Here is a 165,615-nt window from a genome sequence, read left to right as displayed (position 1 = left end):
ATGAATTTCAATGTCATTACTTAAGATTTGTTGTGTTTTCGTATCCCATAACTGTCCGATTGTATGAAAGGGTTTTTGCACCAAAACTAAAGAGCCGCTTCTGAATAGATACAGGAGCGGTTCTTTGGATGTAGTTACTGGATTCATGGGATGGCTTTTTCTATGAATCCTTCAACAATAAAAGGCTTTTATAATTCCATCATTATAATAATATCTTTCGGATTTCTTCTGTACTTAGACTTGTGAATTTCGCAATGTCCTCTAACGGCATACCATTCTTATGCATACCACGAATTAATTGGATTTTTCCTTTTTCCAAACCTTCTTCTAAACCTTCTTCACGAGCATGCGCTAATTTAGCTTGTTCATCTAGAAGTAACTTCTCGCGAGCTTCATAAGCTGTTCGGAAAGAAGAATCATGACTCATATTTTCCCATTTATCCATCGCTTTTTGTAAGATTGGGTCTTGATTCATAGCAATCTCCTCCAGTGTTTGAGTTAAATGTTCATCTTCATGTGCCGGTAATAATAACATCCAACGAACAAATGCACTTTCCCATGGGTTCACTTTTTCTTCGCGCCACTGTTTAACTAACTTTGGGATTTCTACAAAATGGATTTCCATATCATCACTCAACACTTGATGTGTCCTTATATTCCAGAGTTTCCCTGTTGTATGAAATGCTTCTTCATTAGAAAACAACTTGAAATCTAATAGGTTGATGGTTATTGTTTTTCGAAGCGAACGATACGGCATGCCTTCTTGCATTTGAGAAGTATATAATTTAGACCAATAATAGAGGGAACGTTTAATCATATCATGCGTATTGCGAAGCTGTATCTCTACATTTATTTGTGTCCCATTATCAAGGGTTGCGAGTAAATCTAAAATGGACAATTTATCGTCTTCATATGCTTTGTGGAGATGTGGGTCTTCCAATTGTAAAGATACAATCGGCACATCTAAAGATTCTTCTAATATGGCATTAAGAAAGCCCGTGAGAATATCTTCGCTTCCTTTTGTACCAAATAATTGCTTAAACGCAAAATCAATTCGTAAATTTACTAACTTATTGGACATGGATTTCCTCTCCCTGTCGTTTCTTTTCTTAGTATTATTGTACAAGATAAATCGATTTGTATGCAAATCCCTCTTCTGTGTGTACAGTATTTCAGGGTGGTTATTTTTTCGTATGCATTGGTAAAGTATATCTTAACTGATACCTGTCCTTTCTAACCCTTCGCGTATACATGAATTTGTGAAAGTTCCTCTTTACTCACCATTTCCGTGAAACAATCCCCAATTTTAAACAGCTCATAAGAGAATTATGTGACGGGTAGTTCAAAAGATATTTGGTACATTACAAAATAGCTTTTTAGAAAAAGCTATTTACCATAATTTCCACCATGGTTTCTTCTTTGTTGCTGCTGTCTCTAATAATATTTTCTTTTCTTCTTGTATTTCTCTTATCACACTCATTAACTGCTGATCGCGTTTTTCTAACTTTTCATTAATATATCGCTGTTGTGCATCTAATTTATGTGTCAGTTTCTCTAGCAAATGGTTTTGCTGCTGAATCATTTCTTTCAGTTCATTATATCGTTCGTTATGTTGTTCGGCTTCTGTTATAACGTTTGTGTCATCCTCTGATACATCTTTCTCTTTTATCCATATCATTACTGCGTTACAAGCCTGTTTTAATGTCATATCAGGATGTGATTTAATCTCAATTAACCGTCTCAGCGTGATAACATCTTGATCTAGAAATCCCCTGTGGCCATGCTCATTCTTATGGAATGGGTATCCGGCTTCCTCTAGCATGATGCAGTACTTCCATAAAGTTGACTCTTGAACCTTGAGCATCATCGCTACGTCCTTGCTAATATACACTAGCTGAGAGCTTCCTGCTTCAATAGCCATATCACCATCACCTCGCGTTATAGCATTCGTGATGTTAGAAAGAGATTCCTTGTCCTCGCCAAAACCCCTATAAATAAACAATTTATTTATAATCTAGTTATCTTAAGTAGTATCATGGGTACAACCTAGCCTCCATACAATTTATACGAATGGTCCATGTGATATATGAAATTTATTAAAAAAAGAGATCCGTTTATTTTAAACAGATCTCTTTTTCTATGTTTGTTTCCAGTTAGGGTATAACCAATTTGGTATTAGCACACATGATGAAGCATGTTAGGAACTTCAAGATAAATTATAATAGATTTTTCATACGGTTTTTCATGCAATATTGCATAAGGAAATAAAGAAATAGGTTCACTGGTTCTGTTGCAAAGTTCTCTAAACCCCGTTACATTTTAGAAAAAATGAGTAGGAGCACGACAAGATGAGATATTTTAAAGGAAAACAGTTTAAGAAAGATATCATTTTAGTAGCCGTTGGCTACTATTGTCGTTTTTCTCTAAGCTATCGTGATGTGTCTGAAATTCTGAAGGAACGTGGTATTTCAGTTCATCCCACAACGATTATGCGCTGGGTACATGAATATGGCAATCTGATGTATCAGATTTTGAAAAAGAAATACAAAACGGTACAGTTATCTTGGCGTTTGGATGAAACCTATATTAAAGTCAAAGGAAAATGGTATTATTTATATCGTGCCATTGACAAAGAGGGGCAAACGCTTGATATTCAACTGCGTAAAAAGAGAGATACACAAGCGGCATATTCTTTTATGAAAAGATTGGTTCGAACTTATGGAGAACCAACGGTTCTGACTACAGATAAGGCACCTTCTTTAATTTGCGCATTTAAAAAATTAAAGAGGATAGACTTTTACAAAAATACCTTTCGTCGTACAACAAAATATCTCAATAATCTCATTGAGCAAGATCATCGACACGTGAAGCGCCGTTTCGCTCATTCCTTAGGATTTCAAGGTCTTCGTCATGCCACACGTACGATAAAAGGAATCGAAACGCTTCATGCCATATACAAACAAAGACGAAGTCTTCAATCAGACTCCGTCTTTTCGGCGTATAACGAATTACAGAATTTATTAGTGAGTGACTCTTTTTGATTTTGAACAGAATGAATTTCGTATTAACTTATACTTTGTACAAACACACGCTTTAATTTTTTACGAAAACGAATACCTAACGTAATGGCTACAATGATAATCACTCCGAAGATAATTTTCCCAATGTGCTGTCCAAGCATCCCAAATATATCATGTAAGTTTCCTCCTAACCAATAGCCACCGATTAAGAAGAAAGATACCCAGAATAGAGCACCGGAGTAGATCGTTATGGCAAAGCGGCGGAACGGTAAATTAATAATCCCTGCAAAATATCCCGTAAAATGACGTACGCCTGGGATGAAGAATCCAATAAAGATAAGGAAATATCCATATTTATCAAACCACATTCTCGTTAAATCAATTTTTCTTTGTGTTAAAAATACATATTTTCCATATTTCTGTACAAAAGGCATACCAAGTTTATTTCCTACAAAGTACTGAATTGTCATCCCAATACTCGTTCCCATAAATGATGAGATAATTAAAATTGATAATTGTAATTCTCCTATATGTGCCAAATAACCCGCATACACTAACGTCGGCTCCCCGGAAACGGAAATGCAATATATTCTAACAGTGTTCCAACAAGTACTACATAGTAGCCGTATTGCTGAAATAATTCATGAACCCATTCCATGTTGTTTTCTCCTTTTTTCTACAGCTTTAATCACGTACAATAACCGGTGGTTACACTAGTGTTCGTAGGAATCTCGGCATTTCAATGCTGAGTAGTTTAAATTCCGAATCATAATATTTTTTCTCCTTTGTAATTGCATTAATTAATTGATTAGTTGATACACCTCTTTGATACATACGTAAACCCAAGTGATACGCAGCTTTAACAGCTGGAAGGCCATATCTTTTTAATAATTCAGCTGCCCTTTAATTGTGATAAAAAAGCAATGTTTACTGATAAAACCTTCACCTTATATAAGGTTATATACAATGAGAAGGAAATTTAATAATGAATTATCAGGTGAGAAAATTCTAAATATATGAACATGTTAAACGTGCAGACAACTGTAATACCATTTGTGCTAATATGCTAGGGTAATGGGAATTCAAAAAACGTATTATCTTTTTTGGATTATCAGTACCGCAGTAACTGAATCGTAGTGTAAGGCAGTAGCAAAAGATCCTATCTGGAGAACTAGTTATGTCATTGTGTAGAAAACTTTGTATGTTAGCATGTGGTATATTTATTGTAGTTTTTGCTTTATTTTCTAGAAAGGTATTTGCTTTTCTAGATAAACCACTTCCCTAACTTTCCTATTTATGATTTGTTTTATAAGCAGAATAAGTCTTTACTGAGAGCGATAATTAAGAAAATAGAGGTTCAACCTAATCATAAAGATATAAAGCGAATAACCTATTGGTTTGATTACGATAATGCTCAAGATGACTATTTTCTAGTTAGTAAAGAGCGGAGAACCGTATCACAAATAAGGGATACGGTTTTTTACTATTAGTTAAAAATCATAACAGTATAAAAATACATTAAGTTTTGCTTCCATTGAATCTAAATTAATTTCTTTTTCATTTATACGTTCAAAGTTTTGACTGTCATAAAATCCATAGTTACATCTAGTATCTGTATATAAATATAAAGACTTCACATCCATACTTTTCATATAATTAAACAAATGATTCATTAGAGCCTTCCCAACTCCTAGACTTCTGGATTCCCCCGATACAATGAATAATTGTATACAACCTTGAAATTCATCTTCTTTTCCTTGTATAAGTTCTTTATATGTGTCTTGAACCTTTACGAATTCTTTTATGAATTTTTTATTCTCCTTATTAGCCATGAGCACTTTAAGCATGGTATAGGCAAAGCTTAAATTATTATGAGCTTTCTTTAAACGATTTTTGTCTTTTTTGCATCGCCCAAAATAACACCAATAATTTTATTGTTTCTTTCTGCTACTTTGCTAAACGAACTTCCTAAAATACAACTTTGTAGGTAGATGTTTAATATTGAATCTGAAAATTTTTTATCCTTAATAATTTCATTGAAGCCAAATGCTTCGCCAATCAATTTTTTAATAGACTCATAATCTTCTTTAACTAGATTTCTATATATTACCTTATTCATATTTACAAACTCCCTTTTATATAAGTAAATTTTAATTTCGTATTTTATTGTAAATAACTTATTATTATAGTAAGGTCTCCCTAAAGGGAGAGTCAACGATAATGTAAGAAAAAATATAAAGGAAGTGATTAGGGTGAAAGACTTATTTTCTATTGGGGAAGTTGCTAAAATAAAGGACATTACCATAAAAGCGTTAAGATATTATCATAAAATGGGGATTCTTACCCCAAAATATATTGATGAAAAAACAGGTTATAGATATTATTCTATAGATCAATTTATTCATATAGATATCATAAAAAGCTGTAGAGAGTTAAAAACAAGGGTTCTGTTGCAAAGTTCTCTAAACCACGTTACATTTTAGAAAAAATGAGTAGGAGCACGACAAGATGAGATATTTTAAAGGAAAACAGTTTAAGAAAGATATCATTTTAGTAGCCGTTGGCTACTATTTTCGTTTTTCTCTAAGCTATCGTGATGTGTCTGAAATTCTGAAGGAACGCGGTATTTCAGTTCATCCCACAACGATTATGCGCTGGGTACATGAATATGGCAATCTGATGTATCAGATTTGGAAAAAGAAAAACAAAACGGCACAGTTATCTTGGCGTTTGGATGAAACCTATATTAAAGTCAAAGGAAAATGGTGTTATTTATATCGTGCCATTGACAAAGAGGGGTACGGCAACATCGCCATCAAGTTAACGAGAAATAAATACAGGTATATTTATAAAATTGCTTGTTACTCCCTGAAAAAATAAAAAATCGAAAAAAACTGCATGATAAATAACCCTTACGGGCTAGATTTTTTAAAATATATCATTTCTTACTTGGATAGATGTTGTTCGTATGCAATACCTAAAATATCAAACACCGTTTTCTTTCGATATCGATGCGATTTCCGTCCATTTTTATCAAGTAAATGGAACAAGCGAAGAAAACTTTTTGTTAACTGGATCGATTGAAGTTGTATATGGCGATATAATGTTCGAAAGTAATCGTGAATCATATACATGGCTTTCCATTCACTTAACTCTTTTTGTTTCTTGACCAGTAATAATTGCCTCATTTGAAACATCACAGTAGAGGATAATAAGAGCGCAATTAACTTTCCATAGATATGACACTCTAACCGTTCCTTTTTTACATTTGTATTGTGATGAATATGAAAAATAGATTTCCATGTTTTAAAAATGATTTCGATTTGCCAACGAAGGGAGTAGAATTCATGAATGGCTTCTTTTGAGACATATTCCGATGGAATATTGGTAACGTACACATTGATTCCTTGCAGTTTTTTGGTTCGATCGCTAAAAGTCATATTCTTCTTTTTCTCTTTGTATGCACGATCTTTTCTACGTTGTGCTTCTTGCTCAGGGGTTAGTCTGTAAATCACGGCTCGTGCTGGAAGTCCATAACTCCGACCGATATAAACAACAGGAATTTCATAACATTCACCCGGCTGTAACTGATTCATGATGGCTTCTAAGTCAATCATTGTGTATTGATATTTTTTCTTAATGGATCCGTTTTTAAAGGTAAGAACATGCTCATTTTTTTGAAATATTTTGGTGTTCATTTTTAATCGAGATAAATAGTACGCCCCTTTTTGTTGGATTGCATCTAAATCAATTAAACTAAAATACCCTAAATCTCGTATGCATAAATCTTGTAAATCAACAGTATGTTGAATCTCTTTCCCATAATTCACATCATTTTGTTTACCTGGCCCCACTTCAACATGTAAAAATTGCCCACTCAGCAAATCGTATTCTAACTGTATTTTTACGCCAGAAGCCTTTCCACTTCCTCCTGAACCAGGATAAGCCGTCGCAAGTTGATCCGAGACTTGAAACGTGGTGGCATCTAAAATCCGAATACGACGAAAATATGCTGAAAAAGAGGAATAGAGAGATGTCATGGATAACAATTGTTTTTGTAATAACTGTGAGAATAAAGAGCGTAAAAATTCCACTGCTTGTGCATTCAACCTTAGATTTAGTCCTTCTGGACTCATCAGGACGCCGGTTTCTGATTCCAAATTTCCACATAGTCTAGCCAGAGAATAACTCGCAATGTCTTGTCCCATCCCAATACATAAGGCAGATAAATCTTGTGCCCTGAATTTACTGTTACGTTGAACAAACTGAGTTTGTTTGGCAAGCTCTGTTAATGCTTGTGGTGAAAAGACGCGTTGTAATTCCTCTGAAAGCAGTCGAAACACTTGAGAACTAGATAGTTTTTTCATAAATATCCCTCCGCTTTTTCTTAAATTTTATACAATAGAAAGAAAAAGGAAAGAGGGAAGCAGACATGTATCCACTAGGTTCTAAAGAACGTCCTATCATCGTAAAGGTTTCGTCTAAAGCAAGAGCAGAGAAAGTGGCTGCGATTTGTGAGGCATACAATTTTTACTACATAGTTGGACTAGAATTCAACGAAGATGTGACGGATTTAAAAAAGCAATCAAAGATTGCTCAAGGCCAGCAAATATTTATGAGAGTTGTTCATGTAACAGTGGGAAGAGGTACAAGTTTTGTTGTATGAACAAAGAAATTGAGCTGGATATATAAAACAAGATACCCTCATTTTTTTCGATTTGGGGGTATCTCGTTTTTCTTAACTTGATGGCGATGGGTACGGCAACGATTCCTTCTTTTTAGAGCCACTTATAAAACTAAAACAAGAAGCTGTATCTAAAAGGTCATTTTTAACGATCTTTTAGATACAGCTTTTTATGTAGGGATAGTACTAGCCTAGCTGATACCACCCGCAAACTGAATGGATATTAGGGATCCCGCCACATGCCCATCAAGCTAAAATTTGATAGTACCCCCAGAATGAAAATTCTATTCATTATTAACTACTGATAACGAGAATTATGTGAAATATGCCCTTTTTATAAAAACTATTAAGGTAGGATTTTTATTTTTGGGTATATTATACCATTTATTTAATGGTATAATATGGTTTATATTCTATGGACTGGAGTTGAATGAGTGAGTATTATAAATACAAAAGGTAAAATTAAAAAACAAAAAGAAAAGTATTAATAACTATACTTACTATGTTAGTAATTATAATTGGATTTGGATATTGGAATTTTTTTAGTTTGCAAGGTGTTCCAAAAGGTGAATTAATTCGAACAGTGAAATCTCCAGATGGAAAATATCTCATTAAGACTTATTTTCATAATGCAGGATCATTAAGTGCGGATGCTGTTAGGGGTGAATTAGTTAACCTTGATACAGATTCAGAGAAAAATATATATTGGAACTATCCAGATACGGATCCATATATTGAATGGGTAAATAAAAATATTGTTAGAATTGGAGATCAAACTTTAGATATTTCACAGAAAGAAACCTATGATTGGCGTGATGATGATAAGCACGTTAAAGAAATGCCTAAACAATTTATTAGATAAAACAAGAAAAATTAAATTTATTCAATCTTATTTGTTTAACTATAGATAGGATTATATGAGTGAAAAGTCCCTTTAGATCTTCTAAATGGACTTTTTAGGTTTCTAGATACGACTACTGATAATTGGTGTTATATTAAGGAGTCTCGCCACATCGTCATCAAGCTTAGAAATCGATGGTTCCCCAAAACGAAAAAACGAGCTAACTTCTCATAGATAACTGTGGAGAGATAATAATTTTGTTTTGTGAGTACTTCAAAATATTAACAAAATGGACATGGTGTTATTTATTGTTTAAGTTGATGACTCTAAGATACTAGTTTAGTTGACCTGATAGCGATGTATCCGTACTCCTAAAAAATTTATAATAAAAAGGTAAAATCGTGGAATACGATTTTACCTTTGGCATCAGGGAAATTAAATAGGGTGATAATTATTACAAGTGGATTAGGTTTCTTGTGAATTTTAAATTAAAGGTCTTATCCAAAGTTGAGAAAAATCCACATATCCAAAATATTTCATCTTAATATTCGTTAAATCTGATGAAAAAGGAATTTGACGTGTATCATAGTATAAGGGAATCATAATAGAGGATTCTATCAGTTCTTTTTCAAGATTCTTATTTAATGAAGCCCACTCCTCAAAATGTGTATGTTTGTATTTAGAAAGGTGTTTTTTAGTGATTTACTTGTTTTTAAAACCTTAGCCAATGGTGAATATCTAGCTGTTAAAAAATAATAAAATGATATCTCTTGATTCATCTCGAATACTTCACCATGAATAAAGAGATCGACTTGTTCATTAAGTTTTTCATCCCTAAGATAGTTTTCAAATGGAACCCATTTAACTTGAAAAGGTATATTTTCTTTTTCTAAGATATTCATTAACCATTTTGTTGTCGCTTCTGTATACTGAGTAGCTTTTATAATAAGTGGTTCTTTAAATTCGGGACGTTTTCTTTTGGAATATTGACTTGATGATCTATGTCTTTCAAACAGCTTTTAATATTTGGGATTTTTGAGAATCATATTCATGAATATGATTCATATTGTTAGCGATAATAGAATGTAAGTAATTACGAACATCTATGTGTTGAATTGACGAATTACGCCAAGCATTCATAATTATAACACCGAAACCTGAATTCCTTTCTACTTGAAAGGTAGAATTACTTTTATGGTGTTTGGAAGATTGATAAATAGTATCAAATTCTAGAGGGACCTGAATGAATTCTACTGTATCTAGCAAAGGTCTTTCTTGAAAATAATCATGAAATGCTATCAATGATGTTTTCTCCAGGTTATTCTCTCCTATATAAAAACCACCGGTTCCTATGATTTGGCCGTTATTTTCTTTATAAATGCTTGTATTTATCATGCATAACATTTGTAAACAATAACTACAACTATCTGGATAATGTATATCAATAATTAATGGTGATACAATCTCTATTTTTTCTATGGGTGCCCATAAGTCTTTATAATATTTATGACTACGTAGTTTTGAGAGACATAGTTTCACGTCAGCCGCTGTTAAGATGGATCCATCATGAAATTTTATAGACTTTTTTAAATATAGTCTAAGCTTAGATTGAGTTAAATCCCAACTGTGAGCTATTTCAGGGAATATGTTCCCCTTTTCATCCATATAAACAAGTCGATTGAAAACGTTCGCGACAATATGTGCACTATGTACATCGGCAGCCTCGAGCGGTTGTGTTGTTAAAAAGGGCTTTCTTCTAGGAATAATTAATTTATCATCCGAATTATGTATATAGCCAAATTTTGAATGAAACTTAGTCATCAAGCGTAGTTTACTGTTTGGAGACCAATTATATAGTAAATATTTACTGCTTTTTTCAACAGGCTGTTGATCCATAATTTCCATTACTTGTGACTCATAGATTTGTTCTATATTTTTCAACCATTGAAGAGAGGAGGAATTTCCTCTGCCTTTTCCAGAAGTGAAAGTCAGCCAACCTTCATCCATCCATTTATGTAAGTAACGTACTGTTTGCTTTGTACTTAAATTTAAAAAATCTGCTAGGTCTTGTATTTTTATATTTCCTGAAGAAAATGATAGCCATAGATTCAGTAAATTTTTATCCATTTTCCTATCTCCTTTTATAAGTAGACATGTTTTTCTGAATATGTCCATTTTTAGTTTGATAAGTCTAGTTTAATATAACATTAGACAAAAGGAGGAGATACGATGAATTGGAAAGACTTTGAGCAAAATATAAAAGTACGCTTAATTACATCGTTTTTTAATCGTGCTGTTACATCAGCAGTAATGCCTTTCATGGCATTGTTTTTTGCTCAAGAAATAAATAAAGTATGGGCCGGGTTATTTTTAATCTTAACGGTTATTTTAAGTTTTTTTCAAATTTAATTGGAGGTTACATTTCAGATCGCTTTCAACGAAAGAAAATCTTATTGTTAACTTCTTTTCTAGTACTTTGATGTTTTTATTCATGACTTTAAGCTTATATCCTACAGATAAGATGATTTGGTTATTTGCAATTGCTTATGTAGGTTTTATAATATCTAGCAGTCTTGGGCGCCCATCCATACAAGCTATCATCATAGACTCAACTACACCAGAAAATCGAAAGGCTGTTTATACAATTGACTATTGGCTTATGAATCTTTCTATGGCAATTGGTGCAGCATTAGGTGGTTTTTTATACATTAATCACCAAAAAGAGTTGTTTATATTACTGACTTTTGTTTCTGCTACATTACCGATTGCTTATAAAATTTGGCTAGTTGCAGAAGTTAAAGAGTGCTTAGAAAAAGGCATGGAAATATAGTACTTGATCTAATTCAAAACTATAAAGTTGCTATTCAAGATAGAGCATTTTTAAGAGTTGTAATAGGGTCTACCTGCATATTTGCGGCAGAGTTTTCTTTAAACAGTTATATTGGTGTACGACTTTCAGAAACATTCAATCCAATAAGCATTGGGAACTTTGAAATAGTAGGAGTGAGGATGCTAAGTATTCTTAACATACAAAATATGCTTTTAGTAGTATGTTTAACGTTTATTGTAAATAAATTTACAGATCGTCTAAGTGGAAAAAAGCGTTACTTTTAGGTCTTGTGCTCTATGGTGTAGGCTATGTGACAGTAACATCTGCAAACACTTGGTACGTACTGATTATTTTTAATTTTATTGCCACTGTTGGTGAACTTGTCTACTCCCCAATCAGAAATGCAGAACAAGCTAATATGATTCCGGCTGATAAAAGAGGATCGTATTCAGCTTTTGCAGGTCTAGCATATATTGGCGCGGATCTAACTGCAAGAATGACTATTATCATTGGTGCATTTTTGGTTCCTACGATGATGTCCGTTTACATTGGTATCATTGCAATAATGGGGACATTCCTCTTATACACTGGACTGTTTGTTAGAACCAATATTCAATCTCAGGAAAGGTCGAATAAAATGTCATCATAATATAATACTTTAAATGAAAAAATACGCTATTCTTTCTATAGAATCGTAGGAAAGGATGGCGTTTTTTATGTCTGTTTCTGTGTCTGACGAATTACAACTATTTGCTCAAGAGATTCAAAGTTTTTTATCTCCAAATACCTTACGGGATCTTGCTAGAAATGTTGGTTTTGTACAACGAACCAGTAAGTACCAAGCAAAAGATTTAGTAGCTTTATGTGTATGGGTGAGCCAAAATGTAGCTATGACTTCTTTAACTCAGTTATCTAGCTGTTTAGAAGCATCAACAGAAGTACTCATCAGTCCTGAGGGACTGAATCAACGGTTTAATAAGGCGGCCGTCCTACTTTTACAACACCTACTAGCCGAACTACTAAGCAAAAAATTGGCCGCATCTATGCCGATTTCTTCTCCATACACTTCTGTTTTCAAGCGTATTCGTATTTTAGATTCAACTGCATTTCAACTCCCGGATGTATTTTCATCGGTTTATCCAGGTGCAGGAGGATGCAGCCATACAGCTGGGATAAAAATTCAACTTGAGTATGATTTGTTAAGTGGACAGTTCCTACATATTCATACAGGTCCAGGTAAACAACATGATCGCACTTACGGCTCTCTGTGTGCCCCAACTGTGACAGCGAATGATTTATGTATCCGAGATTTAGGTTATTCTCATTTAAAAGACCTTCAATATATACAAGATAAAGAGGCCTACTATATCTCTCGTATCAAGTCGAATACACGTATTTATCAAAAAATCCTAACCCTGATTATTTTCAAGATGGAAGAATTAAGAAAGGTACAGAGTATATACAGATAGATATGGAGACGTTAATGAACTCCCTTCAACCAGGACAAACATGTGAAATAGCTGATGCTTATGTAGGAATGATTGATAAAGTGCCAGCTCGTGTAATTGTTCATCGTTTAACAAAACAACAGCAACAAAAACGATTACAAGATCAAGCTGTAAGAGAAAAAAAGAAAGGAATGAAGTATTCTCCTCGTAGTAAACGACTCAGTGGTATCAATGTATATATGACAAACACCCCTACAGATATTGTCCCGATGGGACAGGTACATGACTGGTATTCTTTGCGTTGGCAAATCGAAATTTTATTTAAAACGTGGAAGTCATTCTTTCAAATTCATCATTGTAAAAAGATAAAACCAGAACGATTGGAGTGCCATTTATATGGTCAATTGATTGCCATTCTACTCTGTTCTTCTATCATGTTTCAAATGCGCCAATTGCTCCTCATGAAGAAAAAACGAGAGCTTAGTGAGTATAAAGCCATATATATGATTAAAGACTATTTTCTTCTTCTATTCCAAACTATACAAAAAAACAGCCAAGAGCTATCAAAGGTGTTACTTCGCCTGTTCAATCTCCTACAGCAAAACGGGCGGAAATCTCATCGATATGAGAAAAAACGGTCTTTGATATATTAGGTGTCGTTTACAATTGTACCATGTCTGAAAATCAAGCGGCTTAAATCAAAAAATGAAACCTGTTAGGGTTTATTTCGTATGCAAATCTTTAAACTCCCTACATGTAGCCTTTAGAAAAAGAAATAATCTCGCCTAAAATTGACTTTGCATAAGCTTAGCTTGATAGTGATGGGATCCCGCCAACAAAATGACATAAAACTCACGTTAAGGAATTTCGCTTCTTATGTTTCATAGTATATTTACAGCATCATTTTTCAAAAAAATAGAAAGACCTCATTCAAGGATACTTATCATGAATGAGGTCTTTCTATTTTAAAAGTTGTTTAATTTCCCCCTTAAAAATGCTGTACATTCATTGGCTTTAAACAATTAGATCAAATTAACTCTGTTGCATTAAAATCGCATTTATACCTTTTTAACAAATTCAGATTTTAATTTCATGGCTCCAAAACCATCAATTTTGCAATCAATATCATGATCTCCATCAACTAAACGGATACTTTTTACTTTTGTACCTATTTTTACGACTGATGAAGTTCCTTTTACTTTGAGGTCTTTAATTACTGTTACAGAATCACCATCGTTTAAAACATTTCCATTTGCATCTTTGATTACCTTTGTATCTTCACTATTTTCAGTTTCTGATTCTAAAGTCCACTCATGAGCACATTCTGGACAAACAAAAAGATTCCCATCCTCGTAAGTGTATTCTGAATTACATTTTGGGCAATTTGGTAAATTAGACATATTTTTATTTCCTCCACTCGTTATCATTCATTCTAATATATAAGCATTATTTTCAATTTCCTTTTTACAACTTCGTAAGAAAAACAATTACTAAGTTGTAATTGTTTTTCTTATTTGTTTCTCAAACATCTATTTTATTGCATATCTTTCAATTTTTTAATAATCATGTTTGGTGTCGCCCATTCATCACGATCGAAATCAGAAATAGAGACTTCAATGTCTAAACGTTCTTGAAATTCTACTAATAAGGATACTGTACCAAAAGAATCTAGAATCCCTTCTTCAAATAATTGCACATCTGGGTTATCTTTTACGATATCATTTTCACATACTTCTTCTAAAATATTTAATACTTGATCTTTAAATTCAGACATTGTTCATTCTCCTTTATATTCATGATTTATAATGAATTTCTTCTTAGAAATCAAACAAACTTTGTATGTTGAGTCAATTTTTTAAACATCTAATGCGTTTGCTTTATTATTTATTGTATTCCCTTCCTGGGATTGCTGAGAAAGCCCGGTACATTCATGAAAAGCGAAATGCTTACACCCTATACATTTTTTTGTACTCAAATGTTCTAAAGCACAGTTAATTGCTTCCCCGGTATGGTCAAAAAGTTTTCTTCCCCAATCTCAGCGTACAATCCATTCTTATCTAGAGTTGCTTTTAGCTCTGATTGAATTCCTGAAATGAGAAGTACGCCACCTTGTTTTTTAAAATGCTGAACAATATTCCTAAAGTAAGACTCTCCTGTTGTATCGATAAAAGGAACTTTTCCCATACGTAAAATTAAAACTCTGGGTTTATAATGAATGGTCGCTAAAATATTTTGTTCAAATGTTTGGGCAGCTCCAAAGAATAATGGACCTTCTATTGTGTAAATACTAATTTGTGGGCAATCATGAGCTTTATTTACCACATGTGGTAGCAATTTTTCATTCTTTTTTGTATGATCAGGAAGCACTTTAGATATGACAAGCATATTACTCATACGTTTTGTAAATAAAATAATAGCTAAAATAAGACCGATTTCCACAGCTGTTGTCAAACTAGTAAATACAGTGAGCAAAAATGTTACCAGTAATACAAGAGAGTCTCCTGTCTTCATTTTAAGTATGTGAACAAAATGTTTTTGCTCACTCATGTTCCAAGCTACTACCATTAAAATAGGAGCCATGCTAGCAAGCGGAATATGTGAAGCATATGGAGCTAACAATAGAAGCGTGAATAACACAAATCCCCCATGAATAACACCCGACATCGGAGATACAGCTCCACTCTTAATATTGGTTGCTGTGCGGGCAATTGCTCCAGTTGCCGGAATTCCTCCAAATAACGGTGCAACAATATTGGCAATTCCTTGGCCAATAAGCTCTTTGTTACTGTTGTGTTTACTATTTGTCATACCATCTGCCACGACAGCGGATAAAAGAGATTCAATACCACCCAACATTGCAATAACAAATGCAGGGCCAATTAACTGTTTTATACGCTCTAATGTGATTTCTGGTATACCAAACTGAGGAAGTGTATTTGGAATCGTACCATATGCTGTACCAATAGTAGGCACATGACCTGAGAAAAATACAGTTGCAATTAAAGTTGAAATAACAACACCTACTAATGAACCTGGTACTTTTGGAAAAATTTTTGGTGTTATGAGTATAACAAAAAAGCAAATCAAAGCAATTATGACACTGTAAGAATTAGTAGTACCGATATGAGTAAAGATTTCCTTCAGATTCGCTATAAATTCCTCATGCTTTTTTATACCTGTTAAACCTAAAAAACTAGCAATTTGTCCCGTAAAGATACTGACGGCAATACCTGACGTAAAGCCAATTGTTACAGGACGTGGAATAAATTTAATTAAAGATCCTAGTTTAAAAATTCCCATAAGGCATAAGATAATTCCAGCTAATAAACCAGCAAGTAGTAAATTTTCATATCCATAGGTAATTACAATCCCTAAAAGAATCGGAACAAAAGCACCTGTAGGCCCTCCAATTTGGTACTTTGAACCACCAAATAGCGAAATAAGTATCCCGGCAATACATGTTGTATAAATCCCATACTCTGGCTTAACACCAGAGGCTATAGCAAAAGACATAGCAAGCGGAATCGCAACAACTCCAACAATCATTCCTGAAAGAAGATCCTTTTGAAAATGTCCCAATGAATATCCTTCAAATCTTCCCGTAAATAACCCTTTCATTACAAAACCTTCTTTTCTATTTTTAATATATCTTACTTCTTCTGAAAGAATATTTTCTTTTGATAAATTTGAGTTACAAATGCATTTCTCATACTCTTATACAGACGCTTTTTATCTCTTTATAAGAGAGCATCAATCTAATATTAGTTATACGTTTTGCTTAAATGACGTTCTAATTTACCTATATCTCCTCCTTCTTGTATGTAGGAATTTAACCTTTCTACTAGAAGTAATCCACCTCGACTATCTAGCTTTTTCATATCTATAAACGATTTAATTCTTACGTTATCTGGGGTACTATCTCTACGAAACATTTGTCCTGGAATTTCACTCCAGAAACTATTCCATTCGTCCAGTACCCCTATTTGATCAAATAAAAAACTTTGAATTCCGCATAACCAAGCTGTACAAGCTGTATTTCTCTTTTGACATCCAACTCCATCCTGTAAATGCTGGCATGAAAAACAACAAGAATTTCCACTTTTAATACAAACATTACAAACGTGATGAGCTCCTATTGAGCGAAATACTTCCATTCCATGTTGAATGATATCTTTTTCTTAACTTCAATGCTCAACTTAACCCTCCTTAACTATCGTTTCACGTTCTGTTTCATCTAGTTCTTCTAACATTGAAATCGTGTCGATTAAATGGTTGTTAAAAATTTTCCGTGCAACTACCAGTAAATCCACAATCATAGGGTCTCGTAGAGAATATAAAACTCGTTTTCCATCTTTAGTACCAACAACAATGTTTTTTGAACGTAGTACACTTAATTGTTGAGAAACAGCTGAACCTTCCTTGTTAAGGATGGTTTGAATTTCATTTACACTTCTTTCACCCTCTGACAATAGTTCTAGAATACCTATTCGCAGAGGATGTGATAAGGCTTTAAAAAATCAGCTTTAAATTGTTGCATTTCATTTCCCATTAAAACACCTCTAGTACTTATTTTTAATTAAAAACCCAAAATCATCATATACATCTTCAAATGTTTGAATATGTATATGATACTTCTATAACTTACTATTTTCAATACAAATTTTGAAACGTTGAAAAAGAACCAGAAACGACCGTTTTTGGTCATTGAGAGGTACATCCCCTATAATTTGTCACTTTAGGAGTTATTTTGTGTTGATTTTAAAAGATAAAATGCATAGTATGTATTTACTATGATATAAGAAGCTACGAATATAAATTTAATAATTTATCGGTTCTGTTGCAAAGTTTCTTAAGAGATAAAAAGATGAAGTTGAGTATATCTGAATCTTATGCAATTGTGAGTAATTGCTGTAATTCATTGTACGTTGAAAAACCGAAGTCTGAGCCAAGACTTCGGTTTCTTTTATATAAAGCATGAACAGTTTCGGGGTTCAGCCGAGATACGTGTAAAAATAGATCATAGGCTTACTTTTATTATCAGTCAAATAATTATGAATAAATCTTATCAATAAAAATCTGATTTCTGAATTCTTTAGAAATCGGATTTTTTAGTTCTTCTAGAATGAAAAGAACATAAAAAGTTAAATAATGGATTCTTTTACATTTTTAAAAGTTATAATTCTTATAAAAAGAATCATAACTTCTAAGTTTTGACTCCTAATTTAAGAACCAGTAAAATAAGGGTGTCACTTTAGGAGTTATTTTGCACCTATTTTAAGCGCTATTTTGCACTATAAGTAAATATAAAAAGCCCAATTTCTCATTAAAATTGAGAAATTAGGCTTTTTCGTTGCTCCATTAAAGCGCCCGTTTGCTGAAGATCGTTATGTATTGTGTGGGTCCGCAATTCAGGCTTTCTGGAGTAAATATTTGTTTAACCCCTATTTTTTAAGATTACAAGTTCATCTATTGCACATTTTATTTCATTTTTAAGGGTATAGAAATGAGGGGCAATTCTTATAACATCTTTTCTTGCAGAAACAATAATATTTTTATCTCTTAACATCGCTTCCACTTTTGATGCATTTTCAACATGAAAAGACATCAAACTCGTCCTATTATCAATAGATTGTGGTCCAATGAGATGCAATCCTTTTTCTTGTCCATAATGTATGGTGAATTGGGTTAGCTCTTTTAAATAGGTTTCAATATTACTTATCCCAACCTCAAGTAACAATTTTAGTGCCTCATAAGCCGCATATATACTTATAAAAGAAGGTGTACCTGTTTCAAATCGACGAGCCCCCATTGCAAAAACAGGATTATAAATGTCAAAAGAAGATGCTTGCTCTTGTCCACGCCATCCAGTAACTCTTGGTTTCAATTGCTCTGCTAGTTCTTTTTTATATACAAAAACGCTACGCCGGGAATACCTAACATGTATTTACGAGTTCCCGTTGCTAATATATCAATCTCCATCTCTTTCACATCAATCGGAATATGTCCTGCTGATTGGTAAGCATCGACGAATAAAAGCGAGCCTTTTCTATGCGCAATCTCAGCAATCTCTCTAACGTTTTGTTTATATCCGTTGTAATAATTCACATGGGGAATACATGTAATAAGCGTATCAGTTGTTATTTCTTTTTCATATTGTTCCAGAGATATTTCCCCATTGGAAGAACGAATTACGGAAACATTATCCTTAAATTGTTCTTGTGCAAACCATATATGACCGACAGTTGGAAAATCTATATCCGTAAACATGATTTTATTTTTCTCTTGCTGATAAGGAAGGGAAGCTGCAATAGCAGAAATAGCATCAGAAACAGAACATAATACAGCAACCTCACCTGTTTCGGCTCCAATAAGTTCAGCAAATTTCACCCTAGTCTCATCCACTTTACTTATTGCTTCATTCCAATTACTCCCTGACAGAAGTAGGCTATTATGATATTCCTCAATAGCTTTTGAAACAGACTTTGCTAATGCACCTTGGGAACAACTAGCTAGGTGTGTGTGGGTAGCTAATATAGGAAATAATGAGCGATAAAAATCATGGTTCAATTCTTTCCCCCTTTTCTTCACACAAAATAATTCTGTGTGTAAATTTTAAAATCCTTCCTCAACTAAATGGCCCGATTGCGGAACAAAATTAAAAAAGCGCTTTTTATCAAAAAGCAGCCTGTCAATATTTCTTAAACCCAATATTTGTTCCAATGTGACTTTGAAATAAAGTTGAACTGTTTATAAATTAAATAGACTAAACTAATAAGAGGATATTATGTTCAATATATGAGCATTTATCCTCTTTTCTTATGCATATTAGATTTGTTATTTAGATATCAAAAATATAGTTTAATATGTATACAATATAAGGGAACAAATATTTGTCTTGTGTAGGAGATGTAGCTCACAGCGGGAGGCGTAGTGAGGTCTTTAGACCGAGCATTAATAGATTTTAGGGGGAGTGCTATGAGGGTACAAGAAGTTCTCATAGAGAATAACAACAAGAGATACATATTACTGGATCGAGAGGGATTCCCTGTAATGCCAGTTATGAAATATATAAAGTATTTAGATAAGACAGGAAAAAGCCCTAATACTCAAAAAACATATTGTTATTCCTTAAAACATTTTTTCACCTACTTAGAAGAAACTAACAAAGATTACAAATATATCAGGTTAGAAGATTTAATAGAGTTTGTGGGGAGGTTAAGAAGTCCTTATGAAAGTTCAAAAGTCACTCCATTTCATCAAGAGAAAGCAAAGCGAACGGAAAAAACAATTAATCTTACAATTACAGTTATAGCAAACTTCTATGACTACCTCTACCGAAATGAAGAAGTACAAAACGATATGATGGGAAAGTTAATGAAACAAGTATTTACAGGAGGATTCTCACGTTACAAAAGTTTCTTACATCATGTAAATAAGGACAAGCCATCAATCAAAAACATACTGAAATTAAAAGAACCACGCAAAAGAGTAGATACACTCACAAAAGAACAGGTAATACAAGTATTACAAGCAACTACTAATATACGAGATAGGTTCTTAATTCAATTGTTATTTGAAACGGGATTACGTATTGGAGAAGCTCTCGCTCTCTTCATGGAGGATTTTATTTTTGATTATCAAAAGGGGCATCGGATTCGTTTAGTAGATAGAGGGGAATTAGAAAACGGTGCTATGTTAAAAACAGGTGAACGAGAAATTTATGTGTCACAATCCTTAATGGATTTATATGATGATTACTTGTATGAAGTGATTGACAAATTAGATTTAGATACAAACTTTGCTTTTGTAAAACTAAGGGGAAAAGATGTAGGAAAGCCAATGGAATATTGGAACGTAGAATCCCTTTTAAGCGTTTGAAGAAGAAAACAGGGATAAACCTACACCCCCATCTATTTCGCCATACACACGCCACCATATTCTATCAGAAAACCAAAGATATTAAGCAGGTACAAGAACGATTAGGACACGCACAAATTCAAACAACAATGAACTTATACCTTCATCCTTCAGAAGAAGAAATCCGTGAGGATTGGAAAAAAGCACAGTCCGAATTTGATTTATCGAAAAAGGAATGAAAAGGAGTTACTTGATGAAAGAAACGAAAAAATTCATGTGATAGAACAAGGATTTCACGAAGACTTAAAAACTGTATTATCCACCTTTCCCGAAAAAACAATACATGAAGATGGTTCAGTTACAGTTGTACAAGTAAACAATCCCTATTTTTTAATGAATGACAAGTGGAATATCCATTTTATCAGTAAAATCAAACAGTTTGAGGAATTAGTATCAAATTATAACTATGCCAATAAAAATATTTATTTCCGATTCACCAACCCTACAATCAACTTAGAAGTGAAATATGTTTATTATCAACAACTCTTTAACGATTTATGGACAATCAGTAGTGTTTTTATCGCTTATCAAACCCCATTAAAGCAAATGACCGAGTTCTTAAACATAAAATATCCTAAACTATCATCTTTATTAGATTTGGATATTGATAAAGTAGAACGAGAGTATTTGTTTTGGTTGAATGAAAATGGAGTTACTACTCAGCAGCTTAGACAAAGGATAATTCAAAAAGATTGGGTTGGAAAAACAATAGTAGCACGTTTTTTAAGACAAATTTATAATTTGTTATTTCAATACACGGATAACCGAGAAGAGTTTGAAAAAGACAAATGGGATGTTCGTATTCTTCATGATAAGTATGGTGTGGAATACAACAAAAGTAAAAGTCAATATTACCTTAATTTTTCAAAGTTTGATAAAGGTATTCGTGAGCAAATAAAAAATATATAAAACAACGATTGCTTAGTAGAAACAGATTTTCATGGAGTACAGCACAAAATTATCTAAATGTTCTCCCAATATTTTTCACATTTATATTTTCTTTAGAGCCAACGTGGAAGGATTTGAAGGCTTTAAATCGTACACATATCGTAAAATATCTTGAATATTTATATGAATACGCTAAAACAAGTTTGAAACGGCGTAATTCACATCCCGAAAGTTATGTAAGTCAAACACTTATAACAATACAAAAGTTCCTTGAAGAAATTCAACGGTACGAATATGAGATGGCTCCTGAAACACCTGTACAACGATTGATTTTTCCCGATGATAAACCGAAAATACATAAAAAATCCATTGACCAAATTGACTATATTCCCAACTATGTATTAGAGCAATTATTTACTTACATCAATGATTTGCATAAAGAAGTTATTCCTATTGTTTGGGTAGCGTTTAAAACAGGTCTAAGAATATCAGATGTATTAGGGTTAACTACGGATTGTTTAGTCAAACTCAATGGTCAATATTCCATTGAAACCGATATTGAAAAAACATACGTTAAAGGGCATCGGATTCCCATTGACGATGAGTTAGCAGATATACTTGCCGTTCTGATTGATATATCCAAAGGATTGAGCAATCAAGACAACAACCCTAAAGGGTATATTTTCGTTCGCTATCGTGGTCAACGTAAAGGAAAACCATTTAATCAAGGTTTTTTCAAGATCAACTAAATATATTAGCAAAACAAAAGAACATCACCGATGAAAATGGGAACTTATTTCATTTTAAGCCTCACCAATTCCGACATACCTACGGAGTAAAGATGTTAAACGGTGGTGCGGATATTTTAACAGTACAAGAGTTACTGGCTCATGCATCGCCCGAAATGACACTAAGATATGCGAAGTTATTAGATAATACGAAAAGACAAGCGTTTGAATCGGTAATAAAACAAGGGATATTCAGCTTTGACTTAAACGGTGAAGTGCAAGAAATTAAAGCAGGAGAAGATATTCCAACAGACATATTAGATGCCTTATGGCAAGACCATAAACTCAATGCAATGGACAACCCTTATGGAACGTGTCACGCTCGTTTGAACGGAAATTGCCCTCATATGGAAGCCCCTCCTTGTCTAACTTGTGGTGATAATCAAACCCCATGTAAAGACTTAGCAGTAGGCTTTTCAGAGTTAGATAAACAAAAGTATGAACTTCACATTAAAACAACCACAAAGGCAATTGAAATAGCAAAACAACGAGGACGTGAAGATATTGCGGAGAAGAACCAAACGAATTTAAAGCGTTATCAAAATATTTTAAATACCCTTCAAGAAGGAAATGTTATCTTTGGTAGACAAGATCGGATGAAACGAAAGTTAGGTGTTAAAAATGGTCGAATATGATCGTTCTGCACATTTGAAAGCGATTCATGCCAACCGTAAGGCTAACACCTATCAGAAGGTAGATAAGGCCATTAAAAGGCTTATAAAGGCTAATGAAAAAATAAACTTTAACAGTGTATCCAGTGAAGCTAATGTATCAAAAGCAACACTCTATAACAACAAGGACTTCCGTTCCAGGATCGAAACATTACGAGAACAGCAATCACAAGTACCTACACCCAAACAAGTAAAACGAGAAATGAACGAAAGCAATAAGGATGCCCTTCTCGCCTCTCTAAAAAGGAAGAACAAAAAATTGGAGGAAGAAAACAAGCAACTTAGAGAACAGCTGAAAGTAGCTTATGCAGATGTTTACAAAAAGTTATGAAGGAGAACGTTGTTCCCCCTCCTCTTCCTCACTACCGAAGCATAGTCGAAGAGTCCTGATTGATTTTTGTTCCACAAAAGGGCCAGATTGTTGAACAATACCTTATAAAAAATAAGCTTTCTATGTAATAGCTTAAAAGAGATTGTAAAGGTTTGTACTCAAACTAAGGAGACAGGTTAAATGAATTTCATAATATACCATAAAATGATAAAATAAGAATATACATTCTATTTTGATTATATTGTCAATTTTAGGGGAGGGCAAATGAAAGACATGAAACATAAGATTGCTTTACTAGCAGATGTCCATGGGAATGCAAGTGCTTTAAAAGCAGTTATCGAAGATTCGATCAAAGAAGGTGTCACTGAATATTGGTTTTTAGGGGATTTAATCATGCCTGGGCCTGGGGCAAATGATTTATTTGAAATATTAGATAGTATTGAAGTTGCTACTTATGTTAAAGGAAACTGGGAAGACTGCTTCCTTGACGTACTGAATAAAGAGATTGACTTTGATAATGCTTCTGATATCTATGTTTCTAGGTTAGTTCAATATCAGTGTGAAAATTTGGATGAAAACTATATTAATCTTATTAAGAATTTACCATTACACCTAACAAGACAAGTTAATAATCTATCTATCAGTATTAGCCATAATTTACAAAATAAAAATTATGGAGGGGATTTATGGCCCACTAATAATCAGAAAAATTTTGATCAGTTATTTGAGCATGATTATGATATTGCGATTTATGCTCATACCCATCACCAATTGTTACGCTATAGTAGCAATGATCAATTGATTATTAACCCAGGAACTATAGGACAGCCCTTTTACAAATGGGACAAGTTACAGTCTGACCTACGTGCTCAGTATGCAATTCTTGAAATTGATGAGACGGGGATTGCTGAGGTGAGATTTAAAAAAATTTCCTATGATGTAGAAAAGGAATTAAAAAACGCTATTAGTAATAAACTTCCTTATATTGACTTATATCGAGAAATGCTTGAGACAGGAAAAACTCATACCCATGATATTGAGTTATTACAAAAGCTCAATGATAAATTTAACTATAAAGATGAGATAATTAATTTTTTTGAAAAAAATTATTGGGAATTTAAAGGGATAAAGTGAACCTTTTTCAATTAACGACAGATTAATTGAATAAGACATGTACTTATGATCTTCCACAATCGGGCGTGATTACTGAGCAAGAAGTAAAAGGGTGATACATATTATATATGACTAATATGTATCACCCTTTATTTTTATGGTTTTTTACAATTTAGGTCTTGATAATTTCAAAAAGTCGCACCGTTTTGAAAAAGTTTAACCGTTTATAAAAAAGACGAACTAGGATTTCGGTTTTTCTTGTGGAACAATTGATTGTCTTTGAAGGAGAGAGCTACCGCCTGAAGCATACCCTGATGCGCCAAAAGTGACTGTAGCAACTGGAAATTCACCAAGGATTTTTGATGATCCGACCAGGGAATTCCACTTGACAAAACACAAGCCACCCCATAAGCCATGAAATAGCTGCCTGGGACGACCCTGTTTGAGTTTAACTAGAGTTTTTACTTGAAGGGGATGATACCTGCTATATTTCGTATCCGTGTTCTTTTAAATACAACTCACCTGCTACGCATAGCTCCTCAAGCTCTCGAATGCCCATATATCTATTGTTCCAGGGCGTTACCTTTTCTTCCGTTAGTGAATAGGAGTAGACCAAAGCAGTCCGTTCATATGTCTCATCATCCGGATTTTCATACCGCTCGCATAGGTCCATAACAGAATTGTACACCCCCAATGCACTCGCATTGTACTTTTCGGATGTATATAGTCTTAAATATTTGAATTGGTTCAGTGATGTAGCTCTTTCGATGGATTCAAGCAGAATTTTTCTTCCAAAGCCTTTGCTCCGCCATTTAGGCAAAACACCGTACCAACTGAGCCATACGGAATCTCTGTCAGCTTCTACAGTATAAATGCCCGAAATCCCTATGGCAGTTTCATTCTCGTACACAATCCAATAAGCATAGCCCGGATCATTGTTATCAATAGAATTTTTGATGTGCAGAATATCAGGCGAATCCGAAAAGATTTCCTTTTGAATGGTATAGGCCAGTTTTAAATTCTGTTGAGTAACTTCTATAAAATGCATGATTGTAGCACCTCGATTAATTTCATTATAGTTGTTGAAAATATTTGCTCTCTTCTTACTTGGAAATTCCTCGCCAAAAGACTGTCCAAGTCGACTCTAGCTTCTCGTTAATTCGCTCTGGACTTGAATCATAGAGTAACTCCAGCATCAAGGCATCAACAATCCCAGTAAATGCACTAGCCGGAATAGAGGGTTGTTCCTTATAGATCTCTTCTTCCTTCATCCACTCAGCGAACTTCGCTTCAAGCATCTCCATGACTTGGTCTTCAATGGCAAAGACTTCATTTACTATCACATGATAAAGATGTTCGGGCGGAAAGAAGGAGATACGCAGCCAGAATTTCATGCGCTCGTCTAACTGAAATAGTTCTTTAACCATCACTAGATATGCATGTAATGATTTCTCCGGCGAATCATTTTTATGATTATTAAAGAACGTAAGCTTTGTGTTCAACTCAACCTCACCGGCATCACGTATAACCTGAAGAAATAAATCATCTTTGCCTTTGAAATGGGAGTATAAGGATTGCTTCTTCAATCCAACTTCTTCGGCTATTTTCGAAAGAGAAGCCCCTTCATATCCGTGAATGGTAAAGTATTTCAGTGCTGCCCGTTTAATCTCATCACTTTTCATTGAATACCACTCCTTATTTACTTACGAACGTTCGTAAGTAATCGTAGCAAATCAAAGAACAGAAATCAATATAATTAACAGAAAAATAACATGTATAAAGCCCTATAGCCCTCACCTGTATCCAGTCGAAGGATTGGTCCGTCGCCTCCTTCCGCCGCACCTTCATATATTATTAATCTGAATAAAATTATTTGACCACTATAACATTTAAGAACGTTTTATTTGAGGAGGAAATAAGTTATGGAATCAGCAAAACGAGTAAACATTGTATCAGTAAGGTTAGCGAAAGAATCAAGCATGTTATACAAAGTTCACTGTATCCGTAGTCCACAAAACTAAGTTGGGTGAGACTAACTAAAGTTTGTGAAGTATTCTACTTAAACTAACGAGGGCTTTTGTTCAATAAAGGTAAACAAATTGATTGAACTTTTTTATAAAAACTGTATATGTATTCACATGCAAAGAATCCATTTTGATCAAACTTTTTTCAAGATGGATTCTTTTTATTGATGATTAAATCAATGTTCTTGTGAAACTTTTAATCAAACTTTATTTTAAAGCTACATCCAAAACTCTTAATTAATTGTTAATGAATGGTAACAAAATAAAATATACACCGCTCGAAGCATCGAACGGTGTGTTCTATCAAGATATAAAGATTATACTCTTATCCCTTTTATCACCACATCAACAATCGATTTTGCAAGGTTGTCGTCCAAAGGTGCATGTCCTGTAAGAAGTCGATATATCATAGGCCCATAAATTAAATCAATGATAATTTTAGAGTCTATATCGTTTCGAATCTCGTTGCGATCAAATCCCCGCTGCAACATAACTTGCACAGCATTTTGTCGACTGACTAGGAACCGTTCGCGAAATATGGTAGCTATATGAGGATCGTATTGACTTTCAGCAATGAGTTGGGTAAACACCTTACTAATAGGACTTTTATAAAACCGCATAACTGAAAGTAACTGTTGTAAAAAATCTTCACGTACAGATCCAGTATCAGGTATTTTAACCTCTGCTTCCATTTTAAATAGAAAAGCATCTATTGAAACTACATTCTTGTTTGGCCACCACTTATAAATAGTTGCTTTGCTAACCTCAGCACGGGCAGAAATCTCATCAACAGTTGTTTTCCGAAGTCCTTCTTCAAACAAAAGTTCAATAGTAGCTTTCAGAATACGCTCACTTACTTTATTGCTGCGGGGTCTCCCTCGCTTATGCTCAGAATTTGACTGTTTTACCTCGTAATTAACCAATTTGTTCATCCTCTATATTTGTGCTTAATGTGACAGTTTGCCAATTATTTAAATCTGTTTTGACTTGTTCAAGTTTTGTTTTTATTCGCTTTAGGGAATCAGGCCCCAAAACAAGTCTTAGTGGTGGATCATCAGCTGCAACAACCTTCAAGATAGCTGAAGCTGCCTTTTAGGATCACCAGGCTGATTACCGTTACTTTCATTAGCCGTTTCTCGTGTTTGTCCTGAAGTATTTGTATAATCTTTAATAACTGTATTAACAGAACGCATAGAACTTGCAAGAAAATCAGTACGAAACATTCCTGGTTCGACAATGGTAACGTGAATACCTAAAGGTTTCACTTCTAACGATAACGCTTCCGATAATCCTTCCACTGCAAATTTAGTGGAATTATAGATTCCCCATCCTATAGAACCTGAAAATCCACCAACTGAAGAGATATTGATAATATGACCGGACCTTTGGGATCGAAGATGGGGTAAGACAGCTTGTGTTACAGCATGCAAACCAAAAACATTAGTAGAAAATACTTGTTTTACTTCCTCTGGGTTCGCTTCTTCCACTGCGCCTAACAGTCCATACCCGGCATTATTGACCAAAATATCAATATGCCCAAATTTTCCAATGGCTTTTTCGACTGATTCTTGGATTTGATAAGAATTCGTTACGTCTAAAGGCAGGATTAATAAATGATTATTATCTTGAAAAGATTGTGCTAAAATTTCTGGTTTACGTGCTGTAGCTACTACCATATCACCTTGTTCAAGTGCTGCCTCAACTAATGCACGTCCAAATCCTTTTGAAGCTCCAGTAATGAACCAGACCCTATTATATACAATGTTTTCCTTTTCCAATGTGCATACCTCCATTTTTTAGGAATTTTTACTTATAATTATATAGTAAACTAAACGTTTAGTATTGTATACGGTATTTATCAAAAATGCCAGAGAAAGGTTTTCACACACCAGTTCTTACGTTGTGGATGAAAACGGAATCCACATAATTTATGTTGAGTCTTTGTTAAGAAACTCGTCCTTTTCTGAACACGCTTCTTTTTGATTTAAAAGAGGCGTTTTTTATTGTCTTATATGTAATAAAACTCTGTTCATTATTCTATGTTCAATAACCAATATGTTTCTATCTTATGTTACAATGGGAATAGAGTAAAAATTAGAAAGAGTGATAATTGGTGTTAATTGGATATGCACGTGTATCTACAGGATTACAAAATTTAGATTTACAAACAGATGCACTAACTCAATATGGTTGTAAGAAGATTTTCCACGATAAAATGAGTGGAACAAAAAACAACGTCCTGGTTTAGAGGAAGCAATTCATTATGCACGTGAAGGCGATACAATTGTAGTTTGGCGATTGGATCGCCTAGGACGCAACATGCAAGATTTGATCAAAATTGTGAATAACTTAAATAAACGTGGTATTGGTTTTCATAGTCTTCAAGAAAACCTAACAATGGACAAAAGTAATGCAACAGGACAATTGATGTTTCACTTATTCGCTGCTTTTGCTGAATTTGAACGTAATTTAATAGAAGAAAGATCAGCTGCCGGTCGAGCAGCAGCTAGAGCAAGAGGAAGGCTCGGTGGCAGACCAGAGAAGTTCGGGTTGAAAGACATAGAAATGATGAAATCCCTAATTGAAAGTGGTACACCTATCAAAGATGTCGCAGAAAAGTGGGGTGTATCTCGCACTACAATTTATCGCTATTTAGACAGACAATAAATCGGAAAGGTTGGTATTAATGCAAAATGAACCTTTACCTTTAACAGCCTATTCATCAGAACAACGTCAAGCAGCAATGATTAAGTATCAAGTTATTGCACCCTACCTACGCTCCGAAAAAACTTAATTGCTATTGTAGAAGAAACTGGTATCGCCAAGAGAACACTACGATATTGGATTCGAAACTATGAAAAATTTGGATTAAAAGGCTTGATCCGAAAAACACGAAGTGATTCCGGGAAAATTCAACTAGATTCAGAAGTTATCGTGACAATTGAACAAATGATTTTAAAACACCGAAAAAATTCACTGACATCTATTCATCGAATGATTTGCGAGCATTGTCAGCAACAAAGTTGGAAGCAACCTAGTTATTATCAAGTATATAAGATAGCACAGTCTCTTTCGCAAAGCTTAAAAAATTTAGCACATGATGGTCAAAAAGCTTATGAAAATCAATATGATTTGATTCATAGAAGGGAAGCAAGCTACCCTAATGAAATTTGGCAAGCAGACCATACGCTACTCGATATACTTGTACTGAATGAAAAGGGAAAACCTGAACGTCCTTGGCTGACTATTATTTTGGATGATTATAGCCGAGCAGTTGCTGGCTATTTTTTAACCTTTCAAGCACCTTCTGCGACTCAAACAGCTCTTACTTTGCATCAAGGGATTTGGCATAAACAAAATTCGGATTGGATAATCTGTGGAATCCCTGAACAATTTTATACCGATCATGGTAGTGATTTTACATCCAATCATTTAGAACAAGTAGCTTATAAAAAAGCAAATGAAATCGGATTAAATGCAGATGAAAAGATACTCGAAACAAGAAGTATTTTTTATACAGCTCCAGCAGTACGTGCTACTAAAATGACGGATGATATTTATACTATTGGAACTAGAATAAACTTGGTTAGAACTATGTATAAAATGATTAATAGAGGCGAAGAAGAGTATACTACTAATGCTTATGAAGGTATCGACTTGATTATTGTTGATGAAATTGATCGATTAAAACTTCAAAATTTAGAACAACTCAGGGATATTTATGACCGTAATGACCTAGCTATGATATTAATTGGAATGCCTGGTATAGAGAAACGATTAGCTCGATATCCTCAACTTTATTCTAGAATTGGTTTTGCTCACGAATTCGATAAACTAAGTAAGGATGAAACGCATCATATTTTAGAGTATAAATGGAAAGAGCTAGGGCTTTCTATAAAACTTGAAGATTTTTCTGATTACGAAGCAATTACAAGTATCATTAAAATTACTGGAGGAAACTTCAGACTTATACAGAGGCTTTTCACTCAGATTGAGAGAATACTTGAGATTAATCATCTTAATACTATTTCTACTGAAGTAGTGGAAGCTGCACGAGATAGTTTGGTTATCGGAATTAAATAAACATAAAAAAGCTATCATGGAATTGATAGCTTTTTTATGTTTACCTATAGTGCAAAATAGCACTTAAAACAAGTGCAATTTATCTCCTAAATTTACATAAGGGTGTTAGCTAGTGTCATAACTTATAGTCATAAGTGAAGTGAAAAAGAGGTGCATTTTAGTGAAATATGGTTATGCAAGAGTATCTACTTTGAATCAAGATTTAGAAAATCAAATAGCAGCATTAGAAAAAGAAAATTGTGATTGTGTTTATTCTGAAAAATTTACTGGAACAAAAACAGATCGGCCAGAATTTCAAAAATTATTGTCCCAATTAAAGGAGGGCGATACTTTAATTGTTACGAAATTGGATCGTTTTGCAAGGTCAACAGTAGACGGGATTCATACGATTGAGAATCTATTTGAAAAAGGAGTAAAAGTGCATATTTTAAATATGGGCTTAGTTGAAAATACTCCAACTGGAAGACTTATTTTTAACATTATGAGTGCGTTTGCAGAATTTGAACGTGATATGATTGTCGAAAGAACTCAAGAGGGAAAAGCACTTGCTAAATTACGGGCCGACTTTAGGGAAGGGCGACCTAAAAAATATCAAAAGAAACAAATCGAACACGCCTTATCACTCCTCAACAATCATTCTTATAAAGAAGTAGAAGAAAAGACTGGTATTTCGAAAAGTACGCTTACAAGAGCTAAGCGACAATTGAAAAAAGAGCAAGACACTTAAATCAATTTCAAACCATGGTATTAAATCGCATTTTACTTTTAATGGAAAAACACTACAGACTAGAGCAGCTACCTTGTCATTAAGCCTATAAGATTTCATTTAGTTAATAAAGGAGACACGTTATGGTTAGTATGCAAGAAACAGCTTATCCCAGATTAAAAAGTTGTCCAACTTTTACAGAATTAGAAAAACTTTTTCACCCACACCTAGTGAAATTTCATGGGCAAAACAGAAAGCACGTAACTCGTTTTCGCAGTTGGGTCTATTAACAATGTTAAAAACATTCCAATGTCTAAATTATTTTCTTCCAATCAGAGATACTCCACCAATTATTATTGAACATATTGCGAGAAAAGCAAGGCTTGATCTACCAGAGCGAGAAGAGTGGAGTTCTTATCATCGTTCTGGTACAGGAATTCGTCAAATCGCTATGATTCGTGAATATCGTCGAGCTAAAATATTTAATGACCAAGCTCGTCAAATTATGTTTAATATTATGAAAACATCTGTATTGGAAAAGGACGAAAAGAGCGATATCATTAATATTGCAATTGATGAATTAGTCAAGCATAGCTATGAGCTTCCTGCTTTTAGTACACTCACAAGAGCTGTAGACCACGTACATGCTGAAGCATATCGTACTTTATATCAATGCATAGCAGATGCTTTAACGATTGAAGAAAAACAAAAGATAGATCAATTGTTTCAGAGTAGGGAATGTTCTACTTATTCTGATTGGAATGTAGTGAAACAAGATCCTGGACGTCCCACCTTATATCAATTAAGGCGCTGGGTTCTGGTGCAAAGATAAAATAAAAGAGAATAAAGCGTATATATTCCTAGCGGAAACGTATCTTATGCTGCATGCCCAAACAATTGATGGATGAATTCTTTCTGATTTTGGACAGACTGATCCCGTAAATCAATCTGTTCTTTTTAATCATATGCATGGCTTCTACTCCCGAAAGAATGAATGTAGCTGTGTCAAAAGACTTGAATCCCAACATAGAACGCACACGTTTCTTAATAAAACGGTGGTCTTGTTCTACTATATTATTGAGATATCTAACTTGCCTTAGTTGTATACCTTCAGGCATATGTTTCTCTTCTTTTAACTCTTGAATCGCTACAGGGTAGGCAGGGTTCTTATCCACTGTTATCACGCGAGGTTTAGAAACGTACGAAAAAGCCAAGGCTTTCTTGAAAAAGCGCTTGGCTGCTTGTTTATCTCTTGATTTACTTAGATAAAAATCGATTGTGTTTCCTTTCGAATCAACAGCACGGTACAGGTACATCCATTGACCTTTTACTTTGATATATGTTTCATCGACTCTCCACGAGTCATTTGTTTGCTTGAGGTGACGACGAATTCGTTTGTCCAATTCAGGACCATACTGATGAACCCAACGCATAATCGTTGTATGAGAAATGGATAAGCCCCGTTCCTCCATCATTTCCACCAAATCACGAAAGCTGAGATTATACCGTAGGTACCATCTCACTGTAAGAAGGATAATCTCAGGCTGGTAATGCTTCCATTTGAATACATTTTCCTTTTCCATACTGATCACACACCTTTTGTAGAGTAATAGTATCAGTATGTCCAAGATTTATAGATTCGTTGCAATTGTCCTGAAGTTTTTGCACCAGAACCTGTGGTGCTACCCCATACTGAACACGCCCTTTTTTAGAGTACTAGTATTAGTATTTCCAAGTTTAGGAGATTACTTACAAGAGTCTTAGAGTTTTTGCACCAGAACCTAAAGAAACGCCATCCTTTCTTATAATTCTACAGAAAGGATAACGTCTTTTGGCTTTATGGGTAGTGTAAAACCTTAGCTTGATAGCGATGGGGGATGGGGTTCTAACATGAAATAATCATTTTAAGGTTTTTATAAATCTATTTTGTCGCTTTTCGTCCTACTAATACCCAGTACAGAGATAAACTAAAAAGGGTAATGAGTACGAGAATGAATAGGATATTACTAAACATGGAAGCATCCGGATTGCTTATAATCCCGAGGAAATTTTTTCTCATTGCGGAATGGTCCATCATTGCGGCTGTATAGGCAATTCCGATTGACATAGCGACATTAAGTGTTAAATTATAAAATCCGATTGCTGTTCCTGTTTTTTCTTTCTCAATCGTACAAATGCAAGAATCAAGTAATGGTGCATACATGAATGCAAATGAACTAGAGAATAAAATCATGGATATTATGAATACAACAACAGAAGTTTTTACAAAGAATCCGCCTAATAGTAAGCTGACCATAATGCTAGACATAGCGATTGTAATACATTGCCTGCTTCCCATAATCTTCGCAACTTTTCCAGAAAGAGCCCCGATTATAGTAGCTGCTATATAGCCTGGAATCAATAATAGTGAAATGGTATCTAGCTTCAAACCATAAATCTTTTCAAGTAAGAATGGAAATAAGAAAATATATGCTAACTGTACAGAGTAAATTATAAAAGCAACTCCAAGCAATGAGATAAACTGTTTATTTTGAAAGAATGATATTCCGATAAAAGCTTTTGAGTTCTTGTTGATATAAGTAAGGAACAAGGTAATTGCAACAATAAACAAGAGAAGGTAAATCCAATTGAAATCGGTAATATATAGTAGTAGGGATGCTGAAATGGATCCAACTAGAAATAATCCTACTACATCTACATTACTGTTTTTCGCTTCTTCCTTAGGAAGATACTTTAAAATAAAAGGAAGGGTGAAAAGTGTTACTAAAGAAAGTAAAAACAGAGTTGTCCAATGGAAATATGTTGAAACATAACCTCCAGTTAATGCACCTATAAGCTGTGAAAGAGCAAAACTGCTTGTACTTAATCCTAAAAATTTCTTTTGTTCATTTGCAGGTAAATGTTTTGTTACAAATATCACATATAAGGTTTCAGCTGATGCTAAACCGGCAGTTTGGATAATTCGTGAGATAACAACTAGTAAAAACGAGTGTTGAAAAATATACCCCATGGCTGAACCGACACATATTAAAATAATACCAATGCTAAAAAGTTTTCTGATACTAACGGAATCCGCTAAAGCTGCGTAAACCACTGCCCCAATTCCAATTACAAGGCCAGCTAGGGTTGCTTGCCAGCTAACTGTTGTCACTGAAATGTGAAAATCCTTTGCCATGTCAACAGAAATAATCTTAAACGAATTGTCAATTATCAAACATAATAGAAATAACAGTAAGGTAACGGGCACTGCTTTCTTAGCACTATATTCCTGAGTTTTCTTCATGCTCACATCTTCATTAATTATAGACATAGCTATATTCCTCTTTTCTTGTTATTCAGGGAATTGTCTTCCTGAGTCATGATTGTCTGGCCTTTAACTACCAATTGATCCTTTTGTAAAAGGATGGTTTCAGTAATTTCTACACCTTTTGTTTCATATGCGGGGCTTCCTTGTGCACAGTTGTACCCATTTTTGTTCGTTCCTTCTTATGGTGTTTAAAAAGGAAACGTTTTCATAAACAACCAAAAACATTTTATTTTTTGATTGCGCTTTCATGATGATGCATCATAACTCCTTGAACTATATAATATTATCTGGTTATTTAAAAACTTGTATGCACCTGAATATTGAAAAGGATATCATACCTTTCCTTCTTATGATGCTTACAAGGACGCATTTTCATGAACAACCAAAAACATCTTACCTTTTGATTGCGCTTTCATGACGATGCATGATGACTCTTTGGGATATACAATATTGTATAGTTGTCTAAAAACTTGTATGCATCTGAACAATGAAAAGGATATCATACCTTTCCTTTGCTCACAACCCATCTTTCTTTTGGAATTTGTCTTTTTTGTTACAAAAAAATCGCCCACCCATTATAATTGTAAGTAACCACACAAACAAAAAATAGGAGACGATTTTTTTATGAGTAACCATTCAGCTACTTTCATTCATTAATAACATGGGTCGGTTAATTCTACCAATGGACTATAGCGATTTAATCCCAGAAGATTATGTGGTAAGAGTGATCCATGACATAGTGGAACAAGTAAGTGATGACTTATTCTTCTCTCGTTATCAAGGTGGCGGTCGTAGCTCTTATCATCCCAAAATGATGACGAAGGTAATCCTCTATGCGTATACCCAAAAATCTATTCTTGTCGTGATATTGCCAAATCATTACGAGAACACCTACCAATGATGTGGCTATCTGGGCAACAAACGCCCGATTTTCGGACAACCAATCGTTTCCGTTCCGAAAGAATGAAGGATAGGATTGAACCCCTTTTCACAGAATTAATTCAACTGTTATTGAAACAAAATTATATATCTATGGAGAAATACTTTTTGGACGGAACAAAAATTGAAGCGAATGCCAATAAGTATTCTTTCATATGGAAAAAAGCGACAGACAACGAAAAGCTCCAACACAATATTCAGCGCACATTTCAATACATTGAAGAAGCGATTGAACTGGATAAACAATTACTAGTGAGTTCAGAAAAACCTATTCGAAAGGTCACCTCTGAACAATTAGCACAAGTGGTAAAACAAGTAGAAAAACAGGTGGAACAAGCGAAAACGGAAGTAGAACAGGAACAAGATAAGGGAGCAAAAAGAGAAAAAGAAAGTGTGTTCGGTCATATCAAAGGCAATCGGTCGTTCCGTTGATTCTCGCTAAGAGGATTGGTGAAGGTAACGATTGAATTTGGGCTGGTCGCCATAGCATACAACTTCCCCAAACAAGCGGAAAAGAAGCACTTGTTTGAGAGCAAAACTTCCAAAACAACAAAACCCACGTAGAAAATTTATTTTCTACGTGGGTTTTAGTCATTTAAAGGAACTTTTGAGGCAGATTCTTCCAAATTAAATATAGAACTTTATCGCTTATAGCTCTCCACGAATGGAAATTTCTAAGAGATAATGGATTATTCATTCGATTATTTAGATGCTTTAATCCTAATTTGACTAAATTCTATTGGTATATAGTATTTATTATAAACCACAGGGTATTTGTCGCTGATATATACACTTTCTAAAATTAAATCAAATTCCTCCCCGTGGAAAATTTGGTATTTTAATGACGGAGTATTGGCGGAATTAGAACGTTTAATTTCAATGGTAGAGGAGTTAGCCAGTTCATATACTTTCTCCTCCAACATTTCCAATACCTGCTTCTCGTTATGTAAGTCAAGGTTCAATTTGGAAACGGCTTCTATTGGCATCATAGTAAAAGCAAAAGCTACTATCTTATCGTGATTTTTATACCAGCGTTCCAACGCAACCACTGCAGTCATTTGTTGATTTAATACTTGCATTGCATAGTCCGTTACTAGGTCAATTCGGAAATTAAGTTCGATATCATCTATTTTTCCCGTATAGCATTTATATAAGGGATTCCCCAGCTTCTCTAAGCCATCGCTACTTTCATTATGATGAAATCTTGTAATGAAATTTCCTTTTCCATGGATATTTTTAACCAATCCATCTTCTTGTAAAAGCGCCAAAGCATGTCTTAATGTCATTCTGCTCACACCAAATATCTTGGCCAATTCGGGTTCTGTTGGAAGTTGACTGCCTAGAGGGAATGTTCCATCCGTGATTAATTTATACAATTGGTCATACACAATAACGAATAGTGGTTTTTTTGTTTATTGAGTTCATGAAGTTTATTGTTCATTTTCTTATACCCCTATAGTTTTTCAAATTCATGACGATAAATTCTATTTCTTCTCGTTTTATAGTAGTTTATTTTCTTTTTCTATTGTAGCTTACTTTTCCGCGTAAATTAATACGCTTTCAAAAATTCATTATAATTTGCACTAGGTGTATTTGTCACTCAAACTGAAGATGAACGATATTGCGGACCACATCTTCATTAATCAAGATTACGAATTTCAGTGGCTTGCGTTACATGAAGAAGAGGATGATGGGAAGGACTTCTGTTATGACCTTCGAAATCAAGCAGGTATTTTAGCAAACGGAACAGTTATCCCTTGTTGTTTAGAAGGTGAGGGTATTATCAATCCTGAAAATATTACCGATGCTTTATTTTCGGATATTACTGAAGGGGATTCTTGAAGTCAGATTGCGCTCTAGTTATTCCACTACAACTGGGGTAGCTATAAATAATGTAGATAAAGGGAAAGTAGATATTTATTGTATATATTGTCCTCAAACTGATTTATGCTATTATTTTAATCCGAAGTTATTTCATAAATCAAGCAGTTTAAGGATTGATTCCCATGCCCATCAAGTTAAGATTTTTTAGTAGACCCTAAACAAAAATTTTGTTTCTCTACAGTTAGTTATTTATAAGGGTGCATCTTATTTTTTTCGTTTTTGGGCATAAAGAATTTCTTAACTTGATGGCGATGGGGCGGTACCCCTATGAGAAGAAAACCGTCCTTGATATATTAGGTGTCGTTTACAATTGTACCATGTCTGATAACCAAGCGGCTTAATTCAAAAAAATGAAACCCGATAGGGTTTATTTCGTATGCAAATCTTTAAATCATCTATACATAGTCTTTAGAAAAAACACTCACTCCTATAATTGACGTTGCATGAGCTTAGCTTGATAGCGATGTGACTGGGACCCCTAGTTTATCTTCTAATGAAAATTTTTCCAAAAAACTACACCTCCAATTATTAATTGTGTCTAACAATTGGGGTGCAGTTCAACTCTGTGGGTTTTAGTCGTTTAAAAGGGCTTTTGGAACAGTCTATTCCACTTTCATATGTTGAATTATTCAGCAATCGCAATTACTTCGATTTCTACTAGCGCATCTTTCACTAAGCGTGATACTTCCACACAGCTACGTGCTGGGAAGTCGCCTTCGAAATACTGTGCATATACTTCGTTCACTACCGCAAAATCATTAAAATCGCTTAAAAATACTAATGTTTTCACAACTTTGTCTAAGCTAGTACCAGCTGCTTCTAATACTGCTTGTAAGTTCTTAAATACTTGGTGTGTTTGCTCTTCTACTGTAGTGTATAGTTCGCTCGTTCCAGGAACAAATCCTAATTGTCCTGAAGTGTATACCATCCCGTTAACTTTTATTGCTTGTGAATAAGGACCTAATGCTGCTGGTGCCTTCTCTGTAAATACTACTTTCTTTTCCATCTGAAATTCCTCCCTATATTCATTTACTATACATATACATCCGACTTATTTCGCTACGTTCCCTGCTACATTCAATACATCCCATGTTCTAGCAAATGGTGGCGCGTAACAAAGGTCTAACATACCTAACTCTTCTGTTGTCATCTTCTTCGCAATCACTGCTACTAATACGTCGACACGTAATACAGCACCTTGCTTCCCGACGATTTGACCACCTAAAATCACTTTCGTATCTGCATCGTATACGAGCTTCACTAAAATATCTTCCTGACCTGGATAGTAGCTCGTTTGGTTTTTGTCACGAATAATGACAGTATGATAGCTGATACTTAATCGTTTCGCTTCTTCTTCTGAAATTCCAGTACGTCCAGCTTCTACATGCATGACTTTCACACATGCAGATCCTAACGTACCTGGGAATGAGTTGTTTAGTCCAGCTAAATTCTCCCCAACAATACGACCAATTTTATTCGCTGTTGTTGCTAGTGGAATATACACATGCTCGTCGCGTACAAGGTGATACACCGAAGCACAATCTCCAGCAGCATAAATATCCTCTACAGAAGTTCTTCCATGCTCATCAATCTTAATTGCACTGTTACGAAGCATATCAATTCCTGTATCTTGTAGGAATTGTGTATTTGGACGTACACCAGTTGCAATGACAACTACGTCTGCTTTGTAACTATCTTTGTCTGTTACTACTTCTTCTACTTTTTCTGTTCCGTTAAATGCTTTCACAGCTTCTTTTAAATGAACATGTACACCGTGTCCTCGTAACTCTTCCTCCATAACATCCGTAATTTCCTTGTCAAAGGAATCAGATAGCACACGATCAGCAAGTTGAATGAGGCGAACTTCTTTCCCTAATTCCTTCATCGCCTCCACTACTTCAATACCGATATACCCTGCGCCGATCACAACGATATGTTTGTTCTCTTCTTTCATTGCTACTTCTTTCAAGCCTAAACCGTCTTCCATACTCTTTAACGTAAACACGTTTTGGAGACGAACATTTTCGATTGGCGGGATTACTGCACTTGCTCCCGTTGCAACCATTAAACGATCATATGTATCTTCAAACTCTTCGTTCGTTGTAAGGTTTTTACTCGTAATGTCTTCGACTCTGGTTGAATCGAAACAACTTCATGCTTATCTCTCACATCAATCCCAGTTTCACGGAATTTCTCTGCAGTTCTTGCTACCATCTCATTAGGGTCTTGGAAGAAATCACCAACGAAATATGGTAACCCACATGCACCAAATGACACAACATCCGTTTTTTCATATACAACCACTTCGGCACCTGGCATGATACGTTTCGCTTTCGCGGCTGCGCTCATACCAGCTGCTACTCCACCGATGATGACAATTTTCATCTCTATTACTTCCTTTCATGAAGGAGAATAAAAGGAACGATGCATTTTTTATTCTCCATTATCTGTTCTATTTTCTCATGCAATATGCTGTTCTTCTACATCGATATCGTTATACGTATCCATATTGATTTCTCCTAGTACTTTCGCTGATACGGCACCAGCTGTCATTGAACCACTTACGTTTAAAGCCGTACGTCCCATATCAATTAACGGCTCGATTGAAATTAAGAGACCAGCTAATCCTACAGGTAAATTCATAGATGAAAGAACGATTAACGCCGCAAATGTTGCTCCTCCTCCGACACCAGCTACCCCAAAGGAACTGATCGCTACAATAACAACAAGTTGAAAGAGAAACGCAGGATCTAACGGATTAATACCAACCGACGGTGCAATCATCACTGCTAACATTGCTGGATAAATTCCTGCGCAACCATTTTGACCAATGGAAGCTCCGAATGAAGCAGAGAAGTTAGCAACGCCATCGCTAATACCTAGCTTTTGTGTTTGCGCTTCGATGTTTAATGGAATAGAACCCGCACTAGTTCTTGATGTAAAAGCAAATGTTAATGTTGGTAATGCTTTTTGAAAAACGTAATTGGATTTAAACCAACTAGCGAAACTAATAATCCGTGAATGATAAACATTGCAGCGATTGCAACGTAGGATGCGATAACAAATGTAGATAAATTTAAGAGACCATCTACGTTTGTTTTAGCAATTGTATTTGTCATTAATGCTAATACCCCGTATGGTGTTAAGCGTAAAATTAATGTTACGATACGCATAACGACTGCATACAATGCATTGATAATTTTACTGAACATCTCTGCTTGTTCTGGTTTTTTCGCTTTATTTGTAGTGCCGCTACCCCAACAAAAGCGGAGAAAATAACAACACCTAATGTCGATGTTGGACGGCCACCTGTCATATCTAAGAACGGATTTGTTGGAATAAATTGAAGTACCTTTTGTGGAATTGTTTGATTTTCTACTTCTGTTAATTTTTGCTCTAAAAGTTCACCTCTAGCAGTCTCAGCATCACCTGCTTGAATAGACTCTGCAGTTAAATTAAATAAGTTCGATGAAGCGATACCTACACCTGCTGAAATCATTGTCGTAAAAATTAACATTCCTATAATAAAACCTGACATCTTCCCTAAGCCATTAGAAGACTTTAAATTCGTAATAGCTGAAATAATTGATACCATAATAAGTGGCATGACGATCATCTTTAAGAATCCTACATAACCGTCACCAACTAAATTAAACCACTCTGTTGTTGTTTTAACGACGGATGAATTCCCGTCAAATGCAATCTGTAAAATGGTACCGAAGACGATGCCCATTCCTAACCCCGTAAATACCCGCTTTGTGAAGGAAACATACTTTTTCTGCATTCGATATAAAATACCTAACATGACTAACATGACAACCATATTGACTGCAATATATACTAGATTCATACATACTTCCTCCTTCTAACCTATAGATTGGTCGGATAATACAATTTCAAATGAAATGTTTGCTGTATGATTATAGTTTATTCAGTAGGATGTACATGGACTCTACTGATTATTAATAACATCCACGGTGATACATCACTACTATTTTCTTTTATTAATCATCATCTCTAGCATGATCTTATCCATATTCGATGAACCTTCATTTCCTAATCGGCAAAAGTTCTCAATTGTTTTTTCAACATCTGCTTCGATAAATCCATCTGTAGCAGAGATACACATTCCTTGTGAGGCTAACAGTGCAGATTGTACAGCTGCGCTTGAACAAGTTGCTACTTTCATCGCACATCCTGCTTTTGCTCCGTCACAAATCATCCCTGTCACATTTCCAAGTGTATTTTGGATTGCATACTTTATCTTTTCAATATCTCCACCTAATAAATACGTAATAGCAGCCGATGCACTTGCACCAGCAACTGTTACACCGCAAAGTGCAGACAAACGTCCAAACTGATTTTTAATGTAAATCGATAATAAATGACTTAACGTAACAGCACGAATTAGCTCTTCTTCCGAAGCATTTAATTTCTCACCTGCGGCTACTACAGGCATCGTTACGGCAATCCCTTGATTACCACTTCCTGAGTTAGCCATTACTGGCATTGTCGAACCGGCCATACGTGCATCTGAACCAGCAGCTGCTAATGCCATCGCATGAGTTGTTAAATCATCTGATAGAATTCCTTTCAATACATTTGCCTTTAATGTTTTTCCAACTTGTAAGCCATATTCATTCGACAAACCATCTAGTGCCACATTACGATTCAGTTCAATACTCTTTTTACAAGTGCCAATTCCTTTACATCTACAGTCGTAACAAATTCATATATTTCTAGAATCGTTAGTTCATCACGTTCTTCTTCAGAAGTGGCAAAGTGTGTATTTCCACATCCATTCTTATAAACAAGCTCCCCATTCGCTTCTACTAATGCGATAAATGTGTGATTATCATAAATAATAGCCCTTGCATATCCCTCGTCTGTCGTAAACTTCACTTCAATGTATAGCTTTTTAGACGTATCTGCTAATTCTACAGACACTTTCCCCGCTTCTACTAAAGAGATTGCTTGTTCTTCATCTTCTTCTGAGATTCCGGCTAACACTTCTAAATCTTTTTGCTATCTCCTGCTAACACTCCTAAAGCAGCAACAAAGTCAATTCCAGTAGCCCTCATTCCTGGTATACCAACCGCCATTGCATTTTTAATGACATTTGTACTTGCAAGTACTTCGATTGACTGTATGTCGCCCTTCATATAATCTCTTGCAGTAGCTGCGGCTAACGCAATCGACACTGGTTCTGTACACCCTAAAGCAACGACTAATTCTTTCTCTAACACGCGTAACATACTATTCTTGTTCACAAATTACCCCCTGTCTTTCAACTGCCCATCATGTGAAATAATGCACAAGCTTTCGCAAAAAATTAATTGTTTTCATCTTTAATCTTCTGTAAATAACGGTATATAGTTGGCTCAGATGTTTTTAACATTTTCGCCACCTCACATACTCCTCCTTTTAATAGAAATGTTCCTTGGTCATGTAAATCACGTACAACATTCATCTTTTCTTTCGCTGACAGCCTCTCCGGAGGCACGTCAAATGTTTCCATCGTTTGAATAATAATTGCAGATAGAACATCTTCCACTTTTCCATGCAATTGCTCAAATGCAAGTGTCTCTTCTTCCGCTTGTTTAGCTTCAAGATTAACCATCTCATCAGAAAATGATAAAAACTGATCCATCATCTCTTTTACCTTTGCATAATGTGCCACATCAGCATTTACACATAGAATCCCCACTAATTCTTTCTTATCATTCTTAATGAAAAAGCTAGAGGAGCGAAAGACCTTTCCATCCTTATTTACTGCTTTGTAATTAGCGATAAAATCACGCGTTAAATATGTTTTTTCTTGAAGTACCTTTAACACTAAGTTTGTAGGCGCGTCCCCAATCTTACGACCAGTTATATGCCCATTCTCAATAGCAATGATAGAACTTTCCGGCCTTGATAAATCGTGCAATACGACTTCACAATTTCTTCCCACTACCTTCGAAAGAAATGTAACGAACGGATAGTATTGCTGTAATAATGTTTCATTCTTCATCCTTCATTACTCCTATACCCTCTGTATTAAATTGTAATAATAATTTATCATCATGATAAATTATTATTACAATTTAATAGTATCACAATGTGTAAGCGATTACAAAACATTTTTGAACCCTTTTAACATTTTTTCTATCCCTAGATATTTGCATTGCAAGTAAGCCTTTAAGGGGTACGGAAACGATTCAAGGAATGAGGGGGCACTCTGGAAAATAAATATAAAACAAAGGGTTCTGGTGCAAAGAAAACGAGGACTCCTGCAAGTAATCTCCTAAACTTGGACATACTGATAGTATGACTCTAAAAAGGTGTGTGATCAGTATGGAAAAGGAAAATGTATTCAAATGGAAGCATTATTATCCTGATATTATTTTGTTAACGGTAAGATGGTACCTACGGTACAACCTTAGTTTTCGTGATTTGGTGGAAATGCTAGAAGAACGGGGTTTATCCATTTCTCATACAACGATTATGCGTTGGGTTCATCAGTATGGTCCTGAATTGGACAAACGAATCCGTCGTCACCTCAAACAAACAAATGACTCTTGGAGAGTCGATGAAACATATATCAAAGTAAAAGGTCAATGGATGTATTTGTATCGTGCTGTTGATTCGAAAGGAAACACAATTGATTTTTTCCTAAACAAAACAAGAGACCAGAAGGCTGCAAAGCGCTTTTTCAAGAAAGCTTTGCGGTCTTTTCATGTTTCAAAGCCACGTGTTATAACAGTCGATAAGAACCCGGCTTATCCTATAGCAATTGAACAGTTGAAAAAGAAAAAGCATACCTGATGGTATGCAACTTAGACAACAAAAGTACTTGAATAACATAGTAGAACAAGATCATCGCTTTATAAAGAAGCGAATCCGTTCTATGCTAGGATTCAAATGTTTTGACACAGCTACATCCATTCTTTCTGGAGTAGAAGCCATGCATATGATTAAAAAGAACAGCTTGATTTACGGGACCAGTCTGTCCAAAATCAGAAAGAATTCATCCATCAATTGTTTGGACTTGCAGCATAAGATACGATTCCGTTAGGAATATATGTGCTTTATTCTCTTTTATTTTATTTTTGCACCAGAACCGTGACATATGTCGTTGTAATTCTTCAGAAAATAATTGTAATTCATCGGAAATCGATAGATTCATACAAAAACGCCATCCTTTCCTATAACTCTACAAAAAGGATAACGTCTTTTTAGCTTTAGGGATAGTTTTAAATTTCAACTTAATGGAAATGGGAGGGTACAATATACCTCAAATAATCCTGTACCCAAAGAAAGCTGTTGTCATATAGTGACAACAGCTTTCTTACATTATCGTTTTCTTACGGCTTCAAAAGTAATGATTTGACCCGCATTCGATGGTTGCTTCTCGTAAACATAATCAGCAGAGCATGTAATATCAGAGAAACCGATATTTTCCAAAATAAGCTTAAATTCCTCGATTCCATACCAACGCAACGCAAAACGTTGCAACTCGGTTTGAATCAACTTTCCTTGACGCCATTTCTCATATTTCATGTAGGATACAGTAAGTTGATTGAGCCAATCCATTTCAATCGATTTGCTTTCCAGCGTAATCCCATCCCCGTTAGGTAGAGAAAAAGTTGAAGTAGAAATCTCGCCTGTTTTCCAATCATGAGGTAATTGAAGATCAATAATCAAGCGTCCCCCTGAAACAAGATGTTTATAAAAACATTTCAATGCGTCTAGAGAGTCTTCTCGCTTTTCGATTAAACAAAAGGAACCCGTAGGAATAATAATCGCCTCATAATTAAATGGCAATGAAAATTCCTGTAATTTACCTTCATATAAATTAGAGTTTAATCCTCTTTCTTCACAACGTTTCCGACAAGAATTCAACATTTCAGGAGAATAATCAATTCCATCAATTATATATCCAGCCTCAAGAAGTGGAATAATAAAACGCCCTGAGCCAACTGCCGCTTCAAGAATACGTCCCTGACAAGTTTTTAACCGTTCTTGGTAATATTCAATATCACCGCTTAAAGAATACCCCACAGGTTTTGTGAAATCATAGAGCTCGGTACAAAGTGTACTGTAATAACTAAACATATAGTATTTTCCTCCGTTTTTGTGTACGGAAGATTTTTAATAAAAGAAACCTCTAATATTAACCCTTCCGTACCTCGAATTTAATTGATGATTGGAAAGAACTGACTGTCATAGTAAATCACTCGCTTTCAATAAGATATAATAATATTATAACGCAATATTCACACAATTACCCTTTTATTTATACAGAATAGAGGTTCACATAAATTCTTAATCATTTCTCTAAATGAGGTGTCACCCCATTATCATCGAACTAAGATACATTTCTATTGGTTTTAGAGAAAGAAGTATTTTTATCGTTTTGGGGAACAACCAATTTTTAAGTTGATGGACATGGGGCGGTACCCCACATCCATCAACTTAAGGATTTGGACTATTCTTGAAGTTAAAAGCACGTTACTATTCTCTTATGTTAATGAGAAAGGGTAACGTGCTTTTTATGAATATGCATCAAAAACAAGAGTTGTCTTTATTTGCCGTAGAGTTATATCAATATATGTCTCCTGCTGTACTTAATTAATTAGCTATAGAAGCAGGCTGAATGAAACGGAAACATAAGTGCCATGGGCACCATATTTTTATCTTTGAGTGTTTACATTAATATGCTTATTACGCATTATAAAGTAAATTGGGAGGCCTAAAGCCGTTAGTCCTATTCCACATAAGGCTAGTAATGTTTGTGTAAATAATGTATTAAAAACTATAAATAATCCACCTAATAAAGCTATCGTCGGTATAATGGGATATAAGGGTACTCTGTACGGACGTACAAGTTCTGGCTCTCTTTTACGTAAAATGAATAAAGCTAAAAATGTCATTGTATAGAATATCCATATAACAAACACTAACATATCTGTTAACGTATTAAATCCTCCTATAAGCATCATGATTATTGAAACCAACAAAATAAATATTCCAGAATTATAAGGAACTCTGCTCTTATTAGATAATGTAGCAAACCATTTACTAAAAGGTAATTTATTTTCTAATGCCATAGCATAAGGAATTCTCATACCTGTCATAATATACCCATTAATTGTGCCAAATACAGATATTAAGATACCTATACTAACTAGTTTTCCACCCATTGTACCAAAAGAATTTTTGCAACTTCAGATGCAGGTGTATCAGTTCCTGCAAGTGCTGTTGCAGACATAACCATTAGGAATGCAATATTAATTAATAAATAAACGACCGTAACAATTGATAATCCTAGTATGATTGCTTTAGGTAGATCTTTTTGGGATTTTTCATTTCGCCAGCTATATTCCCTACGTGTATCCATCCATCATAGGCAAACATGGTTGCAAGTAGGCCAGAACCTAGAGCGGATATAAAAGATCTATCTGGTCCTGCCTCAATTGGGTACAATTGAAAAGTTACATCACCTTTGTGTAGTAAACCAAAAATAATAATAAGAGCTAAAGGAAGTAATTTACCTATAGTGGAAGCGGTTTGGATCCCTCCAGCAGCTTTAGCACCCAAAAGTTCATAAGGGTTACAAAGGTTGCAGTTATAACAGCAATTCCTACAATCATCATTTTATTTTCATTAGCATTTAATCCAAACAGGTTAACAGTTTGGGTTCCAAAAATAATAGCAAGTGCTGCAATATTTGCTGGAAAGTAAATGACGGTTTGAGCCCAACCTAGTAAAAATGCTGTTAAATTTCCGTAAGTACGTTTTAAATAAGCCATCATACCACCTGTTTCTGGAATAGCAGCCGATAATTCAGCTCCTGTTAATCCTGCACAAACGGTTAGTATTCCTCCAATAACCCATGCAAGCAATCCTAAACTGGCTGTACCAGTGATACCATATAATGCAGTTGGTTTAAAGAAAACACCAGCCCCTATTACGGTACCAATAACTGTAGTCAAAGCAGCAAAGAAACCAATTTCTTTTTTTAGTTGTTGTTGTGACATAACAATCACTCCTGTTTTATAAAAATAAACAAAATCTCTAATGAATCGCAGCACTTGGTGTTCTCATATTTAGATAGTATCCCTAGTTTTTATATAATATTTTTAAGCTTAAACTTGAATATCTAATTAAATATATATTTTCCTAGAATTAGGAATAGAAAATGAGTACTAATGACCAAACATATTTGTGAAATAATTCACAAATATGTTTGAGTCATGCTTCTAGTAGAGAAGTCTTCATAACACAATTAATACTCAACGCACAGATTTTTAATTTGTATTACATAATGATAAGTTGCTTTAAATTCAGAAGAGATGTTATTCGTGACAAAGTCTAGCACACACTAAAATGCTATACAATAATAATTTTCAAGATAGGATTTTATTACCAACAAATAAATATATTTTGTGAATGATTTCACAAAATAATTGACTTAGGATTTTGAATCTTGCTATCGTATAGGGGCAAACAGCGAAGTAAATGAAAAATAACATGTATGCACATAATAGTTTGATATACTTGTCATTTTTCATTTAAATTGTTAGATATATTAATTTTAAAAGGAAGTGTGAGTATGAAAATCGGAGTAGTAAAAGAAATAAAAAAGGTGAATCTCGTGTGGGAATGACTCCCGAAAATGCTCAAAAATTAGTTGCAGAAGGACATCAAGTTTTAGTGCAAAAAGACGCTGGTCTAGGATCTGGTTATACAAATGATGAGTATATAAATGCAGGTGCTAGTATAGTAAATCAAGGAGAAGCTTGGGATGTTGATATGGTAGTAAAAGTAAAAGAGCCATTACCTGCAGAATATCATTACTTTAAAAAGACCTTATTGTCTGGGGATTTTTACATTTAGCAGCTTCTAAAGAATGTGTGGAAGCAATGAGACAAGCAGGAACTACTGCAATCGCAGGCAGAGACGATTAGTGAAGATGGTGTTTTAACTTTATTAAAGCCTATGAGTGCGATTGCTGGCCGTCGTGCAGTCTTTATGGGAGCTTATTATCTAGAAAAACAACATCAAGGAGAAGGAATTTTATTATCAGGAATTGAGGGTATCCCTGCTGGAAATGTTGTCATTTTAGGTGGAGGAAATGCAGCTATTAATGCATGTGATATGGCAATTGGAATTGGTTGCCATGTGACTATTTTAGAACTAAACAAAACACAAATTGCTTATTTAAAAGAAAGATATGTGAATGATTCTGTAGAGGTTATTGAATCCAATACTGAAAACTTAGAAAAACATATAAAAGAGGCAGACTTATTTATTTCAACTATCTTAATACCGGGAGCTAAACCACCGAAAATTGTAAAAGAATATATGGTTCAATCAATGAAACCTGGCAGTGTTATTGTTGATATTGCAATTGACCAAGGTGGAACAGTTGAAACAGTTGATCACTATACAACACATGATAACCCTATATTTATTAAACATGATGTAATCCATTATGCTGTACCAAATATGCCTGGTGCCACCCCACGTACTTCGACCATGGCTTTAGCAAATGGAAATATTGAATATTTATTATTAATTGCTAAAGAGGGATTAGAAAATGCAATAAATACTAAACCGGCTTTAGCATCTGGTATAAACATTTATAAAGGTATTATTACCTATGAGAATTTAGGAAAGACGTTAGAGTTAGATTATAAACCACTGAAAGAAGTGTTAATATGATTAACAAAAATTTACCACTTAACATTGGTGATATAAAAAAGGCTCAACAAATTCTTTCTGGAAATGCACGTAAGACTCCCCTTGTTAAATCATTTTATTTGACGAGTAAAACGGGTGGAGAAATTCATTTGAAGTTAGAAAATATGCAATTAACTGGATCATTTAAGTTTCGTGGTGCATTTAATAAAATTTCAAATTTAACAGATGAAGAAAAAGCACATGGTGTAATTGCTTGTTCAGCTGGGAATCATGCACAAGGTGTTGCATTATCTTCTCATTTACTTGGAATCAAAAGTAAAATTGTTATGCCAATTTCTGCACCACAAGCCAAAGTTGATGCTACCAGAGGATATGGTTCTGAAGTTATTTTACATGGGGATACCTTTGATGATGCTAAGGCTAAATGTGAAGAGATTATACAGGAAACAGGAGAAACATATTTACATCCATATGATGATGTAGAGGTAATGGCAGGCCAAGGAACAATTGGTTTAGATATTCTTGATGATATGTGGGATGTTGATACTGTAATTGTGCCTATTGGTGGTGGAGGTATTATTTCAGGAATTGCAGTTGCACTTAAATCATTTAATCCATCAATTAATATTATTGGTATTCAAGCTGATAATGTTCATGGAATGAAAGCTTCTTATGATGTTGGAAAAATTGTATCCCATTATGAAGCACCAACAATAGCTGATGGATGTGCTGTTAAAATACCAGGAGACTTAACCTTTGAAATTGTTAAAGAATTAGTGGATGATATTGTAACGGTATCAGAAGATGAATTAGAAGTAGCCATGAAAGACTTACTACAACGTGGAAAAGCTGTCGTAGAAGGAGCTGGAGCATTAGCTACAGCTGCTCTTCTTGCAGGAAAAGTTGATCAATATACAAAAGGTAAAAAAGTAGTAGCGGTTATTTCAGGTGGAAATGTGGACTTAAAACGCATTTCAAGTGTATGTGAGCATTTCTTTGTTGCGAATGAAGTAAAATAACCATTTGAATATCTTATAAGATAAATTAATTTTACCAAAGAAGTGCTAGGAGAGGACATCTTAGCTCTTCTTTGGTAAAAGGAGGCATATATCGTGGCCAACCTGTTTAAAAAGAAATCTGTTATGCAATTGTTAGAAGAAAGTAAAAGTAAAACTTTGTCTAAAAATTTAGGGGCATTTGACTGGTTCTGTTGCAAAGTTTTTTACACATAGAGATATGGGAAGATTGTGGTCAAATTTTATGAAACCGTTAATAAATTCTGTAATTCGTTATACGCCGAAAAGACGGAGTCTGATTGAAGACTTCGTCTTTGTTTGTATATGGCATGAAGCGTTTCTATCCCTTTTATCGTACGTGAGGCATGACGAAGACTTTGAAATCCTAAGGAACGAGCGAAACGGCGCTTCACGTGTCGATGATCTTGCTCAATGAGATTATTGAGATATTTTATTGTACGATGAAAGGTATTTTTGTAAAAGTCTATCCTCTGTAATTTTTTAAATGCGCAAATTAAAGAAGGAACCTTATCTGTAGTCAGAACCATAGGTTCTCCATAAGTTCGAACCAGTCTTTTCATAAAAGCATATGCCGCTTGTGTATCTCTCTTTTACGCAGTTGAATATCAAGCGTTTGCCCCTCTTTGTCAATGGCACGATATAAATAACACCATTTTCCTTTGACTTTAATATAGGTTTCATCCAAACGCCAAGATAACTGTACCGTTTTGTTTTTCTTTTTCCAAATCTGATACATCAGATTGCCATATTCATGTACCCAGCGCATAATCGTTGTGGGATGAACTGAAATACCACGTTCCTTCAGAATTTCAGACACATCACGATAGCTTAGAGAAAAACGACAATAGTAGCCAACGGCTACTAAAATGATATCTTTCTTAAACTGTTTTCCTTTAAAATATCTCATCTTGTCGTGCTCCTACTCATTTTTTCTAAAATGTAACGTGGTTTAGAGAACTTTGCAACAGAACCTTATTAATACTTATCAAAAAGAAGATGATTTTCTAGGTGGAATAAATGATGATTTTATTCAAAATGCTGAAAAGCTATTGAAGGTAAAATTCCCAAAAAGCTATCGTTGGTTTTTAAATACATATGGTAGTGGAGGACTTGCTGGTATGGAGATTTATGGGTGTGAAGATACGTTTGAAGACTCCTCAGTTGTGTATCATACCAATATGTATAGAGAGCAGTATAATTTATCTTTAAATTATGTTGTGCTCAATGATATAGATGGTACAGTGACTTGCCTAGATGTAAATCAAATGAATAATAAGGAATGTCCAGTCATTTTATGGAGCCGTTTTACTAAAGAACTCTATAAAATCACCTATAATAATTTTTATAGCTACTTATTAGACTGTTTACAAGAGTCCGTGGATAATTTTTATGAAGAAGATTAATTAATTTTACTAAATACAGAACCCAACATAACATCAATTATGTTGGGTTTCACATGACTGTCTTTCTATAATTTCATTAAAAATTAAACATAACTTACTTAAAAACTCATAACAAAAACTAAACATAATTTATAGAAACTATAAAATCGCCTATAACAGACGTTGAAATTACATTTTTTTGAAGTGTGGCCCCTGAAATCCCGAATCGTTCACGTACCCCATCGCCATCAAGTTAACGAGAAATAAATACAGGTATATTTATAAAATTGCTTGTTACTCCCTGAAAAAATAAAAAATCGAAAAAAACTGCATGATAAATAACCCTTACGGGCTAGATTTTTTAAAATATATCATTTCTTACTTGGATAGATGTTGTTCGTATGCAATACCTAAAATATCAAACACCGTTTTCTTTCGATATCGATGCGATTTCCGTCCATTTTTATCAAGTAAATGGAACAAGCGAAGAAAACTTTTTGTTAACTGGATCGATTGAAGTTGTATATGGCGATATAATGTTCGAAAGTAATCGTGAATCATATACATGGCTTTCCATTCACTTAACTCTTTTTGTTTCTTGACCAGTAATAATTGCCTCATTTGAAACATCACAGTAGAGGATAATAAGAGCGCAATTAACTTTCCATAGATATGACACTCTAACCGTTCCTTTTTTACATTTGTATTGTGATGAATATGAAAAATAGATTTCCATGTTTTAAAAATGATTTCGATTTGCCAACGAAGGGAGTAGAATTCATGAATGGCTTCTTTTGAGACATATTCCGATGGAATATTGGTAACGTACACATTGATTCCTTGCAGTTTTTTGGTTCGATCGCTAAAAGTCATATTCTTCTTTTTCTCTTTGTATGCACGATCTTTTCTACGTTGTGCTTCTTGCTCAGGGGTTAGTCTGTAAATCACGGCTCGTGCTGGAAGTCCATAACTCCGACCGATATAAACAACAGGAATTTCATAACATTCACCCGGCTGTAACTGATTCATGATGGCTTCTAAGTCAATCATTGTGTATTGATATTTTTTCTTAATGGATCCGTTTTTAAAGGTAAGAACATGCTCATTTTTTTGAAATATTTTGGTGTTCATTTTTAATCGAGATAAATAGTACGCCCCTTTTTGTTGGATTGCATCTAAATCAATTAAACTAAAATACCCTAAATCTCGTATGCATAAATCTTGTAAATCAACAGTATGTTGAATCTCTTTCCCATAATTCACATCATTTTGTTTACCTGGCCCCACTTCAACATGTAAAAATTGCCCACTCAGCAAATCGTATTCTAACTGTATTTTTACGCCAGAAGCCTTTCCACTTCCTCCTGAACCAGGATAAGCCGTCGCAAGTTGATCCGAGACTTGAAACGTGGTGGCATCTAAAATCCGAATACGACGAAAATATGCTGAAAAAGAGGAATAGAGAGATGTCATGGATAACAATTGTTTTTGTAATAACTGTGAGAATAAAGAGCGTAAAAATTCCACTGCTTGTGTATTCAACCTTAGATTTAGTCCTTCTGGACTCATCAGGACGCCGGTTTCTGATTCCAAATTTCCACATAGTCTAGCCAGAGAATAACTCGCAATGTCTTGTCCCATCCCAATACATAAGGCAGATAAATCTTGTGCCCTGAATTTACTGTTACGTTGAACAAACTGAGTTTGTTTGGCAAGCTCTGTTAATGCTTGTGGTGAAAAGACGCGTTGTAATTCCTCTGAAAGCAGTCGAAACACTTGAGAACTAGATAGTTTTTTCATAAATATTCCTCCGCTTTTTCTTAAATTTTATACAATAGAAAGAAAAAGGAAAGAGGGAAGCAGACATGTATCCACTAGGTTCTAAAGAACGTCCTATCATCGTAAAGGTTTCGTCTAAAGCAAGAGCAGAGAAAGTGGCTGCGATTTGTGAGGCATACAATTTTTACTACATAGTTGGACTAGAATTCAACGAAGATGTGACGGATTTAAAAAAGCAATCAAAGATTGCTCAAGGCCAGCAAATATTTATGAGAGTTGTTCATGTAACAGTGGGAAGAGGTACAAGTTTTGTTGTATGAACAAAGAAATTGAGCTGGATATATAAAACAAGATACCCTCATTTTTTTCGATTTGGGGGTATCTCGTTTTTCTTAACTTGATGGCGATGTTCACGTACCCCTTTATGTTACAAATATCACCGAAAAACACATGTTGGTAAATAATGTATGGTTGTGACCTAGTTTTACACGTATCTCGGCTGAACCCCATAGTAATGTATAGTGACCCCTTATAGCATAAAATACAATTCCGCTAAAAATATATGCGCTATATTCTCTTTTAATTTATCTTTGCACCAGAACCCAAAAAGACATACAGGTTATCAGTCGGAATTAATTTAATAAAGAATTAGTTAAAAACCGAATCGACTTTTTCTCGATCATAATCTAATATCCAATCATTGTATTTATTATACAATTCTCGTATTGACTCAGGTGAGCTAGCTATTACGTCAGCTTCTCTGTCATCATAAACATGAAAGATTATTTCCTTTTTGATATTAACAATAAATACATCATGAGCAATCCTCGGCTTTATTCCCATATCTTGATTACAAATGCTTTTTAACATAGAAATACAATTAATATCAGAAACTTTACATTTCAAAATAAACCTACATGTTTTGTATTTCTCAGCATCATCATCTTCTGGAAAAATATAAGGGATTGTAGTTTGGTGTAGTTTATACAACGTCGATTTTTCTTTCACGTACGGAGAAAAACTTTTAACTTGTGTTTTAAAATTGAATTATCTCCATAGTCATCAACATTTACCACTACAAATATCTCATCATCCTGAGAAAATAATGAATGAAATAAACCATTGACTCTATTGTAAACTCCTCTCAAGTAAGGACTATTCGTATAAGCATATTTAACATCATAGTCCACACCTAATTCGAATCTAATACCTGTTTCCCAATTGTAAAATAACGCTGGTTTTAATTCTAAATCCGGAAATTTTTCATTCATATAATCCTTTAAAATCATTATTTTACCTCTTTTGATTTATTACTTTCTAAGAACCTTACCACTTTTATCTAATGTAGCTACTCTCTTACCAGAACGATCAAACAACTTCCAAAAGCTCCCACCATGAGTTGTGTTTCCTCTATCTTTTGAATCGTCCACCCTGTTTTTGGGTCCTTAAGTTTTCCAGCTACTTTCGAAGTAAACTTAGATAAATTAATGTGTCGCGATCCTGCTTTTATTGCAGCCGGGACTAGTCTCATTAGAGCAGCTATAGCTACCGGAATTAAAGGCGCCATGTACTGCTGAGCGACAGCCTCATTATATTCAGTATTTGTAACACTCTCTGAAGAATTTAAAACTAGTTCATTTGAATTGTCATACTCAGATGCATATCCTTGTTCTGGAACCAACACCGTTAAACCCAAAGATAAAACTGATGCAATGATAATAGATTTAATAAATTTTTTCATAATTATAACCTTCTATGTTATTTTTTTGCTTAACAACCAAATATTAAATTATTTAGAATTTCATTACAAGTATAGTAATATCTAAAATAATTTGATACAATTCCCATAGATTAACAATGATACTACACCACGTGTACAATTCTGAGTATTTCAACATAAAAATACAGTAATACCATATAGACCCAATAATGAAGATAATGTTGTAATCTTAACGAAACTGCATATTTGGCTGGACACGACAAAAAAGTTATACGTTAAGGAAATATTTTGCACAAAAAAACCGATTCTCACGTATTTAAAGAATCGGTTTTTTATTACTTTCTTTTTATTTTAGGTGTACCGCCACATAGCCATCAAGCTAAGATTTTATAGCGCCCCCAGAACGGGATTTTGTGCTAACTTGTAACAAAAAAGCTTATTTTTTTCGTTTTGGGGTGGACTTGTTTTCTTAAGTTGATGGGCGTGTGGCGATACCCCACTTACTCGTATCCTGCATGAATACATCCAAGAAGGAAATGAATTAGACGAAGAAGTACTATCTGATTTGGGTCCATACCTTACCTTTCATATAAATCGATTCGGGAAATATGGATTGGACGATAATCGTCAACCACCCGATATCCAATTTGATATGGCCATTTCACCTAATGGATTAAAAGCTACAAATTAAACAAAAATAGCCACAGTCTATTTATAAATAGATTGTGGCTATTTTATTAAGTGGCCCCAAAAAGAAGTAATCGTTGCCGTGCCCCATCGCCATCAAGTTAAGAAAAACGAGATACCCCCAAATCGAAAAAAATGAGGGTATCTTGTTTTATATATCCAGCTCAATTTCTTTGTTCATACAACAAAACTTGTACCTCTTCCCACTGTTACATGAACAACTCTCATAAATATTTGCTGGCCTTGAGCAATCTTTGATTGCTTTTTTTAAATCCGTCACATCTTCGTTGAATTCTAGTCCAACTATGTAGTAAAAATTGTATGCCTCACAAATCGCAGCCACTTTCTCTGCTCTTGCTTTAGACGAAACCTTTACGATGATAGGACGTTCTTTAGAACCTAGTGGATACATGTCTGCTTCCCTCTTTCCTTTTTCTTTCTATTGTATAAAATTTAAGAAAAAGCGGAGGAATATTTATGAAAAAACTATCTAGTTCTCAAGTGTTTCGACTGCTTTCAGAGGAATTACAACGCGTCTTTTCACCACAAGCATTAACAGAGCTTGCCAAACAAACTCAGTTTGTTCAACGTAACAGTAAATTCAGGGCACAAGATTTATCTGCCTTATGTATTGGGATGGGACAAGACATTGCGAGTTATTCTCTGGCTAGACTATGTGGAAATTTGGAATCAGAAACCGGCGTCCTGATGAGTCCAGAAGGACTAAATCTAAGGTTGAATACACAAGCAGTGGAATTTTTACGCTCTTTATTCTCACAGTTATTACAAAAACAATTGTTATCCATGACATCTCTCTATTCCTCTTTTTCAGCATATTTTCGTCGTATTCGGATTTTAGATGCCACCACGTTTCAAGTCTCGGATCAACTTGCGACGGCTTATCCTGGTTCAGGAGGAAGTGGAAAGGCTTCTGGCGTAAAAATACAGTTAGAATACGATTTGCTGAGTGGGCAATTTTTACATGTTGAAGTGGGGCCAGGTAAACAAAATGATGTGAATTATGGGAAAGAGATTCAACATACTGTTGATTTACAAGATTTATGCATACGAGATTTAGGGTATTTTAGTTTAATTGATTTAGATGCAATCCAACAAAAAGGGGCGTACTATTTATCTCGATTAAAAATGAACACCAAAATATTTCAAAAAAATGAGCATGTTCTTACCTTTAAAAACGGATCCATTAAGAAAAAATATCAATACACAATGATTGACTTAGAAGCCATCATGAATCAGTTACAGCCGGGTGAATGTTATGAAATTCCTGTTGTTTATATCGGTCGGAGTTATGGACTTCCAGCACGAGCCGTGATTTACAGACTAACCCCTGAGCAAGAAGCACAACGTAGAAAAGATCGTGCATACAAAGAGAAAAAGAAGAATATGACTTTTAGCGGTTCTGTTGCAAAGTTTTTTACACATAGAGATATGGGAAGATTGTGGTCAAATTTTATGAAACCGTTAATAAATTCTGTAATTCGTTATACGCCGAAAAGACGGAGTCTGATTGAAGACTTCGTCTTTGTTTGTATATGGCATGAAGCGTTTCTATCCCTTTTATCGTACGTGAGGCATGACGAAGACTTTGAAATCCTAAGGAACGAGCGAAACGGCGCTTCACGTGTCGATGATCTTGCTCAATGAGATTATTGAGATATTTTGTTGTACGATGAAAGGTATTTTTGTAAAAGTCTATCCTCTGTAATTTTTTAAATGCGCAAATTAAAGAAGGAGCCTTATCTGTAGTCAGAACCGTTGGTTCTCCATAAGTTCGAACCAGTCTTTTCATAAAAGCATATGCCGCTTGTGTATCTCTCTTTTTACGCAGTTGAATATCAAGCGTTTGCCCCTCTTTGTCAATGGCACGATATAAATAACACCATTTTCCTTTGACTTTAATATAGGTTTCATCCAAACGCCAAGATAACTGTACCGTTTTGTTTTTCTTTTTCCAAATTTGATACATCAGATTGCCATATTCATGTACCCAGCGCATAATCGTTGTGGGATGAACTGAAATACCACGTTCCTTCAGAATTTCAGACACATCACGATAGCTTAGAGAAAAACGACAATAGTAGCCAACGGCTACTAAAATGATATCTTTCTTAAACTGTTTTCCTTTAAAATATCTCATCTTGTCGTGCTCCTACTCATTTTTTCTAAAATGTAACGTGGTTTAGAGAACTTTGCAACAGAACCCTTTTAGCGATCGAACCAAAAAACTGCAAGGAATCAATGTATACGTTACCAATATTCCATCGGAATATGTCTCAAAAGAAGCCATTCATGAATTCTACTCCCTTCGTTGGCAAATCGAAATCATTTTTAAAACATGGAAATCTATTTTTCATATTCATCACAATACAAATGTAAAAAAGGAACGGTTAGAGTGTCATATCTATGGAAAGTTAATTGCGCTCTTATTATCCTCTACTGTGATGTTTCAAATGAGGCAATTATTACTGGTCAAGAAACAAAAAGAGTTAAGTGAATGGAAAGCCATGTATATGATTCACGATTACTTTCGAACATTATATCGCCATATACAACTTCAATCGATCCAGTTAACAAAAAGTTTTCTTCGCTTGTTCCATTTACTTGATAAAAATGGACGGAAATCGCATCGATATCGAAAGAAAACGGTGTTTGATATTTTAGGTATTGCATACGAACAACATCTATCCAAGTAAGAAATGATATATTTTAAAAAATCTAGCCCGTAAGGGTTATTTATCATGCAGTTTTTTTCGATTTTTTATTTTTTCAGGGAGTAACAAGCAATTTTATAAATATACCTGTATTTATTTCTCGTTAACTTGATGGCGATGTTGCCGTGCCCCTTAAACGTCCGTTTTTGGCTCCTATTGTTAAATCCTTGTTATATGTAAACGACAAATAGATATATGTAAACGACAAATAGACATAAAGATATAATAAAATTGATTTTTTAGGTCTATTTGTCGTTTACGTTAATAAAAGAAAAAACGGGCTTGTTAGACAACCCGTTTTTTCTTTTAGCTCTTTTTCTTTTCGGTAAGTCAGGAGCCTTCTTCATTGTGTCAACAACATGCATGACCGCGAAATATGGATGTTTTAAAATCATTTTCGGTCCGCTCTTCTTCATAACATCCTTAACGAAATCTTTCATATCTGGTTTATAACAATGAATTTTGCAATTTTGACATGCTGGCTTCTTCTCTTGAAATGGACATTTTGATAAACGAAAATAAGCATACTCTTTTAACTTCTGACATTCTTCACATATAGTATCTTGTTCATGTTCGTTTTTACAATACATATCAATCATAATGCTAATTGTTTTCTCTTCACGTTCAATTCGATTCATGGCTAGTGCCTCCCGTTCCAAAGTCTCTCTGCTTTGATTGTAAGACTTTTTTAGAGGGCTTACATGAATTTTCATTGACAGTTTTTCTAATGTTTATCTCTTTCCTACGAATTATTAATGGAGAATGTCCCTACCAATCATAACCAACAGTAAAAGCGAACGCATTAAGACTTAAATAAACATCTTTCTTTTTCTTACGAGCTTCGGATGCTTAAACCACTGGAACGACAAGCGTCCACTCGATTCTTCCACGCTATTGATTGATCTATTTTAGTCATAAAAATCTCCTTTCCGTCTTGTACGTAAGGAGATCTTGACATGGAACTGATTCTATTGGTAGGTGGGGACAGTTTGACGCTTACTGTTATATCAAGTAATTCAGCCTTAGCCTACGGAATCCGCGTTTTGTTGGTGCTACCCCATCGCTATCAAGCTAAGCTTATGTAAAGCCAATTTTAGGCGAGATTGTTTCTTTTTCTAAAGGGCAAGTGTAGATGATTTAAAGATTTGCATACGAAATAAACCCTAATGGGTTTCACTTTTTTGAATTAAGCCGCTTGATTGTCAGACATGGTACAATTGTAAACGACACCTAATATATCAAAGACCGTTTTTTCTCATATCGATGAGATTTCCGCCCGTTTTGCTGTAGGAGATTGAACAGGCGAAGTAACACCTTTGATAGCTCTTGGCTGTTTTTTTGTATAGTTTGGAATAGAAGAAGAAAATAGTCTTTAATCATATATATGGCTTTATACTCACTAAGCTCTCGTTTTTTCTTCATGAGGAGCAATTGGCGCATTTGAAACATGATAGAAGAACAGAGTAGAATGGCAATCAATTGACCATATAAATGGCACTCCAATCGTTCTGGTTTTATCTTTTTACAATGATAAATTTGAAAGAATGACTTCCATGTTTTAAATAAAATTTCGATTTGCCAACGCAAAGAATACCAGTCATGTACCTGTCCCATCGGGACAATATCTGTAGGGGTGTATGTCATATACACATTTATACCACTGAGCCGTTTGCTGCGAGGAGAATACGTCATTCCTTTCTTTTTCTCTCGAACAGCTTGATCTTGTAGACGTTTCTTTTGTTGTTCTTCTGTAAGTCGATGAACAATAACACGAGTCTGTACTTTGTCACTCATCCCTACATAAGCATCTGTTATTTCATAGGTTTGTCCTGGCTGCATGGAATTCATCAACTTCTCCATATCTAATTGAACGTATTTCGTACCTTTCTTTATTCTTCCGTCTTGAAAGTAACCTGGATTGGGATTTTTCTGATAAATACGTGTATTGGATTTGATACGAGAGATATAGTAGGATTTTTTATCGTGTATATGTTGAAGATCTTTGAGATGAAAATAACCTAAATCTCGGATACACAAGTCACTCGCTTTCACAGTCGGGACGCACAAAGAACCGTAGGTTCGATCATGTTGTTTACCTGGTCCTGTATGAATGTGAAGGAACTGTCCACTTAAAAGGTCATATTCAAGTTGGATTTTCACACCGGCCTTATGACTGCAACCTCCTGCACCTGGATAATTCGATGAAAATACATCTGGAAGTTGAAATGCAGTTGAATCTAAGATACGAATACGCTTAAAAATAGAAGTATATGGCGAAGAAAAAGCATAGATGAAGATAACTTTTGGTTCAGAAGTTTAGCTAATACTTGTTGTAGAAACTGTACGGCTGTAGCATTAAATCGTTGATTAAGTCCTTCAGGACTAATGAGTACTTCTGTTGATGCTTCTAAACAGCTACATAACTGTGTTAAGGAAGTTTTTGCTACACTTTGGCTTATCCATACACATAAAGCTAATAAATCTTGTGCACGATACTTACTTGCTCGCTGTACAAATCCAACATCCCTAGCTAGGTGTTGTAAGGCACTTGGGGATAAAAAACTTTGAATCTCCTGTGCAAATAATTGTAACTCGTCAGATACAGAAATAGACATAAAAAACGCCATCCTTTCCTATGATTCTACAGAAAGAATAGCGTTTTTTTCGTTCTGGGGGTATTTCTTTTTGTTAGCTTGATAGTGATGGGGCGCGACCCCTATAAGCACCAAAGTAGGGTACTTTTTTCTTTTTTATATAAAAAACACACAATAAACATACAATTTTCTTTTTTTGATATGGTGAGTCCTTTTAACAAAAAGAGAGCAGATCGTCTGCTCTCTTATGATGCCTCATTATGTTCAGAGGAATGCTTAACACTCCCCATTCTCTTTAGTTTATTCCATCCTACCGCTACCCCTCGAATAGATGAAAATACAGATTTAATTACAACATAAGTCATAAATTGACGATAAATAAAACGTTGTAAAATTAACCACGCTAATGGTTTAGGATTCTCTTTCTCTAATTTAAACGCAAAAAGAGAAGCGAGAAGATCCATTAGAAAGAATACAAGATAAAATCCCAAAACTTTTAGAGGATTACTACCAAATATCCCTATAATCATTAATATATCTGCTAAAGGAGCAATGAATTGCAAAACATATTGTAATAACCACATATTAGGTAATGCAATAAACCCTAATGTTTTATGCTTTGAATTAAACAATGCTTTTTGATGTTTCCAAAGACATTGGAGTGTTCCATACGACCAACGATATCGCTGTTTAATGAGACTTTTCACATCTTCAGGCGACTCCGTATAAGCATATGCTTTTTCTTCATACACAATCCGATACCCTTGACGTAAAAATGTTATAGTAAGATCCGTATCTTCTGCAAGTGTATCTTCACTTAAATATCCAGATTTCACTACATTTTTTTACGCCATGCTCCGATAGCTCCAGGAACTACAGTGATACAATTCAACTCGTCAAAGGCTCTGCGCTCTAAATTAAATCCTGTAATGTATTCAACATGTTGCCAAGTAGTTAACAAATTTCGTCTATTTCCCACTTTAACATTGCCTGAAACTGCCGCTACATTATGGTCTTCAAAGTGTCTAATCATTAGAGAAATAGCATCTTGAGCAATAATAGTATCCGCATCTAAAGTAATAATGATTTCTCCTTGTGATTTTTGAAACCCTAAATTCATTGCGGATGATTTACCACCGTTTTCTTTCTGAATTAAACAAACTTTAGGATGCTTATGGAATGCTTCTTGAATTACTTTTGACGTACCATCTTTCGATCCGTCATCAACAACAATAACTTCAAAATCTCTATAATCACTATCCAAAATTGAGCGAATCGTCTTGGTAATAACCTTCTCTTCATTATATGCTGCTATCACAACACTAACGAAAGGTTGATAAGACGAATTAGTAAATAAACGAGATCTTGTTTTCCTTTTTTGCTTGAATGCAAAATAAATTAAAAATAGGAATCGGAAAATACCTAATCCAATAGCAATATAAAAAATAGTTGTTAATATATGCTTAGAATATCCCGCTCCTGAAAAAACAGCTTTATTGTAAAGTAAATATTGCTTATCCTCAGAAGAAACGAGAGGCATAACTTCATCTCGTTCTTTACCCATTAAATCTGAAATTGTTACAAAACTATATCCATGCTTTTTAAGGTCTTTAATAATAATTGGCAGCGCCTCTACCGTATGGGTACGATTCCCTCCTGCATCATGGAGAAGAATAACATTTCCCTCCCCTTATAAATGGGATTAACAGCACGCTTTACTAATTCATTTGTTGATGGCGTCGCCCAGTCCTCAGGATCAACTTTTTCTGCCACCATTGTATAGTTCATATTTTGTGCACGCAAAATAGGCAATATTTCATTTGATGAATCCGGGTCGGCATCTGCTTCATATGGTGGCCTAAATAAAACCGTAGAATGTCCAGTTATTTCCTGAATCAGGCGCTGAGTTGTATTCAGCTCTACTTTTGTTCGTAGTAAAGACGTATCAGCTACGTTAGGATGCTTGAAGGTATGATTGCCAATTTCATGCCCTTCATCGTACATTCTTTTAACAAGACTAGGATTTAGTTGGGCGTTTTCACCAAGTATAAAAAAGGCTGCTTTTATTTTATGCTCTTTTAATATATCTAGAATTTCCGGTGTGTATTTAGGATCTGGTCCATCATCAAATGTTAGTACTACTTGTTTTCCTTTTGGTTTTCCATAGCGCTGCACTTGATATGCAGATGGTAGTGATTGATACACTTCATCTGTAAGATAACCTTCTTTGCCTACTTTAAAATCTCTCAATCCATTTTGTCTTTCATTCTCAATCTGTAAAATTTCGCCTTGTCCAGAATAATTTACTTCATCTAAACTAGCGATTTTATGTAATGCATCAGGATTTTTTGTACTTCAATAGGATCTTTTAAAGCTTTCCATACAGTAGGATCTTCTGCTCCTAGTCTCCATAATGCAAACCCCTTTGCATTATTGTTCATTGCGATTTTTACTTGATTATAAAGAGTAACACCATCTAAGAACCAAGCAGTATGTTCTTTCGCTCCTTTTTTATATCGAAAATAAGGGTTTCCACTGATCTTATCCCATTGAATTTTTATATTTGAATCATGAGCCATTTTCATAACTTCTGAGAAAGTTAAAGGATCCGCAGGTTTTTTGCTATTTACTTCCCAATCATATCCATAGTTACCGAAAGCAACTATAAGTTTCTCAGAGGGAATGTTTAGATCATTGAGCGTATGTTCAAACCATTTATTTGAAGCAATTGGTCCTGGTGTCCCTGCTCCATAGTGCTCATCATACATCATTACAATCATACGATCTATTACTTTGGCTAATGCACCATAATCAAAGGCTTTATCATTAGCAGGGACATCTTGCGTTACGAGCAAATGATGTTTGTGAAAGACCGTAGTAAGTTCTTTCATGAAATTTGTTAATTTATCTCTATCGCCTTCAGGTATTGACTCAAAGTCAATATTAATACCTGCAAATTGATTCTCTTCAATTCGCTTTACTAAATCATTAATAAACTTTGTCTGTACATTATCTGGAGCATTCAGTAACTTATGAATAAGTTTACTATCAGGACCAGAAGCTTCTTGAGTATAGTTAGTAAGCAAAGGCATAATTTTTACATGATTTTTTTTGCTAACTTTACAATCTCAGGTTTTATCTCACTACTAATTGTTAAGTTAGCCTTTAAGTGATACCATTCTGGAACTAACATGGTTAATGAATCGATATTTTCTTTTAAAGAAGCAGTACTATTTTCATCCCAGTTTACATAAAAACCATAAACTTCTTTAGGTTGTTCGCCATTGTCTGTTGAATTTTCGTGATTTTCATTATTGTTTATTTCGGTATTAGGAGATTTGAATTCTTCCTTCTTTAACTGCTGGTCGCTGAGTTTTTGATTAATAGGTACAAGTTTAGTATCTTGCTTTACAGAAGGATTCATATTTGGAATTTCTGGTGTTGAAAAAATACTTCGAAAGAAAAATAAAATACAATACTTATGCTAACTATTGAGATACATAGAAACCAGCTGAAAGCTATTTTTCTTCTTCCTTTAGGATCATAAAAAACGGGTTTTGAGTTATCTTTCTCTTGTTGAATTTTTTTCTCCATTATTTTTTACATACTCCTTTTCTTTTATTCTAAGTACAAACGCAAACTATTTTAATAGATAGACCTTCTAGGGTTTTGGTGCGAAAATAACTTAATAGGAATATAGAACAGTAATTTCCTGTTAACTTTGAGATCAAACGACTAATCCAAATATCTTATGAATGACTTCAACCTCATTTTGGGCAGATTTCACCCTTTGGTGAAGTTGCCCTTTTTCATCATATGCATGGCTTCGATACCTCTCAAAATCAAGGTTGCTGTACGAAATGATTTCAATTCTAATTGCTTTCTTCACTATACATATTCGGAGGAAATACAAATTTTATAGGGGTCAAAAAATATTTTTTATAAAAATAGATAAACAATTTTTTCCAAAAATAAAAAGCTGACAATTTCATCAACTTTTTCATAGATTCATATGTAAAAATACTCGCATTCATTTTATCTCGCTATTCGCGGGCAGTAAAACCCTCACATATCAATATTCTTTATACAGTTTCATCCCACACCGACCAAGCCGCTTCGAACATATTTCCATCTAAGTCCCAAAAATAAAAATACTTAGCTTCATTATTCCCTAGCGTTACAATTTTTTCTACTCTTACTCTGGCTTTGAAATAAAATCACGATGTTTTGAATTTAAAAAGACGCGAAGTTCTTAAGAAAGTTGCGACGTTTCTAAAAAGATGCGATGCTTTATCCCTTCACGTAAAGAATTCTAAGTAAATTTTGATTAAACTTTTTTATAAAAATATCATATTTTGGGTTATATAAAATATGTATTGTCATTTACTTATTGGGAATTTTTCATTTAGGTCTTGATAAACAATGTACCCTATACTTCTTAAATATTCTATGGATTTTTCTTTTCTTTCCCCTGATGTTGCGTGGCAGGAACGTTTTTGTCCTCTTTTTATGCCCGTTGTTTTCGTTTATATTGCCTTTATTTTCTTGCTTATACTCTTTATTTTCTTGTTTATACTCTTTATTTTCTTGCTTGTACTCTTTATTTTCTTGCTTGTACTCTTTATTTTCTTGCTTATATTCTTGTTTATATTCTGGTTTATACTCTTTATTTTCTTGTTTATACTCTTTACCGTTGTTTTCTTGCTGATGCCCATTATTTCCTTTTGATTGCTGGGATTGCTTTTGTTCTATTTGCTCTTGCTCCTCATATCTTTCTTCTTTTACAGGAGACAAATTCGATGATGCATCCGGTGATGACTCTGGTTGCGAATGTATCTCCTGAGGGTGTTCCTCCTGATTAGACGGCGGTGCAGGAGGAGTAAGCGATTTCTTCTTCTCATTCTCTTGCTTTAAATAGACACCTGTGCCGACTCCTGCTTTCTTGGCATTCTCTCGCACTTGCATCGTACTGCCTTGATATACGACTGTAACATGTTTTGTCTCATACTCTTTCTTTAATCCTTGCATAGCCTTTTCCAACTGTGGTTCTAGCGACTTTTCCTTTGTAACAGCTGTTAGCATAACTTGCTTGTCATTCGTTAAGTATCCATCCTCTTGACTTTGCTTTACAATGGTACGTACTACGTCTTGCAAAGGTTCATTTTTCCATCGTTTCATTTCTTTTAAAATGCGCTTTCCATCATCATTACAAGCTCGCAAATCTATAACACGAAGATCCTTTGTTATGCTCGCCTCTAAACTTGGATTAATATCAACTGAGACATAAGCGAGTGCTTTTTCTTCCGGTTGGTTGTAGAAAAACAGAAACACACATAGAAAACAAGCAACAAGTAATGATGCAGGCTTTAAGAAAGAAGGGATTGAAAAACGCGGTACTCTTTGTTCTTGTTCGTTAAACGAGATTTCCTCTCCAATCATATAAGAGTGCGATTTTCTTTTAAACGTAATAAACTCTCCATCTGGAGTTAAAACAACTACGCTATGTTTTTTATATCCATCACAATCCCTTTATTCATCATGCTTCCCCCTCTTATATAATCAAGAATATATGTATAGTTGTTTGCAAAGATAATACACATTGCAATAATGTATTTTCTATGCCGCTCCAACGTTTTCCGACTTGCCCTAACACGCGGTTCAATGTGTTTAAGCGGTAACTTTTTCTTTCGGAACAGCTCTTCCATCATTTTCTCTTCTTTTATAATAATCTTTACAATTTCTATTAAGTGCTCACGCGTATCACGATGCTTTGAGATTCCTTAGCAAGCTCTGAAAATGTGATTTTAAACTCAGCTAGCACAATTTGAAAATGAAGAATTTCCTCCTTACGGTTACTGTTTTCCATCTCTTTCATATACTCCGTAAGCGATACCTGCATTTCTACCATTTCCTCTTGCTGGTCTTCTTTAAAAAGACGAGATTATGCTTAGACTCCTTGCGTATATAGTCAATTACATCTCTTTTTATAAGAAGCTCAGCAAACGCTAGAAAAGATTTTCCTTTTTATATGAATACTGTTCAATTGCTTGATTAAACGCAAACAATCCAATGCTATATTCATCATCCTGCTCCGTAATATACCGGCGGCAGACAGACGAGATTGATTTTCGAATAAAAGGCCGATACTGTGCGATAAAAGCTTCCTTATCTCCTCCGTTGTTTTGTATGTTAAATACGATATCTTCTATGGTCGGTTTTTTTATGATCTTCATCACTAAACTCAGCACTAGTAATCCCCTCCCTCCTTTTGCTTCAAATAGCAAAATGGTCACTAAAGAAGTGACCATTTTACCACATTTTCTTTGTGCTTGTCTTCTTGCTGTTCTTCATGCTTTTCGTGACCGACTTTTTTACCGTTGTCTTGATGATCATTCTTTTCTGTTTGACCCTTTTGGTTTGATTGCTCATGCTTCTCATGAGAAACGGCCAGTTTATGTGCTGGCTGTGCTGGTTGTGTTGCTTGTTCTGGTTGTTCTGGTTGTGTTACTTGTTCTGGTTGCGTCACTTGTTCTGGTTGTTCTGGTTGTTCTGGTTGTTCTGGAGTTACTTCTGTATTTTGATCTGCTTTCTTGTTTTCTTTTGCAATAGCGTCCGCTTGTTTTTCTTGCTCTTTCTCTATTTTAGCTGCAATCTTTGAAAAACTCTTCTCTATATTTTTGTAATTGCAGCTTTTGCTTTCGGATTTTTCACTTGATCTAGCACTTTTGCTAATGCTTCGATGTTGTTTCCGATGTGCACTTTTACTTTCGCTGCTTCTTTTTCTTCTTCGCCAGCAGGCTTTTCTGTTCCTGCTTCTCTTCGCCAGAAAGCTTATCTGCTTTTTCTAAGTCTTCCGCCCCTTTTTCTAATGTATCTTGTGTAAGATCGCCTTTTCCTTTTTCAATTAGTACACTTGCTTCAGCAATTCGTTCCGCGGCTTGCTCAGACAATAGCTTCGCTTTCTCTAAATCGTTTGTCGCAAGAGCCATTTTAATATCTTCAACCATAGTTTTCACAAAATAAAAGACGTCACCTTGTACTAAAGGGTTCTGTTGCAAATTTCTCTAAACCACGTTACATTTTAGAAAAAATGAGTAGGAGCACGACAAGATGAGATATTTTAAAGGAAAACAGTTTAAGAAAGATATCATTTTAGTAGCCGTTGGCTACTATTGTCGTTTTTCTCTAAGCTATCGTGATGTGTCTGAAATTCTGAAAGAACGTGGTATTTCAGTTCATCCCACAACGATTATGCGCTGGGTACATGAATATGGCAATCTGATGTATCAGATTTGGAAAAAGAAAAACAAAACGGTACAGTTATCTTAGCGTTTGGATGAAACCTATATTAAAGTCAAAGGAAAATGGTGTTATTTATATCGTGCCATTGACAAAGAGGGGAAAACGCTTGATATTCAACTGCGTAAAAAGAGAGATACACAAGCGGCATATGCTTTTATGAAAAGACTGGTTCGAACTTATGGAGAACCAACGGTTCTGACTACAGATAAGGCTCCTTTTTAATTTGCGCACTTAAAAAATTACAGAGGATAGACTTTTACAAAAATACCTTTCATCGTACAACAAAATATCTCAATAATCTCATTGAGCAAGATCATCGACACGTGAAGCGCCGTTTCGCTCGTTCCTTAGGATTTCAAAGTCTTCGTCATGCCTCACGTACGATAAAAGGGATAGAAACGCTTCATGCCATATACAAACAAAGACGAAGTCTTCAATCAGACTCCGTCTTTTCGGCGTATAACGAATTACAGAATTTATTAACGGTTTCATAAAATTTGACCACAATCTTCCCATGTCTCTATATGTAAAAAACTTTGCAACAGAACCATTGATATTAACAAAAGGTGCAGTATTTAATAAAGATACTACACCTTTAAAATGTGAAAAATAAAAAACAGATTACTCTTTATTAAAAAATATTCATCCAAACTTAATGACATCTTCTAATGTTGGTAAGGATTGAATAGCTCCGTAATTTGTACACGTAATCGCTCCAACTTTGTTAGCAAATACAACGAATGTACAAAGTCTTTCAAAGTTGAAATCAAATATATTTTCTTCTTTAGAAAATTGATAAAGTATTGCACCTACAAATGCATCTCCTGCACCAGTTGAATCTACTTGTTTAACCATAATAGAAGGAATAATAACTTGCTCTTCACCTGTTGCAAGAAGGGTTCTGTTGCAAAGTTTTTAAAAGTAAGCTAAACTTTTGCAAAATAGAGTAAGGAGAATCAAAAATGGGATATTTTAAAGGGAAACAATTCAAACAGGATATTATTTTGGTAGCCGTCGGCTACTATTGTCGTTTTTCTTTAAGCTATCGTGATGTCTCTGAAATTCTGAAAGAACGTGGTGTTTCGATTCACCCAACAACGATCATGCGCTGGTTCATGAATATGGGAATTTGATCTACCAAATTTGGAAAAGGAAAAATAAACACGTACAACTGTCTTGGAAATTGGATGAGACCTATATAAAAGTCAAAGGAGAATGGCGTTACCTATATCGTGCGATTGATGAAGAGGGACATACATTGGATATTCAACTTCGTAAAAAACGAGATCATCAAGCTGCATATGCCTTTATGAAAAGGTTAGTAAAAACTTTTGGAGAACCAACAGTTCTAACAACAGATAAAGCTCCGGCATTACTTTGCGCGTTCAAAAAATTAAGGAAACAAGGCTTTTATACACATACAACTCATTGTACAATCAAGCATTTGAATAATCTCATAGAACAGGACCATAGACATGTAAAGCGACGTTTTGCCAAATCCGCAGGATTTCAAAATCTTCACCATGCTTCACGCACGATAAAAGGAATCGAAACGATTCATGCCATATATAAACAAAAACGAAGTTTGCAGCCAGACTTCGTTTTTTCAACATGCAATGAATTACAAAAATTACTTGAAATTGCATAACATTCATCTGTAAACATCTCATTTTCTATCTGTTAAGAAACTTTGCAACAGAACCCAAAATATCACTTTTATATAGCTACATTTTATATGATTTTTTAATAGGATCATAAACCAAACAAGGCTGAAACCTATGATAGAATGAGAGATTCCTACTATATAGCTTAATCCTTTAAAATCGGCTCCATTTAGCTGAAGAAGTCCTCGAGTTGCCATTGAAGAAATTGTTAAAATTAATCCAATATTATGAACAATGAACCACATATTAAAACTTTTTACTTCATGAAACGCAAATGACTTTGCTAGTGCTAAGGCAATTAAAAAAATAAAAATCCAAGTACTAGCGTATGTGTGTGTAAAAGGTTCAGCAGAGTAGAGCCTAGAATTCCCTTTGCTTTTGCATATTCTCTAGCGAATACACCTGATAATAAACCGATAATTAAATATGTGAACGCTGCATTATATAATTTTTTCATCATATACCTCCTGAAGTAGAATCCGTAATGTTGATTTTTGATTAGTAAATTTCTATTGTATTTTCAAATCATGATAGTTATATAGCAAAAACTCCTAGTTTCTCAGGAGTCATGGTATAACAGATCAAAAATTTCCAATAATATCACAATTATAGGATATTTAATTATACAAAACAATTGAACTTTATGTGAACAAAGGGAGAGTGTACGGATCGGATTCAAATAGAAAATGGCTATTCATCAGCCTGTTCTGGTGCAAATACTTAGGAAAGATATAAAGAGGCGAAAAGTTTCCTAGTGGATTCTGGCCTTAAGCAGCAATTCCAAATAGTTGATGGATGAACTTCACTTGATTTTGGACAGACTTGTCCAGTAAAACAAGTTACCCTTTTGGGGTAGCGTCACACATCCATCAACTTAAGAAAACAAGTTACCCCAAAACGATAAAAATAAACTTCGGTGCTATAAAAACACAAAATTTCCATTTAGGGGTACTTTGAAATCTTAGCTTGATGGGTATGGGGAGGTATCCCACTAAGCAAAAGTTTGTTTAAAGTACTTTGGTCATGAATAGGGAATGAAGATACTTATTAAAACAACAACATGATATAGACAAAGCCAAAGAATAAACATAATGGACTATAAAACTAAGTGTCGTATCTAGCAAACTGAGAATGTTTAATTTTTTAAAAAATCCAACAAACTTAAAATCACCAATTGCCCTAATAATGAAAACTAAAGCACAGACAATACTTCCGGTTTTAGATAAACTATTTGCTTGGAACCCCTGCAAATAACCTCCTTGAACAACAATTATGACACTAGCCATTAGAATAAGAATGGCTACGAATAATGTTCCCCATATTCTCGGAGTAAAAGCAGGCTTATGTTCTCCCTCTTTTACTGGGAGAACAACGGCAGAACCCCATCGACCTCCAAAAGCCCAATAAATATGCAAAAAACTGATAAACCACAGAAGCCCTACAGCTACTAATATTAATAGTAATTTCATTTATTCGCCCCCAATGTCGTAACTTCAAATAAAACATACACTACCGTATGTTATGGTAAAAATTTTGTCCCTTCAGGTTTTATAACCATATTAGGGACATTTATTATCGAATAATCAATTATGTCTCGGCATAATTCCGTGACATCCGCCGGAGGCTTTAACTTCTTTCAGCGGATGTTTGGACACCCGCTGAAAGAAGTTAAAAGCTCAACCATTTTATCAATATCAAAATTAGGATTTGCTTCAAACCTTGTCATCCATCCTACATACGTTAAATAGGCAAGTCTCGCTCGATCAATTGATTCAGTTTCGTCTATGCCCATTTTTTGATACAATTTTGCAACACAAGAAATTCTCTGTTCTTCCATATCTACTAAACGTGCTGCCACAACAGGATCATATTTAGCCCAAGTATAAATACCATTCTCGATTTTTTTATCTCGATTAAAACTAATCTGTAATAGCTGTTCTAAAGAGGCATCCTGTTGCTCCATACTTTGAACAATCAGCTTTGTTGCATGTACTTCCCAAAAGTCGAGCATAGAATCTAAAAGCTCTTGATGGTCACGAAAATAGTGATAGAAGCTTCCTTTGCTTATTTTTAGCAATCGAGCAAGTGCTTCAATACGAACTTTATGTATCCCTTCATCAGCTAATAGTTGTAATCCTGCTTTTATCCAATCTTCCCTCGTTAATTGCATATCATCCCTCCAGTAAAATACGGTAGCGTATGTTTTACGTTAGATTACTACTATTCTCATTTTTTGTCAATTATTCATTCTGTTTATTTTTATGAGCTTTAATGTTGTTGTTAATCGTAATATTGATCGTCATCACCCTTGGTAAAATACAAGCACATACTAAAATTATTGACACATGTTTTTCGTTATTCTTCCCCTTTTCTCATTTCTTTGTGGGAAAACCCAAGGTTTTCAAGTTACCTTGGCCATAATCACAACAACTAAAAGGGGTACCGCCAGCATTTCGGAAAAAACCACGCTAAGGGCATAAAATGAACTATTCATCCAAATTTACACAAAATTGTCCTTGCTGGTGATACACTTAGAGTGATGGAGGGATATTATGGAATATATCGTATTTTATTATGGGGTACTGTTTCTTATAATCGGTACTGCAATATTTGTATTTATTAAGGCTGGGTCACCAAAAATTAAGGCTAAAAATCTGCCATTCGTAATGGTCGGTTTAGGGATAAATATACTTGCAAGTCCATTGGCACTTTTTATAGGTGTGATGGCAACAGCTTCTCCAGACAGTACTGTACTTGATTTTTGGAAAGGATTTCTCTTTATTCAGGGAATACCGCTTATCATACTACTTGTAGCTTTGGTATGGTGGGCTATTCGCAAGAACAAAGAAAAAATCCACATGTAGAATTTTAAAATGACTTCCGCTAACGAATCTTATGTTAACTGAGGGGATAACAAAAAATAGTCAAACCAGCCTGAGGGCTGGTTTGTTTTATTCAGCAAATGTTTTTTCTTGTTTTTTGCACTTCGTATATTTGATTGCAAAGAATAATGTCATGATGATTAACAGCCAAGTAGAACCGAAACGCATTAAAGCAAAAGGAGTTTCAAATAAAAGGACTGAACAAAATGGCTACCTTGTTTTTCCCATAATCCGGGTGTAAAGTAGGCATTTTGGGGATTCAAATAGAGTAGTTTTCCATCTCCTGAAGGAATGAGAATCAAGAATACTGCGAACATCATAAAGTAATAGCTAGCCATTCGCTGCAACATCGCACCTGTTGATGGTGCATCTGAGAACAATTCATCATGACCATCCTGCTCTTTGATCCAATAATGAACAGAACTAAATCGGCTGCCAGCAACATGTTTCCAACTGAATTCCTCATATAGCTCGATGTATGTTTCTAACTTTTCCTTCGTCAAATATTTTTGAAAGTCTAATTTAATGACCTGATTCGTATCAGTTGTTTTTGGAATTGATAATAGCCTAACGAACCTATTTTTACCAATTTATAGCCTTTTTTCAGTTGCTCATTAAGCCAAGCTTCTTCTTTACGGATATCGACAAACCACTTAAATTTCTTCATTTATATTTTCTCCTTTGTAAACATTAATGATATGCTGCATTCTTTGCATATCCAGCTGTAAAATTTCTCTTCCTTTGTCCGTTAAAACATAGACCTTTCTTCGGGTATCCTCCGTTTCGACACGTTCAATCAGTTCATGCTTAATTAAATTTTCAACCGCACCGTATAAAGTCCCAGCAGCAATCCGTACGTCACCGTCACTCATTTCCTCGACCTTTTGCATAATGACATAGCCATGTGCAGGCTCTTGCAATGCCAGCATAATGTAACTCATTGTTTCAGTTAATGGCAATAATTTATGTCTATTCATCTCATTCCACCTCAATATATTGTTAATCTATATAGTCAAACTGTATAGTTTCATATTATACAGTTTGACTATACATGTCAACTGTATAAATAAAAAGATCATGATCTGCGTTTTGAGGGATAAGGCAAGCTTTTTGTAAGCGATAGAAAGCTTCATATAGCATTTGTCAATGTCTTAGAGTGGTAGCGGACCTAAAATGGCTCTTTAAATAATAACTACTGATAACACTGATTATGTGAACGAAAAGCCCCTTCAGAATTTCTGAAGGGGCTTTTCTAAGTTGGTAGATACATTGAATACTGATAAGTGGTGTTATGTAAACTTATATAAACAGCTTATTTACAAGATAAAAAACAGAAAATTCATAATATAATAGACCTAATAATATCCATAATCCGGAAAATTAATATTAGGAGGGAATTTATGCAACCATTTGTTGGACAAAAATAATTAATTATAAAACAATAGACAAGCTGTTTTTAATTTTAATTTTACTATCTGCTACTTTGGCTTTTAGCATTGGTCAATATTTATATGTTACATTCTTCTTATTAGGGTTTATGTTTATATATAGAAGCATAAGAGATTTTAATTTAAATGTTTCATATATAATTATTGGTCTTGAGTTAGTATTAGGTGTATTTTTAACCATATATATGGCATTTAATTATTTAGTTGCTTAGATGGGTGTTTTTGCCCATCCCCTCGAAAAGGGGGAATAAGGGGTTCAGCCGAGATATATACGTTATCTTAACCAAGAAAATTAAAATATGAATTTAAAAGGGCCCTTACGTTGAATACATATACTCAACGTAAGGGCGAATTATTTTTGGTTTGAAATAAAGCTTGATTAAAAACAACTTAAGGATCTGTGTAGCCGATTTCCTTAACGTACAGAAAATTGGCTTGTTGGTTCGTTACTCGTTAAAAATGTTTGTAAAGCTTCTAGAGGTTATATCAACTTGCATTTTATTTGCTAGGATACCATTTAGCTAACCACTTATTCCATTTGTCTTTTTGAATATTAGTGTCAAATATAGTGTTTTTCTCGGGCTTGTCAGTAAGACGTACGGATGTATCATTAACAGATAAATATTGTCCGTGGTTATTTTTTAAAGAGAAGATTCCAAATCCATAATCAACAAGTGTCCATACTTGTCCGTAAGCGCGAAATCCTGTAACGCCCACCTCACCATTTACAGATGTAAGATAGGTTGAATTTGCTTCTATGTAGACCTTGTTAGATCTTTTTCAAGTGGAATAATTGTAAATATACTCCTATCTTCTGGGATCCAATTAGATGAAGTAGAAATATTCGTACTCCCCTCCCATGTTCGCAAGACGTTACCCTCGTTTCTAATTTTCACAGAAATAGAAGAACATTCTTCATTTTTATATTGTGTAACGACGGCGAGTTTATGTTTCTTTATCTCAGCAAGCTCATCAGAGGTATAACTAAAAATTTCAGATTCTTTTACTGGATTCGAAGTTATCGTTGCCAGTTTTCGCTTCTCTCCTGGTAGTGCATGAAAAAGTTTCTTTAGGTCAAAAGAAGGATTACCTGGTTTTATATTTGGAAATTCTTGTCTAATATATTTTAGAGCTAAAGGACCATTCATTTGACCACTATTTTCACTTTTTAAGTAATATGTTTGCCAATTCGTAAGTGCAATACCAGTATTCCCTTCATCTAATTGTTTTTGCGTAATATAATACACATCACGTTCATATACATTTGAAGCATCAGGATTTAAGTCCACTATTATACCAGCTTGCTTAATCAGAAGTTGTTGACCATGTTTTATCGTTTTATATTCAACTTTCCCATCTTTATGGAAAATTTTAATTCTCTTAGAAAAGTGTTGGTTTTTATAATAATCATAAACACTAATACCAAATTCTCCTTTGTTAAAAGTAGGAGCTTTGTAAGCACGGTTTTCATTGTTAGCTGTATAATCATTTTTAGCACTTTGTTCTGATAAAAAAATGACAAAAGGCTCTTTTAGAAACGTATCATAGGTATCTCCAAATGTTGTAAGAATCGTTTCTCTTGTATCAACGTCTGCTTTCGCTTTATGTTTTGTAAATGGGTTAAAACTGAATACAATCCCCATCGCTATTCCTACAGGGGAATTTTTTTATACTTTTTTTATACTTCTCTTTATCTTTTCTTTCATGACTTTGTTCCTTACTTTCTAATTATACTGTTACCAACATATTTAAATTAATATCGATAAGTTTATCTTAATGTAAACTCCTTTCATTTTTCTTTCGTAAATGTTACAAAACCCTTTCATTGCTTCTAGTACAAACACTTCAGGACTCTTGCAAGTAATTTCTTAAACTTGGACATACAGATAGGAATAAAATGATTGACACATAAGTAAACACCGATAATACAGTCTAAAAATAAACTTTTGCGAAGGATTAACACCATGAATCACAAAAACATAAGTATGAGATTATTACTCGTACAATTATTTTTTTAGTACTTAACCTATTTATATTTTCCTCAGGGATGCCGTTCTTACCTTGGTTTGTTGAAGATAGTTGCGGTTTACTTGGAATTTTCGTTACTACACCTTTATTATTATGTATTCGTGTAATTATGACATATCTAAAAAAGAAAAGGCCTTTGTATAACAAGAACGAGACAAACCATTCCTTTTCGTTATTATTGATTTATTGAAATAAAAAATTGATACTCAAAAAACAAGAAAGGTCGGCATTTTGCCAGCCTTTCTTGTTTACTACTTAATTCATTTTATAAATAAAAATTTTGTTTTGGGGATACTTCAAAATCTTCGTTTAATGGGCATGGGGCCAAGCTGAAAAAATCAGAAAATCGTATAAAATTCGGAATTTTATACGATTTTAACGAAAGAGTTTTGTAACATTTTCGCAAGAAAAATGAAAGGTATTTAAACTAAGATGAACCTACAGATATTGATTTTATATTTTTAAATCAATATACGACAGTCTTTATATGTTTATTTTTTACAGTGTTACATGTAAGCAATCTAGGCTAATTCTTACTAAGAGAGGACAACAAAAATGAAGAAAAAATTTAAAACAATTGGAATTGGAAAGAAAGTAATTCCTACCGCAGCGGCATTAGGCATTCTTTTTCTATGGCACCTATTGCAGAAAATAAGGCTAGCGCAGGGATAGGTGGTGTCGTAATCGATGTGGGGATTACTTCATTAGGTATTGTAAAAGACATTTATGAAGCACTTGGAATATCTCTAGAGGATGGTCCAAACCCTAATGATACTACTCCCTATTCAGAGAATATATCTTACAGAGCTCCTAGTTTTAAATCTGGGGAGTTTAATATTTCTATGCACCATACGAAAGATGACACAAATTTTACTAAAACGATTAAGGTACTTTATCCAAATGGAAAAAGTGAAATTCATAAATTAAAATCTGGACAGCAGCTTAATATTACAGAAGCTGGTACCATTGTAGATTTAAATCCTGATGCAGGATCTGTTTCAGAACACGATCTTCTTTACATTACACAAGCGCAATTAGACGAGGGTAAGACTGGGATTGCATTGAATCAAGCTAAGACCATATATGTAGAAAAAACGTCTGGTAAAAACACAAGACTTGTTCTTGAATTTCATGAGAAAAACCACAAACAAGATACTAAATGGGAATTTGCTAGAGGTACAGATGCCCTATTTGCTGAGTTATCAGATGAGGAAAAGCGAATATCAACATTGACTTCAAAGCCAGTATCCAAAGATGTTCTTTGGAATTATCTCACAAGCGATTCTAAAGCTCTTGCAGATTTTCATGATCGCTCATCTGCTATATTGGCGGACTCTACAAAAATCCTAGAGACACCTATTGCACTAACATTTAGTGTACTAAATGACGGTAAACCTTATCAAATTATCCCCTATAAAAAAGGGACGAATAAAGTGTTGGTGAAAACTGGTTCAAAATATCTTTCAGGGAAAGAAGGAAATGCACTTCAATATTCCGATTCGATTGGTGATGATGAAGTGTTTGAACTTGTTCAGACCGGGAATTCTTATGCCCAGGAACTTCAGTTCCATTTGAAAAACAAGAATGGAGTAAGTTTGGCTGGTAATCAAAATGTTCAACAATTTGGTACTGATTCGAGTTTCACCTCTGAAATTCGTTTCACTGCTAAAAGCAACAATGAAATTCATAACTGGTTAAAAGAGTGGTATCCAGGTAAAGAAAATGAGAAACAGAAGCATGACGGAATACAGATAATACGTGATGAAAAGGATCCTAGTAAAGGGATTGTAAAAGATTCTTCTGGAAACGTAATAAAGAACAGTTGGGTGATGGCCCAAAATGGCGATCAGTATTATGCAGGCTCTGATGGAATTCTTTTGAAAGGTTGGCAGGAAATTGAGGGGAAGACATATTATTTTAATTTGAATAATAACCATATGAGGATGCCAAATATATTGGGGGATATTGATGGGAAGTACTATCACTTCAATAATGATGGTGCTCTGCAACGATCAGCATGGGTGGAAGATGCCCATGGTCTAGCCTATTCTGATGCTTCTGGAGCGTTTATTGAAAACGGTTTGCGGGAAATCGATGGTAAAATTTATTATTTTAAAGATGCTCGAGTTACTAAAAATGAAATACGTCTAGAAGATAAAAATGTCATTCTTCACTTTTCTGACAAAGGTGCACTTGAGAGAGCTTCTAAGCTGAATGGAGAAGCGCTAGATAGCCTACAGACTCAAGTTATTTTTGAAGAGAAAACGTTAATGTTTGAAAAAGATGGTTCTATTAGAAAAAGCGGGATTTCTAAAATCTTTTTACCTGGATTGTTTGATGAAAAAGACCAGCCTGTACTGGTATATTACAGCTTAGAAGAAGGGCGTTACTATACCGGTTGGAAGGAAGTTGATGGAAAAAATATTATTTCCAAGATGGTCAAAACTATACTTTCGATGGTCATGATACCATTGACGGAAAAAGATATTATTTTAATCATGACGGAGAAGCTAAGCTGACAGGATTGGATAAAGTTGATGGTAAGATATACTATTATAACGATAAAGGCGAAATGCAAAAGGGTTGGCAAGACATCGATGGTAAAAGGTATTACTTCCAGGATTCTGGAGAAGCTGCGATAGGCCGTTTCACTGTTTGGGGAAGCTTTGGATGGGAAGGTTTTGGATATTTCAATTACTATGCTAAAAAGGATGGCTCGATTTATCAAAATGTCAATGTTCATCTTCCGGTAAAGGACGATTACTATCGAGAATTCCAATTTGACAATAATGGACATTACAAGGGAGTAGGGGAAACGCTAGAACGTTCGTTTTGGCAAATAAAAGGGGTTACGGTGGTTGACTAAAACTTAGACCGTAGCCCTTGAGGAAAAAGAGACTTCAACATAGGAACAAAACGTTCGTTTATGGAACTCTATTTCTACTCAAATAGCACGAAATACCATTAGAAATCAGTTTCAAAACTTATTACTAAAAACAAGGTACCTTAAAAATTGCTACAAGTCGTTTTTGAGAACTTCTCACTGTACGAAATTTACGTTTTGTTGGCAATCCCCCTTATAAAAGGTCAGCTGATAAGTGTGAAAACGGGTCATGTGATGGATTAAATCACCAAAACATGACCCGTTTTATAGTTTCAGGTGGATAATAGTTAGACAAAGAAAATTTATGTGTGAAATGACGATATATATTGTAAGGGAAGATAGAGCAATTGCAACGGAGAGTGTAAAGTATATTTTTAATATACATATTTACAACAAGAAAAAAGACTTTTGTAGATAGCTTGTTTGTTTTCTTCTATCCTTACAGAACTGTCATCTTTGTGTAAGGTTATTAGATAGTTTGTTTAATGTTAAAACGTAATAATTAACTTATAAAAATTGATAATGATTTTTTAGAAATTATAGACGAGTGTTGTTCACGATTATAATAACAACTAAAAAATGATTGAGAAAAATTCAACATATACATAATAAGTGGAGGTAAATATAGTGGCTTTAAAAGTATTACTTATCGTTATTGGTGTAACATTAATTTTATCGGGTGTATATAAAATGAAGAAGTATGATGCATTCGTAGGAAAAACTCAAACCAGAAAAAATCTTTTCAACTTGCTAATTAATGGACAGAGTTCTGGAATAGGACAATTATTAAGTGGGATTGTGTGTATCGTTTTAGCAATCGTAGCCTTTATAATTAAATAATTTGCAAATAAGGGAGCTAAGATATAGAATCTAGCTCCTTTTATTATGATAAAGTCTTTAGGCAAAAACAAAGATTTTTTCTAAAAATGTACATAGTCTATAGAAGTATAGATGGCACTCGTTATGAATAATTTTCTTAATAACCATTTCGTTTCAATGTGCGATAGATAGTGGTTCTGTCAACGTTTAAAAAATCAGCAATTTCCTGTTTCGTTTTCCCTTGATCAAGTAACTCAAGTATCAAATCAGTTTTAGACTTATTGATTTTAGGAGTTCTCCCCAGTTTCCCGCCATTTTCTACATACTTGATACGTCCAGCCTGTGTTCGCTCCAGTATATAGCTTCGTTCAATATCAGCAAATAAAGATAAGATTGTAACCATTACTTTAGTAGTCATGTCATCTTTTTCCGCGTATCAATGTTATCATTAATAGCAATGACTCCAATATCATTTTTGATCAGTTTTTCATGAGTGCGAATCATATCAGAAAGATTTCTTCCTAAACGATCTAATTTATAAACAATAAGTGTATCCCCTGGATGTAGTTGCTGCATAAGAATTTGGAATTGTTCTCTCTCCATATTTTTTCCACTTTGCTTTTCTTCGAAAATACATTCTTCTAACAATTCAATGTTGTTAGCTTCACAATATGTAAGGATCTCTTTTTTCTGAAATGTGTAATCTTGTTGTAGCGTGGACACCCGAATATATGCGTAATTCATCTTTTGCTCTCCTAACGTTGCATAAATCTATTTTTCTATTTTGCTACAAATATCATACCATTTTCGGGATTTAATTTGCAACATAATATATGCAACGTCGTGACGCTATAAAAATCAAGTCCAAGGCAAGTGTTGCATATATGTTGATTTTTGCAACACCTTCCTTGGGGCTATTTTATGTTGTAGCGTACAGAGAATAAGTTGAAATGTGTCCAAACGTACAATTTTCTTTTTGGATATGGTGAGGATATCACGGAAAAGTGGGGCGTGTCTCGCACTACGATTTATCGCCCAAAGTGACAGCTACACTACTATAGGTGTTTGGCACTTGTAAGCATAAATCAGTGACCATAGATATATTCCTTCAAGGATGGAATTTATTTTTTGATAATAATTGCTTAACATGGATTTAACGCACAACTATTTATAATAATGAAAATGAGGTGATTAAGGTATGAGAATTCTTGTTGTTGAAGATGAGTTGGATTTACAGGAAGCTATCGCTGAGGGACTTAGAATAGAAGGGTATGCGGTTGATACCTGTAGTAATGGTGAAGATGCTTATGAACTGGCGTACGTTGAAAATTATGACTTAATAATACTTGACTTAAATCTTCCGAAAATGGACGGATTAAAGGTTTTAGAAAAGTTAAGAGAAGAAAATAAAGAATTAAAAGTCTTAATCCTTAGTGCAAGAAGTAGCGTAAATGACAAAGTTAAAGGTTTAGATATTGGTGCGAATGATTATTTAACTAAACCATTTGCCTTTGCGGAATTGGAAGCAAGAATAAGAAATTTATTAAGGCGAAAATTTGTGCAGGAAAATAGCCTTTTATCTTGCGGTAATATAAATATTGATTTATCAAAACGCACCGCATTTGTGGGTAAAAAAGAACTGATACTCACAAAAAAGAATTCGCATTGCTTGAATACTTTCTGCTTAATCAAGAACGAGTTGTTAGTCAAGAAGAATTGATTGAACACATTTGGGATGGAAATGCCGATAGCTTTAGTGGTGCTATTCGAGTTCATATAGCTACATTACGAAAAAAATGAAAGCTCTTTTAGATTATGATCCGATACGTACAAAGATTGGTGAGGGTTATTTTATTACTAAAAATGATGGTGACGCTTGATGTTTAAAAAAATTCCAATTCGGCTGCGACTTACTGCAATGATGATAATTTTATTAATGATTTGTTGTATAGGGCTTACATTAATTTTAAATTTTTATGCTGGTATAATGGCAACAAGAATTGATGCAGCCTCTGTATTACCTGCACTAGAAGTTGGTGAAGATAGCAATGTTATTGACAATCACCAAACGCCACCAACTGAAGATGCACAAAAAGCAAGAACGGATTTTCAGTTTGAAAGTGTTTTTTATATGCTTTTAGTCATTTTCGGTGGTGGTGTATTGACATACTATGCATCGGGCAAAGTGTTAAAACCACTGGATACACTAAATAGTCAAATTAAGAATAGGACTGTGCATAATCTATCAGAAACGATGAACATTCCACCAACCAATGATGAAATAGCTGAGCTAACGCAGTCTTTTAATGAAATGACGGATAAGCTAAACGATGCTTTTATGATGCAAAGTCGCTTTTCTGCAAATGCGGCCCATGAACTCCGAACGCCACTTGCGGTTTTAAAAACAAAGCTTGATGTATTTAAAAAGAAAAACGCACATTCTACAGAAGAATATGATGCACTCATTAACGTTTTTGAAAAGCAAACACAACGATTATCTGAGCTTGTATTTACCCTTTTGGATATGACAAATATGAATGATGGATTTGAGGATGGAACCATCTGCTTGAAGGATGTTTTTGAAGATATTGTTTCCGAACTTTCTCATATTGCTGATGAACAAGAGGTTAAACTATATTTGGATTGCGCTGATAGTGTTGTTTACGGAAATACAGATTTACTTTATCGAGCGTTTTATAACCTTGTTGAAAATGGTATTAAATACAATATCGACGGTGGTAAGGTAATGATTAAAGTTAAATCGGATAAAAAGCAGGTAATGGTTGAAATTAAAGACACGGGAATTGGTATCCCCGATGAGGAAAAAAGAATATATTTGAGCCGTTTTACCGAGTGGATAAATCACGCTCTCGTGAATGGGGTGGCTCAGGCTTGGGACTTTCCATTGTGCAAAATATCATAACCAAGCACAATGGAAACATCGTAGTTACGGATAATGAAAACGGCGGTACTTGTTTCGAAATTACACTTGGTAAAATAAAATAAGAAAATGAAAAAGGCTTTGAATGGTTGTTGAACCTGTTTATTTAAAGCCTTTTTTGTGAATTTTTAAGAAGTGTTTCTCTTAACAAGGATTTAACATGGATTTTTATATACTGGTAACATCAAATAGAAAGGATGCAGGCAAGCAGGCTCAATTGTAATATTATAGAATCTATCTATCGTATGGTAGAGGTTAAAAACATTCTAGGAGGAATTTAATATGAAGAAAAAATTAACAATTGCTACACTTGTGCTAGGGTTATCTGTTGTTGGAGGATCTGCATATGCTGCGAGCAACAACGACATGTGGGAAAATACTAAGTCCAGTGAAACTGTCAACTTAGAAGAAATGGCTAAAGAAAAAGGGATCACGTTGGATGAACTAACTGCTCAGCTTGAAAAGAAGGAAAGCTGACAAAAGCTGCTGAAACAACTGTGGCTACCGAAATAGCGGCAGATTCAAAATCCAGTGAAACTGTCAACTTAGAAGAAATGGCTAAAGAAAAAGGGATCACGTTAGATGAACTAACTGCTCAGCTTGAAAAAGAAGGAAAGCTGACAAAAGCTGCTGAAACAACAGAGGCCAAGCAAGTAGAAACAAGCAATAAATAATATATAGAGTAACTGGAGCTGTCACAAAAGTAAACTTCTGCTAAGAGGGAGCTTTTGAAACAGCTCTGTTGTTCGTGAGAAGAGAAAAAATATGGAGATCAAGAGTACAAACTAACCGTTATCGGTATTTATAATGCAGGGTATGATGATTTCTTTGAATAGCAAGAAAGTGGAATCCATCTTATATGAGGTGGTCTTTTTATTCGTAAGGTGTCATATACAATTATACCATGTGCCAAGATCGAGCAGCATAGTATCAAAAATTCAGACCCAATAGGTTCTATTTGTCATGTACATTTTTATCATGTATGGGTTAGTCTAGTGAAAAAATAATTAATATTCATCTACAGTTGGCTGTAATGAGTTCTTAAGTTGATGGATATGTATGGTGACCCCTAACGTAGGAAAATCGGCTTTTTCTTTTCCAAAAATGTCTTAGCGTGGGTTTTATGTCATTTGGTTGGCGGGACCCCATTATGGGAGTATGATAATATCATCAAAAGCCTATATTTTTTAGAATATATTGATTCACTATCATTACGTCAAAATGTTCAAAAGGCGCTAAACCGTGGGGAAAGTTATCATAAATTACGTCGGTCTGTATCTTATGCAAACTTTGGGAAACTTCGTTTCAAGACTGAACAAGATCAGCATATCTGGAATGAATGTAGTAGGCTACTCACCAATTGTATTATTTATTACAATGCGCGTATATTATCGAATTTATTAACGAAATCCCAGGATAAAGGTATCGAGATGAACATACTAAAGTATATTTCACCGGTTGCATGGCAACATATCAATTTTTATGGTCGGTATGAATTTAGTAAATCCCCAACTGTAGTAAATTTGGATGCAATCATTAAGAACATCAAGAAAGCTGATATTCTAACCAGGTTAGCACGAGAAGATTCATTTGAAGAAGAATAGAGTGTACTTTGCCCTTATTCCCCCTTTTCGGGGGATGGGCAAAAACACCCCATACGGAATCCAAATTTCTCGTTCATGTATTTGATCCATTACTGCAAGAAGAATATCATCATGCTCGTACTTTTTAGGTCTTCTATGATGCGATTGTACAAATTTTGTATATTCTCTACGTAACCAATTAGAAATGCGTTCTTTTTGTTTTTGCCTTAGATGTGACCATTTTTTATTTGTTTGAAGGATCTTGCCATTTACTTTTATATGGTTTTTCATCGACACTCCTCCCCATTTACTGTCAAAATGAATATATAACTATCGTATCATATTTAAATTGAAATGCTGTTACATGGACGTATTTCGCAATAAATCTATCCAAAATCTAGATTGTAAGCACCATTTTGTAAGGATCATTATCCAAAAGACACATTTTATAATCCATTTATCAGAGAGATGCCGCAATAATTAAATGTAGACTAATTGTTTCATATATTAGTTTTTATTAAATAATACGGTATGTGAAATTATATTGTATATACAAACAAGCTCCCTATATGTAGGAGCCTTTCGTTTTTGATTGTATCCAGGCTCTCTTATTTAACCTGGTATGCTTGCAACTGTTTAACCAGGTACTCCGCACCTTCTGGACTTACAGTAATCTTTCCATTTGCTAATGACATATTACGTTCTGAAACCTCACCTGTTATCACACAAGCCCCACCAGCTTGATACTTCTGTAAAACAATTTTTTCTCCCTCTATAAAAATCTCTAATGGTGATTGTTCTTTAATACCAAGAGTATCCCTCAATTCTTTTGGGATCACTACACGCCCTAATCCATCTACTTTTCGAGTCATTCCTGTTGATTTCATTTAGCTTCTTTCCCCTTTTCATTATCTTTTGCACCCAATATAATTCTATTTTATTGTAACAAGCTTTCTCCAAATATAAAAAACATTATGATCCAAAACCAAACAATCAAGCTGAGTGTATTCTTGAATCCTCCCCACAAAGAAAATATTTCCTCTTTCACTTCTAACACCCTTTCTACTTATTTTTTGGCTCTCCAAACCATTCATACATTGCCTGACGGCTTATGATCCATTCCTTGCGCTTTCCTTCAGGATGCAAAAGTACTTGATTAAGCCCTCATCTAACATACGTTGTAAGTCTGCTTCTTTCTTTTCATTCATACCTGAAGGACTGAATTTGTGCTTCAGTGTTTCACGAGGAATCCCCCAATAGAATGATGCTTCAGCTGGTGTCATGTATTTTTCGATCTCTTTCATGAAAGTCTCCTTTGTTGTTTTCCTTCTATGCTATAATAATTAAGAAGGGAATGTACTAGATTCCCTTCACTTCTAGGTTACTTATCAGATACCCTTTGTTTGCTTTTGCAACAAAGGGTTTTTATTTTTATGCTTATTTTGATTTTCTAAAACAGCTAAACGAATTAGTTTTAGTTTGATCTCCTCGCTTAAAGCTAGCCATTCAGATGTGTAGATTTTCATAAATGCCACTCCCTTCAGCCATTATTTTAACCACTACAGCATTTCCTTCAGACTCATTCACATGTAAGTGATAGTTCATACCTATTGCTTCTAATGCGTTACAAAACATTCGTTGGTACTTGTAATCAGTATGATCTAAACTAATTTCACCTTGCGTTATCAAACACCGTAAGTCCTGGGTTACCTCAAAAGTTTTCTTTTTCAATGTAATCACTCCTTACTATAATTTGACCTTGTAAGGTAATTATATACCACACATATTGACCTTGTAAGGTAATTATATACCACACATATTGACCTTGCAAGGTCTAAAATGAAGATTTTTAAATATGTTTTCCATATAATTCAGAAATAATAGCTTATCTTCTTTTATTTTGATTAAAAATATATAAAACATCTTTAAAATCCCTTAAACGTTCTTATATAGCATTTCAATGAATTCAAGACTAATTACATTAGATATATAGTTAAGATTCGTTGTAAGTGAATTTGAGAGGTCGTTTTTCTATAGAAATGAAATTTTTGAAACGGAAATGGAAATACCTTACTAAAAGAGAAAAAGAGCCGAAAATGATCTTCAGCTCAGTTATTTATTGGCTCTGTATGATTACAAGTTGGAAATTGAGAACATCCAAAAAATTTGTTTCCATTTTTCTTTGAATTCCTCACAACCAAATTACTTTTACATGCCGGACATTTCCGTTCTGCTGGATCTACACCTTGATACACATCTTGGGCTGAATGTTCTGGATTGATTTTATTAATCAATTTTTGAAGTTCAACACGATCTATTAATTTCACATCACATGCTGCTGCTAACTCTTTTGCTTGCCTTGTGTAAACACTGTTCGTAACGACCCAAGCCTCATGTGCTTTATAATATGCTTTGGCTGCATAAATCTCCTGGACTGCACTAATACCAACTCGATTCTTCATGCCGTATCTCTTCGCCTGAATAACGATACGATTTTTCCCTTTAAATACGAGATCCGCGCCAAAATCATTTGACTGCTGTGTGACCGTTGGAAGATACCCAAGTTCTCGAAAGAGAGCTTTCAAATACACTTCAAACTGACGACCATCCATTTTATCTATATATCGAATGCCTGACCTTGCCATTTGCTTCAGCATTCTTTTTTCCTGGATGATTCGGTACACAAATTTACAAATATGAAAAAGAACATAAAGAATAAATGCATAGATCAAAAACTGTAATATGTTTGGCATAGATGGTACATTAGACACTTCGCTCCACCTCTTTAATTGGCTTGATTTTCTTTGGTTGAACCGTTTCTTTCTTCTGTTCTTTCTGTTGTTTTTGCTCCACTGTCTTTTTCAAAACATCGTTCCAATCCTTTTCAACTGTTGGGATATCTTCTTTAAATATCAGCATATCTTTCATTTTTTCTATAAATTTCTTACCAGCCTTATCATTATCTACAGCCAAAACAACTTGTTTGATATGATGCCCTTCTTTTTTGCATCAATGAGGGATTGAATCACTGTTTTATGCTTTAAACCGTGCATAGATACCAAGCGTGCATTTTGGATCTGATTTTGTTTTAAACTCCAATGAGATAACATATCTATTGGATCTTCGTACACATACATCATTTGCGGCTTTCCAACATCTACTGTAAAACCAGCATCGATCTTTTCATAATTCGGTACAATTTGTTTAAATGTACCTTTTTATTGTTCATTTTTACAGTACCTTGACGGCTTAAACCTATAATTTCGCCTTTTCCACCTTGTTCTTTCCACTTAAACACCACATTATTTCTCTTATCCTGTGCAATAAGATCTTTCTTGATGAGCCAATTCACTAAGCGTGGATCTATTTTACGCTCCTGGATCAAGTACTGTTTGATTTCTGTTTGCTTGTTCACTTCTAGGTGTTTTGGATAGGCGAATGGCTGCTGTTCTTTCTTTTGTTCCTCTTCAGATTTGGAACGATTAAACTCTTTATAGTCCCCTTTATTGATGTCTAATACCGCTTGCGGAAAAGACATCTTATAGTACATGATCGCAAAGCTAATGGCTCCGTATCCTTTCTCACCACGGCTATTCCATACATACTTATTGTCTCGAATGAGAAGACTGTCATGCTCCGTATGTCGATAATAATTCCCTTCCTTCTTAAACTTCTCCCCTTTGGCCTCTAGATATGAAATCAAATCCACATCTCTCGTTTTCATCGCATCCTCCGTACTGACATGCGCCATTACGGAATCCCCCTTTACTCTATAAAATGAAATAAAAAGAGGACTATTCCGTTAGATAGTCCTCTTTTTGCTATTAGATTGATTTAATTTTTATTTGCCGAATAGGAATTTTAGCCGCTTTTCTTGCACGCTGTACGATAAGCGAGCATCAAACTTTTTCCCGCTTTTATTCGATACAAACCCCTTAATTTGATCCGTCACATTCTTTTCTAACAGCTTTTTCACATGATTGCTGCTTAGATTTTTTCCTGAAAATGTACCAAAAATGATAAAATCGCAACCTTTCTTATATTTTTCACATAAGTAGTTACTTTTTCCTACAATCACTCTACTCTTACAAAGTGGGCATTTCCCTAATGTACGATCCTCAGTTGTTGGGAAACGGAATTTTAAGCTCCCATCCGGCTGCATAGTAATAGCTGCTGTGAATTCTCCTTTTTCTCCTTGAAAGCCGTTAATGAAGTCAGTTGTTTTATTTTGAATGAGCTTTTTCATTTGGTTACCTGGAATGGCTTTTCCCTTTATTTTTGCTGGTAACATAAATTCACAACCATTTTTATGCTCTGTGCATCCATAAAATGTTTTACGGTGAAGGATCTCTCCTTTTTTACATTTTGGACACTTACCGAATGATAACTCTTCTTCAGTTGGAAACTGGAACTTTATTTGTCCCTCATACAACACCAGGTATGCGGAAAACTCTTTTTCATTGGATTTGAATCCTTTTATGAGATCCGTCTTTTTGTCCTCAAACAGCTTTTTCACTTGCACTTCAGGAACCGCTTTTTCTTTGATTTTCTTTGGTAAGGTAATTTCACATTCAGGATAGTTACTGCACCCATAGAAGTTGCCTTTATGAAGGATTTTTCCTTTTCTACAAGGGCATTTGCACACCTCGATTTGCTGATTCCAGGTGTTAATGATGCTGTCCGAAACTTTATCATTCAATGAACCTAATTGCTCCACCGTGTCTTTTACAAATGTATTTGTTTTCTCTACAAATTCCTCATAATTCAGCTCTTTATTTTCGATCATATGAATCATCCCTTCCATTTCAGCTGTATAAGCTGGATTTTTCATCTCATCTACTGGAAATGTATCAATAAAAGCACGACCGATATTTGTTGTTTGAATTTGACTATTTGTAACAGAAATATAGCTTCGTTCCAGGAGCTTTGGAATAAACGTTTCTTCCGTTGCGACTGTTCCGATCCGTTTTCCTTTCATGAGTTCTTTCAAATGTTCATCATCCAATTTTCGCCCTGCTGTTTCCATGAAGGTTAAAATCGAACTTTCCGTATGGAAAGCTGGCTTCTTTGTTCTGGACTCAATTAAGTCATACTGAACGATTCTGAAAGAATCTCCTTCCTGTAAAACTGGTATTTGAAATGCCTCAACCGAACCCTCTTCAATATCCTCTTGAAAAACACTCAGAAATCCTTTCTCTTGTAGGATTTTTTCTTTTGTACTGTATGTGTTGCCTTCTTGATCTATAAAATGTACTTCTCGTACCAGGTAGATTGCTGGTTTCATAAAATTTCCGATAAACCGTTTTACAATCAATTCGTATAGCTGTTTTTCTAATGGGTTTCGGTTGGTCCCGACATATAATTTGGTTGTTGGGATAATAGCAAAGTGACTACTTACTAGCTCATCATTAAAAGTGGCATGTTTTTTCGTAATTCCAGAGGTATCAACCAATTGAATTAAATCTGTATAAGTACTGTTGTTTAATGCACTCATAACTTCCTTTACTCGATCTACTTGTTCCGTTGGTAAATGCCGAGATGATGAGCGAGGATATGTGATAAAGCCCTCTTCATACAAACTCTGAATGTGCTTTTTGGCTGTTTCTGCATTTACCTTCAGCTTTGCATGGGCATCTTTATAAATATCTGTTAAGTTATATAACAATTTAGGTTTCTTTTTTCTCGTACTCTCTTTAAATTCAGTTACGATTACATTCGTTTCTTTCAAGCTATCTCCAAGCCTCTGTAAAGGAGCTGGATCTATCAGTTGATCTTCTGTTTTCATCACTGGTGACAAACCATTTTCCGTTAACAGTTTCAAATTATAATAGGTTTGTTCTCTATAATTTTGAATAGCAATTTCTCTTTGCCGGATCTCATTTAAGATACACATTTGAACTCGACCAGAAGCTAATAAGAACTGGTTTTTGCTAACTTTGCCGTACATCCCCTGGTAACATTGATTCCAAGAATATAGTCCAGGTATTGTCTTGCTTTGGCTGCTTGTGCAAGTCCCTCATAGTCTGCCCCTGGTTCTAAACGATTCAACGCTCCTTCTAATTCTGCTGGTTCATAAGAAGAAATAAAGAGCCTTGATTCTCGTTTATTTACTCCTGCATATTCATAAATGTAGGGTAAGTACCCAGCGCCTTTCCATGTTTCCATGGTAGGTTTCCATGTACTCCCCTCCGAACCGTACGTACCCCTCTCAAGGTATACGGCTCTCCACTTGTTAATCTAGTCTACCAGCATGTAAATCTTGATGACATTTCTTGCACAACACCATTGTTTTTCTCTTCCTAGCAATCATTTTTACTTCCCATTTACTCTTTCCTTTTAAATCTTTTAATTTTCGCACATGGTGCACTTCGACAGGTTTACCTTCCTCCTTGCACCATTCACATTGATTGGCAAGAAGTCGCTGTGTTAATTCCGTCCGACATGTGTACATCGTTGTATTGGGAAGTGTATCAATTCGTTGTTGCGTCATTGGTCTCAGTTCCCTAGAAAATCCTTCATTATAGAGCGCTCTATATTTGGTACCTTCTTTTGTCTCGTAAGAGACCATGAATATTTTGTTACGACTATACTTTTTGATTATTTTTCGCATTGTTTTTTGTATTTGGCCGCAAATGTTTTGTAAAGACTATATTTCATAAAATACATAAACTTATATAACACGCTCACATTGTTTGCTAGTTTGTAATAATTATAGAGACCTCTTATTTCCGCATTATAGATACTTATTATTTCTATATCGCTAAGTTGTAGAAGATATGGTCTGTGTACTGGTTTCCAAACCCCATTTTTATCAATTTTTAAAACACCGAGTTCCTTTATTTTGCCTACCCAAACTTCTTTCGGTACATACAGTTTACATTTATGACTGTAATGTCTTTTCTTAATTCCTAAATTATTTTTTGTAATAGACTCATCTTTACACATCGTCAGTTTATATCCTAAAAATGTCGCAAATTTACTAGTATGAGTAATTAATGTTTTTTCATTCGATAGTTCAAGTTTGAGTTCTTTTTGGAGGAAATTTGATAATTTTAACTTAATTTCTTCCGCATCTTTTTTCGAACCATTTACCCCTAGGATAAAATCATCCGCATACCGACAGTATGTGAGACGTTTAAAACCTTCATCAAGAGGATCTGTACAAGGTATTTTCCTCATTTCTCCTTGGAGTTCTTTGATTAATTGTAAGAGCTCCATTCGTTCTGGCGATTTTATTGGATACAGTTCCATCTTTTTCGAAGTCTATATATCCTACTGTCTATGATTTTGTACTCTCGATTTGTCTTTCGTCGTTTTCCCTTGTTAAAATTTTGAATATATTGTTCTACATATCGGTCTAGTTCATGTAGATATATGTTTGATAAAACTGGACTTATAACGCCTCCTTGAGGAGTACCGCTATACGTCTTATAAAATTGCCACTCTTCCATATAACCTGCACGTAAGAACTTCCAAATGAGACGGATAAATTTTTCATCTTGTATCCTTTTTCTAAGAAGCGTGACAAGGGTGTGATGATGAATATTGTCAAAGAAAGAACAAATATCCCCTTCAATGAACCATCTTGTTCCACCAAATGTACTTTTAATTTGTTGAAGAGCTGTATGGCAGCTTCTATTAGGTCTAAAACCATGAGATAGGTTTGAAAAAATCCCTTCATAAATTGCTTCTAATATCATCCTTACGATTTCTTGTATGAGTTTATCTTCAAAAGATGGTATCCCTAAGGGTCTCATCTTCCCATTCGCTTTAGGAATATAAACTCTTCTTACTGGTTTGGGTTGGTATTTTTCTGATTTTAAGAGTTCAATCAGTCTTTCTATTTTTTCCATGCTCATGCCATCTATAGTGGAATCATCGATTCCTTTCGTCATATTTCCCTCTTTTGAAGCTAAACGTGCATAGGCAAGTAGGAAAAATTCTTTGTTATAAAGGTTTCGATATAATCTTTCGTACTTAAAATTGATAGTACTGGACTTTTGGACTAGATTGTTTAATACAATTTCTGGATTTCTCATAGAGCCTCTCGCTCCTTCCTGGATTCTATTAAACGAAACAAGCTAATCCCCTTCGCCGTGTACTAGGCTTTCCCTAGCTCTGACTACTACGGAATTTCCGTTACCATATTGGATATTTAGACACGAAACTGTCATAGCCTATTACGGCACTCCAACTTAGGTAATCCCCATTTAGTGCTTATAGAGACAGACTTGTTATGATATCGGATGTGACGTTCGCCTGCTATCTTCCTTATTGGAAGTGCTCAGTTCGGAGGTACTTCAAATTAAGACCGTGAAATTACCTTAATTCCCTATCATCTATATCTCTGTACAAATGTTGAACTGCATAACGTATATAATTACCATTCCGTTATGGGTATTTTTATCCCAGCCAGACTGTCATTCAAGCAGTATAGCCTTCATCCTTATTCATAACCTTTCATCTTGCCATTCAGTCGTGACATGGTAACTAGTCAACTTATGGCTTTTCCAGCATGCTATGCTCCCCTTCGGGTTTCCCATCCGGATAAGCTGGCTGATGATGGGTGTATTTCCTTTGTACCTTTCACCCACTGTTTGGTCATTACAGATTCTCTACAAGCCCGTATGGGCGCACTTCACGGTAAATCAGTTCGCCTTCACGATCGGCATCACAAGAATTGACCACATGATCCACATCTGAACGTTTTAAGAGCTCCACTAATGTAGTAATCTGTTCTATAATTTCTGGTTTCGCTTTATATTCTGGCTCTAAAATAATAGGCAAGTGTTCAAACTTAAATTCTTTGTATCTTTCATCCATTTCTTCAGGATGCTTTAGCTCTAACAAATGTCCACGGCACCAGCTAATGATGTAATTTTCATTTTCATAATAGCCATAATATGGCTTGCTACCTGTATGTTTTTGTGAGTTTCTAAATCTAGGTGATTTTAATAATTCAACTGCTACCTTCGGTTTTTCCGCAATAAATAATGTTTTCCCCATGATTGGAACCTCCTATTGATCTATCATTTCATTCTGACGCTTCATTTTCTTGCTTCTCAGCTTTTTAATTACTTGATGACCAAACAGTAATAATAAATTTAACAAGACCGCTACAAGAAGCATACAGCCTGCAAATAGCCATACATTCATGACATGAACCTCGCTTCAAGGTTTTCCATTCCTTTTGCTCCTTTCATTCTCAAAATAAGAAAGAGAGCGTTTAGGTTCGCTCTCTTTCATCTTTCCTAATAAAAAAATCATTTTTCGTTCACTCAATTGAGTAACAAAAAATGATTCAATCTACTTTATCTTCAAATCCTTTTTGATTGGCTTGCATCAATCTCATACGGTTTCCTCTTTCCTATACGTAATCTATATTTTTAACGCTCCATTTCCTGTTCTTCCGTTTTTGCTTTCTTTGTTACACCTTTGAATCGATTGAATACCTTTGAAAAGCTGTTTTGTTCCTTTTGATCTTCCCCTTTCCCCTGGTCTTTGTTAGATGCTTGCTTATTATTTTTGTCGTATTCTTGCTTTTCTGTATCCAGGGCTTTTTCTAATTTTGATAACTTTTCCCTTTGAGAATCTGTAAGATTCATTTCTTTGATCTCTTGAAGAGCCTCTTTTTTTAACTGATATACTTCGGTGAAGGAATGTGTTTTTTCAAATTCTTTCATTTCTTTCACACGATCCTCACGACTTTTTGACGATTTTTCTTCTTGCTTCACTGGTTCCTTTTTCTCTTCATTGGATACTTTTTCTGGTTTATCTGTCGTTTTGTCAGATGACTTCTCCTTATCGATTCCTAAAAGCTCTAACACTGCAATTTTGTACTGGTCTTTATAACGCTCTTCTTCTTTTGAAGGAGCAATCCCTTCGAGTACTTGCTCTTTATACTGTTCTTTGTATGGTTCTTGGGACATTGAAGTGGGAGGATTGGTTTGTGTGATTCCTTCTTTACTCAATTTCTCTTCTACTTTATTTTCTAATTTCGTTACAAATTCCTGGCTCACGAGTTCCTTGTCGATGGATACATCTTTTGTTGTATAATAACCTTCTTCTGCCGTTACACGATTCACAATACTATCAATATCGTTGGGCGATTCAAGATGCTGTGCACGCTTATACGTTTCATATTTCGCACTCAAATCCTTTTCTAGTGGAGAAGGTTCATTTTTATCTTGTTGCTGAAGTTGTTGTTCGATAGAAGCAATTGGCTCATATCCTTCTTTCTTCACCTCTTTATACAATGCCACTTCTTTTTCACTAAACGTTGGATTTTCTTGCTCCTTTTCTTTATCAATTAAAGCACCATATCGCTCTGTTCTCACAATTTCATGTAATTTCATATCTGCATCCTTTTGATGTACGACAAAGGATTGATTCCCTTTCCCATCCAAAATAGAATGCTGGACTTTTTCGTATAAATTTTCATTCAACATCATATCCAAAGGAAGCTTACCACGTTCACCATTTCCTCTCATTAGAGGCACAAATAAATCACGGTTTGATGAATCTGGATGTAACACTGGCACCTGGTGTATATCTTTTGAAACAGCATCCATCATATGTATGACTCCTACTTTTTCATCTTTCGCATTTGGCCATGCTTCAATTGTCACTAGCGGTGTTTTATACGCTGGTTCTATTTCACTGCCGTCTTCTTCATACACTAAACCTGCTTCTCTGGCTTCTCTTTCTTTTAATTCACGAATAGAAATATACTCATACTCTGGAGAATTTATTCCGTCCAGTCTCGACATGGAAATCATTTTGTCCTCTGCTGGTTTCATAGGCGTATGTTCTATTACATCATCTCGTAACGCTTGTTTCACCTCATCTGATAAAAATGGTTTTTCGTTTAATACTTGTTGATAGGGAGATGTATATGCACCATCGCCGAGATCTAATCGATCCATACTGACTAACTGCATTCTTCCAAAATACTCATCTACTTCTTTTGGAATCACAATATGATAACGTGTTTTGTCATAACCGACATACTCACCTTTTGCTTCCTCAATTTTTGTAATAGCTGCTGTCATTTTTTCATTTGCTTCTCCAAACGGAATCAATTCATTACTTTTAAAATTTTCATTCTCAGACCACTGAATTAACATCGTTGGACGGATAATCTCATTTTGATCTAGAGCTGCAAATCTTTCTTTATTGGACTCGTTAAAAGCATCTATAAATTCCTTACCATGTAATTGTTCTGCATTCTCCATTGGTCTAAATGCTGTGTCTCTGGATGCTCTTTCTTTTAATTCTGAAACAGAAACAAACTCTTGCATTGTATTACTTAATCCCGTAAATTGCACTAACAGAATGTTCTTTTCATCCACTGATTTTGCCAAACCTTCCACCTCTTTTTCATGTGATTTTTCATTTTCTTTATTTAAATTACTTTCAATTGTTTCGATAAATTCCATTGAAGTATCATGTACTTCTTTTAGTAGCCGGGTTTTATCTTTCAACTCTCTACCTTGTGTCCAGTTTGCTAAGTAACCCAATGAGTATTCGCTTGTATCAATCCCAAAATAAGAAGCGACTGTGTAGGCTGTCATTTCAGCTTGAAACTCTTTTTCTGGTGCGGTGTAATTCATATGTGTCTCTTTTGTATGAAGCTTTGCATGCGCTAACTCATGAAGTAAGGTTTTTACATTTTGCAATTCTGAATTCCGAGGATTGAGCGCAACCTCTTTTGTTAATGTATAGCTCACACCTTTTGCAACACCAAGTTCTTCTTTTGGTTCAATGATCTTCACACCGTTTTTTTCCGCAATGGCTTCCATACCTTTGTATAATGACTTGTAATCCTCTATGCTTCCTTCCAGCCAGCGATTCGGAAAAATATGAGGTAAATCTTTTGCTGAAGCATTCGTTTGCGAAATATCAAATACATTTCCGACTGAAAAATAAAGACGTCCTGGTTGAACTTCAATTTGGCCTTTTTCAACCTTCTTTTTCTCTTCCTCACTTGCCTTATTAACTGACTTCCATTTCCCTTCTTGATCTTTAAACTTGGGTACCGTTCGATTAGGAACGAGGATCTGAATTCCCTTCTCACCCTTTTGAACAGAGAAACCTTTTTCTTTCCAAAAGAAAAGGAGCCGACAGCTGCGGCTCCTTGGAATTGCGTTTGTATGAGTGAGATATTCGAAATGGAATACTGATGAAAATTTGCCATAAACGAAAGATATTCTTTCATATCTTCTGGTGAACGAAAATAACCTTCTACGCTTTTTCCATCTTTTTTGTTAATGCTTGAATGGCTTCTTTCTTTTCTTCAGGTGATTTTGTTGGATACTTTTTTTATATTTTTACTCATGACCTTCTCCTACTCTTTCACTTGCTTTCTGTAGTTCTTCCATCTCTTCCTCATTCCATTTTTCACTTGTATCAAAAAACAGCTCATGTGTTTTTACATTGATGGGAAGCAACATATTCTCTTGATTCATCACATGCAATGTGAGTTCATCTTCTTGTTCTTCTGTTAGCTGGATTGTTAATTCCTCATTCTTTACCAGTAATACGATTTCACCTTCTCCAATTGATTTTATAACCCCTAATACCATATCTTCATTAAAAAATAACATCCAATAAACCTCCTCTATTTTTTTATAAAAAGAACAATGTAATTTAAGTTACACTGTTCTTAGTTGCTTCATGATCCAATCGTTTTTGTCTCGAATGACTGATTCGGTTTCCCACTACTTGCTTCGCTGTTTTTACGCCTTCCATCTCTTCCACTTCTGTTGAAATAATATTTTGTACACCTTGATGAAAGAGTAATCCATTCATTAATTCAATTAATATTTGTGTATTTCTATCTGCATTATTAGAACCAAGACGGATCTTCGTAAGTTCATTTTTTAAAACATCATGTAAATTTTTTGATACCACTTCCGTAATATAATTCAGCGACCATTCAGTACTTTTGGCTGCTTGATGCTCCATACAAATTTTTGATATTGCATCACCAGGATATGCGATATTATTCTCATCCATATACTCTTGAATATACTGATGAATATTTTCATTCAATGATAATTTCATTCTTACTTTTTCATTTTCCATGCTTTAACCCCTCTCATTTTCATATTCGATGTCTCTTTGCATGCGTTCATAGTGTTTTTGATTTTTCCAACTTTCATATTCACTTTTAAAAGCACGTTCTACTTTTTCATAGAATATTGAATGGATACGTTCTGTTGAAATTTTTGATACGGCTTTGACTTTTTCGTGTGATGAATTCTTTTTGTTCTTTATCGTATGCCTTCATTTCTTGTAAAAAGCGTTCCCCATTCTTTTATAGAGATCGTTAATTTTGTTCTTCTTATAATTCTCATACAGCTTCTTATCGTATTTCCCCTCTCCATACGCTTCTTTAAAAACCTTGACTTCCTTATCCAAATTTTTCATAAATTTTTCGTAATCTTTTTATGATGCTGCTGAATGTACCTTCTACTTAATTCATCAATTTCAGGCTTTAATGGCTGGATTGTATTGTAGCTATATTGCCATTGTCTTTTATCGGCTGGTAACTGTTTATAGATTTGAAGAAACAGTGGTTTCAAGTGGTTATTACGCCAGGTAAATGTAGAATCTTCTTTTTTACTTCCTACCATGTTGCTTCGAATGAGATCATTGATTTGTTTTTGTTCTTGTTTTCGATCTAGAAGATTATTGACTACTTTTCCTCTCATCGCATCAAGTGTTTTTGGCTTTCTCTTACCACGTTCTCTTGTGGGATACGGCTCAACAGTTGCCACATGAATATGAACGTTTCCTGTATTGTAATGAATGGCTGCCGACCAGGTAGAGCTTTTTCTAAGCCCTCTCGTTTCTGCATTTCCTTCATCGCAAGTCGTGTCACATCCATTAGTTTTTCTCATCAACTGTTTTCGTTTTCGCATCGTAAATCCCTTGTTCTTCGAGCCAAGGATTGTGAAAAGAAATGACATCTTGCCACATAATACTTCCATTCTCATGAGCGGTTTTAAACATTTCCTTTACAGCTCTTTTTCACTTTCTGTTAAACGATTAGAGTGTTCCGTAAAGAGTGCGGAAGTCTTTTCCGGGTTCCCATATAGTCTTGATACAGCGAAAACATTTTTTCATTTAACTTCACTTCACTTTTTGCTTCTTCCCGATCTACATACTCGATATAATTTTGAAACGCATCATTACTTGGTAGAACAAATTTTGTTTTCAAAACAACACCAGGCGTAACTGAAGGTTGAACAGCTACCGCATTATTCATTTCCATCACCTTGCATCATCATTTCTATAAACTGATTCATTTTTTGCATTTGATTGTAACAATCATTCATCACATATATGTTCTTTTGAATGAGGTTTTCTAGCTCCATTTCTTTTTTCGATTGCTCTGGTAAAAAGCTACCATTTCGATTATTCCTTTTAAAAGTTTTTGTCTAGATGTTCCTTTTTTCTTTGCCATCTCATCAAACTTTTGGATTGCAACCGGATCTATATCTCTAATTTTCAAATGCACAATTTCCTCTCCTTTCTGAAATTCTGGGTAGAGCACCAAAAATAGTGAGAAGAGCATAAGGGGTTTTTGCCCCCACCGAGGGTGTGGGACTAGGCGAAGCCTAGTAAAACGATGAGGGCACAGCAAGAAGAGAAATGTCCCCATTACGTCCCTCTATATTCCTTTCATGTCTCCATCACTTCCCTCTATTTTTTCTAATGTCCCTATCATGTCCCCTTATTTTTCTCCACTGTCTCCACTATGTCCCCACTACTTTGTTCAGTTTTTATTAATTTCAGTTGCCTTTTGCTCTAACTTTTTGATCTTATCCCGTGCGCTTTTTTGCTCCGCTTTAAACAGTTCTATGTTCTTATCAGACATTTTAATTCTAGATTCTAAAACTGAGATCTTTGATTGTGTTTCCATCTTTTCAGTTTCCGTTTGGTACTTCGTTTCCTCATTTAGATCTCTTATTTTTTGGTCAGTTTGTTTCGCATTTTCTTCCTCCATCTTGATTGCTTTTCCATAGTTTTCAATCTTTGTATTCCAATCTTTCTTATCTCTTGCGATGAAATCTAGTTCATATGACTTCTTATCATTTGCCAACAATTCATCATTTGCTTTTGTTTTTCTTTGGTCAGTAAAAACGGTTTGGATGAGCTTATTTGGATTTTGCTTGCTCGTAGTTTCTTCTTCATATTCAGAAGGTTCTTGCGTGAATTTCCGAATATCCATTTGTTCTATTTCGCTGTTTTTTGTAAATATCTAACGCTAAAGCTCCCCAATTTGGAGATAATTTTTGTACTTCCACCACATAATTCCCATTTTCTTCATACAATACTTTGACAGGTAATTGAGCACCCGGATTTGTTTTTTCTTGTGCTTTAAATATAAAATCTGTTTCTTCATATCCTTCTAACCGGAATCGAATTTCGATGAAATTTTTATGTGGATTGTACTCTCTTTTTCCACTATTAACTTACCTGTACCAGACAACTTTACGACTTTATTTGTTTCTGTATGAAATAGCTTTTCATTATTCGGCATGTAAATTTTAGATGTTAGGAAAGCGAAAAAACCGAGTAATAAAAAGCTAATAATTGCTCCATAGATCCATGACTTATCCCGTCTCAAATTCATTCTTTCGTTTTTTTACCGATAGCACCTAACACATTCTCACCTCGCCCTTTTTCGTTATAAAACTTTTATATTGAGTTCTTCTACATTCTTGACTTGCCATGTATCCTTTTCTTTTTTGCCGTAACTCGTAATACATTATTAACTTTTTCTTCTCGATTTTGTGATGGATCAGTCGTGACATTTATAAATTCAGCTAACACCTGAACTTCATCTTGATCTGGATCATTTTCTTGTAAATAGAATTTCATTTCAGTTGGTTTTGTTTTATACGTATCCCCAAGTTCGTATTTATCTGTCGGATAAAATTGTTGTAACAGCTCTTCACTCATAATGTTTTTGCTTGTTCTTTCCTTTCGTTATACCCCTCTTTTTCTCGATGAAAGGATAACTGTATGAACGTTTCAACTGTCGATAAATACTCTCTTCTTTGTTGTTCTTGTGCCGAAGGAAGTACTTTATCGAGCCGTTTTTTCAAATCTTCATTCTGTTTTGTTAACAATTCATTTGAAAGTTTTAACTGTTTTTCATTTCCATCACTCATTGATTTTGTACTCAAATAGACGTTTAAAATCGTAACGCCTGCGACTATAATCGCAAGCGCTATGAACAAAACTTTTCGTTTATCTTTCATATCAATACCTCCTTTACTTTGCCATTATGTTTAGTTGTTTAATAGCATTCCAGTATGAGTGTATTCCTTCTATAGCTTCTTCTTCTGATGGAAAATTTGCTATTATCGCTAAAAAGACTTACCTTCATATTGAAATATTTCTTCTTTTTTATAACCATGCAACTCATTTTCTTTAACTTCTCTATGCACAAGAAAATTGGAATCATCTACATTTTGTATCAAATAATCTACTGGTTTGATGCTCTCATTTTTAAATTCTTCAAGTGATGCTTTCATAAATTTCATTTTAATTTCCCCTTTACTTTTTAATTTTTTAGAACCTTCTTACATGACCAGAAAAGACTTTTTCCAGTACGGATTATTTAAATCTTCAATGGAAACACCTTTGTTTGTTTGACAGCCTATAAAGGTATTTTTATCAATTACAATTCCAACGTGACCGTCTCCTTTATACGTATCGAAGAAAATAACGTCGCCAGCTTTCATTTCCATTGGCGAAATTTTGGTTCCTATTTTGTTCAGAGTTTCTGTACTTACACTATGGATTGGACCAACATTTACTCCTGTTTGTTCAAACGCCCAGCGGACAAAACTACTGCAATCAAAAATACCTCTTGCTACATCATTTAGATTACGACCACCACCAAAAACATAGGTGGAACGACCAATCCAAACACGCCCAACATCGGCAACTTTTGAACCACTATTGCCACCTTTATCTCCACCTGAAACGACTGAACCAGGCGTATAATATTTCAAAACCGCGTCAACGTACAAGTAGAGTAAGCACCCAGCGCCTTTTCACATTGCTGTGATAGGTTTCCAAATGCTCCTCCCCGAACCGGACTTACATCTCTCAATGTATCCGGCTCTCCATCTGTCTCCTGCTTATACTTCTCCTTTGTGCCTTTTAACGTGGCACTCCTTACATAACGCTATGGTTTTACGATTCCTTGAAACCATACGTTTCTCTAGGAAGGATTTATTCGGCTTATTTTTAATGTCTTTCAACCTTTTTACGTGATGCATATGAATTATGGTGTTAGTTTCCCCACACAATTCACATCGTTCTGCTTTGATTCGATCAGAAAGTCTCGTTTCACTTAACACATATTTTGTATCTGGAATTAGGTCTAGATTCGCTTCTTTGACCTTTTCTCTCTTGGAAAACTACGTTCAATGAAATAAGTTTGTTTTTCTCCTCGAGATGTTTTATATGTGACAGTAAATCGCTTATTTTTCTCATATCGTTTTCGAATCTCTTTCGTCCGAACTCTATACTTAGATGCAAATGTTTTCAGCATAGAGTAATACATAAAGTAAGCAAAACGATGCATATGATTACTCACGTTTTCTGCTAGCCGATAATAGTTGTATAACCCTCTTATTTCACTGTTATATTGAGCGACAATCTCTAAATCTTCATTATGAAGGAAGTATCCTCTATCTTTTGGCATCCATGTGCCATCGGCACTCATTTTGATAGCTTGGTATTTCTTCAACTTGTTAACCCAAGCTTCGTGAGGCATTTTTAATTGAACTTTTCCATTAAGGTATCTACATACTCTGCCAATCGCATCTTTTCGAGGTTCACTTCCTCTAAAAACACGAATGTTATAACCGAGAAATCCTGCATGTTTTTCGGAAGCATGGGTAATAAGCGTTTTCTCTTGTGACAATTCCAATTGAAGTGTCTCCATTAGATACTCAGTCAGTGTTTCCTTAATATTTCTAGCGTCATACTTTGAACCAATCACACCGATTAGAAAATCATCAGCGTATCTGACATAAGTAAGACGTTTATAATTTGAGTCCATTGGATTGCTATATGGAATTGAGCGTAATTCCTTCTTTAACGCTTTAACTTGTTCTAGCTGTTGCTCTGCTTCTCCCATTTGTTCATTTTCTAATGCAATTTTATACTTCCGAATCGCTTTTCTCATTTGAGTATATTTTCGTTCGTAGTCTGGATTTATCTTACGTTTTTTTCCTTGATTGAATTTTTGTATAGAATCCATCATGTATTGGTCCAGTTCGTTTAAATAGATATTCGAAAGAAGTGGACTGATAATACCACCTTGCGGTGCACCGCTAAAGGTATTATGAAATTTCCATTCTTCCATGTATCCAGCACGAAGAAATTTCCATATCAGTTCAATAAATGCCTCATCTTCAATACGTCTTCTTAAGATGCCAATCAGAGTATGATGATTTATGTTATCAAAAAACCCTTTAATATCCCCTTCAATAAACCATTTGCTACCAGTAAACGTTCTTTGGATTTCTTGAAGTGCCGTGTGACAGCTTTTTCCTTTTCGATAAGCATGTGATGATATGGAGAACGTTGGTTCATATATCGCTTCCAATATCATTCTCACAACTTCTTGCACCAATTTATCCGCAAAACTAGGTATACCCAATGGTCTTTTCTTTCCGTTTTTCTTAGGGATATATACTCTTTTTGATGGAAACGGTTGATATGTCTGTTGCTTAAGAGTTTCTATAAGTTCTTCAATAATTTCTATTTAAAATCCATCAATAGAACGTTCATCTACACCCATTGTGAGTGCTCCATCATTTTTACTAAGATTGTCATACGCCGTGAAATAAAACTCTGGATTGTACAAATTTCGATAGAGTCGTCGGAATTTATAGTCTTCCTTCTGACTCTGTTTTTGCAGGTTGCTTAATACTACTTTTGGACTTTGCATGATGCCTTTCGCACCTCCCCAATTTCATTTTTAAGCTGACAGACTGCCTTCCTTCGCCATGCACTGGGCTTTCCCCAGTTCGGACTACTACGAAGGCTCCGTTACCCTATTGGATATTCATGAGCCACACTTCTTAGCAGAGCCTTGAAGTCATCCTCAATAGCCTTCCGGCATTCCAACTTAGGTAATCCCCGTTTAGGAGACAAGAGACTTTGCACATATGGTTTCGGATGCGACTTTCACACGTTTCCACGTATAGTGGCGGATGGTAAATGTCCCTATACATAGCGATGACACCTTTATCGCTACGTCATCTACCACATTTCGTATATAAACATCTTCCGAAATGAGTTACGGTAGCCTTCCTTGTGCTATCGTTCAAGCAGTTTAGCTTTCATCCTTGTCCATACTTTACACCTTGCCGTTCAGTCGTGATTTGATGATTAATCAACTTACGGCTTTCTTGACATGCTGTTGTCCCCCTTCAGTTTCCTTCCAAGGTTAGTCAAGTGATGCTAGGTCATTTAGGGAAGACCTAATGGTTTGCAATCACCATGTTCTCTTACTCCCTTTACGGGCGCACAAAGTCGCCATAGCACGCCTGGTATGGAACTGCTTCTGGTCTTAAGCAATGATATTTTCCTGTGTGCTTCAACTTTTGATACATTTGTTGTGAGAATTTAATTGCTAATTCTTTTGTATACTTGCCACCATTTCCGGTAATAAAATCAAAAAAACCAGGTCCGAAATTGTACGCCTGAAGTGCTGTTTTGATACGATCCATGTCTCCTGGACTTGTTACGCCAGCTCGCTCTATCGAATGTTTAAATTCTTGTACACCAGCCCAAATGCTGTAGTCTGGATCTGTAATACAGTTTGGGTCTTTACAATATTTCGTGTTATATGCCCCCTCAGAACTTTGCATGGGATCGCTGCCCCTTCCGCCGCTCTCCTGCATCATTTGAGCAAGCATCAAGGCGACAAAAGGCTCTACTCCAAACTCTTTCGCATACTTCCGAACTGTGGGTTCCCATTTCATAACTTCTGGTGAAACATTCCCAACTTGCCCTTCACCTGTATACGTAATATCACCACTGTCTGTTCCGGTATCACTTCCCATCGCTGCAATAAAAACACTGATTACTCCAAGTAAAAGAAAAGAAAAAAGACCCATCACGATTAACCCTAAAGTGATGAGCCATTTCTTTGGTATTAACTTTAAAACGAGATGCATCGTATTAAGCACCTCCACCAAATAACATTAATTCTTCATCTGTTACTTCTACATGGAAGTGAATATTTTTCACAGCCCCAATGCTTAGAATCACATCACCAGTTGGTAAATGTGGGATCGCTGCAATTTCACTTTCACTTAACTGTCCGGCGAATACCTTTCGTAACATATCTAAGCTATTATTATCTTGTTGCATAATGAATTTGTATTGTGTGAGTTCAAATAACACCTTAATTTCATCCACCATTTCTTGTGATGATCCATCCGGTACAAAATCTCGAATACTATGACTTGCATATAAAAGACCTGCAAAATATTTTCGATCTTCCCGGCTAAATTTAATTAAGAATCGCAATGCATGTTGGCTTTCTTTTTCGTATTAACTATATGATGCGCTTCATCTATAACGATGAAATACCGTACAACATCTTCAAAATTTAATTGCTTCTTATTAAATGCTTTTAATTGCGGTGCACCATTTGAAATCATTTCATCCCAAAGTAAATTTAATACATTAAAAATTTGTGCTTGAAACACTTCCGGTTTAAAGCTTGAAATATTCCGCAAGGAAAAAGATACAACTTGTTCTTTTTGAAATCTTCAATTGTAGAATGACCATCAAATAACTGTGCATATGCTTCTACTAAGTTGACTATATTTAATTCGATGAGTTCTAAACGATTTTTTCTACTCTCACCTAAATTCGCATGATGTTTTTTTGTTTTAAAGTCTTCATACAATTCATCACGAACAAATGTTAAGTAATTTGTAAATATCGGATACTCTTTCGGTTTTTTCGTCGTAATTTCATTTTGAGCTCCCTTTTTTCATCCCATAAACTCATACGAATATATAATTTCCGAAGTAAGTTTTCATACTCTTTAATCTCATCATCCTTCGCTTCTGGTGCAATAAAACGATAAAAGGTTGTAAGTTTCGATAAATGCTGAATGAAACTAACCTCTTCACTTTCAGCTGTTTTATATACCTGAAGCGGATTAATTTGTCCTTGCGAACCATCTAAAGCAATTGTTTTCCCACCTAATTCATCTACTGTATCTTTAAACTCTTCCACAACATCAAAAATTCGAATAAAATGTCCTTTACTTGCATTATCAACGGCTTTCTTTTTCAGTAACGTTGATTTCCCAGCCCCAGGCTTCCCAATCATTACCCCATTGTAGCTTTTTCTTTGTTGGTCCTTATGGAAAATGTCAAAAATGACGTTTCCTTTTGTTCTTGTTGTTCCGTAATATGTGCCGTATGGATCGTGCAAATAAGAAAAATGAAATGGACAGCCGCCGGCTAAACTTAAAGCTGGAATTTCTTTTCCTTTTCTTCGGTTTACGTAATTCTTTTGTACATCAAAACTCGTTACTAATGCATCCCACTCGTATTCTTGTTCATTTAAAAAGATTGCTCCTCTAAAGTTGTATGATTCTAATGTTTCAATAATTTCTTTTACTTGTTTTTCTAATTCATCTATTGTTTTCGAAGATACATAAATACGTGTGTGAATTCGTTTCATCACTTCGCCTTGTTTAATATCCGTGTATAGAGCCTCTAATTCCAGAAATTCATTTTTCGCATCGATACGATCTATATTATCTTTCGCAGTATCATGCCGTACACTTTGTTCACTCATGGATTTATTGATAGATTCAACGACTTCAGTTCGGTTATCGCTCATTACATCCAATGTTGTAATAACGTTTGGCATGTTCATAATCTGTTCTAGCCAGAAATCATTTACTTCAGTGGGATAATCATATATGTGTATGCAAGTTCCATATCCATCGCCGGTTCGAACAAAACTTTCTTTAAAATCCACGCCCCTTGTGGCTGGATTCTAGCTAATAAATAAGGGTTGTAACCTTTTTTCATTTTCAGTTCTTTTCGCTTTTCTTCTTTTGATTTTTTCTGTTTCTTTTTGAATGCAAACACGTTATATCCTCCTCACTTTCATACACTCTTTGTACCTAATTTAGAGTTTTGGTTAAACAATTTGAAAAGAAGTTCTAACTTTTTTCTTCATCTACATCTATTAGTTCAGTAGAACGCTTGATATACCGTTTGGCTGCATCAACACGCTCTTTCACGATTAATTCACTATCTCCATAAATAAACAAGAAGGATTCACGATTCGTTCTCCCCCATTCTAAAAATTTTAGTTCTTTTAATTTTTGGACTAAGATCCTTTCATATAGGGGATTGTTACACTCCTTAATTTTCTTTTCTAAATATTTTTGTTGTTCCGTTGTTTGACAGGGAAAATTTAAGAAGATTAATTTAATCGCATGTTTATATGCCTGATAAAAATAGGCGTGTGAAAATATGACGAATGCTTGCTCTTCACTATTTTTCGAGTACATATCGTCACCTTCTACTTGTAAGATCTCCAAGAACTCTTCATTTTTCAATTCAAAAATTCCATCCTCAGTCATATCTATAATCTCCATAATTTCTGTAATGCTTTTTTGACTTTAGGTGGTGCATCTTTCTTCTTTCTAGTAAAGAAGCTTAGGAATTTAGGATTCTTCTTTTTCAAAATTGGCTTTTCTGGTGAAGCTTTTTCTTATCTTCTTTCTTTTTCTTGGTTTTTGACTTTGGCATTTCTTCTTTTACCACTTTGACAATCCCTTTCTGTTTAGGTGGAGCTTGTTCTATTTCTTTCTCGTTGAAACGAAATGCCTTTTTTCGTGTTTTGGCTTTTCCTTTTCCGCTGTCTTCTGTTCTGGTATCCGTTGTTCTAGCTCTTCTTCGTTAAATAATGCCATGTATGACCCCTCCCTTATTGATCTTTATCAATTGCACAATATGCACCTTTTCTTCTCATGATTGTGATAATAAGTACTTCGTACATTCGTTTTTGAGGATTGGTACTAGGTCTCCAAATCATGATAATTGCAATGATCCCCATAAAAATACAAAAGGGAATTTGTAAAGAATCATGTACGAAATTTCTAAGAATCATAGTCACAGCCAATAATGCGATTAATAAAAAGAAATCTAATAGATATAGCACTTTATTGATACGTAATTCCGTGGTGATTTCTTTCGGAATTCGATAACTTCTCATGTGTATGCCCTCCCTTTCAAGCATAAAAAATAAGCGTAATGATACGCTTATTTTTCTTTTTGTTATTTTTACTTACAATATCTCTCCAACTCTTGCCTGTATTTTCACCCATCTGATAAAAACGTTTTGTATTCTTGACCGTATGAGAATTAGTGATTTTTTCTTTCACTTCTGTAGCTGTCTGTTTTATCGATGTTTTTGTAGATGTTACGCTTCCCTTTATTTTATCGGTTGCATATTGTCCTAACGTCCGTGTCTCACGATTAGCTGGCATTGGTATATCACTTGTACTTGCTGCCACTTCTTTATCAACTTCATAGGTACCTCTAGGGCTACCATGCGTTACAGTAACCATTTCTGCTGGTGCCGGGCTACTTTCACTCACTACTGGTCTGTAACTTTCGACTGGTGTTGAACTGCCTTCATTTACTACTGGTCTTGATTGTTCCACCGGTGCCGGGCTACTTCCGCTCGCTACTGGTCCGTAACTTTCGACTGGTGTTGAACTGCCTTCACTTGTTCCCTGCCTTACTGTTCCTACTGCTACTGGCATTCCTTCGCTTCCTCCCTGGCTTGCCGTTCCAGCTGCTACCGGGATTCTTTCATTTCCTTCTTCTCTTACTGTTCCTGCTGGTACTGAACTTCCCTCACTTGCTCCCTGGCTTACTGTTCCTGTTGCTGCCGGGATTCCTTCATTTCCTCCCTGGCTTGCCGTTCCGGCTGCTACCGGGATTCTTTCATTTCCTCCTTCTCTTACTGTTCCTGCTGGTACTGAACTTCCCTCACTTGCTCCCTGGCTTACTGTTCCTGTTGCTGCCGGGATTCCTTCATTTCCTCCCTGGCTTGCCGTTCCGGCTGCTACCGGGATTCTTTCATTTCCTCCTTCTCTTACTGTTCCTGCTGGTACTGAACTTCCCTCACTTGCTCCCTGGCTTACTGTTCCTGTTGCTGCCGGGATTCTTTCATTTCCTTCTTCTCTTACTGTTCCTGCTGGTACTGAACTTCCCTCACTTGCTCCCTGGCTTACTGTTCCTGTTGCTGCCGGGATTCCTTCGCTTCCTCCTTCTCTTACTGTTCCTGTTGGTACTGAGCTGCCTTCACTTCCTCCCTGTCCTGCTGTCCCTGTTTGTGTTGAGCTTTCTTCGCCTCCTCCTTCGTTTACTGATCCTGTTGACACTAAACTTCCTTCACTTGCTATTCCTGCATCCTTCATTTCATCTTGAAGACTTGTTGTGCCTGTTTCTTGATTACTTGTTCCTTCCGGTTTCCCATTACCTTCTTTTTCATTTGTTCTTGAACAGATGGGTTTGCACCATTCTTTTTATCTTCTTTATTATTTAATTTATCTTTTTCCTTATTTCCTAAGCCATTACCTTGCGCTTTCTTTTGTTCCGCTTTTTTCATTTGATCTTGCAAAGATTCTTTATTTCCATCCTCGTTACCTTTTCTCAAACCATTTAAGATACCAGCTGCACCGCCTGTAGCCATAGCTGCTGCACTTGCCGTTTTCGCGGCTGCACCACCAGCACCTTGCGCTGCACCTGCTGCACCTTTTCCAAGCATATTAGCAAGCCCTTTCATTGGTTTCGAGTTTGCTGCGCTGCCTATTCCTTTACCAAGTGCGACACCACCAGCTAACATTGCCCAGCTACTCTTCAGACCAATATCAATACCAAATAGTCGTTCAACTATAACGGGCCCATCTAGAACTGCCATGCTAAATGCTGCTAATGCAATTAAATAAGGTACTCCATCTAATTTGTCATGAATAAACGCTGTTCCGAGCATATACAGTTTCAAAGATAGAAAGATCATGATTGTTACCACAAATATATTGAGAATGTTCGTTAACACCTGTTTTAGCTTTTGCCCATTTGCAATATCTACTGGGGCTAAAATATTCGCTAAAAGATAGTTAAATGTTAACTCATAAAACAATCTAGCAAGCTTAATACTTACTAATAACATTGTTACACCTGTAACTAACAATGTGATGAACATCGACCAAAAATTCCAGTGCCAGCGATAATACTTTTCTGGAAAGAAGTCAAACCAACCATCTTGTAATTCCGCAAGGGATGCTACTCCTAGACCATCCATCACTCGTTTATTTTTTAAAATTTTTTGACCATTCTCTGATAAATCTTTATCCTTTGCAAATTCAAAATCTTCATCTATTTTTTCTGTAATATCAATGTTTCTAATATTTTTTCAGGGATATTATTTTTTGGATTCAGATTCTCTTTCTCTTTCCATCCTTTACTATCTATTAATGCAATATCGATGATGTTTTTCTTGATAATTTCATCACTGATGGAGCCTTTTGCTCTGATTTCACAACTGCTATCGCATCATCTGTAAACTTATCAACTTTTGTCATGCCAGTTCCTAGCAAAGTAAGTACACACATCGTAATAAAAATGTTTACTACAATTTGAGATCGATTCATTTTTTTATTCATTATAAACATGTAGCCAATATACAAGAATGAAATGGATAAAAGAACTACGAAAACCGGGTATAACATTTTAAGAAATTCTTGTATCTGTGGGGAATTAAAAAACAATTTAATTCCTAGTACTGCATCTGTCACGTCCTCTAACGCATCCACAATCCATGAAACACCTAGAATTAAAAACCAACCAATCCATCGAAACACGTAATTGACGATATCACCAATTTGGAGAAAGTCCGAAAACTCTTCTAGTACCTTTAAAATCTCTTCATCCTTCACGATTTACCCTCCTTACTCATCTTTCACTTTCCCAGCACATCGTTTACCGTCCAATCTAACCGCTCATTAATGAGATCAATTCTTATAATCAATCCCCCTTTTTTCACGATCCACTGAAAGGAAAAGAAAAGCATCTTCCAACCCAATAATCACCTCATTATTTTCTGTTACATACGGTGAGTAGCTGTCTAAAATTTGCTGCATTTCATCCGTTATTGTCTTCATACCCATTCGATCTTCCTCCTTTATTCTTGATTACATGACAAAGAAAAAAGCACTCAATTGTCTGAGTACTTTTTGTTTACCTTTTGATTGCCTCTTTCTTCTCAGCTAAATCACTCAAAATTCTATTTATCTTGCCTTCAACTGCTTGATAAATTCCTTTATCGATATGATCGTTATGAGCTAACATTTTAAATTCTTCATAAAACTCTTCCATTACTTGATTTTTCACCTCTTCTATTGTTTTTCCCAGCTGTTCTAAAAAGAACTTTCCAACTAGATTTAACATCGCTAAATCAGAGTTAAAAAACTCAACTACCGTTTTCGACTTCCAATTGTCAATCGAAAGTACATCAAATGGGCTATCCTCTTGCTTACTCATTTCTTGACCTACATCAACATCTTCGTCGATTCCCATCATATTTGATGGTTCCTCTTGCTTACTTCCTTCTGTATCTGTTGGTGAAGAAGATTCTTTCGACGGTTCAGATGGTATGTCTTCAGTTTCAGCTTTTTTCTCATCTTCAAAGAAATCAACAATTAAATCTCTAGGATTTACGTACTCGTGTAACGAACGAATATCAATATCTAAAATAGATTGATCGGTGTTAAAATCATCTCCCAAATACTCCCAACGATACTTTAATTCTGTTTTCCCTCTATTATAAATCGGAAGAGGTACAATTTTTTCAAGCTTATTATCCCTACGCTTCATAAATCGTAAAACTGCACTTTCTCCTTCTTGAAATCTCATTAATTCATTTGGTGTCAGCAACGGTCTAGCATCTACACTCTCTGTTTTACTTTTATCTGTAGACAATCCTTTTCCACTTCGAGATACAGAATGAATTGTTTTGTTTCCTAGCTTCTCTGATATGTCTTTTGCTGTTTCAAAATCACCTGTTTGAATATATATTTGATTCCCACAGTTCCCGACAATTGTTTTGCTCACATCTCCATATTTTTCTTTCAATTGAGATAAAGCTTGAATAATTAAGTTAAAGCGGATATTACGCCCTAAACAAACTGTAATAATATTGGTCATATCTTCAATTGCTGGCATATTACCAAACTCATCTAACAACATCACTACTTCACGATGACACTTATTCCCACGCGCTAAACCAGCGTATTTTGCTAACACAAAATACAACTGCCGTACGAAAATGGATGCAATTACATGATTGGAAGAGTCATAATCTGGTGTAATCATAAAGATTGCAATCGGCTTTTCAAAAATAATGACCTTATCAATTTGTAATCCGTCCTGTTTTTTCACTATTTTTAATTCTGTTTCTCCTGTATCCTTGTCAATATGCGCTATGGAAACAATCATTTTTTTATTCGTTTCGTTCTCTATCACATGGATCTGTTGACCTTCTTTTACGGTTTGTTTAAAGTTTAATTCGAATCGTCCAGCTGTATCTGTTTTTACACTTTCCTTTGTATCATCTGGAAATATAATTTGCACCCGTACTCTTGGAGTACCTTTTCCTTGAAGTGTTTTACCAAATCCCACTCGTTTTAAGTCCACACTATTACGAGATGTCATTTTCGCAATCCCATCAAAAGTAAAGATTGATAGCTTACTCATTGCTGTACTAAAGATACTTCCTCTTGTATTACCACCTTTCGCAAAGTTAGAAGTTGCGTATTGCATTTTCGCTACACTATCTGCTGGAAGCGATTCAAAATAAAAATCTAATGCGTTTTGTGTTTCTCCTTCTTCATTAATCACAATCTCTTTTGAACCTAATTCAGACAACATATTTGCTACTGCATACATTGTAATTTTCTCTTCCGTTTTCTCTTTAATGCATTTATCTGTAATCGCTAAAATCATTGCATTACATAAACTCATCGCACTATTATTCCAAAATGGATCTTTCACATTTGGATTGTAATAAAGGGAGTAAGAAAGTGTATTACATAATGTTTGAGCTGAAGCTATGTCCTCTTGTTTATATGCATCCTTGATAAGCTGAAGAGGATTATAACTCATGGATTCTAATGGATTAATTAAATTTAATACCTCAATATGATATCCCCTTTCTTCTAGTGTTTTTTAGATGCTGCTAGGATTTATTGTGATAGGTAAGGCTTTGAAGTTATCTACACCTTTTCCCCACATCACACCGTACACGATAGTTTCCCATCATACGGCGTTCCATCGTTTCCAACTGACACTATAAGTTATTCTAGATTGTAATCGGTTCGTTTTCAGACTTAGTACGAAGTTTATTTAATTTGTTTAGTGATTTTTCGTTAAAATTAAGCGAGAGAAGCACGTGTTTTATCTTCACTATGTCGGTCATGTGAATTAATTTATGGACGAATGAGTCAACAATGACTAGATTACTGTAAGTATCCGTTCCTCCCTTGTTAAGGGAACTACGTGGTGACAATGTACTCTATCAATTCCAATAACATCACCAATTACGTAACATTTTCCATATTGAGCGACATATTTAGATATCCTATTGTCGTTATATTCGATGCTCCTATTTTTTGAATAGGTAGTCATAACTTGTTTAAGAACGTCCCGAGGTATGGCTTTAAGATTTTCATGGATTTTACTTCTTCCCTTAACCGTGTAGTTACAAATACTTTGAGAGAAATTCCATGGGTTTTTATGGTGCATACCAGTGATAGGGAGTAACGGTATGTTACAAACCGAATATATTTTGGTATTAGGCAGAATGCCTTTGGCTCGCTTTTGAAAATTCTTAGGAGTTTCACTGAAACAAATTTTCTTACTATTCTCCCTAAGTCTGTTTTTGATGGATTTGAGAAGAGTGTAGCAAATCTCTGTCAAATCAATGTATATTTTGGTAGCATATTTGTAATAATTTTGTATGCCAATAAGGGTAGTGTTGTATCTTATCACAGCTTCCGCTGTTGGGTTTCTCTGTATCTCTTTAATTTTGTCCCTGAGGATTCGTTTAGTCTTTTGTATGGCTTTATCTGTCATACTAGTTTTGGCAACATACCCATGTCTTGATTGTTTTTGTTGGACTAGTTTGACCTTGAATCCTAAGAAGATAGACGAATTCTTTTTGAGATTTACAACCTTAGATTTCTCTGTGTTTACATCGAGTCCAAGGCGCTTCTTGAGAAAATCAACAGTGGCATAATAGAATTTCTTTGCATCTGTATATGATTTACACATTATTTTAAAATCGTCTGCGTAACGCACAATATGTCCACCTTTAAGATTTCTATTCTTACGTGCCCACACAAGCCATCCTGGTGACAATTTTGCATTCTTGGGAGTAAAGTTCTCCCATTGGTTACAAATCCACCAATCCAGTTCATTAAGTACGATATTGGAGAGTAATGGTGAAATAATACCACCTTGCGGTGTACCTTTAGTAGGAATTCCCTCCCCATGGATTTCAGATTTGAGAATTTTTGATATCACACATAGAAGTGATTTATCTCTGATTCCCAGTGTCCACATCTGCTTTAAGAGTTTTCCATGATTGACATTATCAAAGAATCCTTTGATATCAATATCTACACAGTAATGGTTGCGATATATATTCATAAGACTAACCATACGACTTAAGGCATGATGTGTACTTCTGCTTGGTCTAAATCCATAACTATGGTTATAGAATTTTGCTTCACAGATAGGTTCCAAGACTTGTAATATACTTTGTTGGACTAACCTATCCCAAATGGTAGGGATACCTAGGGGACGTGTTTTGTTACTTCCCTCTTTAGGAATATTTACTCTCCTAACAGCGTTAGGACGATATCGTTGTAGTCTGCTTCTGACCTGCTTAATAATTTGTGAGTCATTCAGATGCCAAATGTCTTTGATTGTTAATCCGTCTACGCCAGCTGTTTTACTACCCTTATTAGTTTTGATGTTTCTATATGCTAATCTAATATTTTCTTCTGAACCAATAATGTCCATTAACTTATAGAAATTGTTACCATTGAGACTTTGCGAATATAGTTCGTCATATTGAGATTGCATGTCGTAATATTCGTTATGTCTAAGTTTGGTTTTCTTCAACATGGGCTGTAGCCTCCTTTCTTGCAAGAAGCACTACATCTCTTAGTCTTACCCGAATCCATGCTAACCGTTGGTAACTGTTCAGTCTTCAATCGACTAGTGGCTATCCCTCCACGTTCGTTAGACGCTTCATCGGTACTGTGCCACCACTTTCACTACCATAAATCTAGGTTATATATCGGACTAATATCATCCGTACTTTCCCTAGAAACGTTTCATCGGAAGCAAGCCCTCCGCGTTGGTAGCTTACCACGTTCCGTCATTCTTATCTGTGCATATACACTTTTAGGTTTCTCCTATAAGCCTGTTATCTTGATATTGCCTGTAACAATATATGGACGTTCATAAAGGAGACTTTTACTAATCCACAATAACGACACTAATTGTGTCAGCATACCTTTCGATATGCTCCCGTTATAGACCCGTACAATCGGAGATTCGTCTGCACATTCAAAGCTCGTATTGCATTATTGTACATTCTAACCATAAGTGTTTTATAGACTCCCGGCCTATAGGCTACACCATCCACCTCTGGACAGCTTTCGTATCTTTTCGATTTACGGTAGCTCTCAGCCGACTTCTTCGAACTTCATACGATTTGGTTCTTGCTAACTTCGTCGCATGTCGAAGGTTTAGAGAAAGCCCTTCAAGGCGTTACCCTATCATTTGACTTTTCAGAATGACAGTTCACTGTTGAACTGTTGTTCGACAGTGCCTAAGCTTTTCACTTAGGAACGTGTCGTACCACCTTTTGGATCATTAGTGACTAGGGCTGGCTTTATTTCTGCACGAGAGTAGGCATCAATTGTTGGAAATACAAAGGTTTCCCCTTACCAGAACGTGTTGTTCCTATGATGAGGTTATTGACCGCACCATCATCTATTAACAAACGTCCCACTTTCAAACTTTTAGTCAATATTCTCCATTCTTTCCACTTGTCATACCATTGTGCTTTCCATGCTGTATGCATTTGATTTCGGAACGTTTCCCAGGAGAATGTATCATAGCGTGAAATGACAATACCGCCTTTTCCAGCATATCTTTCGGTTTTGTCTGGAATTGCTCGATACTGTTGTTTTAACTCTTCCAATGGAGAAAAACGACCTGAACCTTTTTGATCTTTGTTTAAATCTTTAAAAGATGATCTAAAGCTATATACCGTTTTTACAACAATGCCACACGCTACAAGGAAAACAATCATGTAGTAAATAGGATATTCTGAAACTGGCATTTGAAATAAATATCCACTCTCGATATGAAAAGGCTCTGGCTTTAGCACATTATTGAACGTTGTTCGAATGAGTTCTAAAACTAAATTCAATAGAAAATTTGAAACTAAAAAGATCCCAATAAATAAAAAAGCGCTCATGGGAATGAGCACTTTCTTTTCAGCTAACACGTATTTCATTGGTTTTTTTCATCATGCATGGGTATTATGACTCCCCCTTTATACAACTACATTTGATTTCCCATCATTTTGTTGCTGCTGGTTTTGATCTTGCTTCGGTTCTGGCTTATCTGGTTCTGGATCCGTCGGTGGTTCTGGGTCTGTTGGTGGTTCTGGGTCTGTTGGTGGTTCTGGGTCTGTTGGTGGTTCTGGATCTGTTGGCGGTTCTGGATCTGTTGGCGGTTCTGGATCTGTTGGCGGTTCTGGATCTGTTGGCGGTTCTGGCTTATCTGGTTCTGGATCCGTCGGTGGTTCTGGGTCTGTTGGTGGTTCTGGATCTGTTGGTGGTTCTGGATCTGTCGGCGGCTCTGGATCTGTTGGCGGTTCTGGATCTGTTGGCGGCTCTGGATCTGTTGGCGGTTCTGGATCTGTCGGCGGCTCTGGATCTGTTGGCGGTTCTGGATCTGTTGGCGGTTCTGGATCTGTTGGCGGCTCTGGATCTGTTGGCGGTTCTGGATCTGTCGGCGGCTCTGGATCTGTTGGCGGTTCTGGATCTGTTGGCGGTTCTGGATCTGTCGGCGGCTCTGGATCTGTCGGCGGCTCTGGATCTGTTGGCGGTTCTGGATCTGTCGGCGGCTCTGGGTCTGTTGGCGGTTCTGGATCTGTCGGTGGCTCTGGATCTGTTGGTGGTTCTGGATCTGTTGGTGGCTCTGGATCTGTTGGTGGCTCTGGATCTGTTGGTGGTTCTGGATCTGTCGGCGGTTCTGGATCTGTTGGCGGTTCTGGATCTGTTGGCGGTTCTGGATCTGTCGGCGGCTCTGGATCTGTTGGCGGTTCTGGATCTGTCGGCGGCTCTGGATCTGTTGGTGGTTCTGGATCTGTTGGCGATTCTGGATCTGTTGGCGGTTCTGGATCTGTTGGTGGCTCTGGATCTGTTGGTGGCTCTGGATCTGTTGGCGGTTCTACAGGTGGTTTCGGTTTATCTGGCCCTGGATTTGCCGTACCACCGTTCTCTTCTTCTAGTTTAACTGGTGGAATAACATCACCAATACTTGCAACAGATGAACCATCATCCTTGTTTCCAAATGCAAAATCATCGCCATCAAGTGTTGGTTGTGGACTTCCGTCCGTAATAGCTGCAATAATATTATCTTTTGCTGTATCGTTGAGGTTTTTGTCAGAGATCTCTTTATCAAATAATGCGATAACGCGAGAAGATGTTTCATCTCCATTTTGGAGATTACTTGCAACCGCCTTATCCTTGTAATGAATCTTCGATTTATCAAGTTCCTCTAACACATAAGCAACATCTTTATCCTTTCCTTGAATTACATTTTCTGTAATGGCTGCAAAATCTTTTTCATTTAAGCTTTCCGCTGATTTCTTATTTTCTTCTTTCTTGTTTTTACCAGCCTTTTTTGTAATAGCTGCCTTGCTTTTCGATTCTTTACTATCTTCACCAAATAAGCTACAGCCAAATATACCGCCTAACATCAATGAAGTACCAACGGCTACAACCCCTATCTTCCTAAAAAACTGATCATAATTCAGTGGCAATGTAATTCCCCCTCTATACTTCTTTCAAATCTTTATCAATTTTTTCTATTTTCGCTTTCTTTTCTTCTTCGTTAAGAGAAGATTGTTCTACATCACGTTTTTGTAACTCTTTGACCTCTTTCATAAGGTTTTTATTTCCTTGTGTTTTCGCAAAAGTAAAACAATCATCATATTTTTTAGATTCACATAGGCTTCAGCAACGAGCTTTTCACGCCTACCATCCAAATTTACTTTTCCTTTTAACCGAATGACATCTTCATATTTCTTATTAAGTGCTGACTTTTCAAAGTCAATCACGTCATTTTTAACATCAATCTCATCGAGTTTTTTCATATTGTCTATTCCGATGAAATAAGCAACAACACTTTCAGCAAATTTCGGCTCATACTGTAATGCCTTGTTTGCTTTTCCATTCAATAAATAAGTAAATAAAACTGCTTTTTGGCTATCTTTATCTAAATCCGTATAAGTTACCTTATCAAACTGTTTTGCCGCTTCTCCGTATTGTTGAATGGCTGCTTGCTGTAATCCTTTGACTAAATAGTTTTCAGAACCAGCACTTACACTAGAAGATGGCTTGGAAGAAAATATTTTAAAAGCAAATATGGCTCCTGCACCGACCAAAACAATACTTCCTATGACACTAGCGATAATCTTTAACGACTTCTTATTTCCCTTTTCAGCCTTTTCAGCTGCGTTTACTTCTTGTGGTGGGTTATGAGGGGATCTTCAATTCCTTCTGATTGCTCCTCTTCATACTCGTATTCCTCATCAAATGGAGAATCATTCATTTCCGCTTCTAACACTCCTAAAATCTCATTCTTTTGTTCTTCTTGTTCTGGATCTAATTGCATTAAATTCATTTTCTTATAAATGTGATCAAAAATGTGTTCTGCATATCCTGAACCAAGCGATAAAGTACCCTTATAAATTTCATTAGAATGTTCATCTAACAGGTCAAAATCAACACTTTCTTTACGTCCATCTTCCCTGAAATTACGTTCTAAACGTTTTGTTAGTGTATAGGCTTCTTGAAAACGATATTGGCTTTCTGACTCAATTTCTGATAGGTTACTATTCTTAAAAATTACAAACATAGCTTCTCCTTTCTTCTGTTTATTTCAAAATCCATGAAAAAGGGCAAGAAAAAAGCCATACCCCTTGCATAGCCTTTCCATTGCCCTATTGATATATTTTTACTATTTTAACCACAGAAAAGGAAATAAGATCTGACCAAATTTGATATTGCTATCTACACTTTCAGCTAAGTATGTGCATCCCATTACGATAACTAATCCAACTGCACCTCCGATAAACCACCCAACGCACTTATGTCTTCCTTGCTGACCACCCCAAATGAGAAGATAAGCACCCCAACAAAATACAATCGCTGTACTTACCATTGCACCTCTTTGCATCCAAGTAATTAATGAGTTCCCAGTATTCACTAAACCATCCATCGCATCACCTAAAACTAACATTTGAGCAATTGATTCAAACATACACATTCACTCTCCTCTTAATTTTTATATTTCAACAATTTGCCTAACTTGACTTTGTTCGTTTGGCTTACTTTCTACTTCAGCTGCTTGTGTTGGTGTTGCTTTAAATGCATTCAAAGCTTGCAAGATTAAATCTTGATTTTCCTCAATGTACTTCTGATGATGTAAATGAAGCCAATGGTTATAATCTTCACCATTGGCTTTTAAGAGGTTGGATACCATTTCTCTTTCTTTTTTAATTCTTTTGCGTAATCGTCACCTTATCACCACCTTTCAATGATACCGTGATTATTTTTGATATTGTTCTTTCGTATTTTTAATAAAGAAACCAACTTCTTTTTCAAATTCAGAAAGTTTAATTTCAGAAAGCTTAATTTCTTTTTTTAATTTACCATTTTCATAATATGCAAGAGAATTTCGTTTTTGTGATAGTCCAAAATCATGTGGATTACTTGTACCTGGTACATCTTCTCTATCCCCACTTAATTCTCTCACAACAATGTTATACTGTTGAGCGAGTTTTTTACATTATACAATCTGTCCTCTCTTCTTTTTTATCGTTAGATAACATAACAAATCCTGTACCGTCTTCACTCATGAACTTCTTCATTTCTAACGGACTTAGTTCCATTACTTCCCCTTTTCCTGAGCTTGAAAAGACAAATGTTGAACCAATAGCGATTGCTATAAAAAGTCCAACAACAGCGGAAATAATCCACGCTTTGCGACTCATTTCAATTCCTCCCTTAACCATATTTTTAATAAGCGATTTTGAAGTCTACTGAGAATCAAATCTGACTCCAACATCTGTCTTTATTATAGCAAGAAAAAGGAAACGGAAAGAAAAAATGGAAATGTCATTTGTGGCTGATATGACGAACCCTGTATTGGCATGCGTATAAAAGTTAATCCCGACTTAACTTTTATATGCCCAATACCGCACTATGTATTTTGGCATGAACGTAGAACCTCGCATATCTACTGTTTGTCATGTTCACCGCTTCTTCAGAATGTCAAACTGGGATATTCCTCACGATTACTAATGCTTACAGATCATTGATACACCGTACTTTCCTATGGTCACAGGCGAGTTTTACGTACCCACTCCCCAAACTTTGATCGTATACCGAACCCCTCTAGTGACCGTTTCAAGGGTGGCACGCTATATTCATTTCTCAAAGAACAAAACTCATTGTGCTACATTGTGCTATTCTCTCAGCACACTTCAAAATCGCTTGTTTTACTTACTTTTACCTTTTACAGCTACTAATTCAGCCTCTTTATGTTTTCGTTTTGCAATAAGATTCTGATGTCCATCCACGACCGAGCGAACTTGATAATAAATTTGCGCTACTTTTTCAATACTTCCTGTGCCATTTTCAATTGCAATGGCACCTTTCAGTTCATATGTCTTTCCATCAAAGGTTTTTACACTATGAGCTTGTGATGCTGCAATATCATAAAATGTGATTCTTTGTTCTTTTCCCATATGATCGCCTCCTATTTTTGAAATGAAGGGAGAAAAATTAATATCTCCCTCATCTAGTTTTCTAGCCATCTAGATAGGATAAAATAGTGAATAAGAACTTTATATCATGCTAGGATAGTTGTGTTGTACGAAGTTATAATGCGTTGTGCTGCTTCTTTACCGTATATGTGTTGTAATGCGGATTGAGATTCAACTACGATCGAATTCTGTACGTGGTATGTTGCACTTTCTTTTAAAAACTGCTCCATATGAGGGATGGGGTACAAATCATATTGATGAAATACCAGGTGAATTGGTCCTATATTCTTGCATTCTGTTAGATACTGAAGAAAACTAGATAACGCTTCTCCTCGATCTTTATACGTACTTTGTTCAGTTTCTACACTGATGTAAACGACCGCTTTCTCATACGTCCCGATTTGAAGTATTTCATAACCAGCTAACAGATCATGTTTTAGCAATTGGTAGCCTTGTTCTCGCTTTTCCTCGTGAGTATCGTTATAAAAGATGCCCTTCGGATCAAAAATGAAAATGTAATTATCTTTAGAATCTCTTACACCCTCTATAACCGTTCTGTAAGCTCCAAAACGGGCTTTTATTACATCAACAACCCTTTCTCCTCCATTCATATTCTTTAAAGTTCTAATTGCCTTTGAGTACTTCCCAGCTACTCCTAACATAGATTTCTCTCCTTTCTATTTTCATCTTCCTTACGTTTTACTCAACATTTTTTCGATTTCTCAATGCAAATATTGTTCCTACTAAGCCAAGTGCGATACTTACAAAACAGATCCACTTTTCGTACGGATTTTCAAGTTTCTCACCTGTTTCTGGAAGTTTTATTTCTACTTTCTGTGGTGTGTTTTTTGGTTATGTTAGTTTCAAAATTTGTTGTGGTTTCTCTGGTTGTGGTAGAACCGGATTTTCTGTTACTTTTGGTTGTTCCGGTGTTTGTGGTTGTGGCGTTGGTGGTGTAGGCTTTTTCTTATCCTTCGCAATATGTTTAATGCTTTAGTAATCTTTATTAATTTCAAAGATTAATAATTATGGAGCATTAATTGTATTTAAATTGCTAGAGTTTTTTACTATAATTAAACTTGTATAGTTATTTTATTTCTTGATTTAAGTATCTAATTACTATATTTCGGTTATTCACGAACTTTATAATACGTCGGTACAAAAAAATATTCTACGGGTTTGTTAAAAAATTCAGAGATTTTTTCAGCTCTTTCTGCATTAACGCCCGACTTGCCCCTTTCAATGGCATGTAACACTTGAGGTTTGATATTTAAATTTTGAGAAATTCGTTCCAAAGAATAATTTTGAGTTTTACGTTCGTAATATAACACCGTAATTTTTAACCTCCTTTCGGTTACCTTTATAAGCATGATATATCACTTTTAAAGTTAAATCAACCCTATTTTTGGTTATTTTTAGAAATATTTTTCGAAAAATCACTTTTATAGTTAAACACCCCTTTAAGTTACGGATACAATACACTTCATTTGGAGAATTACACTTTTTAGAAGGAGGATTACTAAAGTTATGAGTATTTTCGGCGCACGTGTAAAAACATTGAGACTTGAAAATGGTTGGAGTATGAAACAGTTAGGTGAAGAAATTGGAAACGTTACTGGGACATCTTTTGCTCAAACAACGATATCTAACTGGGAGAATAAAGGAGCTGAACCTCCTTACAGTATTTTAATTGTCATCGCAAACCTTTTTGATGTCAGTACAGACTTCTTAGTCGGTAATACTAAGAAGATTAAAGAAGAAAAATTATTTATGGAAGAAGATCAAACAAAAAAGACCTTGCTATAGAAGGGAAAGAACTCGAACAGAATCGAGAACTACCTTTCATGACACAAGATCTTTATCAAGAATTACTTACATTACCAACAGGAAAAAGGGAACAGTTAGAGAAACAACTAAATGAGTATACAGAATTCCTTGGTTATAAATACGAAAAGTTGCAAGAAGAATATATGAATTTCAGAAGATATCTTCAATACGAAATCAAAAACCGCTAGTATAAATTAGCTAGCGGCTTTTTCTTATTTAAATACTTCTATCTCAACATTAAGGATTGATATCCCATAGTAATAGTGAATCTAACAAATCTTACAGAACAGGATGCTTATACAATCGCTTTATGAATGGCTTCAACACCAATCAATATAGAGATTGCTGTTTTAAATGACTTGAATTCCAACATAGAACGCACACGTTTCTTAATGAAACGGTGATCTTGTTCCACTATATTATTGAGATATCTAACTTGCCTTCAGGCATATGTTTCTCTTCTTTCAACTCTTGAATCGCTACAGGATAGGCAGGGTTCTTATCTACTAGACATAGCTATTTCTACCTCATATGTATAACTATCACCCATACTACGCTGTATTTCATTCTTCATCTGATTTACGGCAGAAAGTTCTTGATGTTGCGTGACACTAATATTTAGTCTTATTATTTAATGTTCTACTACAAGTTCTTATATTTTCTCAATATTCAGACGAATTTTGAAACATAATACCATATACAGTAGGCAAATTTGTTATCTGTTATCATGTATTATAAGAATATTCCTTTTATTTTGGGATGATAAGGAGGATTATATGAACGTTCAGTTGAAGGGAAACGAACAGCTTACCGAACTACTAAATGAATGGTATTTGCAAATTCGTGCAAGAAATAGAGAAAATTCCACATGTCTAAAAAAGAAATTGAGGAACAAATTAATAACCTAAAAGACAATCAAAATTTACTTTTTATTATTCGCTTCTTGATTTTAGACATATCTATTTAATCAATAACTTGGGTATTTCTAAAAACAGTTTCGATAAAATTGAGGCTTTTGATACTCCAAGAGAAGATTTCCTAGCATATTACTATCATTTTTTAAAGCGATCCATTCCAATGTAATCGGAAGTTATAATTTAGCTAAAGAACATTATGACAAAGCAGAGTCTCTACTAATACACATTCCTGACGAGCTTGAAAAAGCTGAATTCTATTATAATTTAGCGATATTTCATTATCATATTTACCAAGTGCTTTTAGCAACAAAGTATGTAAATATATCCAAAGATATATTTACATATAACGCTGATTGTGAACTGAAAATAGCTTATTGTAATAACCTTTTGGGATTAGCTTGTACTCACTTAAAAGAATTCGAGATGGCAGAAGAATATTTTATTTCAGCTATAGATTTATTTCGCAATTTCGGTAATGAAAGCGATGTTTTGGTTACTCGTCAAAATTTAGGTTTAATGTACGCAGAACAAAAACGCTCTAGTCTTGCAATTCGCTATTTATCTGAAGTTAATCAAAAGATGCCAAATAACTATAGAGCACTTTTTATTGAAGCTAAGCAATATCTAAAATTAGGAGAAACAGAAATTGCATTGGGACTTATTGAAAAAGGGTTACAAATTTGTAACGAGTTAGAGATATTAGAATACCAATATCATTTCAAGATTCTAGAAAAACTGTGCAAAAAAGAGAATACTGAAATTTTAGAAAAGTGCACTTTAGCAGGAATGCAATACTTTAAAAAGAAAATTTATGGGAGTATGTTCAAGAGTATTATGAAATTCTAGCCCTTCAGTTCCATAATGATACACGATACGAAAAATCTAGTACATACTTTCTTTTAAGTTATCAAACAAAAGAAGAAATATTAAAAAGGAGTGTTGAAATGAAAATTTTAAAATTAAGTTTAGCAAGTATTATAGCCATTGGCATTATTACAGTTGGACATTTTTCAATTAAGTTAGATGTTCAACAAGCTAAAAGTGCAGTAGTTAGTTATGCACATGGAAATACTGGTTGAGGATCTTATCCACAAAAACAAAAGACACATTGTTCCTAGACGTTTGTAGCTTTAGAATAACGACTGATTAAAAACTTCACCATAACCCCCATTTTGAAAAAGATTGATCAAAATGGAGTGACTGATTTAATTAAGTATGTGATTTTTATAAAAAGATTGATCACTTTTAATGCTTGTTATTCAAGAAAAGCACCCGTTAGCTAAATAAGAAAGGGAACTTCTCTATGTTCCCTTTTCTACTTTAAACTTTAAAAGTATTAATATTTAGGAATATAAACAGACATCATATTACTCCATGTTTCAATATTATCTCTTAAACCAAACATTCGTTGCCCAATTATATGTTGTTCCGCAAATTCTTTTAGCTCATAGCCTAATTGTAAAATGAATTTAGTTGTGAAAATATTACAAATTTTAAGGGGAGCTATTTTTGCCTCCCTTAATTCACATTTTATGAAAAACATGCATTAACTCAACCAAACATTATGCTCGTTTTGTTCAATCAAACAAATTGGAATTTATCTAATTACTGCTTTAATATACGGGTACACAAATTTCACAATGATGATGATTATTAACCATTTTGACTACATACCTTTCGATGATTGGTCTTGCTTCATCAAATTGATATCCTTGCCCTGATAATTCTGGAAAAATATCAATCCACGCTTTCTGAACTGCTTCTGCTGTATGATTAATTTTAAAAACAGCATATTTTCCTCCAACAATATTACCTTCTCTTACATAGCCATCAGTTACTGAATAGTCGTTTGAAACAACTATGCAGGTATCATAACGACAGTTTTCAGGTTTAGTAGTTTCAGGATTATCCTGAGCAATTCCAAGAATTATGGATTCGTCATTAAATAAATGGTTAGATTTTGCCCATTCTTTTAATTTTTCCATTGTTCGCACATTATTAACTCCATAAGGGGCAATCTGCCTTATGTAAGCAATCTGATATGCTGGAATCTTTTCAATCATAATATCCATGATTTATTTGCCTCCTTTAAAGAATAAATAACTTGTTCATTACAAGATTACTACGATATAAAATAGCATACACAGCATTTTTTAAAATTGTTGACATACATTTCAAATATTTACATTTATCATTTTCTAATAGGTTAGTCTCCTTTAAAATTCTATTAATATATTCCCCTGTTATTTTGTCATTTCCTCCCCAAATCAGGACCATCCCCTTCTCCCCCAAGGCTTCACCCCGATTTTCAGGCCTAGAGGTAATGGAATTAAGTTCTTCCCTGAACAGAGAAAAGAGCCTGTTTTTCCCTCTTCTTTCATCCTCTTAGCTCCTTCACTTTTCTTCTTTCCCTTATTCTTCTGAACTGTATAGAAAACCATTTGGGCCATACCTGAAGACGTATCGAACCCTTACGGGACAAGGAATTGAAAGAGTATTGGACAAACGAATTCATCGTCACCTCAAGCAAACCAATGACTCTTCGAGAGTCGATGAAACATATATCAAAGTTAAAGGGCAATGGATGTATCTGTACCGTGCTGTTGATTCGAAAGGAAACACAATAGATTTTTGCCTAAGTAAAACAAGAGATCAGAAGGCTGCAAAGCACTTTTTCAAGAAAGCTTTGCGGTCTTTTCATGTTTCGCAGCCTCGTGTCATAACAGTCGATAAGAATCCGGCTTATCCTATAGCAATTGAACAGTTGAAAAAGAGAAAAGCATACCTGACGGTATGCAACTTAGACAACAAAGGTACTTGAATAACATAGTAGAGCAAGATCATCGCTTTATAAAAAAGCGAATCCGTTCTATGCTAGGGTTCAAATCTTTTGACACAGCTACAACCATTCTTTCTGGAGTAGAAGCCATGCATATGATAAAAAAGAACAGATTGATTTACGGGACCAATCTGTCCAAAAACAGAAAGAATTCATCCATCAATTGTTTGAACTTGCAGTATAAAATACGATTCCGTTAAAAATCTACTATTATCCGTATTCTTCTTCATATATTTGCACCAGAACCATTAACATAGACTAATCCCCCAAACTTATATTTTCTATTAAACTACCCTTATTCACCTTGAGTAATTCACTGAAAATACAGTAAATATCACATAATATTAATTATGTAAACTATATTTTTCTATTAATCTCTAAAAACAAAAACTTTCTCCAACTAATCGATTATATTTACGCATAAGATTGGAGAAAATAAACAATGACTACCCTCATAACTTGGTAAATATAGATAGCTAACAAAAATATCTCCTTCCCAAGAAGCTCTCACTTCAAACGAGCCGCATGGTTGTAAGCTGGTGAGTCGTGCACATAAATATCAATGTTATGTAAATAAATGAACCTCAATTAACCCATTTCAACAAAAATTAACATTAACATATCAACTGACATTAACATGTTAATAAAATCGAAGGAACAAACGTTAATCTCATATCAACTGCAATCTAGTTTATTAAGTAGATATCAACATAAATCACGTACCATTATCACAAATTCAAAAAACTATCGAACGAATAATACCTTACGGGGTTGATATATCTGCAATAGAAGAAGGAACTAATTTCACAGGAACTCACTAAAGAGACTATTAAATTAAAAAGTGTTAAAAAGCCTCTACAAGTATTCTCTGGTAGATCACTTATGAAAGACATCATCTTTAACACTAATGATAACCGTATCACATTTTTTCTACAAACAATCATCAAGTAGTCTACAATTTTATAGAGATGAGCCTTAAAATGCATACATCACTATCAAGCAATGTTTCAGCAATCACTTTAATTTTTCATCATAATTTAAGAAATTACTGTGCTCATTTTCCACAAAACACAGTAAACATATTTCTAGTGTGAAATCAGATTACTATCATTAATACAACATTGATATGCATGTGTTTTTTAGTCAATATAACATTAATAATCCGACAGAATTATAATTTCATAGTTAATGTCTTGTTAATATATTATTGATTATATGTTAATTTCATATTTCATGTTAATGTCTGCTTTGGAAGGTATTCGAGTTAATGTGAGCAATAAACGTTTAACATATCAATTTCATGTGATCTAATTAACTTAAACCACATGAATAACAGTCGAATTCGACCCATAGTCTCCATAATATTTCATACACAGTTACTTAAAGATGATTATCCACACATAAGTACACTATTTTGTACGCTTTATAAAAGCTTACTCATAGCCATCAAATGAAAGATCCTATAAACACTAGACCGACTAAATCTTTTCACCATGACAAAATACACTTAAATATTTATATTAAAAAGAAACAATGCAATCAATATCATAAATAACGGGGAACATACTACCAATACAGAGATTCGTATCACTCCAAAAGTAATTACACAGCTAGGTAGACATTAAATCCAATTGAGGATCAATAGTTGAACAAGATTACTTTGAAAATCTTATTCTTAACTCAAAGGTCTCTATACAACCTATTATTTATACAGATTTTTGTTTTATATTGCCTAGTATTATAAAAAAGCTTACCAGCTACACTACATTAACAGTGTGGCCTCTATTCTGCCTTTTTATACATTAAAATCTAAGAACTTACTATTCTCTTTTTCCACTGAATAAGGTTTTGATATCCTCATAATTTATTTATAAAATCTCTATATTTCTGTTTTATGAATACTAAGCAAACTAATATGTTAATCTCATATTTCATGTTAATGTCTGCTTCAGTAAAGATTTGAGGTGATATGAACAATAAACATTCATCATGTTAATTCCATATGATCTAATTAACTTAAAACATATGGATAACAGTCGAATTCAGCCTATAGGCCCAATAACATTTCATACTCAGTTATGTACAGATGTTTATTTGTACATGTAAATACTATTTTGTGTACTTTATAATCGCTTACTTGTAGCTAATTAGAAGCACTAGACCTATTAAATTCTATACTGTGACAAAACACACTTATATATTTATATTAAAAGAAAACAATGAAATCCATATCATTAATAACGAGGAACATACTACCAATACAGAAATTCGTATCACTCCAAAAATAATCAAAGAGATAGGTAGACATTAAATCCAATTGAAGATCAATAGTTGAACAAGATTACTTTGAAAATCTTACTCTTAACTCAAAGGCCTCTATACAACCTAGTATTTATATAGATTTCCGTTTTATATGGCCTAGTATTATAAAATAAGCTTACCAGCTACGCTACATTAGTAGTGTAGCTTTTTTCTATCTTTTTATACATTAAAATTAGAATTTAATAACTTACTATTCTTGTTTTCTACAGAACAAAGTTATTATATCCTCATAATTTGTTTACAAAACCCCTATATTTCCTTATCATTAATATAACATTGCTATTTATGAGTTTTTAGTTAACAAAACATTAACAATATAAACAGGTTGCAGATTTATAGTTAATGTTTTGTTAATACACTCTTGGTTATATGTTAATCTCATATTTCATGTAAATACCTAAATTAGTAGGTATCTGTATTGATATCACCGAAATAATACTTAACATGTTAATTTCAGTTCACATGTTAATTTCAATCCAAGTGTATATTTGATGATTTTTAAGGAGGTAGTTACAATGATTGATCAAAAAAACGATTCACAAGACCATCAAACACACGATGATGATATATTAAACGATAATGTTTTTGAGAAGGCATGGAGGATAACAGAATTCTCTAAATTAGTCGGACGCCACCATAATACCGTATATAATTGGTTCAATATTTTAGAAGAAAAAGGGCTACATGAAACTTTAAGAACCAATAACACAAACGAAAAACTCTATAATACTTTAGATCTTGAAATTGCTCTTTTCATAAAACAAAAAAGAGATGAGAAATGGTCTCTAGATGCCATTATTGAACTTTTACCACATCAATTTGATTTAAGACCAGTATCATTAGAGAATCAAACAAATGAAGTATCTACTCAATTAAACCTTCAAGCAACTGCAGAAATAATTGAAAAAATGGTAAATAAGCAGATAGAAGAAAAAATAAAAAATATTGAATCTCAGTACGAGGAAAAGATAGGAAATATATTAAAACAGTTACCACAACCAGAAGATGCAGAAGCTTTAAAATTACGTCAACGGCAAGAAAGACTAGACAATTTCATTATTGAACATAGAGCACGCCAAGAGTTAAGAAAAAAGCGGAAGACCTCTGGAGTAATAAACCTGATGAAGAACGTATTAAAAAGGTAGGATGGTTTAAAAAGAAGAAGACTTAGCTAAAAAGCAACTCTTCATTGAGCAGTACATACATGACAATATGATTGATTATATGAAATCTCTCATGGATACGGAGGAATAACAAAAAGGCTGGAGATAGCTCCAGCCTTTTTGTTATTTTGTAGTACCAAACATCTTATCTGGATCTAAAAATCCGCTAATTCAGCATCATCTTCATTTACTCCAGCTTCTTTATTTTCTTCGTCACTATCCATATCGATAAAATCTCCAAATGCAAAACCTAAGTCCTCATCATCATCTATACTTTCTATTGTACTAATTTGAGACTTTTTATATTGAATTTGACTTTGTTTCACTTTAAATTCATTAAACTCTTCAACTAATCCTTTAGATAACCTTGATGGTAATGCATCAGTTTTATAGAACGTATATACACTTCCCAAGAAATCATTCTTACTTACTAAATACCCGTTAAAAACGGTACCGTTTATAGGTAGATTATTTGAAACTTCTACTTTAGCATCATCCATAAAGGAATCATCAATGTTTTTTGTTCATCTAGGATAGCAAGCATACCAAAATGATGCACTTTTGATGCTTCAACAGAACCATCATTATTCTTTTTCATCAAATCAATTGGATGATGGAAAGAGCTTCCGCTTAATGATTCTTTAAACATCTCTACAATTGTATGGCTATTTTCTATCTGGTTCATATTACGTGAAATCTTATTAATTACTAAACATCCCGTTTTCTCAAGTAAAATACGTTTAAAGTCTTGCGAATCAAGTATTACAGATGTACCAGAGCCATTTGTAGCTGTATTTAGCTCATGAATAATTTCGCTAATGCGTTGATTTGCATAATCACGTGCATTGGCAATACCTTTTTCTCATTTTCATTTAGCTCTTTAAATTCATCGTAAAAGTGCTGATTATCAGCAAATACTACAAATGCTACACCTTTTGATTTATCGTTAGCTAATTTCCAAATCTCCTGAGAAAATTTATTAACTTGTCTTAGTACATCCGGTCCATCTGCTCTTACTGGAAGGGTTACAACAATCCCCATTTTAATAAAGTCTTTACGCTCAATAGCATTTTCAAAAGCTATTCTTGCAAATTTTGCTTGATTAGCTTTTATCTCTGCCATTGGATATTGTTGTGCAACTGTTTGTAATTCTTGTCTAATTATAGGCTTGTTATGAAAAGCGGAAAACTCTTCAATCGCCTTAATAATTGTAGAAGTTCCTGTTCCTCCACCTAGACCTGCAAAAAATAAAACAAGTTCATCGGATGGTCTTACACGTTCTGTGATAAATTCTTTTAATTTTTCTTTTGCATCATCATTTGAATCAAGCACTTTTACCGCACGCTCGGGGTTTTTACCTAAACCACCTAATTTAAGTGATACTTGATTGCTTTTTGGTACATTTTTTAGTTCTGCTAGATCTCCATCATTGCTGTTTAATGCTAAGCAATTATATACTGCTGTTCCATCTGTATGTTTATATTCAGCAAATTTATCTACCATTCTAGTACCAGCCTGACCAAAACCAACCATCGTCATCTTAACTGCTACTTCATTCTTCAAGAAATTTTTCGCCATTATTTTATCTCTCCTTATTAACTTTTTTTCTTTTCCCTAACTCAATAAGTACTTGTTGCCCTCTATAAGTTGAAATCAAAAATTTATACGGGTGCATAACCTTTTCATAGATTAAGGACATTGATGATAATGTACTAACACTTATTTCAGCTGAACGTCTTGATATATTTGTGCGCTCAACTTCTAATGAATAAGATTTGCCTTTTGTTTTCTTTACTCTCCTATCTATGACTACATTTTCCACTATTTCATTAATCGATATGCCCCTCATGTAGTTGGTTTCTTGAAATTGTGTATTAACTACGTTCCCTATGTATAGAAAGACATTATATAGTATCTCGTCTTGTTCAAGAATGTCTGCAAACATGTTCACTACTTCATCTGTAAATCTTATCGTTTGATACTTTTCACTTAAAACCTCGTTCAAGTTGTCCCCCCTTAAAGCGTTGGTTAATTATTCCTAGAAACATAGTACATCATTATAAGACGTATATCAAGGCATTATATATAAAACTTACATATAGAACTTATATGTAGGACTTATAAATATCATCATCAAAAGAACCTTTAATTTACAAAGGTTTATGTATACGCCTTATATATACAGCGTATACATACTATGTTAATCTTTTATTTCATGTGATTCACATTCTAAACTTTTAATAGAAAAGATTTCACTATCATTACTATATTCATTACACATATCCCTAAAAAATAGCACTATACGTTGATATGAAACTCACATATTGTATAACATGTCCATTATACACTGTACATACAAGGCTTATTTACGCAGCGTATAATAAAACCTTTATATAAAAAGGTTTTACCTTCTTATATATCAATTTTATATCAATCTTAATATAATAAGCAGTATATATAAGACTTATATATAAGTCTTATATATACTGCTTATTACGAACAAAAAATGCAATGCTATAACAGCATTGTATTTTTAGTGTTTATATTGCTAAATAACTTTCATTTAGTGCCTCGAACAACTCATGCTGAGTATCTTTCTTGATTAACAGTTTGGTTCTATACGATACATCTCTTGTTAGGGGAGAGGTTGTCAATGTCATGTTATATTGACGTATCTCTTCACTTAACTCTGTTGTTAGTTCACAAAGTTGTATATACAGCAAGAAAAAATGTGCTTCTTTTGGATCTAATTCATTATCTTTTTCAGTCATTTCTAGAAATTTATTTGTGAATGTTGTTAATTTCATATCCACAAAATCATTCTGGCTTACCTGTAACTCCATAACTGTTAGTAACGGTGGTAAAATGGTTCTTCCGCAATTTTGGTAAAGCCTTCTCATGATATTATAGTAATAAAAAGTCATTATGGGAGGAGTTTTACTTGGAACTGCAAGAATACCTGTTCATCCTGAAATTTTAATAAAGAAAAAGAAGAACCTGTAGAAGAAAAGATAATGGAGAAACATACGCCACAGTACAGAGAACCCGCGTATACTTCTACTGTCCCACTTGTACCACAAGAACAAGAACTTCAAAGAAATGCAGAAATACATGGGAAAAATACCACTGCAAATCTTACTTTGCAATGGTTAACACAAATGAACGCAGCAGCACAACAACAGACTGAAAATAATGAAGATACGCTAACAAATTCTAGTTCAGAGACAATGGAAGAGAAGGAGAGCCGTATACGTAAACGAAAAACTGCAGAGGTTGCCCCAGATAGTGAAGAAATCAAGAACAGGTTAACAAAACTTATTGAAAATGATACAAAATAGGAAAAAGCAGGGTAGTCACTTATCTGAATAAGTGTCGATCCTGCTTTTTCCTATTTACTTTATAATGCTTTATCTTACATCGTTTCAATTATCTTTTGTCTTTCATACCATTTTGTTAATTTCTCTTTCACGCTTTTGGATAGCCGTTTCATCTTTTGATTGCAGAATCTTGATAAAGTAGCAGGTGATAATCCAATTTCATCTGCAATTTCACGCATAGTTACATGTTTCTTTGTATGTGTATACATGATTTTTTCTCTAATTATATGCTCCATTTCATCTGCACTATAAGACGTTGATTCTTTTTCAGGTACATCAACTAATTTTTTCTTTACGAGATTTTCCGTATTATGCATCAGCTCTTCTGGTGGTAAAATGATAATCCCTAATTTTAAGTAATAATTTTTAAACCAGTTTCTTTTCCCCAAAATCGATTCATCCATTTCTTCGCTATAAGCCCAATGTGAAATCACTTTTTCTTTTTCTAGATCCATTAGAACATTTTCTAATTGTTCACGAATACGATTTGAACGTCCATTTTGATCGATTCCCATAACGGCTAACAGTCCCTTATCTCCGCCAATGGAATAAGGTCTTTGTAAATTACTATATCTTTGACGAATTCTCCATTGCCAAGTAAGGTAACGGATGAGCCTCTTATGGTATTTATGTCTATAGCTATTATACTCAAGGGCTTTTTTGACAGTAATGCAGTCGTAGTACTTGAACCATATAGGTAACTTGATAAGAAACTTCCTGGCTTGATTCTGCAAGATTCAATACCCATATATTCATTCGTATTTTTGTCTCTCCAGAGAACAACAGAATCTAAAACAAATAGCCTTTTAATCACTTCACGTTTCACTTCAAAGCGTTCACCTGGTTCAGCACGATCGTTTAATACAACTACCTCATTATCATCATTTAGATAAATAAAGATACTTGCTAATGCTGCAATACGCTGCGCAATCTTTATTTTATCTTCTGCACGAAAGTATTCAATTCCATTGGCAGTTGCTTTTGGAATATTACACATATCTAGCACTTGTTCATATGAGAAATCAATAAATTCATCAGGGGACTGTGCTTGATTTAACCATTGAATGGTAATGGAATCTAAACAGTCTGCTGTTAAGTCATCCATATTACTTATTACACCATCGACAAGTTTACTCCATCGTGATGCTTCATCCGTATTTATTAACCTTAGATCTTCATCTTTATGTGAAGAAAGTTGTGCTACACCATTTGCATTTTTCGCTTCTATTGGATATACCTTCATCTTTGTTGTTTCATCTTCTTCAAAGTTGTTCTTTGCGATTCCATCTCTTAGTTGATAATACATAGCAGAATTATTTACTTCAAAGTATTCATCATGCGGTACATCAACATTTAAACTTGGTTCGTTTATGGAAGAAATCTGTTTATCTATTACAGTTACACTTTCAAACTCTTGTTCGATAATTTTTCCTATGGAACGCTCGATTTCAACCTTATACTTTTCAATGTTCGCATAGATTTGTAATAAAGATACACCTTGTTCCTGTTGCTGGCCGAGCCAAGAGACGAGGGCAGAGAAAGAAGGTGAAACGTTGGCTGAAGTTACAATCTTGTCATGATTCGCTTCTACTTCTTGATAATACGTATTCCATTTAGACCACAGCTGCTTATTCTCTTGATAAATGGGGGCAGATAACAATAGTGCATCTCTAAACAGTTGAAGTACCTTTTCCATACTTTATATCAACCTCCTTAAAACAAACTACATTCATATTATGAAATGGTATAGCGGTATCCTGGCAGTATACGCAAAAAATGAAACGTTATCAGAATAATCAGTTCGATTCAGTCTTTGACATCAGCAGCTTTTTTACTGTTTAAAACTCAAATACCGAAAATAATCTCTATATTTCATTATATAAGACAGATTTTATTTGTAAAATTACAATCTTACACTAGGAAAGAGAAACACGAAACCCTATAGCTATATCTTGGTCACGTTTCACATTGTTCTATTTGTGCTATCTGCGTATAAATTTCCGATTTCTATGCCCTAAAAAGCATTTCATGTACACAAATTGTGAAATCTTATAGCGGTATCCTGGCAGGTTGTAACTACACCTTGAAACGTGAATGCTCCTTTAGTGTTTCAAAGCACAACATCTTATAGCGGTATCCTGGCAGGTTGTAACTACACCTTGAAACGTGAATGCTCCTTTAGTGTTTCAAGGCACAACATCTTATAGCGGTATCCTGGCAGGTTGCATCTACACCTTGAAACGTGGATGCTCCTTTAACGTTTCAAAGTACAACATCTTATAGCGGTATCTTGGTAGGTTGCATCTACACCTTGAAACGTGAATGCTCCTTTAACGTTTCAAAGTACAACATCTTATAGCAGTATCTTGTCTTGGTAGGTTGCATCTACACCTTGCAACGTGAATGCTCCTTTAGTGTTTCAAAGCACAACATCTCATAGCGTTATCCTGGCAGGTTGCATCTACACCTTGAAACGCAAATGCTCCTTTAACGTTTCAAAGCACAACATCTTATAGCGGTATCTCGGTAGTTTACAACTACATTTTGAAACGCAAATACTCTATTAGCGTTTCAAAAATAAATATCCAAAAAAATTTCAAAACCCCGATAAACCCTTGATATAAAAGGATTCTTATTCAAAATAAGATTTCAAAGTGCAACATCTTATAGCGGTATCCCGGTAGAAACTTTTTTAACAAAAACGCTCCAATCCCTTATATATCAAGGGGTTCATCCATTCGTTTCCTAAATAGACATTTCACGAAACATGAAACGCTATAGCGGTATCCTGGTAGCATGTCGTTTCAAACATGAAACGCTTATAGCGGTATCCCGGTAGTAATGATTTCACCAAATCTCTTACAAACGCTTATATACCAAGGGGGTTCTTGACTTCCATTAGAAATGGTTCGTTTCATAAAATATGAAACGTTATAGCGGTATCCCGGTAGTATAAAATTGATTAAAGTCTTAGAAATCCCTTTATATCAACCTTTCAGACGTATTTTTCGATTTTCCGTTTCGTTTCATCATTAAAAAATGGCATAGCGGTATCGTGGTCATAAAAAATTTTTACCCATCTCTGAATCCCTTGGGGCACAAGGGATTCAGACCCGTTTCATCGTTTCATCTTTTCTCTTAAAGAGCCACCTTTCAGCAAAATTCAATTTGATATAATCAAAAGTGATATTTTATATCCTATTTTGATAGATATTACATTGAATAAATGAAAGGAGGTGAAAAAGATGGCGAAACCATTTGTTATTAAAAACAAACGTAGCTTAAACGGGGAACCAACTACTGCCGTGTTAGTTACAATTAAATCATGGCAAAAACTCGTTGAGGCTATGGAAGATAAGTACTATAGCTATAAAGATACCTATCTAGAGGATATTGTAAAGTCTATGTCATACGAAGAACGACTTGCAGATGAGGAACAGTTTGTTGAAAAAGCGAAGCCATCTTTTCACTTCAAATGAAACATGCCTTTTCTAAAGCAAACGGGCGAAAACATAAACTTTATGGTATTACAAATGCAGATTTAGAAGTATTTCTATTCTTACATAAAAAATGTAATACATTTGGTGTACTTTCTCATGTGTCGGTACACATGCTATGGGAAGACTATAAAAACTATAAAGAAGCATTTGCACATATTCATCATTCGCAATTCTATATTGCGTTAAAGAAGCTAAGCCTTCATAACATCATCCAAATCGAAAATGAAATGGGTGGAAAACATAGAATTACATTAACTCACTTCATGAATGAAGAAACAAATAAAGCGAACCCTTATACCTTTATAAGCCCTGTCGTGTTTACTAAAGCGTTTTTCGAACTGTCAGTAGCTGCTAAAAAGCTATTTATGGATGTTGCAATGCAACAGAAAAGAGAAACTACTTTAAAACGCTCACTATATAAAACAGATGAACAAGGACAACAAACTCATTTTGGTGGTATGTATTGTTTCTTACATAAAAAATTTCCACACCAAATACGTTCTGTCATGAGTGAATTAACACATACATTCTCTTGCACGGGATCTGCCTTATTTAAAATTTGCAAGTTAGAAAAAGGCAAGAAGAACAAAAAACAGTATACAATACTGCATCTATCTGTTCATCCTGATTTTCTCTGTGAAAAAGAAGCAGGAGAAGCGTACCGTGATCCATTTACGCCAAGAGTTACATATGCACGTAAAACAAAGTTTATTGAGAATCTATTAAGTGAAATGAATATTGGTGAATTTACCAAAGATATGAATCAGTTTATTAATGTCCTTAAACATAGCTGTCATCGTCAAATTCGTCAGGTTATTCGTGGCCTACGCGATATGATTGATCGACAAGAAGGATATCCGAAAAAACTTGTTTATACATTACGTAAACTGTTAAATCAATCTTCTCAATATCGGGTACTGGATGCAGCTGCAAAAGAGGGTATGTATCCACTTATTACACATCATGTACCACAAGAAAAACAAGAACAAGCGATATTCGATTTTGGTATACATTTCTCTATGTACTCCATACGTAATGTGAAGAAGCTATTTCATAATGCTTATGAGCTGCTTCATTCGAAATACGCTGTCCCAGTAACTGAAACAGCATACCATCAAAATTACATGAAATATCAAGAAGAATCGTTATTTAGAAAATATGCCTTTGAGCAAGGTGTGCATATCCACGCATATATTGCGTTAGAAATCGAAATTCGTGAGTTGTTGAAAACGAAAGGGCATAAAGAGCGATTTATTCCTAGTGATATTCGAGAGCTGTTCCTTGAAAAAATAGATAGATTGCCGAAAGAAGATCTTCGTGTAATCGCAGTACCAGAAGACTTCGAACTGATTCGTTTTCTGCACTCCTTAGAAGAGTGTTACCGGAAAACGAAAGAAATTCCTTCTGTCGATCAACTACTTGTAGCAATGTAAGTATAGGCGCCCTCCTTTTTGAAAAAATCAAAAAGGGAGGGCTATTCGTGTTGGCTTTGCTTCTTTCTCTTATTCATTCGGACAAAAAATTTGTTTCCTTTCCCTTCATTGATTCGTAAAATACTCTGTTATTTATACATTTACATACAGGTTATGAGAGTTATGTATGCTAATCCACAGACTTCAGGTTTATTTTTCTGAATTTTCAAACGCAATTATGCTTATATATCTACATATTATCACCAAGATTTTTTAATAATGCGTGGATATCTGGACAAATCAGACCTATTGTGAATAGAAATATAGAATAATTGCTGATAGAATCGAGTTTCACTTAGAAATCCACTTAAAATCGACAATATATCTGTTAATTATGTTTATTGAGTGCGTATTGTTTATAAAGCTGTTTGGATTGTTGATGAAATGTGAATAGATTTTCACTATTTGTGGAAATCTTGTTTATAACAGTATCCATTTATAGATGTATTTGTTATACATTTTTTGTATTAAAGAACTTTTGAATTTATGTAGATATCATGTGTTACGTTTCTGATAAATTGTAGATTTGAAGTTTATGAGACCCCACTTCATCACGCTTGATTACGTTACAATAAAATGGAATTTATGATTTTGTACGGTATTTGTAACGTGAACCCCTTGTCTCTCAAGGGATTGCATACGTTTTATAGCATGTATAATAGTTTTATCTTTAATTCTTTTTAATATAAAGATTTATATTATATTAGGTTTTATTATTAGTTATATTTACTAAGAGTAAAAAGGTACCTTCAATAATTTTGTGTAAATAAAGGATTCCTTTTCTTGTAGAAGTTCTTTAATTTTTGTCTTGAAACATCGCTGTTAGTTCTGATCGAGCTTAATCGAAGCCTAAATGACATCGAGTTGTGAAGCGCTTTTTGACCTATTTCCAGATTATTAGCACGATAAATGGATTTGAAGTCATCACAAATTTCAGCACGGTCACTCATACGTACTTTATGTGAGATATTACGTGAAATATGGACGCAACACGCTTGGTATTGCACTTTTGGATACACGGTAAAGATACTATCTGTTATGCCTTTTAAGCCGTCAGAGATGAATAAAAGGACTTCTTCTACACCACGTTCTTTTAGATCTTCAAGAAGTTTTTCCAGATAAATGCTGATTCTGTTGGGGCAATCGTATAAGCGAGTACTTCTTTCGAACCATCTTCACGAATACCAACGGCAATATATATGGTTCTGGTGCAAATATGACGTTAAGGGAAACCACGAGGAGGATGTGATTTCAGGGAAAAAATGAAATAAAAAAGGTATTTCAAGAGCGCATGCTGTACATAGTTATTATTTACTTCATAAAATAATTGCTAATTTAGGAGGAATAATAATGAAAGCGATTACTGAAGGCGTTTTATTATGGGAACCATCACAGCAGCAGATTGAAAACTCAGGTGTCAGCCTTTTTATGAAATGGCTCAAAAAGAGAAGGGTTTATCTTTTGGAAATCAAAAGGAACTATGGAAATGGTCTGTTGAAGAACTTGAATCGTTCTGGGAAAGCATTTGGAATTATTGCCAAATCAAATCTAACACACCGTATAGTCAAGTTCTGAAATCAAGAAAGATGCCTGGTGCAAAATGGTTCACTGGTTCTACGTTAAATTATGCTGAACATGTCTTTCACGGTAGTAGGGAAATAAACCGGCAGTAATCTTTCAATCAGAAATCACTTCGAGAACAGAAATAAGCTGGCAAGAACTTCAGGAAAAGACGGCAATGGTTGCAAATTTCCTAAAGAAATTAGGGGTTAAACCAGGAGATCGTGTTGTTGCTTATATGCCTAATATCCCTGAAACCATAATCGCTTTTTTAGCATGTGCCAGTATTGGGGCCATTTGGTCCAGCTGTTCCCCGGATTTCGGAACAGGTACTGTTATTGACCGATTTAAGCAAATTGAACCGACTATTTTATTTGCGGTTGACGGATATTACTATAACGGAAAAATTCAGAATAGAATAACAAATGTTTTGGAACTTCAATCAGGGCTGCCTACCTTAAAGAAGACGATTTTAATCCCTTACGTCAACAGTAATGATTCTAAGTTGAATGATAATACAATGTATTGGAATGACATCTTACAGGGGATTGTGAGCTTGTCTTCGAGAGCGTGCCATTTGATCATCCTCTATGGATTTTATTTTCTTCAGGAACAACAGGATTGCCAAAACCAATCGTACAAAGTCAAGGTGGAATACTATTAGAACAGCTTAAGACATTATTAGTTGAACAGGGTGTTAACCAGGATGATGTGTTCTTTTGGTTTACAACGACAGGCTGGATGATGTGGAACCTATTGGTGGGTGGTCTTTTGGCTGGAGGCACGATTGTTTTATATGACGGCAGCCCATCTTATCCTAGTATACATGTATTATGGGACCTTGCAGAAGAAGTCGGTGTTACTTTCTTTGGTACAAGTGCCGGTTTCTTAAGTGCTTGTATGAAATTCGGGATTAAGCCAAAAGAAAGGCACAGTTTTTCCAAGTTAAGATCTATTTGTTCAACCGGTTCACCTCTACCTGTAGAAGGATTCTTATGGGTATATGAGAATGTGAAAAAGATGTATGGCTTGTTTCAACCAGTGGAGGAACTGATGTATGTACTGCATTTGTTGGCGGCTCACCTATATTGCCTGTTTACGCAGGAGAAATACAAGCCCGTTCTTTAGGTGCGCACGTACAATCATTCGATGATGAGGGAAAACCAGTTATCAATGAAGTTGGAGAATTGGTTATAACTGCTCCAATGCCATCTATGCCCCTTTATTTTTGGGGAGATGACAATAATAAACGTTATCTTGAAAGTTATTTTGAGATGTATCCAGGGATTTGGAGACATGGTGATTGGATTAAAATTGATGATAAAGGCAGCTGTGTCATTTTCGGACGGTCAGACTCCACCATCAATCGGCTGGGGGTACGCCTAGGGACTAGTGAAATCTATCGTGTGGTTGAGGCTCTAAACGACATTATGGAGAGCTTGGTGATTGATTTAGAACTCCTTGGACGTAGATCATTTATGCCGCTCTTTGTAGTGTTAAAACCTGGAGTAAATATGAGTGAAGACTTAAAAGAAACAATAAAAGCTGAGATCAAACAAAAGGTTTCACCTCGGTTTGTTCCTGACGAAGTTTATACAGTAGAGAAAATCCCGAAAACATTGAGTGGAAAGAAACTAGAAGTCCCAATTCGCAAAATTCTATTAGGATTTCCGGCAGAAAAGGTAGTCAATCAAGGTTCCATGGCTAATCCCGAATCATTAAGCTTCTTCATTGATTTAGCACAAATTATCAATAGGCAAGAATAATAGTTTTCTACCTTTAATGAGTAATCTAGACATAACACCACCTTGTTCTTTTACAAGGTAGTATTTTTTGCTCACTACATTAGAAGATACTTTAACAGTACTCCAACAGAAGTCCCCTTCCTCAAGCACGTACAGGGCATAGCCTAGGTGGTAGGGAGGGGATGAATGTTGGTCGTACATAGCACGAAGTTTCTATTTCCTTTTTATGTCACATCGTGTATGATAGTACTGGAAATAAAACAAGAACGTATATTCTATTTTGTGGTTAGGGGAAAGCCCTATGTACTGGTAGTATCGTAATTTATGGGATTTATTTTTACGCAAATGTGTAATAGAGTGTATTCATAAGGTAAATTAACTTAAGGACTGGTGATATAAGGAGTATGGAAAACAATACTATACGTTTAATTGAACTACTCACCACTTAATGTCCTGACGGACTGTTTGAAGTGGGAGATTCCTAAGTACGGAAACCTAACGGTTTCTAATTGATTAGGCTATCCCCGTAGTTCCTACGGTTAAGAGACGAATAGCTTCGTTTCTAAGATTTAGTCCTGCGTTAACATCTCTATCGTGATGTGTGCCACAAGAAGGGCAATCCCATTCACGAAGATTTAGATTTTTAACGTCTTTATTTTGGTAACCACAACTCGAACATAGCTGACTAGAAGCAAACTTTTTTGATACAACCACAACTCGCTTCCCGTACCATTTTGCTTTGTATTCCAACATATTTCTGAATTGTGACCAAGATACTTCGCTGATTGCTTTTGCAAGTTTACCGTTTTTTAGCATATTGCTTACTTGTAGATCCTCAATACCAATTACATCGTGGTTTTTGATGATTTCGGTAGAGATTTTATCCAAGTAATCTTTTCTTGCATTTGTAATATGTTCATGTATTCGTGCCACTTTCACACGTTGTTTATTCCAGTTCGAAGAACCTTTCGTTCTTCTGGAAAGGATGCGTTGTGCTTCCGCTAGCTTTTTTTCTAATGTACGAAAGAATTTAGGGTTTTTGTATGTATTTCCATTTGAAAGAATGGCAAAATCCTTTAACCCCACATCAATCCCAACGGATGAACCTGTTTTCGGTAATTCTTGTACATCTGTTTCAACTAACAAAGATACAAAGTATTTACCACTTGGATTACGTCTAACGGTAGCATTCAGAATACGTCCTTTTATCTCACGACTCTTCGAAAATGTAACAAGACCAAGTTTAGGTAACTTGATTTTATTGTCCATTACAGCGATATTACCGTTTGTTTGTTTTGTTGTATACGATTGAACTTTATTCTTTTTGGACTTGAATCGTGGAAGATCGTTCTGTTTCTTGAAAAAGCGTGAAAAAGCATCTGCTAGATTTTTCAATGTGGATTGAAGAGCAATACTATCTACTTCTTTTAACCATATCGTATCCTTGTGCTTTTTTAATTGAGTGAGCTCGGCAGAGCAAGAATTATAGGTTAATCCTTTTCCTGTTTCTTTGTAGGTGTCATTCCATAGAGCAAGAAAACGATTGAATACAAAGCGACTGCAACCAATGGTTTTAGCAATTAATATTTCTTGTTCTTCATTCGGATAGATACGAAATTTATATGTCTTATTGACTAACATGGATTGCACCTCGCTTTCTTGTATGATTCTTTCATTATACAAAAAAACGTAGGCTTACGCCTACCGACATTCATCTCCCACCTAAAATTGGTGTTTCACACCTTCACATTTTTGAGGAAGGAGTCTTCTGTCGGAAAAAGATAAATTTATTTAAACACTATACATAAAAATAATGATTTGAAAAGGTGTGGATTATGAGGGGAAATATAGAAAAGAGGCTTTCGTATTTATATAAAGGTGAGTTATTTGGGGTAATTACTTTTGTTTTTGTAAGTTTTTTAATTAATTATGCCTATCCTAAATTACATTTATACTCGCTATATTCTTTTTGGATTTCATTTCTTCTTTTGGAGTTTCTCTTACTACAAGGTACTGTTTACTGGTACGTAAAAAGGAAAAGACTAAAAAATGAGAAAACATCTATTACTCCCGTTTGGGTTGTTCAACGATTAAAAACTTTAAAGAAAGTGAACATTGGATTGATTTTCACTGGACTTATTACGTTTGTTGTCGATTTTTTTTATTGGTATCCTTCATTACCTTTAGGAGGACTATCTGTTTCTGGATTTATTTATGTATTTGCATTGCTTGAGTATATTAACTATTATTATGTTCAACTTTCATACGATAATATCTCTGATATTAAATATCTTCTGAAGTCAAAGAAACTAAAACAAGCGTGTATAAACAAGGATTTTAAACGTATTTCATAAAAAATATCATGTTAAAATTACGAAATCGTTAAGGGAATAATAATTAAACAACTCTATTATTTGTTTTTCTTAATCTAATCATGAAATAAAAATATTTTAAATAACTCTTTAAAAGGAGATGCTACAATTTTTGTAGTAGGGGTCACCATAAATAATTTTATATCCATATAACGAAAAAAGCGCTATTCTTTTTGTAGAAATATACAGAAAGGATGGCGTTTTTTATGAACCTTTCGATTCAAGATGAGTTTCATTTGTTTGCTGAAGAATTACAGCGACATTTATCTCCCGATACCCTTCAACAACTTGCACAGGAAACAGGTTTTGTAAAACGTAAAAGTAAATATGGGGCACGAGATTTGGCTGCTTTATGTATTTGGATCAGTCAACATGTAGCAAGTGGTTCCCTCACTCGATTATGTAGTCAACTTTATGCAAATACAGCTACACTCATGAGTCCAGAAGGACTTAATCAACGCTTTAACCGATGCGCTGTTTTATTTCTACAGCGTATATTTTCTCTTTTAGTCAAAAGCCAACTAAACGATTCGTCTCAAATCCAAAACCAATATACTGCTTATTTTCAACGTAAACGTATTTTAGATGCTACTATTTTTCAGGTCCCCAATCATTTGGCTCCTATTTATCCTGGTTCAGGAGGATGTGCACAAACAGCCGGTATTAAAATTCAGTTAGAGTATGATTTACATAGTGGAAAATTCCTCAATTTTCAAATGGAGCCAGGTAAAAATAATGATAAAACCTTTGGTACAGATTGTTTAGATACCTTATGCCCAGGAGATTTATGTATTCGAGATTTAGGATACTTTTCTCTAAAAGATTTAGACCAGATGGATCAACGAGGTGTATTCTATGTTTCGCGATTGAAATTAAATAATAGAGTATATGTAAAAAATGAATCTCCAGAATTCTTTCGGGATGGGACAGTAAAAAAGCAATCTTTATATGTTTTACTTAACCTTGAAGATATTATGCATCAGATAAAACCAGGAGATACTTATGAAATTCGGAGTGCCTATATTGGACAACAAAAATTACCCTCACGAGTTGTAATATACAGACTCACATCAACTCAAATTCATAAACGTAGGAAACAGCAAATTTATATTGAAAAGAAAAAAGGAGTTACATACTCTGAAAAAAGTAAACGATTAACAGAAATCAACGTTTATATTACCAACATACCATGGGAAATTGTTCCGATGGAACAGGTTCATGATATCTACTCACTACGCTGGCAAATTGAGATTGTATTTAAAACATGGAAATCACTTTTTGGTATCAATCATTGTCACAATATTAAGCGAGAGCATCTAGAATGTCATCTTTATGGACAGTTAATCGCTATTTTTCTTTGTTCTTCCACTATGTTCAAAATGCGGCAGCTGTTACTAAAGAAAAAACAAAAAGAATTAAGTGAATATAAAGCAATTTATATGATTCAAGATCATCTGTACTTAGTATATGAAGCTATACAAAAAGACACCGAAGAAGTATCAAAAATTTTTCTTCGTCTGTTTGACCTCTTACAGAAAAACGGACGGAAATCCCATCGATATGAGAAAAAAACAGTCTTTGATATTTTAGGTGTCGTTTATCAGTGTACTAGATCTAACCTAAAGCAGAAAACTGTATAATCTTTAAAAATACACCTTATCAAGGTTTATTTGGTATGCGTATTTTAAAAAACAAATAAACAAAATATCAAGTATGTAGACAATAAGAACGGAAGTTCATAGAAAGCCCACCCTTAGCTTGATGGGCATGTACAATTATCCCCAAAACGAAAATTTTGTGTCTTTTATAGCAACGAAGTTCATTTTTATCGTTTTGGGGGCAACCCGTTCTATTAGGTTGATGGGCATGTAAGGTGACCCCTAATAGGAATAAAAAGCAAAATCCGTTCAAGTAGAAACATTACAAACAGATATTATCCTGTAAATAATTGGATGTTACCTAAGTGATAATTGAAAAATTTAAAAAAATCGTTCATTTGCAAAGGACTAGCGGGAGTATGTTATGATTTTGTTAATTTACACAATAGATGATATCCTCTAAAGTAAATAAAAAATATATTTTAAATAGGATAGGTGAATCTGAACATATATGAAAAATAATTCTTTTAAAGTTACCTTCAATAATTTGGAGGAATTTGCTGATATAATCAGTGAGATTCTGCAATGCCCCATTACTGTAGAAGATGTGAATCATCGTCTTCTTGCATATAGTACCCATGATGAAAGAACAGACTCTGCGAGAGTTGCAACTATTATGGGGCGCCGCGTACCCGAAAAAGTAATTAATAACTTATGGAAAGAGGGGATTATTCCTGCTCTTTTAAAAAGTCGTGAACCTATTCATGTAAAAAAGATGGATAATATTGGCCTCGGTGATAGAGTTGCGATTTCCATTTGGAACAAGGAGGACGTACTGGGATTTATTTGGGCTTTGGAAATCGAGCAATCTTTAACTGAACAAGATTATAACTTGCTGAAAAAAGCTTCTGAAGCTGTAAAAAGTAAGCTGCTACAGCTTCAAACTCGAAAAAATAAAAGTGACGAACGTTCACAAGAATTTTTTTGGAAGCTACTAACCAATCATATACAGACAAATGAGGAAATTGTTGAAAGTTTCCAGATGCTTCATATTACCTCAGCTTCCTTATTTAGCGTTGTTGTATTTCATTTTGAACAAGAAATTACGAGTGAAAAAGAAAAACAAATTTCTTATTTGTTGAAAACAAGCGAACATTTGAAACTATTACTTTACACAATTGATTGTAACAAATTAATTCTTCTTATTTCGTTAGATAATCTCAGTCAACCTTCTTATGAAATCAACGATTTCGTCGAAAGATTTGTTCACAGGATGGAAAAGCGATTTGGAATTAAATCTATCAAGCCAGCGTTCAGCAGTATATACAGCGATTATCAAAAAATCAGTAAAGCTTACAAAGAAACATTAACTGTATTATCTATAAAGGAAAAATTCCCTTCTGACACAACCAATATCCATAGCTATCAAAACATGGGGATTTATCAATTAATTGACCTTCTACTCGAGCAAAGAAAGAAAGAAGAGTATGAAAACCAGGCGTTGCAGAAGCTGCATGAGTATGATCATAAATATAATTGTAATCTTGTAGAAACGTTGGAAATCTTTTTAAATAAAGACAGTAATACCAGCGAAGTGGCCAAGACTTTGAATATTCACGTCAATACACTGAGCTATAGACTTAAACGTATCTGCGAAATCAGTAACATCGATTTAAAAGATTCGAATCAAAAAATGGTTCTATACTTGGATCTCAAGTTACAAAAATTCATGTAGCATCATCCTTTTGTGGAATTCCACAAAAGGATGATGCTTTTTTCTTTTTTCTCAACGATGAATAAAAATATTAAACATCTTATACTTGTATTAAAGCCGGAATAACTGAGAAATTGTTTTATCACATTGTATATATTACGAAGGAAAGCGCCGGAGAATAACTACCATTAGTAAAAATAAACAGCTCAAAAATATATGTAAATTAATATAAATAGATTTATAAAAGGAAGGATTTTACTGATGAGAAATACCCGTAATAACAAACGAATAATAATTACAATTATGGCTATTGTTGTAATAGCGGTTAGCTATTTTTTGTTCCAATTTATCAATTCACCTGCAAAGGCTGTTGCTAAGCAAGAAAATGATGTACAGCTAGCAAGTGAACAGCCAAAAAGTGAAGTAAGCAAATCGACACCAAGTCGCTTTAATGGTAAGGAGAGAAAAATTGCTTATCTTACTTTCGATGACGGACCTGGTAAGTATACGGAGGAATTGTTAAAAACCTTAAAGGAAAATGATGTGAAAGCAACGTTTTTCTTAATTGGAGAGAATGTAAAACAGTTTCTAGATTTAGTAAAACGCGAAAAAGCAGAAGGTCATTATGTGGGGATGCATAGTATGACACATGACTTCAAAAAGTTGTATACAAGTGGCGAGTATGTAAATGAAATGAAAGAAGATCAAAGATTAATTGAAAACATTATTGGAGAAGGCCCCAAATTAACGCGTCCTCCATATGGTTCGATGCCTGGCTTAAATGAGGCACTTCGCAATAAGGTTGTAGAAGCTAATTTTAAAGTATGGGATTGGACAATTGACTCTTTAGATTGGAAGTATAACAGAATACCAGTTGACACTGCCTCAGCTCAGATTGTTCAAAATGTAGTTGCAGGCGCGACGAAGTCACAAGAAGTTATTTTAATGCATGATATTCATCCACAATCTGTTGCTGCTGTGCCAGCAATTATAAAGGGATTAAAAGAAAAAGGATATGAATTTGAAGCTTATCATGAGAGTAATCATTTTTCAGTCAACTTTTGGCATGATAAACGTATGTAACATCATGGGAGGAATTAACATTGTTTTATAGGAAAGTAGCATTAGTAAGCGCACTATCAGTGGCATTATTAGGAGGATGTGTAGGTTTAAATCTTGAAGAGGAAGTATATGTAATTTTTGAAAATGCAGCAAAGCAAGAAGAAAAATTATTTAATGATATGCAAAAATTAGAAAAATTAGAGACACAAGAACAGGAGTTGTACGCTCAAATTATACAAGAAGGAAAAGAGAATAACGAAGGGATAGCCCCTAAAATTGATCAAGCTGTTGCAAAAGTAAATGAACGTGAAAAAGTGTTGAAAAATGAAAAGGAGAAGTTTAACCAATATACAAAAGAGTATAATGCAGAGAAACTAGCATTTTACAAAGATGCGAAGATCAAAATAAAAGTACAACAACAAGGATAAGAAGGTTCTGTTGTAAATTTTGCTACAGAACCTTCTGGATGCTCAGGAACATGTACTTGGAATGTCATTAGCTAGTTTACCATTTTGGCTTTTAGTCAATGTATGGATTTTTTACAACATAAGCACCTAGTAGGGAGTAAACGATACAATCTATGTTAGTTGCTATTTGTTCAAATGTAATTGCAACAAGTTTATTTTTCAGAGCATCTCATATGGTAAGAATCGCTATACAAAAACTGGATACTGTTGAAGCAACACAATCTATGGAAGTATTTTTTGCTGCTATCAGTGAGTTAGTCTTACTACATTCTTCAATTCCTTCTATTTTATCTTTGTCTGGTATGTTCATAATTATGTTAGGAATGATAAGTACATAGTTATATTTAACATAAAGGTAAAGTGACACACAAGCAAGATACTAATGCCTAAATAATGTTTTAAAACTAGTATAACACTAGATTATGAATGTGAACAAAAGCCAATGTCCTTAGCAGATAGAAAGCAGATTTTTCTTTGTAGAATTGAACCTGGCGTACGAAATCCACGTTTTGTTAGTACTTACCTATAAATATGAAAATTTTACAGGTGTTTCATTAAGCTTTAAGGAGGTTTTTTCATGGGCTATGATACTGTTGCATCTTTACAACATATGCAACGGCTACAACAAGATGAAGCGGCAACAGGACAAAATTTTGTTTTAAAACGAGTAAATTCAGGTTTGGAGATTGTAATGTTTATTACAGGAGTATTCTTAACTCCTTTGACTTTCACATTATCTTTCTGGGTATATTTCTTTTATTTTTTATTAAAAGAATATACTACTAAAACATATTTAGTAAAAAACATCAATACTGGTGAAAAATTTAGAGTTGATAAACAAGAATTTAAACAATATAAAAAAACATTCAGAGCAAAAGAACTGATCATTTAGTTAATTTACTAGGTACTACAATTTAATAATATACATATCATTTACATAATTTTCTAAATGCAATTGAATATGACTTTATACCTAAGTATATTCCAAATATAATGCTTTTTTCCTTGTTATTCTCTGACTTAATTTTTGAAAAAACATTTTACACATCTTATCAAAAAAGGAGTATCTTATGAAATATTTCTCAAAAATTTTAGTGATTATATTTCTAATTGTAATATATAGTTGTATTATTTTTGGCTCTGGTACAGATAGCTAAAAGAAAGTGCCCTTGAGGTCGTCTTTCTCTTAAGCTTTATATAAACAAAGACGAAGTCTCCAACTAGACTTCGTCTTTTTGACGTACAATGAATTACAACATTTAATAGCCATAATCTCAATATTTCTCCTCATTTATCAACCTGTTTATATTTTTGCAAACTTTGCAACAAAAACTTTATTAATTAATCGACTTTGTAGTTGAGCAGAAAAAACATGACAAGTATGGAAAAGTAATATTACCAAGGTCCACGTAGCAGTATTCTTTTGTGGAATTTCACAAAAAGATACTGTCTTTTTCTCTTTTCTCAACAATGAAAAAGTATTTTGAACACTCTATACTTGGATTACAGAAAAATAACTCAAAGATGAATCCGGGGAGGCAATCTAATGATTATTGGAGTACCAAAGGAAATAAAAAATAATGAAAATCGTGTGGCGCTTACACCTGCAGGAATTATTCCATTTGTAAAAGCTGGTCATAAGGTGTTAGTTGAAACAAACGCTGGTGTTGGAAGTGGATTCAGAAATGCAGATTATGTACATGCTGGTGCTGAAATTCTTGAAAGTGCTGCTGAAGTATGGGAGCAATCGGAAATGATTATGAAGGTAAAAGAGCCTCTCGTCAGTGAATATGCTTACTTCCGACCAGGATTAATTCTATTCACATACTTACATTTGGCGGCGGAACCTGCTTTAGCACAGGCTCTTAAAGATGCAAAGGTTACTGCAATTGCATACGAAACAGTAGAAGTGAATCATACGCTTCCCCTTCTTACACCAATGAGTGAGGTAGCGGGACGTATGGCTGTACAAATCGGAGCACAATTCTTGCAAAAATCGAACGGTGGTCAAGGTATTCTTCTTGCAGGGGTTCCTGGTGTAAACCGTGGTAAAGTTGCCATTATCGGAGGAGGTATCGTCGGAACAAATGCTGCGAAAATGGCCATCGGCCTTGGTGCTGATGTAACAATCATTGACGTGAATGCAGACCGATTACGCCAACTAGACGATATTTTCGGTACTCAAATCAAAACATTGATGTCTAATCCGTTCAATATCGCGGAAACAGTAAAACAAACAGACCTTTTAATTAGTGCTGTATTAATTCCCGGTGCTAAAGCTCCTAAACTTGTCACGGAAGAAATGGTAAAAACAATGAAATCTGGTGCTGTAATTGTGGATGTAGCGATTGACCAAGGTGGAGTGGTGGAAACATGTGATCATGTAACAACACATGATAATCCAACTTTTGAAAAATACGGGATACTTCACTACTCCGTTCCTAATATGCCGGGCGCTGTTCCAAGAACATCTACTATTGCTTTAACGAATGTAACTATTCCATATGCCTTACAAATTGCCAAAAAAGGCTTACAAAGAGCAATCTTTGAAGACGAGGCCTTAAAACTTGGCCTAAACACACTGAACGGTGAAATCACATGTGAAGTGGTTGCGAAAGAACTTGGCTACACTTGTGTATCAACAAAAGAAGCTCTAGCAAAAGGAATTGTATGTAATTAAGATTTATCTAACACCCCTTAGGAGCTATCTTGAGGGGCTTTTTGTGTATATATACAGTTGCACAATTAGCATAGAACTTAGATAAGGGAGAATGGTATTAATTGTATAGCTTCTTTATTTTTTTTAAAGGGAAACATTATTTCCTAAACACAGTTGTTTTTTATACAGAAATACCTTGTTGTTATTAATTAAAATTAGAGTAGCATTAAGATACAATTTTTTTTGGGGGACAAAATGAAACAAATGAACATAAATATCAAGTTATCTCTTATACAATTATTACTTTTAGTACTAAACTTACTTGTATTTTCTGCGACTATGAGACTTTTACCTTGGTTTATCGAAAATGATTTCGGTTGGTATGAAATATTAATTACTGCTCCTTTATTATTTAATATTAGTGTAATTATGATATATTTTCAAAAAAGTAAGGTCCATGACTTAGCAATAACACGGCAAACATTCTCTTTGTTTCTAAATTAGCTAAATAACTTAGAAGCGAGGAATAATAGTATGACAAATCAAAAAATATTTAATAAATCATTTCTGTTTTTATTTATCAGCAACTTTTTAGTATTTATAGGATTTGAAATGTTAATCCCTATTTTACCAGTCTATTTGTTAAGTATGAATGCATCTACTATGCAGGTAGGTTTAGTAACGGCGTTATTGACGATAGGCACTGTTCTAATCAGACCTTTTATAGGATACTATTTAATTGATAACCAAGGGAAAAGTCTAGTTATTGGTGCAGGTATAGCTTTACTGTTCATTACATTAGTTTATCCTTTTCTTCATATTGTATGTCTGTTCCTATTGTTACAAGTTTTTCGTGGAGCAGCATGGGGTACGTTGACAACAGCTAATAGTACAATGGCTGTGGAATCAATTCCAAAGACACGATTAGGAGAGGGGATGGGATATTTTTCTATTTCCGCAACGATTGGGGCAATTATTGCACCGAGTGTGGGTATCTTTATATATGATAATTTTACCTTCGATATATTAATTCGTTCATCCGTTATACTCAGTCTATTAGCAGTCATTGCGATTCAATTTACCTATTTTCCTGTTCCTGTAAAAGTTGAAAAGCAATCATTTCGATTTTTGAATATGATTTTTGAAAAAGAGGTATGGTTTCAGGCCTTACTAGCGGTAATAACAACATTTAGTTTTGGGGCTATTATGAACTTCCTAGTTCTATTTGGAAAACAAAAGGGGTTAGAGCATATTTTTCTATTCTTTCTTATAAATGCTATTGTTTCAACTTTAATACGTCCGTTTACTGGAAAATGGTATGATAAGCGAGGACCTTGGTCTATAATCATTAAATCCGCTTTGATCGGGTTTTTGTCATTGATTATTTTATCTTATGCAACAAATGATTTACACTTTATTATTGCTGGTATTTTATTCGGTGCAGGTTATAGTACAATTATGCTGTCTTTACAAACATGGGCTGTTCAGAAAGTAAGTAAAGAAAAAACCGGAGCAGCCAACGCGACTTTCTTTTCCAGTTTTGACATTGGTGTTGGAATGAGCACATTTGTATTAGGAATTTTCACTAAGTGGTATAACTTAGATACAATATTTCAGATTGTTAGTATTAGCTTTATCATCGTTGCTTTTTTGGTATATAAAGATTATTTATACGAAAAAAAGCAACGGTGATAAAATAAAAGCTAATCTTCTCTATCTTAAAGGTCATCAGCTTTTTTGAATCAGGTATTGTCTTGCCATAGATTTTATGTGTCTTGTTAGAAAGCTTTATATTCGAACATTATCCCCCTCAACGCACAAAAATATGATTCCTTCTTTAGCAACGAGATACAGGTGATGTTTAAGTTTTTGATTTAATAAAGGTGTTAATCCTCATGCCATGGGATTAAATACAGTTATAGTTTTCTAAAATGCTATTGTCATCTCTACAAGAATTGTATAAGTTAAAAAGGTTCATGAGATTTAGGAGGATTTTTGTATGATTAATGATTTGAAAGAACAGGCACTTGATGAGCTTGATGAAAGATGGGGATTAGCAGTAGGAGTTACATTAATCATTATATTTCCCTTTGTATGGTCTTGGGGCGGGAGCAAAGTAATAGAATCGTTTATGATAGATATTATTGTAGTACTAATGATTGGGCCTTTAATTTTAGGCGCCTCTCAACTTGCTTTAAATACAGTTCGTGAAAAAACAGTTGAAATTGAGCAATTATTTGAATGGTTTACAAAGGTCAATAAATGTATTAAATCAATTTTAATATTTTTATTAATTAATGTTTACCTTTCTTTATGGACAGTACTATTTATTATTCCAGGAATTATCAAATTTTTTTCTTATACCATGACCTACTTTATATTAAATGACCATCCGAAATATTCAATGAACCAAGCTATTACTGAAAGTCGTCGTATGATGCACGGACACAAAATTGATTATTTCTTAATATGTTTAAGCTTTATCGGTTGGTTTATATTAAGTATCATTACTTTAGGAATCGGTTTCTTGTGGTTAATCCCATATTTTTACTCTACAAAAGCAGCTTTTTATGAGAAAGTTTCACAAGACTATTTCAAAAAACAAAATCTTATGTTAAAAAAAACCAAGCATAAACCTTAAGTGTTCATGCTTGGTTTTTTTTAGGGATGTTATAAATTTTTGTACCGTTGAACGACCGATGACCACTTATTTTAGCGATTGTGTTATGATATACATATCACTTGCAGTAAATGTTTTACGCGCAAAATGAGTGAACATTCCATAAATACGAAAACAGCTAATTTTTACCCTGATTAGAGAAAATTCTCCGTTTGTATCTTTGTACCAGCATACCTTAGCTATTTTTCTACAATCTTATAATTCTTGTGTGCCACAACTGTTAAGTGGGGCGATTTGAATTCAAGAAGCATCTTTTGTTTTAAAGCTCATTGCTTGTTTTAAACGGATAGGGTGTTTTTTTAGGAGGCATCAGGATATAAACCGTATAGAGCAACTCCAATTCGCACCATATCCAAGTGCATTTCTGGAAAATTCATGGTGGCTGCACTATTGCAACAATGTTTCAAAGGTATATGAATTCCTTCATTTTCAATATGGCCAATTATTTCTTGAAATTTATTAAATTGGTCAAATGTAAAAGCTTTATCTTTACTATCCGCACTGGAAAAATGAGTAAAGATTCCTTCTAAATAAACAAAAGGAACCGCAATGGCCTTTTTCGCAAGAGTGAGTGCCTGAGCAGCGGACGGTACTCCAATCCTTGACATCCCTGTGTCCAACTTTAAATGAATGGCCACTAGCCTTTTTAATTGCGCAGATTGAGCAATAATTTCATCTAACACTTCATGGTCAAATACGGTTAACGTGATGTTCTGTAAAATAGCTTCTCTAATAGAGCGTACAGGAGTATATCCCAGAATAAGAATAGGGGCAGTTATCCCATTTTCTCTTAATTTTATGGCCTCATCTAAAAAAGCAACTGCAAGATAATCTGCTCCTGCTTGAATCGCTGTCATTGCAACTTTTTCTGCACCATGTCCATACCCATCTGCTTTCACAACAGCCATTATCTTTGTTTGGGGATTTATATTTGATTGAAACTGATTTAAATTATAGGCAATATTATGAAGTGAAGTCTCTACCCAGGTATCACGGTAACTAAATTGGTTCATCATCCCGTCCCCCTTTAATAAAAATCCCCCCAAGAGCGTCTTGAGGGGATGAACGATGAAATCTGGAAATTTTTTAATTAGCAGCTAGTTCTTTTCAAGAGCATTTTCAACTGTTACATAATGATAGCCAAGACCTTTTGCAACTGCATTGAAGGTGATTTCCCCTTTTACTACGTTTACACAACATTTTAGTGCTATATTTTTAGTAATGGCTTTTGCTAGACTTTTTTATCAGCAATTGCTACTGCATATGGAATTGTAACATTCGTTAATACAATTGTTCCTGTTCTAAAAACCGCTCTAGGCATATTTGCAACAGACTAATGAACACCCCCATATTTTTCAAATGTAGGATTATCATGAGTGATTATATAATCGTAAGTTTCAACAATGCCACCTTGGTCGATGGCAAAATCGACAATAACTGAACCAAGTTTCATTGCTTTTACCATTTCTTCTGTAACAAGCCTAGGGGTCTTTGCACCAGGGATTAAGGCTGCACCAATTATTTGAAGTACTGTGCTTCTAGACTTTAGTATAGAATGTTTATTTTATAATTACATTGTTGTCAAAAGAGAAAAATAGGATTCCTTTTTGGTAAAATTCACAAAATGTTCATTATCGCAAATATTTTTCGAACTTTACACCAATGTATAACATTATTTTATTGTTTGGGTCTTTAATATCAATTTCGCCTATTTCAGATATCCTCTTTAGACGATAAGTTAGTGTGTCGGTGTCTTTGTCTAGATAAACTTCAAGTGTTTTGACAAGATTACAATTGTACTTTGAATCATATAAACATAGTATTAATCTTTCCAATATTAATTAATGACCATGAATATTATTCTTTGTGCTTACCCAAACACTATTAAACGTGCTCAACCATCTATAACTGTAAGTTGGCCTTTAACTGAAAAAACTGTAGTTGGTTGGGGCGGTAATAGTGTCAAAGATAATTTACCTCATGCAACATGGGCATCAGAGAGATGGGCATATGATTTAGTAATGGAACCATATAATATTAATAGTGACAGTAATGAAGATTACGGAATATGGAATAAAGAAATTCATTCACCGGTTTCTGGAATAGTAATTGCTGTTTCAGATGATGAAGCTGACATTAAACCAGGGTCAGAAAATTTTATTTCAATGGAAGGAAATCATGTGTACATAAAAATAAAAGAAACAGGTACTTATCTTTTACTTAACCATTTAAAAAAAGATAGTATCTCTGTTGAAGTAGGAGATCATGTAAAACCAGGGGATGTAATAGGACGTGTTGGGAATAGCGGTTCATCTTCAGAACCTCATTTACATATTCATCATCAAAGACAAGACCCAACTAAAGTTATACACCCTGTCTTAGCAGAAGGACTACCTCTATTTTTTAAAGATATAAATGGTGACATAATGCCGAAAAAAGATGCTGTTATAAAACCCCAAAATACTCCATTAAAGTAACAATTTTTTATTTGCAAAAATTTATATCCTGAAAAATTAATTGGTGTGATTCAGCTAACGAGCGCTAATATTCAACAAAACGAACCTAAAAATGATCAAACATTTTTATAAAAAATAATCATCTAATAACAAATTGAACTCACATTTTGATTAATCTTTTTTCAAAATGTGAGTTTTTCTTATGTTATAAATCCAGCGTTTGTAGTCCCATTTTAATCAAACACTATTCCAAACCAACAGTAACGAAGGCTTTGAAATTAGAAAATACAGAATTTACCCATAATTTTTCAAACTAACATCATAATATCAATTATAAACTTAATAGGATTTTCAGAGAGCGGTCATATGGCCGCTCTTTTTTATTTTAACCAATATTTTCTTAAAAAAGACTTCTAAAAGAACGTAAGTTCGTATATAATAAGAACAAATGTTCTGTTGTTAGGGGTGGTTATCTTGTATGATTATTCTCTTTTACCAAATCGAATTATTTTATGTGTAGATCTTCGTAGCTTTTATGCAAGCGTATCCTGTATCAAAATGGGCCTTGATCCATTACGGACAAAATTAGCAGTAGTAGGTGACGTTAATCGCAACGGTTCAATCGTTTTGGCAGCGACTCCTCCACTTAAAAAATTAGGGGTAAAGAAGATGAGCCGGCTATACGAAATACCACGAAGGCAAGATGTCATTGTGGTAAATCCAATCATGGAAACGTATATTAGATGCTCGAATTACATAACGAAATTAGCTCTACAATACGTAGCGCCAGAGGACTTTCATCAATATTCAATAGACGAATTCTTCATGGATATGACAGCAAGTATCCATTTATTTGCGAATGATCCGTATGATTTTGCACTGAAATTTAGAAGTGAGATATATCAGCGTACTCGCATAGACAGTACGATTGGTATCGGACCAAACTTATTAATGAGTAAAGTAGCTTTGGACGTGGAGGCAAAGAAAAATAAAGACTGTATCGCTTATTGGACCTACGAAGATGTACCTATAAAATTATGGCCCATACGCCCTCTAAGTGAGTTTTGGGGTATCTCTCATAAAACAGAGGCGAAGTTAAGCCGAAAAGGGATTCATACGATTGGTGATTTAGCTAATTATCCACTTAAATATTTAAAACAAAGTTTCGGGATAATCGGTGAGGAGCTTCACTTACATGCAAACGGAATAGACTTTAGTAGGATTTCTGAAAAATACATTCCAACTACGACATCTATCGCTAAAAGTCAAATCCTGTTACGTGATTATACGATAGATGAATTTCCGATTATTTTATTAGAACATACCGAGGAAGTTTGTTATCGATTACGTATGCAAAAGAAACTTGCTCAAACAATCCACTTTTCTATCGGTTACAGTAAGGGATTTGCAGGCAGAATAAGCAAAACGCACACGTTAAATCGACCAACTAATCTAACGATGGATATTTACCATGTTTGTACATATTATTTACACGCACTGTATACCGGTGAACCAATTCGAACTGTAAGCATTTCCCTAACGAATCTAATAAACGAAGGAGAAGAACAGATTTCTCTATTCGATAATGTTATACAGCGAGAAAAGGAAATGAGATTAACGAAGGTGATGGACGAAATAAGAACTCGCTTCGGTAAAAACAGTATTTTGCGAGGCGTTTCTTACACAAGTAGCGCTACCGCAAGATACAGAAACACATTATTAGGGGGACATAAATCATGAATAATGCAAATATGCCAAAAGGAAGAGGAATGGTAAAGTGGACTCCCTTTGCAAGTATGCCGGAATAATTTGCTGGTATACGAAAGATTATCGAGGAACAGATAAAGGTATCAAGGCCTATTGTTACCCAAGACGCTAAGGAACGAATTGAAAGTAAACTAATAAGTTCGTTGTTATCCGAAAAGGAAATACTGATTACATATTATGAAGCCGGTTATATACTCACAAGTTATATGACTGTTATCGATATCGATCCTATGAAGCAGGAAGTGATATGTAACGATGCATTTTATCATAAAAATACCTTTAAATTTATCAATATAATTGATGTTGAATAGGAATGAACCAATATCGTTAAACAAAAATTCACCCTAACTTAACACCACGTTAATATTGCGGTGTTAAAATTTTACATGTAGTTAAATAACGTAAAAGGGGACGAGGTAATGGAACGGATAGAACCTTTAGACTTATACGAATTGAAGATGTCCGCCGGACAAAATCTAACTTTTTATAATACGAAAGTAAAACGCGGTGTAAATACGTACAATTTTGAAATCTATAAGGCGAGTGATATTATTTCCGTTTATTTCGTTGACGAAAACGGGAGAACACTATCTATCGCCAGCACTGAAGAAATGTTAGCGATGTTGTTACATGATGAGGACAAGGTGAAATACAGAAATATCGTAGGGGATGCGGAGTGGTTACTACTGGACGGGATAAGTTCTCAAAGAGGGATGTCGAAGGAGGAGCAAGCGGCATTTCTTTACTTGAAGGAGAACGTGTTAGAGGAAATGGCAACGGAGTTAGAAGTGTAAGATAAAACCGCCTATAACGGGTGGTATTTTTTGCGTTATTTTGTATTTTTTAATGCTTTTTTTTAACGTTTCAACTGTTTGTTCGAGCCATTCCAAGGGTGTTATTTCTAAACCTTCAAAATATATTCCATCTGCAGAATACTGTATGTACTCATTTTTTTCTTTATTACTATAATCACTTTGAATAAAACAATTCGATTCGGTAAAAATGAATAGTCATACACCATTATTTCTCCTTAAAACATAGAATATATGTACTTATTGTATGCGAACTTATGTTCTTTTACAAAGAGTTTTTTGTAAAAAAAATAGCCCCGCTCAATTGAGTGAAGCTACATCCAAAAATCATCAAAATCTACTTTATATCCTTTCTTCTTCAAAGCTTTAATTATTTTTTGTCCATTACCCAATGACGGCTTGTATTCGTTTGATCTTGAAATTCTACTGATGGTATTTTGATTTACTCCACTCCATTCCCTCAATTCCGTTTGACCAATTTCATTTCTTCTTAAAAACTTACCGAACTTAGATAGTGGTTTCCCCAATCCAAACACTGATTACACTCCTATTCTTATATACTTGTTTACTTCCATTTTTACCAATGCATGATTTTTTTAAACAAAAGTGTTAATAATGTACAAGCTGTGAGTAATATGATTTACCAAAGCAGCTGCCAAAGTAATGAAATAAAGTATTACCAAAATAGATAAAGGTTACGCTGTCAAAGTAAGTCATGACGGATTACCAAACTAGCTATCAAGGTTTTTATCAAAGTAATGCTACCAAGGTTTTATGTGAGTGAGATTATGTGGAATCAATATTTTTGATTCTGTTTATAAAGGAGTGATTTCCGTGAGTTTTAGAAAAGAAGTAATTCCTTTTCGTTCGTTTATGGATAGTTTATATAAAAACAAAGAAAATAAAGTTCGTAGTTTTAATTCATTAAGTCCGTTAGCATTTCTTCATATGTCGGAACCAATATTAAATACCTATATTGCATTAGGGATAATGGGTTCAGTTGTAATTAGTGCGGTCATGTTAGAAAAGTATCTTGTGCAACATGATCATGTATCCGCAGCACGTTGGTTATCTGACGGATTACATTATGGCATTCGTATTGGTGGAATTGGGTTTATTGGATATGTGTTTATTCGTATTGTGACAATGTTTTAGGAGGTGCCTTATGGACATCGTAAAAGAATGGTTGCAAAAACGTAGTTTAAAACATCAACTTGCAGAGGTGTTTCGAAAAGCCGGTTTATATTTTGAACATGAGACACGAGGAGGTAAGGTGCAGATTTATCCAAAGATACATGACGTTTCATCTACAAAAGAGCGTGTACGGTATATATTTACGATTCCAAATGGTTTGGATCCGCAGAAGATAGAAAAAAAGTGGTTTTGCTTTCAACAAATATTAGGGAAAAACATTGCTATAGATGGTGATATAAAGAAATTTGTGCTCAATGTGTTTCATTCTGCTGCAGGTCTTGAGCGATATGATTACAGTTATAAGGCGTGGCAACCACTTTTAAAAACATACCGACTCCCAATTGTTGTTGGGCGTGATCAATTTGGTAAGATGATTGTCTATGATATGGTCGATGCCAACACACCGCATTTGCTTGTTGCTGGAGAGACAGGAAGCGGTAAAAGTAGCATGGTACGTGTCATTTTATCTACACTAATCCAATGTATGTCTCCTGATAAATTACATTTGTACCTAGGGGATTTAAAGAACTCTGAATTTCACTTCTTACGAAGAGTGCAGCATGTAAAAGAGGTTTGCATGGAAGAAGTCGTAATGAAGATCATGCTTGAAAAACTATGGAGTGAAATAAAAGAACGTAGGAAGCTCATGGAAGAATATGAAGTGGACCACATCGATGAATACAACAAAGTAACTACAGAAGATAAGAAACCATATATTTTATTTTGTATCGATGAAGTAGGCATGCTTCAGGCTGAGAAAGAATGCATGAGTAAAGTCGAAAAGATATCAGCTGTCGGCAGGTCATTGGGTGTATTTCTTATGCTTTCTATGCAACGTCCTGATGCAAAAGTATTAGATGGTAAGTTGAAGCTTAATATGACCGTTAGAATGGGTTTTAAATGTGACAGCGTAATTAACAGCAATATCATGGGTACACCAGGAGCAGAAGAATTAGAACAGTCCGGACAAATGATTTTAAAGTTAAATGGATTAAAGAAAGTGCAAGCTCCTTATTTAGAATTAAGTAGAGCGAAACAGATAACAGAACCATATCGCGTCGGTAAAGCAGATGTCACGCTTCTGAGTCAACAAGAAGAACAACAACCTGTGTTTGGAGTGTTAGACGATGAGAACGAGGGATAAAGCGATTCTGAGTGATTTACAGAAGTTTCGTTGTATGTCTAGGGATGATATCATTGATTTGCATTTTGGAGGGCTGAAGAACGCAGTTACTTGTTGCAATACGGTGATGAAACGTTTACGTAGAGATGGTTATGTGGATGCAAATGTGTCACAGCAGCCATATATATATTTCCCCCAACCAAGTACAGTACGAAAAACAAGCCAGAAGATCCCGCATTTTCTTGGTATTGTCGATGTATACAAACAACTCATTCATTTTGAACAGCCAAAGGTATTTAATGTAGAACCGAAATATAGGAAAGAGCACATGGAACCAGATGCCTTTACTATATGGCGCAAAGCTCCATTTTTTATTGAGGTGCAAAAATCAGTGTATAGTAAATCGGTTATGCAAGAGAAGATTAACAGGTATGAGTATTACTATGCAAGTTTAGAATGGCAAAACGAATCATGGCAGCCTAAAAATTCAAAGTTCTTTCCTTCTATTCTCATCATTACAGATAAGCACTATGATATTAATTCTTCTAATTTACGTATCTTTCAAGCCACATCGATAAATGAGTTTATGAATATAATAACAGTTAGATCATAGAGAAAGGGTTCTGGTGCAAACCTCTAATTTTGTAAAAATATGAATCGATATTAACTTTTTTATTCCGAATAAAAATCGCCCGTAGAGCAGGTAATATTTATAGTGATTTAGCTGTCTGCTTCTTTTTGCACCAGAACCATAATATAGTGCCGGTTTTGCTTTTTTTACAGCCTTTTCCGAACGGGAAAGCCCATCGTCTTTAGGCAGGGGATGAAAGTGAGATTGGATACGGAGTACCACTAAAAACCGTAAGGGTTGTGGTACCTTAAGTATCCAAAATGTTGGTATCTTTTCATATCCCTAACGTTGCAGTTTAACAACTTAACTGATACAATAGGGATATGAAAAATGATTATAGAAGAACCAAAACAACTGTATCATTAATTAACTATCATTTTGTGTTTTGTCCACGATACAGAAGAAAGATTTTCCTTAACACACAAGTAGAAGAACGTTTCAAAGTGTTGATTCAAGAAATATGTAGCGAACTGGATATTATTATTGTCGCAATGGAATGTGACAAAGACCACGTTCACTTGTTCTTGAATACACTACCAACACTTAGTCCAGCTGATACAATGGCAAAAATAAAAGGAGTGACCTCAAAACGTTTGAGAGAAGAGTTTCCTCATCTCATGCACTTGCCAAGTCTATGGACACGTTCCTATTTTGTTTCTACTGCTGGGAATGTATCAAGTGAGACAATTAAACATTATGTCGAAAGTCAAAAAACGAGGGGGTGAAAGTTGTGTCACAAACTATCACAGTCAAAGTTAAATTGCTTCCTACAAAAGAACAAATCCAACTATTGGAACAAAGTAGTTACGAGTATATCAAAGTCATTAATGCACTTGTATCTGAAATGGTTGGAGCAAAGAAAAGTACTAAGAAAAGTACAAAAGATATTGAAGCCAATATCCCAAGTGCAGTGAAGAATCAAGCAATTAAAGATGCGAAAAGTGTATTTTCTACAAAGGTGAAGAAAAGTAAATACAAAATCGTTCCGATTCTAAAGAAACCCGTTTGCGTATGGAACAACCAAAATTATTCATTTGACTTCACACACATATCGATTCCGTTTATGGTGAATGGAAAGTCAACTCGCTTAAAGGTTCGTGCTTTGTTAATCGACAAAGATAATCGCAATTTTAACTTGTTAAAGCACAAGTTAGGTACACTTCGTATCACAAAGAAATCGCATAAGTGGATAGGACAAATTTCGGTCACGATTCCAACAACAGAAAAGACCGGAACAAAGATTATAGGTGTAGATTTAGGTCTCAAAGTTCCTGCGGTAGCCATCACAGATGATGACAAGGTTCGTTTCTTTGGTAATGGTAGGCAAAACAAATATATAAAACGTAAGTTTCGTAGTGTTCGCAAGAAGTTAGGAGAAGACAAGAAACTGAATGCCGTTCGCCAATTTGATGATAAAGAACAAAGATGGATGAAAAACAAAGACCACAAAATAAGTCGTGAGATCGTTGATTTTGCAACTAAAAATAATATCTCTGTCATTCGATTAGAACAACTAACAAATATCAGACAGACGGCATGCACAAGCCGTAAAAACGAAAAAAATCTACATACTTGGTCATTTTATCGTTTAGCACAATTCATCGAGTACAAAGCGACATTAGTTGGTATTAAAGTCGAATATGTGAACCCTGCTTATACAAGTCAAACATGTCCGAAATGTTCTGCAAAGAATAAGGCACAAGATAGAAAATACAAGTGCTCATGCGGGTTCGAGAAACACCGTGATATCGTTGGGGCGATGAATATTCGCTACGCAACTGTGGTTGATGGTAACAGTCAATCAGCCTAAGATGCTATATGCACTGTCTTAGGAGGGGCAATGAGATGCCCTAATCTTGAAGGCTGTTCAAAACAGAAATGGCCTGCGAACGTTTAGTCATTCAAGAATCCCACCCGTTAATCCATAAGGATTAGGGCTTGCGACTTTAGTCGTGGGAGTCTCAATGTATCTGATTACCGGCAATCAAACTTGGAACAGTACGCTGTAAAGCAAAGTGTTTTCATGAGAACATTTGTTATGAGAGACATATTCTAAGTATCATTAAACATCTATATCCCAAAAGTCATGATAATCTATACTTTTATCGTATTTTTTCAGTGTTTTAATGATTTTAGTTGCTGATGTAAGAGTGGGTACGCGATCTTTTTTATTTGCTAAATCACTTATTAATGATTTGCTTAATCCAGTCATCTGAACTAACCATTGTTGTTTAACACCTCGGCGATCTAAATAATTACCAAATCGAGTTCTTTTTTTACCCAAACCAAACATTGATAATCACTCCAAGTGGATAATATAGTAGTAACAGCCTGTACAAAATTCCATAAAATCAAACATTCGTTCACAAATATGGAATTATTTTTTGCAATACATCATAGAATAAAATTGGAACAGCAGATATTTTTGTAATTATTTTGTGGAATATAGCATACATAATAATAGCTACAAGATGCGGATACACTGAAATATAATTGCATCTTGTTGCAATGGGTATGCTAACAAAATAAAAAAGTTGAAACTCCTTCTGTAAGAAGAGATTCAGCTTTTTTATGATTCATAGATTGTTAATCTATTTTTAATTATTTTAAATAAATTGAAGCGTCATATGTCGAATAGATACAAGTTACTTCAAAGTATATGGATTTATGGGAAATATCCAACACTAAAATTTCACGTATCGTAATGAAAATAAAAAAAACCTGAATTAGGGTTTACATTTTTACACTGTGTACTGCTGCTAACAATAAAGTTGTTTTAAAGGACTTTATTATAAAAACATTAAATTAAATTTTTACCGAAGAAAACAACTTGTCCTGATTCAAGTTGTTTTCTTTGGTAGGGTACAACAAAGAAAGAGTAGAGAATGCAATGCACAAACATGTCAATCAAATGGAGTAAACCGCCGTATAAAACTAAAAATTCAGAAAATTTAATCACTAAAGGGTTTTTGTTTACTCTCTCTTTGTAATTATGAGTTTAACATTAAAAGAGAAATAAAACAACAAAAATATAAAAAATTCTGATAAATTCGACATTTATTTTATTACAAAAGCAAGCAGACTCCCTTTTTATATGTTCCGTTTGTGAACATATAAAAAAGGAGAAGAATAATAAACATTCTTCTCCCTTTCTACCTACTTGGGGTTTCATTATCATGAGATAGCCGTTGTAATGAATTGAAGGATGTACAATTCATCTTTGTTATTATAACAAAATACACCACCTATATTTTATGAAATATTGCATATCGAAACGGGTTGATATTTTTGTGAGCGCTTACTATATGGGAGTATAAAGATTTACAACATTTTGCTATTAACATAAGAGGAGGAAATAATATGGAAATCGCAATGGCAGTTTTAAAATTCGTAGGTGGAGTAATTCCATTCATAACAGAACTTTTAAAAACAGTAATGTAAGTTCATTATTCCACAATTATCTGTGAAGAATATCATACAAAT

Annotated in this window: 89 protein-coding genes and 89 pseudogenes; 71 read left to right on the top strand and 107 right to left on the bottom strand. The window is 34.6% G+C overall.

Annotation, left to right across the window (positions count from 1 at the left end; translation table 11 throughout):
• Positions 1-202: 202 nt before the first annotated feature.
• Together QRE67_RS28025 and QRE67_RS28020 are read right to left on the bottom strand one after the other, a co-directional pair.
• Positions 203-1,081 carry an Rpn family recombination-promoting nuclease/putative transposase gene (locus QRE67_RS28025; RefSeq protein WP_286125664.1) on the bottom strand — a complete coding sequence of 293 codons (879 nt, stop codon included), beginning with the start codon at positions 1,079-1,081 and terminating at the stop codon, positions 203-205.
• A gap of 309 nt (positions 1,082-1,390) precedes the next feature.
• Complete coding sequence (locus QRE67_RS28020; protein ID WP_286125663.1) at positions 1,391-1,921, bottom strand: DUF3967 domain-containing protein; 531 nt, start codon at positions 1,919-1,921, stop codon at positions 1,391-1,393.
• A gap of 427 nt (positions 1,922-2,348) precedes the next feature.
• Here QRE67_RS28020 and QRE67_RS28015 point away from each other — a divergent pair, with 427 nt between their 5' ends.
• The gene (locus QRE67_RS28015) at positions 2,349-3,041 is read left to right on the top strand and encodes an IS6 family transposase (protein ID WP_286125662.1); all 693 of its coding nucleotides are present in this window, start codon (positions 2,349-2,351) and stop codon (positions 3,039-3,041) included.
• 23 nt (positions 3,042-3,064) lie between these two features.
• Here the strand turns inward: QRE67_RS28015 and QRE67_RS28010 are convergent.
• Positions 3,065-3,678 (bottom strand): annotated as a pseudogene (locus QRE67_RS28010) (DedA family protein).
• Positions 3,679-4,510: 832 nt separating this feature from the next.
• Positions 4,511-5,139, bottom strand: a pseudogene (locus QRE67_RS28005) (GNAT family N-acetyltransferase).
• 133 nt (positions 5,140-5,272) lie between these two features.
• On the opposite strand from QRE67_RS28005, the pseudogene QRE67_RS28000 reads away from it, so the two are divergent.
• Positions 5,273-5,470 (top strand): annotated as a pseudogene (locus tag QRE67_RS28000) (MerR family DNA-binding transcriptional regulator); the annotation flags it as partial.
• A 58-nt stretch (positions 5,471-5,528) separates the two neighbouring features.
• Positions 5,529-5,819, top strand: a pseudogene (locus QRE67_RS27995) (IS6 family transposase); the annotation flags it as partial.
• 146 nt (positions 5,820-5,965) lie between these two features.
• On the opposite strand, the gene QRE67_RS27990 reads toward QRE67_RS27995, so the two are convergent.
• A complete protein-coding gene (locus QRE67_RS27990; RefSeq protein WP_286121022.1) occupies positions 5,966-7,387 on the bottom strand; it encodes an IS4 family transposase in 1,422 nt (473 codons plus the stop codon).
• Positions 7,388-7,452: 65 nt separating this feature from the next.
• Here QRE67_RS27990 and QRE67_RS27985 point away from each other — a divergent pair, with 65 nt between their 5' ends.
• Together QRE67_RS27985 and QRE67_RS27980 are read left to right on the top strand one after the other, a co-directional pair.
• Positions 7,453-7,686 (top strand): hypothetical protein, encoded by a 234-nt coding sequence (locus tag QRE67_RS27985; protein WP_286120814.1) that lies wholly within the window; start codon positions 7,453-7,455, stop codon positions 7,684-7,686.
• A gap of 452 nt (positions 7,687-8,138) precedes the next feature.
• A pseudogene (locus QRE67_RS27980) lies at positions 8,139-8,566 on the top strand (DUF5412 domain-containing protein).
• A gap of 462 nt (positions 8,567-9,028) precedes the next feature.
• On the opposite strand, the pseudogene QRE67_RS27975 reads toward QRE67_RS27980, so the two are convergent.
• A pseudogene (locus QRE67_RS27975) lies at positions 9,029-10,672 on the bottom strand (ABC transporter substrate-binding protein).
• Positions 10,673-10,774: 102 nt separating this feature from the next.
• Here QRE67_RS27975 and QRE67_RS27970 point away from each other — a divergent pair.
• Positions 10,775-12,024 (top strand): annotated as a pseudogene (locus QRE67_RS27970) (MDR family MFS transporter).
• Between the two features lie 67 nt (positions 12,025-12,091).
• Positions 12,092-13,520 (top strand): annotated as a pseudogene (locus QRE67_RS27965) (IS4 family transposase).
• Positions 13,521-13,881: 361 nt separating this feature from the next.
• On the opposite strand, the gene QRE67_RS27960 reads toward QRE67_RS27965, so the two are convergent.
• The 7 genes and pseudogenes from QRE67_RS27960 to QRE67_RS27930 form a co-directional block, all read right to left on the bottom strand.
• Positions 13,882-14,223 carry a zinc ribbon domain-containing protein YjdM gene (locus QRE67_RS27960; protein ID WP_286125661.1) on the bottom strand — a complete coding sequence of 114 codons (342 nt, stop codon included), beginning with the start codon at positions 14,221-14,223 and terminating at the stop codon, positions 13,882-13,884.
• A 134-nt stretch (positions 14,224-14,357) separates the two neighbouring features.
• Positions 14,358-14,597, bottom strand: a complete 240-nt coding sequence (dltC, locus tag QRE67_RS27955; protein ID WP_107887640.1) for a D-alanine--poly(phosphoribitol) ligase subunit DltC — start codon at positions 14,595-14,597, stop codon at positions 14,358-14,360.
• 81 nt (positions 14,598-14,678) lie between these two features.
• Positions 14,679-16,441 (bottom strand): annotated as a pseudogene (locus QRE67_RS27950) (SulP family inorganic anion transporter).
• Positions 16,442-16,584: 143 nt separating this feature from the next.
• Positions 16,585-17,018, bottom strand: a pseudogene (locus QRE67_RS27945) (DNA mismatch repair protein).
• Between the two features lies 1 nt (position 17,019).
• A pseudogene (locus QRE67_RS27940) lies at positions 17,020-17,372 on the bottom strand (ArsR/SmtB family transcription factor).
• Between the two features lie 338 nt (positions 17,373-17,710).
• Positions 17,711-17,809, bottom strand: a pseudogene (locus QRE67_RS27935) (IS6 family transposase); the annotation flags it as partial.
• A 448-nt stretch (positions 17,810-18,257) separates the two neighbouring features.
• A pseudogene (locus QRE67_RS27930) lies at positions 18,258-19,390 on the bottom strand (aminotransferase class V-fold PLP-dependent enzyme).
• A 408-nt stretch (positions 19,391-19,798) separates the two neighbouring features.
• Between QRE67_RS27930 and QRE67_RS28775 the strand changes: the two are divergent.
• The 5 genes and pseudogenes from QRE67_RS28775 to QRE67_RS27910 all read left to right on the top strand — a co-directional run.
• Positions 19,799-20,104, top strand: a pseudogene (locus QRE67_RS28775) (site-specific integrase); the annotation flags it as partial.
• Between the two features lie 78 nt (positions 20,105-20,182).
• Positions 20,183-20,919 (top strand): annotated as a pseudogene (locus tag QRE67_RS27925) (tyrosine-type recombinase/integrase).
• A 31-nt stretch (positions 20,920-20,950) separates the two neighbouring features.
• A pseudogene (locus QRE67_RS27920) lies at positions 20,951-23,051 on the top strand (tyrosine-type recombinase/integrase).
• Complete coding sequence (locus QRE67_RS27915; protein ID WP_286125660.1) at positions 23,038-23,418, top strand: DUF6262 family protein; 381 nt, start codon at positions 23,038-23,040, stop codon at positions 23,416-23,418. The pseudogene QRE67_RS27920 and the gene QRE67_RS27915 overlap by 14 nt, the downstream one beginning before the upstream one ends.
• Before the next feature lie 273 nt (positions 23,419-23,691).
• Positions 23,692-24,552 carry a metallophosphoesterase family protein gene (locus QRE67_RS27910; RefSeq protein WP_286125668.1) on the top strand — a complete coding sequence of 287 codons (861 nt, stop codon included), beginning with the start codon at positions 23,692-23,694 and terminating at the stop codon, positions 24,550-24,552.
• Between the two features lie 463 nt (positions 24,553-25,015).
• On the opposite strand, the gene QRE67_RS27905 is transcribed toward QRE67_RS27910, so the two are convergent.
• From QRE67_RS27905 to QRE67_RS27890, 4 genes and pseudogenes are all read right to left on the bottom strand, one after another.
• Positions 25,016-25,579: a GNAT family N-acetyltransferase gene (locus QRE67_RS27905; RefSeq protein ID WP_286125659.1), complete on the bottom strand. Its 564-nt coding sequence runs from the start codon at positions 25,577-25,579 to the stop codon at positions 25,016-25,018.
• Between the two features lie 55 nt (positions 25,580-25,634).
• Entirely contained in the window at positions 25,635-26,213 is a 579-nt protein-coding gene (locus QRE67_RS27900) for a TetR/AcrR family transcriptional regulator (RefSeq protein WP_286125658.1), read from the bottom strand.
• A 659-nt stretch (positions 26,214-26,872) separates the two neighbouring features.
• The gene (locus QRE67_RS27895; protein WP_286125656.1) at positions 26,873-27,487 is read right to left on the bottom strand and encodes a TetR/AcrR family transcriptional regulator; all 615 of its coding nucleotides are present in this window, start codon (positions 27,485-27,487) and stop codon (positions 26,873-26,875) included.
• Positions 27,471-28,348 (bottom strand): annotated as a pseudogene (locus tag QRE67_RS27890) (oxidoreductase). Before QRE67_RS27890 ends, QRE67_RS27895 begins: the two are co-directional and overlap by 17 nt.
• A 320-nt stretch (positions 28,349-28,668) precedes the next feature.
• Here QRE67_RS27890 and QRE67_RS27885 point away from each other — a divergent pair.
• The 4 genes and pseudogenes from QRE67_RS27885 to QRE67_RS27865 all read left to right on the top strand — a co-directional run bounded on the left by QRE67_RS27885 (position 28,669) and on the right by QRE67_RS27865 (position 32,176).
• A pseudogene (locus QRE67_RS27885) lies at positions 28,669-29,222 on the top strand (recombinase family protein).
• A 282-nt stretch (positions 29,223-29,504) separates the two neighbouring features.
• Positions 29,505-30,638, top strand: coding sequence for a TnsB C-terminal domain-containing protein (locus QRE67_RS29035; RefSeq protein WP_502874007.1), 1,134 nt, complete (start codon positions 29,505-29,507; stop codon positions 30,636-30,638).
• Between the two features lie 160 nt (positions 30,639-30,798).
• Positions 30,799-31,365, top strand: a complete 567-nt coding sequence (locus QRE67_RS27870; protein ID WP_286125655.1) for a recombinase family protein — start codon at positions 30,799-30,801, stop codon at positions 31,363-31,365.
• 163 nt (positions 31,366-31,528) lie between these two features.
• The gene (locus QRE67_RS27865) at positions 31,529-32,176 is read left to right on the top strand and encodes a DUF4158 domain-containing protein (protein ID WP_286125654.1); all 648 of its coding nucleotides are present in this window, start codon (positions 31,529-31,531) and stop codon (positions 32,174-32,176) included.
• A 44-nt stretch (positions 32,177-32,220) separates the two neighbouring features.
• Here the strand turns inward: QRE67_RS27865 and QRE67_RS27860 are convergent.
• Positions 32,221-32,927: pseudogene (locus QRE67_RS27860) on the bottom strand (IS6 family transposase).
• A 338-nt stretch (positions 32,928-33,265) separates the two neighbouring features.
• The gene (locus QRE67_RS27855) at positions 33,266-34,654 is read right to left on the bottom strand and encodes an MFS transporter (RefSeq protein WP_286125653.1); all 1,389 of its coding nucleotides are present in this window, start codon (positions 34,652-34,654) and stop codon (positions 33,266-33,268) included.
• 679 nt (positions 34,655-35,333) lie between these two features.
• Here QRE67_RS27855 and QRE67_RS27850 point away from each other — a divergent pair.
• Positions 35,334-35,552, top strand: a complete 219-nt coding sequence (locus QRE67_RS27850; protein WP_286125652.1) for a transposase — start codon at positions 35,334-35,336, stop codon at positions 35,550-35,552.
• Between the two features lie 146 nt (positions 35,553-35,698).
• Entirely contained in the window at positions 35,699-36,022 is a 324-nt protein-coding gene (locus QRE67_RS27845) for a hypothetical protein (protein ID WP_286125671.1), read from the top strand.
• Positions 36,023-36,291: 269 nt separating this feature from the next.
• Here QRE67_RS27845 and QRE67_RS27840 read toward each other — a convergent pair.
• A pseudogene (locus QRE67_RS27840) lies at positions 36,292-37,031 on the bottom strand (GntR family transcriptional regulator).
• 179 nt (positions 37,032-37,210) lie between these two features.
• On the opposite strand from QRE67_RS27840, the pseudogene QRE67_RS27835 reads away from it, so the two are divergent.
• Together QRE67_RS27835 and QRE67_RS27830 are read left to right on the top strand one after the other, a co-directional pair.
• Positions 37,211-37,426, top strand: a pseudogene (locus QRE67_RS27835) (SPASM domain-containing protein); the annotation flags it as partial.
• Positions 37,416-37,622 (top strand): annotated as a pseudogene (locus QRE67_RS27830) (group I intron-associated PD-(D/E)XK endonuclease); the annotation flags it as partial. The pseudogenes QRE67_RS27835 and QRE67_RS27830, both read left to right, overlap by 11 nt.
• 477 nt (positions 37,623-38,099) lie before the next feature.
• Here the strand turns inward: QRE67_RS27830 and QRE67_RS27825 are convergent.
• The 6 genes and pseudogenes from QRE67_RS27825 to QRE67_RS27800 all read right to left on the bottom strand — a co-directional run bounded on the left by QRE67_RS27825 (position 38,100) and on the right by QRE67_RS27800 (position 43,487).
• Positions 38,100-38,480: a RidA family protein gene (locus QRE67_RS27825; RefSeq protein WP_286125650.1), complete on the bottom strand. Its 381-nt coding sequence runs from the start codon at positions 38,478-38,480 to the stop codon at positions 38,100-38,102.
• A gap of 45 nt (positions 38,481-38,525) precedes the next feature.
• A pseudogene (locus QRE67_RS27820) lies at positions 38,526-39,859 on the bottom strand (CoA-disulfide reductase).
• A gap of 75 nt (positions 39,860-39,934) precedes the next feature.
• Positions 39,935-40,686: pseudogene (locus QRE67_RS27815) on the bottom strand (cation:dicarboxylate symporter family transporter).
• Positions 40,635-41,324, bottom strand: coding sequence for a cation:dicarboxylate symporter family transporter (locus QRE67_RS27810; RefSeq protein ID WP_286125648.1), 690 nt, complete (start codon positions 41,322-41,324; stop codon positions 40,635-40,637). The pseudogene QRE67_RS27815 and the gene QRE67_RS27810 overlap by 52 nt, the downstream one beginning before the upstream one ends.
• A gap of 141 nt (positions 41,325-41,465) precedes the next feature.
• Positions 41,466-42,744, bottom strand: a pseudogene (locus QRE67_RS27805) (L-cysteine desulfidase family protein).
• Between the two features lie 62 nt (positions 42,745-42,806).
• On the bottom strand, positions 42,807-43,487 hold the full coding sequence (locus tag QRE67_RS27800) for a helix-turn-helix transcriptional regulator (RefSeq protein ID WP_286125647.1): 681 nt from the start codon (positions 43,485-43,487) through the stop codon (positions 42,807-42,809).
• 323 nt (positions 43,488-43,810) lie between these two features.
• On the opposite strand from QRE67_RS27800, the pseudogene QRE67_RS27795 reads away from it, so the two are divergent.
• A pseudogene (locus tag QRE67_RS27795) lies at positions 43,811-44,515 on the top strand (IS6 family transposase).
• Here QRE67_RS27795 and QRE67_RS27790 read toward each other — a convergent pair.
• Both QRE67_RS27790 and QRE67_RS27785 read right to left on the bottom strand, forming a co-directional pair.
• A complete protein-coding gene (locus QRE67_RS27790) occupies positions 44,484-44,642 on the bottom strand; it encodes a hypothetical protein (protein ID WP_286125670.1) in 159 nt (52 codons plus the stop codon). The pseudogene QRE67_RS27795 and the gene QRE67_RS27790 sit on opposite strands and share 32 nt — an antisense overlap.
• 167 nt (positions 44,643-44,809) lie before the next feature.
• On the bottom strand, positions 44,810-45,571 hold the full coding sequence (locus QRE67_RS27785) for a class I SAM-dependent methyltransferase (RefSeq protein ID WP_286125646.1): 762 nt from the start codon (positions 45,569-45,571) through the stop codon (positions 44,810-44,812).
• 439 nt (positions 45,572-46,010) lie between these two features.
• Here QRE67_RS27785 and QRE67_RS27780 point away from each other — a divergent pair.
• Positions 46,011-46,182: pseudogene (locus QRE67_RS27780) on the top strand (IS4 family transposase); the annotation flags it as partial.
• Here the strand turns inward: QRE67_RS27780 and QRE67_RS27775 are convergent.
• Positions 46,150-47,496, bottom strand: a pseudogene (locus tag QRE67_RS27775) (APC family permease). The pseudogenes QRE67_RS27780 and QRE67_RS27775 overlap by 33 nt on opposite strands.
• A 575-nt stretch (positions 47,497-48,071) precedes the next feature.
• Between QRE67_RS27775 and ald (QRE67_RS27770) the strand changes: the two are divergent.
• Positions 48,072-49,183, top strand: a pseudogene (ald, locus tag QRE67_RS27770) (alanine dehydrogenase).
• Complete coding sequence (gene tdcB / locus QRE67_RS27765) at positions 49,180-50,181, top strand: bifunctional threonine ammonia-lyase/L-serine ammonia-lyase TdcB (protein WP_286125645.1); 1,002 nt, start codon at positions 49,180-49,182, stop codon at positions 50,179-50,181. The pseudogene ald (QRE67_RS27770) and the gene tdcB overlap by 4 nt, the downstream one beginning before the upstream one ends.
• Positions 50,182-50,420: 239 nt before the next feature.
• On the opposite strand, the gene QRE67_RS27760 is transcribed toward tdcB, so the two are convergent.
• A protein-coding gene (locus QRE67_RS27760; protein WP_286125644.1) for an IS6 family transposase occupies positions 50,421-51,106 on the bottom strand; the annotation gives its coding sequence in 2 pieces (ribosomal slippage) (positions 50,421-50,791 and positions 50,791-51,106; 687 coding nt in all).
• A 52-nt stretch (positions 51,107-51,158) separates the two neighbouring features.
• Between QRE67_RS27760 and QRE67_RS27755 the strand changes: the two genes are divergently transcribed.
• Positions 51,159-51,602 (top strand): SMI1/KNR4 family protein, encoded by a 444-nt coding sequence (locus QRE67_RS27755; RefSeq protein ID WP_286125643.1) that lies wholly within the window; start codon positions 51,159-51,161, stop codon positions 51,600-51,602.
• A 357-nt stretch (positions 51,603-51,959) separates the two neighbouring features.
• On the opposite strand, the gene QRE67_RS27750 is transcribed toward QRE67_RS27755, so the two are convergent.
• Complete coding sequence (locus QRE67_RS27750) at positions 51,960-53,381, bottom strand: IS4 family transposase (protein WP_286125642.1); 1,422 nt, start codon at positions 53,379-53,381, stop codon at positions 51,960-51,962.
• A gap of 65 nt (positions 53,382-53,446) precedes the next feature.
• On the opposite strand from QRE67_RS27750, the gene QRE67_RS27745 reads away from it, so the two are divergent.
• Complete coding sequence (locus QRE67_RS27745) at positions 53,447-53,680, top strand: hypothetical protein (protein ID WP_286120814.1); 234 nt, start codon at positions 53,447-53,449, stop codon at positions 53,678-53,680.
• Between the two features lie 328 nt (positions 53,681-54,008).
• Here the strand turns inward: QRE67_RS27745 and QRE67_RS27740 are convergent.
• Together QRE67_RS27740 and QRE67_RS27735 are read right to left on the bottom strand one after the other, a co-directional pair.
• Positions 54,009-54,649: pseudogene (locus QRE67_RS27740) on the bottom strand (DUF3885 domain-containing protein).
• Positions 54,650-54,708: 59 nt separating this feature from the next.
• Positions 54,709-55,101 carry a hypothetical protein gene (locus QRE67_RS27735; RefSeq protein ID WP_286125641.1) on the bottom strand — a complete coding sequence of 131 codons (393 nt, stop codon included), beginning with the start codon at positions 55,099-55,101 and terminating at the stop codon, positions 54,709-54,711.
• A 478-nt stretch (positions 55,102-55,579) separates the two neighbouring features.
• Here QRE67_RS27735 and QRE67_RS29030 point away from each other — a divergent pair.
• A pseudogene (locus QRE67_RS29030) lies at positions 55,580-55,771 on the top strand (hypothetical protein); the annotation flags it as partial.
• Positions 55,772-55,918: 147 nt separating this feature from the next.
• Here QRE67_RS29030 and QRE67_RS27730 read toward each other — a convergent pair.
• The gene (locus QRE67_RS27730; protein ID WP_286121021.1) at positions 55,919-56,179 is read right to left on the bottom strand and encodes a DNA-binding protein; all 261 of its coding nucleotides are present in this window, start codon (positions 56,177-56,179) and stop codon (positions 55,919-55,921) included.
• A gap of 65 nt (positions 56,180-56,244) precedes the next feature.
• Here QRE67_RS27730 and QRE67_RS27725 point away from each other — a divergent pair.
• A pseudogene (locus tag QRE67_RS27725) lies at positions 56,245-57,183 on the top strand (IS4 family transposase); the annotation flags it as partial.
• A 55-nt stretch (positions 57,184-57,238) separates the two neighbouring features.
• On the opposite strand, the gene QRE67_RS27720 reads toward QRE67_RS27725, so the two are convergent.
• The gene (locus QRE67_RS27720) at positions 57,239-57,925 is read right to left on the bottom strand and encodes an IS6 family transposase (RefSeq protein ID WP_286123491.1); all 687 of its coding nucleotides are present in this window, start codon (positions 57,923-57,925) and stop codon (positions 57,239-57,241) included.
• A 67-nt stretch (positions 57,926-57,992) separates the two neighbouring features.
• On the opposite strand from QRE67_RS27720, the pseudogene QRE67_RS27715 reads away from it, so the two are divergent.
• Positions 57,993-58,481 (top strand): annotated as a pseudogene (locus QRE67_RS27715) (transposase); the annotation flags it as partial.
• Positions 58,482-58,744: 263 nt separating this feature from the next.
• Here the strand turns inward: QRE67_RS27715 and QRE67_RS27710 are convergent.
• From QRE67_RS27710 to QRE67_RS27675, 8 genes and pseudogenes are all read right to left on the bottom strand, one after another.
• A complete protein-coding gene (locus tag QRE67_RS27710) occupies positions 58,745-59,137 on the bottom strand; it encodes a nitrous oxide-stimulated promoter family protein (protein WP_286125640.1) in 393 nt (130 codons plus the stop codon).
• Between the two features lie 548 nt (positions 59,138-59,685).
• Positions 59,686-61,114 (bottom strand): annotated as a pseudogene (locus QRE67_RS27705) (IS4 family transposase).
• A gap of 224 nt (positions 61,115-61,338) precedes the next feature.
• Positions 61,339-64,687 (bottom strand): annotated as a pseudogene (locus QRE67_RS27700) (trifunctional glycoside hydrolase family 18/polysaccharide deacetylase/glycosyltransferase family 2 protein).
• A 133-nt stretch (positions 64,688-64,820) separates the two neighbouring features.
• Positions 64,821-64,978: pseudogene (locus QRE67_RS27695) on the bottom strand (IS6 family transposase); the annotation flags it as partial.
• 783 nt (positions 64,979-65,761) lie between these two features.
• A pseudogene (locus QRE67_RS27690) lies at positions 65,762-66,630 on the bottom strand (anti-sigma factor domain-containing protein); the annotation flags it as partial.
• Positions 66,623-67,341 (bottom strand): annotated as a pseudogene (gene sigI / locus QRE67_RS27685) (RNA polymerase sigma factor SigI). The pseudogenes sigI and QRE67_RS27690, both read right to left, overlap by 8 nt.
• Before the next feature lie 44 nt (positions 67,342-67,385).
• On the bottom strand, positions 67,386-67,619 hold the full coding sequence (locus tag QRE67_RS27680; RefSeq protein WP_286125639.1) for a hypothetical protein: 234 nt from the start codon (positions 67,617-67,619) through the stop codon (positions 67,386-67,388).
• A 235-nt stretch (positions 67,620-67,854) separates the two neighbouring features.
• Positions 67,855-68,100, bottom strand: coding sequence for a DUF5667 domain-containing protein (locus tag QRE67_RS27675; protein ID WP_286125666.1), 246 nt, complete (start codon positions 68,098-68,100; stop codon positions 67,855-67,857).
• Positions 68,101-68,203: 103 nt separating this feature from the next.
• On the opposite strand from QRE67_RS27675, the pseudogene QRE67_RS27670 reads away from it, so the two are divergent.
• Positions 68,204-68,889: pseudogene (locus QRE67_RS27670) on the top strand (IS6 family transposase).
• A 148-nt stretch (positions 68,890-69,037) separates the two neighbouring features.
• On the opposite strand, the pseudogene QRE67_RS27665 reads toward QRE67_RS27670, so the two are convergent.
• A pseudogene (locus QRE67_RS27665) lies at positions 69,038-69,295 on the bottom strand (PfkB family carbohydrate kinase); the annotation flags it as partial.
• Between the two features lie 62 nt (positions 69,296-69,357).
• On the opposite strand from QRE67_RS27665, the gene QRE67_RS27660 reads away from it, so the two are divergent.
• Positions 69,358-70,043 (top strand): IS6 family transposase gene (locus tag QRE67_RS27660; RefSeq protein WP_286125638.1). Its coding sequence is split into 2 segments (ribosomal slippage): positions 69,358-69,508 and positions 69,508-70,043, totalling 687 coding nucleotides; the frame shifts between segments, so codons are not numbered across the junction.
• Between the two features lie 18 nt (positions 70,044-70,061).
• Here the strand turns inward: QRE67_RS27660 and QRE67_RS27655 are convergent.
• The 3 genes and pseudogenes from QRE67_RS27655 to QRE67_RS27640 form a co-directional block, all read right to left on the bottom strand.
• Positions 70,062-70,516 (bottom strand): annotated as a pseudogene (locus QRE67_RS27655) (DUF2871 domain-containing protein).
• Positions 70,517-71,163: 647 nt separating this feature from the next.
• Positions 71,164-71,528 (bottom strand): annotated as a pseudogene (locus tag QRE67_RS27645) (DUF3995 domain-containing protein).
• 167 nt (positions 71,529-71,695) lie between these two features.
• Complete coding sequence (locus QRE67_RS27640) at positions 71,696-72,229, bottom strand: TetR/AcrR family transcriptional regulator (RefSeq protein ID WP_286125637.1); 534 nt, start codon at positions 72,227-72,229, stop codon at positions 71,696-71,698.
• Between the two features lie 382 nt (positions 72,230-72,611).
• On the opposite strand from QRE67_RS27640, the pseudogene QRE67_RS27635 reads away from it, so the two are divergent.
• Positions 72,612-72,905: pseudogene (locus tag QRE67_RS27635) on the top strand (hypothetical protein); the annotation flags it as partial.
• Between the two features lie 203 nt (positions 72,906-73,108).
• On the opposite strand, the pseudogene QRE67_RS27630 reads toward QRE67_RS27635, so the two are convergent.
• A pseudogene (locus QRE67_RS27630) lies at positions 73,109-73,608 on the bottom strand (DUF2812 domain-containing protein).
• Positions 73,595-73,918 (bottom strand): PadR family transcriptional regulator, encoded by a 324-nt coding sequence (locus tag QRE67_RS27625; RefSeq protein ID WP_286125635.1) that lies wholly within the window; start codon positions 73,916-73,918, stop codon positions 73,595-73,597. The pseudogene QRE67_RS27630 and the gene QRE67_RS27625 overlap by 14 nt, the downstream one beginning before the upstream one ends.
• Before the next feature lie 423 nt (positions 73,919-74,341).
• Here QRE67_RS27625 and QRE67_RS29025 point away from each other — a divergent pair.
• Positions 74,342-74,601: pseudogene (locus QRE67_RS29025) on the top strand (hypothetical protein).
• 286 nt (positions 74,602-74,887) lie between these two features.
• Here the strand turns inward: QRE67_RS29025 and QRE67_RS29020 are convergent.
• Positions 74,888-75,106: a hypothetical protein gene (locus tag QRE67_RS29020; RefSeq protein WP_286125633.1), complete on the bottom strand. Its 219-nt coding sequence runs from the start codon at positions 75,104-75,106 to the stop codon at positions 74,888-74,890.
• A 38-nt stretch (positions 75,107-75,144) separates the two neighbouring features.
• The gene (locus tag QRE67_RS27615) at positions 75,145-76,032 is read right to left on the bottom strand and encodes a hypothetical protein (protein WP_286125632.1); all 888 of its coding nucleotides are present in this window, start codon (positions 76,030-76,032) and stop codon (positions 75,145-75,147) included.
• A 940-nt stretch (positions 76,033-76,972) separates the two neighbouring features.
• On the opposite strand from QRE67_RS27615, the pseudogene QRE67_RS27610 reads away from it, so the two are divergent.
• Positions 76,973-79,283, top strand: a pseudogene (locus QRE67_RS27610) (N-acetylmuramoyl-L-alanine amidase family protein).
• A gap of 645 nt (positions 79,284-79,928) precedes the next feature.
• A complete protein-coding gene (locus QRE67_RS27605; protein ID WP_098157076.1) occupies positions 79,929-80,141 on the top strand; it encodes a hypothetical protein in 213 nt (70 codons plus the stop codon).
• Positions 80,142-80,277: 136 nt separating this feature from the next.
• Here the strand turns inward: QRE67_RS27605 and QRE67_RS27600 are convergent, their stop codons facing one another.
• Positions 80,278-80,538, bottom strand: a complete 261-nt coding sequence (locus QRE67_RS27600; RefSeq protein WP_286125631.1) for a helix-turn-helix domain-containing protein — start codon at positions 80,536-80,538, stop codon at positions 80,278-80,280.
• A complete protein-coding gene (locus tag QRE67_RS27595; protein ID WP_286125630.1) occupies positions 80,535-80,864 on the bottom strand; it encodes a recombinase family protein in 330 nt (109 codons plus the stop codon). Before QRE67_RS27595 ends, QRE67_RS27600 begins: the two co-directional genes overlap by 4 nt.
• A 454-nt stretch (positions 80,865-81,318) precedes the next feature.
• Here QRE67_RS27595 and QRE67_RS27590 point away from each other — a divergent pair.
• The 5 genes and pseudogenes from QRE67_RS27590 to QRE67_RS27570 form a co-directional block, all read left to right on the top strand.
• Positions 81,319-82,000 (top strand): annotated as a pseudogene (locus QRE67_RS27590) (response regulator transcription factor).
• Positions 82,000-83,126: pseudogene (locus QRE67_RS27585) on the top strand (sensor histidine kinase). Before QRE67_RS27590 ends, QRE67_RS27585 begins: the two co-directional pseudogenes overlap by 1 nt.
• Before the next feature lie 217 nt (positions 83,127-83,343).
• The gene (locus tag QRE67_RS27580) at positions 83,344-83,538 is read left to right on the top strand and encodes a hypothetical protein (RefSeq protein ID WP_286125629.1); all 195 of its coding nucleotides are present in this window, start codon (positions 83,344-83,346) and stop codon (positions 83,536-83,538) included.
• Positions 83,539-83,558: 20 nt separating this feature from the next.
• Entirely contained in the window at positions 83,559-83,735 is a 177-nt protein-coding gene (locus QRE67_RS27575; RefSeq protein WP_286125628.1) for a hypothetical protein, read from the top strand.
• A 474-nt stretch (positions 83,736-84,209) separates the two neighbouring features.
• A pseudogene (locus QRE67_RS27570) lies at positions 84,210-84,665 on the top strand (Tn3 family transposase); the annotation flags it as partial.
• On the opposite strand, the gene QRE67_RS27565 reads toward QRE67_RS27570, so the two are convergent.
• The 40 genes and pseudogenes from QRE67_RS27565 to QRE67_RS27365 all read right to left on the bottom strand — a co-directional run bounded on the left by QRE67_RS27565 (position 84,648) and on the right by QRE67_RS27365 (position 122,206).
• Entirely contained in the window at positions 84,648-84,935 is a 288-nt protein-coding gene (locus QRE67_RS27565) for a transposase (RefSeq protein ID WP_286125627.1), read from the bottom strand. The pseudogene QRE67_RS27570 and the gene QRE67_RS27565 sit on opposite strands and share 18 nt — an antisense overlap.
• Positions 84,936-85,252: 317 nt before the next feature.
• Positions 85,253-85,531: an AbrB/MazE/SpoVT family DNA-binding domain-containing protein gene (locus QRE67_RS27560; RefSeq protein WP_286125625.1), complete on the bottom strand. Its 279-nt coding sequence runs from the start codon at positions 85,529-85,531 to the stop codon at positions 85,253-85,255.
• A gap of 175 nt (positions 85,532-85,706) precedes the next feature.
• A pseudogene (locus QRE67_RS27555) lies at positions 85,707-85,948 on the bottom strand (helix-turn-helix domain-containing protein).
• Between the two features lie 84 nt (positions 85,949-86,032).
• Complete coding sequence (locus QRE67_RS27550; RefSeq protein ID WP_286125624.1) at positions 86,033-86,170, bottom strand: hypothetical protein; 138 nt, start codon at positions 86,168-86,170, stop codon at positions 86,033-86,035.
• Complete coding sequence (locus QRE67_RS27545; protein WP_286125623.1) at positions 86,151-86,333, bottom strand: hypothetical protein; 183 nt, start codon at positions 86,331-86,333, stop codon at positions 86,151-86,153. The genes QRE67_RS27550 and QRE67_RS27545 overlap by 20 nt, the downstream gene beginning before the upstream one ends.
• A 419-nt stretch (positions 86,334-86,752) precedes the next feature.
• Positions 86,753-87,415 carry a restriction endonuclease gene (locus tag QRE67_RS27540; RefSeq protein ID WP_286125622.1) on the bottom strand — a complete coding sequence of 221 codons (663 nt, stop codon included), beginning with the start codon at positions 87,413-87,415 and terminating at the stop codon, positions 86,753-86,755.
• Positions 87,408-88,395 (bottom strand): annotated as a pseudogene (locus QRE67_RS27535) (DUF3991 domain-containing protein). Before QRE67_RS27535 ends, QRE67_RS27540 begins: the two are co-directional and overlap by 8 nt.
• 90 nt (positions 88,396-88,485) lie before the next feature.
• Positions 88,486-90,773, bottom strand: a pseudogene (locus QRE67_RS27530) (DNA topoisomerase); the annotation flags it as partial.
• Positions 90,774-90,876: 103 nt separating this feature from the next.
• Positions 90,877-92,683, bottom strand: a pseudogene (locus QRE67_RS27525) (reverse transcriptase domain-containing protein).
• Positions 92,684-93,278: 595 nt separating this feature from the next.
• Positions 93,279-93,650, bottom strand: a pseudogene (locus tag QRE67_RS27520) (toprim domain-containing protein); the annotation flags it as partial.
• A gap of 12 nt (positions 93,651-93,662) precedes the next feature.
• Positions 93,663-93,800, bottom strand: coding sequence for a hypothetical protein (locus QRE67_RS27515; RefSeq protein WP_286125621.1), 138 nt, complete (start codon positions 93,798-93,800; stop codon positions 93,663-93,665).
• A 1,355-nt stretch (positions 93,801-95,155) separates the two neighbouring features.
• Positions 95,156-96,923, bottom strand: a pseudogene (locus QRE67_RS27510) (LPD25 domain-containing protein); the annotation flags it as partial.
• Between the two features lie 50 nt (positions 96,924-96,973).
• Complete coding sequence (locus QRE67_RS27505; RefSeq protein WP_286125620.1) at positions 96,974-97,249, bottom strand: hypothetical protein; 276 nt, start codon at positions 97,247-97,249, stop codon at positions 96,974-96,976.
• 43 nt (positions 97,250-97,292) lie between these two features.
• On the bottom strand, positions 97,293-97,730 hold the full coding sequence (locus tag QRE67_RS27500) for a hypothetical protein (protein ID WP_286125619.1): 438 nt from the start codon (positions 97,728-97,730) through the stop codon (positions 97,293-97,295).
• 3 nt (positions 97,731-97,733) lie between these two features.
• Positions 97,734-98,916, bottom strand: a pseudogene (mobP2, locus tag QRE67_RS27495) (MobP2 family relaxase).
• A pseudogene (locus tag QRE67_RS27490) lies at positions 98,909-99,168 on the bottom strand (hypothetical protein). Before QRE67_RS27490 ends, mobP2 begins: the two co-directional pseudogenes overlap by 8 nt.
• Positions 99,169-99,426: 258 nt before the next feature.
• Positions 99,427-100,194: pseudogene (locus QRE67_RS27485) on the bottom strand (hypothetical protein).
• 147 nt (positions 100,195-100,341) lie between these two features.
• Positions 100,342-100,918, bottom strand: a pseudogene (locus QRE67_RS27480) (YddI family membrane protein).
• A 108-nt stretch (positions 100,919-101,026) separates the two neighbouring features.
• Positions 101,027-101,203, bottom strand: coding sequence for a hypothetical protein (locus tag QRE67_RS27475; protein ID WP_286125618.1), 177 nt, complete (start codon positions 101,201-101,203; stop codon positions 101,027-101,029).
• A 28-nt stretch (positions 101,204-101,231) separates the two neighbouring features.
• A pseudogene (locus tag QRE67_RS27470) lies at positions 101,232-101,695 on the bottom strand (C40 family peptidase); the annotation flags it as partial.
• Between the two features lie 111 nt (positions 101,696-101,806).
• Positions 101,807-103,629 (bottom strand): annotated as a pseudogene (locus QRE67_RS27465) (reverse transcriptase domain-containing protein).
• Positions 103,630-104,209: 580 nt separating this feature from the next.
• Positions 104,210-104,863 (bottom strand): annotated as a pseudogene (locus tag QRE67_RS27455) (lysozyme family protein); the annotation flags it as partial.
• Positions 104,864-104,867: 4 nt separating this feature from the next.
• Positions 104,868-106,807, bottom strand: a pseudogene (locus QRE67_RS27450) (VirB4 family type IV secretion system protein).
• 18 nt (positions 106,808-106,825) lie between these two features.
• Positions 106,826-107,640, bottom strand: a pseudogene (locus QRE67_RS27445) (TraC-like domain-containing protein).
• A gap of 14 nt (positions 107,641-107,654) precedes the next feature.
• Positions 107,655-107,942: a DUF5592 family protein gene (locus QRE67_RS27440; protein WP_286125616.1), complete on the bottom strand. Its 288-nt coding sequence runs from the start codon at positions 107,940-107,942 to the stop codon at positions 107,655-107,657.
• Between the two features lie 16 nt (positions 107,943-107,958).
• Positions 107,959-110,676, bottom strand: a pseudogene (locus tag QRE67_RS29015) (pLS20_p028 family conjugation system transmembrane protein).
• A 23-nt stretch (positions 110,677-110,699) separates the two neighbouring features.
• A pseudogene (locus tag QRE67_RS27425) lies at positions 110,700-110,907 on the bottom strand (hypothetical protein).
• Positions 110,908-110,977: 70 nt separating this feature from the next.
• Positions 110,978-112,963: pseudogene (locus QRE67_RS27420) on the bottom strand (VirD4-like conjugal transfer protein, CD1115 family); the annotation flags it as partial.
• Positions 112,964-113,096: 133 nt separating this feature from the next.
• Positions 113,097-114,925, bottom strand: a pseudogene (ltrA, locus tag QRE67_RS27415) (group II intron reverse transcriptase/maturase).
• Between the two features lie 743 nt (positions 114,926-115,668).
• Positions 115,669-115,817: pseudogene (locus QRE67_RS29010) on the bottom strand (type IV secretory system conjugative DNA transfer family protein); the annotation flags it as partial.
• A gap of 105 nt (positions 115,818-115,922) precedes the next feature.
• A pseudogene (locus QRE67_RS29005) lies at positions 115,923-116,330 on the bottom strand (hypothetical protein); the annotation flags it as partial.
• A 39-nt stretch (positions 116,331-116,369) separates the two neighbouring features.
• Positions 116,370-117,866, bottom strand: a complete 1,497-nt coding sequence (locus tag QRE67_RS27405; RefSeq protein WP_286125614.1) for a hypothetical protein — start codon at positions 117,864-117,866, stop codon at positions 116,370-116,372.
• A gap of 13 nt (positions 117,867-117,879) precedes the next feature.
• Positions 117,880-118,963 (bottom strand): annotated as a pseudogene (locus QRE67_RS27400) (hypothetical protein).
• A gap of 102 nt (positions 118,964-119,065) precedes the next feature.
• Complete coding sequence (locus QRE67_RS27395; protein WP_483298648.1) at positions 119,066-119,368, bottom strand: hypothetical protein; 303 nt, start codon at positions 119,366-119,368, stop codon at positions 119,066-119,068.
• 24 nt (positions 119,369-119,392) lie between these two features.
• Positions 119,393-119,590, bottom strand: a complete 198-nt coding sequence (locus QRE67_RS27390) for a hypothetical protein (RefSeq protein ID WP_286125612.1) — start codon at positions 119,588-119,590, stop codon at positions 119,393-119,395.
• A gap of 66 nt (positions 119,591-119,656) precedes the next feature.
• Positions 119,657-120,101: pseudogene (locus QRE67_RS27385) on the bottom strand (hypothetical protein).
• 507 nt (positions 120,102-120,608) lie between these two features.
• Positions 120,609-120,857 (bottom strand): hypothetical protein, encoded by a 249-nt coding sequence (locus tag QRE67_RS27380; protein ID WP_286125611.1) that lies wholly within the window; start codon positions 120,855-120,857, stop codon positions 120,609-120,611.
• A 104-nt stretch (positions 120,858-120,961) separates the two neighbouring features.
• Positions 120,962-121,537 (bottom strand): DEAD/DEAH box helicase family protein, encoded by a 576-nt coding sequence (locus QRE67_RS27375; RefSeq protein ID WP_286125610.1) that lies wholly within the window; start codon positions 121,535-121,537, stop codon positions 120,962-120,964.
• Between the two features lie 37 nt (positions 121,538-121,574).
• Positions 121,575-121,865, bottom strand: a pseudogene (locus tag QRE67_RS27370) (adhesin); the annotation flags it as partial.
• Positions 121,866-122,005: 140 nt separating this feature from the next.
• On the bottom strand, positions 122,006-122,206 hold the full coding sequence (locus QRE67_RS27365; protein WP_286125609.1) for a helix-turn-helix domain-containing protein: 201 nt from the start codon (positions 122,204-122,206) through the stop codon (positions 122,006-122,008).
• Positions 122,207-122,402: 196 nt separating this feature from the next.
• On the opposite strand from QRE67_RS27365, the gene QRE67_RS27360 reads away from it, so the two are divergent.
• On the top strand, positions 122,403-122,681 hold the full coding sequence (locus QRE67_RS27360) for a helix-turn-helix domain-containing protein (RefSeq protein WP_286125608.1): 279 nt from the start codon (positions 122,403-122,405) through the stop codon (positions 122,679-122,681).
• Positions 122,682-122,719: 38 nt separating this feature from the next.
• The gene (locus QRE67_RS27355; RefSeq protein ID WP_286125607.1) at positions 122,720-122,890 is read left to right on the top strand and encodes a hypothetical protein; all 171 of its coding nucleotides are present in this window, start codon (positions 122,720-122,722) and stop codon (positions 122,888-122,890) included.
• A gap of 107 nt (positions 122,891-122,997) precedes the next feature.
• On the opposite strand, the pseudogene QRE67_RS27350 reads toward QRE67_RS27355, so the two are convergent.
• Positions 122,998-123,209: pseudogene (locus tag QRE67_RS27350) on the bottom strand (DDE-type integrase/transposase/recombinase); the annotation flags it as partial.
• 269 nt (positions 123,210-123,478) lie between these two features.
• Between QRE67_RS27350 and QRE67_RS27345 the strand changes: the two are divergent.
• A pseudogene (locus QRE67_RS27345) lies at positions 123,479-124,554 on the top strand (response regulator aspartate phosphatase); the annotation flags it as partial.
• A gap of 9 nt (positions 124,555-124,563) precedes the next feature.
• Positions 124,564-124,698: a hypothetical protein gene (locus QRE67_RS27340; protein ID WP_286125669.1), complete on the top strand. Its 135-nt coding sequence runs from the start codon at positions 124,564-124,566 to the stop codon at positions 124,696-124,698.
• Between the two features lie 534 nt (positions 124,699-125,232).
• Here QRE67_RS27340 and QRE67_RS27335 read toward each other — a convergent pair.
• Entirely contained in the window at positions 125,233-125,691 is a 459-nt protein-coding gene (locus tag QRE67_RS27335) for an AraC family transcriptional regulator (RefSeq protein ID WP_286125606.1), read from the bottom strand.
• 425 nt (positions 125,692-126,116) lie between these two features.
• Here QRE67_RS27335 and QRE67_RS27330 point away from each other — a divergent pair.
• Positions 126,117-126,642 (top strand): annotated as a pseudogene (locus QRE67_RS27330) (IS6 family transposase); the annotation flags it as partial.
• Positions 126,643-129,295: 2,653 nt separating this feature from the next.
• A pseudogene (locus tag QRE67_RS27325) lies at positions 129,296-130,034 on the top strand (MerR family transcriptional regulator).
• A 32-nt stretch (positions 130,035-130,066) separates the two neighbouring features.
• Here QRE67_RS27325 and QRE67_RS27320 read toward each other — a convergent pair.
• The 3 genes and pseudogenes from QRE67_RS27320 to QRE67_RS27310 form a co-directional block, all read right to left on the bottom strand.
• A pseudogene (locus QRE67_RS27320) lies at positions 130,067-131,521 on the bottom strand (FtsZ/tubulin family protein).
• Between the two features lie 4 nt (positions 131,522-131,525).
• Positions 131,526-131,948 carry a hypothetical protein gene (locus QRE67_RS27315; RefSeq protein ID WP_286125605.1) on the bottom strand — a complete coding sequence of 141 codons (423 nt, stop codon included), beginning with the start codon at positions 131,946-131,948 and terminating at the stop codon, positions 131,526-131,528.
• Positions 131,949-132,483: 535 nt separating this feature from the next.
• A complete protein-coding gene (locus QRE67_RS27310) occupies positions 132,484-132,750 on the bottom strand; it encodes a hypothetical protein (protein WP_286125604.1) in 267 nt (88 codons plus the stop codon).
• 207 nt (positions 132,751-132,957) lie between these two features.
• Between QRE67_RS27310 and QRE67_RS27305 the strand changes: the two genes are divergently transcribed.
• Positions 132,958-133,281 carry a hypothetical protein gene (locus QRE67_RS27305; protein WP_353507095.1) on the top strand — a complete coding sequence of 108 codons (324 nt, stop codon included), beginning with the start codon at positions 132,958-132,960 and terminating at the stop codon, positions 133,279-133,281.
• Between the two features lie 74 nt (positions 133,282-133,355).
• Here the strand turns inward: QRE67_RS27305 and QRE67_RS27300 are convergent.
• Both QRE67_RS27300 and QRE67_RS29000 read right to left on the bottom strand, forming a co-directional pair.
• Positions 133,356-134,701 (bottom strand): annotated as a pseudogene (locus QRE67_RS27300) (helix-turn-helix domain-containing protein).
• A gap of 27 nt (positions 134,702-134,728) precedes the next feature.
• Positions 134,729-135,016: pseudogene (locus tag QRE67_RS29000) on the bottom strand (XRE family transcriptional regulator); the annotation flags it as partial.
• A gap of 1,549 nt (positions 135,017-136,565) precedes the next feature.
• Between QRE67_RS29000 and QRE67_RS27295 the strand changes: the two are divergent.
• Positions 136,566-138,253: pseudogene (locus tag QRE67_RS27295) on the top strand (hypothetical protein).
• 788 nt (positions 138,254-139,041) lie between these two features.
• Here the strand turns inward: QRE67_RS27295 and QRE67_RS27290 are convergent.
• Positions 139,042-139,493, bottom strand: a pseudogene (locus QRE67_RS27290) (transposase); the annotation flags it as partial.
• A gap of 149 nt (positions 139,494-139,642) precedes the next feature.
• Here QRE67_RS27290 and QRE67_RS27285 point away from each other — a divergent pair.
• Positions 139,643-141,618, top strand: a pseudogene (locus QRE67_RS27285) (acetoacetate--CoA ligase).
• A gap of 492 nt (positions 141,619-142,110) precedes the next feature.
• Here QRE67_RS27285 and tnpB read toward each other — a convergent pair.
• The gene (gene tnpB, locus QRE67_RS27280; RefSeq protein ID WP_286125603.1) at positions 142,111-143,238 is read right to left on the bottom strand and encodes an IS200/IS605 family element RNA-guided endonuclease TnpB; all 1,128 of its coding nucleotides are present in this window, start codon (positions 143,236-143,238) and stop codon (positions 142,111-142,113) included.
• Positions 143,239-143,432: 194 nt separating this feature from the next.
• Between tnpB and QRE67_RS27275 the strand changes: the two genes are divergently transcribed.
• From QRE67_RS27275 to QRE67_RS27230, 11 genes and pseudogenes are all read left to right on the top strand, one after another.
• Positions 143,433-143,951, top strand: coding sequence for a general stress protein (locus tag QRE67_RS27275; RefSeq protein WP_286125602.1), 519 nt, complete (start codon positions 143,433-143,435; stop codon positions 143,949-143,951).
• 224 nt (positions 143,952-144,175) lie between these two features.
• Positions 144,176-145,609: an IS4 family transposase gene (locus tag QRE67_RS27270; RefSeq protein WP_286125601.1), complete on the top strand. Its 1,434-nt coding sequence runs from the start codon at positions 144,176-144,178 to the stop codon at positions 145,607-145,609.
• 469 nt (positions 145,610-146,078) lie between these two features.
• On the top strand, positions 146,079-147,302 hold the full coding sequence (locus QRE67_RS27265) for a PucR family transcriptional regulator (protein WP_286125600.1): 1,224 nt from the start codon (positions 146,079-146,081) through the stop codon (positions 147,300-147,302).
• A gap of 240 nt (positions 147,303-147,542) precedes the next feature.
• Entirely contained in the window at positions 147,543-148,364 is an 822-nt protein-coding gene (locus tag QRE67_RS27260; protein WP_286125599.1) for a peptidoglycan-N-acetylglucosamine deacetylase, read from the top strand.
• Between the two features lie 20 nt (positions 148,365-148,384).
• Positions 148,385-148,771: a YkyA family protein gene (locus QRE67_RS27255; RefSeq protein WP_286125598.1), complete on the top strand. Its 387-nt coding sequence runs from the start codon at positions 148,385-148,387 to the stop codon at positions 148,769-148,771.
• Positions 148,772-148,805: 34 nt separating this feature from the next.
• Positions 148,806-149,158 (top strand): annotated as a pseudogene (locus QRE67_RS27250) (multidrug resistance efflux transporter family protein); the annotation flags it as partial.
• A gap of 229 nt (positions 149,159-149,387) precedes the next feature.
• Complete coding sequence (locus QRE67_RS27245; RefSeq protein WP_286125597.1) at positions 149,388-149,702, top strand: hypothetical protein; 315 nt, start codon at positions 149,388-149,390, stop codon at positions 149,700-149,702.
• A gap of 298 nt (positions 149,703-150,000) precedes the next feature.
• A pseudogene (locus QRE67_RS28995) lies at positions 150,001-150,078 on the top strand (IS6 family transposase); the annotation flags it as partial.
• Between the two features lie 278 nt (positions 150,079-150,356).
• Positions 150,357-151,490 (top strand): alanine dehydrogenase, encoded by a 1,134-nt coding sequence (ald, locus tag QRE67_RS27240; RefSeq protein WP_286125596.1) that lies wholly within the window; start codon positions 150,357-150,359, stop codon positions 151,488-151,490.
• A gap of 513 nt (positions 151,491-152,003) precedes the next feature.
• Complete coding sequence (locus tag QRE67_RS27235) at positions 152,004-153,161, top strand: MFS transporter (protein WP_286125594.1); 1,158 nt, start codon at positions 152,004-152,006, stop codon at positions 153,159-153,161.
• Between the two features lie 307 nt (positions 153,162-153,468).
• Entirely contained in the window at positions 153,469-154,110 is a 642-nt protein-coding gene (locus tag QRE67_RS27230) for a DUF975 family protein (RefSeq protein WP_286125593.1), read from the top strand.
• A 338-nt stretch (positions 154,111-154,448) separates the two neighbouring features.
• Here QRE67_RS27230 and alr read toward each other — a convergent pair whose 3' ends face one another.
• Together alr and QRE67_RS27220 are read right to left on the bottom strand one after the other, a co-directional pair.
• Positions 154,449-155,165 (bottom strand): alanine racemase, encoded by a 717-nt coding sequence (alr, locus tag QRE67_RS27225; RefSeq protein ID WP_286125592.1) that lies wholly within the window; start codon positions 155,163-155,165, stop codon positions 154,449-154,451.
• A gap of 81 nt (positions 155,166-155,246) precedes the next feature.
• Positions 155,247-155,671: pseudogene (locus QRE67_RS27220) on the bottom strand (alanine dehydrogenase); the annotation flags it as partial.
• Positions 155,672-155,999: 328 nt separating this feature from the next.
• Between QRE67_RS27220 and QRE67_RS27210 the strand changes: the two are divergent.
• The 4 genes from QRE67_RS27210 (at position 156,000) to QRE67_RS27195 (ending at position 159,166) form a co-directional block, all read left to right on the top strand.
• Entirely contained in the window at positions 156,000-156,626 is a 627-nt protein-coding gene (locus QRE67_RS27210) for a M23 family metallopeptidase (RefSeq protein ID WP_286125591.1), read from the top strand.
• 453 nt (positions 156,627-157,079) lie between these two features.
• Complete coding sequence (locus tag QRE67_RS27205; protein WP_286125590.1) at positions 157,080-158,345, top strand: Y-family DNA polymerase; 1,266 nt, start codon at positions 157,080-157,082, stop codon at positions 158,343-158,345.
• Positions 158,346-158,422: 77 nt separating this feature from the next.
• On the top strand, positions 158,423-158,683 hold the full coding sequence (locus tag QRE67_RS27200) for a YolD-like family protein (protein ID WP_286125665.1): 261 nt from the start codon (positions 158,423-158,425) through the stop codon (positions 158,681-158,683).
• Between the two features lie 108 nt (positions 158,684-158,791).
• Positions 158,792-159,166 carry a hypothetical protein gene (locus QRE67_RS27195; RefSeq protein ID WP_286125589.1) on the top strand — a complete coding sequence of 125 codons (375 nt, stop codon included), beginning with the start codon at positions 158,792-158,794 and terminating at the stop codon, positions 159,164-159,166.
• Here QRE67_RS27195 and QRE67_RS27190 read toward each other — a convergent pair.
• Both QRE67_RS27190 and QRE67_RS27185 read right to left on the bottom strand, forming a co-directional pair.
• Positions 159,155-159,355, bottom strand: a pseudogene (locus QRE67_RS27190) (hypothetical protein); the annotation flags it as partial. The gene QRE67_RS27195 and the pseudogene QRE67_RS27190 sit on opposite strands and share 12 nt — an antisense overlap.
• Before the next feature lie 143 nt (positions 159,356-159,498).
• Complete coding sequence (locus QRE67_RS27185) at positions 159,499-159,720, bottom strand: transcriptional regulator (protein ID WP_286125588.1); 222 nt, start codon at positions 159,718-159,720, stop codon at positions 159,499-159,501.
• A gap of 298 nt (positions 159,721-160,018) precedes the next feature.
• Here QRE67_RS27185 and QRE67_RS27180 point away from each other — a divergent pair, with 298 nt between their 5' ends.
• The 6 genes and pseudogenes from QRE67_RS27180 to QRE67_RS28990 all read left to right on the top strand — a co-directional run.
• Complete coding sequence (locus QRE67_RS27180) at positions 160,019-160,339, top strand: hypothetical protein (RefSeq protein WP_286125587.1); 321 nt, start codon at positions 160,019-160,021, stop codon at positions 160,337-160,339.
• A 10-nt stretch (positions 160,340-160,349) separates the two neighbouring features.
• Complete coding sequence (locus QRE67_RS27175; protein ID WP_286125586.1) at positions 160,350-161,522, top strand: FtsK/SpoIIIE domain-containing protein; 1,173 nt, start codon at positions 160,350-160,352, stop codon at positions 161,520-161,522.
• Positions 161,506-162,114, top strand: coding sequence for a replication-relaxation family protein (locus QRE67_RS27170; RefSeq protein WP_286125585.1), 609 nt, complete (start codon positions 161,506-161,508; stop codon positions 162,112-162,114). Before QRE67_RS27175 ends, QRE67_RS27170 begins: the two co-directional genes overlap by 17 nt.
• 341 nt (positions 162,115-162,455) lie before the next feature.
• Positions 162,456-162,857: an IS200/IS605 family transposase gene (gene tnpA, locus QRE67_RS27165; protein ID WP_286125584.1), complete on the top strand. Its 402-nt coding sequence runs from the start codon at positions 162,456-162,458 to the stop codon at positions 162,855-162,857.
• A 5-nt stretch (positions 162,858-162,862) separates the two neighbouring features.
• Positions 162,863-163,942: an RNA-guided endonuclease TnpB family protein gene (locus QRE67_RS27160; protein WP_286125583.1), complete on the top strand. Its 1,080-nt coding sequence runs from the start codon at positions 162,863-162,865 to the stop codon at positions 163,940-163,942.
• A 156-nt stretch (positions 163,943-164,098) separates the two neighbouring features.
• Positions 164,099-164,188, top strand: a pseudogene (locus QRE67_RS28990) (replication-relaxation family protein); the annotation flags it as partial.
• A gap of 6 nt (positions 164,189-164,194) precedes the next feature.
• Here the strand turns inward: QRE67_RS28990 and QRE67_RS27155 are convergent.
• Positions 164,195-164,425, bottom strand: a complete 231-nt coding sequence (locus QRE67_RS27155; protein ID WP_286125582.1) for an XRE family transcriptional regulator — start codon at positions 164,423-164,425, stop codon at positions 164,195-164,197.
• Between the two features lie 961 nt (positions 164,426-165,386).
• On the opposite strand from QRE67_RS27155, the pseudogene QRE67_RS28985 reads away from it, so the two are divergent.
• A pseudogene (locus QRE67_RS28985) lies at positions 165,387-165,573 on the top strand (hypothetical protein).
• Positions 165,574-165,615 lie beyond the last annotated feature (42 nt).

The organism is Bacillus sp. DX3.1 (assembly GCF_030292155.1).
Taxonomy (GTDB): Bacteria; Bacillota; Bacilli; order Bacillales; family Bacillaceae_G; genus Bacillus_A.
This window is presented reverse-complemented; position numbering and strand designations above follow the sequence as displayed.

Excerpts from the sequence above, each read along its gene's own strand:
- QRE67_RS28025 (WP_286125664.1), bottom strand. The coding sequence starts at position 1,081 with ATGTCCAATAAGTTAGTAAATTTACGAATTGATTTTGCGTTTAAGCAA.
- QRE67_RS28020 (WP_286125663.1), bottom strand. The coding sequence starts at position 1,921 with ATGGCTATTGAAGCAGGAAGCTCTCAGCTAGTGTATATTAGCAAGGAC.
- QRE67_RS28015 (WP_286125662.1), top strand. The coding sequence starts at position 2,349 with ATGAGATATTTTAAAGGAAAACAGTTTAAGAAAGATATCATTTTAGTA.
- QRE67_RS27990 (WP_286121022.1), bottom strand. The coding sequence starts at position 7,387 with ATGAAAAAACTATCTAGTTCTCAAGTGTTTCGACTGCTTTCAGAGGAA.
- QRE67_RS27985 (WP_286120814.1), top strand. The coding sequence starts at position 7,453 with ATGTATCCACTAGGTTCTAAAGAACGTCCTATCATCGTAAAGGTTTCG.
- QRE67_RS27960 (WP_286125661.1), bottom strand. The coding sequence starts at position 14,223 with ATGTCTAATTTACCAAATTGCCCAAAATGTAATTCAGAATACACTTAC.
- dltC (WP_107887640.1), bottom strand. The coding sequence starts at position 14,597 with ATGTCTGAATTTAAAGATCAAGTATTAAATATTTTAGAAGAAGTATGT.
- QRE67_RS27915 (WP_286125660.1), top strand. The coding sequence starts at position 23,038 with ATGGTCGAATATGATCGTTCTGCACATTTGAAAGCGATTCATGCCAAC.
- QRE67_RS27910 (WP_286125668.1), top strand. The coding sequence starts at position 23,692 with ATGAAACATAAGATTGCTTTACTAGCAGATGTCCATGGGAATGCAAGT.
- QRE67_RS27905 (WP_286125659.1), bottom strand. The coding sequence starts at position 25,579 with ATGCATTTTATAGAAGTTACTCAACAGAATTTAAAACTGGCCTATACC.
- QRE67_RS27900 (WP_286125658.1), bottom strand. The coding sequence starts at position 26,213 with ATGAAAAGTGATGAGATTAAACGGGCAGCACTGAAATACTTTACCATT.
- QRE67_RS27895 (WP_286125656.1), bottom strand. The coding sequence starts at position 27,487 with ATGAACAAATTGGTTAATTACGAGGTAAAACAGTCAAATTCTGAGCAT.
- QRE67_RS29035 (WP_502874007.1), top strand. The coding sequence starts at position 29,505 with ATGATTTTAAAACACCGAAAAAATTCACTGACATCTATTCATCGAATG.
- QRE67_RS27855 (WP_286125653.1), bottom strand. The coding sequence starts at position 34,654 with ATGTCTATAATTAATGAAGATGTGAGCATGAAGAAAACTCAGGAATAT.
- QRE67_RS27850 (WP_286125652.1), top strand. The coding sequence starts at position 35,334 with ATGGACTATAGCGATTTAATCCCAGAAGATTATGTGGTAAGAGTGATC.
- QRE67_RS27825 (WP_286125650.1), bottom strand. The coding sequence starts at position 38,480 with ATGGAAAAGAAAGTAGTATTTACAGAGAAGGCACCAGCAGCATTAGGT.
- QRE67_RS27810 (WP_286125648.1), bottom strand. The coding sequence starts at position 41,324 with ATGAATCTAGTATATATTGCAGTCAATATGGTTGTCATGTTAGTCATG.
- QRE67_RS27800 (WP_286125647.1), bottom strand. The coding sequence starts at position 43,487 with ATGAAGAATGAAACATTATTACAGCAATACTATCCGTTCGTTACATTT.
- QRE67_RS27790 (WP_286125670.1), bottom strand. The coding sequence starts at position 44,642 with ATGAATCTATCGATTTCCGATGAATTACAATTATTTTCTGAAGAATTA.
- QRE67_RS27785 (WP_286125646.1), bottom strand. The coding sequence starts at position 45,571 with ATGTTTAGTTATTACAGTACACTTTGTACCGAGCTCTATGATTTCACA.
- tdcB (WP_286125645.1), top strand. The coding sequence starts at position 49,180 with ATGATTAACAAAAATTTACCACTTAACATTGGTGATATAAAAAAGGCT.
- QRE67_RS27750 (WP_286125642.1), bottom strand. The coding sequence starts at position 53,381 with ATGAAAAAACTATCTAGTTCTCAAGTGTTTCGACTGCTTTCAGAGGAA.
- QRE67_RS27745 (WP_286120814.1), top strand. The coding sequence starts at position 53,447 with ATGTATCCACTAGGTTCTAAAGAACGTCCTATCATCGTAAAGGTTTCG.
- QRE67_RS27735 (WP_286125641.1), bottom strand. The coding sequence starts at position 55,101 with ATGAAAAAATTTATTAAATCTATTATCATTGCATCAGTTTTATCTTTG.
- QRE67_RS27730 (WP_286121021.1), bottom strand. The coding sequence starts at position 56,179 with ATGTATCCACTAGGTTCTAAAGAACGTCCTATCATCGTAAAGGTTTCG.
- QRE67_RS27720 (WP_286123491.1), bottom strand. The coding sequence starts at position 57,925 with ATGAGATATTTTAAAGGAAAACAGTTTAAGAAAGATATCATTTTAGTA.
- QRE67_RS27710 (WP_286125640.1), bottom strand. The coding sequence starts at position 59,137 with ATGAATCGAATTGAACGTGAAGAGAAAACAATTAGCATTATGATTGAT.
- QRE67_RS27675 (WP_286125666.1), bottom strand. The coding sequence starts at position 68,100 with ATGGTTGAAGATATTAAAATGGCTCTTGCGACAAACGATTTAGAGAAA.
- QRE67_RS27640 (WP_286125637.1), bottom strand. The coding sequence starts at position 72,229 with ATGCAATTAACGAGGGAAGATTGGATAAAAGCAGGATTACAACTATTA.
- QRE67_RS27625 (WP_286125635.1), bottom strand. The coding sequence starts at position 73,918 with ATGAATAGACATAAATTATTGCCATTAACTGAAACAATGAGTTACATT.
- QRE67_RS27615 (WP_286125632.1), bottom strand. The coding sequence starts at position 76,032 with ATGGGGATTGTATTCAGTTTTAACCCATTTACAAAACATAAAGCGAAA.
- QRE67_RS27600 (WP_286125631.1), bottom strand. The coding sequence starts at position 80,538 with ATGACTACTAAAGTAATGGTTACAATCTTATCTTTATTTGCTGATATT.
- QRE67_RS27595 (WP_286125630.1), bottom strand. The coding sequence starts at position 80,864 with ATGAATTACGCATATATTCGGGTGTCCACGCTACAACAAGATTACACA.
- QRE67_RS27580 (WP_286125629.1), top strand. The coding sequence starts at position 83,344 with ATGAAGAAAAAATTAACAATTGCTACACTTGTGCTAGGGTTATCTGTT.
- QRE67_RS27565 (WP_286125627.1), bottom strand. The coding sequence starts at position 84,935 with ATGAAAAACCATATAAAAGTAAATGGCAAGATCCTTCAAACAAATAAA.
- QRE67_RS27560 (WP_286125625.1), bottom strand. The coding sequence starts at position 85,531 with ATGAAATCAACAGGAATGACTCGAAAAGTAGATGGATTAGGGCGTGTA.
- QRE67_RS27550 (WP_286125624.1), bottom strand. The coding sequence starts at position 86,170 with ATGAAAATCTACACATCTGAATGGCTAGCTTTAAGCGAGGAGATCAAA.
- QRE67_RS27515 (WP_286125621.1), bottom strand. The coding sequence starts at position 93,800 with ATGAATGTATGGCTATTTGCAGGCTGTATGCTTCTTGTAGCGGTCTTG.
- QRE67_RS27505 (WP_286125620.1), bottom strand. The coding sequence starts at position 97,249 with ATGTTATTTTTTAATGAAGATATGGTATTAGGGGTTATAAAATCAATT.
- QRE67_RS27500 (WP_286125619.1), bottom strand. The coding sequence starts at position 97,730 with ATGGAAAATGAAAAAGTAAGAATGAAATTATCATTGAATGAAAATATT.
- QRE67_RS27475 (WP_286125618.1), bottom strand. The coding sequence starts at position 101,203 with ATGAAATTTATGAAAGCATCACTTGAAGAATTTAAAAATGAGAGCATC.
- QRE67_RS27440 (WP_286125616.1), bottom strand. The coding sequence starts at position 107,942 with ATGAGAAGTTATCGAATTCCGAAAGAAATCACCACGGAATTACGTATC.
- QRE67_RS27395 (WP_483298648.1), bottom strand. The coding sequence starts at position 119,368 with ATGTTTGAATCAATTGCTCAAATGTTAGTTTTAGGTGATGCGATGGAT.
- QRE67_RS27390 (WP_286125612.1), bottom strand. The coding sequence starts at position 119,590 with ATGGTATCCAACCTCTTAAAAGCCAATGGTGAAGATTATAACCATTGG.
- QRE67_RS27380 (WP_286125611.1), bottom strand. The coding sequence starts at position 120,857 with ATGGGAAAAGAACAAAGAATCACATTTTATGATATTGCAGCATCACAA.
- QRE67_RS27375 (WP_286125610.1), bottom strand. The coding sequence starts at position 121,537 with ATGTTAGGAGTAGCTGGGAAGTACTCAAAGGCAATTAGAACTTTAAAG.
- QRE67_RS27360 (WP_286125608.1), top strand. The coding sequence starts at position 122,403 with ATGAGTATTTTCGGCGCACGTGTAAAAACATTGAGACTTGAAAATGGT.
- QRE67_RS27355 (WP_286125607.1), top strand. The coding sequence starts at position 122,720 with ATGACACAAGATCTTTATCAAGAATTACTTACATTACCAACAGGAAAA.
- QRE67_RS27340 (WP_286125669.1), top strand. The coding sequence starts at position 124,564 with ATGAAAATTTTAAAATTAAGTTTAGCAAGTATTATAGCCATTGGCATT.
- QRE67_RS27335 (WP_286125606.1), bottom strand. The coding sequence starts at position 125,691 with ATGGATATTATGATTGAAAAGATTCCAGCATATCAGATTGCTTACATA.
- QRE67_RS27310 (WP_286125604.1), bottom strand. The coding sequence starts at position 132,750 with ATGAAATTAACAACATTCACAAATAAATTTCTAGAAATGACTGAAAAA.
- QRE67_RS27305 (WP_353507095.1), top strand. The coding sequence starts at position 132,958 with ATGGAGAAACATACGCCACAGTACAGAGAACCCGCGTATACTTCTACT.
- tnpB (WP_286125603.1), bottom strand. The coding sequence starts at position 143,238 with ATGTTAGTCAATAAGACATATAAATTTCGTATCTATCCGAATGAAGAA.
- QRE67_RS27275 (WP_286125602.1), top strand. The coding sequence starts at position 143,433 with ATGAGGGGAAATATAGAAAAGAGGCTTTCGTATTTATATAAAGGTGAG.
- QRE67_RS27270 (WP_286125601.1), top strand. The coding sequence starts at position 144,176 with ATGAACCTTTCGATTCAAGATGAGTTTCATTTGTTTGCTGAAGAATTA.
- QRE67_RS27265 (WP_286125600.1), top strand. The coding sequence starts at position 146,079 with ATGAAAAATAATTCTTTTAAAGTTACCTTCAATAATTTGGAGGAATTT.
- QRE67_RS27260 (WP_286125599.1), top strand. The coding sequence starts at position 147,543 with ATGAGAAATACCCGTAATAACAAACGAATAATAATTACAATTATGGCT.
- QRE67_RS27245 (WP_286125597.1), top strand. The coding sequence starts at position 149,388 with ATGGGCTATGATACTGTTGCATCTTTACAACATATGCAACGGCTACAA.
- ald (WP_286125596.1), top strand. The coding sequence starts at position 150,357 with ATGATTATTGGAGTACCAAAGGAAATAAAAAATAATGAAAATCGTGTG.
- QRE67_RS27235 (WP_286125594.1), top strand. The coding sequence starts at position 152,004 with ATGACAAATCAAAAAATATTTAATAAATCATTTCTGTTTTTATTTATC.
- QRE67_RS27230 (WP_286125593.1), top strand. The coding sequence starts at position 153,469 with ATGATTAATGATTTGAAAGAACAGGCACTTGATGAGCTTGATGAAAGA.
- alr (WP_286125592.1), bottom strand. The coding sequence starts at position 155,165 with ATGATGAACCAATTTAGTTACCGTGATACCTGGGTAGAGACTTCACTT.
- QRE67_RS27210 (WP_286125591.1), top strand. The coding sequence starts at position 156,000 with ATGAATATTATTCTTTGTGCTTACCCAAACACTATTAAACGTGCTCAA.
- QRE67_RS27195 (WP_286125589.1), top strand. The coding sequence starts at position 158,792 with ATGGAACGGATAGAACCTTTAGACTTATACGAATTGAAGATGTCCGCC.
- QRE67_RS27175 (WP_286125586.1), top strand. The coding sequence starts at position 160,350 with ATGGACATCGTAAAAGAATGGTTGCAAAAACGTAGTTTAAAACATCAA.
- QRE67_RS27170 (WP_286125585.1), top strand. The coding sequence starts at position 161,506 with ATGAGAACGAGGGATAAAGCGATTCTGAGTGATTTACAGAAGTTTCGT.
- tnpA (WP_286125584.1), top strand. The coding sequence starts at position 162,456 with ATGAAAAATGATTATAGAAGAACCAAAACAACTGTATCATTAATTAAC.
- QRE67_RS27155 (WP_286125582.1), bottom strand. The coding sequence starts at position 164,425 with ATGTTTGGTTTGGGTAAAAAAAGAACTCGATTTGGTAATTATTTAGAT.